Origin of the sequence: Flavobacterium hibernum (assembly GCF_000832125.1) — a bacterium.
Classification (GTDB): domain Bacteria; phylum Bacteroidota; class Bacteroidia; order Flavobacteriales; family Flavobacteriaceae; genus Flavobacterium; species Flavobacterium hibernum.
Window position 1 is genome coordinate 1 of the sequence record NZ_JPRK01000002.1, and the last position, 230,686, is coordinate 230,686.

The window sequence follows — 230,686 nt, forward strand, 5'->3', positions numbered from 1 at the left end:
TAACAACGACCTTAAGGTGGTTATTGCGGCGGGGCTCACCTCTTCCCATCCCGAACAGAGTAGTTAAGCCCGCCTGCGCAGATGGTACTGCAGTTATGTGGGAGAGTATGTCGTCGCCTTTCTTTTCAAAAACCCTATCCAATCGGATAGGGTTTTTTTGTTTTTATAGGGTTGGAAAAACTGCAACGTTTAATTTCTTCAATGATTTCTATAAAGGTGTATCTGTAAAACATATAGGTACATAAAATGATTAGATAATCTGAATAGGAAGAAATTCATATTACTTTAGTCTATAAATTAAGATCTAATAGCTTTAATACTAAAAGAAATATTAAAGCATTGATTCTATTGTCAAAATAGTTTAAGAGGTAATTATACTTAATAGAGGTGATATTGTATAATATATTAATGTTTTCTAAACTTGACAACTCTATGTTTCTACGCAAGATGGGCTCAATCGTAAGAGAGTACCTAACACTATAAATAGGCAAAATTGATTAATGATATTTTGCCTTAAAATGCAGGATCTTGAATAAGTTATTAGCTGTAGAAATGTTTAGGTGTCAATTTGATTAATAATATGCTTTGGCAATAGTTTCTTTCTGACGTTAGAAATGTATTATGATTCTTTGATGGTTACATTTTCTCTATTCTTACTATGAAAACCTTAAGTTAGAGATATAAAAAAAGGTACTCGATTATCGGAGCACCTTTTGATAAAGAAAAGTATGTTTATTTTGATTCAGGCTGAAAAAGATCATCTGAATTTTCGGTAATTGGAATATATAAGCGTTCCCAAACATCACTATCAACCATATCCCAGCTGTGGCCTTTACCTTTTAGATCTTCTGCAAGTAATACTACACCAGGTTCTATGATAAAGGTACTACCGTCTGAGACTTTAAATTTAATTTTACCTTTTACTGTTATTACATATTGTTTTCTTGGTGCTGGATGTGCATTCTTTTCCCATTCTTCAGTCTTGTTACTGTACCAAAAAGAAGCTGTATTCATGTGTTTTAATGATGGTATTGTACCTTTTTCGAAGTAGCACGAACCATCGGGTTTGTTTACAAGACGGTAGGCAGGGATTTCAGAAGCTTCTTCCATAGATTTTACGGAAACGCTTTTGTGGTTTTGTGCATAATTGCTGTTTGCTGTCATAATAACCGCTGTTAGGATAAATCCTCTTAGTAAATTTTTCATTTGTTATTGATTTTAAAAGTAATAATTTTTATTGATTGTATATAGAGTCGTGAACCATCATTTTATTAAAAAATGGTTTGTATTTTGCAACTAAAGCAAGATGTTCGTCTAGCTTTCCGTAAGTTTCCAGATCCTCGAGAGAATCAAATTCCATAGATGCATTGTATGTAAAAGAATTGTCCATAACGGGCCTTGGACTTGAGTTAGCTGGTCCGCCATAACGAACATTTTTCACGTACGGAAGTTTTTTAAGCCCTTCAAAAAAGTTTTGAAAATCTTTTACCTGATTAGGTGTAAGTTCTGGTTTAAGCCAAAATAGGAGGTAATGAAAATAAACTGTTTTGGGTTTAGTTTCTGTCTCTGTTTCATTTTTAGTATTTGCTAACACATTTTCTCCGGTTAACGCAAGTGCTCCTGCACTCGCTGATGCGATAATAAAATTTCTTCTTTCCATATGTAAAGTTTTAATTAAAGTCGATTCTGTATTTCAGAACAAACTGCCATTTTCGGTCTGATACATCGGCTTGACCGATATTGTTTAATTTATAGATTGGACGGTTTTGTGCATCAACAGTCAACCTTGACGACATACCGTTCATTAATAAAGATACACCAGCATCATAAGTCAATGCTTTATCGTGAAGTCCGTCAAGATCTGACAACATCACACTTGCTGCAGGTTGTAATTGTAGATTGTTTTTATCTCTATTAAAGTAAGGTAGTGTACCGCCAATTTGAACGTAATAAGTATTACCAGTTCCAATTACTGGCGAATTATTACCGGCACCGTTTAGACTACTTGTGGCTGTATTTACGCCACTTGCTGGATTACTCACTCCGGAATAGCGTACATAGTTTGGACCATAATTATTATTCATTGCCATGGCATAAGCACTAAAAGAAGTACCTCGGTCTTTGTTTATTGGTGTATCGTAGAAAATATCAACTGCAAAGCTTTTTTCGTCATCATTGATGGTAGTTTTCGTTTCGTCTAAATGCCACAATGCATTGTGCATATATTCAAATCCTGCACCTAATGCTAGAACTTTCTTTTTCCCGCTGTATGTTCCAGAGTGAAACGGAGAAGAATTGTTTTCAGATTCAAAGAATTCATATTTAAAATAACCTGAGTAATCTTTGTTAGGGCTCGTTTTACTAAAAGTGGCAAGGTTATACTGTGGATCTGCACTGACATTTGTATACGGATCAGCAATAACCAGACGATAATCAAGTTTGCCAATTTGTCCTTTTGCGTAAATACTTAACTCTCTAACGGTTTCGTCTGATATACCGGCATTTCCTGTGGCATAAGATGGTAAATCGTATAATAAAGTATTTAATGGTCCTGTAGTAAATCTTGATAAACCTCTCCATGTAGATCGTCCAGCACCAGCAGCAATTACATCATTAAATTTATATTCTGCATAAGCATCTAAAAGTTCAAATGTTGGAGATGTTTTAGAAGCTACATTAACGTTGGTTAAACCACCTTGTAATACAAATGTAAACTTCTCAGTAGGCTGATAAGCCATTTTTACACGTACTCTTCGTAATGACAAGTCAGAAATACTATTTACTTGCTCACCATTTACTAAGCTTCCGGGATTAAGTTCTAAGTAGCGCGCCCAAATTTCGGTATAACCGCTAAAAGATATAGAGCGAGTTTTTTCATCGTTTAAATAATGTGTAAGTGTTGGGTTTCCAAAATCGTTCTTTTTTTGAGCATTTATTGTATTTATGAATCCTGCTAAGAGAGAAAGACATAATCCAATCTTTAAATAATTTGTTTTCATGTATAGTTAAAATTTACATTCTGTTTGGTAGTGATCACTACTTGTTTTTGACAGGACAAAGTTAGATTCAGGATAGTCTTAGAGTTATTAGAAAAGTATTAGAAAGACTATAGAATGTTATTAGAAAACTTTTGTTTTTGTTTTTAAATAATTGATATTCAGATAATTTGTAAGATGTGCGAATTGCGGTATACACAGAGGCTTTTTAGAAAGACAAATTATTGTCGTAAATTTGAATTGAATTTAAAATCGAAGTATACAGATGAAGATGTTGATAGTTGAAGATAACAGTCGTGTTTCTGCATTACTGAAGCGCGGATTGGAAAGTCAGGGATATCAAGTGTATATTTCAGAAGAAGCAGAAGAGGGACTTATACTTTTGGAGAAAATTGACTTTGATTTAATTATCACAGATATTATGTTAACAGGAATGGATGGAATTACCTTCTGTAAAAAAATTCGCCATTCGGGAAAAAAGATCCCAATTATTATGCTCACAGCATTGGGAACTATAGACGAAAAAATTGAAGGTTTTGATGCTGGTGCGGATGATTATCTCGTAAAACCTTTTGAAATCAGGGAACTTTACGCAAGAGTTAAGGCTTTGCTACAGCGTAAAAGTGATACAGTTAGTACAGCAGATGAAAGTGCGCAAATTGTTTATGGCAACCTTGTTATGGATAAAAGAACTAAGGTGATCTACAGAGAAGGATTAGCAATTAATCTGACTCCAAAAGAATTTAATTTATTGCATTTTATGATGCAGAATCCCGAAAGACTTCTTACTCGAGATGAGATTGCCGATAATGTTTGGGGAAATAATTTTGATACCGGAACCAATTATATTGACGTTTATATCGCTTATTTAAGAAAAAAAATTGATAAAGGTTTTGAACAGAAACTAATTCATACTAAAGTAGGTATGGGTTTTATTTTAAGCAGTAAAATATGAAATTAGTAACTAGAACTGCTCTTGCTTATGCTATTTTAACCGCTTTTATTCTTTTTGTTTTTGCATACAGCGTATATTTTGTTTCTGAAAAAAACAGGAAAGATGAATTTTTTGATCGTCTTGATTATAAAATAACTTGGCGCGCTGAGTTTATATTCGATGCTCAGATTAATAAAGACTTGATTAAATTTCTTCATACTAAAAATAAGAAAGTCCTTAATGAAGCTGATATTAGTGTTTATGATAGTAATTTTAATCTTTATTTTTCAGATAATATGCCACCACTAGGCAGTAAAAAAATATTACAGTCTATAAAAAAGAATCGAACATTAAATTGGGTAGATGATAAATACCAATACCGAGGCATTGTTTATACCGATAATAACAGAGCTTTTTATATTGTAGGAAGAGCAGTAGACGTAACGGGATTAAATCATATTAATGCTTTTAAAGAAAATGTAATGTATGTTTATTTTATCTCAATTATCTTAATCTTTATTATTGGTTTTGGGTTTTCTTATTACACATTAAAACCACTTAAGGATATTATCTTTCAAATCAGAGATATATCCGAACATAATCTAAATAAACGCATTGTAGTGCCAAAAGCTAAAGACGAACTTTACGAGCTTACGCAAACTTTCAACGCTACTTTTAACAGATTAGAAAAATCATTTAATAATCATAGAAATTTTGTAACCACTATTTCACATGAATTCCGTACGCCACTTTCTATATTAATTGCTGAAATTGAACTTGGTAAAGAATTAAATCAAACGATTGACGATTATAAAGTATCATTAGATAACGCCTTAGAAGAGGCAAATCATGTTTCGCAGCTTTCGACTGCACTTCTTGACTTTGCACGTGCTAATTATGATATTTCGCAAATAAAAATGTCAAACATTCGAATAGATGAAGTTCTTGTTGATGCCAAATTAAATTTACTAAATAAGAAAGATGTAAAATATAAAATTGCAATAAGCTACAGAGATTTAGACGATACTGATGCTAATTTTTATAATTATCTTGGAAACCCGTACTTATTACAGATCGCTTTTTCGAATATTATGGAAAACGCCTGTAAATATTCTAACGATCATTCTTGCATTGTCGATATAAATGCAGCATCAGATAAGATCGTATTAACTTTTTCAGACAACGGAATTGGTATTCCTGAAGAAGATTTAGAGCAGATTTATAATTTATTTTATAGAGGAAAAAACAAAAATTATGAAAATGGTTATGGCGTTGGATTGTCTATTGTTAAACAAATTATTAGCCTGCATAACGGTACAATTCAAGTTCGTTCAATTGTTGATAAAGGAACCGTCTTTACAATTACACTTCCATTGTAATTTAAATAAGTGATTTTAAATTACTCCAAATTTGTTTGCCATTTGGCGAGATTTACAAGAATATCTTTTAGAGATTTTCCTTTTTCTGTTAAAGTATAAAACATGAAATTTTCTCTTTTTTGTTTCGCAATCAAAGAATCTTCCGTGAGTTGCTTTAGCTGAAGTGCCAAAATACGGTCACTTATGGCAGGTACAATTTGTTTGAAATCAGAAAAAGTTCGGGAATTATGTTCCAATAAACTAAAAAGGAGCGATAATTTCCAACGCCCCGAAATGAGCATTAGTGTTTTAGAAGCATTACAAAAATCCGTAAGAGTTTGTTGGTTTTCAAAGTTTGTAGAGCTTTCTTTTCGCATGACTAACAATTTTGTAAGCAGTCCCTTTCTGAGACTTTAGGAATTATATTTGTTTCAAATTTAATGATAATGAATAACAACATAAAAGGATTTCATCATTTTGCAGTTAAAGCTCAGAATGTCGATGAAACAATAGAATTTTACCGCACTCTTAATTTCGAAATTGCGCACAGCTGGAGCCTACCACAGTTTAATTTGGAAAAATGCATTATGATGAAAAATAAAGCATTTGACTGTTATATTGAAATCTGTGACAATAATGCCGATTTTCCAACTCAGGGACGTAAACGAATACCAGGAGATCCATATATAGAAAATGCGCTATTGCATATTTGTTTTACTGTTGAAGATGCCGAAAAGGCTTTTAACGAAGCCGTAAAAAATGGAGCCAAACCTTTATCAGTAAAAGAAACATTGGAACTTGAAAACCTTGGAAAAAAAGTAAAAGTGAGCAACAGTTTGGTTTACGGGCTTAACGGAGAGGTAATTGAATTTCTTGAAACAGTTTCTTTTTAATGAAAGCTTGAAGCTTTTTATCATCGAAAAAAAACTAGACCCTTCAAAATCATTTTAATTTTGGAGGGTTTTTTAATTAGAGAAACATCATATTATTTTAAAGTTTTTTTTGATGCAATTTCTTTTGAGCCGCGATTTTTAAAAATGAAATTAAAGTGAAAGTTTTAAAGTACGTGTTGATTCATTTCTTAGATTTGTATAACCCACAAAAACTTTTTTATCATGCCAGTAATTGAAGAATCAGAATATAATTTTCCTCCGATTATTCATCGCAACAGGCATGTTTCGACTATTTATGCTGCGTTGTTTAAAAAGTTTGACGCACCTGGATATACAAGAGAAAAACAGGAATTAAGTGACGGAGATTTTATCAATATCGATTTCATTGTAAACGACCCAAAAAAAGCAGTTATTTTATGTCATGGTTTAGAAGGAGATTCCCGTAGAACGTATAATAATAGTTGCGCAGCTTATTTTCAACAAGAAGGTTTTTCAGTTTTTGCATGGAACAACCGTACCTGTGGAGGAGAAATGAACCGTTTGCCAAGACTTTATCATCACGGTGCAGTTGACGATTTGAATGAAGTAGTTCAGTTTGTTTTAAAGAAAGGATTTGAAGAAGTTTATCTTATTGGATATTCAATGGGAGGTGTTCAGCTGCTAAATTATTTAGGATGGACCAAAATCGATGAGCGTTTAAAAGCTGCTGTCTCGATTTCGACACCAACTCATATCGCAACAAGTGCAGCAGTCCTTAAACAAGGTTTTAACCGTGTTTATTTAAAGAATTTTACAATAGATATTAAAAAAAAGCTGAAATATAAAGCAGCGCAGTTTCCTGATTTTATAAACAGCGATCAAATTGATAAAATCACTTCTTTTGACGAAGTCGATCATTATTTTACGGCACCTTTGCACGGTTTCGCGAGCCGAGACGACTATTATCAACGCGTTTCTCCAGAATTTTCTCTTAAAAATATTACCACTCCCGTTTTAATTATTAATTCTCTTGATGATCCTTTTTTGGGAGAAAGATGTTATCCGCGAGCAATAGCCCAAGAAAGTGAATATGTATATCTGGAGACACCAAAATATGGAGGACATTGCGCTTTTCCTTTGCGAAATTCAGAGTTTTCTTATGCAGAAAAAAGAGCTTATGAGTTTTTTAAATCTTGCAAAGCACTTGCATAATACTTCTTGAGTATTGTAAATTATTCTAAAGATTTAATCGTAAACTTTTCTTTTTTGAGAATAATAAAAACAGGAAATTTTTTATTTTATCGTCAAGCGAAGAGCGTAAAATAGAAAACGCTTTTGTTATTTGAGCTTCTACAGTTTTTATAGAAACGTCTAGATGTTCTGCAATTTCAATGTTAGTTAAACCTTCTTTTTTACTTAAAATAAAAACTTCTTTACATTTTGGAGGTAAGTTTTGTATTTCTTTATCTACTACATTTATAACACGTTGCAAAGATTCTGAATCATCTTCTAGAACAATCGAATTTAAGGCATCGTAATACGATTTTTCTAATGAAAATAGTGATTGATTTTTTCGGTACAAGTCAATAAACTCATTGTAAACTAATTTGTAAAGAAAGCTTTTAATAGCGTGATTTGTTTTTAAGCGAGTACGTTGTTCCCATACTTTTATAAATACATTTTGTACAATATCCTCGGCACTATAAATATTCTTTACCAAACTGTTAGCATAAACGCAAAGTTTATGATGATACGTATCGATCAAATAATTGTACGCTTTCTCGTCTCCATTTTTTAGAGATTCAATTAGGATATCGTTATCGTTATAATCTTCGCTTTTCATTGAAACAAATATATAAATTTATAATTTTTAGGATTCAAAATGATCTTTTTTTTGCCAAAAAGAGTAACTTTTTCTCTTTTCTATTGAATTTTATTACAAATAAAAAAGTACTTAAAAATGCAAAGATATATTATTTAGTTTATTAATTCTATCGAATTTATAGAGTTTTTAAAAATTTTAATTGAAAGAAAAAGATTTCAAATAGTAAAAAAAACAGTAAAATGAAAAAAAGATTATCAAATTGTTAGGGTTTTGTTTTTTAGCTTCGTAATAATATTTAAAAAGAGTAAAATGACAGTGAAAAAGTCAGAGCGACTAATCGTAAAATTTATTACGAATCAAGCCAGTCAGGACGAAATAGAAACGTTAACAGAATGGCTAAAGGTAGAAGAGAATCAAATTGTATTTAAGGATTTCGTAAAAACCAATTATGCAATAGATACTGTTGTAAATACTTTTGATTCGACCGAAGTGAGAAAACAATTATCTGAAAGAATTAAAAAGGAAAATAATGTTTTCCAGAAAAGAAGATTCTCATCGTATTATAAATATGCCGCTATTTTGATTGTAGCATTAGGAAGTTTTTATTTCTATAAAAGTTCAAACTTATTTCATTCTAAAGGAAATGTCGTGGTTCCAAGACAAGATGAAATTGTACTTCAATTAGGAGATGAATCAACAGAAACAGTAGATACATCTGAATCAAGAAATTTGACAGATAAAGATGGAAAAGTAATTGGAAAACAAGAAAAAAACAGATTTATATATTCTAAAACATACGCTAGCGGAGAATTGGTTTACAATACACTTAAAATTCCGTACGGGAAAAAGTTCGAAGTACAATTAGCAGATGGAACAATAATTCATCTAAATGCCGGAACTTCATTACGATATCCAGTTCAGTTTTTAAGGAATCAAAACCGACAAGTATACTTAACAGGTGAAGCTTTTTTTGAAGTTGCAAAAGACAAAGCACATCCGTTTACAGTAAATACACAAGATATTGATGTTGAAGTATTAGGAACTAAGTTCAACGTTAATTCGTATACAGAAGATATAAGCACAGATGTAGTTTTGGTCGAAGGAAAAGTTTCGCTTTACAAAGATAAAAAAACAGCAGAAAATCAAGTGTATTTGACTCCGAGATTAAAAGGTTCAAATATGCGAGGACAACAAAAAATCACCACAGAAAGCGTCAATACAGATTATTACACAGCTTGGGTAAAAGGAAGTTTAGTGTTTAAAAATGCTTCTTTTGAATCGATTATTAAAAAGTTAGAGCGTCATTACAATGTTACTTTTATCAATAAAAATAAAGAGCTAGGAAAAGAAATTTTTAATGCCCGCTTTGATAATGAACCAATAGAAGTGGTTTTAAAATATTTTAGCGATAGCTACGCGATTGATTATAAGATTGATGAAGATAAAATAACGATTAAGTAAGAGGATAAAGAATAAAGAAAATAGAATAAAGATTTTGGATATCAGAAATCTAAAATCTAAAATCAACAATCTAAAATAAATAAAATGCCTATGTAACAAAACGTTCAGAAAAAAATGGATCGTTATTTACAAAAAAACCGGAAAATGCGCCAACATTTCCCGGTAGAATAAAATGCGATCGATAAACTAACCAACCACAATTAAAAACATTTAAAAGTATGAAAAAAGTATTGAACAAAATCAGGTTCGACAAGCCTTTTTTGAAATTTGATTTGAAGATGAAATTGACTACATTATTTTTATTGACCACTATGACAGTGATGCAAGCGGGAGTAAGCTACTCGCAAAAAGCAAAAATGTCATTTAATGCCAGCGACATGACCGTTGGAAAAATAATAGAAAAAATTGAGTATACCACAAATTACAGATTTGTTTACAACGTAAGATCTGTTGATTTAGATCGAAAAATAGACGTTAGGCTTAATGACGCCTCTATGGAAACGATTCTAAGTACAATCTTTAATAATACAGGAACTGATTTTAAAATTTCAGGCTCTCATATTATTTTAACACCTAAAAAAGCACCGGCAGAAAAAACAGTTGTAGCGCAAAAAGTAGCAGAAGATTTTATCGTAAAAGGTAAAGTTACAGACGAAAAAGGAAATCCTTTAGTAGGTGCTGCAATTTCAGATAATGGTTCTGGAAGAGGCGTACAAACTGACTTTAATGGAGAATTTCAAATTATAGCAGTTAGTAAAGAAACTACTTTGGCCTTTGCATATTTAGGATATGTAAGACAAGAAATAAAAGTAGCCGGCAGAAGTGTTATCAATGTTGTCCTTAAAGAAGATACACTTGAATTAGGCGAAGTTATATTAACTACAGGTTATCAAAACATTTCATCAGAACAAGCAACAGGATCTTTTTCTAATTTAAAAGCAAAAGATTTTCAAGAGCAACGTTTAAGTAGTTTAAACAAAATTTTAGAAGGACGTATCGTAGGATACCAAAACGGTAAAATTCGTGGTCAAACTACTATGAATGGTTTAACAACTCCACTTTATGTAATTGATGGTTTCCCAATCGAAAACACAAAATTTACTGAGAATTTTAATTTAGTGGAAAATCTTCCAAACTTGAACTTAGAAGATATTGAAACAATTACAGTTTTAAAAGATGCAGCAGCGTCGTCAATTTATGGTTCACGTGCAGCAAATGGTGTTGTAGTAATTACAACTAAAAAAGCCAAAGCTGGAAAAACAAATATTTCGTTTTCAAGTAATTTAACAGTAACTCCATATAGAAATTACACCGGAAACCTTACGGATGCAGGAGATATTATTAGTCTGGAAAAAGGTTGGGCAGATGCAAACCCAAGTTTAAAAGGAGCAAATGCAAGTACATATGCAAAATCATTATTAAGCAATGCCATATTTACGAGTCAGGGAATGCAAACACTATTAAATGGTTATGCAGGAAATATTTCTCAAACGGATATGAATAATCGATTAAACCAACTTGGTTCTCAAGGATACAGATACTATGATGATATTGCCAGATATGCAAAACGTGATCAGTATTTTATTCAGCACAACGTAAGTTTAGGTAAAGCAACCGAATCTAATACATTTAATGCTTCCTTGACGTATAAAGGAAACAAATTTGAAGACCGTTATTCTGATAATCAATCTGTTGGAATCAATTTAAAAAATTCAACAGATATTACAAGCTGGTTGTCTTTAGATTTAGGGACATATGTTAATTATGGAGAAAGCAATACGCAAACTTATAATGCTTTTAGACCACAATTTAAAACTCAGATGTACAATCAGTTAGTAAATGATGATGGCACAAATTTTACTTCTACAGCTGCATCTCGATACAATAGTTTTACGCTTCAGTCCATGAAAACATATGGTCTTTACAGCATGGATATTACACCAATGGATGAATTGGGACGTAACATAAATGAAACTAAAAACTTCTTAAATAGAACCTTTGCAAAATTTAATGTAAAATTCAACAAAGCACTTACTTACAATGCAATGTTTCAATACGAATACGGTGTTGATAGAGGAAGTCTAATAAGAGAAAAAGATTCTTACGATGTTAGAGCTACAGTAAATGGTCTAGTAACAATTGCAAATAACAAAGCAGTTTACAACTTACCTTATGGTGATATCTTAAAAGAAACCAATCAATTTTCTAATGCTTACAATTTCCGTCAGCAATTAAATTTTGATCAGACTTTTAATAATGTACACGAAGTAACAGCCATTGCAGGTATGGAAATTCGTCATTCAAAAATAGAATACGGAGACAACACACGTTACGGCTGGGATGAGCAAACTTTATCGTATACGCCAGTAAATCAGGTAGATTTATTAAAAGTTTACGGTTCTGTTTTTTCAGGTTATTTGGGTCGTAATAACTTTTCAGCAGATCGTGAACTAGTAAATCGTTATGTTTCGTTTTATTCTACAGGTGGTTATACATACGACAGAAGATATTCATTAACAGGAAGTTTACGTTGGGATCGTTCAAACCTTTGGGGAACAAACAATAAATATCAAAATAAACCAACATGGTCTACAGGAGCAGCGTGGAATATTGATAAAGAATCTTTCTTTGCAGTAGATTGGATAAATTCACTTAAACTTCGTGCTTCTTATGGTATTGGAGGAAACGTTGCCAAAGATGCTGCACCATATTTAACAGCTACTTATTATGCTAACCCAAATGTTGGCGGAAATCAAGGATACGTTAACCAACGACCAAATCCTGAATTGTCTTGGGAAAAAACAACCACAACCAATATAGGAGTCGATTTTTCATTCTTTAAAAATAGATTGAGCGGAACTTTTGATGTTTACAACAAAAAAGGACAGGATTTATTATCAAATAGTAACGGAGTGCCAACAGAAGGTTTTGGTTATTCTACTTACAAAATAAATAATGGAGAAATGACCAACAAAGGTATCGAAACAACTTTAAGAGGAACAATCGTTAAAACGCCTTCTTTCTCTTGGGATGCCTCAGTTTTATATGCGTACAACAAAAACAAAGTTGATTTTGTTAAAGTTGCAGCTCCGGTATATTACCTACAGTTAGATTATCCATCTGCTTATCCTAGAGTTGGTAACGATTACAATACAATTTACGGTTATAAATGGGCTGGTTTAAATGCTAAAGGTTTACCTCAGGTTTATAATGCAAAAGGCGAAAAAGTAATTTACAATCCGGCAGATCTAAATGCTATTAACGATTATGGTTCAACTGTACCAACGCACAGCGGATCATTTCATACAGCAGTAAATTACAAGAATTTCTCACTTTCGGCATTGTTTATTTATGAGTTAGGACATAAAATCAGAAATACATTTTTACCAATGTTAGAAAATAATTATTCTAACGGATTAGGTACTTATGTAACAGATATTACAACTGTAAATAAAAACATTGTAAACCGTTGGCAAAAACCGGGTGACGAAGCTTTTACTAATGTGCCTCGTGCTGTATACGAATATGAAGCTGATTATATTTCAGATTCTCGTGACATTTATCGTTACGCAGATATCAATATTCTTGATGCTTCAAATATTAGATTAAGTAACGTTTCATTGGCTTACAGATTGCCTTCATCAGTTTTAAAAACAGTAAAATTACAAGATGTACGTTTCAATCTAAATGCCGAAAATGTTTTTACAATTGCTAAAAGTAGAGATGCTAAGTACCTTTTAAATGGCTTTCAATCTCCAAGTTTAGTTTTTGGTGTAAATATTAATTTCTAATTTAAAAAGAGTATACCATGAAAAATATATATATAAAGGCATTTTGCATATTAACATTAGGATTGACTTTTGCATCTTGCAATGATTATCTGGATGATGCACCAAAGGGATCTAAAATACCAACAACATTGGCAGATTATGAAGCATTTCTTCGCGACGAATATTCTAACCAAAGTGTAGATGCGGCACAAGCGTTAAACTTGATGAACGATAAATTTATCGATATAGCTACGCTGGCAGCCGAGCGTTTGACTAAAGCCAATTACATGTGGGATGAAACCGCAGATCGTATCGATTTAAAGCAGTCAGACGAAAGAATGTACTACGGGCAGTACCAAGGAATTTCGACCTTCAATTTGATTATTGAAAATGCTTTAACAACAACAGAAGCAACCGAAGATCAAAAAAGAATAATTTGGGCCGAGGCAAAAATTTTACGTGCCATGTCATACTATAATTTGGTTAATTTTTATGCAGATACTTATGATGCATCAACTGCAAAGACAAAATTATCAGTACCATTAATTACAAGTGCCGATGTTAATGCACCAAGCAAACAAGTAACCATTCAGGAATTGTATGATTTTATTTTAAACGATGTAAAAGAAGCATTGCCTTATTTACCAAAAGTATCTCAAACTGCTTTGCATCCTAATTTAGGAGCAGGTTATGCTTTTAATTCGCGCGTTTATTTGCAAATGAGCAACTATACTGAGGCTTTAAAATATGCAAATTTGGCTTTGACCGAAAATAATAGACTATACGATTGGAATGCTTATTATGTTGCAAATAAAACCGTAATTGATCTTCCAAATTCTTATACCAATACACCCTCTCCAATGGGTTATGATTACGTGGAGAATTACACGTATCGTCATGGCGCTTCAACTTCTTTATCTACAGAATTTAGTCTTCCGGTAGAACGTGCACAACGTTTTGAAGCAGGAGATGTTCGTTTTAAATCACGTTGGAAAATCAGAACAGTTGGTGTTGAAACGTATTACAGAAGAACCTTGTCGGGTATGTTTAATTACGGCGGAATTACAACTGTCGAAATATATTTGATTAAGGCAGAATGTCTAGCTCGTGCAGGACAAATTAGTGATGCTTTGACCTCATTAAATGCAGTACGTAAAACACGTATTCAGCCATCGTCTTATCAGGATATTGTAACTACAGATAGGACAGTTGCATTAAACGCTATTTTTAAAACTAAGAATAACGAACTTATTTTAACACTTATTCCTTTTGCGGACGCTCGTCGTTTAAATGCAGAAGGAGTGTATAAAGTAAGTTTTTCAAAAGTAGACAACGGTACAACTTACAACTTGTCATCTACTTCTCATTTATGGACAATGCCATTTCCTCAAGGTGCTGTAAAAAACCCTGGAAACGGAACAATAACCCAAAATGTAGCAAAATAAAAACCTTAAAGCTTCCTGATTAGGACACCCGAAAGGGAAGCTTTTACTTAAAATATCAATCAAAAAATGAATACAATTAAATATAAAATACTAGGATTATGCATCTGTTTATTTGCATTTTCAAACAACAGTCAGGCACAAAAGAAAAAGCCTGCAGTTGCAGCCGCAACTTCATATAATCTGGAAGGAAACATAACAGGACTTGTAGACGGAACAACTATAAAATTGCTTCCGGGAGCAACGCACACATCAGAAGTTGCCGTTGCCGAAACGACAAGTAAAGATGGCAAATTTACCTTTACAGGAAAATTAAACGAACCACGTTTATTTTATCTTGAGTTTGGAAAAAACAAAGGATACATTCCAGTTTTAGTAGAAAATTCGAAAATAAAACTAACTGCCGAAGCCGAAGTTTTAAAAGAACAAGATGGTAAAATTAATTTTAAAAATGAAGTAATCACAGGATCAAAAGCAAACGATTATTATAAAAAAGAAACCGCTTTTAGAGAAGAATTAAATAAAGATTACATCGAATATCATAAAGGAACAGAAGAAGTTTCTAAAGCATATTCAAGCGCAAGAGTTGCAGGAAATAAAAAACTAATGGATTCTATTGGAAATAGTCCAGAATGGAAAAGTTTTGAAGCAAAAGAAAAAGCGTTTTTTGCTAAAGTTGAAAAATCAACAAAAGATCTAATCACAAAAAATAAAGCAACTTGGTGGGGACCATTTTTCATGCTGACACAATACAGCTATTTTACACCAGATCAAAAACCAATTTACGAGCAATTTTCTCCAGCAGCAAAGAAAAGTTACTACGGTCAAGTGGTAGATAAAGACCTAAATCCAAAATCATTAATTGGAACAAGCGTTGCAAATTTTGGATTAAAAGACAAAGACGGAAAAGCTTACAATGTAAAAGACATCGTTGCAGGAAAAAAATACATATTAATCGACTTTTGGGCATCATGGTGCGCACCATGTCGCAAAGAAATTCCAAATTTAAAAACAGCTTACACAGCTTACGCAGATAAGGGATTCGAAATTTTAAGCATTTCAATTGATAAAGACGAAAAAGCATGGCTTAAAGCTCTTGGACAAGAAAACATGCAATGGCACAATTTATTAGACGATAATAAAGTGAGTAATGCATTCAACGTAAAAACAATTCCAGCCACATATTTAATCGATAGTAAAGGTGTAATTATCGGCGACAATCTAAGAGGCGAGGCATTAGATGAGAAATTGAAAGAACTTTTAAAATCTTAGTTTTCAGTTTTTAGTCACAGTTTACAGTATACAGTTTACATTTTACATTTTCACTGCTCACTGCTCACTGAGACCGAAAACTGCGACTGAAAACAAAAAAAAAAGCAATACATAAAAATAAAAAAATATCAACATGAAAAGTACAATCTTAAAAACAGGTTTATTGGCGTTAGCGCTTATAAGCACGATCATTTCCTGCTCTAAAAAAGAAGAAGGTTTTACCATCAACGGTACAATTGCTGGATTAGATAAAGGAACAGTATATCTGGAAAATACAGATGAAAAAGGAGAGAAGAAAATTGCCGATTCAGCAGAAATTCAAAAAGGCGGAGTTTTTACATTTGCAGGAAAAGTTTCAGAACCGTTACTATATACCATAAAATTAAAAGGAGAAGAGTATGGTGTATTTTTCCTTTTAGATAATGAAAATATAAAAGTTGAGGCCAAAAAAGATTCAATTTTCAAAGCAAAAGTAAGTGGAGCAACACAAAATGATATTTACAAATCATATTACGATAACGAATTTAAAAAAATTCAAGCGATTGCAGGTCCAGTCTATAAAACTTCAGATTCGCTAAGTCAAAACGGAAAAGTGAAATTAACGGCAGAACAACAAGCTTTTATGGACAAAAAATGGAAAGATCTTCAAACTTTTGCCGATGATTTAACAGATAAATTTATTAGAAAAAATAAGGATAAAGTTGCTGCTGCCTTAGTAATTAGTGATAGAATTGTATCATACGGAACACCAGAACAAGTAAAAATATATTATGGAGTTTTGTCTCCAGAAGTACAAAAATCTGTTTACGGAAAGCAGTTAAAAGAAGCAATAGATCTTAATGATAAAACAGCAGTTGGCGTAACAGCTCCGGAATTTTCTCAGACAGATGTAAACGGAAAAGTTGTAAAATTATCAGACTATAAAGGAAAATATGTATTAGTAGATTTTTGGGCAAGCTGGTGCGGTCCATGTCGTAAAGAAAATCCAAACGTAGTTCAGGCTTACAAAACCTATCACGGTAAAGGTTTTGAAGTTTTAGGAATTTCATTAGATGACAAAAAGAACCTTTGGGAAAAAGCAATCGAAAAAGACGGCTTAACCTGGACTCACGTTTCTGACCTAAAAGGATGGAAAAATGATGTAGCCGTTTTATACGGAGTAAAATTAGTTCCAACCAATTACTTAATTGGACCTGATGGAAAAATTGTAGCTAAAAATCTTCGTGAAGAAGCACTTCAAACTAAATTGAAAGAAATTTTTAGTAAGTCTTAGAAAAAGTCTTTTAGTCTCAGTTTACAGTCTCAGTCTCAGTCTCAGTCTTAGTTTTCGGTCTTAGTTTTCGGTCTTAGTGCAAACTGCGACTGAAAACTGAAAACTGAAAACCGTGACTGAAAACTAAAAAAAAATCACAAAAAATGAAAAAACACATCTTTCTGGGCTATTGCTCACTAGCTTTCTGTACGCTTATTTCAGCGCAAAATAAATCGGCAAAATTCAATAAAATCAAAGAATTAGGTGGTATCGAAGAGTATTTGTACCAACCCAACGGTATGAATGTTTTACTTTTGCAAGACAATGCTTCACCGGTTGTAACCGTACAAATTGTGTATCGCGTAGGATCTAAAAATGAAGTTTTAGGAAACACAGGATCGACCCATTTGTTAGAGCATTTAATGTTTAAAGGAACACCCACTTTCAACAAAAAAACTGGAACCACCATTACAGATGTTCTACAAAATACCGGCGCACAACTAAATGCCACAACCTGGTACGACAGAACCAATTATTTTGAAACACTACCAAGTGATAAAATAGCATTGGCACTTCAAATTGAAGCCGACAGAATGCGAAATTCTTTATTATTAAAAGAAGATAAAGAAGCCGAAATGACTGTAGTTCGTAACGAATTCGAACGAGGCGAAAACAATCCAAACAGTTTATTAGATAAAGAAATCTGGGCAGCAGCCTATATTGCACATCCGTACCATCATTCGACTATAGGTTGGAAATCAGACATTGAAAAAGCGCCAATAGAAGTCCTGCGTAATTTCTACAACACCTATTACTGGCCAGACAATGCAACATTAACCATTATAGGCGATTTTAAAAAAGAGAACGTTTTTGAACTTATCGAACAATACTTTGGTAAAATAACAAAAGCACCAAACGCAATGCCGCAACCTTATACCGAAGAACCACAACAATACGGTCCGCGTAAAATTGTAGTGAGAAAACCGGGAGAATTAGGCGTTGTAAACAAAGCCTTTAAAATACCAGGAGCTCTTAATGAAGATTTACCAGCGTTGAATATACTTGCAGAAATAATAGGTTCAGGACCTTCGGCTATTTTAAACAAAACATTTGTAGACACCCGTTTAGGAATTTATGCCTACTCAAGTGCTACAAATTTTAAAGAAGTAGGACTTTTTAATATCGGCGTAGGATTTCCAACGACATCAAAACATGAAGACATTGATACAAAAATCAATGAAGTAATTGCAAAAATCAAAAAAGAAGGCGTAACCCAAGACGAAGTAAATCGAGTAGTCGCCAATATTAGTGCACAAACTATTTTAGCCAGAGATGGTTCAGGCGTAATAGCCTCAGAATTAACAGAAGCTATTGCAGCCGGAGATTGGACTGATTATATTACAGGTGTAGACCGACTTAAAAAAGTAACACCGGCAGATGTTTTGCGAGTGGCACAAAAATACCTAGTCGAGGATCAAAGTACAACAGGATATTTTATCCCGAAACAAAAGGGAGATCAAGCACAACAATCGGTGCAAGCCAATAATTTCATGCCAAAAAATGAACCGTTTTATTACAGACATTTAGAAGGTGGACATGAACATGATGAAGCTTCATCTGCAATTGCATCAGAACAAAAAACTAGAACCAATATCGCTTCTTCATTAGAAGAAACAACAATTGACAAAGCTCCATCAACTTACAAAAGAGAAAAAATAAGTGGAATAGATGTAGTTTCAGTAAAAACATCAGCAAAAGATTTTGTAACCGTAGCGGCAAGTATTTCATTAGGAAATTATGCCAATGAAGGTAAAAACCTTGCAATTTCTTCGTTAACAGCTTCGATGTTATCAAAAGGAACAACGCTAAACGATAAATTTAAATTCTCAGAAAAACTTCAAAAACTAGGCGTAAACATCAGTGTAAACGCATCGACAACCAAAGTAAATATTGGTTTTAAGTGTTTGAAAAAAGATCTGGATCAAGTTGTGACCTTATTAGCCGAAGAACTTAGAAATCCATTATTTGATGCCAAAGAATTTGAAAACCTAAAACAACAATTTACAGGAAGTATTCAGCAAAACCTAAACGATCCGGGACAAAGAGGAAGCATTGCATTAACACAAGCAATATATCCAAAAGCAAATCCAAATTACAGCACCAGTGTTGAAGAAGATTTGGCAAACGTTAAAAATGCAACATTAGAAGAAGTAAAAGCATTTCATAAAAAATATTTTGGACCAGCATCCATGCACTTAGTAATTGTTGGAGATACCGAAGGAGCAAATTTGAATAAATCGTTACAGAAATCCTTCAAGAATTGGAATGGCGGAATAGTTGAAAACCTGAAGTTTGAAGAAGCTGTAAAAGCCAACGCAAAAACAGAAGTAATAACAATTGCCGAAAAACCAAGTGCCGAATTATACATTGGACAATACACAGGATTAAAAAGAGCCGATGCAGATTATATTCCATTTTATATTGGAAATTATACACTAGGAGCAGGTTTTGCAGGACGTTTGATGCAAACCGTACGTGATAATGACGGATTAACATACAATATTTCGTCAGGAATGGGCGGTAATATCAATACAGGCGGATACTGGATGGTAAATGCTTCATTCAATCCAACCTTGTTTCAAAAAGGATTAGACGCAACCCTAGTTCAGGTTAAAAAATGGGTAAACGACGGAATCACTTTAGAAGAATTGGAAAACAAGAAAACCAATCTAATAGGAAGTTTTAAAGTAGGAATGGCTACCACAAACGGAATGACCAGAACGATTTTGGGCTTTGTAGAAAGAGGTTTGGAACCAAGTTATATCGAACAATATCCAAAAGATATCGAGAAAGTAACCTTGAAACAAGTAAACGATGCCATTAAAAAATACATTCAGTTAGACAAACTGATTATCGTAAAAGCAGGTTCGTTAGATAAAGATGGTAATCCTTTGAAGTAATTTTTTTAAGAAGAAAGAAGAAAGAAGTGAGACGTAAGGTTTCAACATCTTTTAACTGAGGTTACCCTGCATATTTTTGTCATCCCGAGGAACGAGGGATCTCCGTGAGAGGCTCGACAAAGATAGGGATTTACTTTACAGAGTTTCTGGCGGAGATCCCTCGTTCCTCGGGATGACAAGATTGCGATTAAACAAAAACCACAAAAAATATTTTTAATAGTAGTCTTTCATTTTTTAATATTAGGAACTGAATTAGTAAGCAAATTTCTAAGAAAGACTGTAAAAGAGCTGTTGGCAAACAGCTCTTTTTTTAATCAAACTTAAAATATCAAAAACAATAAACAATGAAAAATAGCATCACAACCTTACTATTGCTTTTGAGTTGCAGTATGTTTGGACAAATGTATAATCCGGTAAAATGGAGTACTTCTGTAGAAAAAATTTCAGATAAAGAATATGTCCTAAAAGCCGAAGCAGTGATTCAGTCCGGTTGGCATTTATACGGACAATACATTGAAGAAGGTGGGCCATCGGCGACAGCCTTTACTTTCAAAAATCCCAAGAAAAACTTTGAGTTAAACGGTAAAACTACCGAAGGAAAAGGACACGAAGTAGTAGATAAAATCTTCAATATGAAAATTAAATATTTTGAAGATAAAGCACTTTTTACCCAAAAAATAAAATTCACATCAGATCAAATTACAAACATCGCCGCCGAAGTCGAATTTATGGTTTGCGACGATAGTAATTGTTTACCACCGTCATCTGAAGAATTGACTTTTAAAATACCAAATTCAAAAAAGGTGGCTTCCGCCGAAGAAACCGCAGCAACAAAAGATTCAGCAATTGTTGACGAAAAAGCCACTATAGAAAAAGTAGAAAAAGAAGAAAAAACAGTTTCAAGTCCAGCTAAGAAAAAAGATTCCAGAGGTTTAATAAGTATTTTTATTATAGCATTTTTATCAGGTTTTGCAGCTTTATTGACACCTTGTGTTTTTCCAATGATTCCAATGACTGTAAGTTATTTTACCAAACAAAGTAAAACCAAAGCGGCAGGAATAAGAAATGCTTTGATTTACGGATTTTCAATTATCATTATTTATGTTTTATTGGGTTCAATTGTAACAGCAGTTTTTGGTGCAGATTCTTTAAATGCACTTTCGACCAATGTTTGGTTCAACCTTATATTCTTTGTTTTATTAGTTGTCTTTGCAGTTTCTTTTTTAGGAGCTTTCGAAATTATGTTACCAAATGCATTAGCAAACAAAGTCGATTCGCAAGCAGATAGAGGAGGATTAATTGGGATTTTCTTTATGGCTCTTGCCTTGGCAATTGTTTCCTTTTCTTGTACAGGACCAATTGTAGGAACTTTATTGGTCGAAGCAGCATCAAAAGGTGGTATTGCGCCAATTGTTGGAATGTTAGGATTTTCGACAGCAATTGCGTTGCCGTTTTCATTGTTTGCAGCATTTCCGGGTTGGTTAAATGCTTTGCCAAAATCTGGCGGATGGCTGAATACGGTAAAAGTAGTTTTGGGATTTTTGGAATTGGCTTTAGCATTCAAATTTTTATCAAATGCCGATTTGGTTTTGCAATTGCATTGGCTGGAAAGAGAAGTTTTTTTAACGATTTGGATTGCCGTTTTTGGAACGTTGGCTTTCTATTTATTCGGAAAAATTACTTTACCGCACGATTCTCCATTAAATCATATTTCGGTTGGAAGATTAAGTTTTGGACTCATCGTTTTATCCTTTACCATTTACCTAATTCCGGGACTTTGGGGTGCACCTTTAAAATTAATTAGCGGATTTGCGCCTCCAATGCAATATAGTGAATCGCCAGAAGGATTTGGAGGATCTAAGAGTTCAGGAGAAACAAAATCAGTTTTACCTGACGGAGCAGAATTTGGTCCGCAAAACATTATTACTTTTCATGATTATCAGAAAGGAATGGAATTCGCAAAGAAAAACGGAAAACCAGTTTTACTTGATTTTACAGGTTATGCGTGCGTAAATTGTAGAAAAATGGAAGAGTTAGTTTGGTCAGATGCTAAAGTTTTGAACGTTTTAAAAAATAATGTAGTTTTAATTTCATTGTATGTAGACGACAAAAAAGAGTTGCCGGAAAACGAACAATATGTCTCAGAAACTACTGGAAAAAAAATCAAAACAATTGGGAACAAATGGAGCGATTTACAAATTAAAACCTATAAAGCAAATGCACAACCTTATTACGTAATTGTAGATCACAATAGCGCAAACTTGGTCGAACCATCTGCATATAATCCTGATATTGAAGATTATTACAATTGGTTGAATTCTGGAATACAAAAATTTAAAAAATAATTGTTTTTATAAAAAGAGCGCAATGGAAACCGTTATAGAAAAAGCTACTACAACAAAATTAGAACAATTTTTTTCTAAGTTTAGAGGAAATACAATTGGCGTAAATCACACGTTCGAATCTGAGTATGGAACACAAAAACTTCTGTATGCAGATTGGATCGCCAGCGGACGATTATACATACCAATTGAAGATATAATGCTGAATAAAATTGGGCCAATGATTGCCAATACACATTCGTTTTCAAGCGAAACCGGTAAAGCATCTACATATGCCTATCAACATGCTAGGAACCTAATTAAAAAGCATGTAAATGCTAATAATGCCGATTGTTTGGTAACTACTGGAACAGGAATGACAGCAGCTTTATCAAAATTGCAACGCATTATGGGGCTTCGTTCTCATGACAATATTTACAATGTAAACTTAAAGTTTGATGACGAAAGACCAGTTGTTTTTATTACACATATGGAACATCATTCTAATCAGGTTCCGTGGTATGAAACCATTGCCGATGTTGCGATTTTACCTGCTAATGAACATAATTTGGTTGATCCAAAAATTTTGGCAGAAGAAATTAAAAAGTACAAAAATAGGAGTGTAAAAATAGGTTCGTTTACAGCTTGTTCTAACGTAACAGGAATTATTACGCCTTATCACGAACTCGCCAAAATTATGCATCAAAACGGTGGCTATTGTTTTGTTGATTTTGCGGCTTCGGCGCCTTACGTTTCTATTAATATGCATCCCGAAGATCCCGAAGAACAATTGGATGCCATTTTCTTTTCGCCTCATAAATTTTTGGGAGGGCCTGGAACTTGTGGAGTTTTGGTTTTTAATGAAAAATTATACAAGTCAAATTTTCCTGACAATCCCGGTGGAGGAAACGTAAAATGTACCAATCCTTGGGGCGAATATCATTATAGCGATGCGATAGAAGTAAAGGAAGATGGTGGAACTCCAGGATTTTTGCAAGTAATGAGAACGGCTCTTTGTTTAGAATTAAAAGAACAAATGGGTATCGTGAATATGAAAAATAGAGAAAAAGAATTGCTAAATCTTTGTTATTCAAAACTTCAAAAAATTGATGGATTATCTATTTTGGGCGATTTAAATACCGAAAGAATTGGTTGCGTTTCTTTTACAATTTCAAACATTCATTACAATTTAATTGTTAGACTTTTAAACGATCGTTTTGGAATTCAGGTTCGTGGCGGTTGGTCTTGTGCGAGTACTTATGCCCATTATTTATTTGGAATTGATGAAGAACAATCTGCTGAAATGACAAAAGAACTTCTTCAGAAAAATTTAAGTAATAAACCGGGTTGGGTTCGCATTTCTTTACATCCAACAATGACAAACGATGAACTTTTGTTTATTTGCAATGCTATAGAAAAAGTTGCTTTTTATTATAAAGAATGGCAGGAAGCTTATAAATACAATGCAACAAATAATGAGTTCGAAAGTATCGTAAATAAAGAAACCATTGCGCAAGATGTTCAGGAATGGTTTTCGATGGAGTAAGTCACTTTATTTGAATTTAACTTACAATGGTTTGAATTAAATTTATTTCTTAATTCAAACCATTTTTTCTAAATCTGGATAAATCAATTGGTTAGAGTGCTTAATTTTTAAGTCAGAATAATCATTAATTTCAGAATTAGAATTGTCAATAATTTATGATTTCAGAATAACTTTTAAAGTCAAAAGCATTTTTTTGATTGAATCATGTTTTGGGTTTTAACATAAAAAATGTTTAATATTGCTTTTTGGATCTTCACTTCGCCTAAAAAATGTCTGTTTATAACAAATATGATGATCATACTTTAATTACTCTTCTTAAGGAAGATAATCAATTAGCGTATACAGAAATTTTTGAGCGATATTCTAGAATTTTAGTCAATAATGCGTACAAAGTACTTGGTAATCAGGATGAAGCGAATGATATTGTTCAGGAAATATTTTTAAGTATTTGGAACAAAAGATACGAATTGGCAATTACAGGTTCTCTATCTTCTTACTTATACAAAGCAACAAAAAACAGAATATTAAATCATATCGCACACGAAAAAGTAGTTTCGCGTTATGCAGATTCCATTTCAAATTTTATCGAAAATGACTACATTTTAGCAGATTCGAAAATTAGAGAGCAAGAATTAGAAGCCATAATTGCAAAAGAAATTGCTTTACTTCCCGAAAAAATGCGCGAAGTTTTTTTATTACGAAAAGTCGAAGAGCTTTCGTATGATGAAATTGCACTTCAATTAAACATTACAGATAAAACAGCCAAGCAACAAGTCTACAATTCGCTAAAAATACTAAGAGAAAAACTCAAGTCCTTAGTAAGTGTTTTTATTTGGTAAATTATAATAATACTTATTGTTAATTTCTGTGGCAAAATCTTCTCGTAACTGTCTTATTTATAGTTATAAAATAACGTTAGTTTGATTTTGTTAATGATATAATAATATTTTTTTAATTTTTTTTCGTCATTATCTATGACAAAAGTACTTTCTAACTGTCTTATATAAAACAGGACAAAATATCGTGTTGTAATTATGAAGGAAAATGAAATTTTAGCATTGCTACAAAAATACCAAGAAGGAACCTTATCTAATGAAGATCAGGATAAACTCGATGCGTGGTATTTACACAAAGCTTCTACAAGCAATTTGCAGCTTAGCGACTATGAACTTGAGGATAGTTACGAATTGCTAAAATCGAAATTGCCATTGCAGGCAGAACCAAAAGTAATTCGCCTTTGGCCACGTGTTGCTGTTGCTGCTTCGATCGCTTTGTTATTGGGTACAGGAATATTTTATTTTACAAAACCAAAAGAACAAATTATTCAGGTTACCGAAAAAGCACAGGAAATTGCTCCGGGTGGAACCCGTGGAATCCTGACACTTTCAAACGGAAAGCAAATTATATTGGCGAATATTTCGGCAAAAGATACCATTGCTAAAGAAGGCGAAGAAGTTACCATTAAAATGGGCGCAAACGGAGTTATTACCTATATCATAAATCCAGACGCCGATGCTTCAAAAAATAATCCTAACGCATTCAATACTTTATCAACACCAACAGGAGGACAGTATAATATTGTTTTGGCAGATGGTACAAAAGTATATCTAAACGCAGTTTCATCAATTAAATATCCAACTCAGTTTAATGGAGATAAAAGACTGGTTGAGTTAGAAGGTGAAGCTTATTTTGAAGTCGCCAAGAATAAAAACAAACCCTTTATTGTAAAATCAGACAATCAGTCTATAGAAGTTTTAGGAACTCACTTTAACGTACACGCTTACGCAAATGAATCAGTTGTAAAAACTACTTTATTAGAAGGAAGTGTTGCGGTAAGTTTTAAAAATCAAAAATCAATTCTAAAACCCGGACAACAATCGAATGTATCTGACAACTTTACTAAAATTAAAATTAGAGAAGTAGATACTGACGAAGCTATTGCCTGGAAAAATGGTCGTTTTAAATTTGACAATGCCGATTTAAAAACGGTAATGAGACAATTGGAACGCTGGTACGGAATTAAAGTAGAATATCGCGGAGATGTTTCGGATGTGAGATTTAGCGGCGGAACGTTTATGAATAAAAATTTGTCTGAAGTATTAAAAGTACTTGAGCTTAGTAATATAAAATTTAAGGTAGAAGGAAGAACCATTATAGTTTATCCCTAATTTTAAATTTACCCTATTATATTGAGATTATAAACTAAAAAACCAGAGGCAGTTGCGATGCTTCTGGTTGTTAAAAAGTATATAGTCAATATAAGTTGTCCACCTATTGTTTAACTAAAACCAAATGTAAATGTATGAAATTTAATTTACAACCAAAAAAACCTTACAAAAAAGTCGAAAGAAATATTTTCGATTTTAATTTTTCAATCCCTTTATGGGCATTTAGTTTCTTGTTTGTGCTGTTTTGCAGTTTTACAGGTCAAGCACAAAATATTACCCTTAAATTTAAAGATGCGCCACTAGAAACGGTGCTAAAAGAAGTGGCAAAACAGGCCAACTACGAAGTTTTTTATACGCAGAAATTGCTAAAAGATTCGAAACCTGTAACCATAAACGTAAAGAATTCTGCTTTGAAAGAAGTATTGAATCAAATTTTTAACGCCCAAAACTTAAAGTACTCCATTACCAATCAAACCATTGTGGTAACGGCTGCAAAAGAGGAAAAAGTGGGAAACGGATTAATCGGTATACGCGGAAAAATACTAAACAATAAAAATGAGCCTTTTCCGGGTGTAAATGTAAATGTTGTAGGCACGAACATTCATGTTGTAACCGATTTTGACGGAGGTTTTTCTCTTGATAATGTGTCATCTGAAGGTATAATTGAAATCTCAGGATTAACAGTCGAGAAAAAATCTATCGCTATTGGCGGACGTACTCAATTGACAATTGTTGCCGAAGAGAAAGTTGCTATAATGAAAGAAGTTGTTATAACAGGTTATCAAACTCTTGAAAGAAAACATTCAACAGGAGCTATAGCAACTGTAGATGAAAAAGTTTTAAATGAAAACATCAATGCTGATTTGGCTACTGCCTTAGAAGGACGTGTAGCAGGTTTAATGTTTCAAAAAAATCCTAACGGAACTACAGCAGATAAACCAATCTTAAGAGGAATTGGTACTTTTTCATCTCTACAAGTAGGTTACAGCCCGCTTATTGTAATAGATGGTTTGCCAACCGAATTGACTCTGGATCAAATCAACCCTTATGATATTGAGAGCGTAAATGTTCTTAAAGATGCAGCAGCGGCCTCTATTTATGGCTCAAGAGCAGCAAACGGTGTTATCGTTTTAAGCACTAAAAAAGGAAATGGTAACTTAAAAGTTACTGTAAATACGGATTTCTTTATCTCTACAAAACCAAATTTAGGAGATATGAACTATGCTTCTACAAGCGATATAGTCGATTTTGAACAAGCAGTTTATAAAAGAGAAAGAGCAAGATTTGCCAATACTACAGATATGTTTAATATCTATGGAGATATTGGAAGCAGTAGTATGAAATATTACAGCCCACTTTACCAATTAAACCGAGATTTAGAAGAAGGAAAAGTAACCAATGCCGATTATAATAGTACGATTGCGCAATGGAGAAAGAACGACTACTATAAAGATTACAGAGATAACGTTTGGCAGGATGAATTTAGACAACGTTACAACATTACATTTTCTGGAAGTACAAGAAAACAAAACACGTATGTATCGTTAAACTACGACGAATCTAAAGCTCGTATTAAAAATAACAAAAGCAATGCTTTTAATTTGTATGCAAAAAGTAGTTTTCAGGTAAACAATTGGTTGGAAGCAACAGTTGGTTTAAACGGAACTTTAAGCAATGATGATGTAACGGATATTGATTATGGTAATTACGATATTCAAAAAAGATATGAGCGTATTACTGATGACAACGGAAATCTAGTAATGTCTCCATTTGTAGGTCTTAGTGATGGTTTTACTTCAAGCGGACTTATTAATCCGATAGTTGCTAGAAAACTTGCCGCTTTAAGTGGTTTCAAATCTAACGAGTTTAATGTTTTAAATTCACTTCAGGAAGGAATCAAAAATCAAAGTTCATTAAGTTTAAGAGCATTTGCAAACATTAAAGCCAAGCTTTACAAAGGTTTAAGTTTTAATACGCAATTTCAATATGAAGCCAGAAGATATGAGAGTTCAGAATACAACGACATAAACTCTTATAAAATGCGTTATGCCATTAATGCATTAACAGGATACAATCCAACTACAAATGCTTACACTTATGTAGAAGGTTTTTCTACAGGAGGTCGTTACAAACAATTGAGTAATCAGGGTAGCAATTATACTTTTAGAAACCAATTAGATTTTACTCAGGAATTTGGAGAGGGAAAACACTCTGTAAATGCAGTTGCCGGTTTTGAAATGAGAGAAAGCAGTTCTCCTCGAAATATCGAACAAATAAGATACGGTTACGATCCTGTAACACTTTCTTCTGCAGTACTTAATAGTTTGTCACTGAGCCAAACAGGAGTTGCGAGTTACATTTCCGGAAACAACAGAACTTTAGGAGCTGTATCAAGAACGCAGCAAGAATCGCTACACCGTTACTTTTCAGTTTTTAGCACTTTAAATTATACTTATTTATCTAAATATAACGTAACAGGAAGTTACAGAGTAGACAGAGCAGATTTGTTTGGAGTAGATCCTAAATACAAAAACCGTCCGTTATGGTCAGCAGGTTTAGGATGGAATGCTAGCAGCGAAGATTTCATGAAAGAAATAAAATGGGTTAGTGCTTTAAAAGTTAGAGCAACTTATGGTATTAACGGAAATATAGATCAATCTACAACTCCATATGTAACTGCTACACGAAGAAACGATAACTTATATCAATCTTTACAATACATCAATGTTACGGCACAGCCAAATCCTATGTTAAGATGGGAGAAAACACAAAGTACTAACTTTGGTGTAGATTATAGTTTGTTTCGCAGTAAGTTAAACGGAAGCATTGATGTTTACCGTAAATACAGTTCAGATTTATTAGCAACAACAGATTTAGATCCTACGGTTGGTGCATTAAGCAGAAGAATTAATGCAGGAGCTTTGCTAAATAAAGGTGTCGAATTTAGTTTAGGATCTGAGTGGTACAATAACGGAAGTTTCCGTATTGCTTCAAACCTAATTTTTGGTTTTAATAAAACAACTGTTAAAAAGATTACCAGAGCCGAATCTACAGCGTCTAACTATGTTGGTTTTCCAGGCGATTACTTCCTAGAAAACGAGGTTTACAATAGCTTGTATGCTTACAAATATGGAGGAACTGTAAATGGATATCCTTATATTTTAGATGAAAACGGAAATCCGTCAATTACTTTCGACGCTTCTGGAAACCCCATATCAACTTCTGTAAAATCTGTAAACAACGTTGCAGCTCTAGTTAACATGGGAACTTTAATGCCAACATATACAGGTTCAGTATCACAACGATTTTCATACAAACAATTTGATTTAAATTTCTTGTTTGTTTTCTCAGGAGGAAATGTAATGCGTAAAGAAACTATGGATATGAGTACAGATTTAGTAACTCTTTCAGGTATTTCAGATCGTTACACAGATACAAACCAAAACGGGAATACTCGTTTATATGTAGATTTTGCAGAAAATGTTAGAACTTATGCTTCAACGATAAGCAGTCAATGGAGAAACTCAGATGTAAATGTGGTCGATGGAGATTACATCAAACTAAGAAACATTTCTATGGCTTATAATTTGTCAAAACCTTTTGCTAATAAAATGAAAATAGCATCGGCTAAGTTTACATTTCAAATAAATAATCTTTGGTATTGGAGTGCTGCCGGGAATCGTATTGATCCTGAAGTTTATTCGGCTAATAGTGGTACACGTAATTTACCATCGCCAAAAACATTCTTATTAGGTTTAAATCTAACGCTATAAAAAAATGAAACAGATATATATAATAACACTGTCGCTTTTGATGTTAACCGTAACATCATGCGAAGAATATACAGATGTAACGCCAAAAGGTGCGTTGGTTATCGAAACTGCAGCACAATTTTACGAAATGGTATCGCTGCCAAACAGAGGTTATCCAATCAATAACTTTCAATATTTGTCAGATGATCAATGGATGAAAGAAAGCAACGTAATAGGAATAACTCCAAACGTTGATATCATTAATTTTACTTTTGATGAAACGGCAGACAGAGTTTCGTTATTAAAAACTTCAAGTTTTTACAATCAGGCTTACTCTTATATTAATAGATGGAATACCATTATTACATTAGTTGATAATAGTAAAGGAGAAGAAAGTACAAAACAGTTAGCAAAAGCCGAAGCTAAAATTAACAGAGCTTACGATCACTTTTTGTTAATAAACACTTATGCAAAAGGATATAATCCGCAAACTGCTGCAACAGATGGAGGTATTTGTATCATGGATAAATTTGATCTGGAAGCTCAGCCAGCAAAATCGACTGTAGCTCAGGTTTACGATTTTATCCAAAAAGATATCGAAGATGCTTTACCATATCTTCAGGAAAAACCACTAGATGTATATCATCCATCATTAGCATTTGCGTATGCATTTAAAGCAAAAGTTCATTTGTTTAAAAGAGAAATTGCCAAAGCAAGAGAAGCTGCCGAAAAATCATTAAGCTACAATAATCAAATTTTTGATATGGTAGCTTACAGCAAACAAGGTGGTCCAACAGTAGTTACTGTACCCGCTGCAAATAATGTAGAAGTATTAAGTTACCAGTACATGACAGGTTATAATGAAATGAACTTTGCCTATCAATATGTTATAAGTCCGGAACTAAGAACTTTATTTGGTACAAACGATGCACGTTTTAATTTGTTTTTCAATACAACCAGCGCAACAAATTTAGATCAGGGTTCAAATACAGCTTATTGGTCGATTGTATATACAAGATTCTTTTATCCAACTGTTGGAATGAAAACAACTGAAGTATACTTAATGCAAGCTGAGTGTTATGCGAGAGAAGATAAATTTGCAGAAGCTGTAGGTGTTTTAAATACATTAAGAGCCAAACGTATTGTATCAGGAACTGTAAATTTAGCCGTTCCAACAACTAGAGCAGCAACGATGCAATTGGTAATAAACGAACGCAGAAAAGAATTGCTTTTAGGTTTCAATCGTTTCTTTGATCTTAAACGATTAAATACTGAAACTGAATATGCAAAAACTGTTACAAGAGTATTTCCGTTAGTGAACAAAACCGTTCCACAAAAAACGTATACGTTACAGCCTAATTCGAAACTATATATTATACCGTTTCCATTGTCTGCCTTGACAAAAAATCCAAAACTTACTTTAAACACAGACGAAAAACTTCCGTTTTAACTCCAATGAAGAAATTAATTATATTACTAATCATGCTGGCCGCAGGTCAGCATGGTTTTGCTCAAACCCCCGAAAAAAAAGCAGATAGTACCGCTACACAGCCAAAAGGCATGCAGCCTTACAATAAAGTAATTACAGATAAGGCTAAAACTAAATCAGGATTATTTGTTGTAAGTCAGGTTGATACTAAATATTATTTGCAAATTCCAGACAGTTTATTTAATAGATATATGCTGGTTGTAACCAGATATCTTTCGACTCCTGAAGGGTTTGGACGTTTTGGTGGAGAAAAAGCCAACGAGCAAACTATTTATTTTGAGAAAGGAGCAAACAATACCGTTTTTCTAAGATCATTGCAATATAGACAAGATGTTCGCAACGCTGATTCTATGCTGGCAAAAGCATTAGAAGGAAGCAACGAGAATCCAATTGTGGCCGCTTTTCCTATAAAAACAACCAATCCTGATAACGGAAATGTTGTTATTGAAGTAACAGATGCGTTCAAGAAAGAGAATGCGATGTTCTCGTTAGGAAGTCAGGAGAAAACAGAGAAAAAATTAACTTCTCTAGCCGATGATAAGTCTTTTATTGAGACTATAGACACATACCCGATTAACGTAGAAGTTAAAACTACAAAAACCTACACAAGTACAACCGCGAGCAGCGGAACAATAACACTGAGAGTAAATACCTCGATTGTGTTGTTGCCAAAAACGCCAATGCGCAAACGTTTTGCTGATGAAAGAGTGGGGTATTTTGCCAATAAATATGTTTTGTTTGATGATGATGAACAACGCGCTCAGACCAAGTTTATAATTCAGCGTTATCGTTTGGAACCAAAAGATAAAGACATTAAAAAGTATGAAAGAGGAGAATTGGTCGAGCCTAAAAAACAGATTGTGTATTACATTGATCCGGCAACTCCAAAAAAATGGAGACCGTATTTAATTGCAGGAATAAACGATTGGCAAAAAGCTTTTGAAGCGGCGGGTTTTAAAAATGCAATTGTTGGTAAAGAATGGCCAGAAAATGATCCAACAATGAGTTTAGAAGATGCAAGATATTCTGTAGTTAGATATTACGCATCTGAAACTCCAAATGCTTACGGACCAAGAGTAAGTGATCCAAGAAGTGGAGAAATCATAGAAAGTCACGTAGGTTGGTATCATAATGTGATGAAATTAGTACAAAGATGGTACATGATTCAGGCAGGACCTCTAGATGCGAGAGCAAGAAAAATGCACTTAGATGATGAGTTAATGGGACAATTAATACGTTTCGTTTCGTCGCATGAAATTGGACACACCATTGGCTTACGTCATAATATGGGAGCGAGTAGTGCTACACCTGTAGAAAAACTTAGAGATAAAAAATGGGTTGAAGCAAATGGTCATACCGTTTCTATAATGGATTACGCCCGTTTTAATTATGTTGCACAGCCAGAAGATAACATTAGCCCAAAAGGAATTTATCCGCGTATTGGTGCTTATGATAAATGGGCTCTTCAGTGGGGATATACTTATTTTCCAAAAGCTAAAGACGAATTTGAAGAAGAAAAAATACTTGCCAAGATAACGACAGATAGCTTAACAGCAAATCCAAAATTATGGTTTGGAGGCGAAGGGAAAGATGAAGATCCGCGCAGTCAGACAGAAGATCTTGGAGATGATGCCGTTCTTGCCAGCGATTACGGAATTAAAAATTTAAAGCGTGTAGTTCCTAATCTTATTGAATGGACTTATCAACCTAACGATGCTTATGATAATTTATCGGATATGCATAAAGCAGTTGTTAGACAATATGGTTTGTATTTATATCATGTACTAAAATATATTGGTAATAATTATGTGACTAAAAGAACTGTTGATGAAAAAGGAGTAGTGTATCAGCCTGTTCCTAAAGCCAAAATAAAAGCGGCGGTAGATTATGTAGGACGACAATTGTTTAATGCGCCACTTTGGATGTATCCTCAGGATATTAGTCAATTAACTTCATTAAAGACCGAAGATCAAATCGCAGACCAGCAAAATCAAGTTTTAAACATGTTGTTGAGCTCAGGTATTTTGTACAACATTAGCCTAAAATCGATGCAGTTTGAAGGAGCTTATACCGTTCCGGAATTTTTAAACGATTTAGAACAAACGGTTTGGGTTAAATTTAGCGGAGACGAAAAACAAGATTATTACAGACGTGCACTTCAGCGCAGTTATATTGATAAACTATATTTATTGTTATTACCTAAAGAAGCTGAAGGAACTAGAGCATTGAATACTGCACAACGTAGTGATGTAAGGTTATATGCGAAACAACATCTTGTAAAATTAAGATCTGATGTTACAAAATTGATGGTGGGAAGTACAGGTTTAAACAAAGAACATTTTGAAAGTATTTTGATAGAAATTGATAAGATTACTTCAAAAATAAATAAAACAGATATATGAGAAAATTATTAGTTATAGCATTACTAGGATTAAGTACTCTTACAAATGCTCAAATAACATCTAAGGAAGAAGTTGCTCCGGAATTAGTTGCAAAGCGCGAAGCCGAAAAAAAAGAAATTACAACCAATTATCTGGCCTTAAAGAATAATCTTCTTGTCTCGGATAGTCTTGCGGTGGTTAAAAATGCGACAGCATTGCAACTTTCGTTAAAGAACTTCAAATTTAAAAAGTTAAGTCTCGAACAAATGAACGCGGCTACAACGGCAAGAAAAGAAATTATAGAACTTGCGGGAGAAGTTGCAGCAACAAAAAACATTAATAAGCAGCGCAAAATTTTCCAGACACTTTCGGTTAAATTTTGGGATATGGCACCCAAATTTAAAGCGGTAGATACAGCATTAAATTTGCAGGTTTGCCCAATGACTGGCGCGATGTGGTTAAGTGATAGTAAAGAAATTAAAAATCCTTACTATCCAAAAAATATGTTGACTTGCGGGGAAGTAAAAGCAAGTCTATAAAGATTGAATTTGATTAGTTGGATAAAATACGGTATTCTGAAAAGGTGCCGTATTTGTCTATTTATATAAAATGTGATCATTTGCAATTTCAATATTCGAATTATGAATATTGAAATTACAAATGATTTTAATTTGTTAAGATACATTGATTTACATTTTTGTAATAATAAATTCGCTTCGCCTGTTCATTTGATGCTGAGCTTCGGAACAAGGAACACCATTAGAACAATTATTAATTAGCTGAGTTTCGCCATAACCAATGGCGCTTTCAATTCGTTCAGGAGCAATTCCTTGCGAAATGATATAATCTCTGGTAGCTTTTGCTCTTCGATCAGATAATTCAAGATTGTATTGATCGTCAGCTCTCGAATCTGTATGAGATTCAATCTTGATAACTACCGAAGGATATTGAGTCATTAATAAAACTACTTTATTAAGTTCTATTGCAGCATCATAACGTATATCTGATTTATTGAGATCAAAGAAAATAATTCCAATTTTGATTTTTAAAACTCCTTCTTTGCGTTCTATTAAATTTGGATCAAGTCCAATTGGCACTTCGGTTATACCAGAATTTTCGGGAGTTAGAAGGGCTTTTGATGAGGTTGTAAAATTTTCTTTAACCACTTCTATGGTATAAGGCGTATTGCAATTTATATTTTCTTCAAATTCAAATTTTCCGTCAATTCTAGAAACAATTTGCTGTAATTCCTGATTTTCATTGTTTTTGAGCGTCACGATGGCACCTGGAATTTTTTTGTTAGAAATAGCATCAAAAACATAACCTTTTATAGCTTGTGTACAGCTTCTTTCAAAAGAGTAAATATCATCATCTCCTTTTCCTGATTTTCGGTTCGAGCATACAAAACCTTTGTTCGTTTCTTCGTTTACAATATATCCAAAATCGTCCATACTACTGTTTAATGGTGCACCTAGATTTACAGGTGTATCGAAGATTTCATCATTCAATCGGCTTTCAAAAACATCTAAACCTCCTAATCCCAAGAAACCGTCAGAGGCAAAGTACAAAGCTTTATCTGTTATAAACGGAAACATTTCGCGACCGCTTGTATTTATTTTTTCGCCCAAGTTTTTAGGATTCGAATATTGATCTTCGCCCAAAATATCTACCATAAAAATATCTGTAGAACCAATTGTTCCGGGCATGTCAGAAACAAAATACAGTCTTTTACCATCTTTGCTTATAGTTGGTTGCCCAACAGAATAATTGTCGCTATTAAACGGAAGTTCTTTTACGTTCTCCCAACGTACATTTCCGTTACTGCTTTCTACAGCTTTTGCCGAGTATAATTTTAGATTATTCACGCCTTTATTGTCCCTTTTTAATTTACCGTTATAATTGTTTCGGGTAAAATAAATTGTTTTTTCATCTGGCGAAAAAGCGACGCAAGCTTCATGATATTGCGTTGTAATTTCTTTTGCAAAGCGTTCCTTAAAAGTTACGTTGGTTTGCGTTGGACTTACTTTTCCGAGTTGCAGATTTAAATAAGGTTGATCGTTCCATCCGTACTTTGCAGTTTTTAAAAAAGAGGAATCTATGGTTGTAGCATAAACCAGATTGTCTTTATAAAACATTGGACCAAAATCTGAGTAAGCCGAATTGATTTCTAAATTTTCGAGAACAAATTGCGGTTTTATTTTCTTTATATCTTCAAGAGTTACGGTTTTTAGAGAAAAGTTTTGAGCTCTTGAATCAGTTGTTTTTTGTTTCTCAGAAAAACTTTTCATCCATTTTTTCGCCAGTTCATAATTTTGAATTCCTTGTAAAGACTGTGCATATCTAAAATAGTACTCCGCAGGAACCTCAGCAGAATAATCGGCTAGGAGTTTACCGTACCACTTACTGGCATCTTGCATTTGGGTATTAAAATAGTGCGCATCTCCTAAACGCTGCAAGATTTCTTTTGAGGCATCACCATTTTTAATTGATAGTTCATATGATTTTGCGGCATCGATATAATACATTTTATCAAAAAGGGCATCGGCCGTTTTGTTCTTAGTTTGCGAATTAACCATTTGTATAATTAGCAAGGCGAGTATAATAATTCTTTTTTCCATAATGCTAGTATTAAAAGAATCTAGGAGATTTTAATCCCTTTTTGCGTGATACTAATTCAAATCGAAGCATAATTTCGTGCGTACCGCTATTATAATTTTGTAATTCGGTAGTACTATAATCGTAAGAATAGCCTATAAGAAACTGCGGTGTGATTTGTAATGATGCCAATGCACTTACAGAATCTGCTGTTCGATAAGAAGCTCCAAGTGTTACGCAGTTATTGAACATAAAATTGGCAGAGAAATCGGCTATTAATGGAGCTCCAGCCACGTATTTTACCATTACAGCAGGTTTAAATTTGGTATGTGCCGAGAGGTCAAAAACAATTCCTCCAATAAGATAAAGATGCATACGTTCGTTAACCAAATCATCGGCAATATCATCATAATTATAGCGTTCTCTGGTCAAAAAGTTTGGAATCGATATTCCGATATAATCTCGTTCGCCATGCCAGTATAAACCTGCACCAACTACCGGAAGAAATTTATTGGTAATATTTTCACGAAACTGAACATCAGGATCTCTATAACTTCCTTTTGTCCAATCGATATTAATAACTCGACCACCTCCTTTTATTCCAAAAGATAATTTATGAGTTAGCCCTGACGGAATGGTATAGGAGAAGTTTGCATCAAGATACTGCTCTTCTGATGGGCCAATTTCCTCGCTTACTACAGATAAACCTAGTCCAACGTTTTTTCCCACAGGAGTATCAAGCGTAAAAGATTGTGTGTTTGGTGCGCCTTCAAGTCCAACCCATTGTGATCTGTAAATACCAGTTATAGCCAAGTGTCCTAATGATCCGGCATACGCAGAGTTTACACTAAGCGTATTGTACATATACTGCGTGTATTGGGGATCTTGCTGTGCTATCGCGCCAAATACAGAAAGCATTGTAAGGGTTGTGAAAATCTTTTTTATATTTTTAATCATAGCCAATTTTATTTTGGTTATTGCTATTTTATTTTAAATAAAGCCATCCGGATGTTTTTGGAGAACCATTACCCAGATCAAGAATATAGAAATAGGTACCTTCCGGAAGTGTTTTTGCAGAGCCGTCTGCTTTGCCGTCCCACGTGTTGTTGTAGCCTTTTTTATAGTAGATTAAATTACCCCAGCGATTAAATATTTGTAGCTGATTGTCTGGATATTGTGAGATACAGTCAATGTAGAATGTATCGTTCTGACCATCATCATTTGGAGAAAATTCATTGAAAATTTTCAAACAATTAGGAGCAACCGTTGCACTATCTTGATTATTTGACGAATTGCTATCTATTTGATCCATTTTTACAAATTGAGCGGTGTTTAAATAATCATTAAAATCAACCACTTTTACCGAGATTGTCAGGGTTTGAGAACCTTTTGATGCTACAGAAGGAATGGTCCAAATTCCGGTTGTACTGTTGTATACTCCTGACGATACGGTAAACGTATCTAATTGATAACCTTTTGGCAGTATATCCAGAACCTCAACATTTGTGGCGGTTAGATTTCCAAGATTTTCGGCTGTAATGGTAAAGGTTACCGTGCTGTACATTGGTACATTTATTTGGTCGACCTCTTTGTTTATAGCAATATCTGTTGCCGAAATATTAATGAATTCAGAGTCTTCATCATCTTCACTTTGATCACCATTATCATTATTTGGCTTACTGTCAGGATCGTATTGATCGCTCGCGGTAACTTGGGCAATGTTTAAATAATCGTAACCATCGAGTCCATGCGGACTTACAACGGTAACTTGATAGGTTAAAGTTATACCACCAACAGGAACTGTTAAGTTGACCCATTTTATAGCGTTTTTGCTAAACAATCCACCATTTGTAATATTGGTAATATTGCGGTAGCCTAGTGGAATTATATCTTCGATTGCAACTCCTGTCGCCTGACTTGGTCCTGCATTGTTGAGTTGTATTGTGAAGGTTATAACCTCATCTATATTTGGATTTTTATTACTTACTGTTTTATCTAAACTTAAATCTGCGATTGGAACATTAATTTGAATACTGTCGTAGTCGTCTTCTGTTTTAATCCCATTGTTTGGTGTAGAATCTGGATCTGGCATATTACTCGCAACAATTTCAGTTTCATTGGTATATTCATTTGCTGTGCCGGACGGCGTATTTACTTTGGCATATATATCCAAGGTTTGAGTTTCTCCATTATTTACCGTGCCGGTTGTCCATATTCCAGTTACGTAGTTGTAAATACCACTCGTTGCAGAATTTGTTTGATACGTAAACCCACGCGGAAGCAAATCTTTTACTCTCACACCGCTAGCATCGCCAGGGCCATCATTTTTTACCGTAATATTAAAAATGACGGTTGTACCAACATCAAATGTTGTACTACCTGATTGCGTCGTTTTACTAATCGATAAATCGGCCATAAGAACGGAAGGTGTAACTGTTGCAGTTGCATAATCATCTTCGTTAACAACACCGTTATTTGGAGTCGAATTTGGGTCAGGCATGCTGCTTGCAGTTATTTCTGCAATATTGAGATAATTTCCTGTGGCATTTACTGTTGCAGTAATTTGCAATGTTTGAGAATCTCCATTTACAAAAGATCCTATATTCCAAATCCCTGTATTTCTATTATAGGATCCTTTTGTTGCGGTAAAACTGTTAAAAGTATAACCGGAAGGAAGTAAATCTTTGACTTGAACTCCCGATGTGTTTTGTGGGCCGCTATTGGTTACAACAATTTCAAAGGTTACTTGCGCTCCAATTAATGGTGTTGCATTATTAACTGTTTTGGTCAGAGATAAGTTTGCCGCCTGATTTGTTGGAGTAGTAGTAGCTGTTGCATAATCATCTTCGGTAACAACACCGTTATTTGGAGTCGAATCTGGATCAGTAAGATCTGCAGCTGTTATTTCGGCAATATTAGTGTAGTTTCCTGTAAGATTTACAGTTGCTGTTATCTGTAGTGTTTCAGATTTTCCATTGGCCAAATTCCCTATAGTCCATAATCCGTTAATCGGGTTATAAGTTCCTGTTGAAATCGTAAATCCGTTATATGTATATCCCGAAGGCAATAAATCAGTTACTTTAACTCCAGTATTATTAAGCGGACCATTATTGGTTACAACAACCTGAAATGTAACTTGTGAACCTACTAAAGGAGTCGAATTATTTACCGTTTTTGTTAAAGATAAATCAGAATTTGTAGCTTGTTGTATAGGCACTGTTATAGCAGTTGCATAATCATCTTCGGTTGTTACTCCATTATTAGGAGTAGAGTCAGGATCAGGTACATCCGCTGTCGTTATTTCTGCAATATTGAGGTAGTTACCAGTTCTGTTTACACTAGCCGTTATTTGCAGCGTTTCGGATTTTCCATTAATTAAATTCCCAATATTCCATATTCCCGTTGTTGGATTATAAGTTCCGGTTGAAATTGTAAATCCGTTGAAAGTATATCCCGAAGGCAATAAATCAGTTACTTTAACTCCCGTATTATCAAGCGGACCATTGTTACTTATCACAACTTCAAATACTACCAGAGTTCCTGTAACTGGAGTGGTATTATTTACAGTTTTTATCAATGACAAATCAGAGTTTGTAGCTTGCTGTACTGGTACTGTTACTGCAGTTGCATAATCATCTTCGGTTGTTACTCCATTGTTTGGTGTTGAGTCAGGATCAGGGACATCTGCGGTTGTTATTTCTGCAATATTAATGTAATTGCCAGTTCTGTTTACAGTAGCCGTTATTTGCAGTGTTTCGGATTTTCCATTAATTAAATTCCCAATATTCCATATTCCCGTTGTTGGATTATAAGTTCCGGTTGAAATTGTAAATCCGTTAAATGTATATCCCGAAGGCAATAAATCAGTTACTTTAACACCTGTATTATCAAGCGGACCACTATTACTTACTACAACTTCAAATGTTACCTGAGTTCCTGTAACTGGAGTGGTATTATTTACAGTTTTTGTCAATGACAAATCAGAGTTTGTAGCTTGTTGTACTGGTACTGTTACTGCAGTTGCATAATCATCTTCGGTTGTTACTCCATTATTAGGAGTCGAGTCAGGATCAGGGACATCTGCGGTTGTTATTTCTGCAATATTGAGGTAGTTACCAGTTCTGTTTACAGTAGCAGTTACTTGCAGCGTTTCGGATTTTCCATTAATTAAATTCCCAATATTCCATATTCCCGTTGTTGGATTATAAGTTCCTGTTGAAATTGTAAATCCGTTGAAAGTATATCCCGAAGGTAATAAATCTGTTACTTTAACCCCTGAATTATTTTGTGGGCCATTGTTGGTTACTACAATTTCAAATGTTACCAAAGATCCCGTTACAGGAGTTGGATTATTTACCGTTTTAGTCAATGATAAATCCGAAGATTGATTTATTGGAGTTGTCGATGCAGTTGCATAATCATCTTCGGTTACTATTCCATTATTAGTTGTAGAGTCAGGATCGGGTACATCTGCAGCTGTTATTTCAGCAATATTACTGTAGTTTCCTGTTGAATTTACAATAGCAGTTATTTGTAGCGTTTCAGATTTTCCATTAATTAAACTTCCTATAGTCCATATTCCAGTTGTTGGATTATAAGTTCCAGTTGAAATCGTAAATCCGTTGAATGCATATCCAGAAGGCAGTAAATCAGTTACTTTAACTCCTGTATTGTCACGCGGACCATTATTGGTTACTACAACTTCAAATGTCACCATAGATCCTGTTACCGGAGTTGGATTATTTACCGTTTTAGTCAGTGATAAATCAGAGTCTGTAACTTGTAATATTGGCACCACAAAAGCAGTACCGTAATCATCCTCCGTTGTAACTCCATTATTTGGCGTAGAGTCAGGATCAGGCAGATTAGCAGCTGTTACCTCAGCAATATTAGTATAATTTCCTGTAGGATTTACTGTTGCAATTATCTGTAAAGTTTCAGATTTTCCATTTATTAAATTCCCTACATTCCATATACCTGTTGTGGAGTTATACGTTCCTGTCGAAATTGTATATCCATTTAAAATGTATCCCGAAGGTAATAAATCGGTTACTTGAACACCTGAATTATCTTGTGGACCATTGTTTGTTAGAATAATTTCAAAAGTTGCTAATGTACCTATCAACGGAGTGGTGTTATTAACATTTTTAGTTAATGATAAATCAGAAGATTGATATATCGGAATTGTTACCGCGCTTGAGTAATCATCTTCGGTTGTGTTTCCATTGTTTGGTGTTGAGTCAGGATCGGGAAGATCTGCGGCTGTAATCTCGGTAATATTTGTATAGTTACCGGTCGCATTTACCCTCGCTGTAATTTGCAGTGTTTCAAATTTTCCATTGACTAAATTACCTACAGTCCAAATTCCGGTAGCAGGATCATAAGCTCCAGTCGAAACTGTAAAACTATTGTATGTATATCCGGAAGGCAATAAATCAGTTACTTCAACGCCAGTATTGTCTTGTGGCCCTCCATTAGTTACAATAATGGTAAATGTAACCATAGAACCAACTGTTGGCGTGTTATTGCTAACTGTTTTTGCAATAGACAAATCGGACACGGCAGATACAGGTGCTGTTGTAGCTTGACTATAATCATCTTCTGTAGTGTTTCCATTATTAGGAGTTGAGTTAGGATCAGGAAGATCAGCAGCTGTAACCTCGGCAGTATTTAGATAATCTCCCGTTGGATTTACTGTTGCTCTAATTTGTAGGGTTTCAAATTTTCCATTGACCATATTTCCAACAAGCCATTGTCCTGTCGTTGGATTATATGCTCCGGTTGATACCGTAAACGAGCTATAGGTATAGCCGGATGGTAGTAAATCAGTTATCTCTACATTCGTATTATCATTTGGACCATTATTAGTTACTACAATCTCAAAAGTAACCTGTGAACCTATTAGAGGAGTTGCATTATTTACAGATTTTATTAATGCTAAATTAGATATTGGCTGAATAGGAGTAACAATTACATTAGCTTCATCATCTTCGCTTTGATCTCCGTCATCATTATTAGGTGTACTATCAGGATCAGGTAAACTACTGGCGGTTACTTGTGCAGTATTTATGTAAACCCCCGTTGCTAATACTTTTGCATCAATAATAAGCGATTCTGCAACTCCTTTATCTACAGTACCAACATTCCAGATGCCTGTAATGTTATTATAAAGACCGGCAGATGAGCTGTAGTTTACAAATTGATATCCGGTTGGCAATAAATCTTTAACCTGAATTCCAGTTGCATTATTTGGACCATCATTTTGAATGATAAGCTCAAAAGAAATCTGACTACCAACTACTGGGTTTGTATTTCCTGCAATTACATTCTTAGTCAAAGATAAATCTGCAGAAGGCCCGATATAGGTAATTTCGGCATTGTCTTCATCATCTTCGCTTTGATCTCCATCATCATTGTTAGGTGTACTATCTGGATCTGGCAAATCGCTGGCTGTTATTTGAGCGACGTTACGATAACTTCCTAAAGGAGTTACAAATGCACTAAAAGTTAAATTGGTATTAGTACCATTTGCTAATGCTATATTTTTCCATTCAAGTGTTGCTGTGGCAGCTTGATATGTTCCTCCAACCGATACAGATCCGGGAATTAATGTATAACCTACCGGAATCACATCTTGCACAGCTATTCCCGTTGCATTTCCGGGACCTTTATTAATTAGGTTAAGCGTAAAATCAACTTGTTCTCCCGCTGCTGCAGATGTTGGTGTAACAATTTTAGTAAGTTCTAAATCGGCAGATTTTAGGGTAATATTTGCACTTGCCATATCATCTTCAGGAAGACCATTTCCTGGTGTACTGTCTGGGTCAACTTGGCGTGAAGTTTGAATCTCGGCAGTATTCATATAATTGGCAGATGTAGCAACATTTACCTTTGCCGTAATTTGCAATGTAATAGAGTTTCCATTGTTGAGGTTTCCTATATTCCAGATACCTGTAGTGCTATTGTATTTGCCCGAACCATTGTCACTAATATAAGTGTAACCTGGAGGGAGTTTGTCTAAAACAGTTACTCCGGTTGCGGTATTAGGACCGCTGTTAGTAGCTCTAATTGTAAATACTACATTATCATTAATACTTACTGAAGTTGGTGAAACCGTTTTTTGAAGTGATAAATCAGCCATATCTATTGATACAGAAACACTATCCTGATCATCTTCAGTTTCTATTTGATTATTAGGTGTGCTGTCTGGGTCAAATTGATCAGATTGTATAATTTCGGCTTTATTTACAGTACTTCCTGTAGATCTAATAATAGCTTTAAATGTTAAGTTTAATCTGCCACCATTAGGGATAGTAAGATTGTACCAAGTCAAAGTATTATCTCCCAAATTATATTGCCCGGATAAATTTGCAGATCCTGGTACAATACTAAATCCTGTAGGGATATAATCTCTTACTGCTACGCCAGTTGCCGTTACAGTTCCACCAAGCGAATTATTATTAAAAATTTGGATATTAAAAGTTACTTCATCTCCGGCGTTTCCATGAGTAGGAGATACAGATTTTGTTAGTTCAAGATCCGAAACAGAAAGTATGGTAAGCGTCATAGTATCGCTAGAAACAGGGCACGTTCCATTATTTACAGTCCATTGCAGTTGATAAGTGCCGGAAATTGCACCGGTTATTGCAGTTGTTGGAGATGTACTATCAACAAATCCTAAAGTAGTTGGACCTACTATTTGAGTCCATTCTCCCGAGCCAACTGTTGGTGGTAAAGCATTCATGTTGATAGGAGAAAATTGCGGAACCGTTTGATTAGGTCCGGCATCAGCAGTTGTAGGCTCTTCATAAATAGTAACTGTAACAGAATCTTGAGAAATACAGCCATTGTTATTTAATGTTGTCACTGTCCACAAAAATTCATAAGTGCCGGGTTGTAATCCAAGCATTACAGAATTGGGATCATTTACGGCGCCAATACTTGCCGCTGGGCCGGAGACCTTTGTCCAAGTACCAATTCCTGAAGTTACAGGTACTGCGGCCATAGTAGCAAAATCAGCATTACATAATTCTTGATCAGGTCCCGCATTTGCTTTAGAGGGAGGTATATCATTAAAGGTTATTGAAACTGTATCAATAGAGGGCTGACATAAAGATGGATTAGTAAATGGGCCACTAGATACTGTCCATGTTAAAATATAAGTACCTAATGTCGTTATATTCGATAAAGTTGTAACTGGACTATTTGGACTGTCTATTATAACAGCTCCTCCAGACGGATCATCTGAAGGCGAAGCAAAAGACCATTTACCAATGCCAACTGTAGGAGTTACTGCAGCAGTTTTATAGGTTGTCTGACATGCGGCTGTTTCATCTGGACCTGCATTGGCAACGCTTGGAGCGGCATTCATTTGTATACGAACAATATCTGATAATGTTCGACAGGACCCACTTTCAAAAACCCATTCTAAAATATAAAGTCCAGGAATTGTTAAATTTAAAACATTACTTTTTGGTGCTGATGGTGTCTCAATAACAGCAACACTTCCTGCAGGTTGATAAACAAACTTCCATTCCGCTTTTGTAACATCTGGAGGAGGCACATTTCCGTCTAAAGCTGTTGTTCCGCCAACATCAGTAATACAGAGGTTTTGATCCGGTCCTGCATTAGGATTGACACTTGCACCGCTAAAAACATCTATATTTACATCATCTGATGATCCGGAGCAAGTAGAGCCGTCTGGATTAGTGGAAGAAGGCGTAGTGTAAGTAAAGACATAAGTGTTACCAGGAATTACAGTGGCATTTGCAATATAACTGTTAGAAGGTGATTGTGTAATAACAACATCGGCAACGTTTCCAGAAGTACTGCGAAGTGTCCATGTTCCGGTAGAGTTTTTGTTTCCGATAAGTTGAATACTCGTAACATCGCAATATGTTTGATCTGGACCAGCATTCGCAGGAGGAGCAACTGTTACGATCATGTCATCAAATGTGGGTGGACATAAAAACACACTTTTTGCATTAATGGTCCATCTAAAGGTATAAGTTCCAGTAACAAGTCCGTTAATAACAGTATTTGGATTGGCCGGATTAACAATATTGGGTTGATTTGGCGCACCAGTAAGTAAAGACCACTGTCCAACCTCAAAAAAACTGTCATAAGCATTTCCAGCCATCGTCACACTTGTATTATTACAAATATTTTGATCTGGTCCGGCAGCGGCAACATGAGGCGGAATTCCAATTGTTAAGTTAATATCATCAAAAGATTCACCACAAATATTGGCATTTACAGTCCATCTAAAAATGTAATAACCACTGTATAAAAATGTAAAAACAGCATTAGGATCATGTTCATCACTAATAGTATAATTACCCGCTCCAGATATTCTTGTCCAAGTTCCAGTTGCCCCAGCGCTAACAGTTGCAGCCATTGTTACTATAGAACCACAAATTTCTTGATCAGGACCAGCAACAGCAGCTGGAGGAGTGACAGCAATAGTAACTTTTACGCTGCTCATACTTGGTATACATATTCTTAGTCTATTTTCTATTGCCCAGGTAAAAGTATAAGTTCCATCTCCAGGAACTGTTACCAAAGTATTAGGATCATTAATATTTGCAATTACAACTCCTGCTGAGGGTGATACAGTCCAAGTTCCAAAATCTTGTCCTTCGGGCGTATTTCCACTTAAGTTAAATGTATTGGTTCCATTAGGATAGCAAGTATCTGGTCCAGCATTAGAACTCGTTGGAGCAATGCTATTGGTTGTGAATATCTGCATGTTGTCAGAAACAGCTGCACCGCAAGTTGGTCCAGGATGTAGATATTCGATGGTCCATTTTAACTCATAAACAGCATTTGAAGTCAATAATCCTGAAACAATCGCATTAGGATCGTGTACATTAGAAAACGTTAGAGTATCAGGTCCTGAAACTTGACTCCAGCCACCTATTTCACCACTCTCAGCAGGTGTAGCAGCAAGCGGTACATCTGATCTTGTGCAAACAACATGGTCAGGCCCCGCATTAATATTGCTTAATGTACTTCCGGAAACATATATAGTTACAGTAGCTACCGAAAATCCGCAGGTAGCGCCACCTCCTTTTGTTATATACTGGAAAACATATGTTCCGGGAATAAGTTCACTTACTTGTGTATCTGTTGCAAAAGCATCTGCAATTAGGGCTTCATTTGGGCCATTTAGCTGACTCCAGAAATGTAAACCATCGTCTGTACTAACACCCGAAAGTAATGTACTCGTATCTCCGCAAGGTAAGCTTACATCAGATCCTGCATTAGAAGGTGTTGGAGCACCAGAAACAAGAATGTTTACAGTATCGAAACCATAATTACAGCCCACATTAAGTGCCCCATTTTGACTCCTAACAAACTCAACAGTATAATCTCCAGCAGTAGTAAGAGTTAATGTTAGCGAATTACCTACATCTTTAAGTGCAGTGGGAAAAGGGCCTAAAGGAGAATTATCTGGTCCATTAGTAATTCTGTATTGATTTACTCCTGTACCCGTTACAGTAAGCGGAATTGTAAAGACAGTTGCATTACAGCTTCCTACAATATCATTACCATTGTTGGCTACAATAGTTCTTGTTGCCCCATTGTATTGCACTTTATAATCCTTAGTAAAAACGCAGCCAGTATTAGCATTTGTAAGAGTATATCTAAAAGTATACGGATTCCCTGATTCAGAGATGTTTGTAACTAATGTTGTTGGATTTGTGGGTGAAACTATTACTGCATTATTATCTCCGGCAATTTGAGTCCATCGTACCGTTTCACCTGCGTACAAAGGTGTTTGTGCAATAAGTGTTACTTGAGTAATAGTATTGTCGCAAAAAAAGATATTTTCATCGCCACCTGGCAATATTGTTACATCTTGTGTGGCAGGAGGAACAATAATTGAAACCAAATCATTTCCCGAAGCGCAAGGTCCTGTTACAGTCCATCTAAAGGTATAAGTACCTTGAACCAGATTTGAAATTTGTGTATCACTCGAAGTAGGACTGCCTATTGTTGGGGTATTTGGACCACTTACAAATGTCCAAATTCCGCCTTGTCCATTCAAGCCACATCCTCCGTATGTTCCGCTTAGGTCAGTAGCTTGAGTAGTAGTATAGCAATTGCTTAATGTTTGATCCGGCCCCGCAGATACGGGTTTAACACCACCATAATTAGTCACAGTAATTTGAGATGTAGTTCTACAACGAAATCCAGGAGCAATCTCTGGACCTTCAATAACCCATTGCAATGTAGTTACACCGCAGCTAGTTGCAGGTAAGGTTATAGTTGAGGTTGGTAAATTGGGAAAATTAATGACAACACCGGCATTATTATTACCAACAATCTCCCAATAGCCATTTTCTCCCGTATTTTTTGGTGTATTTGCCGTAATCGTCAATGTTCCTAAACTATTAGGACAACTTGCAACATCTCCACCAGCTTGTGCAGCAGTAATAGGTTTAACATTTACAACTTTATCTTGAAAAGTTAAAACACCGTCTCCACAAGTTGCACTATATCTAAAGATATAAGTATTCCCTCCTGTATAACCAGATACAGTAGTGCTTGTGCTGTTTGGAGAGTTAATAACAACTGTTGGACCAGAAATTTGAGACCATGAAACAGTACCAATAATTGGAGAAGGAGTACTTCCTTCTAAGACTAATGCATCAGTTTCGCAAATCGTGACGTTCAGTATTCCAGCATTTACCGTACAGTTTTGCCCAAACGAATTAAGAGAAAAAAGAATAGCTATAAATAAAGTGAAAATAAGCTTTTTGAAGTAATTCCGAGTTAGTAGAGATTGTTCCATAGGCACAGAATGAAAAGGATTCAGGTAAAAATAAAACTAGTGATACATTTATATTACAGATGAATTTCGAAAATATGTGTGCGATTTTGTGAATCTCAAATTTACGAAAAAGACTACGTTGCATCTTTTTTTAGATGTTGCAAATTATAAATTGAAACTTCTTTAAAGTAGTTTTTATGTGTTTTTACTTGTTAAATGTATAAAAAAAGAGACAATTTCTTTTTTTAATTCCGTTTTGCAATAAAAATCAAATAATGGATAAGAAGTAGGCCAAAGTTCAAAACTTAGAGGAAAGTCTTGAAATGAAATTAAAAAAAGAGAGTTTTTTAATTTGAAGAATTTAAAATTCTTTGTTTTACATGATCCATATACGATCGACCAATGACATATCGAATACCTTCAATTTCAACGCTGTTTCCTTCAACAGCATCAATTTTATCAATAGCAACAGTAAAAGATCTGTGTATTCTTAAAAAGTTTCGTTCAGGCAATAAATCGGTGAAATCAGATAAGGTACTGTGAATGATGTATTTGCCAGTTAAAGTGCTGATTTTTAAATAATCCTTAACGCTTTCGATAACCAGAATTTCATTTAAGAAAATCTTCTTCATTCGTTTTTTGTCAATTTTCAAAAAGATAAAAGGACTTTCAACACTGCTTTCCTGAAGAGGATTATTTTTATTTTCAAGTCTTTTACCAGCCTTGTTTAGCGCCTTCATTAATCTTGGAAATTCGACTGGTTTTACTAAAAAGTCTAAAACGTCCAGTTCGTAAGTTTCAATAGCAAATTCACTATAAGCACTTGTAATAATTACTAATGGAGGATTTTCTAAACTTTTCAAGAAATTAATCCCATCAAGAACAGGCATATTTATATCCAGAAAAAGAACATCAACCTTATTATTTTTCAGAAAATTTAAACCTTCAATTGGGTTCGTAAAAGTGTTTATTACATCATAATTTTCAATTGGCTCCAAATAGTTTTTAATCACATTAATTGCCAATGGTTCATCATCTATAATCAAACAATTTATTTTCATTTTTGCAATTATTATTTTTTTTGAGCGAAAAAATTAAGGTAATAAAATTTAAAATCAAGTTAAGCAACTTTAATCATAAGCTTAACCACAAAAATATTCTTTTTATTCTTAAAAGAAAGATTGTAGTCCTTTTTATTATAATCTAATTCCAGTCTTTTTTTAACGTTTTCGATACCAATACCACTTGACTTGTTAAAGTTGTCTTTATGAGATGTAATTTCTGGCAGCGGATTCGCAATTGTAAAATGTAAAAAATCACCTTTTACTTTAAAACTAATATTGATAATTACTTTTCCGGTATTCTTGTTTACACCATGTTTAAAAGCATTTTCGATAAAAGTCAATAATATAATAGGAGATATTTCTTTATCATGAATATCGCCAGAAATAGACATATTTATTTCCAATCGATCGTCGTTTCTAATTCTCTCCAAATCCAGATAATTCTGAATACATAGAATTTCATTCTCTAAAGTTTGTTTCTTGCTTTTTGTATCATAAAGCATATAGCGCATTAGCTCCGATAACTTTAAAACAACTTTTGGCGTTTTGTTCGATTTCTCAACAGATAAAGAATAAATATTATTTAAGGTGTTAAACAGAAAGTGCGGAGAAATTTGAGATTTCAAGAAAAGCAATTCAGTTTCTAATTGCGATTTTTCAAGATCGGCAACCCTTTTTTGTTCTTTTAGGAAATCCAAAGTTATCTTAATTGCAGTAACAAACGTGATAACATAAAGTTCACCAATCATCATATCAATAGTATAATTAAGTGTTAGCTTATCGATAGTTTGAGGTCCTTCTGGCCAAACATTATGATTGATTAATAAATAAGTAAGATTAAATTTAATGATGACCATTATAAATATAGACGCCAAAACAGTCAGTATGTAAAGCAGATATTTTTTGAGGTAAACCAAATACGGCATGAAAATTAAAATATTCAAATAACACAAAGTCATGTGAATTGGAAACCCCAATAAATTAGTTTTGAACGAATACCAATAATCATTAAAATAAATACCCCAACGAAATGTGTTGAATAAAAAATAAGTAAGCCAAAAAAGGATATGATAATGTAATGGAACACGATAAAGTTTGCCAGAATTGAAATTCATAATAATAGTATATTTTGTGACTTTTTTTGGTGTTTATCTTAGTTTATATGTCGTCTGTCTAAAATAGTTTTAATAAAACTCTAATTTATTTAAGTTTAAAGCTTAATTAAGAATGTTTTATAGTGGGGATTTTTGCTTTTTAGTTTTACATATAATTCTGATTGCAAGTTGTAAAATAAAAAGGTACAAAAATAGTAGTCAGCAAGATTTTTTACCAAAAAAACTTCTCACAATAAATATTCGTACAAATCAAAATAGCTATGTTAACCAAAAAACAATATCACATCATCAACAGGTTTTTCTTAAGAATTCTAAAATCGTTATAGAATAAACTTCTTAATAAACGAATCGCTTTCATAAATAGCACGTTCAAAAAATAAGAGACATTCCGTTTTTTATGGATTCAGACTTTTTTATGAACCAAAACAAAGCGCCAAAAACAGTAATTAAAATTTAACTCACCCATAAACAAACATTAAAATTAATGGATATCATTGACGTATCAATCATCGTAGCCTATATTGTGCTATCAGTAGGAATAGGAATTTGGATTTCAAGAAAAGCATCAAAAGGCTTAGATGATTATTTCCTTGGCGGAAAAACAATCAAATGGTATTTTTTAGGATTAAGCAACGGATCTGGAATGTTTGACGTTTCAGGAACTTCATGGATGATTGGAGTATTGTTTTTATATGGTGTAAAAAGTTTCATGTTTATGTGGCTTTGGCCCATTTGGAACCAGATTTTTGTAATGATGTTCCTCGCAGTTTGGATTAGAAGATCTAAAGTAATGACGGGTTCTGAGTGGATTTTGACCCGATTTGGAAACGACAAAGCCGGAAAAGCATCACATATTATTGTGGCGATTTTTGCCATCATTTCTACAATTGGTTTCATCGCTTACTTTTTTGAAGGAATCGGGAAATTCATAACCATTATTCTTCCTTGGGATTTAGCGCTTCATTATGGAGACTTAGTTGTACTTACCTCAGAGCGATCTTATGCTTTAATAATCATATTTTTAACCACAATTTATACCGTAAAAGGCGGAATGTTTTCTGTAGTTGCGACAGAAGTGGTACAGTATTTAATTATGATTGTTGCCAGTGTCCTGATTGCAGGTTATGCTTTTATAAATTATACCGATATTCAAATCAATTCCGTAATTACCGAAGAATGGAAAAATGTTTTCTTTGGATGGCAATTTGAAACACAATGGAGTGAAAAGTTCCAGACTTTCAACGCCCTAATCGATTCTGAAGGATACAAAATGTTTGGTGCTTTTATTGGAATGACATTGTTTAAAGGTTTCTTTGCCAGCGTTGCAGGACCAACACCAAGTTACGATTTACAACGAATCCTTTCTACAAAATCAGTAAAAGAAGCCGCTTATATGAGTGGTTTTACCAACCTAATCTTATTTATTCCAAGATATTTATTAATAACAGGAATTGTGGTAATTGCTTTGATAAATTTAGCACCAGAGTTAAATGCAAATACAGGTTTAACAGGAGCAGATTTAGAATTGTTAATGCCAAAAGTAGTCAATTTATATCTTCCTGTTGGAATAAAAGGACTTTTACTAGCAGGTTTATTAGCCGCTTTTATGTCTGGATTTTCAGCTTTTGTAAATGCAGGGCCGGCTTATATTGTAAATGATATTTATAAAAAATACTTCAAGCCCGTTGCAACAAATGCACACTATATAAAAGTGAGCCAAATTTCTTCATTCATAGTTGTTGGTTTAGGTGTTTTCATGGGATTCTTTGCAGATTCAATCAACTCATTAACCTTATGGATTACAAGTGCTTTATATGGTGGTTATGTAGCAGCCAATTTCTTAAAATGGATTTGGTGGCGTTTTAACGGTTGGGGTTATTTTTGGGGAATGTTTGCCGGATTAATCGTTGCTTCTTTGCAATTTGCTTTAGGTCAAGCCAAAGGAAGTTTAGCCGAAGGATCATTTTTATATGAGTTAGCACAAGTACAAGCAATTTACCTGTTTCCGGTAATATTTGGTTTTTCAATATTAGGTTGTCTTTTAGGAACCTTCTTAAGCAAACCAACAGATATGGAAGTTTTAAAATCGTTCTACGCAAACGTAAGACCTTGGGGCTGGTGGAAACCAGTTTGTAACCTATTAAAAGCAGAGGATCAAACATTCGAAAAAAATAATGATTTCTGGAAAGATATGCTAAATTGTATCATTGGGATAGTTTGGCAATCAAGTATGATATTGCTTCCAATTTATTTTGTAATCAGAGATTATCCAAAAGCTTTTATGGCGTTAGCGGTATTTTTAGTAACAATGATAATTTTAAAATTCACTTGGTTAGATAAAGTTAGAAGAATTGAGGATTAAATTACTTAATCCAATTTTGAAACTTTGACAAAAGTTAACACGTTAAGCTTGTCATTCCGAGGAACGAGGAATCTCCGCAAGAAACTCTACAAAGATTGGCAACATGTATTAAGAATATTTAATAACATATAGAAACATAGATTTTTACAATTAGAAAAGAAGAATTACAAAAGAAAGTTCCACACATAGCTATATCTTTTGAACTGACCAAAACCCCTTTTTTAAATTTTAAAAACTATGTTTCTGTGTGTTAATAATGATATAGGAAAAACAATAGAAAAAAGTAATAAACAAAAAATAAAAAAATGAGCAGTATTCCTTGGCAAGATAGACCCGAAAACAGTAATGATGTAATGTGGAGATACACAGAAAATCCAATTATTGAAAGATATGCAATACCATCATCAAACAGTATTTTTAATAGTGCAGTAGTTCCTTTTGGAGATGGATTTGCGGGTGTTTTTAGATGCGATAACAAAGCCGTTCAAATGAATATTTTTGCCGGTTTTAGTAAAAACGGAATCGATTGGGACATCAATCATGAACCAATTGTAATGCAGTCAGGAAATACCGAAATGATCGAATCGGCTTATAAATATGACCCACGTGTTGTTTTTATCGAAGATCGTTACTGGATTACTTGGTGTAATGGTTACAACGGACCAACAATAGGTATTGGATACACATTCGACTTTAAAGAATTTTTTCAATGCGAAAATGCTTTCTTACCATTCAATAGAAATGGAGTTTTGTTTCCACAAAAAATAAACGGAAAATACGCTATGTTAAGCCGTCCAAGTGATAACGGACACACACCTTTTGGAGATATTTGGATAAGCTACAGCCCGGATATGAAATATTGGGGAGAACACCGTTTAGTAATGAAACCAACACCTTTTGAAGATAGCGCCTGGCAATGTACAAAAGTTGGAGCAGGACCAATTCCTATTTTAACAAATGAAGGATGGTTGATGATCTACCACGGAGTAATCAATACCTGCAACGGTTTCCGTTACGCAATGGGTTCGGCACTATTAGATGTTGATGCACCAGATCAGGTAAAATACAGAACACAACCTTATTTATTAGGGCCAGCAGAACTTTATGAAATGGTTGGAGATGTACCAAACGTAGTTTTCCCATGTGCTGCATTACATGATACAGAAGAAGATAAATTGGCAGTTTATTATGGCGCAGCAGATACAGTTGTAGCTATAGCATTTGGTAAATTAAGCGAAGTAATTCAGTTTACAAAAGATAACAGTTTATAAAAAAAAGATGGTTTTAAAACTTAAATGGTTTACAGTTGCTTTAGGGTTAATTTCGATAATTGGATATTCTCAGTCAAAGAAACCAGTTATACCAAAAACATATGTGGCGGCAAAAACGAAAACACCAATCGTAATAGACGGCGACGAATCTGATGCTTCGTGGAGTAAAGCAGATTGGACAGACCTTTTTGAAGATATCGAAAATGGAGTAAAACCAAAGTATGCTACAAAAGTAAAAATGCTTTGGGACGAAACCAATTTCTATATATTAGCAAAAATGGAAGAACCGCACGTTTGGGCAAACTTAAAGCAACGCGATACCATTATTTTTTACAACAACGATTTTGAAGTTTTTGTTGATCCGGACAATGATACCTTCAACTATTACGAATTAGAAATAAACGCCCTAAATACCGCTTGGGATTTGTTTCTGACAAAACCCTATCGTGAAAGCGATATTGTAGTAGCAAACGATTGGAATATTCCAGGTTTAAAATCAGCCGTTAAGGTTAACGGAACACTTAACAATCCAAATGATACAGATGAAGGTTGGGTGTTGGAAATGGCAATTCCTTGGGCAGCTTACAAAACCACATTTTTCGATCAAAATGTTCCTGTAGATAAATTTTGGAGAGTCAATTTTTCAAGAGTAAACTGGCAGCACAGTATTAAAAAAGGAACCTACGAGCGAAAGAAAGATGCTCAAGGAAAGTTTTTGCCAGAGTACAATTGGGTTTGGTCGCCAATGGGCGTAATCAATATGCATGAACCCGAAAAATGGGGTTATGTTTATTTCTCTTCCAAAGACGAGAAAGATACCTTTAAAATTCCGCAGGACGAAAAAGTAAAATGGGAATTATATACTTTATATCGTGCCCAAAAAGGATACTTTGAAAAACACAAAACCTGGGCGAAGTCTATTGAAGATCTTACCAAAACAAACATTACAGTCGATGGTAAAATTTTAAAACCAACAATAGAAAACCACTCGTCAGGCTATAATATTTTAGTAAAAAGTCCATTCTCTAACACAACATATGTAATAAGGCAGGATGGAAAAATAATCACAAAATAAACCACTATGAAACTACCAAAACTATTACTTTTTTTATTAGCATTTAGTATTTTTTCATGTACTAAAAAAGAAGAACAAACCACCTTTAAATTTGGAGTATGGACAACCGCTGATGCCAAAAAATCAGATGCAGATTATACAAAAGAATTTAAAAAATACAAAGATGGAGGAATTGATGAGGTGCTTATAAACACCTCAACAGATCCAAAACTTTTAAAAAGATTAGTACCATTAGCTACAAAAGAAGGATTAAAAGTGCATGCCTGGATTATGGCAATGAACAGACCCGGCGACTCCATTGCATTGCAGCATCCAGAATGGTATCAAGTAAGCAAAGAAGGAAAATCCTGCTTTGATACGCGTCCATATGTAGATTATTACCAATGGTTATGCCCAACCAGAAAAGAATCTAGAGAACACGTTTTAAAATTAGTTGAAGAATTGGCAAAAGTAGACGGAATCGAAAGCGTTCACTTAGATTATATTCGTTTCCCGGACATCTTTTTACCAATTAGTTTATTGCCAAAATACAACTTAGTTCAAGATGTAGAATTACCTCAATTCGACTTTTGTTACTGTGACGAATGTGTAAAAGCATTTGAAAAAATCCATCATAAAAATCCAAAAGAAAGTCACAACACATCGATCGATATGGAGTGGAAAAACTTTAGATTAAATGCCATTCAGGCAGTCGTAAATGATGCTTATGAAATTGCTCATAAACACAACAAGAACCTAACAGCAGCCGTATTTCCTTATCCGGAAATGGCAGATCATATGGTACGTCAGCGTTGGGATAAATGGAATATTGACCAAGTGTACCCAATGATTTACAATAGTTTCTACGACGAAGAAATTGACTGGGTTGGATACGCAACAAAACAAGGTGTAGCCGATTTAAAAGACAAGAAAACTAAAATCAATACAGGAATTTACGTTCCGGGTTTAAAGAATGATAAAGAACTAAAAGAAGCCATTTTGTACGCCAAAGAAAATGGAGCAGTAGGAGTTTCGTTCTTTGATGGAAATGCTTTATCTGAAAGTAATTTTAAAACGATAAAAGAAACAAAAGCTAGTTTAAAATAACATCGTATTTTAGACACATAGTCCTGAAACGCAATTTTTTTATAAAAAACAATTATCCACACTGTTTGTCATTTCGAGGAACGAGAAATCTCCACAATCCCGAAGCCTCGGGACGCAACAAGAGTCTTAGCTTCGTAGAGCTACTCACGGAGATTTCTCGTTCCTCGAAATGACAAGATTGCGTTTAAGGTTTGCGTGAGAAATTTTAATTAGAATTGTTTCAAAAAAGCTTAACTTATTGACATTGCTTAAAGTGCGAGAACTATTTGTTTAAAATACAAGCTACAGTATAAACCAATCAAGAATGAAAAAAACAATATCCATATTATCCTTATTAGCAACCTCGGTTTTATCTGTAAATGCGCAGGAAAAAGTTCCGTTTTGGCAGAACGAAAAAATCAATGAAGATAATCGTGAACCCATGCATGCCGCTTATTATGTTTTTGAAAATGAAACATTAGCGAGTAAAAACGAATGGAGACAATCTAAAAATTATCTGGATATAAACGGAGCGTGGAAATTTAAATATGTAGACAATCCAAGCCTGCTTCCAAAAGATTTCGAGAAAACCAATTTTGATGATAAAGCGTGGGATAATTTTAAAATTCCAGCAAGTTGGGATGTAAACGGTTATGGATATCCGGTTTATGTTAATACAACTTACGATTTTGATTATTTAATGGCACCAAATCCGCCGTTTGTACCCAAAAAATACAATCCAACAGGAGTTTATAGACGAGAAATAACAATCGACAAATCCTGGGAAGGAAAAGATATTTTGCTACACATTGGTACTGCAAAATCAAACCTTACTGTTTGGGTAAATGGCATTTATGTTGGTTATGGCGAAGACGGAAAATTACCTTCAGAATTTAATCTGAATAAATATGTAAAAACCGGTAAAAACATAATTGTACTACAAGTAATGAAATGGAATGACGGTTCGTATTTAGAATGTCAGGACATGTGGAGAATGAGCGGAATTACCAGAGATTCTTATTTGGTTGCCCGTAATAAAGCTCATTTAAACGACTTTGAAATAATTCCGGATTTAGATGCAAATTATCTAAACGGAACCCTGAAAATCTCCACTCAATTTTCCAATTTAGATAAAAAAGACAATTATACTTTAGACGTTCAGCTAAAGGATGGAGACAAGATTATTGCCTCAAAAGTTATTTCTGCTTTAAGCGAAAAACAAACATTTGAATTTGCAGTAAATAACCCAAAAAAGTGGAGTGCAGAAATTCCGAATTTATATCAGCTAAGTTTTCTATTAAAAGATAAAAAAGGAAATATTGTCGAAGTAATTAATCACAATGTTGGTTTTAGAAAAGTAGAAATAAAAGGCGGACAACTTTTAGTAAACGGAAAAGCGATTTATATAAAAGGCGTAAACCGCCATGAAGTTGACCCAATAACTGGACAAACAATTTCGAGAGAAAGAATGGAAGAAGATATTAAATTGATGAAACAATTTAATATCAACGCCGTAAGAATGTCGCATTATCCAAACGACGAATATTTTTACGAATTATGCGATAAATACGGAATTTATGTTGTCGACGAGGCCAATATAGAATCGCACGGAATGGGTTACGATATTACCAAAACACTGGGCAATAAACCAGATTGGGAGTTGGCACACATTCAGCGTATGCAGCGAATGATAGAAAGAGATAAAAATCATACCTCAATTATTATTTGGAGTATGGGGAACGAAGCCGGAAACGGTTACAATTTTTATAGAGGATATTTATGGATAAAAAACCGCGATAAATCAAGACCAATTCAGTACGAAAGAGCAACTGCGGGAGCTTGGGACGGAAAAGATTTAAAATTCGAATGGGATTCTGATATTATCGATCCAATGTACAGTTCGCCCAATAAAATGGAAGAATATATCTTGGCAAATCTAAATCCGTCAAGACCCTACATTCAATGCGAATATGCCCATGCAATGGGAAATTCGATGGGGAATTTTAAAGATTATTGGGATGTGTATCGTAAATATCCAAACTTTCAAGGCGGATTTATTTGGGATATGATCGATCAATCAGTGTATAAAAAACTAGATAACGGAACCACAATTCTTGCCTACGGAGGAGATTTTGGACCAAAAGATGTAAAAAGCGACAACAACTTTGTAAACAACGGAGTTTTTACGGTAGACAGAAAACCAAATCCGCACGCATTTGAAGTAAAAAATGTACAACAAAACATTCTAACATCTTGGGAAAATCAAGAAACAGCAACGATTAAAGTCTACAATGAATTCTCGTTTAAAGATTTGAGTAATGTAACTTTAAACTGGAAATTAGTTTTAGACGGAGTTGTGCAGGAAACAGGAGTAATCCAAGACTTAGCTATCAATGCAAATCAGTTCAAGACATATGCTTTGCCAATTAAATTGGAAGGTAAAAAATTCCAGGAAGCTTTTATAAACATCAGTTATCAGCTAAAACAAGAAGAACCATTCTTGCCAAAAGGTTTCGAAATCGCAACAGAACAATTGGCGTATAAAGGAACTTGGAAAAACGATATAAAAATCGAAGCTTCGGGAAAAATAACGGCAGAGAAAAAAGCAAAAAGTACCGTTTTTAAAAGTGATAAAACCGAAATAACTTTCGACAAAGAAACTGGATTTATCAACGGTTATTCATTCAATAATTTACCAATTATAAAAGACGGATATCAATTGCGTCCAAATTTTTGGAGAGCACCAAACGATAATGATTTTGGAGCTAATTTTCAGAAAAACTTAGTAGCGTGGAAAGCAGCTACAGAAAATCCAGTGCTTATAGATTGGAGTTATACTGCTACAAAAGACAATAAAATTCAGGTAAAAGCGACCTATAGTTTACCACAGGTTTTTGCAAAATTAGTATTGAATTATGAAATCAATAGCAACGGCGAATTGCTTGTCAAAGAAGAACTAAATATTGATAAAGCAATTGAAACACCAATGCTACCAAGATTTGGAATGGAAGTAATTGTTCCAAAAGATTTTAGTAATTTAACCTATTACGGAAGAGGCCCGCACGAAAACTATATTGACAGAAATTACAGTTCAAAAGTGGGACTTTATACACAAACAGTTTCAGAGCAATACTATCCATACATTCGTCCGCAGGAAACCGGAAATAAAACAGAAGTACGTTTCTTAGAATTATCAGGAAATCAATTGAAATTAACCGTAACATCTGATAAATTATTAGCAATTACTGCGCTTCATTTTTTAAATGAAGATTTAGACGACGGACTCGAAAAAGACCAAAGACACGCAGCCGAATTGAAAGAAAGAGATTTAACCAGTTTAAAAATCGATTATAAACAAATGGGAGTTGGCGGAATCGACAGTTGGCAAGCGTGGCCAATGGAAAAATATCTATTAAAAGATAAAAATTATCAATATCAATTTAAAATAACACCATCTTTAAAATAATAATTATGAGAACATTAAAGCCCTTATTCGTCTTAATCTTCTTAACAGTTTTAAGTTCGGGTTATAGTCAGAAGAAAGTTTTTACAGACAAAGACATTCAGATAATCCCAAAACCAAATCAATTATTGATTCAAACAGGAAGTTTTGAGTTTTCTAAAAATACCGTTTTTGTTGCCACAACAGATTTTCAGAAAGAGATTTCGAATGCCTTAATAAACAAGTTTGGAGCAGCGGCAGGCTGGCGTCCCGTTTTAGGAACAAAAGTGCCACAGCGCAATTATATTCAATTTAAAGTCGATTCAAATCTTCATAAAGAAGCTTATAAATTAGAAGTAAACAACAATAGTATTACCGTTACAGCAAACGGAAATGCTGGTTTTATCTACGGTTTAGAAACCATTAGACAATTACTTCCGGAAGCCATAGAAAGTAAAACTGCTCAAACAGTTGCAAAATGGGAAATTCCGAATGTAACGATTACCGATGAACCACGTTTTCAATGGAGAGGTTTGATGTTGGATTTATCACGTCATTTTTTTGATAAAAACTACATAATCCAAACCATCGATCGTTTGGCAATGTTAAAGATGAATGTGTTGCATTTGCATTTAGTAGACGATCAAGGTTGGAGAATTGAAATTAAGAAATACCCAAAATTAACCGAAGTAGGAGCTTGGAGAGTCGATCAGGAAAACGCTGCATGGAACGCAAGACTGGTTACAAATCCTGACGAAAAAGGAACTTACGGAGGCTTTTTGACACAAGAAGAATTAAAAGAAATTGTGAAATATGCAGCCGCAAAAAACATCGAAATCATTCCGGAAATCGAAATGCCGGCACACGTAAGTTCTGCAATTGCTGCTTATCCAGAATTATCTTGTTTTGACCAAAAAATTGGAGTTCCGTCTGGCGGATTATGGCCCATTACAGATATTTATTGCGCAGGAAAAGAAACAACATTTGAGTTTTTAGAAAACGTAATCGATGAGGTTATAACTATTTTTCCATCAAAATACATTCATATTGGAGGAGATGAAGCAACCAAAACCAATTGGGAAAAATGTCCGCATTGTCAAAAAAGGATGAAAGAACATGGTTTAAAAAATGTTCATGAATTGCAGAGCTATTTTGTAAAAAGAATGGAAAAATACATCAATTCTAAAGGCAAAAAAATAATTGGTTGGGACGAAATATTAGAAGGCGGTTTAGCTCCAGAAGCAACCGTAATGAGCTGGAGAGGAACAAAAGGAGGAACCGAAGCAGCAAAGCAAGGTCACGATGTAATTATGTCGCCGGAGTCACCTTGTTATTTTAATTTTTATCAAGGACCTCAAAACGAAGAACCATTAGCTTTTGATGCCTATAATCCATTAAATAAAGTGTACGAATTTGATCCTGTAGTAGAAGAAATGACACCACAAGAAGCAAATCACGTTTTAGGCGGACAAGCTAATTTATGGGCAGAATTTCTAACAAGTCCTCAAGCGTCAGAGTACATGATTTTTCCAAGATTAGCAGCTTTATCAGAAGTTTTATGGAGTTCAAAAGAAAACCGCAACTGGAACGATTTCACTACTAGATTACCTTCGTTATTAAAAAGATACGATTATTTAGGAATCAATTATTCAAAAAGCGCTTATTTGGTTTCGGCTTCATCTACCGCAGATTTAGCTAAAAAAGTAATTAATGTAACCTTAAAAAACGAGTTTCCAAATCCAGATATTCGTTATGTAGTAGGCGATAAAAGCATAGATAATAATGCTGTAAAATATACAAACCCAATTCAGTTTACAGGAACAACAGTTTTAAAAGCATCGTTGTTTCAAAATGATAAACCAGTTGGGAAAACATTTACAGATACAATCGTATTTCATAAAGCAGTTGGTGATAAAGTAAAATATCTAACGCCTTATAATGACAATTATAAAGGAGATGGACTTTTTGGAATGGTAAACACCATTCGAGGATCAAAAAACTTTCATGATGGTCAATGGCAAGCTTGGCTTGTTAATGATATGGAAGTTGTAATTGACCTTGAAAAAGAGCAAGGTATATCGCAAGTAACTATTGGAACTTTAGAAAGTCAAGGAGCAGGAATTAACTTTCCAACACAAGTAAAAGTTTTAGTATCAAACGATAGCATTCATTATAAAGAAGTTGGTAAAATAATACGTCCGTATGCCAAGAATGTAAATTCTGAGTTGAAAGATTTTAAAATCAACTTCGAAAAACAAAATGTAAGATTTGTAAAAGTAATTGCAACCAACTTAAAAAAGAGCCCAAAAGGCGAAAGTTCTTGGTTGTTTGTTGATGAAATTTTAGTGAATTAATGCCTTTGTGTGTAGTTGTTCTGAACGAATAGTTTTTTCAACGCACAGTTTGTCATCCCGAGGAACGAGGGATCTCCACGAGTAGCTCGACAAAGATTATTCTTTACTTTACGGAGTTTCTTGCGAAGATCCCTCGTTCCTCGGGATGGCAAAAAATGAGAATCTATGTGCATTAATACAAGTGAAACGCCTTTTTTTAAGCCATAAAAAACTATGTCTCTATGTGTTTAAAAAAAAATCAGAAAGAAAAACCAAAAACCAAAAACCAAAAAATAAACTAACTATGAAAAGAGGAATATTCATAATTGCAATTTTATTTTCAGTTCAAATGTTTTCTCAAGCCATTTACGAAGATGAGCGATATGTACCGGAAACAGATCCTGTTGTACTGAAAAACTTAGACGAATGGCAAGGCAAAAAGTTTGGATTATTAATGCACTGGGGAACTTATAGCCAATGGGGAATTGTAGAATCGTGGTCGATTTGTCCGGAAGATTACGGATGGTGCGAACGTAAAAAAGGAAGCAATCCGAACAATTACAACCAATACGTAAAAGAGTATGAAGGTTTGAAAAAATCATTTAATCCTGTGAAATTTGATCCCGAGAAATGGGCAAAAGCGGCAAAAGCGGCCGGAATGAAATACATGGTTTTTACGACAAAACATCATGACGGATTTTCGATGTTTGATTCAAAATATACAGATTATAAAGTAACAGACAAAGGATGTGCTTTTAGCAGTAATCCAAAATCTAATATTGCAAAAGAAGTTTTTAATGCTTTTAGAAAAGAGAACTTATCGGTTGGTGCTTATTTTTCTAAACCAGATTGGCATAACGAAAACTATTGGGATCCTTATTTTCCTCCTTTCGACAGAAACGTAAATTATGACCCATCGCTTTATCCTGAAAAATGGCAAAAGTATGTTGACTTTACACACAACCAAATCTTAGAATTATTGACAGATTACGGCAAAGTGGATATTTTATGGTTAGACGGTGGATGGGTTAAAAAAAGAGACCAACAAAATATCGACGAAAATTATAAAGAGAAGTTTGCAGAAAACACTTCTAAAAACGGATTTATAAAACACAGAGTTGTTGACCAAGATGTAAAAATGGATGAATTGGTTGTAAAAGCACGCCAAAAACAACCAGGATTAATTGTGGTAGACAGAGCGGTTCACGGAAAAAATCAGAACTATTTGACTCCCGAAAATCGTGTTCCCGAAAAAACGTTACCTTATCCTTGGGAATCTTGCATTACCTCTGGCGGTGGATGGTCGTATACTCCCGATGCTAAATATTTAACAGGCAGAGAAGGAATTCATATGCTTATTGATGTAGTGGCAAAAGGTGGAAATTTATTATTGAATGTTGCTCCAAGTCCGGAGGGCGAATGGCAACAAGGAGCTTATGATTTATTGGCAGCTTACGGAGATTGGATGAAAGTAAATAGTACTGCAATTTATAATACAAAACCAATCGCGCCTTATAAAGAAAACAATATTTGTATGACTCAAAATAAAGCAGGAAACGTGTTCTTATTTTATTTAGCCAAAGATGGAGAGCAGAAAATTCCCTCAGAAATAGTCGTAAAATCTATAAATCCAAAAAAAGGAACAAAAATATCGATGTTAGGTTTTAATAAACCATTAAAATGGACGAAATTAGCCGAAGGATTTAAAGTTACAATTCCGGAAAGTTTAATTAATAATTTACCTTGTAAAGAAGCGTGGACTTTAAAGATTGAAGCCATTAATAGATAGAAGATTAAATATGATTTCTAATAAAAGTAGAACCATTCAGGCAGCATGTTTTTTGAGCATGCTGTTTTTTAGCATAAGTACTTTTGCACAACAACCAGCAGAATTTGTCAATCCACTTATTGGAACTTCCAATTATGGAGCCACTTTTCCGGGGCCAATTGCACCAAGAGGAATGGCAAGTATTAGCCCGTTTAATGTGGCGGGACGTCAAAACCCATTAGAAAAAGACAGTCAATGGTTGTCCAATCCTTATGTAAACGAGAATACATTTTTAACCGGATTTAGTCAGGTAAACTTAAGTGGTGTAGGTTGTCCGGATTTAGGTGTTATTATGTTAATGCCAACAACGGGAGCAGTAGAAACCAATCATTTAAAATACGGTTCTACTTATTCTAAAGAAGTTGCAAAAACGGCTTATTATAGTGTAGATCTTGATAAATATAATGTTAAAGGAGAATTTACAGCTTCAAAAAGAGTGGGAGTAAGTAGATTCACTTTTCCAAAAGGACAATCTAATATTTTGTTGAATCTGGGATTAGGATTAACAAATGAAGAAGGCGCAATGGTAAAAGTAGTTTCGTCTACAGAAATAGAAGGAATGCGTTCTGTAGGATCATTTTGTTACAATAGTCCGGAAGATGCTTATCCGGTTTATTTCGTGGCTAAATTTTCAAGACCGGCTGACCATTTTGGCGTATGGAAAAATACAACAAAATACAATGGTGTTGAGGCACAATGGATGGGGTATAACGGTAAAACCCGAATCATGAAAAATACAATTAAAACCGTTGTTGGAGACAGCATTGGAACTTATTTTTCGTATAATTTTGATAAAAAAGAAACAGTCGAAGTTAAAATTGGAATCTCGTATGTAAGCATCGAAAATGCCCGTGAGAATCTGGAAAAAGAAACAGGTTATAAATCATTTGATGATGTTTACAAAGAAACATTTAACGAATGGAATGAAGAACTTTCTAAAATTTTGGTAGAAGGTGGTTCATATCAGGATAAAGTTATTTTTTACACAGCATTGTATCACACTTTAATTCACCCAAATACATTAAATGATTTAAATGGTGAATACCCCAAAATAAAAAGAACCAGAATTGGAAGAACCTATGACACGCGGTATACCGTATTTTCGTTATGGGATACCTATCGAAACATGCATCCGTTAACATCTTTAGTATATCCTAAGCAACAATCTGATATGATAAAAAGCATGTTAGAAATGTATGATGAAAACGGCTGGTTGCCAAAATGGGAATTAAATTCAACCGAAACATTTACAATGGTTGGTGATCCCGCAAGTATAGTTATTGTAGACGCGTGCTTAAAAGGAATTCAGGATTTTGATATTTACAAAGCCTATCATGCGATGCTAAAAAGTGCAGATCAAATTGAAGAAAATCCGTTGCGTCCCGGACTAAAAGAATACATTCAAAAAGGATATTTGTCTACTAATTATAAAGGATCAGTTTCGACAACAGAAGAGTATAACACCTCAGATTATGCGATTTCACTTTTGGCAAAAGCCTTGGGCGAAAAAGAAGATTTTAAGCGTTTTTCTAAACGTTCCTTATCATACCAAAAATTATATGATAAAGACTTAAAATTACTTCGACCACGAACACCTGACGGAAAATGGTACGAACCTTTTGATCCTAATGCAGGAGCTAATTTTCAGGAAAATGTTGGATTTATAGAAGGCAATGCTTGGCAATATGCTTTTATGGTACCACACGACATTAGAGGATTGATGAAATTAATGGGTGGTGATAAAGTTTTCTCTGAGCAATTGCAAAAAGTGTTTGATACCAAACAATTTGATATGGCAAACGAACCAGATATTGCATATCCTTATTTATTCAATTATGTAAAAGGTGAGGAGTGGAAGAGTCAGGAAATGGTAAAAAAATTGGTGAGAGAATATTTTAAAAATGAACCAAAAGGATTACCAGGAAACGATGATACAGGAACAATGTCGGCTTGGTTAGTTTATTCTATGATGGGAATTTACCCAATATCTCCAGGAGATCCAATTTACACCATTACAACGCCAATGTTTGATAAAGTAACGATTAAATTAGATTCCAGATATTATAAAAAAGACAATATTGTAATCGAACGAGAAGTTAATACAGATGGAAAAATCAGAGAAATTCAAATAAACGGAAAACCTTTGAATAGTTTCTTTATCTCTCATGATAGTTTTGTAAACGCTACAACATTAAAAGTGATTCAAAATTAGAATCAAAGAATAGGTAATAAAAAGAGGAGTTAATTCGATTGAATTAACTCCTTTTTTTGTGGTGTAAATCTTTACTGCAAAGTAAACCCGACAGGTTTTTAAAACCTGTCGGGTTTCGTAACGTAGGCTTTGTCGAGCTACGTATGGAGATCCCTCGTTCCTCGGGATGACAAAATTGAGAATATTAACTATTGTCTTATATAAATGAAACATATAGTATGTCATCCCGAGGAACGAGGGATCTCCGCAAGAAACTCCGCAAAGTAACGGTCAATATTCGTCGAGCTACTTTTGCATTCCCTTATTCCTCAAAAAAATAAAGAAGTTTTTTACGCATAGAAAACCCGACAGGTTTTTAAAACCTGTCGGGTTTCGTTATGTAAGTGATATATTTAGTTATTTTACGGTTTTAACACCCAATTCAGCAACAGAAATATAATTTCCATCTACACTGCTTTTACCAATAAATTTGATGTATTTCGCTTTTGTAGCTGTTTTTAATGTGACGTTTTGTTCAACAGGATTACTTTTGATATTTGCAAATTCACCTCCGGCAACAGTTGTCCAATTTTGATTATCTGAACTTACTTGCCATTCGTAATTTTTTACAATTCCGCCTGTGGCATTTTTACGAGGTAAATACGATAGCGAAGCGATAGTAATTTCCTGATTCATATCAATTGTTATGGCCTGCGGAAAAGCAATTGCAAGAGAATTGTCATTAGTACTCCAAACGGTTTCTGCATTCTCATCGATTGCATTTAAGGAGATTCCTTTTTCTGGATTCTCAAAAGTAACCGCAACTATTTTCCAGTCTTTTTTTGAAACATTAAACGATTGAATAGCCGTTTGACTCGATTTCATATCAGCACCAAATGATTTTGCTTTTATTTCACCAGAATTTAAGAATGAAAAAGGCGCTTCATAAACCGGAGATTTTGATGTTGGTTCAGTTCCGTCAGTAGTATAATGAATTTGGTGTACAGCCGATTCAGTAGCGATCGAAACCATTCCATCTTTACTTCTTTTAATTTTTGGTACAGCCAATTGTTCAGGTTCTTTAAATACACCAATATCGCTTAAAGCAATAGAAACCGGAGATTCGACAATGCGAATTCTCAATTTTAGAGTTGAAATGTAATTTGGTAAACGCACCAATCTGTTAGCGCCAATACTCGTAGTTTCACTTATTTTTTTCCATTTCCCATTAAAAAAAGCATCAATTTCGACTTTTTCAATACGTTGTCCTAATTTGATATTTTCTCTTAAACGAATGATGTTAAAAGTTTGTTCTTTGTCCCATTCTAAAATTACAGAAGCTTTTTTTACCTCATCACTTGTTGCCCAATAAGAGTAACGATCGTTATCAGTAAGATTTTTAGTTCCGTAAAAGATTTGGTTATCACCTCGAATTTCTGATGCAGTAACCACAGCAGATTTTGCCATATTATTAGAAAACGTTTGCTTTAAGAAATCTCCAAAATCTTTCAAAGCTTTAACATCATTTTCGTGTAATAATCCATCCGTATCTGGTGCAAGACCAATATCCATACAGGCACCTCTACCTACAGATTTGCAGTAAATTTCGAATAACTCCGAAACCGATTTTACTTTATCATCCTGATCTGCATGATAGAACCAGCCATCTCTAAGCGGAACATCGCACTCTGCAGGCTTCCAGTATTTACCATTTCGGGTTCCGCCTTGCGCTTTTTCATAATTAGTTTCTCCGGGAACAGCTACCGTTTTTCCGGCAATTGGTTCAGGAGTAAAAGTAGCCCAAGAAGTTTCGTCAGCAAAACCTCTTTCGTTTCCTACCCAGCGTACTTCGCCATTATCTGAGAAAATAACAGCTTCGGGTTGTAATTCTTTAGAAATCGCCCAAGTTTTATCCCAATCATAATAAGTAGCACGATCTATATTTCTATTTTCTCGTTTACCGCCATAATAGCCATCGCCACCGTTGGCACCATCAAACCATGTAATAAATAATTTTCCGTAGTTGGTGTACAATTCTCTTAACTGATTTCGGTATTTTTCTACATATTCAGGTTTACCATAATCTTCATTATTTCGATCCCAAGGCGAGCAATATAAACCAAATTTCAATCCTGCTTTACGCACTGCAACTTCAAATTCTTTTACCATATCGCCTTTTCCATCACGAAAGGGGCTTGCACTAATGTTGTAAGCCGTTGTTTTGGTTGGCCATAAACAAAACCCATCGTGGTGTTTGGCAACAAAAATGACACCTTTAAATCCGCCCGCTTTAGCCGCATTTACGATTTGATTAGCGTCGAATTTTTTTGGATTAAAAATTTTAGGATCAGCATCACCATAACCCCATTCTTTATTTTGAAATGTAGTTGGCGTAAAATGAACTAAAACATACTGTTCTGTTTCTTGCCAATGCAATTGAGCTTCAGTTGGCAAGGCTCCGTAAGGTGCTGGAGCGCTTACTTTTTGAGCCGTTACAGACAAAAAGGTCAAACATCCCAAAATTGTTATTAATTGCTTTTTCATTTTTTTTATTTTAATATCTTCTTTCTTCGAATTACTAACTCACTTTAATTACGACAGCTTCCTGAGTTGCTAAAGTAGTTCTTAGTTCTTGCGGAATCGTAACGATAATTCCACCATCGACTTTTTTACTGGTCAATTTTTGTTTTGTACCCAATAAAGAAGCTTTTAAACTACCTTTTTTATCCGTTTTAATCGTGATTGTTGCTGGTAGTTCTTTTTCGTCTTTTGCAGGCATATAAATACCGTAAATAGCGTTTGCTTTTTGAGTGTAACCAACTTTTCCATCTAAATAAGGAGCAACAGGTTTAGTGTCATAAATTGCTTCGCCATTTGCCGATAGCCATTTTCCAACGCCGGCAAGAGTTGTTTCAATTTTTGGATCAAATTCGCCTTTGGCATCAGGACCTACACCAAGCAGTAAATTTCCACCTTTAACCACAATACTCGTCATTAATTGTACGACTTCTTTTGATGTTTTATAATGATCATTTGCAACCCATCCCCATGCGCCACCAAGAGTAATACAGCTTTCCCAAGGTACCGTTAAAGGTTTCTCTGGAGTTTTTTGCTCAGGCGTTAAGTAGTTCTCATATTCGCTTGGAACCCAACGATCGACAACAAGCATTCCGGGTTGTTTTTTACGGGCAGTTTCAGAAATTAATTTCATATCAATATCCATATCATACGGATATTTACAAAATTCTTCTACTTTTTTGTTAATGGTCGAAAGCGGTCTAACCCAACATCCATCTAGCCAAAGTATATCAACTTTACCATAATTTGTAGTCAATTCGTTTAACTGATTCTGCGTATACGCTACGTAGCTTTTCCATCTTTCTGGAAATTTAGAAATGTCGTAAGTAGGATTTCTGTCTTTTGGCGGATAATAAGACCACCAAAAATTTTGAGTAGTCCAATCTGGTTTAGAGTAATAAACTCCAACCGCCAAACCTTCTTTTCTCGAAGCATCCAGAACATCTTTTAAAACATCGGCTTTCGCATTTTTAGCGTAAGGTAATTCAGGATTTGTGATTTTAAAATCGGTAAATTTTGAATCATACATACAAAAACCATCATGATGTTTAGAGGTAAATATCATGTATTTTGCACCAGCATTCTTAAACATTTTTGCCCACTTTTCTGAATTTAGATTCGTAGGGTTCAATTTGTATTTTGTATTTCTGTAATCAGTCGCGTATTTGTAATAATCGTCATAACCATCTCTGGTTACCCAGTCTTCCGGAGCCAAGCCCCAAGACTCTACAGTTCCTAATTGCGTATAAAGTCCCATATGAATCAATACACCAAATTTGTAGCCTTGCCATTTCTCTAAATTTGCTTTTACTAACGGATCTTTTGGCGCGATGTATCCTGCTTCTTCAGATTTGTTAGCTTCCATGCTAAAATCACCTTGAGCATGCAGAGAAAACGCACTGGCACAAACCAATGCTGTAAACAGTAACTGGAATTTATTTTTCATTTTGGTTTCTTGTTTAGTCTTTTTTTTTTTGGTTTTGATAGTTTTATTATTTGATGTAAAAATCGGGATCAATTAAACGATTTCCAGTTGCATCATACACGGCGTAGTTAAAACCGCTCTGAACACAATAAGAACCATAATCGCCTTTTTTATTCAAGGCAATAAACCCAACTTGAATATCTTTTAAGTCTTTTTTTCTGTTTTTCATCAGTTTTACTACTCTTAAAACAGCTTCTTCACAGGCTTTTTGCGGAGATCTTCCTTGTCGCATTAATTCAACCACCAAATGACAACCGGCAATTCTAATAACTTCCTCACCATGACCAGTTGCAGTTGCAGCTCCAATTTCGTTATCAACATATAAACCCGCTCCAATAATAGGCGAATCGCCCAAACGACCGTGCATTTTAAAAGCCATTCCGCTAGTGGTGCAAGCCCCTGATAGATTTCCAGCTGCATCCAGCGCAATCATTCCAATCGTATCGTGATTTTCGATATTAGCAATTGGTTTATATTCAGAAGTTTTTAGCCATTCTTTCCATTCTCTTTCAGAATCCGGAACCAATAAATTTTCTTTAGGAAAACCTTGCGATAATGCAAATTGTAAAGCTCCATCGCCCACAAGCATAACGTGAGGCGTTTTTTCCATTACTGCACGCGCAACAGAAATAGGATGCTTTATAAATTCCAGACAACCTACAGAACCAATATTAGACATTTCGTCCATAATACAAGCGTCTAATGTAACACGTCCGTCGCGATCAGGACGTCCGCCATAACCAACACTTCTTTCCTTTGGGTCAGCCTCAGGAACTTTTACACCCGCTTCTACAGCATCTAAGGCACGACCACCGTTTTTTAATACTTCCCAGGCAGCTTCATTGGCTTGCAAGCCAAAACGCCATGTCGAAAGCACAATTGGTTTACGCACCTTTCCGTCAGGAAGTTCATTTTGTTCTTTAAGTTCCTCTGCTCGTCCTGCAAAAGAACCAAATGCAACAGCAGCAGATGCCATTGCCGTTTTTTTTAGAAAATTTCTACGATTTGTCATATCATTTTTATTTTAAGCTTTATAAAGTAAACTTGCAGCCCCTAATAAAGCAGTTGTTTCATTATTTGTTGAGAGTATAAGCTCAATTTCGATTCCGGATTGTTTTGCTTTTTCTCTAAAAGAATTCAAAAATAAATCTCCGGCATTTGCTATTTTTCCTCCAATAACAAGCATATTTGCATTAAAACTTTTTAACCATGGAAGCACAATTTCGGCCAAATCCTCTCCAAATAAATGAAAAGCTTCTAAGGCTTTTTTGTCTCCGTTTATAGCCAAAATGTATAATTCGAGCCCATTATTGGCTTGAATACCGGTTAGATTTTGATAATTTGAGAGTAAACCTCTCAAAGAAACAGCATCTTCAGCAATACCATTTTTATAAGGAAGATCCCATATTTCGCCATTTGTTGGAACGGTAGTACCAGTACTTACAATTTTTCCGTTTTCGATAAAGCAAGCGCCAAGTCCTGTACCCAAAGTAATCGCCATTACATTTTTTGGAAGGTTTTCCATGTTTTTATAAACTTCGCCTTTTCCAAAGCTTGTAGCGTCATTTTCAAAAACAATCGGAAAGTCCAGATCAAAATCAAAACGTTCTCGCAATAAATCTTTTATGTTGAGTCCGTAGAAATTCTCGTATTTGTCCTGATCTTTAATCCAACAAGTTCCATCGTCATAATCAAAAGGCCCTGGTACAGCCAAAGCTATTCCTGATAATTTGCCCACTTCTGATTTTTCTAATAAAGTGCGAATGGCATTTTCCCAAAAATCCATTACTTCTGCGGTTGGTAAATTAGAATCAAAAGAAACCTTAAACAAAGATTCTTCAAAAACTTTCATTTCACTTAGATCAACAATTGCAGAAGTAATATGAGAACCGCCAACATCCATAGCTATTGCAAATCTTTTTTCCATCTTTTACTTAATTCTTTTATTATTGGTTCTTAAAAGGTTGTACTTCTGTTTGTAAACCAATATCGTTTATTTGAATTTCAATATTTTGGTGTTAAAAGTAATTGTTTTTTGTCGAAGTGCTAAATCGTATTAGTAAATTAATGCTAAACACTTTTTTAAGAGTATTAAATTATGATTTTACCATTTTTAGCACCTTATTTTTATTACTATTACGGATTGAATTCTAATGTTTTAGCAGACCAGTTATTGTCAAAGAAACCACTTACTTGCATATTTGGCAAACCATTTAAAAGTAAATCAGCTTTAAAAATCATTACATCAGGAAAACCAGTAATTCCGGAAATGTAATTGTTTGCCCAAGTTGCCTTCATACCTTTTTCAGAAGTTCCGGCTACAACACCTACAAGAGCAGTTTTACTGTCCTTTCTTGGCAAAACAAAATAAGCAGCCAGATCATTTCCTTTTAGTACTTTGTCTCCAACTTTTATTTGTTGATTATCAATTTGAATAGGAGAGCTTTCTAACAATAATTTCCATGCACGATTGTTCGAAGCATTCCCATAAAGCACCACATTTCTGTCCTTATATTTTTCTAAAGAAAATTCACTGTCCGCAACCACATCAATACTTCCGTTACCTTTATACAAAAAAGTCTCAGCATCAAAACGAGCTCTGTTTAAGTACCATTCGCGCTCTGAGGCCGAACCTCCTGTAGCGTAAACAAAAACGACATTGTTGTTAAAAGCAAACTTAAATCCGCCTTGACGTTCTGCGTATTTTTCAGTCGTATTAATAGCATCAATGAATCCCCATTTTGTTTCTTTAAGAGCCAAAATTGCTTTTTTGTCAGCAGCTATTTTTAAGGTTTGATCGTTGATGTTGATCGTAATTTCGCCATTTAAATGTAACGAAGGCAAATCAATTTCCATAATCGAAACATTCTCTGTTTTAACGGTAATTTGCTGTTTGTCAAGTTTTACATTAATATTTGAAAAATCAAACGGACGAATTTGCTGTTGTAATTTTAACCAATAATCTGTTGCCGAAACGGCTGGAGTAGCGGTATGAAAATCGATTTCTTTAACCTCTTTATTGGCAGGAATCGTTTGGCGCTTAAAGAATTCGAAAATAGGAAACCAGTCTACAGAGTGATCTCCGTACCAATGCTCGCCACCCGGATATTCGTAATAACAAAAGTTAGGGTGAAAAGTTCCTAAAATCTGACGCATTTCTCGTACTTGCGAAATTGGCACAGTCGAGTCTGCATCGCCATGAAGGATATAAACACCAGATTGTTTTAAGTTTTGTACCAAACTTTTAATACGCCCAGAGTTAGCCGAACGTTTGATCGATCCATAAGCTTTAAAAATATCGTGCATTTCGTCGCCCTTGTCAGAACCATAAGTTGAGATATCAGGATAAGAGGCGCAAGGTGCAATGGCAGCAAATTTATCAGGATAAGTAGTTCCTAAAAACCAAGTTCCGTGACCGCCCATCGAATGACCTGTTAAGTAGGTTTGCTCCGGAATAGTATTAAAAACTTTTTTGGCTTCGGCCAAAACCTCCAGTGCATCAATTCGTCCCCAATCTTCCCAATTAAATCCAAAAGGGCGACGATTTGTTGCAGCCACAATATGCGCCCAATCTTTTTGTTTGTAAGCTCTTGCTTGGTTACGTGCCTCTACAGAAGCACCGTGAACTGAAAGAATTAGAGCTTTTTGTCCAGTTCCTAATGCAGGTGCAATGCTATAATATTGTACACTATTATCGACTTTACTTAAAAAAGTGCGCTCGTGATGAATGGTTGCAGAGCGTTGCTGAATTGGGAATTTTGTTTTGTCAATTACTTTTCCGCTTTTATCAGTAAGCGTAAGTTCTATGGTAAGTTCGCCCGAATAATTTGCTTTTGCATCCGGAACTTTAAATTTTACTTTTCTAACAAACAGCGGCATAATATTATCTGTTGCATAATTTGCAGTTTCGCCACTAGATAATTTTGCTGTGATTTCAAGGTTTTTCAGGTCTTTCTCGGTTGCATTGATAACACGAACCGAAGCCCATTTTTCGTTTTTTTCGCCATTAATAACATCCGGAAGCGTCATATCGCGTTTGGTAAACTGAATACTTTTTGATGGTACTATAATTTTAGACTTCACACGGCCAAAACGCCCTTTTGTATAAACAAATTCGTTAATGCCTTTATGAAGTTTAAACGGAATCAAAGTATATCCAAAATCATAATGATCGCCTTCGTGCGGAAAACCATTTATATAGGTTCGTGTTCCTCCAGTAGTTTCCAGAAGTACAATTTGACTTTTTGAAGCCTTGTATTCTGTAAATAAAAAAGCCGATCTCATTTCTTTCCCACTAAAAACTCCAACCGAATCTACTTTTATAGGATGCCAATCTCCTTTTTGTTTATTTGGATTTACAAATTTTCCAATCGAATATTGCCACGCCACAGCATCTTGACCGTTAAAAAGCGTACCGGATCTTTTGTCTGTAGCAAGCGTGAAACCAGCCGTAAAATCGTGTAAAACGGTACCCTCGGCAGTTGTAGTGATTTTTTCCTTACCAAAATATTCGACCACATTTCCGGTAGCCTTAGTTTGTGCGATAGATTTTGTGCACAAAGCAATAAGGAAAATTAAAAGGCTTTTTTTCATGTTTTTAGTTTTAGTTTTTTCAATTTTTATCTCATTATTTTAGTTGAAACTTTTGCTAAACAAGTAAAATAGTAGAAGTAAAAAACGACGAATTGTATGGTATTAATAAAAGGCTTTGTTTTACAAAAAAGCGTTTCTTTATTTATTTTGAAATTATTTTAAAATGTTTTTTGAGAAATCTCTGCCTAATTAATCGCGGTTAAATTTTAATCAAAATAGCTCTATTTTAGCCTAAATTATTTCTGTAATTGGCTGATAAATCAGGGCAAAGCGCAGAAAAAAAACGTTGATATTTTTGGCGAAATTTAAAAATTAGCTACTCATTTTAGGATTTGTTTTTAGTTTTTTCAAACTTAGTAAAACGATTTAGTATTCTCATATGAATTTTTTGTTATTTTTGTTTTTTGGGAAATTTAAAATTATATCTAAAAAAAATAAGCGATTAATTCGATTTTATCCTTATTTAATTATTAATTATCATTATTATTCTGAAAATGAAAATTGTAAAGACTAACATTGCTTCTTATACAAACACATCGTTGTCTGTGTTCTCGCGTGAGGAATCTTTTTTTCAGTCGCCTTTTCATTCACATCCGGAATTTGAGTTGGTTTACATTTTAGAAAGTCACGGTAAAAGAATTATCGGAAACGCAGTAGAATCTTTTGAGTCTGGCGACATGGTTTTTTTGGGCGATGATATTCCGCATGTTTGGCTTAATGATGAAATTTTTTATAAAGGAATTAATAGTTTAAAGGCCAAAGCAATTGTAATTTATTTTAGCCGAGATCTTTTTGGAGATTCATTTTATGAATTACCGGAAGCGCAAGATGTTAAAAAGTTTTTTTCTCAAGCCATGAAAGGAGTATCCATAACAGGACAGACCAATGCGCTGATTTCTAAAAAAATGGAAAAACTGCTCAAAAAGAAAGGTTTTGAAGTTGTGATGGGATTAATTGAGATTTTGTTTCTTTTGTCGAAAAGCAAAGATCTTAGGTTTATCAACGATAACTCTTATGTGTCTACCAATGACGAGAATAAAAATGACCGACTTGCCGAAGTTTTTCAATATGTGAAATCGAATTATAAAGAGGAAATTTCGCTTGATGAGATTGCAAAAATTGCCAATTTAACGCCAACTTCTTTTTGCAGAATGTTTAAATCCAAAACCAAAAAACCTTTTGTAGAATATCTAAATGAAATACGAGTTTCAAATGCTTGCAAATATCTAATCGAAACAGATTTGGGAATTTCTGAAATTGCCTACGAATGTGGCTATAAAACGGCCTCAAACTTCAATAAGTTGTTCAAGAAACTAATAGGAACAACTCCTAAGGAATATCGAAAGAATGCTTTGGTGTAGAATTTTTTCTTCATTAAAAAATATTCATATAGCCTTTTAATCTCGCAATTCATTAAAAATGATAGTAAGAGGTAAAGTAAAATTCTTGTTTATAAAATATAGTATTCCTTTCTAAAAAAGCAACTCAGTTTTTTTGATCAGGTCTATTAATAATGTGTATACTTTTCTAAATCGGTAGATTATATAGAAAATGCTAAATATTAAGTCTTTTTTTATGAAATTAATTATTAAGATAATAAAAGCTTAATTAATGATAATTTTGAGGTAAAATAAACGGTATTAATGCAATAATTTTATTTTTTCCAGATAGTGCTAAAATGCCGTTTCCGGAAATATAAAACGATTTAGTTGATTTGCTCGTTTTTGCTGAACTTAAGAGATAATATATTACCATTAACCCCTTAGATGCAATTAAAGTTTAAGTGTCAGGCTGAGCGGAGTCGAAGCCCTTTTTAAGTTTTAAATAGTTTTTTATCAATAATCATAGTTTTAGGTTTTTTAACCTTCAATTTTAAATACAATAATATGGTGACTCAAAAATATTGTCTTGCATTAGATTTAAATGAAGACCCAACTTTAATTGCTGAATACAAAAAGTATCACGAAAAGATTTGGCCGGAAATTACAGAAAGCATCGTTAATTCCGGAATCGAAAATCTTGAAATCTATTGTGTAGGCAACAGATTGTTTATGATTATTGAGGCAAATGAAACTTTTACTTTTGAAAGAAAAGGCGAAATGGATGCCAATAATCCTGTAGTTCAGAAATGGGAAGAACTAATGTGGAAATACCAAAAGGCATTACCTGGGGCAAAAGAGGGCGAAAAATGGCTGATGATGGATAAAATATTCGATTTGCATGAAAATAGATAGTCATCAACATTTTTGGAAATACAATCCAGTAAAAGATGCCTGGATCACCGAAGAAATGAAAGTGATACAAAAGGATTTTTTGCCTACAGATTTAAAACCTTTATTGATAGAAAATCAAGTTGATGGTTGCGTGGCAGTACAGGCCGACCAAAGCGAAAAAGAAACACGCTTTTTGTTAGAGCTTGCCAAAGACAATGATTTTATTAAAGGAATAGTAGGTTGGGTTGATTTATGCGCTGAAAATATTGACGAACGTTTAGAATATTTCTATAAATACAAAAAACTAAAAGGATTCAGACACATTATTCAGGCCGAAGCCGATCTTGATTTTATGTTGTCTGAAAGATTTTTGAACGGAATTTCGAAATTAGAAAAATACAAGTTTACCTACGACATTTTGATTTTTCCGAAACATTTGGAAAATGCAGCAAAACTTGTCGAAAGGTTTCCCAATCAAAATTTTGTTGTAGATCATCTGGCAAAACCGGATTTTAAAAATAAAGAATTTAGCGAGTGGGAAAAGGGGATAAAAGCGATTGCAAAATATCCAAATGTAATGTGTAAGGTTTCGGGTTTAGTAACCGAAGCCGATTGGAATAATTGGACAGCAACAGATTTTATGTATTGCTTGGATGTCGTGACAGAAGCATTTGGAATTGATCGCTTAATGTTTGGCAGTGATTGGCCGGTGAGTTTACTAGCTGCATCTTATGCCGATTCTTGTGATATTGCTGAACAGTATTTCTCGAAATTTTCTAAAGGAGATCAGGATAAATTTTGGAGCAAGAATGCTATTAACTTTTATCAGTTGCATGAATAATTTGAAACTGGGATAAAATATATTAAACACATAGAAACATAGAATTTAAAAGTGAAAAAGAATAAAAAAAGAAACTTGTTTCTTCAACATAGAGATTGCATAAGAGTCTATGTGCTTTTTTAAAAGTGAAATGCCTTTTTGTGTACAGTTCAAAAGCTATGTCTCTATGTGTTTAAATCGAAATTCTGATTGTCAGATTTCGCAAAAAAAAAACTAACTACCTAATTAACCAAAATAAAGAATAAATGAACCTTAATCTTAAAGACAAAATAATTATTGTAACAGGAGGAGCGAAAGGAATTGGACTCGGAATCTGCAAAGTTTTGGCTGCCGAAGGTGCTGTTCCTGTAATAATTGGAAGAGACGATGCCGACAATCAAGCTGCTATTAGAGAAATAGAAGCCGAGAACGGAAAAGCTTTGTCTGTTGTGGCCGAATTAACTAAACCTGAAGCTTGTAAAACTGCCGTTGATCAAATTATTGCTTTGTACGGACGTATCGATGGATTGGTAAATAATGCCGGTGTAAATGATGGTGTTGGTTTAGAAAGTGGAGATTATGAGAAATTTATAGCATCGGTTCATAAAAATTTAGTTCATTATTATTTAATGGCACAATACGCTTTGCCAGAGCTTAAAAAAACAAAAGGGGCAATTGTGAATATTGGTTCAAAAACTGCCGATACCGGACAAGGAAACACTTCTGCTTATGCGGCTTCAAATGGTGGGCGTAATGCTTTAACCCGCGAATGGGCTGTAGAATTGCTGAAATACGGAATCCGTGTAAACTCAGTTATTGTGGCCGAATGTTATACGCCATTGTATGATAAATGGATTAAAACACTCGAAAATCCAGAGGAAAAATTAAAAGAAATTACAGCCAAAATTCCTTTTGAAAATAGAATGACAACTGCCGAAGAAATCGCTAATATGACCGTTTTCTTATTGTCAGACAAATCAAGTCATACCACAGGGCAATTAATATATGTTGATGGAGGATATACGCATTTAGACCGTTCCTTGTAACACAAGAAATATGCCTTAACAATACTAAACCAAACCAGAATAACTAAATAAACCAAACATGAAGAAAAAGATATCTTCACTAAATACAAGTCTTACTGTACTATTTTTTTTATTGATAGGATTGTCTGCGTTTTCGCAGAATACAGCAATAAAAAGAATGGGTTCGACAGATACGCAGTCTTTTGATGATAATTGGCTTTTTTCAAGATATGGATCTCAACCTGACGGATTGGTAAAAGATGAACCTAAAAACTTAGAAGCCGTAACGACAAATGAAACCAATTGGGAAAAACTAAATTTACCACACGATTGGGCTATTAAAGGACCTTTTAGAATTGAATTAAGAGGTGAAACAGGAAAATTACCGTGGAAAGGAATTGGATGGTATCGCAAACATTTTACAGTTCCAAATTCAGATTCAGGAAAACAAATTTTTGTTGATTTTGATGGCGCAATGGCAAATGCCAAAATTTATTTAAACGGAAAGTATGTCGGAACATGGCCTTTTGGTTATAATTCATTCCGCATGAATTTGACTCCGTTTTTAAAATTTGGACAAGAAAATATTTTAGCTGTTCGTTTAGATACCGAAAATTGGGATTCTCGCTGGTATCCCGGAGCAGGAATTTACCGTCATGTTTGGTTAGTAAAAACAAATCCGGTACATGTTGGACATTGGGGAACTTATGTGACAACACCAAATATTACCAAAGAAGCGGCCAATATCAGAGTATTAGTAAACGTAGATAATGCTACAAACAAACCCGTTAAAGCGATTGTTACAACAGATTTATATGAGCTGGATATTAATGATATTCCTAAAGTAAAGGTAGGTTCCCTAATTACTTCAACTCTTGAAATCAAAGCCAATGGAACTGAAGAAGCAGAAACTCATTCGATTATAAACAATCCTAAATTATGGGATTTAAAAACACCAAACCGTTATGTGGCGCAAACAAAAGTTAGTGTTGACGGAAAAGTTGTCGATACTTACAACACGCCTTTTGGTATTAGAACAATCGAATTTACACCAAGAAACGGTTTCCTTCTAAACGGAAAAAGAGTCGAAATCTTTGGTACATGTAATCACCATGATTTAGGTGCTTTGGGAGCTGCGATCAATACTTCGGCACTAAAAAGACAATTGGTAATATTGAAAGAAATGGGATGTAACTCTTTGCGTACTTCTCATAATCCGCCAGCGCCGGAATTGCTGGAATTGGCAGATAAAATGGGATTCCTAGTTTGGGATGAAGCTTTTGACGCCTGGAAAATTGGAAAGAAAAAATTAGATTATAACACTATTTTCGACGAATGGCACGAAAAAGATTTAGTGGCATTAGTACGCAGAGACAGAAATAATCCGTCGGTTTTTATTTGGTCAATCGGGAATGAAGTTCCAGATCAGCAAAACGTAAAATTGACAAAAGAGTTGGCGGATATAGTTCGCCGAGAAGATCCAACGCGTCCAGTGTCAAACGGATATAATGATCCCGATGGAGGAAGAGCTTCCGGAGCAGCCGTTGCGCTTGACGTTATGGGAGTAAACTACTTTTTTGACCAACAGCCAAAATGGGATATTGACCCAAGATACAAGAATAAACCAACATTGGGAAGTGAAACTGCTTCGACCGTAAGTTCGCGCGGAGAATATTTCTTTGACAATAAATTCGACAAAGCCTCCTGGCAAATTTCATCTTATGATGAAGCTTTTCCTGATTGGGGTTGTTCGCCAGACACACAATTTAGAACCAATGCAAAATATCCGCATTTATTAGGCGAATATGTTTGGACAGGTTTTGATTATTTGGGAGAGCCAACACCTTACAATTCTGATGAAACCAACTTGTTGAATTTTAGAACAGATCCTTCTAAACAAAAAGAATTAGAAGTTAAATTGGCAGAATTAGAAAAAAACAATCCGCCATCAAGGAGTAGTTATTTTGGAATTATCGATTTGGCAGGATTTCCAAAAGATCGTTATTACAGCTACAAATCACATTGGCGACCAGATGTTCCAACGGCTCACATATTGCCACACTGGAATTGGAGCGAAAGAGTAGGCAAAGTTGTTCCTGTACACGTTTATACATCAGGAACCGAAGGCGAATTGTTCCTTAACGGAAAAAGCCTTGGAAGAAAGAAAATGGAAGCAGGAAAAGATTTCCGTCTTACGTGGAATGATGTTGTTTATGCGCCTGGCGAACTAAGAGTAGTTTGCTATAAAAACGGTAAAATTTGGGCAATAGATATTGTTAAAACTACAGGAAAAGAAACAAAACTAAAAATGTCAGCAGATCGAACAGAAGCTCTGGCAGACGATGTTGATTTGGTTTTTGTAACAGTTGATATAACAGATAATAATGGCTTGGTAGTGCCTCGTTCAAAACCTTTAGTGAAGTTTTCGATAGAAGGAGCGGGAGAAATTGTGGCGACAGACAACGGAGATGCAACTAGTTTTGTGCCTTTTCAAAGTACCGAAAGACCTGCTTATAACGGGAAAGTTTTAGTAATTGTAAAAGCTAAAAAAGGTCAAAAAGGACAATTTACAGTAAAAGCCGAAAGCGCAGGATTACAAGGAGCATCAATACCGATTAGAATAAAATAATAAACAACCCGTTTGGGTGAAAAAAAAATTAACACATAGGAACATAGCTTTTGTTTTAAAAAGAATAAAAAAAAGAAACTAGTTTCTTTCACATAGGTAAAACTATGTGTGTTTAAAAAAGTGAAACGCCTTCTTTCGAGCTTATAAAACTATGTCTCTATGTGTTTAAATTAATTACAAAACCGCTTAATAAACAGTAAAAAAAATAGAAATGATTAAAAAAATAATTTTAGCTGCCTTATTCGCTGGAACAACTTTTACAAGTGTTGCGCAGAACAAAATTGCTGCAAAAGATATTGCCGAAAAAATGAAATGGTTTGAAGATGCCAAATTAGGAATCTTTATTCACGCCGGAATTTATTCAGTTGCAGATGTTTCTGAATCATGGAGTTTTCACAACGGAAAAATTTCTGTAGAAGATTATATGAAACAGCAAAAAAGCTATACGCTAAGTAAATACGATCCTGCGGCTTGGGCTGATATGATTAAAGATGCTGGAGCAAGATATGCCGTAATTACCACAAAACACCACGATGGTGTGGCAATGTACGATACCAAACTAGGTAAATTGAGTTCGGTAAAAACAACTCCTGCCAAAAAAGACATGATAAAACCATTCTTTGAAGAATTACGCAAAAGAGACATAAAATGCGGTGCTTATTTTTCTTTAATCGATTGGACACACGACGACTATCCGGGATTCTTGAAAGATAAATCTCGTTATGATATTAAAAAAGAACCAGCTCGTTGGGCACGTTTTCAAAAGTTTTTTCAAGGACAAATCAAAGAAATTTCAGATTGGTACAATCCGGATTTATGGTGGTTTGATGGAGATTGGGAACATAGTGCAGATGAATGGCAAGCCGAAAAAACGCGTAAAATGATGTTGGACAGAAATCCTAACACAATCATTAACGGACGTTTGCAAGGTTATGGAGATTATGATACACCAGAACAAAACTTTCCAGTGGTTCGTCCAGCATTTAAATGGTGGGAATTGTGTATGACTATGAACGAAAATTGGGGATACCGTGTGAGCGATAACAATTGGAAAACGCCTTATGAAATCATCACTATTTTTGTAGATGCAGTTTCAAATGGAGGAAATTTATTGTTAGACATCGGGCCAAAACCTGACGGAACTTATCCGGAAACAGTGGTTTCGACATTGAAAGAATTAGGAGATTGGAACAGAAGAAACGGCGAAGGTATTTTTGGAACTGTTCCAGGAATTCCGTTAGGACATTTTTACGGACCAACAACACTTTCTAAAGATTCAAAAACACTTTATTTATTTGTACACGGAAAAACTTCGGGGCAATTAATGCTAAAAGGACTTGACAATAAAATTCAGGATATTACAGTTTTGGGGTCAAATGTAAAACTAACGCACAAAATAGTAGGTAAAATTTCATGGAGTGCAGTTCCGGGATTAGTATATATCGATCTTCCGGAAAACACGTCAGATAAATATGTAACCTGTATCAAAGTTACATTAGACGCACCAATAAAATTATACAGAGGTCAGGGAGGTTTCCTTACCAACTAATAAAACATAAAAATGTCATCTTCAATTGCAGGAGATGACATTTTTTTATCCATCTATTTAAACGATTTAGTAAAAAATCCAGAGAGTAGAATTAATACAATAATTTAAGCTTAAGTGGCAATTCAAAAGCAACATCATGAATAAAAAAGCACTTTTAATCGGTTTATTTCTTGGAACACAAATATTGTTTTCGCAAAATATGCCAAAATATAAAAATTCAAAACTTCCTGTAGAAGAACGCGTTCAGGATTTATTATCCAGAATGACGGTAGAGGAAAAATTTTGGCAAATGTTCATGATTCCCGGCGATTTGTCTGATGGAGCAGAAAATTATAAAAACGGAATTTTTGGTTTTCAGGTAAGTGCCAAAGGAAGTACCGATGCGAGTAACCAAATTTTAGATTACAGCGCAGCAAGTAACGCTAAAGAAACCGTAAAATTAATCAACAAAATGCAAAAGTATTTTGTCGAAAAAACACGTTTGGGAATTCCAATTATAGCTTTTGATGAAGCATTGCACGGATTAGTAAGAGATGGAGCAACAGCTTTTCCGCAGTCAATTTCGTTGGCAGCAACATTTGATCCTGGTTTGATGAAAAGAGTTTCAACAGCAATTGCATTAGAATCTAAAAGTCGCGGAATTCGTCAAATTTTATCGCCAGTTGTCAATATAGCTTCAGATGTTCGTTGGGGAAGAGTAGAAGAAACCTATGGAGAAGATCCTTTTCTTTCTTCAAAAATGGGAGTCGCTTATGTGTCGTCTTTTGAAGAAAGAGGAGTCATCACAACTCCAAAACATTTCCTGGCAAATAGCGGAGACGGCGGACGTGACAGTTATCCAATCGACTACAATGAGCGTTATTTAGAAGAATATCAGTTTCCACCATTTCGCGCCTGCTTTAACGAGGGCGGAAGCCGAAGCGTAATGACTTCGTACAATACCATAAACGGAAGTCCTTGTACGGCAAACGATTGGTTGTTAAATAAAAAACTGAAAGGCGAAATGAATTTTAAAGGATTCATTATTTCAGATGCAAATGCTGTTGGTGGGGGAAATGTATTGCATTATACTGCAAAAGATTATCCTGAATCGAGTGCAAATGCGATCAATAATGGTTTAGATGTAATTTTTCAAACCGCTTACGATCACTACAAATTGTTTCAACCGCCATTTTTAGACGGAAGAATTGATATGAAAAATATCGACGAAGCCGTAACAAGAGTTTTGAGATTAAAATTTGAATTGGGATTGTTCGAGAATCCTTATGCCGATGAGAAAGAAACGAATAAATGGAACGGAAATCCAGCTCATAAATTATTATCAAGAGAAGCGGCCGAAAAAGGAATGGTTTTATTAAAAAACGATAACAATGTTTTACCTCTAAAAAAATCAATACAATCAATTGCCTTAATAGGAAATGATATTACCGAAGCAAGACTTGGCGGTTACAGCGGTCCCGGCAATGGAAAAGTAAATATGCTCGACGGTATAAAAGCGAAGTTAGGAAAGTCCGTTGCGATTAATCTGGCAGAAGGTTGTGCCAGAAGAAATAAAGAATACACCGTTGTTCCATCGGTTAATTTATTCAGCGTTGAAAAAGGAAAAACAGTAAACGGATTAGCTGCAGAGTATTTCAATAATGTGCAATTAAGCGGAAGCCCTGTTGTAACAAGATTAGACAATGCCATAAATTTTGATTGGACATTATATTCTCCAGATCAGGAAAAAATTAACTATGATTTTTATTCTGCAAAATGGACAGGAAAAATCAAATCGCCAGTTGCCGGAACTTACAAAATTGGTTTTGAAGGGAATGATGGTTACCGTTTGTATTTGAACGGAAAACTAATTATTGACAATTGGAAAAGCCAAACCTACTCGACAAAACTGGTTGATTTTAATTTTGAAAAAGACAAAGAATACGATATTAAAATCGAGTTTTTTGAATCGCAAGGTTATGCTAAATTCAAATTAGTTTGGAATATTGGAGTAAACAACGATTGGCAAAAGAAAATAGAAGAAGCCGTTGCTGCTGCCAGAAAATCTGATGTTGCTGTAATTGCTGCCGGAATCGAAGAAGGAGAATTTAATGACAGAGCTTATTTGGGTTTACTAGGACATCAGGAAGAATTAATCAATGCCGTTGCTGCAATAGGAAAACCAGTTGTTGTGATTCTTGTAGGAGGTAGCGCCATTACAATGGACAAATGGATTAATAATGTGCCTTCAATTCTGGATGTTTGGTATCCGGGCGAAGATGGTGGGCATGCAGTTGCCAATATTTTATTTGGAGATAAAAATCCGGCTGGACGTTTACCAATTACGTTTCCGGTTTTTGAAGGGCAGTTGCCATTAATCTACAACCATAAACCAACAGGACGTTCAGACGATTATACAAATTTAAACGGAGCACCTTTATTTCCGTTTGGTTACGGATTAAGTTATTCGACTTTTGAATACAGTAATTTACGATTTGATAAAAAACAACTTGGAAAAACTGAAACGACAAAAGTGTATTGCACGATAAAAAATACCAGCAAAGTCGATGGAGACGAAGTCGTTCAGTTGTACGTACGAGATTTTTTGTCTTCTATTGCTCAGCCCATAAAACAAATGAAAGGCTTTCAAAGAATTTCGCTTAAAGCAGGAGAATCAAAAGAAATTTCGTTTGAGATTAACAAAGAAACCTTGCAAATGTTAAACGAAGATATGAAATGGGTAGTAGAACCTGGCGATTTCAGAATTATGATTGGCGCATCTTCAAGAGATATTCGACTAAGAGAAATTATTACAGTTACAGAATAATTTAGCGTTTTAATAAAAAAAGATACAAAAGAAATTTATAGCATATGAGAAAAGTAATTTTTGCAATACTGTTGAATACGTTACTGTTTAGTAATCACATTACGGCGCAAAAAGTTGAAATCTTTAATCAGGTTAGAGTGCAGCACGACGAAAAATGCAAAGATTTTTCGACAGATGTTAATGGGAATATTTTTTACGGCGGTGGGCAATACGTTTTTAAAAAAGTAACGCTTCCAAAACAAAAAATAAATACAAAATATGAAATTAATGTAAGCGTAGTTTCAGGCGGAGATCGCTACGACAGAGCAGGATCTATTTTTGTACTTCCGGTAGATAAAAACAATTCGTTAGAAGATGTTGTAAAGGGAAAAAAGTTTGCTTCGAACGAATTTACAAAAATAAAATCGATAGTTCCAGAAGGTAATTTTGCGCCAACAGTTGAGCTAATGCGCTTTATGACCACTTTTGGAATTGGTTTTTTTAGCAATGATTCCTTGCAACGTAAACCAGTTTATATTCCGTATTGGGAAAAAGAAGTGAGATGGAAAGAAGATATTTCGCAATTTTCTACCGTTTTGCAAGGCGAAGTTTGGATAGGAGTTCATATTGGCAATTATACCAAAGGCGGACATATTGTTAATGCAACAATCAATTTGACTCCGAGCGAGTTGAGCTGCGATCTTCCAAAAAACAAAATTATCGTTCCTATTTTAAACACAGAACCTTTTGGAACCAATCAAGGAAACGATGAGTTATTTGCTTATAAAGATTTTCAAGTAGAATTCAATTTACCAAATGGAGCAAAAAATCCAAAATTATATTACATCACAACTGGACACGGCGGTCATGGCGAAGGGGATGAGTTTGTTAAAAAACAGAATATCGTTAAAGTAGATGGTAAAAAAGTAATTGATTTTATTCCGTGGAGAGATGATTGCGCGAGCTTTCGCCGATTTAATCCGGGTACGGGAGTTTGGCTGAAGAAAAGAAAAGCACCTTATATTCAGGATGATAAAGGAACTTATGCCGTAAAAGAAATTGAAGAACCAATAGCAAGTAGCGATTTAAGTAGATCAAATTGGTGTCCGGGAAGTAACGTTCCGCCAATGATAGTTCCTTTAGAATTGAATGAAGGAAAACACACAGCAATTTTTAGTATTCCCGAAGCACAAAAAAATGCAAACGGAACTTCAAATCACTGGATGGTAAGCGCATATATCGTTTACGAACTTTAGAAAAAAGAAGGTTTGAAAAGCAAAATGAAAGCGATTGGAGATGAAGGTGTCAATTTGATGTGTTTTTTAGAAAATTAGTAAGGATAATTAATGCATAATACGAATTAAAGGAGCTATTTAGGTTAAAATTTTGTAGGATTTAAGTATCTGTAAAAATCAAATATCAAAAAAAGCTTACAACTTAAAAATGAGGACAAAAATTAAAGAAAATACGATCAGAATTTAACAGTGAATTGATCTTAAAATAGAAGAAAAAATTAGAATTGATTTTCGAAAGGAATTTTGAAACGGAAGAAAATGGCAATTTGTTTAATTTATTGAGGTTAACATATATTTATGTTAAAAAATTTACAATTTTACTTAATTTTTGCCGCTTTTTTTTAAGATTTTAATTTTTTTAAAATATATGTAAAATTTAATGATTTGTCAGAAAATTAATATTCAATTTAAAAGTTGTATTTGTTTTATTTATAGGCTATTGGCGCTAAAATTTTGAATAATACTTTTAAAATGTTAAAATGGATAATTTGATATAAAAAAAATACTAAAACGTTTTTGTAAATCGTTTTATTAAATATATATTTGCTTATAACGAATTAACTTAGAATTAAGATAAACTTAACGTTTCATGAGTAAAAAGATCACTATTAAAGATATCGCCAAAGCTGCAAATGTATCTGTCACCACAGTTTCGTTTGTTCTTAACGACAAAGGCGAGAAGATGGGGATAAGCAAAGAAGTGATTAAGAAAGTCTTTAAAGTTACTGAGGAAATGAAGTTCAGACTCAATATGATCGCCAGCAGTTTGAGAACTGGAAAAACAAGATCTATTGGACTTATTGTAGAGGATATTTCGAATCAGTTTTTTTCTGATTTGGCAAGAGTAATAGAAAGAGAAGCGATAGACTTAAATTATAGAGTTTTTTATTGCAGTACAGGCGGAAATGATGAGCGAGCAGTAGAGTTGGTTAATAGTTTATTGCAGGCAAATGTAGATGGTTTTATTATCACGCCAACCAAGAATATGAAAGCAACTATCGATCGTTTGATGGAGCTTCAATGTCCGGTTGTTTTGCTCGATAGATATTTTGAAGAGCAAAATGTGAGCCACGTAGTGTTGGATAATTTTGAAGGTGCAAAAACAGCCACAAATTATCTTTTGGAAAAAGGATTTAAAAAAATTGCTTTTGTAACCAATTCGTCAGAATTGATTCAGATGGATCTTAGAAAGCAAGGATATATAAGTGCACTAAAAGAAGTGAATTTATACGACGAATCTAAAATTCTTGATATTGAGTATCATATTAGTGAAGACGAAAGAATAGAAAAGATCTCTGACTTTTTGAATAATACAACCGAGATTGATGCGGTTTTGTTTGGAGCAAATTATTTGCTGCTTGCAGGGTTGCAATCTTTTAGAAAATTGGGATTAAAAATTCCAACAGATAAAGCAGTTATAAGTTTTGATGATCACGATAGTTTTAGATTGCATTCGCCTTCTATCACAGTTTTATCTCAGCCAATCGAAGAAATGGGAAAAAAAACAGTTCGTTTATTAATGAAACATATGAATGAAGGAAACAATTCTGAAATTGAGAAAGAAAAGAAAAAAGGAAGTCTAACTATAAGGGAATCGGTGTAGTAATTGTATTCCTTTTTTTTAAAGCAACGCACTAAAACGTTGTAGTTGATCAGAAAACAAAGCAAGTGAAATATAGACCAATTATTAAACAAAAAAAATGTGCTTATGATGTAAAGAAGTAAAGATGTGTTAAACAAGAAACTTAATTATTATTAAATTCTTTCGAAGAGAATAGTAATAAACAATTAAAGGTTTTAGTGCTCATTTTTAGGAAATCAGAACCCTTAATTAAATAAATTAAAAACCAAACCAAACCAATATTAATTATGAGAAAACTGTTATACGAATCACTATTAGTCTTTCTAATGGTAATGTGCTTCCAAGGGGCGAAAGCACAAGACAAAACAATCTCCGGAGTAATTACAGACAATGCAAATCTACCTGTGCCTATGGCAATAGTTAGAGAAAAAGGAACAAAACAAGAAACATCTACCGATGAAAATGGAGTGTTTAAAATTTCGGTAAAAGAAGGAGCAACTCTTATTGTAAGTTCGATAGGGTTCAAAACAACAGAATTAAAAGCTGTTGATGGTATGAAAGCGAGATTAGCAAGTGCTACAAATGAACTTGATGGAGTTACAGTTACCGCTTTAGGTCAAACAAAAAAGAACAAATCAATTGGATATGCTACAAGTATAATCAAAGCAGATGCGATAACAAAAACGGCTTCGCCAACAATCGCAAACTCTTTGTATGGTAAAGCGCCAGGTGTACGTATTAGTTCTACACCAGGTGGAGCAGGAGCAATCAATATTCAAATTCGTGGTATAAACTCTATTACAGGTAGAAATCAGCCACTTATCATTTTAGATGGTGTGCCTATTCGTGACGGAGAGGTTAACAACAATGATTACTGGAACCAACAACGTGTTAAAAATAATGGTTTAGCAGATATTAACCCTGAAGATATCGAGAACATTTCGATTCTTAAAGGAGCTTCTGCTGCTGCATTATACGGTTCTGAGGCTGTAAACGGGGTTGTATTAATTACATCTAAATCTGGTAAAGGAAAAAAAGGGTTAGGTATTGATTTTAGTACTAGTTATTCTGGGAATCAAATTGCATACATGCCAAGATTTCAATATGAAAGAGGTTCAGGATGGACAAATGCAAATTATTCTACAGGATTTTTAGCACCAGACGGTTTTGCTCATTACGATACTAATGGTGATGGTGTTGCTGATACAAGAGGAGTTTCAGCTAGTAGTAATAACTTTGGTCCTTGGTTTGATGGAAAACCAGTTATGAGTTGGGATGGAGTTATACGTCCATATTCTGCTCAAAGAGATGGATACAAAAACATGTTCCAACAAGCTTGGGATGCAACAACAAACTTTGCACTTACAAATAGTACTGAAAACAGTAATATACGTTTTTCTTATACACATATCGAATCTGAAGGATTGAGTATGGGGAACAACAACAAAAAGAACAATTTTAACGTAAATGCATCTTTCAAAACAGGAAAGCTGAAAACAGATGTTGTGGTAAGCTATTTGAACCAAAACGTACGTAACCGTACATTTGCAATGGATCGTTTGGTTAACAACTTTACAGGTATGCTTGGACCATTTGATAATGGTGATTGGTATAAAGCTAAATACAAAACGAGTTTAGGATACAAATACGTTACTGGTCAAGGTACTCAAAGTTTAACGCCAAACGAGAATATTTATCGTAATGGTTTTAAAGCAGATATTGCAGATTATTTCTGGAATACAAATGCAAAACAACAAGACGAAGTTACAAATCGTTTAATTGCAAGTGTTGCTGAAACGCTTACAATTACAAATGATTTATCTTTACGTGGTCGAGTTTCTACTGATTTAACTGCTGTAAACACAGAAAGTAAAAATCCTGTAGAAATTCCTTTAGTGTACCAATTTGGAGGAAATGGAGATACTTCAGGATCTTTTATGATGGAAGGTCAGGACTACAATATTCTTTATGGTGATTTATTATTGACTTACAATAAAAAAATTAACGAAGATTTTGGTGTAAATGCGCTTCTTGGTTACCAAGGTACGCAAGAAACAGGTAGTTTTTTATCTCGTTCTACAAATGGTGGTTTAAGTGTTGAAGGGTGGTATGATATGAATTCATCTATCGGTTTAGCGACTAGTACTTCTACAAGATATAAAACAGTGAAAGATGCCGTTTATGGTACTTTAAGCGGAAGCTTTAGAAACTATTTATTCATTGAAGGAACAATCAGAAAAGACCGTACATCTACAATGAACCCAAATAGTAATAGCTTTACTTATCCTTCTGTAAATACAAGTTTTGTATTATCAGATGCAGTTAAATTGCCAGAGTTTATTAATTATGCAAAATTGCGTGGTTCTTGGGGTAAAGTGGGTAACTATCCAGATCGTTACAGAGCAAACGTAGCATTTATTCAAACTACTTTAGGAACTCAAGGAACTGCAAATCCAGTTTTAATTACAAACTCTCAGGATTCATACGGAAACGAAGGAATTAAGCCTGAAATGAAAACAGAGTATGAGCTAGGTTTTGAAACTAAATTCTTCGACAGAAGATTAGGTTTAGATTTTTCATACTACAATGCAGATGTTAAAGATCAAATTCTTGATTTGAGTTTAGCACCAACAACAGGAGCAAGTAAAATATTAGCAAACGTAGGTGAGCTTAATAATAAAGGTTTTGAGATTGCTTTGACTGCTTCTCCTTTTAGAACAGAAAATTTCTCTTGGGATCTTACTTTAAACTGGGCAAAAAACACCAATAAAATTGTAAAATTAGCCAACGGTTCATCTGAGTTATTACATGCTGATTATGATGGATCTGCAGCTCAATTAAAATCAGTTGTAGGTGATGCAATGGGAGGTCTTTATGCACACCCTGTTAAAACAGATGCTAATGGGAAAGATATGGTTGACTCTGATGGATTCTTAATGATCGATGGAGACAAATGGGTTAAATACGGAAGCGCTACACCAAAAGGTGTGGGAGGTTTATTAAACACATTTACGTATAAAAATTTCACATTAGATGTAAATATCGACTATTCTTACGGAGGTTATTTAATGCCTACAGGTGTTAACTGGATGATATCAAGAGGTTTAACTGAAGAATCATTGAAGTATAGTACAAATGAGCGTGGTGGTTTAACGTACTATATGGATAGTAATGGTAAAGGAGTTCAGGTTCCTAATAGTGCAACAGCAGGACCAGGCGGGCAAGTTTTGTATCGTGATGGTATGTTGATGAATGGAGTTACCGCTGATGGTGCAACAAACACAAATGTGATCTCTCAGGCAGGTTATTACAACATGACTTACAACTGGGGAGGACCACAATACAGTAGTTCACGTTATGAATTGTATATCCAAAAGAATGACTATGTTAAATTAAGAGAGGTATCTCTAGCGTTTAATGTGCCAGCATCTTATGCTAAAAAAATAGGAGCAACTAAATTAAGTTTTTCTTTCTTCGGGCGTAATTTATTTTACATCTACAGAACACTTAAAGATATGGATGCTGAAGCAACAACTGCTGGTTCAAGATGGGATAAAAACGTAAACAATGCAGGATTGACTCCGTCAACAAGAAGTTATGGAGTAATGTTGAGAGCATCTTTCTAATTGGATAATTTATAATTAAAAAAATACAACATGAGAAAATTATTATATATATCACTAGTATCTGCGTCAGTTCTTTTGAACTCTTGTTCAAAGGACGATTTTGCAGAAGCATACAGAGATCCGTCTACAGTAACTTCGACAACTGTGCCTAAACAATTTGCCGGGTTCATGAAAATCAACTTCGAGGATGTAATCCCATCCTACTGGAATTACTTTACAGTAATTAGAACAACTTCTCTTACTTTTACTCAAGCTCACGGTTTTGTTAATTCGTCAGGGCGTTATGTTACAGGAGCGACTATAAACGACAGATGGGTTAGGTATTACAAATTCGTTACTCAATTTAGAGAATTAGAAAAAGTGTACGCTACTTTATCTCCAGCAGATCAGGCAGCAAACAAAATCTATATGATTACTGCAACGATTTACTTGTACGATCATACCTCAAAAATGATTGATAACGTAGGAGATATTCCGTTTTCTGAGGCAGGAAAAATTAGTATGACTGGTGGAGATTATTCAAAAGCAGCAGCTAAGTACGATAATCAAACAGAGCTTTACATTAAGATGTTAGATGAGTTGAAAGCTTATTCAACAGAATTGAATTCAGTTACTTTAACTGCTGGAGTAGAAACAGTATTTAAAAATCAAGATTTAATTAATAAAGGAAATCTTGTAAGCTGGAAAATCTATTGTAATTCTTTGCGTTTAAAGTTATTAAACAGAGTTTCTGCAGTTCCTGCTCTTACAGCAAGAGCAAATTCTGAAATGGCTGAAATTATTGCTGAAGGAAAAATCGTTGACGAAAGTGCTGAAAATATTGCATTTAGAGTATATACTCAAGATGTAGATTTAGATACTGCAGGATTTTTTGACGCTTTAGAGTCAGGAAATAACAACATTGCTCCAAAACCAATGATTGATCACATGAACACCAATAGTGATCCTCGTGAAGCCTGGTTGTTTCAGAAGGGAGCAAGTGCAACAGCTTACGTAGGACTGGATCCAACGTTAGCATCAGGAGCTCAGGATCAATTAATTGCTGATACTAAAATTGCACTTTACAATATGTCAGTAATCAGTAAAAACAAATGGTTACCAGGTACATTAATAAATGCTCCGGAGGTAAACTTGATTCTTGCAGAGTACTATACTAGAAATGGTAATGGAGCTTTGGCAAAAACATACTTCGAGAAAGCCATCAGACAATCTATTGAGTATTATGTAAGATTAGGTGATAAAGCGGATGTTTTAACTTGGAAACCAACTGCAGAACCTACAGTTGCTGAAGTAAATGCTTACATCACTAAAATTAATTTTGCAGGAGCTACAACAGCAGCAGATCAATTGAAGTTAATTGCTTTTCAAAAGTACATTCACTACAACATCATGCAAGCTGATGAATCTTGGGCTGAGCAAAGAAGGTTAAAACTTCCAGCGTTCACTTTCATTGATGATGAAACTAGTACGATTAGAAAAACTCCTCCAACTCGTTTCACATACCCAAATTCTGAAAGAGTTTATAATACAGATAATTACAATACAGTTAAGGATAAAGATAACTTAAGTACCAAAATTTTCTGGGACGTAAAATAATTTCATTTTAAATGTTTTGTTAGTAATTGGTAGACCCCGGATTCAGGATATTTCTTGAATCTGGGGTTTTTCAATTTAGAGATGTTTTTTTTATAAAAAGATTCATTCTGTCATTGGGTGTAATTAAATATTACGTGTCAGGCTGAGCGATCCCGAGGTTTCGGGAGAAGCATGCGTTCCGATTGGAGCGCCTTCGACTTCGCTCAGGTTGACAAACAATACTTCTTTTTTTATTATTTTAATCCTTTGTGTCAGGCTGAGCGGAGTCGAAGCCCGCGTTCCAGTTGGAACTCCTTTCTGCCGAAGCCTTGGGATTACTCATTTTGACAAACGATACTTTCTATTTTTATTATTTTAATCCTTTATGTCAGGCTGAGCGATCCCGAGGCTTCGGGAGAAGCCCTTTTAAGTTTATAAAACCAAACAAAAAAATCGGCGAACTAGCAGTTAATTACACTGTAGTTCGCCGATTTTTATTTAATGAGACTTTGTCTTTAGTTTATGTAAATCATGTTGTAAAGAAGCTATACAAAGGATTTTAAAGCATTTTAATTCTGTTTAATAAAAGTTAAAGGCTGTTCGTAGTTTGCAATAGCAACCAAAGCATTATAAATGTATTTAGAAACCAAAGCACCGCCTTCGCTGTTAATTAAAGCCGTATCATCTTCGGGAGTGTGATATTGCGGATGTCCGCCCGTATGCAAACCAATTGCCGAAATATCATTTTTATAAAAAGTAACATGATCAGAACCGCCCACATCACCCGCAAAAACAACCGGATTAAGTCCGCTGCCTTCACCTAATTTTTTCATTAATTCGACTCCGTCAGGAAAAGTTCCTGCGCCACCCATATAAAGTTCTTTTTTATCATTTAATCGTCCAACCATATCCATATTAATCATCACTTTTACAGCGTTTTTATCGACTGGTAAATGATTAACAAAGTATTTAGAGCCCAATAAACCTTCTTCTTCGGCACTGAACGAAATAAAAATAATACTTCTTTTAGGAGCAATTTTATTATGATGAAGTTCTTCTAATATCGACAAAAGAGCCGACACACCAGAAGCATTATCATCGGCTCCATTGTGAATTGCAATAGTATCTTTTTTCTTGCTGCCGGAACCTTTTCCGCCCCATCCCCAATGATCGTAATGTGCGCCAATAACGATAAATTCTTTCTTTAAATTTTCATCAGAACCCTCAAGATATCCAACAACATTTTGTGTAGATACACTATCAGATTTCATTTTATTAATTTCAGGTTTTATAAAAATTTTAAAAGGCTGATAGTAACTATCACTGAATTTTTTTAGTCCAAATTTTTTAAAATATTTTTTGATGTAAGCCGCAGCTTCATTATTGCCTTTTGTTCCTGCAAGACGACCTTCCAGTTTATCCGAAGCTAGATAAGTGTCGTGCTTAAGGAATTTCTCAGCAGAAATTGTAGTTTGTGCAGTTCCTTTTTCGGTCGCTATTAACGCAACCGCAGAAAAGAGAATAACTTTTTTTAACATGTTTGTAATAATTAATTTTAAAGTATATGTTGTATACGAGTCGTCATGATAGACCTAACAGGTTTTTAAAACCTGTTAGGTCTTGATAAATAAATCTATTGTATCTGCATTTCGATTATCGTATCAATTGTATCGATTTTTGCGCCATTCAAATACACAAATGTTCCCTCAGGTTGTTGTTTGAATTTCAGTTCTTTTTTGCCGTCTAGCAAATAGCATTTTTTAATTTTTTGCTTCATTTCAGGAATAAAAATATAATCAGACTCGTTTGGCGTCTTGATAATGTGCGCAAACAAAGTTTTTCCTTTAGCAGTAAATACACCCCAATCTTGAGGTTTCATTACATTGCCTCTCGTTCCGTAAATTGTATTTCCGTTTTTATCCATCCAAACACCAATTTCTTTCAGCGTTTCAACAAATTCCGGCTGAATAGTTCCATCGGCCATTGGACCCACATTCAAAAGGAAATTGGCATTTAAACTTGCCGCATTAATTAAGTAATGAATTAAATCTTTGGTCGATTTGTATTTTCGGTCATTGATATTAAAACCCCAGGAATTGTTCATAGTTTCGCAAGTCTCCAAAGGCAATTGCGAAATAGATTGTCCGCCAAATCCTGTAGAATTTCCGCCAGGTAAATCTTTCTCAAAAGCCTGAAAATCTTCTCCCTGAATAGGTGTAAGATGATGATTGTTTGAAATTAGACAATTAGGCTGCAAAGAATGAATCAATTTGTAAATATCATCATAATGCCAGTTTACTTTAGATTGTAATGTTTTATCAGTATCATTATCCAATTGATCCCAGTGACCATCAAACCAAATACCACTAATTTCTCCATAATTCGTCAATAATTCAGTTAATTGACCTTTCATAAAATGAATATAGCTTTCCCAATCACTTTTTTGAGTTCTGCCAGTTCCTTTACCCGTTTTACCCGTTTCATATTGATAATCAGATCTTGTCCAGTCTAAAAGCGAATAATAGCAAAATAATTTAATGCCTTCTTTATGACATTCTTCAGCCAACTCTTTCAATAAATCTCTTTTAAAATGCGTATTGGTAATTTTCCAATCAGACAATTTAGTGTCAAAATTGCTAAAACCATCGTGATGACGCGTCGTAAAAGTAATGTATTTCATTCCTGCACTTTTTGCAATGCTAACCCATTTTTTAGCATCAAAATCCTGCGGGTTAAAAACATTAATCAATCTTCCGTACTCCGTTACTTTAATGTTTTGGTTGTTCATAATCCATTCGCCGTTACCCAAAACGCTGTAAGGCCCAAAATGAATAAACATACCAAATTTATCATCCTGAAATTCCTTTCTGTTTTTTAGATTTCCTTCGGTAGGAGTGTAAGTTTGAGCCATTATTGCTGTTAGACTCATCGAGAAAAACAGCAGACAAAGTGTGATTTTTTTCATGTTTTTTTGAAGTTTTGTGGTTTGATAGTAAAGCTTTAGATATTAAAAAATTAGAATTAACTCGTTGAATATAATGCGTAAAAAAAATAAACACATAGAAACATAGATTTTATGTTTAGAAAAGGAGACAAAAAGAAATACATTTCTTGTACATAGATAACTATGTGTATTTTAAATAAGTGAAACGCCTTTTTAAGCTTCCAAAAGCTATGTTTCTATGTGTTTAAAAATTACGTCCAACGAGTTAATTTTAGTTTTTTTTTTCAAACTTAAATATAGAAAGACTTCCTTTTAATCAATAAGTCGATATTATCCATATTTAATTATCAATTACCTTTCACCAATCAAAAATCCCGAAACATTCCATGCGCTGCTGCTCGTTCCTTCCGGTTTTCCCATTGGGATAGAAACACGAATAGTATGTTTTCCAGGTGCAAGACTTCCTAAATCAATCAAATTAGGATTGGTAGTTGTTCCCGGACACCAATTAGAACGGCTTAAATCTGACGATGATAAACCGTTGCCAAAATTACCCGAAGCAGGATTGCTCAATCGGTACGAACCACAATCAGTACGCCAAGGAGTAAATCCAAAAACTTCTTTGCCATCAATGAAAATAGTATTCCTTTTTTGCAAAAATTCATCGCCATTTTCCCATCCGCCATGACCAGTTGTGGTGTAACTCAATTTGAAATTTTTATAACCTTGCGGAACTTCAAACGACATTTCTAATCCTTTTTCATTATCAAACATTGTGGCATAATCTTGTCCCGCCATTTCCATAACATTCAAAGTATTGAAAAGAGGTAAAATAAAATCGCCTTTCTTATTATTGTCTTCACCTTCGTGAATCGAAATATTCAAACTCGCTTTGTGTCCACCCGCATCATAATTACCAATAAACATCCCAATGTAAACCTCCTGATTGCTCAATTTTGGCTGTAAAAGCGAAATATCCTGACGGTAAAAAACACTATCCTGCCAAACCTTATTTTTAAGTTGTAAGTAATTAAAATGTTTGACACCAAAAGGCGTAAAAAAGCGCATCAATTCTAGCAAAGGAGTATATTCATTAGTTGCCACAACACCCTGGTATTTTTTACCATCGCCGTTTTCATAAACCGGCAAAGTTTTAACACCAGATTTTAATCCGTCCAGAAAAGAACTTTTTTTATCCATCGGAATCATAAAAACAGATCCCGTTCTGTCGTAAGCATCGCCATTAGATTGCTGAGTTACATCAACAAAAATGGCGCTTCCGTTTTTAATTACAGGAAATTTTACTTTTCGAACAATAATAGTTCCGCTTGCAAAACGCAGAATACTGTCGTTTGATTTAGAATCAGATGAAAAGTTAATTTGTTCTTTATTAAAAACAGGAATGTTCGTAAAACGGCTTTTCCATAATAAATCTTTATAAGTTAACTGATCTACAGATTGTACGTCAGGAATTTTTAAAACTGAAGGAATCGTTTTTAGAATTTCAATTTTGGATGCTGTTACAATAGAATTACCGTTTCGATTCGTTTCCAGAACCAAGCCTAAATCCTGTCCAAGAACACTTGGTCCACCTTTTAACCCTAATTCGTTCGTATACCAAATTTCTATTTTATTTGAGTTTACAGATGTAGTTGCTTTTTTGCAGGTATAATTCAGAATTTTTTTAGTTTCAGTACTAAACTCAAATTTTTGCTTTCCTAAAGCTTCATTATCCAAACCCAAAATAGATTTATTGGCTTTAAGCTGTGCCCATTGTAAAATGGTTTTCGTATTAAAATCTACAAAAGTCTGCTCGAAAGGCAAATCTGCTTTTTGCTGCGTAATTTTATCAGATGTTGTTAAACTCAAATCCTTAGAGGTAAATAAAAGCAAAGGATCTTGGTTTTCGCTAATTTTTCCATTGTAACTTCTTTGGTAAGTAACTTTAATTGCTTTGGCTGTTTTTTGAGCAAAAGACATTGTGAAGCTGCAAAAGACAAAGAATACAAATAGTTTTTTTTTCATGTTTTGGTTTTGTTTGATTTATCGGTGCTTTTGGTTTAATCCAAAAGAAACAGAAAGGGTTAGTTTTGAAAAAATAAATAAAACATAAGTCAATTTACTAAATCGATTTAATAAAAATTGCAAGACCAAAATGAAAACAGGAATAAAACTGCGATTTCATCGTATGGTGAATTTATAAAATAGAGAAGTAAAATGAACTTATAGTCTTTTTTGTAAAAAGCTAAGATAGAAATTTTTAAGTTCTAATAGGAACATACTAACTTTTTTTAGTTGAAAAAAATAGCCTTTTTTAATTTATTCGTTGATAATCAGTGAATTTGTTATATCGTTTTAGTAAGAATTAATTTTAACTAAAATTGTTTAGTAATCAATTAGTTACATTTTTTATGAAATAATTTTGTTCGTAACAAAAAACTATTACATTTGTCATATGTATGAACATATGAACAAAATACCGTTATTAGATCACGACAGCAAAATTCCGCTTCATAAACAAGTAGAAGAATTACTTCGCGAGTTGATCAAACATCCCGATTTTAAGGATGGAGAATTGTTTCCAAAAGAAGTGGATTTGGCGAAACGTTGGGGAATATCTCGTAACACACTTCGTCAGGCCATTGCCATTTTAGTAAACGAAAAATTACTAGTTAGAAAGAAAGGTTCCGGAACACGAGTGTCTCAAAATAGAATCAGTACCAACCTAAACAACTGGATGAGTTTTACTCACGAGATGGAGGATATGGGATTGGAGTTTAAAAATCTTTCGTTGAATGTAGAAATGGTCAAAGCCAGCACTAAAGTTGCTAAATATCTGCAAATAAATGAAGGAGACGAAGTCTTGCTTTTGCAACGCACCAGAAGTATCGATGACAGCCCAATGGTTTATTTCGAATCCTATTTTCATCCGCGAATTGGACTTTCTGTCGAGGAGAATTTTGAGGCACCGTTATACGAGATATTAGGCAATAAATACAACGTAGTTCCTGTGTATTCGCAAGAAGAATTAAAAGCCATTGCGGCCAATAAACGTATTGCAGGGCTATTAAAAATCGAGAAAAACCAGCCTGTTCTGGAAAGAAGAAGAGCTGTTCTTGACACTGCAAGAAAACCAATAGAATACAACATTTGTTATTACCGAAACGACTGGTTTACGTATACCATCGAAATCAAACGTACGGTTTAAAAACACACGAGTTATAAATGGAAAAATCAATTCAGTCTAAAAGAAAAACCACACAACCTTTATTACCTCTTACCGCAGTTGTGAAAGAAAATGGAGCATACAATGTTTTTCCATCTTTTCACACCAACTCCAATGTTTTGGTTGGATTTGAAACTTTGGCCAATCAAATAGCAACACAAAAGATTGTGGTTATTGATGGATTTGGTGGTGTGCTTTGGGAAAATTTTAGACAGCATTTAAATTCGGCTTTGATCGAAAAAAAGAAAAATGTGCTTTGGTACAATATTGATTCCTGCTTAAAATCAAGCGAAGAAATCAATAAAATGATTGAGCCAAACCTTAATGGAGACGATCCTGTTTTTGGAAAAAAATATTTGGGAGAACTTTCTGATTTCTTCGAAGCCGAAAATTTAAAACAATTAAAAGCAGACACGAGTGCTGATATTTGTATCGTATACGGAACTGGAGCTTCATTATCAAATTGGGAAGGGCAATTGCTTTATGTTGATGTTCCTAAAAATGAAATCCAATATCGAATGCGAGCCGGTGCTGTAAAAAATATGGGTAATAGCGAAACTTTGGTCTATTCGCAGATATACAAAAGATTGTATTTTATAGAGTGGCCAGTTTTAAATATTCATAAAGAACGTTTACTGCCTAAAATAGATTTTATTATTGACGAACAACGTATTGATGAAATTACCTGGATGAAAGGAAATGATTTTAGAAATTCATTGAATCTAATGTTAGAAAGTCCATTTCGTGCACGTCCGTGGTTTGAAGCCGGAATTTGGGGTGGCGATTGGATGAAAAATAATATCACCGATTTGAATCAGGACGAAGTAAACTATGCGTGGTCTTTTGAATTAATTACTCCCGAAAACGGAATTGTACTAGAAGGAAATAATAATCTACTAGAAGTTTCTTTTGACTTTCTATTATTTCAGGATAATAAAAAAGTACTGGGAAAAGCGGCTGATCGTTTTGGGAATTATTTTCCAATTCGTTTCGATTATCTGGATACTTTCGATGGCGGAAATCTTTCCGTACAATGTCATCCACGTCCGGAATATATTAAAGAAAATTTTGGAGAAGCATTTACGCAGGATGAAACCTATTATATTTTGGATTGCGAAGAAGATGCCGAAGTGTATTTGGGTTTTCAGGACGATATTAATCCAGATGAATTTAAACAAGCTTTAATCGAATCTCAGGAAAAGGCAGAAGAAATTGATATTGTAAAATATGTGCAAAAATTCAAGGCAAAAAAACACGATTTATACCTAATTCCAAACGGAACCATTCATGCTTCGGGCAAGAATAATATGGTATTAGAAATTAGCAGTACCCCTTATATTTTTACATTTAAAATGTACGATTGGGTTCGTCCTGGTTTAGACGGAAAACCGCGCCCAATCAATGTAGAACATGGATTTAAAAACGTTTATTTTGATCGAAAAGGCAAAAGAATTGAAAGAGAGTTTATTTCGAAACCTAGCATAACCAAAGAATTTTCAAACGGCAGAAAAGTAAGTTTACCCACTCACGAAGAGCATTTTTACGCCGTTGACCGCTACGAATTTACGGGAGAAATAGAGATCGAAACTCTTGGACAATGTCATATTTGTATGCTTGTCGAAGGTGATATTGGAGAAGTAAGCGCAGGAAAAAACAATCAAAAATTTAAATATGCCGAAACTTTTGTTATTCCGGCAAATGTTCCAAAATACAAAATCAATCATTTAGGCAGTAAAAAAGCCTTTTTAGTGATTTCGTATGTAAAAGACAATTGGTGTTAGAACTATAGGACAACTAATAAATGAACCACCATTTAGCCTTTTTCTAGTAAAACCAGAGGAATGCGATTAACTATAAATTAAAATCTTGGATGTATTTAAATTAAACATATAGAGACATAGATTTTGCATGTACAAGAAGGTGACAAAAAGAAATATATTTCTTTCACATAATTGGATTTGTGAATTGTCACCCTGAGCGAAGTCGAAGGGCGTTCCAATTGGCACGTGGGCTTCGACTTCGCTCAGCCAGACAGCGCGTTCGTCTGACAAATGGTTATCAAAAAACTATGTTTCCATGTGTTAAAAATTTATTTATTGAATTAAGCAGTCAACATCAACTATAACTACTATCTAACCAAAAACGAATGAAAACCAAAAGAACCAATTATTTCATATCACTCATAACGCTAATAGCAGCATTAGGCGGTTTTTTGTTTGGGTTTGATATGGCCGTTGTGAGCGGTATTATCGAACCATTAAAAATACAATATAACTTATCATCGGCACAGGAAGGATTATTTGTTTCCTGCGCTTTATTAGGTTGTATTGTAGGCGTAGCTTTTTCGGGTTATTTGAGCGATAAAATTGGAAGAAAAAAAGTATTATTCATTTCTGCCATATTGTTTCTAATAAGTGCAATAGGTTTTGCATTTTCAGAAGTGTATTCAACATTAATTTTATTTCGGGTACTTGCCGGAATGGGAGTAGGAGTTGCTTCAAATGTTTCACCACTTTATATTTCCGAAGTGGCGCCTTCGCACAAACGCGGACAGTTGGTTGTATTTTATCAGCTTGCCATAACCGTTGGTGTTTTGGCAGCATATATCAGTAATTTTTTTCTTCAAAAATATGCAATAACACATTCCGCAACAGGCCAGGGTTTGCTTCATTGGTTGTTTATTGAAAATGTTTGGCGCGGAATGTTTATTGTTGGCGTAATTCCGGCGGGAGCATTTTGTTTGTTATTGCTAATAGTTCCTGAAAGTCCGCGCTGGTTGGTACAATTTGGACTCGATGAAGAAGCTTTTAAGATACTCAATAAAATAAATGGAAGCGAAAAAGCCCAAATAGAGCTGCACTCTATTAAGGAAATGACCAGTCAAAAAACTGGAGGATATAAAGAATTACTTCGTTCGCCTTTGCGTAAATTGTTGGTTTTGGCAATGGTACTTACCGCTTTATCACAATTTAGCGGTATTAACGGAGTTATTTTTTACGGGCCAACAATTTTAAAATCGGCAGGGATTGTAACCAGCGATGCATTGTTTTATCAGGTAATATTGGGTCTGGCGAATGTGCTTTTTACATTTGTAGCCATTTTTAAAGTAGACACTTGGGGGCGAAGACCTTTGTATTTAGTAGGTTCGTTGTGTGCCGCTTTTGCATTGGCTCTAACAGGTTTTTGTTTTATGATGAATATTACAGGCTGGTATATGCTGTTTTGTATCATCTTATTTCTGTTGTTTTTTGCCTTCTCCCTTGGACCATTAAAATTTGTAATCTCAACAGAAATTTTCCCAACACATATTAGAGGAACAGCATTGTCAATATGCATTATGACGATGTGGGTTGCCGACTGGATTGTCAATTTGCTATTTCCTATAATGAGAGATGGATTGGGTATTGCAGCAACATTTTTTGTTTTTTCATTCTTCTGTATACTTTCATTCGTCTATGCAAAAAAGAAACTTTTTGAAACCAAAGGAAAAAGCCTCGAAGAAATTGAGAAGTCATGGAACTTAGGCTTAAACGAAGATATAAAAGAAGAAACACTTAAAGCAATTGAGAAAGCATAAATTGTATTCATAAAAATCTTTAGCGTCCAGCTTTAGTTTGATGTAAACTAAAATAGAATAAAAAGAAAGAAAATGTATAGCGTCCAGCTTTAGCTGGATGTAAGCAATAAAATTTAGATTAGTGGCTTTAGCCAAAAAGCATAAGTTCGGCTAAAGCCAAGATCTATAATCAATTTAACCCTGCAGTTAAAACTGGAGGCAATTTAAATGTATAGATGTTTAAACTGAATACATCCAAAAGATTAAGCCCATAATTGACTTTTTGCAACCTCATTTTATATTTTAAAATATTATGAAAAAGAACTTACTATTATTAATCCTTTTCGTTTTTAACCTTACAATTTGGGCGCAGCAAAAGCCCAATATCATTATAATTTATGCAGACGATTTAGGTTATGGCGATTTAAGTTGTTACGGCATGTCGAAAATTAGTACTCCAAATATTGATAAATTGGCAAAGCAAGGATTGCAATTTTCTAATGCACATTCGACTTCTGCAACTTGCACACCTTCAAGATACGGATTGCTTACGGGCAAATATCCGTGGAAACAAAACGGAACCGGAATAGCGCCTGGTGATGCTTCGTTAATTATCCCAACCAATAAAGCGACTCTTCCTTCGATGTTGCAAAAGGCGGGTTATACCACAGCTGTAATTGGCAAATGGCATCTGGGATTGGGTACGAATGGTATTGATTGGAATACTGAAATTAAACCCGGACCAAAAGAAGTTGGATTCGATTATTCGTTTATAATGCCTGCTACTTTAGATAGAGTTCCATGCGTTTATGTAGAAAACGGAAGAGTATTAAACCTTGACCCCAAAGATCCAATAACTGTAAGTTACAAAGAGAAAGTAGGTAATGACCCAACGGGTAAAGAAAACCCTGAACAATTGCGAATGAAACCTTATCCGGGGCAAGGACATAATGAAACAATCGTAGACAGCATTAGCCGAATTGGATATATGAGCGGTGGTCATAGCGCATACTGGAAAGATGCTGATATAGCAGGCGATATTACCAAAAAAGCCATTAGTTTCATGTCGAAAAATACTTCAAATCCATTTTTCCTGTATTTCGCAACAGGCGATATACATGTACCTCGTTATCCGCATAGTATGTTTCGAGGCAAAAGCGGAATGGGACTTAGAGGTGATGCAATTTTACAGTTGGATTGGACAGTAGGCGAAATAGTAAAAGCATTAGACAGTCTGAAACTTACTCAAAATACTCTGATAATTTTTAGCAGTGATAACGGGCCTGTGGTAAATGATGGTTATATGGATAAAGCGGTTGAAATGTTGGGCAATCATAAACCAGCAGGAGCATTACGCGGAGGAAAATACAGTTCTTTTGAAGCAGGAACTACAGTTCCATTCATCGTAAAATGGCTAAAAAATATACAGCCCAACAAAAAGACAGACGTATTACTAAGTCATATAGATCTATTTTCATCTTTAGCAAAACTTACAGCACAACCATTGCAAAATGACGATGCTCCGGATAGTTTCGATATGCTGGCACAACTAACAGGAAAATCAAATAAAGATCGATCTTATTTGATCGAGCAAGGTAGTTCATTGTCTATCATTCAAGGAAAGTGGAAATATATCGAATCCTCAAAAGGACCTCGTATTGATCTGGATGTAAATATTGAATTAGGCAACAATCCTTTACCTCAGTTGTATGATTTAAGTAAAGATAAAGGAGAAAAAAATAACCTCGCCTCTCAACATCCAGATGTTGTAACAAATCTTTCGGCTTTGCTTAAATCCAGTAAAGAAGTTTTAATTACAAGGCAATAAAAATAAGCGAATAAATATGAAAACAATTTCAAAGACAATACTACAGTTTGCCATGATTATTTTGCTTTTTTCCTGTTCAAAGAAAAAAGATGATTTTAATGCAACTGCTTGGGTCGATCCGCAAATAGGTTCAGTACACGGACGTTGGTTTTTTTATACGCCTGCATCTTTGCCTTTTGGAATGGCAAAATTGGCCCCGCATACCAATGCCTACGGAAGTGGCGGAAGCTGGGCGCCTTGCGGTTACGACGATCGACATAACTCGATTGAGGGTTTTGGACATTTTCATGAATTTCAAATTGGCGGATTAGTGGCAATGCCCGTAACAGGAAAATTGCAAACTACTCCCGGAACTTTAGAAAAACCAGAAACCGGCTATAGATCAACATTTGATAAAAAAGACGAACACGCAGAACCTGGATATTACTCCGTTTTCTTAAAAGAATATGGAATAAAAGCAGAGCTGACAGCTACAGAAAGAGTAGGTTTTCATCGTTATACCTTTCCGGAATCTACAGCATCGAGAATTATTTTTGATATTGGACATCGTCAAGGCGAAAGCAGTGGCGTTACCGAAGCCACGATGAAACTTTCCGGAAAAAATACTTTAGAAGGAACAATCGAAACATTTCCGGAATATTTAAAATTCTGTGATCCGGAAAAGCGAGTGAAAATGTATTTTGCAATTCAGCTAAATAAAACGCCACAATCCTACGGTTCATTTGTAGAAAACAAAACCTTTAACGGTCAGGCAGAAACTAAAGGAATTGGAAACGGAATGTACATCAATTTCGCCACCAAAAAAGGAGAAGTTGTCGAAATGCAAGTGGGACTTTCGTACACAAGTATCGAAAATGCAAAATTGAATTTAAAAGCCGAAGCGACAGGACAAACTTTTGATGCCGTAAAAGCAACAGCTCATGAAAAATGGAATGAAAAGTTAGGAAGAATTAAAGTAGAAACTAAAGATAGTATCAATAAAGTAAAATTCTACACAGGTTTATATCACGCTCTCTTAGGACGCGGATTAGCAAGTGATGCCAACGGAAGTTATCCGAGACATGACGGTAAAATTGGAAAAATTCCGCTTGACGGAAATGGAAAACCAAAATACAATCATTACAATACAGACGGAATTTGGGGCGGATTCTGGAATTTAGGGCAACTTTGGGCATTGGCCTATCCGGATTATTTGAGCGAATACCTGCAATCTAATATTGATTTTGCAAAAGAAACAGGTTGGTTACACGACGGAATTGCAGCCGGAGCACATGCTAATGGTGTACAAACAAACTGTTTTGGTTTGATGATTGCGGCAGCTTACAATAGCGGTATTCGAGATTTTGATGTAGAAGAAGCTTATAAAATTGCCTATAAAAACGAAACAGGTTACAGCAAACGTCCGTTTGGTTCCGGAAAATACGACTTGGCTTATTTTGTAAAAGATGGATATATTCCGGCAAAAGATACCACACTTGCAAATGGCTGGGTATTTAATTTTGGCGCATCGCATACTTTAGAATTTTCCTATACTTCTTACGGAGTTTCTCAATTTGCAAAAGCTTTAGGCAAGACCGAAGATTATAAAAAACTAACGAAGCAAGCCGGAAACTGGAAGAACATTTTTGATCCCGAAACCAAATTCATTCGTCCGAGATATGAAAACGGAAAATTCATTGAGAATTTTAATCCAATGCAGGCTTGGAGAGGATTTCAAGAAGCAAATGCCTATCAATATACATGGTATGTACCGCAAGATCCTGCCGGATTAATTAAAATTTTAGGTTTAGAGTTATTCAATAAACGTTTAGAAACCACATTCAACGAAAGTCAAAAATCGACTTTTGGCGGTGGAAACGGAATTGATAGTTTCTCAGGATTAGAAATGCTTTACAATCACGGAAATCAGCCTTGTTTGCACCATTCATTTCTATTTAACTATTCGGGGAAACCCTGGCTTACGCAAAAATGGTCGCGTGCCATTTGCGAAGAATTCTATGGAGCAGAACCGCTTCACGGTTACGGATTTGGACAAGACGAAGATCAAGGACAATTAGGAGCTTGGTTTGTAATGGCCTCAATAGGATTGTTTGATGTGCAGGGACATGCCGTAATGAATCCTACTTTTCAATTCGGGAGTCCTTTATTTGATAAAGTAACCATCAAACTCGACCCAAAGTATTACAAAGGGGAAGAACTGGTAATCGAGACCAAAAATAATTCGAAGAAAAACAAGTATATACAATCAGCATCTTTCAACGGAGAAAAAATTGAAAATGCATGGATTGATCGCAAAAAACTAACAGACGGCGGAACCTTATTTTTTGAAATGGGAGCACAACCAAATATTAAATGGGGAGTAAAAACACCACCGCCATCAATGAGTACAAGTGAATAAGTTTTTAAAACATTTTAATGGAGATTTTTTTTTAACACATAGAGACTTTTTTTTTGATAATCATTTGTCAGGCTGAGCGGAGTCGAAGCCCGCGTGCCAATTGGAACGCCCTTCGACTTCGCTCAGGGTGACAATTCACAAATCCAATTATGTAATAAATATGTATTTCTTTTTGTACTCATTATTTACAATCTCGATAGCTATCACACTATGTGGTTAACATCAACAACAACAAACCATGAACTAAAAACAACAAACAATAATTCCAATTTAAATAAACATGAAAAAAATACTTTCATCAGCAGCGGCACTTGCTTTTATACTGACGCTTACAGCACAACCAAAAACTCCGATTGACAAACAGTTATCTGAAAAAATCAAAAGTGATTCCTATATGCCTTTCGTTAAAAAGAAAGCTTTAGAAGTGATGAAAACCGGTGTAAATGCTGGCGACGGTTACCGTGAAGTTTGGATTAGAGATTACAATACCTTTATAGAATTAGCAGCACAAGTTTCTAAAAAAGAAGATATTAAAGAGAATCTTTTAGTGTTTTTTAGAATGCAGGGCGACGACGGAAACATCATCGACGGTTATACACCCAAAGAGCAAATTGGAGCGGGGGAAACAGATTTCTCATACTCGAAATTAGAACCAAGATACGCCGCTCATAAAAATACAGTTGAAACAGATCAGGAAACCTCATTGGTACAAGCCGTTTATAAATACATAAAACTAACAGGCGATAAATCGATCCTAACCGAAAAAGTTGGAGATAAAACCGTTGCAAAAAGATTAGAATGGGCAATGGATTTTTTAATGAAAAACCGCTACACAACAAAATATGGCTTAATTACAGGCGCAACAACAGCAGATTGGGGCGATGTACAGCCAGAAGATGGTTATGGAGTTGATCTTGACGGAAACACACATATGGCTTGCGATATTTATGATAATGCCATGTTTATTGTCGCGTTAAATAACTTGATGGAAATAATTCCATCAACAAAAACAAAATGGGAAAAAATTAAAGCAGACGTCACTAAAAATACCAGAACTTACCTTTGGGACACCAAAAAGCAAAAATACATTCCGCATTTGTATTTAAATGGTTCCCCTTTTCCAGCAGATTTCGACGAAAATAATATTTACTATTTTGGAGGAACAACTGTAGCAATGGAAGCTGGATTATTAAGCAAAGCCGAGGTAAAAGCGTCGCTTGACGAAATGGTAAAAAGAGTAAAAGAAGCAGGAGCACCCTCTATTGGTTTAACACTTTATCCGCCTTATCCAAACGGATTTTTTGCAAATAAAATTATGAATCCGGTTTACAGTTATCAAAATGGTGGCGACTGGACTTGGTTTGGCGCAAGAACAATACAACAATTAATTAAATACGGATATGTCGAAGAAGCTTACAGAGAAGTACAACCAATGCTAAAACGCGTAAAAGACAATAATGGTTTCTACGAATGGTATTCGATAAAAAATGAGCCAAGAGGATCAGGAACTTTTAGAGGGGAGGCAGGAGTTTTGTACACCGCAATTATTATGTTCGAAAATCTTACTAAATAAAAAATTCTACAGAAAGGTGAAGCAGATAAGAAAATTATCAACTTCACCTTTTTTGTAGCGTTAGATTATATAACTTCAATTTAGTATTGCATTTATTTAAGTGAGATATTTCGTAAGAGATATCTCTTTTTTATTTTTTAACATAAAGTAAGGGCAATTGCAATCTAAATTTAGATAAAATCGGAGTATTATTTAATCAAAAAGATATTATATCTTTAAATTTCTGAAATATTTCAAATTAAGCAACAGCGAAGAATGTTTATTATTTGAATCAAAGTAAGTTATAGTTTTTTTAAACAATTGGTATAACCGAATTTTACAGCCACTTGCTTGAATTGATAAAACGATTTAGTAAAAAAGAAACACACTAATAAAATTAAAAATCTCAATAATGAATTGTTTAAGAAATCACCGATTTGTACTGTTTTTTTGTTTCTGTATTGGAATTACTTCTGCACAGCAAAAAACATATCCCTATAAAAATCAAAATTTATCGATAGATAAAAGAGTCGACGATTTACTGAAACAATTAACTATTGAAGAGAAAATCTCTTTATTAGGATTTGAAAGCAAAGCCGTAAAACGATTAGATATTCCGCAGTACAATTGGTGGAACGAATCGCTGCACGGAGTAGCAAGAGCTGGAAAAGCAACCGTTTTTCCGCAAGCTTTAGGAATGGCAGCTTCTTTTAATGATAATTTATTAAATGAAGTAGCAAATGCAATTTCGACCGAAGCCAGAGCCAAAAATAATATGGCTGTAGCCAAAGATCGTCGTTTGCAATATATGGGACTGAATTTCTGGTCACCAAACATTAATATTTTCAGAGATCCGCGTTGGGGAAGAGGACAAGAAACCTATGGCGAAGATCCATTCTTGACCGGAAAAATGGGAACTGCTTATGTAAAAGGTTTGCAGGGAACAGACCCAAAATACATGAAAGCGGCAGCTTGCGCCAAACATTTTGCGGTACACAGCGGCCCTGAAAAAAACAGACATTCAATTGATGTTATTGTAGATGAAAAAGATTTGAGAGAAACTTATTTATATGCTTTCAAAAAATTAGTCGATGCCAAAGTAGAAACCGTAATGTGCGCTTATAATCGTGTAAATTCAGAACCTTGCTGTACAGGTAAAACATTATTAAAAGACATTTTGCGCAACGAGTGGAAATTTGGTGGTCACGTTGTTACTGATTGTTGGGCGCTTCAAGATATTTACGAAAGTCATAAAACCTTGCCAAACAGTGTAACCGTTGCTGCCGAAGCAATTAAAGCCGGAGTAAATATGGATTGCAGCGGATTGTTGCAAAAAGATGCGATCAACGCCTTGAATCAAAAACTAATTACCCAAAAAGATATTGATAACGCCCTTGCGCCAACCTTGCGTACACAATTCAAATTAGGATTTTACGACAAAGCCGAAGATAATCCGTATCGAAAATATGGTATAGACAGTATTGCAAATACGTATCACAGAAATCTAAGCCGAAAAATGGCAGAACAAAGTATGGTTCTATTAAAAAATGGCGAAGTAGGAGATAAAAAAACAAAACTGCTTCCGCTGAAAAAAGAAGATTATAAATCGATGGTTGTAGTTGGGCCAAATGCAGCTGCACTAGATGCTTTATTGGGTAATTATCACGGAATCACAGATAAAGCCGTAAATTTTGTAGAAGGAATTGCAGGAGCTGTAGATCCTGATACCCGTGTAGAATATGATATGGGTTGCGATTTTACCGATACCAAAAATTTCGGTGGAGTTTGGGCAGCTTCTATGGCTGATTTGACGATTGCTGTAATTGGTTTTACACCAGTTTATGAAGGTGAAGAAGGCGATGCTTTTCTTGCCGATGGAAAAGGCGATAGAAAAAACATGGATTTACCGGCTTCGCATATCGCATACATAAAAGCACTTCGTAAAGGAACGAAATCGCCACTTGTAGCAGTAGTAACAGGCGGAAGCGCAGTTGATATTTCGGCAATTGAGCCTTATGTCGATGCAATCGTTTTTGCTTGGTATCCTGGCGAACAAGGCGGAACTGCTTTGGCAAATCTTCTTTTCGGGAAAGTTTCTCCATCAGGACATTTACCTGTTAGTTTTTACAAATCATTCAGCGATTTACCTGATTACAACAGCTATGCAATGGCAGGCAGAACCTACCGTTATTTTGATAAAGAAGTGCAATATCCATTTGGATTTGGACTAAGCTATACCACTTTTGGATACAATTGGATTCAGAAACCAGAGAATACAAAAACAACATCAGATAAAATTTCGATGCAAATCAAAATTGATAACACAGGAAATTATGATGCCGATGAAGTTTCTCAAGTATATATAGAATATCCAAATGTAGATAGAATGCCATTGAAAGAATTAAAAGCTTTTAAAAGATCATCAATTACTAAAGGAAAATCTCAAATTGTTACATTAGAAATTCCGTTGCAAGAACTTCAAAAATGGGACGATACAAAAAAACAATTCAAAATCTACGAAGGAAAATATAACGTAAAAATTGGCTCGAATTCGAGAGATGCAATGTTGGAGACGAGTTTTGAAATTGTGAAGTAGGGAGAAGAAAGATTATAGAAGCAAGAGTAAAGATTATAGAGTAAATAAGCTCAGGTTTGCTCTGCTAAAAATTCGTGAAAATTCGTGTAATTCGTGGCGGAAAAAAAATCAGATGTTACGACAGATTTATATATCAAATTAAAAAAAATATGAATAAAAATTTAAAATCAACATTTTTTGCAATTTTAGGCGTTTGCTGCCTGCAAGTGCAAGGGCAGACTAATAAACAAAATTTAACGCAATATGTAGATCCGTTTATTGGAACAGGATTTCACGGACACGTTTTTATGGGGGCAAATGTTCCTTTTGGAGCAGTTCAGTTAGGACCAGTCAATATCTCGCAAGGTTGGGATTGGTGTTCAGGGTATCATTATTCTGATCCAACAATTATCGGATTTTCGCACACGCATTTAAGCGGAACCGGAATTGGAGATCTTGGAGATTTACTTTTTATGCCTGCTGTTGGTAAAATCAACTTAAAAAAAGGAACTGCCAAAGACATGGATAACGGTTATATTTCAGGTTTCGATCATAAAGATGAGGTGGCAAAACCGGGTTACTACTCAGTTATTTTAAAGAAAAACGGAATCAAAGCCGAAATGACAGCTTCGGAAAGAGTTGGTTTTCAAAAGTATACTTTTCCTGCTTCAGACAAATCACACATCATTTTAGATTTGGTTGAAGGAATTGGTTGGGACAAAGCAGTAGATACTTATATCAAAGTAAAAAATGATACTTTGATCGAGGGATATCGTTTCTCTAAAGGTTGGGCGGCAGATCAACGTATTTATTTTGCCGCAATTTTATCAAAACCGGCTAAAAAAATCCAATTGTACAATAATACAAGAGAGATGATCAATAAAGTGGTTTTGGGAGATAGTGCCAAAGCAGTACTTCAGTTTTCGACTTTAAAAGATGAAGTGATTAAAATTAAAGTGGGAATTTCGACAGTAAGTACAGAAAACGCTTTAATGAATATTAAGAAAGAAATTTCAGGCTGGAACTTTGAAAAAGTTGCCACTCAAGCAGATGAAAAATGGAACAAAGAGCTAAATAAAATACAGGTAAAATCAAATGATATTGCCAAAATGAGAACTTTCTACACCGCATTATATCACACCATGATTGCGCCTTCGATATATAACGACAGCAATGGCGATTATTACGGTTCAGACAAACAAGTGCATAGAGCGGCAGGATTTACCAATTTAACCACATTTTCGTTGTGGGATACTTACAGAGGAGCAAACCCTTTGCTTACTTTAACACAAACAGATAAAGTTTCGGATATTGTTAATTCCATGTTGGCAATTTATAAAGAAACAGGACATCTTCCAGTTTGGCATTTAATGGGGAACGAAACCTATTGTATGCCAGGAAACAGCGCCATTCAAATTGTTGCCGATGCGTATTTAAAAGGTATCAAAGGAATTGACGGAGAATTGGCTTTTGAAGCGGTAAAAGCAACTGCAATGCAGGACGATCGCGGGGTTAATTTTGTAAAAAAGTTAGGGTATATTCCGGGAGATAGTTTAAGAGAATCAGTATCTTATGGTATGGAATATGCAATTTCTGATGGCGCGATTGCGATGATGGCAAAAAAAATGGGAAAGACAGAAGACTATAATTACTTCTTTAACCGTTCAAAAGCTTATAAAAAATATTACGATCCTTCAGTTGGTTTTGTACGCGCAAAATTAAGCGATACAGAATGGAGAACACCATTCGATCCCTTTAAGTCAATACATGAAAAAGGCGATTTCTCTGAAGGAAATGCATGGCAATATACGTGGTTAGTACCTCAGGATGTTGAAGGACTTATTGCAATGCTTGGTGGAGAAAAACCATTTACAAAAAAGCTTGATACTTTGTTTAAAATTACTGGCGATATGGGAGCGGAAGCTTCAAGTGATATCACAGGTTTAATTGGTCAATATGCACACGGAAACGAGCCGAGCCATCACATTACATATTTGTATAATTTCGTAGGACAACCTTGGAAAACAGCAGAGAAAGTACGTTACATTTTGGATAATTTATACAGCGATAAACATGATGGATTGTGCGGAAATGAAGATGTTGGACAAATGTCAGCTTGGTATATTTGGAGTGCAATGGGAATGTATTCTGTAAATCCATTCAACGGAATTTATGTTTTTGGAAGCCCGAGTATGGATCAATCCACATTAAATTTAGCCGATGGTAAAAGCTTTACTGTAAAAGCTTTAAACAACAGTACAAAGAATATTTATATTCAAAAAGCGACTTTAAACGGAAAGTCTTATACACAGAGTTATATTCTTCATTCGGACATTATGAAAGGTGGCGAATTAATTTTTACAATGGGAGATAAGCCTTCTAAAACTTGGGGAGTTGCTGCAAAAGACAGACCTTATTCAGTCAAATAAATATTGAATCGCTAGGTGTAAATAATTTTAACACATAGAAACATAGACTTGCAGTTCTTTAAAAAGGCGTTTCACTTTTTTAAAGTATACATAGGTTGCTATGTGTATGAATAGCGTCCAGCTTCAGCTGGATGTTAATAGTAAAAATGATATTTAGGGCTTTAGCCAAAATTTAAGAGTTTGGCTAAAGCCCTTTTTGCTGCCAATTTATTCCTCCAGTTAAAACAGGAGGCTATTTAATCATGCAAAAAAAATAGATTTTAAAATAAAATCTGCTCAATCTGCTAGATCTGCGAGAGAAATTATAACACACAAACTACAAAATGAAAAGAAGAGATTTATTAAAATACATTGGATTAACAGCGGGTACTGTAGCTTTGACTGGTTCGACTTCTATTATTTCTGCAGCAGAAAAAAGCACTAAATCCAAAAGAGTTTTACGCATTGCACATATTACCGATGTACATATTCGACCAGAAGAAAATGCACCAGACCGTTTTGAGAAATGCTTAGAAGAAATCAAGAAACACAAAGTCGATTTTTTTCTCAATGGTGGAGATTCCATTTTTGCAGCAGATTATGATAATATTACTCGCGAAAGAGTAAATGAATTGTGGAAAATTTGGAATGATACAACCAAAGGAATCAGTGGTTTTGAAATGCACAGTTGCCTCGGAAATCATGATATGTGGTGGGCTGCCCCAAACAAGCAAGACAAAATGTATGGGAAAGATTATGTTGTAAAGCAATTAGGAATTCCAAACCGCTATTATAGTTTTGATAAAAAAGGATGGCACTTTGTAATTTTAGACAGCAATAATGGCGGAGGTTCATTAGACGATGAGCAGCGTTTATGGCTAGAGAAAGATTTACAAAGTATTCCTGTAGGTATGCCAGTTGTTTGCATGAGCCATTATCCTATTCTTGCGGTATGCACACATGTTGATGGAGGAAACCATACCGATTCTAAATACATCAGCGATCTTTTTTATAAACACAAAGACAAAAAAATAACCTGTTTAAGCGGACACATTCATTTAAAGGATGAAGCCATTTACAACAATGTGCATTATTATTGTAATGGTGCTTTGAGCGGTTTTTGGTGGGAACCTGGCGATAAAGACTCAGCAGGAAAAACCTATTACAAACAAACACCGCCCGGTTATGCAATTATAGATCTGTTTGAAGACGGATCAGTTGTAAACCAATACTTTCCACATTCTTTTTAAATCCACCTTTTTTTTGTTTAAAATTATCATAATAGACAATTAATAATTAAACAAGGGTAATATTGAATTAATAATTATACTTTAAGTATTATATTTTTATAATCGCAAAAAAGTATAATTTTAATAAAAAGCATATGGCATTAATAACGCAGTTGGATGTTCAAAAAGAGACTGGTACAAAAGAAAATAAGAAATGGCTTTTTCCTTTTATATTAGTTACCAGTTTATTCTTTTTCTGGGGATTTGTACACAATCTAGATCCAATACTAATTCCACATTTACGAAAAGCATTTAATCTTACAGATTTAGAATCATCTTTAATAGATTCATCTGTATTTATAGCCTATTTCGTTATGGCATTGCCTGCGGGATATATTATGCGAAAATACGGTTACAAATCAGGCATAATGATTGGGTTAATACTATTTGGTATTGGTTCCATTTTATTTGTTCCGGCCGCAAATTCACTACAGTATATTTACTTCTTGGGAGCTTTATTTGTTATTGCCTGCGGACTTACATTTTTAGAAACAGCAGCAAACCCGTATGTAACCATATTAGGTCCGGCAGAAACAGCAACCAAAAGATTAAATTTCTCACAATCATTTAACGGATTGGCCGCTTTTATTGCTCCGGCTTATATTGGTCCAATGATTTTATCAGGAAAAAATCTAACACAAACCCAAATGGATGCTATGGCACCGGCAGAATTACACGCTTATGTTTTAGAAGAAGCTGCAAGTGTAAAAATGCCGTATTTAGTTTTAGGACTAATTATTTTGGCAGTAGCAGTGTTGTTTTATTTTACCAATATGCCCGATGTAAAAGACGAAGATAAAGAAGGAGCAGATGGCGCAAGTTTTGTTGGAGCTTTAAAATCAATGCGTTTGCGTTGGGGAATATTAGCACAGTTTTTTTATGTGGGAGCACAAGTTTGCGTTGCAAGTTTCTTTATTAAAATGGCAACCACTTCGGCAGGTCTTGAAGAAGGTGTTGCAGCCAAATATTTGGGCTTTTTTGGATTAGCATTTATGCTGGGGCGTTTTGCAGGAACATTCTTTATGCAATACATTCAGCCTAGAAAATTATTAATCATTTATGCCATAATTAATATTTGTCTATCAATTCTGGCCATAGTAGGAACAGGAATGATTGTAGTATATACTTTAATCGCAATAGCCTTTTTTATGAGTATCATGTTCCCAACCATTTTTTCAATGGGAATTGATGGACTTGGACACAACACAAAAATTGGTTCTTCATTAATCGTAATGTCAATTGTTGGCGGGGCATTGCTTCCTCCGGTTTTAGGATTGATTTCAGATATTACAGGAAGTATTCAGTACGGTTACGTAGTTCCGTTAACCTGTTTCTCAGTAATTCTATTGTTTGCATTTAACGGACATAAAACAAATAAAGCATAAATTCTATTTATATAATATGTTAGAAAACGGAAGTAAAAGATTGGTAATAAAAATGCACCCAGATGATAATGTACTGGTGGCTTTAACAGATTTGTCTAAAGGAGAAAGTGTAGTTTTTGAAAATGAAACTTATATACTACAAGACAATATCAAGGCAAAGCATAAATTTTATACAACCAATTTGAAAGCAGGAGATGAAATTATTATGTACGGCGTTTTGGTTGGAAAAGTACAATGTGATGTTGCAAAAGGAAGTTTAATGACGACCGAAAATCTTAAACATGCAGCAGAACCTTATAAATATCGTCATGTAGATTTTGAATGGCAGGCACCAGATGTTTCCAAGTACAAAGGCAGAACTTTTAACGGATATAAAAGAAATGACGGTCGTGTAGGAACTGCCAATTATTGGTTATTTGTACCAACAGTATTTTGCGAAAACAGAAATCTGGATGTCATACGCGAAGCTTTACACAACGAGTTAGGATATTCCGTGACCGATAAATATACACAATACACCCACGCTTTACTTGAAGCTTATCAAAATGGAAAAAGTTTGGACTCAATAGACGTTCAATTAACTCCAGAGCCTTATACAAACAAAGTTTTTAAGAATGTAGACGGTATAAAATTTTTAAATCATCAAGGAGGTTGCGGAGGTACACGCCAAGATTCGGCTACATTAAGTGCTTTACTAGCATCGTATGCAAACCATCCAAATGTAGCAGGAATAACCGTGCTTAGTTTAGGATGTCAGCATTTGCAAGTACAGGATTTTACAAACGACGTCAAAAAACAAAACCCATCTTTTGATAAACCGTTGTATATTTTTGAACAACAACAATCAAAAAGCGAAGAACAATTAATTGCGGATGCCATTAAAAAAACATTCGAAGGATTAATCGAAATAAACAAACAAGAACGAACTCCGGCACCATTAAGCGAATTATGTTTAGGAGTTAAATGTGGAGGAAGTGATGGTTTTAGCGGAGTTTCGGCAAATCCCGCAGTTGGTTATACATCAGATTTATTGGTCGCTTTAGGAGGTAAAGTATTACTGGCAGAATTTCCGGAATTGTGCGGCGTCGAACAAAATCTTATTGATCGTTGTACATCCGAAGAAACAGCCAAAAAGTTCATTGATTTAATGCAATCATATGATGCATTGGCGCATAAAGTGGGTTCAGGATTTCATATGAATCCATCACCTGGAAACATTAAAGATGGCTTAATAACCGATGCAATAAAAAGTGCCGGTGCAGCCAAAAAAGGAGGAACAGCACCAGTTATAGATGTACTCGATTATACAGAACAAGCTACAAAAGCAGGTTTAAGTTTAGTTTGTACACCAGGAAACGATGTAGAAGCCACAACAGGAAAAGCAGCATCTGGAGCCACACTAATATTGTTTACAACAGGATTAGGAACACCAACAGGAAACCCTGTTTGTCCCGTAATCAAAGTTGCCACAAATTCGGTTTTAGCCAAAAAAATGAGCGACATAATAGATATTGATTGCGGTCCAATTATTAGTGGCGAAAAAACCATTGAAGAAATGGGCGAAGATATATTAGAATATTGTATCAAAGCAGCCAGCGGTGAAATTATTCCAAAAGCAGTACTATTAAATCAAGACGATTTTATTCCGTGGAAACGAGGAGTATCATTGTAAAGATGAAATTTTTAAGGTTAGAGATTGAATAAATAAAGTATAAACTAAAACGTTTGGTAATAATTCAAAAAAATATCTAACACATAAAAACATAGATTTTAGCTGTAAAGAAAGAATTTAAAAAGAAATACATTTCTTTATATAATTGGCTTTATGAATTGTCACCCTGAGCGATCCCGAGGCTTCGGGAGAAGGGCGTTCCAATTGGTACGTGGGCTTCGACTTCGCTCAGCCTGACAACGACTTCGCTCAGCCTGACAAATGGTTATTAAAAATCTATGTTTCTATGTGTTAAATTAATTAAACCCAACGAATCAAATATTAAATTATATGTTTTCATTACAAAACAAAAAAGCAGTTGTTACTGGTGGCGGAAGCGGAATAGGAAAAGCAATTTCGGTTTTATTTGCAAAACAAGGAGCCGAAGTTCATATTGTCGAATTAACAGAAGAAAGTGCTAAAAGCGCTGTTGATGAAATAAAAGCAAATGGAGGAAAAGTATTTTCGCATGCTTGTAATGTTGCCAACCAACAAGAAGTAACCGCAACATTCGAGAAAATCGGAAACATCAATATTTTGGTAAACAATGCCGGAATCGCTCACGTAGGTAAAGTAGATACGACACCCGAAGCTGATTTTGACAGAGTAATGAGTGTGAATGTAAAAGGTGTATACAATTGTTTGCATGCTTCAATACCACAATTTAGAAGTTCTGGTGGAGGTGTAATTGTAAACATGGCATCGATTGCAGCGTGGGTAGGAATCTCAGATCGATTTGCATATTCTACAGCCAAAGGTGCTGTAATGGCAATGACCTTATCAATTGCGAGAGATTATATGAGCGAGAATATTCGTTGTAATTCAATTTCTCCGGCACGTGTACATACGCCATTTGTAGACGGATTTATTGCCAAAAATTATCCGGGTCAAGAAGCAGAAATGTTCGAAAAATTATCAAAATCACAGCCTATCGGACGTATGGCAAAACCAGATGAAGTTGCAGCTTTAGCTTTGTTTTTATGCAGCGATGAATCTGGTTTTGTTACCGGTTGCGATTATCCTATAGACGGAGGTTTTATAAAACTAAATAATTAAAGTAGAATGAAAGTTGCCTTATTCATACCCTGCTATATAGATCAGTTTTACCCCAATGTGGGTATTGCTACGCTGCAATTATTAGAAAAGCTGGGGTGTGATGTTGCTTTTCCTTTAGAACAAACCTGTTGCGGTCAGCCAATGGCCAATAGTGGTTTTGCCAGTTTAAGCAAAGGCTGCGATAAAAATTTCGTTAAAAATTTTGCAGGATTCGATTATATAGTAGCTCCATCCGGAAGTTGCGTTTTGCACGTAAAAGAACATTTACATGATGACGAAAATCCGCAAGAAGCCTTACAGATTCGTAACTCCGTTTATGAACTTACAGAGTTTTTAGCAGATGTTTTAAAAGTAGAAAGTATTGATGCTAATTTTCCTTTTAAAGTAGGATTGCACAATAGCTGTCACGGACAAAGAGGATTACATCTTTCGTCAATGACAGAAAGAGTTTTACCTGAATTTTCGAAACCAGAACAATTACTAAAAATGGTGAAGGATATTACGTTAAGTAAGCCAAAACGAAATGACGAATGTTGTGGTTTTGGAGGTACTTTTTGTGTATTTGAAGAAGCAGTAAGCGTAAAAATGGGCAAAGACAGAGTAAAAGAACACGAAGATAATCAGGTAGATTATATTACCGGGGGCGATACCAGTTGTTTGATGCATTTAGAAGGAATATTAAAGCGACAAGGCAGTAAAACAAAAACAATTCATATTGCTGAAATATTGAATGGTTTTTTATAAAAAAATACACATAAAAACATAGGTTGAAGCCGTGGAAATGAAATTCAAGAGAAACATATTTTTTTTAGGATAGCAACCTCATGATTCTTTTGAATGAATGAAACGTCTTTATGAAATTTTAAAATCTATGTTTATGTGTGTTAATGAATAGCATCTAGCTTTAGCTGGATGTAAAAGATAAAATTTAGATTTGGGCTTTAGCCAAAATGAATAAGTTTGGCTAAAGCCTGAATCGATTACCATTTTTTCGCCTCCAGTTAAAACTGGAGGTAATTCAAATAACACCTGAGCGACAAGTAATATACAGAATAAATAAAAAAGTATGACGGTAAAACATGCTGCATTAGCGGAAAAGTTTATAGCAGACGAGCCTAGAACCAATTGGCACGACGAAACCTTGTGGTTTGTTCGTGAAAAAAGGGACAAGGCAGCGCATGGTTTACCAGAATGGGAACAATTAAGAGAGTGGGGATCGCAGATTAAAAATGCGACACTTTCTAACCTTGCCAATTATTTAAAAGAATTTGAAGCAAAAGCCACAGCTAACGGCATAACAGTTCATTGGGCATCAGATGCCAAAGAACACAATGAAATTGTTCATAAAATCATCAAAAAACACGGTATACAGAAAATTGTGAAAAGCAAGAGCATGCTTACCGAAGAATGTCATTTGAATGAATATTTACAGCATAACGGAATAGAAGTAGTTGATACTGATCTTGGAGAACGTATTGTTCAATTTAGGAAAGAACCGCCAAGTCATATTGTACTGCCTGCAATTCACTTAAAAAAAGAAGATGTAAGTGCTACTTTTCATGAGCATTTACAAACCCAAAAAGGAAACAATGATCCGCAATATTTAACTGAGGCAGCGAGACAACACTTGCGCAATAAGTTTGTAGAATCAGATTTAGCAATTACCGGAGTTAATTTTGCTATTGCAGAAACAGGAGGCTTTGTAGTTTGTACCAATGAAGGAAATGCCGACATGGGAGCACATACCGCACCTGTTCATATTGCGTGTATGGGTTTTGAGAAATTAATTCCAAAAGCAGAGCATCTATCAGTATTTTTGAGATTATTAGCCAGAAGTGCCACAGGACAGCCAATTACAACCTATTCAAGTCATTTTCATAAACCAAGACCCAATCAGGAAATGCACATTGTTATTGTAGATAATGGTCGCAGTAAACAATTGGCAAGAGAAGATTTTAGAAACTCCTTAAAATGCATTCGCTGTGCCGCATGTTTCAACACTTGTCCAGTATATCGCAGAAGTGGCGGACATAGTTATCACACAGCAGTTGCTGGCCCAATTGGCTCTATTCTGAATCCAAATTTAGATATGAAAGCCAATGCCGATTTGCCTTTTGCATCAACCTTATGCGGAAGTTGCACGAACGTATGTCCGGTAAAAATCAATATTCACGAACAATTGTGGAAATGGAGACAAGTAATTGTCTCAGAAGGTTATGTTGCAGGAAGTAAAAAAATTAGCATGAAAGGAATGGATTTCTTGTTCTCGAATCCTAAAATCTATCGTTTGATGGGTAAAATGGGAAGAAAGAGTATGCAGCTATTTCCCTTTATGGTCAATAATAGATTTAATATTTGGTTCAAACAAAGAGAAATGCCAACTCCTCCAAAAGAATCTTTTAGAGATTGGTATTTAAAAAATAAGAAAAGCCAAAATTAAAAATAAGAGAATAAAAAAATGAGTGCAAGAGAAAACATATTGAATGCCATAACAATGAATCAGCCTGAATTTATAGAGATTCCTGTTATTGATAGCAGCGTTGTAATTCAGTATGATGATGTGTACGCGCAGTTTAAAACGGTTTTGGAAAGTATTGGTGGAAAAACCGAATTGATTACAGATATTACAGCGCTAAAAGAACAATTAACCGCTGAGAAAGAGAATGGGAGTTTTGTAGTAAATACAATTTCTGCACTTGGTGAAGTCGATGAACAAGTTGCTTTTTTATCGGCATCTGAATTAGAAAAAGTAGAAAAAGCTTATATAAAAGGCACAATTGGAGTAGCCGAGAATGGTGCGATTTGGGTTTACGAAAGTCAAATGATAAACAGGCTTGTTCCCTTTATTTGTCAGCATTTGGTTTTAGTAATCGAGAAAAAGAATATAGTAAATACTTTGCATCAGGCCTACGAAAAATTAGACGTGTCAAAAGAAGGATTTGGTACTTTTATAGCAGGGCCATCCAAAACAGCCGACATAGAACAATCATTAGTAATTGGAGCGCATGGAGCAAGAAGTGCAATGATTTATGTAATTGAATAAGCAATAATAATTATTGTTTGAAAAAATAAGACGAAGTATAATATATTAAATAAGAATAAAATGAAACTAATACGATTTGGAGAAGCTGGTAAAGAAAAACCAGGTATTTTAATTGACGAAAAAAGATTTGATGTATCATCAATTGTTACAGATTACAATGAAGCTTTTTTTGAAGAAAACGGATTAGAGAAATTAAAAAAAGCATTAGAAAGTAATCCAGAATTACCAGAAGTTGATGTTAATGTACGTTTAGGTTCTCCGGTGGCAAGACCTTCAAAAATAATTTGTATTGGATTAAATTATGTAGATCATTGTTTAGAAACCAATGCGCCAATTCCGGCGGAGCCAATTATCTTTTTTAAGTCAACTACATCTTTATGTGGACCTAATGATAATTTGATTATTCCAAAAAACAGTGAAAAAACAGACTGGGAAATTGAGTTGGCTTTTGTAGTAGGGAAAAAAGCAAGCTATGTCGAAGAAGCCGAGGCATTAGATTATGTTGCAGGTTACGCTTTACTTAACGATTACAGTGAAAGAGCTTTTCAGATCGAGCGTGGCGGACAATGGGCAAAAGGAAAAGGAAGCGACACATTTGCTCCACTTGGACCTTTTTTAGCAACTCAGGACGAAATTGAAGATGTAAATAATATACCAATGTGGTTAACTGTAAACGGAAAAAAATTCCAAAACAGTAACACCTCAAACTTGGTATTTAAAATTCCATTTTTAGTGCATTATTTAAGCCAGTTCATGACATTACTTCCTGGTGATATCATTAGTACAGGAACTCCTCCGGGTGTAGGTTTAGGAATTAAGCCAGAACCAATTTACTTAAAAGCAGGAGACGTAGTCGAATTAGGAATGGATGGTTTAGGAAGCAGTAAACAACACGCTGTAGCGTATACAAAATAGATTAATGTAATCCGTTATTATAATATATTAGAACAGAGCTTTAAATCAAAAGTACAAGGAGCTTTTGATGAAGATCTAAAAAATAGTCACATATAATAACCACAATATTGTCATCCCGAGGAACGAGGGATCTCCGTGAGTAGCTCGACAAAGATTGGTAACTTATTTTGAGGAGTTTCTTGTGGAGATTGCTTCGCCAATTCGCTAACGCTCGTGTCCTCGGGATGACAAAAATGCGCAAACCATTTTTGAAGATAAGCTTTTGCCAAAATTCCTTGCTTTGCTGATTTTGAACAAAAAGTATATTTCTTTTTTAGACTTAAAATCTATCCTGATTGTTATCGGGATTAAAATATTAAGTAAATTTATTATGCTTTGTTTTTAAGGTGTTATCGTACACACGACAGGATTTATAGTTTTAACAATAATTAATTCAATAGAAAATATGGTGAAGTCATTTCTTTTTTCGCTTCTTTTATGCAGTACATTGTCGTTTGCACAAGAAGTAAATATCATTCCGCAACCGGTGAAAGTGGTTAAAAATGCGGGAAATTTTGTGATTAACGCGCAAACTAGTTTAGTGGTGACCAATAAAGAAGATAATGCTACGGCGACTTTTTTAAACAGTTATTTGTCAGATTACTATGATTTTAAATTACCTGTTGCTAAAAAAGCCAGTAAGAACTACATTAAATTAGGAAGTCTTAAAAATATAGCAGGACTTAAAGGCGAAGGTTACAGTTTAATATCAGATAAAAATGGTGTTGAAATTATAGGGAATTCTCCAATAGGAACTTTCTACGGAATGCAAACGCTTATTCAGTTATTGCCTGCAGAAAAAAGTAATAGCCTAGCTATTGCATCAGTAACAGTAAAAGACGAACCTCGTTTTGCTTACAGAGGAGCTATGCTCGATGTTGGACGTCATTTTTTCTCAGTAGCATTCGTTAAAAAATACATCGATTATTTGGCATTGCATAAATTGAATTATTTTCATTGGCATTTAACCGAAGATCAAGGATGGAGAATTGAAATTAAAAAGTATCCAAAACTTACCGAAATTGGTTCAAAGAGAAACGGAAGTATCATAGGCAGATATCCGGGTAAAGGAAGCGATAATACACCAGAAGGTGGTTTTTATACACAAGAAGAAGTAAAAGATATTGTAAAATATGCTTCTGACAGATTTATTACTGTAATTCCAGAAATCGAAATGCCGGGACACAGTGGTGCTGCAATTGCTGCTTATCCTGAGTTAAGCTGTTTTCCTAACCAGAAAACCAATCTTCCTGATAATATGATTTCAGATAAGAGTAAACAAGAAATGGCAAACGGAAGAAATAAAATTGTTCAGGAAACTTGGGGCGTACATGCAGATGTTTTTGTTCCGACTGAAAATACGTTTAAATTTCTAGAAGATGTTTTGGATGAAGTAATTGCTTTATTTCCGTCAAAATACATTCACATTGGAGGAGATGAAGCTCCAAAAGATGCTTGGAAAAAAAGTGAATTTTGCCAAAAAATGATAAAAGAAAAAGGCTTAAAAGATGAGCACGGTCTGCAAAGTTATTTTATTCAAAGAATAGAAAAATATGTGAATGGAAAAGGAAGAACCATAATAGGCTGGGATGAAATTTTAGAAGGAGGTTTGGCACCAAATGCAATCGTAATGAGCTGGCAGGGAGAAGCGGGTGGAATTGCTGCTGCAAAAGAAAATCATCAGGTTATTATGACGCCGGGAAGCCACGTTTATTTAGATCATTCGCAAACCAAAAACGAAAAAGAAGTTACAATTGGTGGTTTTTTACCTTTAGAAAAAGTATACAGTTACGAGCCAATTCCTAAAGAGTTGAACGAGCAACAAGCAAAATATGTTTTAGGAGCGCAAGGAAATGTCTGGACAGAATATATGGCAAATCCTGCCAAAGTAGAGTATATGATATTCCCGCGTTTAAGTGCTTTAAGCGAAGTATTATGGTCGCCAAAAGAGAGTAAAAATTGGACTGAGTTTCAAACAAAAATTGAAACCATGAAAAAAAGATATACAATGTGGGGAGCCAATTATTTTAAAGAGCAATACTAGCGTTAAATAAAGAAAAGACAGCTCAATTTAGGTTGTCTTTTGTTTATTTGCCTAGTTTATTTCACGCAGATTCTGCAGATTAAAGCAGATTTAAACTAAGATATTATGAATAATAATCTGCACTTATCGACTTAAATCTTTTTAAATCTGCGTGAAAAAAAACAAAAACATAGGAAACTATGTGTTTAAATAAAATAACCACAACGCTTAACTTTTAGCTAATTATATCAAATAATGAAGACCAAAAAAATAACCACAAACTTAATTTTAGCTGTTGCATTGGTATTTTCGATGCATTTACAAGCACAAAAATCGGTTCATATAATACCAAAGCCCGTAAGTTTAGAAATCAAACAAGGCAGTTTTTCCTTTGATAATTCTACCGTTATAAAAGTAGATAAGAAAGATGCAGCAGCCGAAAAAGTAGTTCACTTTTTTAAAGAATATGTAAAACGAGTTACAGGATTTGAATTAAACAATACCAAAACAAGCGGAAAAGAAATTGTATTTAGTATCGAAAAAATCAATGAAATTGGAGACGAAGGATATTTACTTTCTGTAAATCCTAAACAAATTCATATCAAAGCCAATACATCAAAAGGCTTGTTCTATGGTGTGCAATCTTTATTGCAAACATTGCCTTTTAGCCGTACAAATGATTTGGTTGAAATTCCGAGCATGGAAATAAAAGATTATCCACGTTTTCAGTGGAGAGGAATGATGCTTGATGTAAGTCGTCATTTTGCTTCGCCGGAATTGGTAAAAGAATTTATCGATTTATTGGCAGCGTATAAAATGAATGTTTTTCATTGGCATTTAGTCGATGGAGCAGGGTGGCGTTTAGAAATTAAAAAATATCCAAAACTTACCCAACAAGCCGCTTGGAGAGTTGATGATTGGGGAAAATCGTGGAATTGGGCTGAAATAGAATTTAATGCCGACAGAAATAAATCGACTTACGGTGGATATTACACTCAGGAACAAGCCAAAGAAATTGTGGCTTATGCCAAAGCAAGAAACATTACAGTTGTACCAGAAATTGAAATGCCTGGTCACTCTGAGGCTGCAATGGCGGCGTACCCGGAACTTTCGTGTAATTCTAAAAATAATTTTGCACAATCAGGAAATTTTTTAGCCAGTAAAGTCGAAAGTAATTATTGTGCAGGAAACGATCAGGCTTTTAAATTCTTGGAAGATGTACTAACAGAAGTAATGGCAATTTTCCCTTCAAAGTATATTCATATTGGAGGAGATGAAGTAGACAAAACAAGCTGGAAACATTGTGTTAAATGTCAAGCGAGAATGAAAACTGAGCAATTAAAAGATGAGAAAGAATTGCAAAGTTATTTCATTCGCAGAATGGAAAAGTTCTTGGTTTCGAAAAACAGAAAAATGATTGGTTGGGATGAAATTCTAGAAGGCGGATTGGCTCCGGAAGCAACTGTTATGAGTTGGCGCGGTGAAGCCGGCGGAATCGAAGCGGCTAAAATGGGACATGATGTAGTTATGACTCCAGGTACTCCTTATTATTTTGACCATTATCAAGGCGATCCTGAAACAGAACCTCTTGCAATTGGAGGATTTAATACCTTGAAAAAAGTATACAATTACGACCCAATTCCCGTAGAATTAACCTCAGAGGAAGCTAAACGTGTTTTGGGCGCACAAGCCAATTTATGGACAGAATATATCACGACAGCAGAACATGTTAAATATATGATTCTGCCTCGTATGCTGGCTTTGGCAGAAGTATTGTGGTCTAAAAAAGAGCAACGCGATTGGAACAATTTTGCCGAACGTTTACAGCCACATTTAGTTGGGTTTGAGCAAAGAGGAATCCGTTATTCAAAAGGGAATTTCAAAGTAGATATAAAACCAGTTGTCGAAAACAATAAACTTTTTATTGAACTTGACACAGATCAAGTTGGTGCCCTAATTTATTATACAACAGATGGAAGTGCTCCATCAATAAGTAGTTTAAAATATGAAAAACCATTTGTGGTAAATAGTTCTATGACCGTAAAAGCAATCACAGTTTTAAACAATAAAATATTGAGTGCAAAACCTGCAGAACAATCTTTTACGTTTAATAAAGCTACGGGAAAAACAATAAGTTACACAAATGCCAGCAGCACTCATTATCGCGCTAATGGAGTTAATACTTTAATTGATGGTTTTAGAGGTACAAAAGACATAGGTAAACAATGGCACGGATTTAACGAAAATGATTTAATTGCCACTATAGATTTGGGAGCTAGTACACCAATAAGCAGTATTACTTTGGGCTGTATTCAAAATTGGAGCCAATGGATATTTTTGCCACAATATGTAAAATTCGAAATATCGCAAGATGGTATCACTTTTAAAGAAGTAAAAACAGTAACAAATGCTATTGCAGCCTCTGAAAAAGACATTCAAATAAAAGACTTTACGGCTCAGTTTGCAGAGCAAAAAGCGAAGTTTGTGCGCGTTACAGCCAAGAATTTAGGTCAGTGTCCAAAAGGTCATCCGGGAGAAGGACAATCGGCGTGGTTATTTGTGGACGAGATTATGGTTGAATAATTATTTCAAATTTTACTTTATATAAACAATAAACCTCGCAATTTGCGAGGTTTATTGTTTATATTCTTTATGCGATTACTGTTATTACAAAATTAAAGCATACTTGTTTTCTATAAAAGTACCCGATAGCGTGGATTTGCAATCCTTGCCCGCAACAGTAAGACACAAAACAAATCATTACAACAAAAGTCACGCAAATTAATGCGCTTTTTTTTTTACAAGGAAAACAAACCAATCTTTGCGTGCACGGATTGCAAATCCGCGCTATCGTTTCGGAGGTAAATCCGCGCGATCGGGATAATTATAAAATTTGGACATTTGGATTTGAAATGGGCTGGTAGCCGATGAAATTTACATTTCCTAATACATTCGGATAGGCGTCGTTTAGTAAATCAATAAATAAATTTAATAGATTTACTAAACTTGTTGTTTTTACAGGGATTGACCAATTCATCAATTTAAATGACGGATCATTTTTAGCATTTTCAAATTCATTAAGACTAACAACTGAAATTTCATTTCCTAAAGATTGAATTAATATTTTAGCTTGGTTAAATATTTCAATTATTGTTGCTTTGTCTGTATCGTCGGATATATCATCAAATACTATACTTACAAAACTTAAGCATTCTCCTGTTCTATTTAGATCAAAATCAATATACATATCTTGAATTTCTTTAGAATATGTATGTAGTCCATTTGCTTCAAAAACTTGGCAAATATATTGACTTACCAATTGAATAAAATTTGGATTAATCCAAAAAGACTTATCTTTTCTCTTTATTAGCACTTCACTCATTATTATAGTTTTATTCGTTAATTAGTATAAAATAATTTGGGTTATTCCTTAAGTTTTTATAAAAATAATTAGGGTCGTTTAATTTGTTTAAAATTAAATTCTTAATTATAGGGTCTTTATCTAAATACCCAGATAGCGCGGATTTGTAATCTGTGCCCGCAACAGTAGGACACAAAAGAAATCATTAAAACATAAGTTACACGAATTAATATGCTTTTTTATATTTACAAAACGAACAAACCAATCTTTGCGGGCACGGATTGTAAATCCGCGCTATCGTTGCTGAGATATATCTGTGCGATCGGATGTTTTCGTTTTCTGGTAAAATCTTTTTGATTCACTTTATAATCTGATATTATTTTTTCACTAAAAATCTCTTCTCGCAATTTTTTAATTATCAAAATTGAATTTTTTGCCATATCTAAATCTGTAAAATTACAGAACAAATACAAGAAAAATAATACAATTAAATTAATCTAAAACACCTTAAAACGCCTAAAATAAATCGATTAACGCCTTAACTTAATGACATTGCGCTCGCGCCAGCGGGGTATTTTCTTTAAAAAGGATTTTCTCCTCTTTTTATCCGTTCAATACCATTATCGACTAGATTCTTTATTGTCAAATTACTTAAGCGACTAATCCAGCTATCATTATTACTGTAAGGGTGTGCTTCATAAATTGCTGGATTGTAACCATCATCTAAGTAAATAAATAAAAATTGACTTCCTCCATATACATCAAAAGCATAAAATGGTCGTGAAATTGTTCTTTTGTTTTCTAACATATCTTCCCTAACCCACTCTTGCAATTCTTGCTGAGTTTCATTTATTCCATAATCACAAACATAACAATCATTACCAGCTAAAAACAGTAATTCTTTTAGAACTTTTGGAAATGGGTTACCACTATTGTAAAGTTGTTCTAAATGCTCAATTTCTTCGATAGAAATTGGCTGAATAGTAGCTTTGTAATCTTTGTCATATGGATATGCGGAAGGATTGTCTCTTAAATATTTTAAAAAGTTTATTTCCATATTTATTGTTTTATTAATTCTTTGACAACGGGCATCATTTTTGCTTTTTTATGAGCAATAAATTTAATTTCTAATCTCTAAAACCTTTATAAATTAGATAGATAATTTTTAGAACAAAAACAACTTTGCGTTCACGAGCGAGACGCTTGCGCCAGCGGGGCTAAACACTGTGCAAGATATACCTAAGATTTCTTAATTAGTTTCTTCTTTCATCATCTAAATAAATCTTATAACCTAAACAAAAAATATCTACTAGAGATGCTTTTGTAACTTCAATTGTTGCAAAGTATAATTGATCAATCAATTGTATTTCAGATACAAAGAAATTAGTCTTATAGTTGAAATTATATTCAGCTACTGAAGTTTCGATTGAAGTGGGATCATCTATATCAATTGTAAATTGTTTTTGGTTATCAATTATTTTGTTTGATTCAGATGAAACATTTAAATTTTTAATCTTTCTTATGAAATTATCAAAATAATCTTTAGGAAAATTGATCAACTTTTTTTTATCATCCTTGTTCAGTTCTATTTTTTCATTATCAGTTCCTAAAAAAAATGGAATACCTGTGAAATTATTAATGCTTGATCTTTCATTTATTCTTTTTTCAATATCCTCATTCCAATGAAAAGCAGAAAAACATAAACCACCTCCTAATGAATAAATTCCTTTATAATCTAAATCATCAATATTAAGTTCGTAATTTTCCTGATTATTAGTAAAAGATTTTTGTAATGAATAGGATAAATTATATAATCTGTTTTTTATTTCTAGTCTATAATTGAAAGGTTCATATATTAGACTGTCAAAAATAATTTTAAAACTTTTACTCATAATTAATTATATTTTAGTTGCGTCAATTAGAACAATATTAATTTTTGGAAACATTTTATTAAATTGTACAACAATACCTTGACAAGATGTACAATATGCATTTTCAGATATTATCTTTAATGTGCCTTCATAGTGAAGAAATTGGTCAGTGATTTTTGCATTAGGTTCTAAAGATAAAGCAAGTTTATTTAACATTCTAAATTCCGAATCAGTGTTTCTAGTCCATTTTACATCTAAAGGCGTAAAAATATATGGCTCTGTGTTTGCAATTTCTGATTTAATACTTCTAAATATTCTGGTTTTTTATGAGCAATAAATTTAATTTCTAAAATCTTATTTTCTGAATTGGCATATATTTTGGCAGGCTTGTAAAAATTTTTGCCCCTGTTGTCACGGGCGTATCGCTCTTGCATATGCCATAATATCAATTAGATAATGTTGAGTTTTTTTCAAGAAGTGATAGGGGGAACTTATGAATTTTAGTTTCCTGAATTATTGAAATATATTTTTTTGGAGTTTAAGAGATTTGCTTTTCTCTTTTAATTTAACAACAACTCAAAGATCTTTTTTCTTTGAGTTGTTGTTATGTAAATCTATTTTAGGAACGAGACAACAATTGTTAAATGTTTTCATTTGGTAAAAATGGTAAAGCTGAATGATAATATTCGTGCTCATTCCACGAAAAAAAAGCTTGAATATCAATATCATCAATAAAATCTTGAGGTTTTGAACCCATTACTTTGTCAAAATAAATTTCATTAGGATCTTCAATCCTGAAGAGACTACCATCTGCATTATATTTGAATTTAAATAATATGTCAGTATTTTCATCATCATGTATGTTCTGATAAGCTATTTTTATTGCTTCACCTTTTATTTCTTCCGTTTCAAGATTAAGTTGGCAATAAAAAACTTTACGGTTTTTATTGTCTAAAACTCTTTTTCCTTTAAAATATGCTATACCATCAGAATTTACTGCTTTCCAATCCCATAAAGTAAAAATTCCATAAGTTTGTTTGTTAAAGTGAAAATACCATCTTTGTTTTTTATTTATGCAATACTCTTGTATTAAATCATCAATATTTTCATTATCTTCAAGATAGTATTCTCCATCAGCTAACAGTTTATCTTCAAAATGTTCCACCATTTTCAATTTATTATCAATAATTGTTTTTAAACTATAATCTGATAATGATGAAAGTTGAATTTTGTTTATTTCGTTTCCATAAATATTATAAATTTTTTTTTGAGTTGCCATATTTTTATTTTTAATAATCAAATTTTAGTTTTGGTTTTAAATCAAATTTTCCTTTGGTCTTTACAATAGCAAAATTTATTTTATCAGGATCAAATTTTGTGAAATTTTTACAAGAGTTCGTGAAACTACCCAGATAGCGCGGATTTGTAATCCGTGCCCGCAACAGTAGGACACAAAACAAATCATTAAAACAAAAGTCACACAAATTAATGCACTTTTTTATATTTACAAAGAAAACAAACAAACCTTTGTGGGCACGGTTGCAAATCCGCGCTATCGTTGCTGAGATAAATTTGCGCAATCGGGTTTCTATAATAGTTCCTTTAAAATTTTAATAACTTCTGTAATTTCACTGTGAAAAAAGTTTATTTTTTCTGCAGTTTCAGAACTAAATCGCCCCAGTTTAGCTTCTTCTTCAATAATAGTTAAATAGTTACTAAGATCTTTTAGCATAAAAATGTCAATACTAGATCTCATATTATGTGCAAGATCTCTTACGGCATTATAATCATTATTCTGAAATGCTTTTTCCAGTTGAACTGCTTCATTTGGAATTTTTTCTACAAAAAGATTAATCATTTCCTGTTTAAAACTGGCATCTCCATAAGACATTTCTTCTAAGAAAGACAAATCTACCTTTCTTTTCTGGAGGGGATTACTTTCTTTGGTTAAAACACTTTTTATCATTTCTAAAAGTGCAGTTTGCTTAAAAGGTTTTGGTACATAACCATTCATTCCTATCTTAAAACAAAGTTCTTGTTCTCCTACAAGCGAATGCGCGGTCATAGCAACTATAGGAATCTTTAAATTCATTTCATTTCTAATGTATTCGGTAGTTTGATAACCATCTTTTACCGGCATCTGAAGATCCATCAAAATCAGGTCATATTTATTTTTTGATAAATAATCAATTCCTACCTCTCCATTTTCGGCAATGTCCAACTCAAAACCAAAATTATGCATAACGCTTTTTACTAGTTTTTGGTTTAATACATTATCCTCGCAAAGAAGTATATTTAGTTTTCCTAAACTATTGCTTGATAATTGTTCTTCTTTAGCCTCAATTTGCGCCGTTTTTTTATAGTTTAAAATGAAGAAAAATTCAGAACCACGACCTTCTTTACTTTTTACATGAATTTCTGAGTTTTGCAGATTTACCAATTGTTTTACGATATTAAGACCTAGTCCTGTACCGCCAAACTTTCTGGTAGTGCTTTCTTCTGCTTGGGTAAATCGTTCAAAAATAGTTTTAAGTTTGTCTTCGGGTATACCAATTCCAGTATCTTTAACAGAGAACTTGAGCGAATAATTATCGGCACTTTCGGCTACTTTTTTTACAGAAATAGTTACTTCGCCATCTTCGGTAAATTTAAGTGCATTACCTGTAAGATTTACTAATATTTGATTTAATCTTCCCTGATCTCCAATTACATTTTCGGGCATATCGGCATCCAGAAAAAGATTGAATTCAACATCTTTTGGAACTTTAATTTTTAGTAAGTCGTAAACATGTTTAAGGGTATTTTTTAAATTGAAAGGATAGGATTCGATAGTTAAATGACCAGATTCTAATTTAGAAAGATCCAGAATATCATTTATTATTAAAAGCAGGTTTTCTTCGGCAATCTGAACACTTTCGATATAATCGCGCTGAATACTATCAAGTTGTGTTTGTGCCAAAAGATCTGTAAAACCAATAATGGCATTTAATGGAGTTCTAATTTCATGACTCATATTGGCCAAAAAACTATCTTTTGCAAATACTGCACGATCGGCAATTTTTTTGTGAGCCGCCAGATCAATATTTTTGGTTATTAATTCTAATTGATTGATAACGTGTTTACCAATTATCGAAAGTGCATTGCGCTGATCATCATTTAGCTCTTTAGAAACATGATCTATTGCGCAAATTGTTCCTATGTTATATCCGTCAGGTGTTGTAAGCGGAATTCCTGCATAGAATCTCACTTTAAAACCTCCTGTGACATTAGGATCATTTTTAAATCTTTCGTTTGAATGCGTATCAGATATTTCAACCATCTTCGATTCCATGATGGTATATCGGCAGAAACTGATTTCTCTTGGAACTTCTGTAACTCCAATTCCAATTTCAGATTTAAACCATTGTCTGCTCTCGTCTATGAATGAAATGTGTGCAATGGGCGTACCGCATATGTATGAAACGAGTTTTGTAGCATCATCAAAAGCATTATCTGGTAATGTGTCAAGTATATTGTAGCGTTTTAATGCTGCCAAACGTTGTAGTTCGTTGTGTGGTATAGGTTGTTCTAAAGTATTCATTATATTGGGGCGTAAAATGCAAAAAAAATATAATTATTTCAAAAAAATAGATTCTGCAAATGTACCTAAAGATTTGTTCTTTTTTCTACTGGTGTCCTTAAAAGGAAAAGATATGAATCTTAAAATTTGAAAGTTTATTTATTTTACGAATTTTTGTTAAGATAAATAGGATTTTTTTTATCGTTTCTCAGATTTTAAAAGTTTAAAATCCAAATATAAAAAAAGTCCTAATTTTCATTAGGACTTTTGGTATGGAGAGTAAGATTCGAAGCATAAGCTTGAACACCACACATCCTATTTTTTTTACTAGAATATAATTTATTAGTGAGTATTAGATAATAGGGTCATCTTGCCAATGACCCTATAAGTACTTTCGTTGATTGCTTACTAATTCAAAATACTTAGAGAACTAAGTAGTAACGAAAGGTATTTTTAGTACTATTTTAAAGGTTTAAATATAAATTCGAAACTTTGAGCATCTTTCATCAACACTTTTACAAGCTTCTGAATGTCTTGTGTAGTTATTGAATTTATTATGTCAAGATTGTTTTTCGGATCATTTTTATTGTATCCTTCTACATTAAAATCGTACAGTACATTCAACTCGTAACCTGTGTATTCTTTTTCTTCTTTTAATTCTTTCAGGTAACTCGTGACTACTTTATTTAAATCGTCTTTATCAATTTCATTATTTTCAATTTTTTGAATTTCTTTATAAACGATGCCTACTAGTTTCTCTACTTTATCAGGATCACAATCAAAATACACATAAAAATTAGCGACTTCTTTTGGTCTTTTAGACAAAGAGCTGTATACACTTGCTCCATAAGTACCGCCTTCTTGCTCTCTTAATGTCTCCATTAATCTAAGTTCCAGAATGTCCTGAAAAGCTTTTAGTAGGTAAGTATTTTTTAAGCTGTACTCCAATGGCTTTTTAAACGAAATACGAACCGTTGCTTTCGGGTCTTCCATTGCAAGGAAGATTTCTTTTTTATTACTGTCCTTCAACCAAGCGACTGAATTATCCTGCCATTTTTCTTTTTTCTTTGTGGTGGGTAAACTAGCAATGTATTTCTCTAATAACGGTTTAAGATCTTCTTTTGAAAGATCACCTACTATCGAAAATGTAAAATCGGCAGGGTTATTAAAACGTTCTTTGTAAATGGATTTGATTTTTTCGAACGAAACCTCTTTTATATATTGCTCATCAAAAAGGCGCATTTTTGTATTGTTGAATCCATATAAAGAAGTCGTGATACTATCTTGCATTTTATAAGCGATATCATTTTTTCTTTGAGTTAAGCTATTTTGTAAATTGTTTTGTAAAACCTTAAAACTGCTTTCATCAAAACGGGGTTTTACAAATTGTAAATGCACTAATTGCAACATAGTTTCGACATCTTTAGTAGTAGTCATGCCCGAAATATTTTCTTCTAATGCTGTAATTTCGATTCTTGTATTCGCATTTTTTCCCGCCAGAATTTTAGTCATATCTGTAGCGTTATAATCTCCTAAACCAGACATTCTTACCAAAGTTCCTACCATTGCAGCAGAAGGAAGGTCGGCATCTTTGATTAAAGAATTACCTCCAAAGCTTACAGCTTCGAGTAACACATTGTTTTTTTCAATGTCTGTAAATTTGTAATCTACAACCACGCCGTTGCTCAATACAAAACGAGTTGAACCTAATTTCTTGTTATTTTTTTCGGAAACAATTTTACCTGATTTAATTTGAATACCCGAAATCAATGTTTTACCTACAAACTCATCTGTGTAAGCTATTAAACTAGCGTCGTTTTCGACTTGGTTAATAATTTTTAAAGCTTCGTCCTGCGAAAGGTTATTTTCATTTTCGACTCCTGTAACATCTAACACTCTATTTTTTGTAGTGTATAATTTTTTGACATAATCATTTAAATCCTGAGGAGTCATTTCATTAAAAATAACTTTAATGATATCAAATTCCTTTGTAATATCAGTCATAGCTTCATTCTCGAGATAGTTTTTCTGAATCATGTTCACTATTTCGGCGTGAGGAGTTTGCTCGATCTTACTAATTTTAGTTTGATAAAGATTAGTATAATAAGCTTTCGTTCTAACAATTTCTCCTTGCGTGAAACCAAATTTTACGATACGATTTAATTCTGTCAACGCAGTTTTAAATGCTTCTTGCTGCTGATTTGGTTTTGGAGAGATTAGTAAACCGAAGGTATTATTTGCTCTCGCTAAACTGGAATAACTGCAACTTGCAGAAACAAATGGAGACTCTGGTTTTTGAGAAATTTCTCTAAGTCTTGAGTTTAACATTCTTGAAACCATTCCGTTAAAAAGCGATTCTTTTAAATCGGCTACAGTTTCGTCTTTTAAGGATTTGGGCTGATTAATTGTAAAAGAAATCGTTGAGGTAGCTACTTCTTTATCGGTTCCTAAATTATAAAGCATGATCTCATTGTCCGGAATTATTGTAACGACTCTTTGTATCGGATTTTTTATCGCGGGGATTGTACCAAATAACTTTTCTATTTTTTGTTCTATTTCTGCTACATCAATATTGCCCACAATTGCAATAGCTTGCAAATCTGTTCTGTACCAATCGTGGTAAAAATCTCGTAAGGCTTTGTACTTAAAATTATCAATTACAGTCATCGAACCAATAGGCATACGATCAGCATATTTGGTTTTATTAAACATTGTAGGTAATGATTTCTTGAAAAGACGCATATATCCATTTTGTCTTGTTCGCCACTCTTCTTTAATTACGCCACGTTCTGAATCTATTTCTGATTCTGTAAGCGATAAACCATCTGCCCAATCGTGTAAAATCAACAAAGAAGTATCTACTAATCCGGGTACGTTTGTAGGGATATTGTCCATGTTGTAAACCGTTTCGTCAAAAGCAGTATAAGCATTAATGTCTTTTGCGAAAACAGCTCCATGTTTTTGAAGTGTATTTAAAATGCCTTTTCCCGGAAAATTTTTAGTTCCATTAAAAGCCATGTGTTCCAGAAAATGTGCAAGCCCTTGTTGATCGTCATTCTCTAAAATAGAACCTACATTTTGAATAATGTAATAACTGGCAACATTTTTAATTACATCTGTTTTATAGATATAATACGTCATTCCATTTTTTAGAACTCCTTTTTTAATTCTGGTATTTACCGGAAGCGGATCGCTTAATTTTAGTTCTTGCGCCGTAACAACATGAGCTGTTACTAAAAGAAAAAATATAGTTAATAAATTTTTCATGTTTTTTATAGTAATTGTAGATGTATGTCTTATTTGTAGGTTGATTTTTTTTTAAGTTTCAATAGGTTTCCTGCCCTGATTTAAAATAAATTTTAAAAGGGATGCTATTTGAAACATTTTATCGAGATAAATACAATAGTCCATTATTAATTAATAAACTATGCTTTACAAGTAGTAATGTTTGATAATTGGAGGCAAAAAGGAATTAAATTTAATAACCAGAAAGATGATTTCTCTGGTTATTAGAGCTATTTTTTAAAAAGTTATTTAAATATCAAGAGCATTTAAAATATCTACTAATTCTGGTTCTGATGGTCTTGGAGCATCTGAGTTTACAATTTTTCCTTCTTTATCTAAAATAATAAAACGTGGAATTGCCTGAATATAATACCCCGCTATAAATGATGATGCGATCTCTTTATCTGCCAAAAGCTGAATTCCGGTTAAACCTTGTGCTTTAATCATGTTGCGCCATTTTACTTCATCTTTTAAACGGTCTACAGATATGCTCACAAATTTTATGTTCTTGCCATGAAATTGTTTTTCTACTTTTCCAATAAATGGCATTTCGTATTTGCAAGGCCCGCACCAGGTTGCCCAAACATCGATAAAAACATAGCTTCCTCTAAAATCTTTTAGAGAGGATTTTCCTCCTTTATAATTAATATAATTTTTAAACTCTGGTGAAGGCATTCCTACACCTAATTCAGTTTTGTTTCTTTGTTCATCTGTATATTGCTGGGCAAGACCTTTTTTTAAGTCTTCGAACATTTTAATTTGGGTGGTTATAAAATTTGGGTCAAGATCTGATTGTTTTTGATCTAACAACGATGCGAAATCAGCTGAAAATTTATTCATTTTGGCATCAAAAACTGTTTTTTCTAAGTTTAAAAACGCAATATAATCACCGCCATATAAATCTGCTTCCAGTTTAGATTTGGTTCTTAAAAAGTTGTTTTCTTTTTCTCCTTTTCCGCTGATTGTAATGCTTTTATTAATGTTTTTTGCATCAAAATTAATTTCTAAATTCATATCATTTGTAAGATATAAATTGAAGAACTTATCATAAAAGGTATTAAACAATATAGGTTTTTCTAACTTTATTGTATCTCTATAGGTTCCGTTGGCAGCTACTTTTATTGTAATACTTTTTGAACTAATGGGATCAAATAATCGTACGCCTAATCCTTCGATTGGATTTTCTATTTTTCCGTGTACTACTGCGTACTCTTTTTGCGCTATTATTTTTTGGCAAGAAAACACTACAACTAGTAATGCTAATGCTTGTAATTTTTTCATTTTTTTAGTTTTATTAAATTCAAGTTTAAAAAATGAGAGTGTATCCATAATTTGATTACAGATTTATCTTTTTCAAAATAGGTACACTCTGCTTTTAGAATTGTGAATAGGCTAGTAGCCTTTGTTTTGTATAACTGTTTTATTTCCTGCTATTATTTGTAATGGAATTGGCAGGACAAACTGATTTGGAGATACCAAAGTAGCTTTGACTGATGATGCTGTAAGATTTCCAAGATTTACATATCGTACGATATCAAACCATCCTTCGCCATTTTCAAAAAATAGTTCTAATAATTTTTCGTTGCGAATATCTTCAAGTAGAGTGGCTTTATCAGTAAGTTCTTTTTCGGCTACTCCGGCACGATTTCTAATTTCGTTTAGATTTTCTAGTGCTACAGTTAGATCTCCACCTGTCTTGCGAGTTTCTGCTTCTGCTTTAATCAGGTATATTTCAGCAAGACGCAAATGATAAAGGGTATTTCCTTGAGATGCAATTGTGTTTAAAAATGGATATTTACCGTTTCCATTCGACTTTTTTGTGGTATTTGAGTAGGCAAATGCAAAACGTGGATCGTATCCTGAACCCGAACCTGATAAACTACCGTCGTTTAAAGTTCCTGCCTGAGCATCGGCTAAACTTTTTAAGGTTTGACTGTATGTTGTTGTGTTTACCTGATACATGGCTGTTTTTCCTTCATTATCTGGGCCTGTTTTTGGAGCGAAAATTACTTCAGATGAATTAAAACTGTTTTTAAAGATATCTGAATATTGCGCTTCAAGCATATAACCTTCGGCATTGTTTATTACTTCATCTGCTAGAGTAGCGGCTTCAGTAAATTTTCTTTCGTATAAATAAACTTTCGATAACAAGGCTTTGGCAGCAAGACTTCCAGAATAAAAATGGTCTATGTTTACTGGCCCCATAAGTGATGCGTACAGTAAATCATCTTCTATTTGTTTGTATACTTCCGCGACTGTATTTCTAGGTTTTGCCTCGAGTACAGTCGAAAAATTAGTTCTTAAAACTACTCCGTAAGAAGAGTTTAAATCGTAGAATTCTCCAAAGTAACGCAACAAATTAAAATAAGTAAAAGCTCTCTGAAATTTTGCCTGAGCAATCATTTCGCCTTTTTTTTCCTCAGAAATACCAACGGCTTTTCCTGCTTCTAATTCCTGAATTAGGAAATTAGCTGAATTAATAATTTTGTAATGACCGCTATATAAATTAGTTAAAAAGATATTATCGACCGGGACTTCGTTAGTGTTAAATCCTTTAGTACCACTCATAAAACCCGAGATCATTCCTTCGTTGCCATAAGCTGCTAAATGCAAGGGAAAGAAGCTTACATCAAACTCTTTTCCTAAATCATAAACACCATTTAGAACTAATTGAGCCGAAGCTTCATCGCGTACAGTATTCTCTGTTGTTAATTTATTATTGGGTTGTATATCGTCAATATTACAGCTTGCACTGGTTAATGCTATTGCAAAAAGTAAAATCGTATTGATCTTTATAAAATGTTGTTTCATCTTTTTTTGAATTTAAAATTGAACTTGAACTCCTAAAGAGTACGACTTAGCTAATGGATACGGATCTTCATTGTTGATTTGATCTGTGATAGTTCCTCTTTCAGAGAAAGTTTCAGGATCGATTCCAGGCCATTTTGTCCAAGTCACCAAATTTGTGCCCGTTAAAGTCAGTTTTGCTCTTTCTATACCAATTCTGTTCATTAGTTTTTGGTCGAAATTATAACTTAATTGGATGCTTTTTAGACGTAAATAAGACGTGTCATAAATGTATCTATCTGAAATTCTTCCATTAGATGAAGGATCTGTATATACGGCTTTTGCATAACGAGCATTAGGATTTTCAGGTGTCCAGGTGTTTAGAGCGTATTCAGTATATTTATTTTCTCCCAGTGTGTTATATATACCTGTTGGAATTGCACTCCAAATTGATTTTGCTCCTACAGAGTATTGAAAGAATGCATTTAAACTAAAATTCTTGTAAGCGAAAGTATTTGATATTCCGCCAAAAAAGTCCGGTTGAATATTTCCTATTATCGCTCTGTCATCAGCATTAATCTGACCATCACCGTTAACGTCTTCCATCATAAAATCACCCACAGTAGTTGAGGCTTTATCATAAATTCCTGATGGTGAAGCCGCATTCAAAGCATCAACTTCGTCTTGCGATTGGAAAATTTTGGCCACTTTATATCCCATAATAGTACCTACAGGTTGACCTTCGATGTAATAATCTAATTGGTACGGATTGATACTTGCACCGTTTAATTTTTCGAGTTTGTTTCTGTTTAAAGACCAGTTAAAATTGGTCGACCAAACAAAATCCTGACTTCTAACGATATCGCCGCCTAAAGTGATTTCAATTCCTTTATTTGAAACATCCATGAAATTAGAGAAATAAGAGTTAGGTCCTAGTTCAAATGGGATTGGTGTTTTTACTAAAGCACCGGTTGTTTTTCTATTGTAAATATCAAAACTTCCTTTTATGCGATTGTTGAAGAAACCGAAATCTAAACCTAAATTAACCTCTTTGGTAGTTTCCCATCCAATGTTTGGATTTGGGAAATTGTTTTCTGGAACAATAGCCGAACTTCCGTTATAGATGTTAGATGCTGTGTTTTGAAAAAACTGTAAGAAAGCAAAATCTGAAACATTAGTAGAACCCACTTTTCCAACACTCGCTCTAAGTTTTAAAATGTTGATGTTGCTTACATCAGCTAAAAAACTTTCATTATTAATATTCCAACTTGCAGACAAAGACGGGAAGTACGCTCTTTTATTATCCGGACCAAATTTTGAAGAAGTATCGGTTCTAAAATTTACAGTAGCATTATACAAATCTTTGTAACCATAATTCAAACGAGAGAACAACGAATACAATCCTGTTTCTATACGGTTGCTGGCATATCCAATTACAGTTCGTGCTGATGTAGCATTGATTAAAACCTCGTCATCAGGAAAACCACTGTATAAATGATTTGAATTATTAAAGTTTGTTTTATCCCAGGCAGCTCCTGCTAATGCACCAAATTTATGCTCAGAAATTTTAAAATTGTAGTTAGCAGTCAAATTTGTTGTGATATTAGAAACTAAACCATCTGTTTCATTTAAATAAGAATCATTAGGATAATATATAAAATCAGTTTCTGTAATTTTAGGAATAAACGAACTGTTTTTATTGTAAAAAACAGAAGCATTTACGTCTGCTTTTAACTTTAAATCTTTTAATGGCTCTACTTCAATATAAGTATTCCCAATAAAATTATAAGCTTTGTTATTGGTTTTGTTGCTCAATCGCATTAACGGATTTGGCTCTAAAGTCATAAACCCGTATTGATAATCCGGCTGACCTAACAATTTGCCATTTTCATCTCTAACGGGTAAATCCGGACGAGCACGAGCAATTGAAGTATTTATTGTAAACTGATTTAAAACATCGTTTTCTCCAGAGTTAACCTCTGTATGACCAACATTTACAGAGCTTCCCATTTTTACGTGATTTGTTATATCAGTATCAAAGGAAATCCCTAGATTATATTGTTTCATTTTATCATTTATAGTTAAACCTTCTTGGTCTATAAATGAAGTGCTAAAGTTATAATCAGTTTTTTCGCTACCACCGCTCAAACTCAAATTAGCTTGATTTGTTACAGCCATACTTCTAAAAACTTCTTTGTTCCAATCTGTATTGGCATTTCCAAAATAATTATCGTTGATACCGCCATTGCTCACCTGAAAAGTATCGAAATCCAAATCTACTTTGGCAATATTTGCTAAATCGTAAGATAAAAAAGGATCTAGTTGACCACTGTTCATTGCATCAACACTATTGTTAACCAATAAATTGTAAAAACTTTTATATTGATTTGAATTTAAAGCACCAACTTTCTTGATAGGCTGAGCAAATGTTGTAGCATAAGAGAAGTTTACTTTTGGAGCTTGATTTTTTTTGCCTCTTTTAGTTTTAATAATAATAACTCCGTTAGCTCCACGAGAACCATAAATTGCAGTAGCTCCGGCATCTTTCAATACATCAAAACTTTCTATATCATTTGGATTCAATGTAGATAGGGGATTAGCGCCTTGCAAAGCATCAATATTAAACGGCACACCATCAATTACAAATAAAGGCTGATTTAATCCGCCTCCTACAGAAGAGAATGGCGAAGTAATTCCTCTAATATTGATACGAACCGGCGCACCTGGACGACCTGTATTTTGTGATACTTGAACACCTGCAGCTAAACCACCCAATGCTCTGTCAAAACCTATCGTTCCTGTAGCTGCCTGTACAATATCTTTGGCATCTATAGTAGATACGGCACCAGAGAATTCGTTACGTTTTTGCTTGCCATAACCAACAAGTACAACTTCTTCGAGTTCATTTAATTCTGGTGAAAGAACAATTTTAAAAGCGGTCTGACCATCAACTGCTACGCGTCTGGGTTCGAAACCCACATGAGATAAAATCAAAAATTTAGCATTGTAGTCAGAAACAAATTTGAATCGTCCGTCAAAGTCTGTGGTTGTTTCATAATTTGTTCCTTCTATCATTACAGAAACACCTACTAACGGAAGTCCAGCTTTATCGGTAACAATTCCTTCTAAGTGTTTTTGCTGAACGGCTACATTATTTTCTGTCTTTTTTTCGGGAGCATTTATTTTTTTTAGAATAATTTGATTACCCAAAATTTGATACGTAATGGTACTGTTGTTGAATAATTTTGACAAAACTGAGCTTAATTGTTCTTGCTTAACATTCAGAACAATTCTTTGGCTGATGTTTAATTCAGTTCGGTTATAGAAAAAATGAAAATCAGTTTGTTCTTCAATAAGCTGAAGAACATTAGTCAAAGCTACCCCTTTTACATTCATGGTAACTAAGTTTTTTTGTCCGTAACAGCTTGATGCATTGACCTGTAAAAGACTGGTAAATAAAAATAAGAAAGTTAATTTCATTTTTAAATTATGGGTATTGAAAATGTGCTTCAACGCACTTTTGGTTCGTTGTTTTTTCATAAGTTTACACTTGGTTTAATTTTTTAGTTTTAGATTAAATCAGCATTTTAAATTGACGAGGAGGGTGTTGACTCACCTTCCTTTTTTTTTGGTTTGGTTACTACATTTTTTTTGGTTTGGTTATGGTTATTACTCTATTGTTTATGGTATAATTAAAAGCTTTATAAGTTTGAAAAGTTTTTAAAACTTGGTCAATATTTTCGTTTTTAAAAGTGGCAGTGATAACAATGCTATTCAACTCTTCGTAATTGTTTATAATCTGAACATTGTATTTTCGCTCTAGTTTATTGGTAATAACAGCAAAAGAATCATCTATAAACATAAGCTCTCCAGAAACCCAGGCAATATATTTTCGAACGTCTACCGGTTCTAACTTTAATTGTTTACCTTCAAAATAAGCGCGTTCAGATGGTTTTAAGATTACTTCTTCATTATTTAAGTGATCAGATGCAGCTACTTTTCCTTCGACTAAAACGGTATATGTCTTGGCATCTTTTTTATAAGAAGTCACATTAAATTTAGTTCCCAAAACTTTTACATTCATATCATTTGAACTTACAAGGAATGGGTGTTTTGGATCTTTTGTTACAGCAAAATAAGCTTCACCATCCAGATATACTTGACGGTTTTCTCCTTTAATAAATTGTACAGGGAATTTTAAAGATGTTCCAGAGTTTAATTGGATACTGGTGCCATCAGATAAAATCAATTCAAATCGTTTTCCGTTGGGTACACTAATCATATTATACACTAGCTTATCTAAATTTTGGTTTCCAGTATAAACGATTTTATTTTTGTTCTGATTCCCAATTGTTTTACCCTGAATATTTTTTATTATTTGAGTATTTACAGGATTGATAACTTGTATATTTCCATTTTCTAATTGTAATGTAATTGATTCTTCTTTTACAGTTAATGGAGTGTCTTTAGTTGTAAAAACATCTTTAGTTTTAAACATATAAAAAGCACTTAAAAACACTATTAAAATTGCAGCGTATTTAAAATAGGAGCGAATGCTAGATTTAGAAAAAACATTCTCTTTCTGTTTGATTTTTTCCTGCTTGATTTTTTGTAAAAATTGTTTTTTTGCAGCATCAGTATTAACACTTTTCATGCTATAATTAACCGTATAGTTGGTTTTAATCAAGTTATTGAACACCTTTTGATTATTTACATCTTCTTCAAGCCAGTCTGAAATAGCATTTATATCTTCTTCAGAAGCTTGATTATTTATAAATTTTAGGATTAATATTTCAATTTTTAATTTTGCCATTTTTGATTATTTAGCCTATGACGAACCAAAACAACAATACCCTACCATTTTGAGAATATTTTTTTATTATTAGTATTATTTTAATTAATATTACTTTAATTTGCTTTTATGAAAAGCGATCTTTTTAGCGATAATACCATTTTACTCGAATCTCTAAAAGAAGGTGATGAACAAGCATATACCTATCTAATGGACGCTTATTACCACCAATTATGCTTGTATGCCGATGGTTTAATTCGAAACATTTTTGCCGCCGAAGATATCGTTCAAAATGTATTTGTGAGATTGTGGGTACAACGTGACAAGCTAAAAATTGATCAATCTTTCAAAAGCTTTTTATACAAGTCAGTATACAACGAATTTATAGACCAGTATCGAAAAAATCAATTGCTTTCAACAGTTGAGAAAACATATTTCGAAACCTTAAATACATTTGTTATGGATGACAATTCCGAGACCTTTGAACAAATGCTTTTGGTGATAAATAAAGAAATTGAAAAACTTCCGCCAAAGTGTAAAGAAGTTTTTACTTTAAGTAAAAAAGAAGGATTGACAAATAAGGAAATTGCAGAATATTTGAAGATTTCTGTAAAAGCAGTTGAAGCACAAATTACCAAAGCATTTTCATTGTTAAGTAATTCTTTGGATGAAAAGAGCAGAGCATTCTTTTTTCTGTTATTTGGTAATTGAAAATCTCTAAAATTATTTAAAAACAAAGAAATCTGGAACGGAAATTTTAAATAAAACCGTTGCAACAGATCCTTATAATTAAACATTTCGTTGTTCGGAATTTGAGGATAGTATTACTGAATTTGGGGATGCATATTATTTTGAGGGTACTCTTAACTTTGAGTGAATCTAAATAAAATAAGTTATGAGTTCTACTACTTCAAAATTCGACAAGTTACTTAATGGGTCAAAAGAATACGGAAAGGTAAATCACCAACCAGATTCCAGTAAGGAAGTTCAATTAAATACTCCCGAAAAAACAATGCCTTTTTCAGATCAAATTGGCAATTACCAACGAAACATCGGAATTCCTCCAAAATCGTATAAAGACAGTAAAATTTACATCGTAGGAAGCGGTATTGCAGGAATGGCTGCTGCCTATTATTTTATTCGTGACGGTCAGATTCCTGGCGAGAATATTATTTTTCTAGATCAGTTACATGTCGACGGCGGATCACTCGATGGTGCAGGTAATGCTGAAGAGGGTTACATAATACGAGGCGGACGTGAGATGGATATGACGTATGAAAATCTTTGGGATATCTTTCAGGATATTCCGGCCTTAGAACTTCCGGCACCTTACAGCGTACTCGACGAATATCGTTTAGTAAACGATAATGATCCTAATTATTCTAAAGCACGACTTATTTTCAATCAAGGACAGATAAAAGATTTTAGCAAATTTGGATTAGAAAAAAAAGACCAACTCGCTATTATAAAGTTGCTATTAAAGAAGAAAGAAGATTTAGATGATATTACAATTGAAGATTATTTTAGTTCTTCTTTCCTAAATAGTAATTTCTGGTTTTTCTGGCGTACTATGTTTGCTTTTGAGAACTGGCATAGTTTATTAGAATGTAAATTATACATGCACCGTTTCTTGCACGCCATAGATGGTATGAAAGACCTTTCGTGTTTGGTGTTTCCTAAATACAACCAGTATGATACATTTGTTACGCCTCTTAGAAAATTTCTTCAAAGCAAAGGTGTACAAATTGAATTAAACACGCTTGTAAAGGATTTAGTGCTTCACAGTAATACTGATGGAAAAATAGTAGAATCGATTTTAATCAATCGAGATGGTAAAGATGATAAAATAGCGGTAGGCAAGGACAATTATGTAATTGCAACGACTGGCTCGATGACAGAAGATACTATTTACGGAGACAATATAACTGCTCCGGCAATCGATTTGAATAGTAGTCCAAGCGGAGAAAGTGCTGGTTGGAAACTATGGAAAAATCTGGCAGCCAAATCACCAGTTTTTGGAAAACCTGAAAAATTTTGTGGTAATATTTCAAAATCATCCTGGGAGTCCGCAACGCTTACTTGTAGACCTTCGGCTTTTGTAGAAAAAGTAAAAGAGTTGTGTGTAAATGATCCGTACTCTGGTAAAACAGCCACTGGAGGAATTGTTACTATTAGCGATTCAAATTGGTTAATGAGTTTTACTTGTAACAGACAACCCCATTTTCCGGAGCAGCCAGATGATATTTTGGTTATTTGGGTCTATGCTCTTTTTATGGATAAGGAAGGTGATTATGTTAAAAAGACAATGCCACAATGTACAGGAAATGAGATTTTGGCCGAATTAGCGCATCATTTAGGTATTATTGATCAGTTAGATAATATTATCGAAAATACAATTGTTCGCAGTTCGTTTATGCCTTATATCACATCTATGTTTATGCCAAGAGCAAAAGGCGATCGTCCGCAAGTTGTTCCAGAGGGTTGTTTAAACTTAGGTTTAGTAGGACAGTTTGTAGAAACAAATAATGATATCGTATTTACAATGGAAAGTTCTGTTCGTACAGCCAGAATAGCGGTTTATGAGCTGCTAAATTTAAACAAACAAGTACCAGATATTAATCCTTTGCAGTATGATATTCGTCATTTACTTAAAGCTGCACAATCTTTAAATGATTATGAGCCTTTTGTAGGTCAGGGACTTTTACGAAAATTCTTGAAAGGAACATATTACGAGCATATTTTAGTTGAAAATAATGATAATCCGCAAGAGCACGAGTCGTTCTTTACAGAACAGCTAAATAAAGTGAAACAGTGGGTAGGCGGAATTATAGACTAACGATTGTAAAATTGAATATTTAGATTCATTATTTTAGATAATAATAATCTTGAAGTAGCGCTAAGTTTTTTTTGACTTAGCGCTATTTTTTTGCTTTTATTCTACTTTGATAGAAATTGTTTTATAAGAATCGTTAAATGAATTTATTGTAAAATCTCTATAGTTTGTAGGTATTTATGCCGAAAAAAAGTGTATTTTTATGATCAATTACTTTCCAAAACAATTTAAATTTTAGCGGTATTTAGGCATGATGGAACAACATTACGATAAAATAAGTGATACATTGGCCTATTTTGGGATTGACTATAGTTTACCATATTATGTTTCGACTGGTAAAAAAAGGTTAGATTTTCCACAGAAACCTTTTCGGATGGATTATTATTCGCTCTGTATTTGTATGAGTGGCGACATGGTTATTGCTATTGATGGCCAACAGCATTACATTAAACAATTTGGTGTACTACTTGCAAGACCGGCTACAATAATCGCTTTTCAAGATAATAGCGAAGATTTTAAAATGAAACTGCTTTTTTTTGAAAAAGAGTTTCTGCTCAAAAATATCTCCGATCCTTTTATAATCGAAAGGCTAACATTTTTTAAAGACCGATCCTACGAATTGATTCATTTAAAGGAGAATGAGGTTGCTAAGTTGATTAAACTTATGGAATATCTGGATAGTAAAATCCATGCAGATTTGAAATTTAGAGATGAAATTGTTAGAACGATTATCTTTAATTTGTTATTAGAAACAGCTGAGTTTTTATCAGCAAAAGAAGTTACCTGCGATTTAGTTTCGGAAAATCCCAAAGACACCTATTTTCAATTTCTTAATTTGGTTATGGATAATATTACACAGCACAAAGCAGTACGATATTATGCTCAAAAGCTCCATGTTTCAAACAAGTATCTTATAGAAATTGTAAAAAAAGCAGTTGGCAAAACACCGCATGAAATCATTGATGCTCATTTGCTAAAAGAAGCAGTTGTTTTATTAGGAAACCCGGCAGTCAATATTACCGACATTGCGTATCGTTTGCGCTTTAATTCGGTTTCGGCATTTGGTCGTTTCTTTAAAAAACACGCATCTATATCTCCTACAGATTATCGCCGATTACAAAAACTATCTTAGTTAATTTATATCGTGTTGAATTATTTCATAATTGATGCCTCATAATTCATCTAATTCAAAACCTACCTCAGTATTTTACAAAACCGTCGCAGCTTTTGTAGTAAAGAGATATCCCTTCAATAAAAAACCGCCTCATTATTGAGGCGGTTTATAACGAATATAATTATGTATAGATTAGCTTAAAACTTCATTTTCGCTGTATACAAAACCAAGATAACAAGCATTGTAGATATTTTTTAAATCTTCTAAGCTTGGTACTCGCGGATTAAAACCTGTACATGGATCTATTAAAGCGTTACCGGCAATATAATCAAGGTTTTTATCCCAGTCTTCTTGAGAAATTCCGAATTCTTTTAGAGAAGAAATGTTGTTTACACTTTTTCTAAGACCTTCAATTGACTGCGCAAGATCTTCGGCAGTTTCTCCACCAATTACTTTAGCAAGGGCTGGATATTTATTAGTAGCGCTTGCATTATAACGAATAACGTTTGGAAGGAAAATAGCATTTGCAGATCCGTGTGGGATACCGTATAAAGCTCCAACCTGATGTGAAAGTGAGTGAACAATTCCAAGCCATGCATTATTAAAAGCTAAACCTCCCATAAAAGAAGCATCATGCATATTTTGGCGCGCCGCAATATTTGAAGGATTTTTTACAGCTTCTTCCAAATTATCAAAAACAATCTCCAAACCACCTTTAGCCAATACATCGGCAAAATTATCATCGATGTTAGAAACGTAAGCCTCAACACAATGCGTTAAAGCATCAAGTCCGGTGTTTGATGTTACGTGAGCAGGCATTGATGCACAAATTTCACCGTCAATAATAGCAACATCCGGTGTTAATTCATATGATACAATTGGGTATTTAACTCCTTTTTCGCGATCAGTAATTACGGCAAGACCTGTAGTTTCAGTACCAGTTCCGCTAGTAGATGGAATTGCTATAAATTTAGCTTTATTTCTAAGTGTTGGTACACTGAAAGGTTTGATAAGAGAATCAAAATCTGTTTCCGGATGTTCATAAAAAATCCACATCGTTTTGGCAGCATCAATTGCAGAACATCCTCCCAGACCAACAATCCAGTCAGGCTGAAATTCGCACATTGCTTCTGCACCTTTAAAACTTGTTGCTGATGACGGATCTTCTTCAACACCATCAAAAATAACCGTTTCGATGCCTGCTTCGTTCAAATATGCGACCGCTTTATCAAGCGTACCGCTTTTTTTCATAGAACTTCCTCCAGTTACGACAAAAGCTTTTTTACCTTTAATATTCTTTAACTCCTCAAGGCTTCCAGGACCGTGGAAAACCTCTGCTGCAACAAATAATTTGCTCATCTTTAATAGTATTAATTATTACTGCAAATGTAGATGAGCACAAAGGGTGAGATGTTATAAATACAATACTACGCGTTATAAATTTGTGCCAATTCGTTCTGAAGTTCAGTTGGCGTTTCTTTAAGTTTTGCTCTAACAAATTTGTTAAGTGCTGATGGAGAGCTAAATCCCAAATCAAAGGCAATTTCTTTATGAGAGAGATCAGAAAACAATAACTGTCTTTTAATTTCGATAAGAATTCTGTTATGTATGGCGTTGATGGCCGTTTCGCTGCAATGTTTTTTTGTTATTTCATTTAGTTTTTTACTGGTTACATTGAGTTTTTCAGCATAATATTGAACCGTACGTTCTTTTTTGAACTGTTCGTTAAGTAATTTTTTAAAATCAATATAAAGATGTTGATTTGTTTTTTGATGCATTACAGGATGCTGTCCGTGAACAGATTCAATAAGTCCGAGCAAAAATATTTTAATGTAAAAGCGAGCTTGTTCTTTTTTAACTAGGCTGGGATTATTATAAATATTTTGAATATTCTTTATAAGCACATTGCTTTGCTCAAATTCTTCAACTGGAAGAGCTGTACAATTTAGATTTGAAGAAAGGTTTACATTATAGGCACTTAATTCATTTTTTAAAATATCAGAACAAAATAAAACTTCTTCAAATAAAATAATTTTACCTGTCAAATCTTGAGTTTGATTAGTAAAAGAATGAATTTGTTCTGGAAAAATAATAGAAATTTTTCCCGTTTTAAGATGATGAACTTTCTCTTCAATTTGTATATCAATTTTTCCCGTTTCAACAATTACAATGCAAAAATGATCTTTTTTATGAGGATTAGAGTAAGCTTCTATGTGTATGTTGTCTAAATCAAAAACACGGAATGACAAATTTTTATCTTCTGCTTTTTGAATATTTTTCTTGATTTCCAGTCTTTTTAGATTCATCTAATAATTTTCTGTTTCGAATATTGGAGGTGTATAAATTTTCTAAGTCAAATTTCAAACTTAAAGATGTATAAGTTTATTTTTTGATAATCGAGGAACTGGCAAATTTATCAAAAAATTAAACTTGAATGAATCGAATTAAAATTTAATTTTTATTCATGATAATAGACTTATTAAACAAGTTGTCTTTTTTTTGGAAATTGCTCTTGTAAATTATGTCACACACGTAGGTTTTTATTAAAAGAAATTCTGTTGCGTGTAATTATTGTTAACCCATAGTCCAGAGGCTTTAGGACTATGTGTTAAAATGTTTTTTTTCTAATTATACACAACGTTTAAAGGGATTTTTTTATAGATAATTTTCTATCAGTTGCTTTAATTCACTGAATACAAATGTTTTTTTTAAGAAATGTTTTACTCCTAAAATGCCGCCCATTTTTCTATCTTTAGGTTCTATTTTAGCCGAAAGAAATATGACTGGTATATACGAATATTCAGAAGCTATATGTTCTTCCATAAAGCCGTAACCATCAAGTTTTGGCATCATTATATCACAAAGAATAACATCGGGTTTAAATTCTTTGACCTTTTCTAATCCGTCTCTACCATCTTCTGCTTCGCATATTTTGTGTCCCACAAAAGAAAGCAACTCGCAAATTGTAATTCTTAATGTTTCCTCATCATCAATAATTAATATTTTGGCCATATTCCGTTTATTTTTTCTTTGGTAATTTTAGTGTTATACAAACTTTTAAATTAAATACGAGGAACAATATCTTTTGGATGTTTATGGAATAATCCTAATAATCAAAAACAAATCCTTCGAATAAATTACGAAGACATATTTTGCTACTGTATTAATAAATTTAAATATTGTTTATAAAGCTTTGGAGTACAAGCGGAATACTAATTAACTGCATTAAACAACAAACTAAAGCCTAAGAATAAATACTAAACTTTGACTTAGTGCTACGTAAACTTAGATTAATTATTTAAAAAAACAAAAGAAAAAGTTAAAATATTACATTTAAATTGTAATAATTATATCACAAATTTTTATTTTAGCATTAACACCTAAATTGTTAAATTAATACGACTCGTAATAATGGAATAGATGAGGTTAATAAGCGTATAAGTGTTTAAAATAGTAAAGTTTCGTGATTTTTAAAACTAAACTGGATTTGACCCCAAATGTATTAAAATCGTAAATTAAATAGGTGTTTTAGTATCGTTTTTTATAGATTTAAATAGAGATAAGTTAAAATTTTATTTTTTTATACAATCAAATTATTTTAAAGTTAGAATTAACGAACATCAATTCCCATTAATATTTTGGTGGTTAAATAGCTTTATCTTAATATTTTTAAAAAAAAATGCCGTCACAATTCATATTTTGAGACGGCTACTTCTATAAAAGAAAAATTAGAAAATGTTTTAATTATTCTCTGTATCAATAGATTTTATGAAATCTCTGGGAGTCATTTTGTGATATAATTTAAAACTGGTTGAAAAATAAGAGAACGAACTAAATCCGGTTTCGTCAACGATGTATTTGATATTTCTTTCACCAGAATGAATTAGTTTAACAGCATAATCTAATCTAAATTCTCTTATGTACTGGCTGGCATTTTTGGTAGTTAATTTTCGTACTCTTTTATCAAGAGTTGATTTACTAATGGCCAGATCTCTTGAAAGTTCATTCATATCGATGTGAGATTTTATTTTTTGTATTAAAATTTCATTTAATGAAGTAATAAAATCTTTTTCGGATAACTTAATAGTGATTTTAGAAAATGGATCAGGAGTGAACTTTTTTTCAATATTGTTTTTAAGAAAAATTAAGTTATTTATTTTATAGATTAGTTCTTGTGTCTTAAAGGGTTTTATGATAAAATCTGTAACACCATTTTTTAGTTGTTTAAATTTTAAATCGTCATCGATATTGGCAGTAATCATAATAAAGGGAATGATGTGAAATTTAGTATTTCTGCGAATTTTAAAGAATAATTCTTCGCCATTAAGAACGGGCATTACCATATCGCAAATGATGATATCAGGAATATTTTTTTTTAAATTTTGAAGGCCTTCAGTACTGTCTTTGAAATATTTTACATCGAAATTATTTAGTTGTAATATCTCTGATAAAGTGTTTCCAATTTCTACATCGTCTTCAATTATAGTTATTTTGGTTTTTTGTTTAATCATTGGATGAATTTATTTTAAATCATTACGGTTATTTTTTAGATTATGAGTATTATTTTGAATAAAAAGCACAAAATGTAATACTTTTAGTGTCTTATTTGAAAAAATGATAATAAAGATGGAAAAACTACTGTCGTATGTTTCTAAAATCAATAATCATCTATTGCAATACTCCTCAATAGATGATGCTTTAAATTCGTGTATTAGAGATATTGGTCTAGAGCATAACATCGACAGATGTTACATCCTAAAAAATAAAAATAATAACGAGTTGTTAGGTTTAGATTATGCTTACGAATGGTGTAATAATGGAATTAAACCTTATATAAACCATTTTGGTGTAAACAAAAGTCTCAATAATGCTTTTTTATCTATTAATAGTATACTCTACAAAGATAAATTAAGGTTTGGGTTGGGTAAAGATATCGATAATAAGTTATTAAAAAAGATTTTGGAGATTAGGACTGTGAAATCTTATTTTTTTCTGCCTATTTTTTCGGACAATATATTCTGGGGATGGATTGGACTTGAGGATTGTAAAAGTGAGCGTGTATGGGGAGAAAGAGAAATTTTTGTATTGCAATCTATTACAAAAAGCCTTGGAATTCGTTTTAGTCAAAATACTGCTATATCAAAACTAGAGAGAACTATAGAGAAATTTAACTTTTTCATGTCAAGTTCAAATCAGGCAATGTGGGAATTTGATATTGAAACTGAAAAAACGAATTTTAGTTTAAATTGGTATGGAATATTAGGCTACACTAATGAAGAGATTAACAATATTCCTGATTTTTGGACTAAGATTTTTTCTCCAGATGATAAGAAACAGATTAGGAATGATTTTAGAGATTTTACGGCTGGAAAATTGGACAAGTTTGAAGGTAATACGAGGATTATTCATAAAGATGGACATTATATTTCTGCTAAATATTCAGGATTATTAAAATTAAATAAGAAAGGAATACCAAAGAAAGTTATTGGAACTTATATGGACATCAGTGAACTAGTGGAAAAAGAGAAACAATTATCATTGTCTGAAGCAAAATTTAGATTTATTGCCGAAAATACTACAGACCTAATTTGCCAGCATTCAAAAGGAGGAGATTTATTATATGTTTCCAGTTTATCAAATGATATAATAGGTTATGATTTTGAAGAATTGATTAATAAATGTCCTTGGGACTTTATACACAAAAGAGACTTAAGCAATATTAAAAAATACTATCATTCGATTGTTAAAAATCAACAAATTGAAACAATAACATTTCGGTTTAGAAAATTTGATGGAACTTACATATGGCTAGAAACCACAACAAAAGTCATGTTAGACTCTGAAAAGAAAATCATAGGATTTCAAACCTCGAGCAGAGATATAACCAAACGCATTAGAGCTGATAAAGAAATGAAAGCTGCATTTTTAAAAGAAAGAAAGTTTAATGAATTAAAATCTAATTTTGTTTCTATCGCTTCACATCAATTTAGAACGCCACTTACTGTTATTTACTCTAATGCAGAACTTCTGGAAATGAAAATAAATAGTTTCCAAAGAGACTCCAATGAATGTAAAGTCATTATTTCGAGAATAAAAAATGAAGTTGAGAGAATGACTGAACTTATGAATAATATTTTAGTTTTTGGAAAGCAGGAAGCTAAAAAAATTGAAAAAGTGATTCAGCCTATAGATCTCAATGAGTTTATTGATACATTAACCAAAACCTATTTTAATAAGGATGGCGGAGCAAAGATCAGAGTAACAAAGAAAGGATTTAAAAAAGTATTTTTTACTGATGAGTCACTAATTGTTCATATACTTACAAATGTCATTAATAATGCATTTAAGTATTCTGTTGGTAAACCAGATCCTGAGCTTATTATTATTTATTTAGAAAATAACATTGAAATACAGGTTATTGATTATGGTTTGGGAGTACCAAAAAAAGATATTCCATACTTATTTACTTCATTTTTTCGAGCTTCCAATACCAACTCAATCATTGGTTCTGGATTAGGCTTAGTTATCGTGAAACAATTTACCGAATTTTTAAACGGAACAGTGGAATTAAAAACCAAAGAAAATTTTGGAACAACAATTAAATTGACATTTCCTTATGAACACCAATAAAATTTTATTTGTTGACGACGAACCAAATGTTAGAGAAACCATAAAGGAACTTCTGGTCTTTAAAAGTTATGATGTAAGAACTGCAGCTAATGGGCAGGAGGCTTTAGATATTTTAGAATATTGGATGCCGGATTTAATTATTTGCGACATGGTTATGCCGGTTATGAATGGCAGCGAATTGCATGAAAATATTAAAAAAAATAAATATTTAAGTACGATTCCGTTTATCTTTTTATCGGCTAAAAACGAAGTTGAATTAATACGTAAATGTCTGCAAGACGGAGCTGATGATTTTTTAACTAAACCGTTTAAATTTAATGAATTAATACTTGTGGTTACTGCAAGACTGGAACGCTTTGAAAAAAATAAAAATGCACAGAATAATTTACAAAGCTGTAAAAAAAAAGACTTTCTCAATTGAATAATTGTTCCTTCTAATATAAGGCAGAACGGAGTTTAATAAATAACAAATTGTAGTGCTTGATAGTCAATTAAAGACATGGTTTAGATTTTATTAAACGTTAGTTGAAAACATCAAAATGTAAAAAGTGAATTCTTTTTAATACTTAAAAAAATACTTTTAATTCTATGAGAATAGGAATAAGGTATTTTTTTTTTGCTTGTTTTTCTTCAAAATAGAATACTAAAATAAAGATGTTTTTGACTCCCATTTATTGTTAGCAGATTTTTTTAGTTTATTATTTTAATTCAATGCTATTTTTTTTTAAACAGTCCGTATAATTTTAGTTTTTAAGATGCTGATTTTATTTATTTGTTACTGTAAATAAGCTATTTAAAATTATACTATTATCAAATAAATTAAATTATGAACAAAATTGTTTCTCACAATATCAGAACCATTAGAGAGATGAAAAATTTAACCAGAGACTTTGTAGCTGGCGAATTGGAAATGACTTATAGTGGATATGGTAAAATTGAAAGAGGTGAAATTGATATAACAATTTCGAAAATATCAAGACTTGCAGATATTTTTGGAATTTCAATTTCTGATTTATTGTTTTTTGACGTATCGTATTTTTTTAATAACGATGCAGAAGAAAAAATTGATGACCAATTAAGAATTGGCAGCAATTCTGATATAAAAACCTTGAGAATTTCAAGGAGTAGACTTATGGATTTTCAGGATAAAAAATTAAAAAACAGAGTGTAACTAATAAGTTATAAATCTAAAGAGAACCGCTAATGAAAAATAAGGCGGTTTTTTTGTTATTGATAAAGAAAGTGAAAGAGACTGCTTAGTATTGAGCAGTCTCTTTTTTGTATTTTAGGTGGTTTAAGAACCAATTCCTTGATAAACAAAACCTATTTTTTGCAGTTCTATTTTGTTCAGTATATTTCTTCCGTCGAAAATAAAAGCAGGTTTTTGCATTGCGTCATAAATTCTCTTCCAGTCATAGTCGATAAATTCTTCCCATTCTGTAAGTATTGCGATAGCATGAGCATCTTGGCAGGCTTCATAAGGATCTTCGAATGATTTTACACTTTTGGCATTTTCTACTGAAGATCTGGTTTCTAAATAATCCAAATCTGCTAAAATTTTCTTTTCATTTACTTTAGGATCATAAACGCATATTGTTGCCTGTTCATTTACTAAATCATCTGCGGTATAAATTGCTGCTGATTCTCGAGTATCATTAGTATCTTTTTTAAATGCCCAACCCAAAAATGCAATTTTTTTACTTGCAACCGTGTTATAAAGCGTCTTTACAATCTTGTCAGCAAATCTCTTTTTCTGATGATCATTCATTATAATTACTTGTTCCCAATAATCAGCAGTTTCGTTTAGTCCGTAGGATTTAGCAATGTAAACCAAGTTTAAAATATCCTTTTTAAAACAAGATCCGCCAAAGCCTACAGATGCCTTAAGAAATTTTGGACCAATTCTGCTGTCCATTCCTATAGCACGAGCCACTTCATTAATGTCTGCTCCAGTTTTTTCGCAAAGTTCAGACAAAGCATTAATAGATGAAATTCTTTGAGCCAAGAAAGCATTCGCCGTCAATTTAGACAACTCAGACGACCATACATTTGTGGTTAATATTTTATCCTGAGGTACCCAATTTGCATAAATATCCACCAAAGATTGTATTGCTTTTTGTCCTTCAGGAGTTTCGTCGCCACCAATTAATATTCGATCAGGATTTAGTAAATCAGTAATAGCAGTTCCTTCGGCTAGAAATTCAGGATTAGATAAAATTTGAAATTGCACTCCATTACCAGTATTGTCAAGAATACTCTTGATAGCTTCGGCAGTTCTAACAGGAAGTGTAGATTTTTCTACCACAATTTTATTGTCTTTTGAAACTTTTGCAATTTGTCTGGCACATAGTTCAATGTACTTTAAATCAGCAGCCATACCTTTTCCTTTTCCGTAGGTTTTAGTAGGCGTGTTTACAGAAATGAATATAATCTGAGCTTCTTCAATTGCTTTGTCTACCGCAGTAGAAAAAAACAAGTTTTTACCTCTTGTTTCTGCTACAATTTCGCTCAAACCAGGTTCGAAAATTGGAATGTTATCTGTGTTTTCGTCATTCCAGGCATCAATTCGCTCTTGATTTAAATCGACAACTGTAATTGTAAGATGCGGACATTTTTGTGCTATAACTGCCATAGTAGGTCCGCCGACATATCCAGCTCCAATGCAGCATATTTTAGTGATTTCCATTTTATCTGTTTTATCGTTTTTATATTATTATGAAAGAATGTTCCTTAGGATTTAGTTCGAGCTATTTTCTTAATATGAAGTAGTTTTTTTTTGATATACAGCTTTTTACAGCAGTATTTGTGTAAGAATCAATTGTTTTAGTTTCTTATTTGTATGAGGATGATTACCCACTGGTTTAAAGCAGATAAAATTAATTTTTACCATACTTTTTCGCATCCTTTTTAGAGTTATATGTTCCAAAATTAGGTTTTATTGTCTTTTGCAGTTTCTATGTTCACTTTGCGTTTGTTGTAATTTTACTCTTGTAGATTTCTTTTTTTGATTCTATATGAGCACGAAATGTTGTGATTAATATCATACTATAATTAAAGGGCTTCCATAAGTAGTTAGTAGTTATAATTTTTTTTTGGATAGCTAAAATGTAACTATCTACGGGGAACCCTTTTTCAATTTTGAAATTTTACTTGTTTCTGCTCCCTTTTTAAGTCTAAACAAAAACAGCTTTTTTGATATTTAATCTAAATCAATTATGAAAACAGGAATAACATTTAGTGCTTTTGACTTGCTGCATGCAGGCCACATTAAAATGCTGGAAGAAGCAAAATCAAATTGTGATTATCTAATAGTTGGACTACAAACTGATCCAACTCTTGATCGTCCTGAAAAAAACAAACCAAGTCAATCTGTTGTTGAGCGTTATATCCAACTTAAGGGATGCAAATTTGTAGATGAAATTGTTCCCTATGCAACAGAACAGGACTTAAAGGATATTCTACAGTCTTTTCAAATTGATACACGTTTTTTGGGAGATGAATATAAAGAGAAAGACTTTACCGGAAGATCTTATTGTGAAGAGAAAGGGATAGAACTTTATTATAATACAAGAGATCATCGTTTTTCTAGTAGTGGTCTTCGAAGAGAAGTTTTTCAAATGGAACTTTTAAACGAAAATAAATGATTGTCAGCAACAATATAGTTCATGTCGTATTAACCGGCGGTGTTGGCAGTAGGTTATGGCCTCTTTCGCGCAAGACGAAACCAAAGCAATATCTTGATTTGTTTGACGGTCAGTCATTGTTAGAGATGACTATTGCCAGAAATAAAAGCATAGCTGATAGATTATTGATTGTTGGTAATGTAGAAAATTATGCTTTGAGCTGTAAAGTAATGGAAAAATTCTCTGTTGATCACTCGCATATTATTGAGGCGTCACCTAGAAATACTGCCGCTGCAATTGCTTTTGCTGCTTTTCAGTCTAAAGAAGATGATATTTTAATCGTTACACCCTCAGATCATATTATTAGCGGTGAAGAAGATTATATGACATCCTTAAAACAGGCTATCGCCATTGCAAAAAATGATTATTTGGTCACTTTTGGTATTAAGCCTTCAAAACCTGAAACCGGATATGGATATATTGAATTCGAGGGAGATAATGTTTTGGCTTTTCATGAAAAACCAAGTTTGGATAAAGCATCAGAATTTTTGAGACAAGGAAACTTTTATTGGAACAGCGGTCTTTTTTGCTTTAAGGCAGGAATATTTCTAGAGGAACTTCAAAAACAAGAACCAGAAGTCTACAATAGAGCCAAAACGGCTTGGGAATCTAATGATTCTGGTTTGCTGGATTATGATTTGTCTATGAAGATTCCGTCGATTAGTATAGATTATGCCGTGATGGAGCGCAGTTCTAATATAAAAGTTGTTGCCTCACAGTTTGGCTGGTCAGATTTGGGTTCGTTTGAATCTGTTTATGATTATTTAGTCGAGAAAGGTCATCATGCCGATGCTAACGGAAATATTCTAATAGGATCAGCCATTCACACTTCATTTATTGGTGTCGAAAACTGCCTTTTGGTTCATACGCCAGATGCATTTTTAGTCGTAAAAAAGGAAAACTCACAAGAGGTAAAACAAGTTTATCAAGAATTAGAAGCTGTTAATTCTCCATTGTTGTAAACGCAGAAAGTTTAGAAAAGATAGTTTTTGATAGTAAACTTTAGAAAAAACAAAAGATAATACCAAATTCATTACAATATTAGAAATTATGACTAATACACCAAAAATAGCTTTAATAACCGGAGTTACAGGACAAGACGGCGCTTACTTAAGTGAGTTTTTACTAAAAAAAGATTATATCGTACACGGACTTAAAAGACGTTCTTCTTTATTTAATACAGATCGTATTGATCATTTATATCAAGATCCGCATGTAGATAACCAACGTTTTATATTGCATTATGGCGATATGACAGATAGTACGAATTTAATACGTCTTATTCAGGAAATTAAACCTGATGAGATTTATAATCTTGCCGCTATGAGTCATGTTCAGGTTTCGTTTGAAATTCCTGAATATACTGGTAATGCGGACGGTTTAGGAACTTTAAGAATTTTAGATGCAGTTCGTTTATTAGGATTAGAAAAAAAGACCCGTATTTATCAAGCATCAACGTCAGAATTATATGGTAAAGTACAAGAAGTTCCGCAAACAGAAACAACACCATTTTACCCGCGTTCACCTTATGCAGTTGCCAAAATGTACGCTTATTGGATCACTGTAAATTACAGAGAAGCTTATGGTATGTATGCTTGTAACGGAATTTTATTTAACCATGAATCGCCAATTCGCGGAGAAACTTTTGTAACCAGAAAAATTACACGTGCAGTATCTCGAATTGCATTGGGACTACAGGAGAAATTTTATTTAGGAAACCTTGATGCTCAAAGAGATTGGGGTCACGCCAAGGATTATGTTCGTATGATGTGGATGATTCTTCAGGCTGATGAGCCAGAAGACTGGGTAATAGCTACAGGTACAACTACTACAGTTCGTGATTTTGTTAGAATGAGTTTCGCTTATGTTGGCGTAGATATTGAATTTGTTGGAACCGGTGTCGAAGAAAAAGCTTATGTAAAGGCATGTAATAATGTTGATTTTCAAATAGAAATTGGAAAAGAAGTTTTATCTGTAAACCCTCGTTATTTCCGTCCTACAGAAGTAGAATTATTAATTGGAGATGCTACAAAAGCAAATACTAAATTAGGTTGGACTCCAGAATATGATTTACAGGATTTAGTAAATGATATGATGCAATCAGATATAAAAATCATGCAAAAAGACCATCATTTAGAAGGAGCAGGATATCAAACAATGAACTATTACGAGTAAGATGAGAGTAGATAAAACAGCTAAAATATACATTGCAGGTCATCGAGGTATGGTAGGCTCTGCAGTGTGGAGAGCATTGGAGCGCAAAGGATATCAAAATCTAATAGGACAGTCTAGTAAAGATTTAGATTTGCGCGATCAAAAAGCAGTTCAGGCTTTTTTTGCAAAAGAGAAGCCAGAAGTAGTTATCGATGCGGCTGCAAAAGTAGGAGGGATTTTAGCAAACAATAACTTTCCGTATCAATTTATTATGGAGAATATGCAAATTCAAAATAATTTAATTGATACCGCTTTAAAGTCAGAAATAGAAAAGTTTATATTCTTAGGAAGTTCATGTATTTATCCAAAAATGGCACCGCAGCCCATTCAGGAAGATTATTTGTTAACTGCACCATTAGAACCTACCAACGAATGGTATGCATTGGCAAAAATTTCAGGAATCAAGGCTTGTGAGGCTATACGTAAACAATTTGCCAAAGATTATGTAAGTCTAATGCCAACTAATCTATATGGAATTCATGATAATTTTGATTTAAAAAGTTCACATGTTTTACCAGCTATGATTAGAAAGTTTCATGAAGCTAAAGAAAGTAACCATGAAGCCGTAACACTTTGGGGAACAGGAAACCCAATGAGAGAATTTCTTCACGTAGACGATATGGCGCAGGCCGTTGTTTTTGCTCTGGAAAATAGACTACCGGATTATTTATATAATGTTGGGTCTGGCGAAGATTTAAGCATTAAAGAATTGGCACTAATGATTCAAAGTGCCGTAGGACATGAAGGTAAAATTATTTGGGATAGTGCAATGCCAGATGGAACACCTCGTAAATTAATGGATAGTTCAAAAATGCAACAATTAGGCTGGAAACAGCAGGTAGGTCTTAAGGAAGGAATCGAAAAAACATATGAATGGTTTTTGGCCAATGCCCAAAATGTTAAAGAAGTTTCTATCGGTTTGTAATTAAATTACATATTCTGTCGAACTATTCTTTATGTTTAAAAGAATACAATAATTCTTTAGTAACGATCATCGGTCTCTAAAAAAAAAGCTCTAAAAAAAAAGCTCTAAAAAAAAAGAATCAAAAATAATAACTGAAATCAAGTAAAAACTAACCATTTTACATTTTAAAATTGCCCCCAAATCATTTTAATACGCATGAATATTTTAGTATAAATATAATTTAAAATTAAAAGTTATGGATGCAAACAAAGTAATGGTTTATGATAAGTGTCATTATTTCTCAAGATTTTTAAAATACGAATTTAAGGACATCAATTTTGCTGCCGGCCATAAAACAGATATTCTTTATGGACACGAGATGACGAACGATCTTTCATTAATAGTTTTTGTTTTTTATTCAGAAAAGGAACTGATAGATCTTTTAAGAGTTAATTCATTTGGAATTCCGCTTTTGGTCTGCAATCATTGTCCGGAATATCAGCATAAATTTAGAAACATACATAATATAGAAGTTTTAGAATGCCTGGATACAAAGCGAGGATTTAGAAATGATCTTCGTATGCATTTTGAGGAAAGATTTAATTTGGCAGACCAACAAGTCATTGTTGAAGCATAGAATATTCTAGAAAATAGTCATGAACACGAAGCCTTTTTTCCAGATAAAATCGAGTTAAAAACTTTATCAAAAAACTTAATAAGTAACGCGATAAAGTATCTTAATAATGATACCAAAATATAAGGGTATAGCCGTAGAAAGTTATTTGAAGAATAAACAACTTCAAACTTCTATATTGGATATCGGAATTGCAGAGGTGCGTATTGATAAATAGTATTCTATTCAAGATAAATCAAACAGCATTTTATAAAAATATACTTTTAAAAAAGAAATGAAACAGTTATTGTATATAGCACCAGTGATTATTGATTTTGAAAAATTAAATGGTGTTTCAAAAAAAATACTAAACCAATACAAAGTTTTTAGTAAATCATATAATGTAACATTACTGTCATATGGTCCAGACTGTCTTTATTATCTTAATAATGATTTTTTTGAAACGATACCTTTAAATCAAGCCAATCGAAGACTTAAAATGTATTCATTTATCAATGAAAAGCTTTCGGTTAATAATTATAATTTTATCTACAGCAGATATCATTTGTGCGATCTTTTATTTGTAAATACTCTTAGAATATTAGGCAGGAAAGCAATTAAAATGGTTGTTGAAATTCCTACTTATCCTTATAAAAAAGAGTTACTTAAATCGCACAATGGGTTCGTACGTTATTTCATGGATTCTTCATCTAATTTTTTACTGCGATTTTTTGTAGGTCGAATTGTTACTTATTCACAAGACGATAAAATTTACGGTATAAAGGCTATAAATACTATGAACGGTATTATATATGAAAATGTAATTCCGGTACAGAAAAAACAGTTTAGCAGTAAAGAAATACATTTGATTTCAGTATCAATGACTGTGATTTGTCACGGTTACGACAGATTAATAGAAGGTATTAATAGTTACTACAAGCTTGGTGGCGATGTCAATATCATTTACCATTTGGTTGGAGAAGGAGAAGAGATAAAAAAATACAAAGATTTAGTCTTAAAATATGGTATTGAGAAGCATGTTTTATTTTACGGCTTTAAAACCAGTGACGACTTAGATGTGCTTTACGAGAAGGCAGATATTGCCATTAATTCGCTTGCAATACATCGAATAGGATTACAGACAGAAAGTACTATAAAATCTAAGGAATATGCTGCCAAAGGACTTCCCATGGTTTCATCGTACACTGTTGATGCTTTTTCTAGTCAGGATAATAGTAAATATGTGTATCAAATAAGTGCAGATGAAACGCCTGTTAATATCAATGAACTGATAGAATTTTATAAAAAAATGTATGAAAATGCAGATCATAATATTACCGAAGAAATCAGGTTAGCCTCAGAAAAAAGATGTGATATGTCTGTTACTCTTAATGGTATTATAGAATACTTTAATACAGCGGTTTAAGTTTGAAAAATCTAAATTACATTACAATTGGATTAGCTCTATTAGGTTTAATTGAAAGTTATTATATCTATAACCAACCAATTGCCAGAAAGGGTTTGGAATTTTTATTTCTAATCCCATTGTTTTTTACAATATGCATAACTATTTATGGTAATACAATATTGCGTTACCATAAGCAGGGAATTGGTCTTAAAATTTATTACAGCATTGTTTTTATCCGGTATATTATTCAGCCCTTTTTAATAACGCTTTCAGAAGGGAAATTGAATTTTAGAATGCCCGAAGCCAAAGCAGATTCGTACGATGTAGCTGTAGTTATTTATGCAATAGAACTATTTATAGCCTGTGCAGTTATAAAAAAATGGTTTCCTATTTACATTAAAAAATATCAAAAAAAAGATATTGCACATAAACAATTACCTCTAAATTCTTATGGAAAACGCATACTAATTATCTATTTTTTATTCCTTTTAGTACGTATTAATTCCTGGATGCCGGGTTTAAATATATTAGGATTAAAAGAGTCCGTTTCTAAAATTGCAGTTGTATTTGACGCCACAATTTTTAACAGTATAAAAATCTTTATTTTTATATTATTACTTGCCGAGGCAAAGAAATATACCAAAAATAAAACTAGTTTTCAGTTCTATTTCTGCTTAGGAGTGCTTGCAGCGATTTTTAATTTTATATCCTATTTTGGAAGTAATCGCTCGCTGATATACGAAACTGCAATCGCGACAATTACTATTTTGATAGTAAGTTATCCAAAATTTAAAACAAAAATTTTGGCAGTTTTACTTCCATTTGCAATAGTAATTATGTTTTTATCCTATGTAAATAAACAATTTGCAGAAGATAATGCCGGAACTCTTGAAACAGGAGATTCCAGTGTAGTAACTTCAAATATTGTAGAAGAATATGCAAACGGTCTCTGGACAGTTGCCCGTTCCTATCAGGCATCTATTGGTTTAAGTTCGGCTAAGTCAAATGAGGCGTTGATAAAAGATTTTTCGGATGGTCTTTCAGGATTATCAGATTTACCAGGTTTTAAAACGCTCTCTAATAGTTTGGTAGAACTTCGTTCATCTTCAGATGTTTTTAAAGATTCATTGAAACAAAGAGATGACAGAGGGCAAATGCTTTCACTTTCTGGAGGTTTTTTAATCATTGGCGGAAATTTGCTGGGTTGGCCAGTTTTAATTTTAGGAAATTATGTCATGATAATGCTTTTAGTACGCATGGAAGCTGCGTCTAAAGTTATTCAGGATTTGTACCATAAATACATGTATATCTGGATGTCAATTCTTATGGGATTAATTCATTGTTACTGCCTTCAGACTATCGTTTTCTGCTGGAGTAAATACATCCTTTTTTATTGGTTTGTCTTGTGGGTAAATCGTTTCGGAGTTTTAAAACAAAAAAGATTTTATAGAGCTGAGGCTCGTGTAGAGCATCAAAATTATAAATGGACAGCCAATTCTATTGTCTAAGAAAATGAAAAATAGTAAAAAAAGAGTACTCATCGTTGTCAATACACAATTTCCTTATGGAAAATCGGAAGATTTTTTGTCCAATGAATTAGAATATGCTACCGGTTTTGATGAAATTGTATGCTTTCCTATTTTGGCTTATGGTGCCAAAACACCTGGAGATATCATCTATAAAAAAACAAAACAATCCGTTACATTTTACAACAGTACCTTTTCTTATAACAGCAAATTAAGATTGTTGAAGTTGCTTTTTTTGACTTTTACCGATTCTAATTTTTATAAAGAATTACTGGTTTTAATTTCGACTAAACGCTTCACATTAGGAAATATAAAGCAATTGTTGAGGTTTTTATTTATTGCACATAATGCTTTAAATGACTTAACGAGAATTGTGAATGAGAAGTACAAAAATTGCGATGTTGTACTATATTCTTACTGGATGTACATAACTGCGTTTGTAATTATTTCATTAAAAAAGAAACTAAAAAATGTAATTCATTTTGAAAAAGAAATAACCCGCTGTCATCGATTTGACCTTTACGAATATGCCGATGCTGGTCGTTATCTTCCTATGCGAAAATATATTCTGTCTAAGATTAACGAAATACATTCTATTTCAACAGATGGTGTGGGATATTTAAGTAAAAAGTATCCTCAGTATACTGATAAATTAAAATTATCAAGACTAGGTTCTTTAGATAAAGGAGTAAATATATATCCAAAAAGCGAAACATTACATCTTGTTTCCTGTTCCTGGATGCGCCCTGTTAAGCGAGTTTCCTCCATTCTTGAAGCAGTTTCAAAGTTATCTGTAAAAATAGAATGGACTCATTATGGTGATGGAGAAGAGTTTGAAAAGATTAGTAAAATAGCGGCCGAGGTCAATAATCCATTAGCTTCTGTAAAATTAATGGGTGCTTGCAGCAATGAAAAAGTGCTTGCCGAATATGCTGTTAAACCCTATGATGTTTTTATAAATGTAAGCGAAAATGAAGGAGTTCCGGTTTCTATTATGGAAGCAATGTCCTTTGGAAAAATAATAATAGCCACAAACGTAGGAGGCACCGCAGAGATTGTCGAAAACGGAGTTAACGGTTTTTTACTCGATAAAGATTTTACCAATGAAGAACTGGTAAGTGTATTGACAAAGACAGCTTTGTTAGACGCAGAACAGTTTAATGAAATGTGCAAACAGTCAAGAAGAATTTGGGAAGAAAGGTCTAATGCAGCAGCGAATTACGAAAATTTTTATCAGCAGCTTAAAGCGAAATCTGTATAATGAAAAGAAATAATATAAATATAAATCTTCAACCTGTAAACAATCAAGGTTCCGGAATTGCACTTTTTGCAAATAAGTTAACAGAAGAATTAGAAAAGTATAAGTTCTTTAAAATCTGTGGAAGCTTTAATTTTGTTCGAGGCGTTAAGGAAAAAGAATTAAGACGCTTTAGTTTTCCCGTAAAATATTCAAATATACCTGTAAAAGCAGTTTATTCCAGATTAATAAAAAAAGCACTGCCTTTTTATTATCACAATATGATGGGCAGCGAGTCAGATATTAATTTGTTTCTAACCTATAAAATTCCAAGAGTAAAATACAAAGGTATTGTAGTAACCACAATTCATGATTTAATTCCGCTGAGAGTTGCCACAGAAAACAGTAAAATACAACTGGATTACAGAAATGATATTGATTATGCAATCAGAAATTCAGATTATCTGATAACAATTTCTGAAGCCTCAAAAAAAGATATTCTTGAAGAGTTTTTGTACAATAAGAATAAAATTTTTGTTATTCCTAATGGCGTTGATTTTGAATTGTATAACAATAAAATAGAACAAGAAGATTTAGCAAAAGTTAGAGAAAAATATCAGCTTCCGGATAAGTTTATAGTTTATTTAGGCGGAATACGCAGGCATAAAAATGTCGATAATTTAATTAGAGCTTATGCGATGCTCTCTCCGGAAATAAGACAAGAAATAAGTTTAGTAATTACGCAGGGAAATGAAGAATTAAAAAAACTTGCTTCATATCTTAAAATAGAAAATCAGGTTGTTTTTACGTCTTACATTGATGAAAATGACAAACCAGCGATTTATAAATCTGCTTTAGCGATGGCCTTTATATCATCTTATGAAGGTTTTGGGTTACCTATTATTGAGGCCATGGCAGCAGGAACTCCCGTTATTACGTCTAATGTGTCGTCTATGCCAGAAGTGGCTGGTGATGCAGCCGTTTTAGTCGATCCATTTAAAATTGACGAGACAAAAGATGCTTTAGAACGCATAATACTTGATTCTGAATTTCGAGAAAAATTGATTGAGTTAGGTTATAAAAATGCTAAAAAATACACTTGGACAAATTCAGGCGAAGCATTAATAAAATTATGTAATACGATCTTAAAGCCTCAATTATGATTCATTTGATAAAGAAAGTAATCAGGTTAAGTCTCAGCTTGCCAAAAACGGTCTATTTTAATTTCGCTCTGTTTGAGCCCAAAATAGCTTTTAAGCTTCCGATTTTGGTAGATTATAAAACTAAGTTTTTTGCTCTGCACAGAAATACAGTTGCACTTAATACAAAAGCAACATTTGGAATGATAAAAATTGGCTGGGGAGAAGGTGCTATAGGAAATGAATGCAACCGCTTTAGTTATTGGACAATTAAAGAAAACTGTAAAGTTATTTTTGATGGCAAGGCGCATTTCGCAAGAGGCGTTTCGTTAAGAGCAGATAATGCTGGACAGATCATTTTTGGAAAAAACTTTACTGCAAATCAGAATTTCTTTTGTGCCAGTAATACCTCTATAAGTTTTGGGGCAAATATACTGGTGGGCTGGAATATTCATGTTAGAGATGGAGATGGTCATACAATTTATGATCAGGATAATAAGATTATCAATACCAACAAACCAATTAAAATAGGCAGTCAAGTCTGGATAGCAAGTTATGCAACAATTCTAAAAGGAGTAACAATTTCAGATGGTAGTATAGTGGCTTTAGGCTCTATTGTAACAAAATCTTTTTCGGAGCCCAACATAATCATTGGCGGTATTCCCGCAGCAATAGTTAAGAAAAGCGTGCACTGGGAAAAGTAATACAATAAAAAAAATAACAATTTTAATGACAACAAACAGAACCCGAAGTTCTATAAAAAATTCAGCCGCCGCCTTAATAGGGCAGCTAGTTACAATTATTTTAAATTTTGCAGTACGAACAATATTTATAAAAACATTAGGAGCAGCTTATTTAGGTATTAATGGGTTATTTACCAATATACTTTCGGTATTGTCTTTTGCCGAAATAGGTTTTGGAACCGCGATTATTTATGCCATGTATGCGCCTTTGTCTATAAAAGATGAGGTAAGAGTTTCAAAACTCATGAACTATTATGCGAAGGTTTATGAAACTATAGGAACATTTATTTTTCTAGTTGGTTTAGTATTAATTCCATTTTTAGACTTTTTTATTAATGATTTATCAGAACTGCCAAAAGAACTACCGCCTCTATGGGTTATTTATCTGCTATATCTTTTAAATACATCAGTTAGTTATTTCTTTAATTATAAAAGATCATTAATCATTGCAAGTCAAAATGGGCATATCGACTCATTAAATCAGCTTTATTTTAATATCATAAAAGGAGCATTGCAAATAGGAGCATTATTTATATTTCATGATTTCCTAAGTTTTCTAATTATTCAAATCGCATGTACTTTTTTAGGAAATTATTTTATTTCAAAAAAGGCAGATAAATTATTTCCTTATCTAGCCGCAAATAAAGATTTGAAGATTGATAAAGTCGATAAAGATGCTTTGAGAAGAAATGTCTTTGCAATGTCCTTCAGTAAATTAGGTTCTGTTGTTATTACTGGTGTAGACGATTTATTGATCTCAAAGTTTGTTGGAATTATAGTGATGGGAATTTATTCTAATTACTTATTGCTTACCAATACTATTAGAATTGTTTTCATGCAAATTATGTTGCCTGTAACGGCAAGTGTTGGGAATTATGTAGCACAAAAATCAAATGAAGAATCGCATAATTTCTTCAATAAATTGTTCTTTATCAATGCTTATTTTGCAATATGCTGTTTTATAGCATTGAGTACTTTGGTGAATCCTTTTATCAATTTAATCTGGGGAAAAGAATATGTTTTTTCGGCATTGATTACTTTTTTGATCACATTTAATTTCTATCTGGACAGAATGAGAATTACCTCTCAGATTTTTATAGATGCCAAAGGTTTGTTCTGGCCCATTAAATGGAAATCTTTGTTTGAAGCAGCAATTAATTTATCCTTTTCATTTTATTTCCTACTGGTTTTAAAATGGGGCGTAGAATCTGTAATAATCGCTACAATAATTAGTAATCTAACAACCAATATTTGGTGGGAGCCATACGTAGTTTTTAAACACGGTTTTCAAAAAAAAGTGAGTACTTATTACATTACAATCATTAAATATACAGGTGTTCTGGGCATTTCTTATATCGCAGCAATTTATCTGCAATCATTCTTTTCGGAGAGTTTTTCAGGATTTCTAGGTAAAAGCTTCATCGCTTTATTAGTTCCCAATATCATCATAATTCTGTTTTATTTCAAGACAAAAGAACTACACTATTTTGCAGGATTAGTAAAAAATATAATAAACAAAAAACTATGATCAAGAGGCTGTTTTTATAAATGGTTGGAATCAAAATAAAAGTTCATTAAGACAGAAAGATAGCATATAAAAACATGAAGATACTTATTATCGGTCCATTTCCTCAGCCTATAAACGGCTGTTCTTTAGCCAACGAAATTCTTTTAAAGCAGTTAAAACTGCATTCTGGGATTTCTGTTGATACAATAAATACAAATTCAAAAAATATATCGTCAGAAAACGTTGGGAATTTTTCATTTAGTAAAGTATTCTCATTTTTAAAAGTCTATAAAGAAACAAAAGCTATTTCAAAATCAGATGTTGTGTATACAACGCCGGGGCAAACCTTTTTTGGGATAGTAAAATATATGCCTTTCTATTTTTACTGTTTATGGAGTGGTAAACCATATATAATTCATATTCATGGAAATCATTTAGGAAACGAGTACAAATCGTTGAGAGGATTAAAAAAACGAATCTTTTCATTCTGTATTCGCAAAGCTGCTGCGGGAATTGTTCTTTCAGATTCTTTAAGAGCCAATTTTGACGGACTGCTTGACCCTAAAAAAGTCTTTATAGTCGAGAATTTTGCTCAGGATAATTTAGTTCAAAAAGAGCAAGTTGCTAAACCTAAAGACATGCTCAGACTTCTTTATTTGAGTAATCTCATGGAAGAAAAAGGAATTTTTGATTTTCTGGACAGCTTAATTTTATTAAAAAATCAAGGGATTGTTTTTCAGGCAGACATTGCAGGTAAAATTGAAGACGAATCTGAGGATCTTATCCATAATAAATTCAATGAATTAGACGGATTTATTAAATATCACGGCGTTGTATCTGGTCAGAATAAAATTGACCTGTTAGAAAAATCAAATGTTTTCATTTTACCCACCTATTATCGTATGGAAGGACAGCCAATTTCATTAATAGAAGCCATGGCTACCGGCAATATAATAGTTACGACTAAATTTTCGGGAATACCGGATATTATCAGCACAGAAAACGGATGTTTTGTTCCTGCCAAAAGTCCTGAATGCATCTTTAACACATTGCTTGAAATTAATGAAAAACTGGAAGATTTTGTGGATAAATACAGCAGCGTTAATAGAGAATATGTACAATCTTATTTTACAGAAGCTCAGTTTGCAAACAAGGTTTTAAAAGTTATTAAACATTTTTAATATAAAGTATTATGAAAAAAGTTCGCTTAGATTTATTTAACTCCGACATAGGTCTTGATCGAGGTGCATCAAAGGCAAAAGAGATGTTGTGGTATCTTGTAAAAGTTGTGTTCTTTCTATCGGCTATACCATATCCATCAAAATTTAAAGTGTTCTTATTGAAATTTTTTGGCGCCAAAGTAGGCAAAGGATTAGTAATAAAACCCAGAGTAAATATTCATTTTCCATGGAAATTAGTTGTCGGCGATAATGTCTGGATTGGCGAAGAAGTTTTCTTTTTAAATTTTGAATTACTCACAATAGGCAACAACGTTTGTATCAGTCAGAAAGTTTTTGTTTGCGGAGGCAATCATGATTATAAAGATCCTACAATGCCTTATCGAAACGGAGTAATAGTACTTGAAGACGGAAGCTGGGTTGGAGCAGCCTCATTTGTTGGACCCAATGTTAAAATTGGTATCAATACCATCGTTTCTGTAGGCTCGATTGTAACCAAATCATTACCGGGAAATGGAGTTTTTGGAGGGAATCCGCTTCAGTTGGTAAAAGAACGATGGTAATTTATTTGATCTATTTCTACACCATTCTTACTGTAGCTATTAAAGCTTCAAATATTCAAATTAACTAAAACAAAATGACCATGAAAGTTTCTATCATTACTATTTGTTACAATAGAAAAGAAACCATTGCAAATTCTATACAGAGTGTTTTATCGCAAAATTACCCCAATATTGAGTACATCGTTATAGATGGTAATTCAACTGACGGAACAAAGGAAATTATTGAATCGTATGGCGAAAGAATTAGCACATATATATCTGAACCTGATAACGGAATGTACGATGCTATCAATAAAGGTTTAAAATTGGCAACTGGCGATGTTATTGGTTTGATGCATTCAGATGATGAGTTTTACGATAATGAAGTCATCTCAAAAGTGGTAACCATGCTTAAAATGTTTCATTCTAGCGACGGAATTTATGGCGATGGAATTTACGTGACGAACGATTTAGAAGAAAAAATTGTGCGCAACAGAATAGGAGGGGCATACAATTACAAAAAAATAAAATCAGGTTGGCTACCGCTTCACCCAACGGTATATTTGAGAAAAAGTGTAATAGAAAAATTGGGTTATTATGATCTTGATTTTAAAATAGCATCAGATACAGAGTTTTTACTTCGTTATTTATTCAAGAACAAATTAAACCTCGCTTATCTCAATACCTATTTGGTAAAAATGCGAATGGGCGGTTTAAGCACGTCTCCCAGCAGAGCATTTGAGGTTCTTTTCGAAGATTACCGTATTTATAAGCATCATGGTTTACCAGCTTTTAGGGCAGTATTTAAAAAGAAGTTGAGGGCATTAACACAATATCTCGATTAGATTTTGCCACCTAAAATTTCGTCAGTAATCGTTAAAAGTAATCATAAAAGTAGCGGTAGAAGCCTAAATGTGATACTGTTTTTAGGATGTACAGCGGCTATTTTTTACTATTCATGGTTGCCTTCTTCTAATTTGAGAACAGAAAGTTATTTGCCACAAATTATAATAGACTGGACAAGTGAATATCTCAATCTGCGAACAGCAGTTCCTTTTCTTGCATTAGGATATTTATGTGAAGTGCTACAGGACGTTACAGATTATAAAGCCATAAAATATTTTTTTGTGCGGCCACAAACCGTAATCATTTGTGCAGTGATTGTTTGCTTGGCAGAAGCAGGGCAATTTTTTATATCAGACAGGCATCCGGATTTTATGGATATATTTTTTGGAATTGCCGGCGGTATTTGCGGCGGTACAGCTGCTTTATCATTCAAGAAGTTAAATCATTATTTTTTAAATAAAAATGCGTAACAGACATAAATTTACTTTTATTTTTTGCAGTATGTTTACTGATTTCTTTACAATAGTTGTTAGTGTATCAGTATTCCTTCATTTCGCTCAGACCACAGATGTGCAATGGAGTTCATCGTTTGTCAATAATAGTCATCTTATTGCAACAGCCGGATGGTTATTAACGACTTTATATTTTAATTTATATCGTCTTGACACCGTTTTTAGTCTGCCTAGTTTTTATCGTAATAGCTGGCGTGTTTTTTTATGTCAATTTCTTTTCTGGCAAGGTTTTATTATTTTTTTTGAGGGTTTAAAAAGCTACCAGCTAAGTATTGGAGCAAGTATGTTACAGTTTACGTTTCTGCTTCTTTATCTTTTAATCTCCAGATTTATATTTACTTATGTTTTAAATAATATTAAAAGATGGGTCGATAAACCTTTTGTAGTTGCTATATGGGGATTTAATGCAACAAGTATTCAATTGGCATCTAAACTAGAAAGCAACTCTCATTTTTTTAATTTTCTAGGAATTATAAACGATGTTGAAGAGGATAATTTAAAAGATAAATCATCTTTTAACCATGCGCTCATAAATGCAATTCACAAATCGTCAGAAATGGGAATTCAAGAATTATACATTGTAGTAAAAACAGAGTTTATAGACGATTTAAATACTTATTTTGAGTTAGCCGATAGATACTGCATCCGATTAAAATTTGTTCCGGATTTATCCGAGATTTCTAAATTTTCATTCAGCAGTTCCAGTTACGAAAACTTCCATATTATTCGTCCAAGACATGAGCCGTTGCAAAATGCTTACAACAGACTCGCCAAGCGTGTTTTTGATATTGTTTTCAGTTTGCTTGTCATCATTTTTGTATTGTCATGGCTGTTTCCAATCCTTGCATTTATTATAAAAAAAGAAAGCAAAGGCCCTGTTTTATTCAAGCAGCTTCGTACTGGTAAAAAAAATCAATCCTTTTATTGTTACAAATTTAGAAGCATGGCTGTAAATACGGATAGCGATAGTGTACAGGCAAAAAAAGGAGACATGCGAGTTACTTCGGTAGGCAAGTTTATTAGGAGAACCAGCCTCGACGAACTTCCTCAGTTTTTTAATGTTTTATTGGGCGATATGAGTGTAGTAGGGCCGCGCCCGCATATGCTAAAACATACAGAAGATTATAACAATCAGATTAATGATTTTATGGTACGTCATTTTGTAAAACCAGGTATTACCGGTTTAGCCCAAATATCAGGACACAGAGGAGAAACTAAAAAAGTTTCTGATATGAAGCGCAGGGTAAAAGCCGATATCGATTATTTGCAAAACTGGAGTCTGATAAAAGATTTAAAAATTTGTTTGCGAACAGTTGTATTAACCCTAAAAGGAGATGAAAATGCTTTTTAACTTAAAATCTAAATAATTATGAATGTAACCTATTATGTTGCCGGATTTATTTCAGGTATTTCTATTACCGGTTTTTTTATTGGTAAAGAATTGTATCGCTATTATATTAAAGATAAAGTTCAGAAAAAACAATTATACCGTTTGTCTAAGCTAAATGATAAAATGAAAGCTAAGAAATCAGCCCAATACGAATCGAGCGAATTTTCTAATTCTTTGTAATTAATATTTCGCTTTCAGGTGCTTTTTATGAAGTACCATTCCACTGCCTTAAATTTTAAATTTATTTCAAAATACAATGAATCGATTATTCTATTTAATACTTATTACTATTTTATTTTCATCATGCGCTTCCAGAAAAGACATTATTTATTTTCAGGACGCTGCAAATTTTTCGTCAGTTACCACAAATTTAAAACCTGTTTCTATTGAACCAAATGATATTTTGAGCATTAGAATTGGTGCTTTGGTCCCAGAGACAGCTTTGGCATACAACATTCAGAGTACCAATACAGCCGGAGTAAGCAGCACATTAGATATTTTAAAAGTACAGGGATATTTAGTTTCTCCTGATAAAATTATTGTATTACCAATTTTAGGCGAAATAAATACGGCTAATCTATCTGTAAAAGATTTGGAAACGAAGATTAAAACAGAGTTGGAAAAAGGAGGACATTTAGTTAATCCATCAGTATCTGTGCGAATTTTAAATGCAAAAGTCACCGTTTTAGGAGAAGTAAAAACGCCGGGTACTTATTCATTTTTAGAGCAGTCAATTTCTATTCCTCAAGCACTGGGTTATGCCGGAGATTTGACGATTAACGGAAAACGTAATGATATTCTATTGATTAGAGAATCAGAAGGAAAGCGAACAATTACACATGTAGATTTAACAACAGCAAACTGGATGAATAATGATCAATATCAAGTACGTCAAAACGATATATTGGTTGTAAATCCTAATGATGCCAAAGTAAAAACTGCCGGATATATTGGCAATGCAAGTACAATACTTACCATCGCATCCTTAATTCTAAGCTCTATAATATTAATTACAAGATAAATTAACTCATGAATACTGATAAAAATGAATATTTCGATTTTGTCGAAGAAAATAGTCCAGTAGATTTAAAACAAGTAATCAATAAATATTTAAAATACTGGCCTGCCTTTGTATTATCGATAATTATCTGTTTATTCAGCGCATTTGTTTATTTAAGATATGCGAATGTTGTATACAAATCTGAAGCTAAAGTAAAACTATTGAATGACAAAGAAAATTCAAATTTTACACTAGATGTATCTAAATTATTTAATAAATCGACTATTAATTTAGAGAACGAGATTGCCCTGCTTAAATCCGTTCACATATCAGAACAAGTCGTTAAAAATTTAAAGTTGAATGTCGAATATTATTATAATTCCAGAGTAACATCCAAACAAATTTTTAACCCACCGTTTATTGTGAGTTATCGTTATGATGCATCCAACCTAAAAAAGACGTTGGATTATACCATAACTGTAACCGCATCAGGATATACCGTTTTAGATATTTTATCAGGAGAAACATTTCAGGTAAAAGGGTATACTTTAAACCAAAATATTCCTCATTTACCAATAAATATCAAGCCGGCTTTTGGTGCAGTAATGGCAAAAAATGTTAGCAAGAGTTTTAACGTAGTTTTAAAAACGCTACACAAAACAGCGCTAGAGCTAAGTAATGACTTTGAAGTAGATGCTGAAGGAAAAGACAGCGATATATTGTCAATTTCATTAAAAGGTACAAACGGACCACAGTCAGAAGCGGTGATCAATAACTTGATTTATGTTTATGAAGCAGATGGAATTACCGATAAAAAAGAAGTTTCCAGAAGAACCATTAATTTTGTTGATGATCGATTTGTCTATTTAAGAAGAGAACTGGATTCTATAGAAATTTCTAAAAAGAATTATAAAAAGAATAATAAACTGAGTTTTATTCAAGAAGATGCAGGTTCAAGTATACTTCAAAAAGCGGCTAAAGAACAATCGTCATTCGATATAGAATCGCAATTATTATTGGCAGATTTGCTTAGAAATAGTATTGAATCTCAAAAAGCATTCGAACTTTTACCGGCAGATATTGGTATTCAAAATTTAATAATCAATCAATTAGTAGCCGATTATAATACGGCAGTTTTATCGTATCAAAAGTTTCAAACCAGCGCAGGAAACAATAATCCTTCAGTTCAGCTATTGGTAAGTACACTTACGAACTTAAGAAACAATATTATAAACTCTGTAAAAGGATACAAAAAGCAATTAAAAACAACGCTTGTTCAAAGCGAATCTGCACAGAAAGAAGCCGAAGGAAGTTTTGCTTCACTTCCTGAAAAAGAAAAAGTATTGCGTAGTATCGAACGCCAGCAAAATTTAAAAGAAAGTTTGTATTTGCTATTGCTTCAAAAACGCGAAGAGGCATCTATAAATCTAGCTGTTACAATACCAAACACTAAAATTATAGATTATGCCATAACAGATATTCATCCTATTTCTCCACAAAGAAACAAGATTGTATTGGTTGCATTCTTTATAGGATTTTGTATTCCGTTTGGTATTTTGTTCATACTATTCAAATTAGATAATAAAATATATACAGCTGTAGATGTTGAAAATACAAATACAGTATTGCCTATTTTAGCAGAACTTCCGTCATTAAAAGGCAATAAAGATTCTGCAATTCAAAATTTGGAAGCCTTTAGAACTCTTGCCAACAATACCAATTTTATCACCCCTTATACCGAAGATGAATTGGGTAAAGTAATATTCGTAACATCATCTATAAAAGGAGAAGGAAAGACATTTGTTTCCTTTAATCTAGCTTCTGCTTATGCACATATTGATAAAAAAGTAATCATTATTGGATCTGATTTTAGAAATCCGCAATTGCATAAACACTTAAAAAATACCACAAAAGACAGTCGAGGATTTAGTAATTATTTGCATGATGGAACCATTCAATGGGAAAGTCTATTGTGCAATAATGGCGATAAAGAATTTCCGTTTGATATTTTACTATCAGGAATTATACCTCCTAATCCAACATTATTATTGTCTAATCAGCGTTTTGAGCGCTTTATTAATGAAGTGAAAAAAGTGTACGACATCATTATTTTTGATACTCCGCCAACCTTATTAGTGAGTGATACGCTTATGATCTCAAAGTATGCAGATACTACTTTGTTTGTCTTGCGATCTGGCGTAACACAAAAGAATTTAATATCCTATTCGAGCAAACTGTATAAGGATCAAAAATTGGTGAATATGGGATATGTAGTCAACGATATTGATTTTACTTCAAGCTACGGTTATAGTTATAATTACGGTTATGGTTACGGATACGGAAAAGAAGTTGAAAAAGAAACTAGACTACAGAAACTAAAGAAAAAACTATTTAAAAGACTGTAGTTAAAACAACGAAATACTAAATACTAATCTAATGAATGCAGCAATAAATATTTTAAAACAAGCAGAAGAGTGGTTAAATCCGCCATTTGATAAAGAAACACAAGACGAAGTATACAAAATGATGGCTTCATCTTCTGATGAATTAAAAGATAGTTTTTACAAAAATTTAGAGTTTGGTACAGGCGGAATGCGAGGAATAATGGGAGTAGGCAGCAATCGTATTAACAAATATACGTTGGGCAAAAGTACTCAGGGACTTTCAGATTATTTATTTAAGTCCTTTCCAAATCAAAAAATTAAAGCAGTTATTGCTTACGATTGCCGTCATAATAGCGATAAATTGGCAAAAACAGTTGCCGATGTTTTCTCGGCAAACGGAATCGAAGTATATTTATTTTCGAGTTTAAGACCAACTCCAGAACTATCTTTTGCGCTTAAATATCTCAATTGTCAATGCGGAATTGTACTAACAGCATCTCATAATCCACCAGAATATAATGGTTACAAAGTATATTGGGAAGATGGAGGACAAATTGTACCGCCACAGGATCACGAAATTATCGCATCGATTGAAAATTTAAATTACAGCCAGATTAAGTTTGATGCCAATGAAAATTTAATTCAATACATAGGCAATGAAATAGATGCCGTTTTTATAAAATCGACTATTGAAAATGCCGGTTTTAATACACCAGTTGAGGCAAAAGATAATCTTAATATCGTTTTTACATCTTTGCACGGAACATCAATAACAGTTTTACCAGATACATTAGCGGCTGCAGGATATAAAAACGTTCATATTGTTGAAGAACAAAGAATTCCAGACGGTAATTTTCCCACTGTAAAATCACCAAATCCAGAAGAACCAGAAGCATTATCAATGGCTTTAGAATTGGCCGAAAACACAAATTCTGATATCGTAATTGGTACAGATCCAGACTGCGACCGTTTAGGCGTAGCCGTTCGTAATGATGAGGGGAAAATGATTTTACTCAATGGAAATCAATCGATGATTATCATGACCGTTTTTTTATTAGAACAATGGAAAAAAGCCGAAAAAATAAATGGGAAACAGTTTATAGCATCAACCATCGTTTCAACTCCGATGATTACTCAAATAGCAACCGCATACAATGTTGGTTATAAAAGCGGTTTAACAGGCTTTAAATGGATTGCCAAAATGATAAAAGATTTTCCTGAGCTTGAGTTCATTGGCGGAGGAGAAGAAAGTTTTGGCTACATGGTCGGTGATGCTGTTCGTGATAAAGATGCTGTATCTGCTTCCCTATTAATTTGCGAAGCTGCCGCTCAGGCAAAAGCGAAGGGAAGTTCACTTTACAAAGAATTAGTAAAGCATTATGTAGATTTTGGTTTTTATAAAGAACATTTAATTTCGATTACTAAAAAAGGACAAGAAGGATTATCAGAAATCAATCAGATGATGGTAAATCTACGAGAAAAACCTTTGGAAGAAATTAACGGTCAAAAAGTAATCAGGATTGAAGATTACAAATCATCAAAGGCTTTAAATTTAATAACCAAAGAAGATGAAATTATAGACATGCCAAAAGCCGATGTCTTGATTTACTGCACCGAAGACGGATCTAAAATTTGTGCTAGACCAAGCGGTACAGAACCTAAGATTAAATTTTACATTAGTGTGAGAGAAGAACTCGATACTAAAGAAAACTTTAAAGATGTAGAAAATGTTCTCAATGAAAAAATAAAGAACATTGTAAATTCAATGCAATTAAATTAAAGAAAAAGAATAATAATTAATCAAGAATAAAAACCACAACCGTAAAATTTAATCATACTTAAATTTTGAAAAGCTGTTCAATCGAACAGCTTTTTTTTTGGCTTCTATTTTAGAAAAATACTATTATTAAGGAGTAAACGGTCCATCTGTTTTTTATTCGGAACTTGAAGTTTTACTGTTTTAAATTGATTGATTTCTGTCTTACTATGTATATCAGATCCCGTAAAATCATACAAATCATTCTCCAGTAATTGCAATGCTGTTTTTTGAATCATTTTGCCATAATAACCCGTTAACGAAAGTAAGTTTAGCTGAAAAGAAATACCAAAATCTTTTAACTGTTCGTATTTTTTGATGGAATTATGAAGATACAGATATCGTTCCGGATGAGCCAGAATAATATTATAGTTTTGAAGCTTAATCTCAAAAAGCATTTCATATAAATGAAACGGACTTGACAATAATGGAAACTCAATTAATAGATAATTTTCATGAATGCATAACAATCGTTCTTCCTGCATTTTTTTAATTAAAAAAGAGTCCAGCATATATTCGCTGGCGTAATTTTTTAAAAACGCATTATTTACTTTATCTTCTGTAGCGCTTTCAAATGCCGTTTTTATCGTTTGAGTAGTATTATTCCATTTTTGGTTAAAGGTATGAGGAGTTGCAATACTTTTATGAATGTTTAACTCTTTCATATTAGCAATAAGATGCGTAGTTTCCTGAACTGTTTTTGCTCCGTCGTCAATGCCAGGCAACAAATGATTGTGAATATCAATGTAGTTTTCAGGAAGCAAATCTTTTAAAAAGTGCTTTGTTTTAAGGAACGGGAACATAACTAAAATTTAAGCATAAATTTAATTAATCTGTTTCGCGTTTTGTGATCTCAAAAGTTACAATTCGAATCAAAAAAGGAATATATATCCTTTATAGTTTCTTAATTTAAAAATCAAAATTATTGTTTAAAAGTAAAGTGCATTCTATAAAAAATGCTTTTGATTCCTGCAGGTCTAAAGTTAATTTTTGCAGATACTTTTTAACTTAACATGCAATTTATGTTTAAGTAACCTTGTGATTGTAACCTTGTGAGTTAAAAAAGAAACTAATGCTTAAAAGGTTAATTGTACTTTGTTTTATTACAGTACAGTCATTTGGACAACATATAAAGTTTGAAAATTTCACAACAAATCAGGGACTATCAAATAACTCGGTAATCGATATAGAGAACGACAAAGATGGAGGTCTTTGGATTGCTACTTGGGACGGATTAAATTATTATGACGGTCATAACTTTAAAAGTTTTAAGCACAATATTAAAGACAACAAAACAATCTCTAGCGATTATATCACTAAATTAAAAAGAGATCATGCAGGATTTATTTGGCTAATTACAAAAGAGGGAAATGTAAATAAATATATTGGTAATGGTGAGTTTTTGAAATTCCAGTTTACAGGTATTCCAAAAAACATTCTCTTATCTCAAAAAGGTAATATAGTAGTACAAACAGATGCTGGTTACTACGAGTTTAAAAATGAAGCTTTTGTTAAAATAACATCCAATTCTATTAAGAGCACAGATCAAAAAAAACTCAAAGAGATCTTGCAAAAAGTATATCCTAAATTGGTAATCAATGATGTTTTAAAAGATAAATCAGGGAATATTTGGTACGCTACCCGAGACAACGGATTGTATATTATTTCTAGCAATGCCAATAAAAATACAATCGATCATTTTACTGCTGATTTGTATTTGCCTTATTCATTTAACAGCAATGAAATAGAAACTTTGCACCAAGATGATTTTGGAAACATTTGGTTAGGACAAAAAGATGGCGGTTTAAGCATGGCTTATACAGGTTCTGAAAGAATAAATACCGTAGTGCCACATCCTATTAAAGATCCGCGTTTACCTACCGAAACCATCAGAGCAATTACGAAAGATGCGAACGGAAAAACGTGGTTAGGTTACTATACAAACGGAATTTATTGTTACAACCAGCAAAAGAATGCTTATGAAAAGTTTGTAATTAAAGAAGCCACCGCAAATGCCGATTGGAATAGGGTTAGGAGTTTGTTTACTGCCAGCGATGGAACAATTTGGGCAGGAACCTACAAAGGAATTCTACGTATTTCGGGCAATAACTATACTTGTTTTGAGGCAGGAAAAATAAAAGAATTGCCAAATAATAGATCGTATTCTATTTATGAAGACGATAAAAAACAACTTTGGATAGCGTGTTGGGGAGGTTTGGCTAAATTTAATTTGACAACTCAAAAATTTGAGAGTTTTAAAGCACAAAACGCACTGTTAAAATACCATATAAGATGTATTAAAAAAGACAAAGAAAATCTTATTCTCGCAACAGAAAAAAAAGGCATTGTATTGTTTAATTTAAAGACCAATGCAATAAAAGAAATTTCGACCCAAGATGGAATTTTAGGAAATAGTGTTTACTCTGTTCTAGTTGATAATAGCACAGGGAATTATTGGATTGCATCTCTAGGCGGCATTAGTGTTTTTAACAATAAAAAAGGCTTAATTAAAAACATTACCGAGGCCGACGGACTTCCTAGCCATATGGTGTATGGTCTTATCGAGAATAGAGATAAAATTTGGATAAGCACCACAAAAGGAATTGCATCTATTGAAAAAAAAACGTTTGCAATTACGTCTTATAATCCAAGTCATGGATGGCAGGCACCAGAGTTTTCAGAGGGAGCGTATTACAAAGACTCAAAAGGGATATTGTTTTTTGGCGGTGTAAACGGACTTAATTATTTTAATCCCAATAGTTTTAATCCTTGTACATCTAAAGCAAAAATCAAACTAATTGTCGATGGCAATGAAAACTATTTACCTACAATCGAAAAAAGTTTTACAGATAATGAATTAGCAATCCAAATAACACCAATTGCATTTCCTCAGGAAAATAAATCTGAAATTTATTATAAACTTGAAGGAAGAGACAAACATTGGATTTTATTGCACGATACCAATAAAGTCGAATATGCAAATTTGTCGTCAGGAACTTATAATTTTTTGGTAAAACAAGGCAAAAACGGAATTAGCAGTCCTGCACTTTTTAGCCTGCATATTACTAAGGCTTTTTATGAAACCATTTTGTTTTATATTTTAATGTCAGGTCTAATTCTTTTGAGTTGTTTAGTGCTCATTTATTTTAAAAATAAAACTGCTGCGGCACAACAAAAGGAATTAGAAGAAAAAATTAGAGATCGTACTAAAGTTATCGAAAATCAAAAGAAAGATCTCGAGATAATTAATGAAAAACTGGACGAAAAGAACAAACAAGTTTCGGAACAAAAAGAAAAACTTTTAGCCTTACATAGCAATCTTAAAAATGAAAATTTTGAAATAGAAAATTTTAAAACCTTCATGCTGGCAGAATTTCAAGATCCGATAGCCAAGATTATCAAAATTTCGAGTACACATAAAAAAGATAACGAAGCACATCATGATTTGCTTTTACAATCAGGAAAACTGGCAGATCTTATTTCGAGCTGGAATTATTTAACACACATAAAAGACATTGGTCCCATAAAAAAATCGGCAGTTAATTTGTTCCCCGTTTTAAAGAGCAGTATCGAAAAACTAAAAAATGATTTACAGCGAAATCAGGTAAATTTAAATTGCGAAATAGACAACAGCGTTCGTTTTGTTGAGGTAGATATATTGCGATTAAAATTATTACTACAATATTTTTTCAACGATATCAGTAAATATTCAGAGATAGAAAGCACCTTAAATATTACGATAGGTTACGAAAATGATTCTCTAAAAGTAAGTTTAGTTTCAGACAGTATAATATTAAAAAACAATTGGCACAATATATTGCACTATAGTCCATATTTTAAAGCATTAAATGTATTGCTCGAAGATTTACACGGAGTATTTATAGAAAGTCCGGAAGAGCAATTTAAGAGTACTTTACAAATTCCGTTAGAATATGCTTCAGAAAATTTAAATATAAAAGAAACAATTTCTTGGAAACATTTTAGTGAGCAAGACCAACACACTCTGGATAAAGAATTGTTTTTAGTTTTTAGCGACCAATCAGATTACACAACGGCAAATCAGGTTTTAGAAAGCGATAATTTTCATTTGCTTTTTGAAAATTCAGTAGCAAATTTAAATTCTGCCATAAAACAAATCAACTTTTCGGCATTAGTATTTTATCAGGCAACATTCACAAAAGAACTCGTTCATTTTTTAGATTCTAATAGAAAAACGTTAAACCTTAAAATCCCCATGATTTATATCTCAGAAGATATTAATTACGAGCTTCACGAACAATTACTGGAACTTGGCATAGAAACACTAATTCAATTACCGGCAAGTGCCTCATTTATTTCAAAAAAGATAACTTCTCTAATCGATAAAAACAAAGAAGCATTGCAGGAAAATAAAATGCAGGAAAAAATATTTGAGATTTTAACAGAAGATAATCCACTGCTAACAAACAATGATAAACTGGTAAAACAAGCTTTAGAAATGATTAAAGTAGAACTTCAGGATCCGTCTTTTAATGTTGAAATCCTTGTAGAAAATTTGGGAATTTCCAGAGTAAAATGCTATCGAATATTTAAAGAAACATTAAACCAATCACCTTCGGACGTAATAACATCTTTTAGATTACAAAAAGCAGAAATCTTATTAAGGACCAAAAAATTAAACATTTCTGAGATCAGTTTTGAATGCGGTTACAATGATCCAAAATATTTTGGACGTTCTTTCAAAAAATATTTCGGAAAAAGCCCTAAAGAATTTAAAGCATTCTATTAAAAGTTCTGTTAGCTCTGTGTTTACGCAAAGTTAGTTCAATGTTATGGTACAAAACACCCCTTTTTAGCCGTTAATTTTGTCCTAATTTGAATCTAAAATCCTCCTTTACGAATCAAAATTACCCCATTTGGCAAGCACGTTAAAATACTTTTGGCAAAACATAAAAAAGTATTTTAAATGAAAAAAATTTATGCATTGTTAATTCTTGCCTTAGGATGTATGTCATATTCCCATGCGCAGGTAACTGTATCAGGAGTCGTGACTTCTGATGTCGAGAAAGTACCCGTTCCAGGAGTTTCCGTTTACATAAAAGGAGAGCCAAAAGGGGCCGTTACAACAGATTTTGATGGAAATTTTGTAATTAAGGCACAGCAAAAAGAAGGATTTCTAGTTTTTTCTTATGTAGGATTTACAACAAAAGAAGTAGCTTTTTCTGGTACTCAAAAAGTGAATGTATCTTTAACAGAAGAAGTAAGTACATTAAACGAAGTAGTAGTTGTAGGTTACGGATCTCAAAAAAGATCTGATGTAACCGGAGCAATCGCTTCTGTAAAAAGTGAAAATTTTAATAAAGGAGTAGTAGCCAATGCCGGACAATTAATTCAGGGTAAAGTTGCCGGGGTTAATGTTGTCGCAGCAAGTGGTGAACCGGGAGCCAATCAAGACATTATTATTCGTGGAGTAGGAAGTTTACGTTCAGGAACAACACCTCTTTATGTAGTAGACGGATTTGCTTTGGACAATAGTAATACAGGTGTAGCTTCAAACCCATTAAACTTTATTAATCCGCAGGATATCGAAAGTATTGAAGTTCTAAAAGATGCATCAGCTTCTGCAATTTACGGTTCAAGAGCTGCAAATGGAGTTATTGTAATTACAACAAAAAAAGGATCAAAAGGAAGAACTCAAATCAACCTTTCTATGACTTCGGGATTTTCAACATTAACCAATAAAGTTAAAGTTTTTAATGCTGATGAATTTAGAAAACAAGTTGTTGCCGTAAACGGAACTTTACAAGATGGTGGAGCAAATACAGACTGGCAAGATGAATTAACAAGAACTGGTGTTTCGCAAAACCTTAATTTTTCGATGAGTGGCGGAACAGACAAATCAACATATGCAGCCTCTATTGGTGTAGACAATCAACAAGGAGTTTTGCAAAACAGTGATTTAAAACGTTATTCAGGACGTTTAAATTTAAACCAAAAAGCACTTAACGATAAGTTTAATGTGGCTTTTAATTTGACAGCAACAAAACTTGAAAATTCAAGACCAGATGCAAGAGGTGTAGTAGGTAATATGCTTACGATGAATCCTACCGATGCGGTTTATGTAAATGGAGAACCAAATGTTAATTTAAGTAATGACGTTTTGAACCCTATAATCAGTCAGAGACTTTATTCTGATGAAACGAACAACAACCGTATTTTGGCTAATATTGCGCCATCTTATGAATTTATAAAAGGATTAACTTATAAATTTAATCTTGGAGTAGATTATTCAATGTCTGAAAGAGATATACAAGTTTTACCATACAGATCAGCAACTAATACCACTTTAGGATCTTTAAACAATATCGTTACTACAAATAACAATACTTTGTATGAGAATACATTGACGTATAATTTTAATGCAAAAAAGCATAGTTTCACTATTTTGGCAGGACAATCGTATCAAAAAATACAAGTAAACCAAAAGAACTACAATTTATCCGGATTTCCTGATAATGGTGTAGAACCAAAAAATCAAATCGAAACCGCAAGTGAGCGTACAACTCAGTCTTCATCTGCAGTAGAAAATGAATTACAGTCTTTCTTTGGAAGATTGAATTATGGATACGACAATAAATATTTGCTTACAGCAACTATGCGTGCCGATGGTTCTTCGAAATTTGGTAAAAATAACAGATATGGATATTTTCCATCTGTAGCCTTAGGTTGGAACATTAGTAAAGAAGATTTCTTAAAAGAGTCTGAAACAATTAATAATCTTAAACTTAGAGCAAGTTGGGGAAAAACAGGTTCACAAGAAATTCCATCTAAAATAACCAAAGCAAGTTATACCGAAAGTAATACAGGAAACGATACATACCCGTTAGATCCATCTGCTACAGATTTAAGCGGATATCCTTATGGATCAATCTACACACGTTTAGCCAATCCAAACATTCAATGGGAGGTTTCAACACAAGCAAATATAGGTTTAGACTTTAGTTTGTTCAACAATAGATTATCAGGAACAGTTGATTATTTCAACAAAGTTTCAGAAAATATTTTACTAGAAGTTGCGCCGGTAGATCCTATTCAGCCAACATCAAAATATTGGACAAATATTCCAAATATGCAAATTAAAAATAATGGTATTGAGGTTGCTTTAGATTACAGCAGTGATAAAAGCAGAGACTTCTCATATAGCATTGGTGGAAACATATCTTTTACAGATAATAAAGTAGTAAACTCACCTTATAAAATATTAACTACAGGAGGAGCGCAAGGTGGCGGACAATCTGGAGCAACGATTAACGGAGTTATTAACGGGCAACCTATTGGTTCTTTTTATATGCTTGACTTCATCGGAATTGGTGCTGATGGTTTAAACCAATTTGCAGATACAAATGGAGATGGAAAAATTCTTGACGATGATCGTATCGTGGCAGGAAGTGCCTTACCGGATTATATTTATGCTTTTTACCTGAATTTTAAATATAAGAATTTTGATTTAGGAGTTAACTTTAATGGAGCAGGAGGTAACAAAATTTACAACCACGTTGCAATGTCTTCATTCAACAGAGGGCAGCTTGCAAATTCATTCAACACCACAGATAGAGCTTCACAATACTTAAACGAAGCTTCGACAAACTCTAATACAGTTTCGACAAGATATCTAGAAGACGGAAGTTATTTAAGATTAAATAATGCAACTCTTGGATACAACTTAAGACCAAAAATGATTGGACTTGATAATGTAATGGATAACATACGTCTTTCGATAACAGGACAAAACTTATTTGTAATTACTAAATACAGCGGATATGATCCTGAAATTAATACAGGAACATCAGTTGGCGATATTCAGTCTTTTGGAATTGACTACTTCAGTTACCCAAGAAGCAGAACTGTTTTATTTGGCTTAAACGTTGCATTTTAATCAAAAACAAAATAACATGAAAAACAAAATAATAATAGCAACTCTTGCATTAGGTTTAATGTTTACCTGGAGTTGTACAGACTTAGAAGAAAAAGTACTGGACGAATCCTTAAACGGAGCAGGACAGGCAGATGCTATAAGTGGTGCAATTGCGCCAGCATATGGTCAGCTAAAATCGACATGGATACATACCAACAATTTTGGATTACAGTTAATTGCAAGTGACGAGGGAATTTTACCTTACAGAGGAGGAACAGACTGGTATGATGGTGGTAAATATTTAGCAGTTCATGCACATACTACAACGCCTACAAATGATTTGGTTACTAGTACATGGAACGAACTTACTAAAAATATTTCAAGAACATTATCTGCAATTGAAGTATTAAGACCACTTGCTGAAGCAGGAAACAAAGAGGCACAAGGAGCACTTTACGAAATGAAAGCCCTGAGAGCTTATTTAAATATGATGACATTGGACAGTTGGGGACTTGTGTTTAAAAAAGAGTCATCGGCTAGTACTTCAGAAATACTTCGCGGACAAGATGCAGTTGCTTATATAGAAAGCGAATTGTTATCTGTTGCTGATGTAATTAATACAGACAAAGGGCCTGGTAGAATGACACAAGCGGCAGTTTGGGGACTTCTTTCAAGATTGTATCTAAATGCTTCTGTTTATCGTGATCCTTATGGTACAGCTACATTTGCTGCGGCAGATATGGATAAGGTTATAAAATATACAGATAACATTATTAACTCTGGAAAATTTGCTTTATCTCCTGAATATTTTGATTTGTTTGATGATAAAAATAATTCAAATAAAGAATTAATTTTTGCAATGGATCAACGTGGGGTTTTAAAAGACGAAAATAACCGTTGGGCATATTGGTCTATTCCAGGATCAATGTTTCCTAGACCGGAATCTATTAATGCAGATGGTACAGATGGACCTGCTATTACTTCAGATTTTTATCAAACATGGGTTAAAGCTTATGGATCTGTAGATCCTGCCGATGCCGATTCTAGATTTTACAAGAACAATGCAAAAGTGCCTGCAAACTTAAAAGATCTTACTGGATTTTCGCCACTAAACGATCAGGATCATTACTATTGCGTAAAAGCTGAAGATTTTGAAATCGACAGAGGAATCATGAGAGGTATTCCTTGGGCAGCGAGAAAAGATGCAAACGGAGCATTTTTTAAATGTGACGGAGGATATAGAATTTACCCGGTGAAACAAATTAAAGGAAACGGTCCTGACAAAAATGTAGGTTATGTTAACCTGACTGAGAAAGTTGATTTTACTAAAGAAGGAAGTATGCACTATTCTGGATACAGAGTTTCTAAATACCAATTTAGCCATACCTCTCCAGACGGAAATTATTACAGCAGTGTAGATATGATATTGCTAAGATATGCCGAAATTTTTATGATGCGTGCTGAGGCTAAATTAAGAAAAGGAGATAACGCCGGAGCATTGGCCGATATGAATAAAGTAAGAACTTCTAGAACTGCGCGAGCTCCAATTCCTGCTGCACTTCCTGCAATTACTCTAGATATTTTGTATAGAGAATATGGTTTTGAATTTTATTGGGAAGGTTTGAGAAGAAATACTCAAATTCGTTTTGGACATTATGAAGATAAATGGACTGAAAAAACAGATACAGATGTAAACAAAAGATTATTCCCAATTCCTCAAGTAGCAATCGACGGAGCATCTAACACTCCTGGATATTTAGTGCAAAACAAAGGATATTAAATCAAGTAAATTAAAAGTTTAGTTTGAAGGCTGATGGTTTTCTTTTATTGAAAAACCAATACAGCCTTCAAATTTTAAATATAAAAAAAAATGAAAATACCAGTACTGCCAAAAATAGCATTTAGAGTTTTGATTTGTACGCTCTCTATAAATTTTGCTACAGCACAAACAAAAGATACGAGTGTTAAAAAATTCCCTAATGCTTTAAATTTTATTGTAATGGGAGATTGGGGTAGATTTGGTGAAGATCATCAAATTCCTGTTGCCAAACAAATGGCGATTACTGCCAAAGACATAGATCGTGATTTTATAATTTCTGCAGGCGATAATTTTTATCCAGTAGGAGTAGCGAGCGAATACGATCCGCAATGGAAAACATCTTTTGAAGATATTTATAAAGATTTTTCACTTCATTGGAACTGGTATTCCGTATTAGGAAACCATGATTATGCCGGAAATCCTGACGCGCAGGTTGCTTATTCAAAAATAAGCCGTCGTTGGAATATGCCAGCCAGATATTACAGCAAAACATTTGATATAAACGGAGATCCTAGTCAGCAAGTATTAATTGCTTTTATAGATACAAATCCTTTAATCCCTGAATTTTATAAAAATGATGTTTATGGTAAAAACGTAGTTTCTCAAGATACAACTGCACAAAAAAAATGGCTTGTTAAAACCCTTTCGACAGCGCCAAAAAGTGTAAAGTGGAAATTAGTTGTAGGTCATCATCCGCTATTTACAGCAACTTTAAAAAGAAGAGAAAGTTATGATACAAAAGCGGTACGAAAATCATTAAAAGCGTTACTTGATAAATATGAAGTAGATGCTTATATCGCCGGACATGATCATGATTTGCAACATTTATTACCAGAAGGCAAAACCCATTATTTTGTTTCAGGATCAGCATCAGAAGCTACTCCAATCGACATTTTACCCATAAGTAAATTAGCTGTTTCAGAATACGGATTTATGGTATTTTCAGTTTTGGCCAACAGCTTATATGTACAAGCAGTTAACGAAAAAGGAGAAGTCATTTATACAACCGAAGTAAAAAAATAAAGTATATCAAGAAAATATTTGCCCGAATTTTTAAAGATAGCTTTTTAAAAAATATTTAAAAAAATGCCAATCAAATTCATGTAAATGAAGGCGATGGTAATTGTTAGTGTGTTATTTATTTTTTTTTCACTGCAGGCTTAGTCGGAGTCTGCAGTTGATAAAAAAGATAATAAATTAGAGTAAGAATCTACAAGTAAATAATATTCTGCGCAAAGTTACCTACGGCTTTACGGGAGAATAAATTAAATTTTCGATGAAAAAAATAATCACCCTTTTTTGCCTCCAATTTGTCCTGTTAGTTCAAGCACAGGAATATAGTTCTTCAAACATACATTCTCATAACGATTATGCAAGTACAATGCCTTTTTATAATGCCTATTCTAATGAAGCAGGAATTATAGAAGCCGATGTTTTTTTAGTAAATAATGAATTATTTGTAGCGCACACTTCAAAGGAAATTAGTATTGAAAATTCACTGAAAAAAATGTATTTAGAGCCATTATCTTCTAAGCTCAAAAAATTAGACGGTCAGGTATATCCAAGCAATAAGCCTTTAATATTAATGATCGATATTAAATCTAATGGCGACGAAACTTTAAAAATAATTGTACAGCAATTAAAACTGTTTCCGGAAATTATTTCCAACAAAAATGTAAAAGTTGTTATTTCAGGAAACAGACCAGCTCCAGCAAAATGGTTGGAATATCCTGAGTTTATTTATTTTGACGGAAGACCTACTGAAAACTATTCTTCGCAAGAATTATCACGTGTCGAATTGATAAGTCAGGATTTAAAAGAGCTAACAGTTTGGAATGGTAAAGGCGTTTTAACACAGGCGGATTTAGAAAAAATTCAATCAACAATTAAAAAGGTTCACGATCAGCACAAAAAAATGAGGTTCTGGGCAACTCAGGATAATGTTAATACCTGGATGACATTAATGAATTTAAAAGTTGATTTTATTGGGACGGATAATGTATCTGCATTAACTGAATTTATAAAAAAAATAAAAACAACATTTTATCAAAATACCGAATTTCATTCTGCTTATGTTCCTAAAAACACAGCGACTTCTTTCAAAAACAAACAGCCCAAAAATGTAATATTACTTATTGGCGACGGAATGGGATTAACGCAAATTTATGCCGGATACACTGCTAATAAAGGACAATTAAGTTTGTTTAATATTCCAACACAAGGACTTTCTATCACGAAGGCTTCAGACAGTTATATAACAGATTCTGCTGCAGGAGCAACGGCTATGGCAACTGGACATAAAACCAATAATCGATTTATTAGTGTTGATGAAAACGGAAAATCGTTGGAATTAATTACCCAGCAGTTAGCAAAGAAAAACTTTAAAACTGCCATTATTTCTGCAGGAAATATAACTGATGCAACTCCAGCGGCTTTCTACGCGCATCAACCTGAAAGAAGTTACAGCGAACCAATAGCGAATGATTTTTTATCGAATCCGTCTGATATTTTAATAGGAGGAGGAACTAAAGAGTTTACAGCGAGAAAAGATGGTAAAGATTTGTCTAAAATATTGTCGCAAAAAGGATACACTTTCTCAGATAAATTTAGTGCTCTTGATACCATTAAAAACTTCAAGTTTATTATTTTAGATGATGCTTCGGTAGTTTCTATGAAAAATGGAAGGGGAGATTTTTTAACCAAATCTTTGGCGAAAGCAACTTCAACTTTTGTTAAAACAAAAAATCCATTTTTCATCATGGCCGAAGGAGCTCAAATTGATTATGGCGGGCATACTAATAATGTTGAATATGTAGTTCGTGAAATGCTCGATTTTGACAAAGTTGTAGGGCAAGCAATGGAGTTTGTAGATAAAAATCCAGAAACGTTATTAATCGTCACAGCAGACCATGAAACTGGTGGTTTATCGTTAATCGATGGTAGTGTAGCAAAAGGTTATGTACAGGGAAGTTTTAGTACAAATGATCATACAGCAGTTCCTGTTCCTGTTTTTGCTTATGGTCCCGGAGCTCATGTTTTTTCGGGAGTTTATCAAAACACTGAAATTTACACAAAAATAATGGAGGTGCTTTTTAAAAAAAAAGCATTCTAAAAAGTTAAGCATCAATGCTTCGAATACTCATAAAAACAATTTAACACATAGAATCATAGCTTATAGATGTGTAAAGAATGCAAAAAAGAAACTAGTTTCTCACACATAGATCTATGTTTGTTAATACAAGTGAAACGCCTTTTATAAGTTTACAATCCCGACGTTTCGGGACTATGATTCTATGTGTTAAAAATAATTACACCCAACAGGTATGAATTAAATTTATTTTGATGTTTGTTGAGGTAATTCGGAGTTATGTTTTAAGATTACACTTTAGTTTTTTTTACAATTGAAAATAGGGTGAAAAATTAAATTTTCGCCCTTTTTTTATTCTAAAAATACAGTTAAGAATTTTGAATTTACAGACAAACAATTTACTGTTGTATGAAAAATTTTCGGAGAAACTAAAATCTGATCTAATCTAATCCGTGTTTTTTTGTTTAAAAGGATATTGTATTAGATTTAAAATGCTTTGTAATTTGTTTTGGCGTCGTAATAACTTCTCTGCGAATAGGATCAAACCATTCTACTTCTTTAGTCACTTCGGCACAGCACTCCATTTTTGAGTTGAAAAAACAGCTTTTAATATTGATTTTATCATCTAAATAACAATGTTTCATTTCTACAAAAAAATGTTCAGTAAACATTAAATTTTTATATGATACTATTTCATGTTTTCCTTCTTGTAAACCAAGATGCAGCGACATAAGTTTTTCTCTCGAAAAACCATTGTAAAATAAAAAATGATATAATAATCGAACCGTATACGAAATGTATGCCGTATTTTCCATTACCATAAAATCATTTACATCTTCTCCCGTAACAACATAATTTTTACTGACCATTTTAAATTTAGTTAAGGTTTAAAAAAAGAGGTCAGTTTATTGTAAAACTGACCTCAAAACAATAGTCATGTTTAATGATCTTCTAAATCAAAAAGAGCTCAATTTATTTAATATTCGATGGGTGATTTCTATTATCTAAATTTTTGATCTTAATGAAGAGAGAATCACTTAATTAATAAAAAATTGTAATTAATTTTTATTTTGTCAGCAATCTTTTTTCTAACAAGGCTTGGTATTTCAATATCAAAATCTTCAGGTTTTACTTCAAATGAACCTAAGGCATTTACTCCGTTGGCAGCTTTCGAAACTTTTACGATAACCGTAACAGGTTTTGTTTTTCCATGAATGGTAAGATTTCCTTTTAAAGTAAAATTTTTAGCTGTATTTGTAATTTTAGAAATGTCGAAATCTTCGATTTTACCTTTTAAAGTTGCTTTCGAAAACTTTTCAGATTCCATATAATTTTCGTTAAAATGCTCTTCCATTAAAGCAACCTTAAATCGAAATCCTTTTATTAAAACCAAAGCAGCAAAATCTCCGGTTGATTGTTCCAGAACTGCTGATGTACTTTTATTTTCGGCAGCAACTTCTTCGTAAGAAGGCATAGAAGCCTGAAATTTTATGCTACCTGTTTTTGTAATCAGTTTTTGAGCAAATCCATCAGTAGTATTTGCAACAATAATAAGCAGTAAGGCAAGGAAATTAAAAAATGATTTTTTCATAATGATTAATTTTCTTTTAAACCATCTGTATTCCATTTTACAATTGCATCAATATTAGCCTGAGACATTCTTCCGCCTTGAGGCATAAGTCCTTGCTGTCCGCTTTGTAACTGAATTCGGTTCAATAAACCTGCGCTCTCAACCGCAGCTTTAACCTGTGCAAAAGTCGTTAAAGGTCTAAAAGCAGCAGATCTGCCACTTTGGTGACAACTTATACAATTGGCATCAATAATTGATTTTACATCTTTAGTATACGTAAGCGCAGTACTTGGCGTTGTTGGCGTAGTAGGAGTCGTTGGAGTCGTTGGAATTGTGGGTGTGGTAGGAGTTGTAATTACTGGAGGAGTTTCGATATCTTGATAAGTAGAATCGCTACAACTTGCGAGTGTAGCCAGTAAAATCGTAATTGCTATTGCTTTTTTCATAATTTGATTATTTAGGGTTATTAAAATACTCTGTAAAGGTTGAAACCAAAGAAGAAATCTCCTTTGCCCCAATTTCCGGAAGCGTTAGTAAGATATCCGCTCTCACTCATCGATTGAGAATTGGTAAATATGAGTTGAAAAACATGTCCGCCAGTTTCTACATCTAAACCTACCGACAATGGATTTTTGTAAAATTCAGGTTTGTCAAAATTGTGCATGTATTCTAAATTGACAGATAAACGCTTGGTGATTTTATAGCGTCCGCCACCTCCAAAAGAAAACTGATTGTCTCTTTCGATATCAGGATTGTAAAGGTTTTTGTGTACAAATGACGGTACTAATTCTAAAGAAAGTTTTTCGCCAATTTTTCTCGAAATTAAAAGCTGTTGCACATAGGTCATTCTATGTTTAAACTCTAAACCAGGATATTGTTCTTTTTCTAAAAATGTGTTAATATCTGCTACAGAATATCCAACAATATCCACAGGAAAATGCGCATTTTGTCTTGCCATACGGTATTTTGCACCAGTCTCATACATTTTGTTTAAAGTATGTCTGGAAAGACTGAGGGATAACCAATCTGTCACCCCATAAATACCGCCCAATTTTGTAGTAGCATTATCAAGACCAAAAAAGCTATCAAGACCATCTTTTACAGTTCCAAAACGGTGAGAGACTACAAAGTAGAACTCTTTTTTTGCAGGCATTTTTGTTGTTTGCAAGGTTACAAGTTGGAGTGCCTTAAACGTTGCTGTAGAATAACTATCTTCTACCTGTGTAGAATCAAGTCCTTTGAGTAAATCATCTTGCGAATATGCCATGGTAGCTAAAAACAGGCAAATTGGTACTAAAAATTTCTTCATAAATTGATTATTGTTTGTGTTTATTAATTGGTGCATTGGTCTAATTTGACTTCTTGAAATAGTTCATCATATCCAATGCATTTGCCTTTGATTTTAACTTTCTGATTGATTAGTTTAACTGGATTTTTTTGGGTGAATAAGCAAAAAACATTATTTTCAAGTATCACTACAGAATCTGTTTCTTTTGTGACAATGCCCGTTATTTCGATAGTTTTGTTGAGGTACAATGAATCAGCTTTTTTTGGATCGGAGTTATAATCCTCGAGTAACTTTGTGGCAGTTATATTATAATCAGGTATTTCTGATTGTATATTTCGGGCTTCCTTAAATAAAAAGCCATAATAAAAGTAAATACCTGCCGATACTAGTATCAATAAGGCTGCGATTACAGATACTATTTTTTTTCTTTTCATTTGTTTTTCTTTTGATGGGATTCAATAGTAAAACAGCTTTGATAAAGATTACCCTACCAAAAAAATGTTGTTTTTTGAAAAAAAAATAAAAAAGATGAAAAATGGTTTTCTAAAAACCTTGTGTAGAACGCGTTATAAAGAAACTCTAAAACTAATATTTGGAGTTCTTTGCAATGCAAATGTTTCAATTTCCTCTATAGAATTAGTTAAGGAACTTACTCTGTAGTATTCGCTGATTTCGTTTTTTCTGTTTAAGATATTCAAAACAGATAAACCTAATTTGTATTGAATTCCATTTGCAGTTTTCCACTTATAAGTAGAGGAGATGTTAACCTGAGAAAAAACATGAAGATTAGTACTATTGGGCTTGTTGTAAATCAATACTGGATCTGAAAGATTAATTTGAGAAAAATCTGGAGAAGTTTTTGGTCTTCCAGAAGACCATTTTGTACCTAAAGCAATTTTAAAATTATTCTTTTCATAAATTCCCGCCCACGACAAAGTATGAGTTAACTCAAAATTATTTGGAAAAGTAGGATATTCGTAATTAGAAAAATGATAATTATTGTTATTGTAGGTATAACTTAACCAAGTAAGAAAGTGATTCATCTTTTTTTGAACCAACATTTCTGTTCCCAAAACTTCATAATTTCCGGTGGTACGGACAAACTCTAATTGATTCTGGAAACCCTGACTGGAGGTTGTAATGCCAGTTACTTTTTTATAAAAATTTTCTATGTCCAGTAACCAGTCATTTTTTTTGTAAAATAAGTTTAAGGATAATTGTTTGCTTCTTTGAATTGGAATTGTGCTATTGTTTGAGATAATCCAACGTCTTTTTTCAATACCAAAATAATCTTTCTGTAAATCAATAATTTGCTGTGTATTTTGACTTTTTAGTTCGCCCAATAATTCTAAACTTAAATTTTTATTGACACCGTAGCTAAATTGAACGCGTGGTTCGAGAATGATTTTTTTAAATTTTTCGATATAATTTAAGCGCCCTCCAGCTTTAAAATAGATTCTAGAAATGGTGTCATTGTATTTCCCTTCTGCAATAAATGCATGAGTTCGCAGGACGTCTTTTACTTTGCGGTAAAAATCAGGATTACTTACTTGTTCTAAATTAGTAATACCAATTTCATTAAACTGATAACCATCATTAAAATTGAATTTCGAGCTAATAATGTGATGATTTTCTAGATTAATACCATTATTTTTTACTGTATTTTCCTGAATTACATTTTGTTCACTTACTGTACTTTGCTGGTTGGCAAAAAGTTCATAAGAAGAGTTGTAAACATTAACTTTAGTGGTATTAAAGTTATTCCAGTTTCTAGTCCAAGACAAATTTGCGCCGTAATTTTGTTGACGTAAAATATTGTTTTGAGACTTATCTATATTGTATGAAAGTGCGCTTTTAAAGACCTCCAAATTATCTTTAATAGTAATTAAATCAAGCACTACTTGATCTTTAATTCCTATTTTTTGAGCATATTTTAGTGTTGCATCATAAAAACTGAATTTTCGATTACTTCGATAATTAATATTCTTGTTTTGAGAAAAATCTGTGATGGTAGTGTTCTGAAATATTTTGTCAAAATATTCTTTGTAGGTTGGCGTTTCTACAAAATCAGTAATAGATTTACGTGCCGAAATTTCGATGTAACTCTTTTTCGAAACATTGTACTTCCCATAAACATCAGCGTTAATCATATTGATTCCGGCACTAAACGTATTTTTTTCGGCTATTTCAGGAGTAGAAGAAATTGCGACAACGCTCGAAACACTTTCTCCAAAAAAAGCAGAACTTCCATTTTTATAAATGGATATAGTATGCGCCAAATTAGGATTAAACACAGATATTAATCCAAAAAAATGTCCCGTTTGAAACATTCGTATTCCGTTCCACAAAAACAAATTTTGATCGTGTGTGCCACCGCGAACATTAATACTCGAAACACTTTCGTCAAGACTATTTACTCCCGGAATTTGTTGCATAGTTTGTAAAGCATCAGGTTCTATAAGTCCTGGCAGAATACCAAATTTTTTGGGTTTAATCTCAAAAGATCCATCTGGTTTTTTTAAAATTCCCGAAGCCAAAATGGCATTTGCTTTAATTTCTTCAAGTTCTGTAATTTCAGGTTCAAGATATATTTGAAGACAGTTTTTAAAGTCTAAATTTCCTGTTGTAATTCTTTTAGTTATAAATCCAACGTGACTAATCAGTAATAGATTTTTATCGTTTTTTTTTAATTCAAAATAACCGTTTGAGTTAGTTGTAACTTGGTTTTTGTTGGGCAAAGTAATGTTTGCATCTTCAATAGGTTTTTTATCAGTGCCAGAAAAAACGTAGCCGCAAATTAGTGGAACGTCATTGTCTTTTTTATAAACATTTATAAATTTATTACCAATGTTTTCAAACGACAGATTTGTTTTTTTTGAAAGGTATTGTAGTTTTTGATCTAGTGTAAATGATTTTTTTGGTGGGTTTAGCTGCAAACCAATAATATTTTCCTCGGTATAATTAAAACTTACGGCATGTTGCTGTTCAATATCACTAATAATGTTTTTAAAAGACATAACTTTTCCTTTGTCCTGAGCAAAAAGATTCAAGGCAAGAGAAAGTGCAAAAAACAAAAAATGAAATTGTTTGGGGCGTAACATTTATTTTTCGTCAAAAATTATTTTATTGTTCGAGACTTTTTTAGCTTCTAAATGATAAGTAGTATTAATAATTTGCAAAGCTACATCAAGATCTTTAGCAGGAATTTTGCCTGTAAATAAGGAGATTGTATCTTTTGCATTTAGTTCGATTTTAATGTTGTACTGTCTTTCAACTTCGTCTAATATAGTTCTGATGTTTTCTTTATAAAAACATATTTGATTGTCCATCCATTCTGGTTTCAATGAATTTACAGTCATATTGACTTGTTTTCCATTTTCAAAAGTAACGCTTTGGCCATGCGTTAATAAAATTTGCGAATTACCATAATTGACCTTTACGCGACCTTCATAACACACAACATCAAACCTGTTTTTTCGCGCTTTAACATTAAATTGAGTTCCTAAAACAGTTACTTTTCCCAGACTGGTTTCAACCTCAAATCGTCTGCCTTTGGCAACCCTAAAATAGGCTTCACCTTTCAATTCAAGATGTCTATTGCTGTTCCAGTTCCATTTTTTATAATTTATTTCAGAACCGGAATTTAGTACGACTTGGGAATTATCGGGTAGCGAAAAAGTTGTTTTTTCTCCAAAACTTGCCTTTTGTGTTTGAGGCACAAAATTATTGAATGCGAAAGTTGTTATAAGAGCCAGAACAAAGATTGCAGCGGCTTTAAACATCCATTTTTTGTATAATGGAACTACTTTTGGAGTTGCTTTTTTCTGTTTTAAAATATTCGATAACATATCATTTTCATTCAAATCACCAACTTCTAAATGATTTGTATATTCTTTTATCTTTTGGTATTTTTCAAAATCGGGACTTGCTTCAAATTCAGCTAATTCATCCTTGGACAAATCATTGTTAAGCCATTTGGCTAATAAGCGATTTTTTTTCATTGTATTGGTATTATAACATTAAAACAATTAGAACTAATTTCACCCTACTTTTATAAATCAATTTCTTTACGTAAGCTTAACAAAGCCAAATGAATGCGTTTTTCAACCGCTTTTACACTAATATTCAATTCTAAAGCAATTTCACTGTATTTTTTTCCATCAATTCGATGCATTAAAAAAGCAACACGCTGTTTTTCGTTTAGGTTTTCGATCGCGCGTAAAAGTTTAGCTTGAAATTGTTTTTCTTCTAAAAGATACTCTGGATTTTCGTTTGTTTTGTCTAAGCCTGTAAAGTTTTTTTCATACCTCAAAACAACTTTTTGATGTGCAATTTCATTAAGACTGCTATTGTTTGCAATCGTATAAATGTATGACTTTGCTTTTTCGAGTGGAACTGAAGCACAGTTTTGCCAAAGTTTTACAAATGCTTCTTGCGCTAAATCTTCTGCCTGGTTTATATTGCCATATTTGTAAAAAAGAAAATTACGAAGCGCTTTGATCTGACTTTTAAAAAAAGACGAAAAAATTATTTCGTCACAAGTATTTGATTCGGTTTTCTGTGGCATTTATTTTTGGGTTTGGTCGATGCAAAAGTATTTGTTTTTAATTTAAGTAGGGTAAAAGCAAAGCCGATTGTTTTATAGAAGAACAAAATGCTATTGGCTTTTGATAATTTAGTATTGAGAGAACGAAATCCTTGATGCCGAATTTATTAAAAAACAAATTCTTTAAATTTTATTACCTTTGAAAAAATATAAATATGTTCCGTTTAAAAAAATATTTATCAATATTTGCCTTATTATTTTTGTTGTCTTGTCAAACAGAAGTTGATGAACAAAGTAATAATGGGCTACAAACAGTTACAAATGTTTCTCCTCTTACTACTTATTTGCAAAGAGTTGCAATGGTAAAAACGGTGCAGGATAATGTAATAGATGGATCTAGTTATTGTACCATAAAATTGCCTTATACAGTTACTGTAAATAATGCCAAAATTGCGCTTAATACAGAGGCAGATTATCAAAAGGTAATTGATAATATTAACGCAAATTCTTATGATGAGGATCTTGTAAGAATTGATTTTCCGGTAACGATGGTTTACTATAATTACATTGAAAAACTGATTCCTAATCAAGCTGATTTTAATACTTTAATCGATTATTGGAATATGTATCCGGATCTTTTATCAAAAATAAATGGTCTAAATATCAATTATCCTATTACAATTAATATTTATAACAGTGCGAATCAAGCTGCTAGTTCCGTATCTATAATAAGTGATCAAGCATTTTTTAATTTCATAAAAAATCTAAACAGCAGTCAATATATTTCCTTAAAATATCCTATTGCTATTGCCGATTATAATTATCAGACAAAATCAATTTCAAGCAATTTAGAATTCGAAAATGCGATTAAATATGCCATTGATTATTGTCCGGAAAACAACATTCTATCGCTTGATTTTGCGCAAACGATAACAAAAGGAACTTGGAAAATCCCTTATTTTTTTAGTGGATCAGAAAAAACGTCTTCTTACACAGGATATACATTTGTATTTAAAAGTGATCAATCTGTAGTTGCTACAAAAGGTACAGTCTCAGAAACGGGTCAATGGGAAAGTAAAATGCAAAATGGAGCTAGGGAAGTAAAAATAAATTTCAATTCAGAATCACTTAGTAAATTAAATAGTAATTGGAAATTATTTGAATTTAACAATTCGCAAATTCGTTTACGTAATATAAATAACACTACAGATTATCTTTATTTTGAAAAAATGTAAATGAAATTATTTATACTAAAATAAAAAAATGTATTTGAAAAAATATATATTTGCGCTTTACAAATAACAATGAGCAAACAAACGAACATCTTTATTATTATCAACACTATTATTATCATTTGATATTAGTAAGGAGATTTTATATAAAGAAGTATAGCATATACAATTTTAAAACCTCCCACAACTGGGAGGTTTTTTTATTTAAAACAAACATGAAAAATTTAGTAACTATTATCATTATCGCAATTATCATTATTTGTCTTTTATGACGAGTCAGGATTATATTGTCTTATACAAACCTTTCTCAGTCAAACGAGAAAGGTTTTTTTTTGAATAAATAATAGAGAAATAACGCTAAAAAAAGAAAACTAATTATAAAAAAAACAAAATGAAAGAGAAGTACACTTTATCGGTTTATACAGAAAACCAAATGGAACTAACAAATAAAATCGCCATTATGTTTTTAAGAAAAAAAATTAGTTTAGAAAGCCTTAATATTTCTTCATGCGAGATCGATAAAATGTATCGCTTCACAATTGTCATCAATGAAACCTTTGAAATCGTAAACAATTTAGTGCATCAAATAGAAAAAATTATTGATGTATTTAAATGCTATTGCAATACAGAAGATGAAATTATCTATACCCAGACGGCATTGTTCAAAATTTCGACTAACGTTGTTATGAACGATCAAGGTTTCAATTTTTTATTGAGTCAATACAACGCCAAATATCTATGTATTGAGAAAGAGTACACCATAATTGAAGTTATGGCATTAGAAAATAAAATCGATGAGTTAATTACATTATTACTTCAATATGAACTTATTGAATTTATAAAAAGTTCCAAAATTGCTCTAATAAAAAGTAATGAAGGATTTGCAAATGAATTACTAAAAATGGATAATAATTAATTCGATAAAGCAACATTGACGCTATTAGTCGAAAATACTATTTAAAATACCACTACGCAAAATGGATTTATTGAAAGAAATAAAATTAGCTAGAAGAGAATTATTCGGCGTTGTAAAACCTACGCCATTAATTGAAAATTTAAATCTTTCCAGACAGTTTGGTGCTACCATTTTATTAAAACGAGAAGACCAACAAGTTGTTCATTCCTTTAAAATTAGAGGTGTATATAATAAAATAAATTCATTGACTACCGCCGAAAAAGAAGTTGGAATAGTGTGTGCCAGCGATGGAAATCACGCGCAAGCAGTTGCTTATTGTTGTGAACTTTTAAAAATAAAAGGCAAAATATACATGCCAAAAAACACACCAAAACAAAAGCTGGAACAAGTGCAACAGCTTGGAAAAAATTATATCAGAGTAATAAATGCAGGTAACTCTTTTGAAGAAGCCAATGCGATAGCTGTGGGTGATGCCTCAATACATCGCAAATCTTTTATACATCCTTTTGATGATTTAAAAATTATTGCAGGACAGGGAACCGTAGGTTTAGAAGTTTTAGAAGAATGTACAAAAAATATTGATTATGTATTTGTTCCTCTCGAAGGCGGTGGTTTAGCGGCAGGTCTCTCTATTATTTTTAAACATTTAAGTCCAAATACAAAAATTATTGGTGTAACTACTCAAGATAATCCTTCTCTAGAGATATTAAATGAAAGTGCAAACACATGTAATAATGTTGATTCAGTTGTGCATAATGGGGCCATTAAAAAAGTGAGTAATTTGAATTCTGAGATTTGTCAAAAAAATCTAAATGCCGTTGTAAAAATTCAAGAAGGAAAAGTATGCTCTACAATGTTGCAATTATTCACTTCTGAAGATATAAACATAGAACCCGCTGGAGTTTTAAGTATTGCCGCATTAGATTATTATGCAGATGAAATAAAAGACAAAAATGTGGTTTGTATTATAAGTGGCGGTTTAAAAAACATTGAAAAAGAAGCCGAAATTAGAGAACGTTCTCTTCTGTTTGAAGGATTGGTTCATTATCTTATAATCGAATTTCCACAACGCACAGGTGTATTAAAAGTATTTATCAATGAGGTTCTAGGTCCTGATGATGAAGTCACTTATTTTCAGTATTTAAAAAATAATAATTCAATAATAGAATCTGTGCTGGTAAGATTAGAGCTAAAAAACAGGAACAACATTCTGGCTATAAAAGCTAATATGCTAAGAAAAAAAATAGAGTACCAAAACCTTGATGATAGTAATGATTTATTTAGATCAAATATTAGCCTAATAAATAATGCATTTGCAAAAGAACTAGTATAACTATTTAGATATTAATTGTATAATATAAAATCAACTGTGACAAAAGACACAGAAACTGTGCATTAGATATTCTATTTTCGCTCATGAAACCACATTTTTGTTTAGTTGATTAAAAATGTTGTAATGCATAAAATTTCAACTTTGATTAAAAAATAGCCAGCAGTTTTGCTGTTAAAGTTAGATCAAGAATTAAATGGTTTCAACATAAAAAAATACCATACTAAGAAAATGAATTCAACAGATAATAAAGAAAACAATTTAGCATCTTCCGGTCAAATAGAAAATCTTGAAGCTTATTTCAGTACATTTCGTAAAGACATCGTTGGCATTGAACAGCGTTTTGAATCTCCATACGGCAGCCAGAAAATCATTTACTCTGATTGGACAGCCAGCGGAAGATTATACAGACCAATTGAAGAGAAACTCCTTAATGAAGTTGGCCCATTTGTGGCTAATACACATACTGAAACAGCCATTACAGGTTCTGCTATGACCCTGGCTTATCATGATGCCAGACAAATTATAAAACAGCACGTTAATGCCTCTGAAGATGATGTCCTAATTACCGAAGGCACTGGAATGACTGGTGTAATCAATAAATTTCAGCGTATTTTAGGACTTAAAGTAAATGAAAATTTAAAAAAGTACACGAATGTTCCCGAACAGTTACGACCTGTGATTTTTGTGACCCATATGGAGCATCATTCTAATCAAACTTCTTGGTTGGAAACCATAGCAAGGGTCGAGGTTATTCCTGCGGATTTAAATGGTCTTCCTTGTCTTGTTAGTCTTGAAGAATTAGTGAGAAAACACAAAGATACTCCTATCAAAATAGCTGCTGTAACAGGCTGTTCTAATGTAACAGGCATCAGAACGAACTATTATGCAATAGCGGCTATAATGCACCAACATGGCGGGCTATGTTTTGTAGATTTTGCCTGCTCGGCACCTTATATAGATATTGATATGCATCCTGAAAAAGAAGATGAGTATCTCGATGCAATTACTTTTTCGCCACATAAATTTCTGGGCGGACCAGGTTCTACAGGCGTACTTATATTTAATAAAAAACTATACAAAAATTTAATTCCGGATAATCCCGGAGGAGGCACAGTTTCTTACACCAATCCGTGGGGTGATCGCGACTATATTGATGATATTGAAACAAGGGAAGACGGAGGCACACCAGGATTTCTGCAGACCATAAAAACGGCTATGGCTATCAAATTAAAAGAGCAAATGGGGACTGCGAATATTTTAAGAAGAGAACATGAGCTTAACACTATTATTTTTGAAAGACTTTCTAAAATAGAAAATCTGCTGATACTGGCTCCAAAGAACAAAGACCGTCTTGGGGTATTTTCTTTTTATATCGAAGATGTACATTATAATTTGGTAGTAAAACTTCTTAATGACCGTTTTGGAATCCAAACAAGAGGTGGCTGTTCGTGCGCAGGAACCTATGGACATTATTTATTAAATGTTGATGTATCACTCTCAAAATCCATTGAAGAAAAAATCCTTGGAGGTTGTTTAGCCGAGAGACCCGGATGGATAAGAATGTCTATTCATCCTACTATGACCAATACTGAAATCGATTTTATATGCGATGCTATTGCACTGGTAGCTCAAAATGCAGAACATTGGAGAACAGCGTATCGATATGATACTATAAAGAACGATTTTATACATCTGAGTTTTGAAGGAACAGAGAGAAATATCATTAAAAATTGGTTTAGTTTTTAAATCAATGCAATTAAAAAGCATTAGAATTTTATATTAATATGACAGAAAAAATTAAATGCCTGATTATCGGATCAGGCCCTGCAGGTTATACGGCAGCAATTTATGCAGCCAGAGCAAATATGAATCCAGTTTTATACCAAGGAATGCAGCCTGGAGGTCAATTGACTACAACTAACGAGGTTGAAAATTTTCCTGGTTATGTTGATGGAGTTACAGGCCCAGAAATGATGATTCAATTACAAGAACAAGCAAAACGTTTTGGTTCAGACATTCGTGATGGCTGGGCAACCAAAGTTGATTTTTCGGGAGATATTCATAAAGTCTGGATTAATGATTCAATCGAACTGCATTGTGAAACAGTTATTATTTCTACAGGTGCTTCGGCTAAATATTTAGGATTACCTTCAGAACAACATTATTTGCAAATGGGCGGTGGGGTTTCTGCTTGTGCTGTTTGCGATGGATTCTTTTACCGCAATCAAGAAGTGGTAATCGTTGGAGCAGGAGATTCTGCCTGTGAAGAAGCGCATTATTTATCTAAACTTTGCAAAAAAGTAACGATGTTGGTGAGAAGCGAGAAATTTAGAGCTTCAAAAATTATGGAAGAGCGTGTTCGAAAAACGGATAATATCGAGATTTTAATGAACCACGATACAGTGGAAGTATTGGGAGATCAACAAGTGGTTCATGCTATTAAAGCTTTAAATAAAACTACTGGCGAAGTGATTGAAATTCCGGCAACAGGATTTTTCGTAGCCATTGGACATAAACCAAACACTGATATTTTTGCAGATTATATCGATCTTGATGAAACGGGTTATATCATAAATACTCCAGGAACTTCTAAAACAAATGTAGAGGGTGTTTTCGTGGCTGGAGATGCAGCAGATCATGTATACCGCCAAGCAATTACTGCTGCGGGAACTGGCTGTATGGCGGCTCTTGATGCAGAGCGTTATTTGGCTTCGAAATCCTAAAAAAAGAAGAGTATTATAAATGTTTGATTAAAAATTAGACTGATTCATTTTAACTCACAATTTTGAATATTTAATTTTATTGTATAAAAAAAGTCCTAATTTTCATTAGGACTTTTTGTTTTAGAGCAGGATTCGACCAATTGTACTATTGTATTTTGACACACATCCAGGTTGCTTTTATTATTTTTTTATCGCCTATGTATGCGATTCCAGATTGTTTAATTATCTTTTCACCTAAGCGAATATTTTGTATTACAAATTTTATTTTATCTGTAAATTTTGCAGTTGCAAAGAATTCAGCATCTTCGATACTAACAAGACCAAAAATTCCATTTGTTATTCCTAAAAGTCTAACACCTGCACCACCACATTGAGCCATTGATTCTATCAAAATTGTTCCGGGAATATACTCAGACTTAGGAACGCTTCCTTTTAACCAAATATCTCTTTCATCAAATGTTTTAATACCAATAATCGTTTCGTTTGTAAATGATATTATTTCATCTACAAATAAAAATGGTGTTCTGTGGGGTATTAAATTTTCAATTTCTTGTAACATCTTATTTTTCTTTGCAATTTAATGATTTCGTATATTTTACAGGACTTTAGGAAGTTAAAAAAAAGCTATATTTTGAATGTTAGAGTTGATGAATTAGATTTTTTTAGTGTGATGAGAATAGGAATTGTAATGCTATTAAAAAAAAATAGAGAAAAGTTTTTTTTTGAGTTCATACATATGAAGAAAGTATTTTCTATAAGAGCCGTTTTATATATGGATTTTAATTAACGGTTTTTTTACACCAGATAATTATACATTACTTAATCCATTGATATCCAATTACTGTTTTGTTTAAAGTTGGTATTATAAGTAAGTTTTGCTTTATGATATATTCAATATCAGCTGTGATGATTTTTTCTTTACCTAAATCAATAATTAATTTTTTATTTCCATCTGAATCGATATGAAATAACTGTCCTTGCCATGCACCAGATACAATATATCCGTTTTCGCCATCACTAACAATACCGTCCAAATTATCAATCCCATTAAAAATTTGATGAGATTTTTTAGTCAATTTATTTATAGCAAAAGCATTTTGGGTTTTCATATTCAATACTAACACATCTTCTTTATTACATAATAATCCATTGGGTTTGGAAAGAACTTCAGATTCGAACCATACTTTTATTTTTCCATCGGATATTTTATAAATTTTATTATCAAAACAATCAGAAATGTACATATCTCCATTGGTATCGGATGTGATATCATTAAAGAATTTAGCTGAATCAACTTTATATATTTTTTCTATTCTAGCGGTATTAGTATTTATCTGAACAACTCTGTTAATATCTGCGACGTACAATTTGTTTTTATATAAACCCATACCTTGCGGATTATCCAGTCCATCAACCCATTTTAATATCTCTATTTCTCCATTGATTTTAATTTTTGAAATAAATCCATTTCCATCTTTGGCGAGGTATTCACCATTTATATTTGAGATGTAAATAATTTTTTTCGAAGAATCGTAAAGCGCCGATTCCGGTTTTAAGAATATAGAATCTGACTCCCATACTTTTGTGATTTTTTGGCTAAAAGAAACAAAAGGAATTAATCCAACAAATAGCAAGACACATATTTTTTTCATTACTCAGTATTTAAATAATTGCACTACAATTTTAGATTACCGTTTTTTATAGAAATTTAATTCCCCATTCTAAAATCTGTAACACTTTTTTGATTCAGGCTAACCTCTTCAAAAATACTTTGCGCCCCTTTTTCTACAGGACATTGTGTACTAATTCCCATCCAGATTGTTTTTGGATAATTGTTTTTGTACAAACGAACCATTTGCCAGTTTTTTTTATCTAAAGAATAATAGCTGGCTACCGTACGGGTATCAGATGATATTTTCATATAAATTGTGGGATTTTTGACAACGTCATGATTATTATCATCCGAAGTGCCAATCGTACGGACTGTTACCACACGATGATTGCCGCGTTCGTCCTGTTCAAAACAGAACTTTTGATAGAAGTTATCATTGACGTAAATATATAAAACACCTGCATTGTACAATCCTTTCTCTGTAAATTCGGGCGTTACTTTAGAGATTAAAGTAAAAGGTTTTGTATTATCGACTTTCGAGAGCAGGATAGGAGCAGTATTGTTTGATAATTCGCCATTTGGATCAGAAAAATAATCTTTCTTTTCGCCTGCACGAAAAATTACTTTGCCATTTGCATCGGCTTTAGCCAAAGTATCAGCGCCATTAATGGATTTTGTAAAATGAATATTAGGGAGCTTAATATCGCAAAGAGTTCCGTTTACAAAGGCTGAATCTACTTTTTTATTGTTTTTTGGAGTTACTTCTGATACTTCTTTTTGATTATTATTTCCGCAAGCCAACAACAAGGTTAATACGGATAAAATGCAGAAAAAATAAAAGTTTGATTTCATAAAGAGTTTTTTTTAATAGAAAAATTATATTTTAGTTTTTCAAAAATACCATTGTTCGCAAAAAACTACAATACGTAAAATTAACCATTTTTATTTCCTTCTATGTCAAATGTATCCGTCGAGAATCAATTATCAGCCACTTTATTAGAACAAATATTTTCGATTGAAGAATGCAATGATTTAGACACATTCAAAAAATTAGTTGAAGGCTATGTAAGTCTTGATCAATGCGTTGCAGTTTTGTCAGATTTTCAAGCCGATTGCAGTTATATTTATGCGGGTAATTTTGGGAAAGTATTTGGTTTACCGGCTGAAAATTCTGTAATCGATTCTGCTTTCGAAGAATGTATTTTTACCAAAATACATCCAGACGATTTAATAGAGCGCCATATCTTAGAACTCAACTATTTTCAATATCTTAAAACGTTACCTTATCAGGACAGTCATAAATATAGTACATCAAGCCGTATTCGTACTCAAAATACGCTTGAAAATTGTGCATATATCAATCATAGAACCATTTATCTCAAAACATTTAGTAATGGGAGCGTTTGGTTGGCATTATGTCTTTATGCACCATCGGCAGATATTCAGTCCCGTTTAGGAATCGACCCAAAAATTGTAAATATCGAAACAGGTGAGATTATTGCTATCGAAAAATATAAACATTACCAGCAAAGCCTTCTTTCGAAACGAGAACTCGAAATACTAACATTAGTAGCAAAGGGAGGTAATAGTTCGCAAATTGCGGCACAGCTCAATATTTCGGTCTACACCGTACGTCGTCACAGACAAAATATAATTGAAAAAATGAAAGTTGCCAACACGACAGAAGCTGTAAAAACAGCAATGGTTATGGGAATTATTACGATTTAAGAAAGTTGTTTTTTAGCATTGCCTTGAACCTATCTAATTTATTTAGATCAATAATAATGTTCCTAAAAGTAAATAAGATTTTTAATCTCTGCCTTATAATCCTTACTTTTACATAACAATGCAACAAATAAAAAATGAAGACTAGAAAAAATCATCTTTTTAATTTAACGGCACTTTTATTATTAGTATTTGGAACTGTACAAGCGCAAGAAAAAATCACGATTGTAGCAGCAGCTAATCTTAAAATAGCTTTAGATTCGATAAATACTGTTTTTAAAATTCAAAATCCAACTATAAATTCTCAAATCACTTATGGCGCCTCAGGAAAGTTATTTGAGCAGATTTCTAATAGTGCTCCTTTCGATATCTTTTTTTCTGCCGATATGGATTATCCCAAAAAATTAGAAGAGAAAAAAATGACCAGTTCTAAAATTAAAATGTATGCCACCGGAAAATTAGTAATTTGGAGTAAAAAAACAGATCCTAATAAAAATAAAATAAATAGCCTTTTAAGTACTGATGTTCGAAAAATAGCGATTGGTAATCCCGCAACGGCACCTTATGGTGAAAAAGCAGTTGAAAGTCTTAAGTATTATAAAATCTACGGTAAAGTAAAAAGCAAACTTGTTTTTGGTGAAAACATTACTCAGGCTACTCAATTTATCACAACGGGAAATGCCGATATAGGAATCACTGCCTTATCGCTCGTATTGACTCCAAACATGAAAAAAGAAGGAGGGAAGTATTATATTATTCCTCAAAAAAGCCATACACCGTTAGAGCAAGGATGTGTAATTTTGAAAAAAGCTAAAGGAAATGCAAGTACATTAAAATTCTATAATTTCATATCTTCAAAAAAGGCAATTGCTATTTTGAAATATTATGGATATGATACCAAAGCATAATGAATATACTAACTGGAACCATATCGAAAATTCAATCACATGAAGGTATTTCGCTTATAAAAGTACGATCGAGTAACGTTATTTTTTCATCAATAGTTTTAGACACGCCAGAAACAGCCCATTATTTGCAAGTAGAAAGAGAGGTCAGAATTATTTTTAAAGAAACCGAAGTCATAATTTCAAAAGATTTAAAAGCCAACATAAGTATTCAGAATCAGCTGTCATGTCGTATCGAGTCTATTAAAAAAGGAGTAATTCTTAGTCAGATTAATTTAATGCATGAGGATCAAATTATTAAATCAATTATTACAAGCAATGCGTGTGAACAATTAGATTTAAAAGAAAATGACAGCGTAATGGCTTTAATAAAAACAAACGAAGTAAGCTTATCTGCGCATGATTAATATGGAACCTCTTTGGCTCACAGCAAAACTAGCTTTGATTACCACAATAATACTTTTCGTTGTGGCTGTTCCGCTTTGTTATTGGTTAGCTTACAGCCGATTTCGTTTTAAAGCGGTTATAGAAGCCCTCATAAGTTTGCCTTTAGTTTTACCACCTTCCGTTTTAGGATTTTATCTTTTAATAGCCTTTAGTCCTGAAAATGCTTTCGGAAAATTTTTATCCGATTATTTTGATCTTCGATTGGTGTTTACTTTTCAGGGATTAATAGTCGCTTCTGTTTTATACAGTCTTCCTTTTATGATAAATCCTATTTTATCAGGATTAAAAAATTTGCCGCCTGCACTTCAGGAAGCTTCTTTTACCTTAGGAAAATCAAGATTTACAACCGTTACAAAAATTTTACTGCCTAATATTCAGGCTTCATTACTCACTGGAATTATTATGACTTTTGCACACACAATAGGAGAGTTTGGTGTAGTCTTAATGGTAGGAGGGAGCATTCCCGAAGAAACCAAAGTAGTTTCGATTGCTATTTATGAAGAAGTAGAGTCAATGAATTACCATAATGCCAATGTTTACGCGGGAATTTTGTTTGCATTCTCCTTTCTTATTCTCCTTACTGTTCATTTAATCAATAATAAATCTCGAAAAACTACACTTTATTAATGATACAGTTTCATGCCTATAAAATGCTTCAAACTGCTGATGGTGAACTACCGTTGGATGTTTCTTTGACTTTTGAAAAGGGTCAGTTTATTGCTATTTACGGAAATTCAGGAGTAGGCAAAACCACCATTCTAAGAATTTTGGCAGGACTTACAGAGGCGGAAAAAGTAGATATAAATGTGGGCGATGATATTTGGGATGATTCGTTAAAAAGATTTCATCTGCCAGTTCAAAAACGCTCGATAGGATTTGTTTTTCAAGATTTTGCCTTATTTCCGAATTTGACGGTTAAAGAAAATTTAGAGTTTGCCTTATCCAAAAATGATTCAACTCAAATTGTATCTGAATTAATCGAATTGATGGAATTAGAATCACTTCAAAATTCTAAACCGCAAAATTTATCAGGAGGACAAAAACAGCGTGTAGCTTTGGCAAGAGCGATAGTTCGTAAACCGGAAATTCTATTGTTAGATGAGCCACTTTCAGCCTTAGATGATGAAATGCGATTTAAACTTCAGGATTATATTTTAAAAACCCATGAAAAATATCAATTAACCACTTTGATGATTAGTCATTCAATAGCCGAAATTTTTAAACTTTCGGATAAAGTGATTGTTATTGACAAAGGAAAAATTAGTAAACAAGGAACTCCAAATGAGGTATTTGCTGAAACGAAGATAAGTAGTAAGTTTCAAGTCACTGGAGAAATAATCAGTATTACTAAAAGCGATATTATTTATGTAGTACAAGTATGCTCTGGAAATAACATTATAAAAGTCGTTGCGACAGAAGAAGAAATAATAGATTATAAAATAGGGCAAAAAGTGCTTGTAGCTTCAAAAGCCTTTAACCCTGTTATTCAGATTTTGCTCTAAAAAGTAAAAATCTATTTAGATACGCTAGCACACCCACAAATTCAATGGAATCGAGTTCCACTATTTTCTCTTATGTAATTGGTTCTTCCAGCTGCTCCATTGCATCGTTAAGATAAGTGGAGATTGTAACGGATATTCAGGATTACTTCAACTACGACAGAACCGATGTAAGTGTTTATGACCGATACAAAGCAGGATTGTTCTACATGTTCAAAGACGGTCTGAGCGGAGAAGACTGGGATTTTATCAGCAACGGCACAAATACTACAGACGATGAGAATTAAGCTAAAACTTTCTCAGCTCAAACAGGTATTGCAGTCACAACCGCTCAAACTGCCGATAAGTTTTAAAAAGGAAAATTTTACAGATAAAGAGTTTTCAGAGTTTACACGATTGATACAATCCAAAGAACGAGGTTAAACACCTCGTTTTTTTGTGGTCTGAAATACCTCAATAGTCCGTGAGTCTATAAAAACAAGGATTTTTATGACTTAATAGAAGATAGACATGGACATTTGTTTCCCATGCTGGCGCGAGCATCTTGCTCGTGAACACAAAGCGAAACGACAAAGAAAATAAAGAAGAAACCCGCTCTGCGAAGAGTTCTAAACTACAGAATACACGAATATTCCTACTGTATGAAGAGGTCCTTATAAAAAGCTGCGCAAATGTCTCTGACTTTACGCATTTTTTTGTTTGTTAGAAATTGTAAATGTGCCAAAAGTCACCTGACTTTTTAGTTGTTAGTGTAAGATAGTACTAGAAAAAAATATTCTAAGCTGGAGAAATTATAAAATGTTTTTAATTTATATTTGGTTTAAAGTCGGAAACTTTTAGGTGTATTCTTTTTTATGAAGATTAAAAAAATAGCGAAAAGTCAAAGACATTTGCGCAGCGCTTGCGATGAACACTAGCGGAGCAGGGGATTATTCTGCGGGAATAGCTTTATATAATGCAGTAATTCCAAATGATATATACTCTTCTGTAAGAGGAGCAAATAGGAACGTACCACGAACAATATTGTCAAGAAAATGAGAAAGAAAGTTTTATTTAGTCTATGTATTGTAGTATTAATTTGTATTAGTTGTAATGAATTCAATACAGCAACACCTCAAGCATCTTCAACAATTTCAAATTCAAAAAAAAATGAGTTTTATATCTCTACAGTAAATAAATTGCAAACTGGAGATTTAGATATTATTGATTCTGTATGGATTGAAAAAGTTTGGCATTATAAAGTTATAAAAGGGGAAAAAAGAAAAGTTGCATTATCTCCAAATAATCAAATTGTCTTGAAATTAAAAAAAATAAGTAAAGAGTTTAAGAAAAGTGAATACCTTTTAGAATGGAAAATAGAAGAAAAACATTTTGGTAATTTAGGTTCTGGGAATGGAGTATTTATGGTTAGATACCCCAAAACTACTAGAATAGATACTCTTCACTTTTTGTTGCATAGAGTAAATGATAATTCTACTTTCGATATCGGAACATTTGTTAATGTATCAAAGTTAGTGATAAAATAGGCGATGTATCAGATTTCTTGGTTGTTAAACCCAATAGCTCGGATATAGACAACGATAGCTCGGAAATTATTCCCGTGCCCTCAAAGGAAATCGACAAAGAATGGAAAAATTAAACTTCGCAGCAATGCGAGGATTTTTATGTTTTAAAATCAAAATTAGATCTGCATTTTTTTTGAAAGAATGCACATTCTATGGTTGTTTTGAAAAGTTAAATTCCTGTTGAAATAGAATAAATATCATTAAAAATAGGAAAACAAAAAACTATAAGCAGCAGTACTATTGTAAAATCTGATGTCATCGTTTTATATAAAAGTATACAAATCAGGCTTATAAATTAAATATCAATCAAAATATCATTCAATTAACCAAAGAGGGATTAGGAATAAGAAGCACGGTTAGAATATTAAAAATTTCAGCCATAACAATATTGAAAAGAATCGTTTTTATCGCCTAGCTGCGCAAAGTGTAGCTGTTGTGCAAACGTCTCTGACTTTGCACTCGCAACTATAATCTGCTAAGAATTGAAATAAGAAAGCTAGTTCCGCAAAGATTTCCTCATAAAAAGTTGCGCAAATGTCTGTTACTTTTTTTAAATTTTGCTCTTAAGAACCTAAATTTCAAAAAAGTAAAATTTTAATATTTAGGAATAAAAAAAGTCCTAATTTTCATTAGGACTTTTGGTGGGGAGAGCAGGATTCGAACCTTAGGCTTGAAACCGCTGTATATGCCACTTTTATTTATGTCTTGAACCTTTGTGCACCGATTCTGCACCAAATTCAAATTTTTATTATTTCAATATTAAATCATGCACAAAAATTTTGTAGACTAACGGACTAATATGCAGTAATATTAATCTTTTTTCTAATACAAATATAGTAAAATACCGAGTATTTTCAGTTAAGAATTAAAAGTTCAGTCATATAGATACAAAAAGATATCTATTCCAAATGCAATGTGGAACAATTTTTCCATAAAACTCAGAACACTATTTCATACTACCTCCTAATATTTACAATGTTTAGAACAAATTCTCTGTAACATTGTCAGTAAGGAATTTTTTGATTTTAAAAATAAATTTTGCTAAAGTTAAATAGGTTACAAAGTATCTTCTTTTTCTTTTAGAAAATTTCTCACTGCTACATCTGCCATATTAGCTAGAAATTTCAAAATATCTGTTGCATCTTCCAAAGTAACATTCAATCCTTCATCTTTCAGCATTTTTTGAGCTTTTAAAGGTGTAATTTTTCCTTTATATTCATATTTTTCATATTCCATAACCAAAATATTATTATGATAAATATAATGAAATTTATGTAATTATTTGTGTTGCAATGGCTTATGTTTTATTGATGTTTCTCATAGTCGAAATTTGTTCATGATAATCTATTTGACCATTATAAATTATTCAATTTAGCAGCATTTTTTATCCTGTTGAATTGGAGGACACGGTACACTTCCAAAACTACAATATACACAACAGTCTCCCTGATTTGGTCTAAGTGTTTGTTTGCAGTTTTCACATTCGTAGAAGAATTGGCATGCATCGGTCGGCATTGTTTCTTCTTTGCTGTGGGAGCAAAGAGGGCAGGTTATTGTAGATTGTAGAACGATTTTCATTTTAATTTTTTGCTAGTAACTGTATAGCCTGTTGAATTAATTGCTTTTTCAATTTCTGAAATAGTGGTTTTAGAATTATCAAATTCTACAACAGCATTACCATTGGTATAATTTGCATCTGAATTTATTATTCCTGCCAATTTGTTTACTTCATGATTTACATGTTTTTCGCAGCTGGCACAAGTCATTCCGCTGATTGCAAATTCCGCTTTTTGACTGCTGGACTTTTTTGCGACCGAGATTTTCTTTTCTGTATTTGGATAAAAAATGTTTGAATAGTAAGGAAACGAAAGCATGAGGGATGCAAATACTGTAATAATTCCTAAAAACATTTTTGAATTAACAAATTTCGGCTTTTCTTCTATATCGCAGTTACAGTCTATCGGCTTTTTAGTTTTCAGCTTTTGATACCACGCAAAACCAATAATTAAAACAGTCAGGCCGATGAAATAAGGCCTCATTGGTTCAAGCCATGAAAAAGCAGATGCAATCCCGCTTGTTCCGGCAACTAATGCTAATATGGGAGTAATGCAGCACAATGAAGCAGCTATTGCCGTCAAAAATCCAGCTCCGATCATTTTATTCTCTGTTTTCATATTTTTTCTAAAATTTCATTTTGGGTTAAAATTTCGAAAAAAGGTTTCAGCATTTTTTCATATTCCTTTGTCAATGAATAGAAAATGGTCTGCGATTCCCGTTTGGTTTCAATAAGTTTTCTGTCTTTTAGTTTTCGCAAGTGCTGTGAAATTGCAGAAATACCCATATCAAGAATATCACTTATGTCACATACACAGAGCTGTTTTTCTTCATAAAGTAAAAAGAGAATTCTTAATCTCACATTGTTGCCAGCCAATTCAAGCCCACTTGATAAATAGTCAAATGAGGTATTAAGTTCTGATACTCTGTCTTTACAGCGGATTATTTGCTTTATATCTGCCTGTTGTCGTATACAAGTTATTTCTTCCATAATGCAAATATATATCATTTGCTTATTTAAGCAAGTGCTAAAATATAAAACATTTGAATTTAATTTATGAATGATTCCTGCGCATAAAAAAAGACAACTTTTTGAGTTGTCTTTTAAGTAGTAACGTGAAATATTACTTTTTGCAATCTTTCGGAGCACAAGTTCCCGAATCGTCATTACAGCAATGCGTAGAACATTTTTCAGTGCAGTTTTTCTTTGCATCAGTTTTTGATAAGTTCGCATAAGCGAAAATACTTCCAGCAGACAACACCAATGCTGCAAGAGTAAGGTACATTTTGTTTTTCATAATTTAAATTTTTAATGATTAATACTACTTAAGACGTACTAATCTAAAAATGATGCAGGCATTGCTGATTTTTTTTCTAACAGCCTGAATTTTATATATGAATCTTCCGTAAATGATCCGGTGATATCAGCATTTTCCTCCGCTGCATGATTTTTTAGAAGTAACATTCATAACATTTCCACGGCGGTCTAATTCAATACTGCAGCAGTCCAAAAGCATTTCCTTTAATCTGGATCTGCCTCTCTGCACCCTAGAACGGATGGAAGGGTAGGCAAGGCTGTATTTTTCTGTTAAGTCTTTCTGTTTAATTCCATGTATTTCGCTATCCATGATAATGTCCCGATAGTCTTCCGGCAGCCGCTCAATGAATTTTATTAAACAGCAGTCCAGACTTTCCGAAGTATCAAAATCTGTTTCATGCATAATCTTTTGCATCATACATTCGGTCAGCTCTGATTTCTTATGATTGGAATCTTTTCGGTAATAATCAATAATGGAATTTCTTGTGATTGTGAAAATCCAGCTTTTTAGTTTGCCTTCGTCGGTAAGTGATCCTAAATTCTCGTTTATCTTTATAAAAACTTCCTGCAAAACATCGGATGCATCGTCGGTATCATTTATACGAGCCTTTATATATCTGCCCAAGATGATATAAAACTGATTGTGAATAGTATTTATTTCCAAACTCATAGATTTTTTGTTCTGCTTATTAAGTAAGCGGGATTAACAACAATTGATTTTGCCTCTGAAGTTATTCCAGATATGGGCTGTTTTTGGCATGCATAAGAAAACATGAAGAATTGCCATTACGATAGCTCCCGGCAAAAGATTTACAATTAACAAATTAAAGAAGCCTGGAGATTGATTGATATTAGAAATCATTATGTGCCCATTTTCAAAAGTAAATCTGATGGAGAGGTACACTGCAATTGACGCAAAATGAAATCCATTTACGAATAAATGGACAATATATTCCCAGCGTGGCAGGCCTCCCATAAACTGTCTGCTGTCTTTTTCTATAAAAGCGTCGTAACCGAGTACCATTATATCTAAAAGGACAATGATTAAGCCTATTACAAAACTAGTATGATTATCTTGTTTCAAGAACAAAAAATAAAGGATGGCTGGAAAGAAAACAGCTCTCAAAGTATGGGTAATGTGCTCGGTTTTACTTTCTTCCCGATTGTGAAGCTGGTATTTGAAAATATGCAGATAAAAGCCGTCATACAAGGCCAAGACTGCAAAAAGGACAAGAAAGAAGGATGAAATGATAATTGCTGTTTCCATTTTATTTATAATTGATTATAAAAGCAAAACTATTGGAAAGTATAATTAGCAAAAAGGACAAATGTCCTCGAATTTACAGACTAATTTCTTTTCTGATCCTGCTCAGCGTCCTGCGTGTTATTCCAAGATAGCTTGCAATATCATTTACTGAAGCCTTGTTTACAACAGCAGGCTGTTCCTTAAGCATGCGCATGTATTTTTCCTTTGCAGTTTCATTGCATAAAACACTGGCATACTGTTCCATCACCATATACTGCCGCTCGGCAATTGACCTTCCAATATTCTGCCAGAGAGGACTCTTTTGATAGAGAGTCTGCAGGTCATTGTAGCTGATTGTTATAAGCTGGGTATCTTCCACTGCCTGAATGGAAAGCTCCGAAGGCTGCTGAGAGATAAAGCTCTTATATGAAGCCGTGAGATTATTTTCTGTACAGAAGCAGGAAGTCACTTCTTCGGATTTTTCATTTACATAATATGTCCTGAGCAGCCCTTTTTTTATAAAAGCGGCTTCATGAGAGGTTTTGCCGATCTCTGCAAAATAACTGTTTCTGCCTAAGGTCCTTGTTTTGAAATACGGACTGTACTTTTCAAACTCCTGATCACTGAGAGGCACGATGCTTTTTAAAAATAATTTAAAACTTTCCATAATAGGTTTTATTTCAAGATTTTAATATGCTTTTCTAAGCATAAACGCGTAAATGTCTGGGAGCGGACTTTCCTCAATAGCACGGGCTGCTTTTTCAATATCATAAGGAACTCTTATGAATTCAACTTTAATGCCGTCTTTTTTTGAAAGATTGCTGCTTTTTTCAATGGTTATGACCGCATAACAGCTGTCTGGATTTCTGTCTTTTGGTTTTCCCACCGAGCCTGCATTAATGGCATGGAAATAACTGCCTTTTTTATTGGGATTTTCCAATATGCGGTGATAAGGCAGATGAGAATGTCCGCAGATAAGAATGTCAGTATTGGAATCAAGAAAGATGTTAGTGAAATCTTTCTCATTTTTATCCTCAAGGAGATATTCTTTATTGCTGTAAGGACTTCCATGGACCATCAAAATCTTAATGAGTTTATTGGCCGTCTGATATTCAAGCTTGATATGAGCAGGAAGAGCAGAAAGATATTTTATCTGCTCTTTACCCACAATCTGATAAGCGTAGCTTTCAATGTCATTTGAACCGTCATTATGTATCTCAACAGCTTTGACATCGTGATTTCCTGCAAGGGTGGGGATATGCTTTTTACGGATCTCATTGATCACAGCATTGGGGCATAAATTGTAGCCGACCAAATCTCCTAAGCAGTAAACGGCATCAATATTCTCCTCTTCAATACTTTTTAGGGTCTGCTCCAATGCGGGGAAGTTCGCATGTATATCCGATATTATTGCAATTCTCATATTTCTTCTAAGCAGTTTCTGCAGCTGCCTGTTTTGTAAAGTACTTCTTTCTGAACCAAAATGCAAGGTTTACCAGTGCTATAAGAGCAGGTACTTCTACCAAAGGGCCAATAACACCTGCAAATGCCTGGCCGCTGTTTATTCCGAATACTCCGATTGCCACGGCAATAGCCAATTCAAAATTATTGCCGGTGGCTGTAAACGCAATAGATGTAGCCTTTGAATAGTCAGCCCCAAAATATTTTCCTGTAAAAAAGCTGATGACAAACATTAAAGTAAAGTATATGACAAGCGGTATTGCAATACGCACGACATCCATCGGGATTTGAACAATAAGTTCCCCTTTCAGGCTGAACATTACAATGATCGTAAAGAGCAGTGAAATAAGAGTAATCGGTGAGATAAACGGCACGTACTTATCCTCAAACCATTCAGAGCCTTTTAAAGCTATCAAAGCATAGCGGCTTATGATTCCCAGAGCAAATGGAATACCTAGATAGATACCCACACTCTCGGCAATCTGTCCAATGCTGATATTGACTTCAAAACCATCATATCCAAAATAGGGAGGTAGAATGGTTATAAAAATGTAAGCGTATACACTATAAAGCAGTACCTGAAAAATACTGTTTAGGGCAATTAGTCCTGCAGCATATTCGCGGTTTCCGTCTGCCAGATCGTTCCATACCACAACCATTGCGATACAACGTGCCAGGCCAATCAGGATCACCCCGATCATGTATTCAGGATATCCGCTTAAAAACAGGAGCGCCAACAAAAACATCAAGACAGGGCCTACAATCCAGTTCAGGAATAAAGAGGCGCCCAAGACTTTAGTGTTCTTGAAAACCTGTCCCATCTGTTCGTATTTTACTTTTGCCAGTGGCGGGTACATCATCAGGATAAGTCCTATTGCCAATGGAATGTTTGTTGTTCCGCTGGAGAAAGAATTGATGAAATCTCCGCTGGAAGGAATAAAGTATCCTATAGCCACGCCTATAGCCATAGCAAGGAAAATCCAAAGGGTCAAGAAGCGGTCAAGGAAGCTTAACTTTTTGCGTCCGACAGCTGGTGCACAGTTATTTGCTGACATTTTATTTTTTTATTTGTGAGAATATGTAAAACATTTCAGTTCCAATCTGCAGGCTTCGCTCCAGATAAGTTTCTTTCTGCTGAGGCGTTCCGTCGGAAATTTTTGGATCTTCAAAAGTGATCGGGATTCTTTTCTCAGCGCCTGCTATAAACGGGCATCCGCCGGCAGCCTGCGAACAGGTCATTATTGCGGCAAATCCGCTTTCAGGATTGAAATCATCATCATAGGTTTTGGAAAAACCGATGACAGGAAGTTCGTCAGCTGAATATTTTATTGAATAAACGGGGTTTGAACCCTCTGAAAGGGTTTTGATGTTGAATCCTGAATCCTTCAAAGTCTCCGCTGCCATCGGGAAAAGGGCAGTAGCCTCGGTTCCTCCTGAATAGCATGAAACGTTTTTGATGCCGTAATAGGCGGCGGCAGTCTGCGCCCAAACCTGCGATAAGTGGCTTCTTCTGGAATTATGCGTGCAGATCAGGTTTAGTCTGGTTTCCAGCTTACTGTCCACTTTGGTCTGAATGAAGTCGATTAATGGCTGCAGGACTGCTTTGCGATCTTCAGAGATCTGCTTAAAATCAAATGATTTAACGGTATTCTCAATTTGTGGATATAACATAGTTTTTTGGCTGTAAAGGTTTATTGATTATCTGTTTAATGATTAGCAGCATCCTCCGCCCGGAGTGCATGAAGAAACATTATCAGTATTTAGCTGAGATAATTTTACTTTAGGCTTATCAGATGGAATACCGCACTGCTCCTGAGCTAAGCAGGCTGTCTGTTTATTAAGCAGAGTGAAGTTTTTGCCGTTAAAATCCAAATCGTATTTCCCGATTGTAGTGTTCTGGTACTCCACTTCAATTTCATTGTCTTCAATTCCCAAGACTTTTTCTGAAAGCTCAATGATGTGGATCAGTTTCTGAGGTTTAAGCCTGTGCTCGTAGTCGTTGGCATCCCAAAGCTGGAAGTTTACAACTGTTTCTTTTCTTACTGTTCCTCCGCAGTCGATGAAGTTTTTGGTAACCAAGCCTACTTCAGTTACGTGAAAATATTCTGGTACAAATGTGCCGTCCGGCAATTCAAAATTTACAGCTTCCACTGTTTTAAGCACTTCTTTAATTTCTGAAAGTTTCATAATTTTTTATATTTAGTTAAACTATATTTTTTATTAATTAATAACGGAGCTTCTTCTTTCAAGAAGCGCAGTATTTCTCCAGATACCATTCTGTTTTCCGATTTTTTCTCTTGTTCCAAGTATTCGGAAGCCTGCTTTTTCATGGATGCGGAGACTTGCTGTATTCTCAGGAAAGATTCCTGCCTGAAGCGTCCAGATTCCTTCTGTTTCGCTCTGTCGGACAAGTTCATTTAAAAGGGTAAGCCCGACTCCTTTTCCTGAATGTGCTGGATCCACATATACGCTCACCTCTGCAACCCCCGCATAAACGCAGCGTGAAGAAACAGGTGTAAGGGCAGCCCAGCCAATTACCTTGCCATCTTCCTGCATCACAACCCGGCATGACTTAAGATGTGACTGGTCCCAGTCTTCCCATGAAGGGGCGCTGGTCTGGAAAGTGGCATTGCCGGTATCTATCCCTTTTTGGTAAATTATTTTTACCTGATCCCAGTGTTTATCCGAAAGTTTTCTGATTTCCATATTTTTATAGATTAGCAGCATTCACTTCGCTTTTTTGCCAAATGATCTGATATATGCTCAAAGAAACCTTTTATCTTTTCAAGTCCAGGTTCGTTGATGCAGTAGCAGATAGAATTTCCTTCGATGCTTCCTTTAATCAGTCCCGCATTTTTCAATTCTTTCAAATGCTGTGAAACGGTCGGCTGTGAAAGGGGAAGTTCGTTTACAATATCTCCGCAGATGCAAGCATCCACTTTTAATAAATATTCCATAATAGCAATACGCGCAGGATGGCCTAACGCTTTGGCTAAAACAGCAAGCTCATTTTGGCTTTCTGTAAAGTGATCTGTTTTTGTTGCTCCCATCGTTTTATATTTATATTGCAATATTACGATAATAATTTAAATAAAAAAAAATATAAAGATTTATTTTTATGAAGATGAAGGCATCGGCTAAGAAAAAGATTCGATGCATATGGTTTTATAATATTGTTTGTTACCCGAATGCTAGTTTTATCAAACCAATGTATAAAGCAATAATTACATGGTTTATCGTTAGCTGATATTATATAAATACAATACAAACTGAACAACCCATAATTAGAAAGATGTTCAGCATTTGCAGTTATTTGTTATTAATAATACCAATTTTAAATTTAAAATTGGTATTATTAGATTTTCATACTGGTTCAATTTCGATCATTAATTTGAATGGACTTCCACACCGTTCAAATGAAAGACAATTTAAAAAAATTGATATCCTTCAATATTAACCGATTAATCTTAATTCTAGAATTTGGTCTTACAATAATTTACTATTGTACTTATAAGCTAGTAATTTAAAATAAATCCTGCACCAAAGCCCATATCACTGTCATAGTGTGAAGACAAAGAACCCCATCTGGTAATTATATAGCGTAGTCCTGCCATATATTCCTTGTCTGTATTCCACATCAAATTCATTCTAAGCCGTTTAGAAACGGGAATGTCTTTACGTTCAAATTGTAATCTGACTTTACCATCGGTAAAAACTTCAGCTTGTGCTACTATTAACATAGGTAGGATGTAGTTAACCCCTAGACTTACCACTGCACGTTTATCCTTAGTATTGGTTTGTCCAAAAAGATTATTTTCTTGTATATCTTCTCCCATTCTTCTATATCTCCAGTCAAATCCTATAAAAGGCATTAACCATTGCATTTTTCCAATATATCGACCAATATGTGTTTCTGTTTCATAACCATGCATGTCATTGTATCCTAACCTCCATTCGGTTCCAATGCTCCAGCGTGTACTTTGATACATTGCTTCACCGTCATTTCCATTGGTGGCAAAATCATTTTCTGCCATAAAGTGGAATTTTCTGTCGTCGGCAAAAAGTTTTCGCTGTGCTAGTTTTGGGTTTGGTATTTCAGGATTGGCCGGCTGATTTTCATAAGTAAAAACCCTGCCCATTCCGCTCATCATATGATATAAAATATGGCAGTGAAAAAACCAGTCTCCATCAACATTGGCATTAAATTCCAAAGTATCGGTTTCCATAGGCATTATATCAATCACATTTTTTAATGGTGCATATTCTCCTTGTCCATTAAGAACCCTGAAATCATGTCCATGCAAGTGCATTGGATGGCGCATCATAGAATTATTATGCAAAATTATACGTACATTTTCACCTTTTTTAATTAATATTTTATCAGCTTCTGAAACCACCTTATTGTCCAGACTCCATACATATCGATTCATATTCCCCGTAAGTTCAAATTTTAGTTCTTTAACAGGGGCATTTTCGGGAAGCGTAGTTTTTGTAGGTGATTTAAGCATTGCATAATTTAGTGTTGTAATATCCGAAAGTGCATTGGCATTATATTGCTCAGCATCCATTTTCATTCCTTCCATCTTTGTACTGGTTTTAGGCTTTGTTTCACCTGTAATCTCAGGATACATTACTACATTCATATCCATCTTATTAAGGCTCATGCTCATTCCCATGTCATCCAGATCGCCATTCATTTTCATCATGCCGTTCATCATTTTCATTCCTTCGAAATATTTAAGTTTTGGCAAAGGAGCTACTAATTGCTTAATTCCGCTTCCGATGTAAAGGGACGTAGATTTTGTTCGGTCTTCGGGTGTTGCTAAAAATTCATAAGCTGTTTTATCAGCTGGAATAGTAACAACTATGTCATAGGTTTCAGAAACTGCAATAATTAGTCGATCAACCTCAACGGGTTCTACGTCATTCCCATCATTTGCCACAACCGTAATTTTCCCACCGGCATAGGTTAACCAAAAGTAGGTTGATGCACCTCCATTGGAAACCCGTAATCGGACCTTATCACCTGCTTTAAATTGGGAAAGCTGATTTTCATTTTTCCCATTGATTAAAAATTTGTCGTAATAAACATCACTGACATCCATGGCATTCATTCGCTTCCATTCATTTTTTATTTTGTCGCTGAAATACCCCTGTTTTATAGCTTCTGCATAACTTTGTGTAGTGCCCTTTTTAATAGCAAACCAGTCTGATGCATTGTGCAGTAATCGATGTACATTTTCAGGTTTCATATCTGTCCATTCACTTAGTATTATGGGAACGGAAGGCAAATCATCGATTCCCTTGCGAAAGGTCGGATCATCTGTCCTTTTATTCATAATGAACGAACCGTACATGCCTATCTGTTCCTGAAGTTCCGTATGGCTATGATACCAGTGTGTGCCATGCTGAATAATGGGAAAAGTATACAGATGCGTCGTATGGGGTTTAATTGGCATTTGAGTTAGATTTGGCACACCATCATATTGATTGGGTAAGAATAAGCCATGCCAATGCAAGGAAGTATCTTCATCCAGCTCATTGTGAACATAGATTTCCGCAGTATCTCCTTCTGTAAAGGTCAAAGTAGGCATAGGTATTTGTCCGTTAACGGCAATGGCCCTTTTTGCTTTTCCTGTAAAATTTACAATTGTGTCTCTTATATACAGGTCATATCGGACTACACGCGGTGGCGAAGTATTTTCTTCAGCTCTTTTCTGAGAAATAGAACTACTATTGCCGTCCTGAAGTGTCTTATTACCTTGGTCAGTTTGCTTGGTGGCTTTATTTTCTGCTGTTTTTGTTTGCTTGTCTGACTTTTCCGGAACTAGTTTCATACCGCACTTGGGGCAGTTTCCTGGTTTGGCTTCATGAATTTCGGGATGCATTGGACAAGTATACGTAGTGGGATTTGACTCTTCTTTCGAAGGCTTTTTATCCATTTCCATTGTTTTCATATCCTGAGCATAAATTAGGACAGGAAGCATGATAAAAACTAGTATTGTAAGTATATTTTTCATATTGCTATTTTTATAGAATATTGTTCTGTTATTTTTTTTTCATTTCACCCAACTTGGCTTTCATCTGCGCAATTTCAGCTTCTTGTGCTTTTATAATGTCTTGTGCAAGCTGACTTATTTCTAGATCTTGAAGGGAAGCCTCTTTGGCCATGAGGATTGCCGCTGCATGGTGTGGAATCATTGATTTTAAGAACTCTTTATCGTCAACAGCCGCTTGCAGTCTGATGCAGGAAAAAAAAATAATTGCAGCAAGGCCGCCTATGGCAAGTAATGCCATGTTCCACTTTTTATTCATATACATACTGCCCATTACAATAATCTCAATTATGAGCATCGGCATAGTCATTAGTCCTGCCATGTAAAATTGATTTACATTGGGAATGACATTAGCAAAAACATCTACCATCGAGTACATTAGGATGTACATAGCAATAAATGACAATACGATCATAAATGCTAATTTTTTGTACATTTTTGGGTTTTTCTCTTTTGAATGCTGCTGTGTTGTGTGTTCCATTTTCATGATTTTTTTCCTTTAAAAGTTATTTAGATTAATAAATTTTCCTCCAAAACAAATCTAATGGCACTATAATATAATACAGCATTAGCTTAAGTGGCGGGGATTTTTTCTGCGCTTGTATTTTTCAATGTGATATTGTAATAGCTTAATATTTATTTGCTTTTAAGTAATAATTGTAACTCTTCAAGCTGGTTTTTTAATTTTTCCGTGCCTTTCATTTTTTTCTGTTCTGCAATTGCAAGGGCTTTTTTTGCAGCCTCGATGGCATTGGGATAATCCTTGAGTTCTACTGAGATTTTCTGTCTTAAAGTCGGATAATAAAAATTTTCAGGATCTAATTTTTCAGCTTCAGCTAACCACGATACTGCTTGGTTGTTTGCTCTGCACGTGGCTGAATAATAATTTGCTGCCTGAAACAATAAAGTAGCATTTTGACTTTTTTCTTTAATAATATATTTGTCAATTAGGGCTAAAATTTCTTTGTCAGCTTTGCTTTTCATAGGTATTTTAACCATTGTGTTTTCCCATTCTATTTTAAGGAAGCCTTCTCCTTTACTGTTGATGTCATTTAATTCAATGGTAAAAGTTTCATAAAAACCAATCGTTTTTTCTGTGGGAACGGTAAAACGCATAACATCTTTTTTCTCATCATAACCAGTTTCGCCATGTAAAGTAATATCACTATTGATAATTATAGTCCACTCATTTTCTGAAGGAATTGAGAATACAGAATAAGTTCCTTCTCTTAAAATATTGTTTCCAAAAGCAATATCTTCATTAGTACTTATGGTCGTACAATCGCTGGCGCCTGTTCGCCAGAGTTTACCAAAAGGCACTAATTCGCCAAATATTTTTCGCCCTCTTACTAAGGGTCTGCTATAGGATATTTTGACTGTAGAACTTCCGATTTCTTGTTGAAATGATGCAGAGGGACTTGCAGGGGTAAGTTTAATTTGAATTTTTTCTTGTGCAGAAATTGATAACGATTGCATAATAATGAAGCTTAGCAGAATTATTTTTTTCATAGTTTTTAATTTTAAATTGATTTTGATATTTTTTCCATTATCGAATGGTCGCTGCCAAATTTGCATATAGCATCACAATTGGCTCTTAGTTCAGAAAACAGGATATACTTAATATTCATTTTAGAGTTTTTTATAACAGGTCTATTGAGTTGAAGGACTAAATCCTTTTCCCGATTATTTGGAATTATAATATAAAAAACTTCCTGTCCGTTTGAAATAGTAAAGTATAGGTCAGACAACCGTAGTATGCCCGAATAGATACTAGTGCTCTTTTCTACTTCAAAGGCTCCTATAATTTTGTTTGTGCCTTTTTCGAACCACAACACATCAATTAACTTGATGGTATTTTGAGTGTCCTTGTCAGTAGGCAGCTCAGGGAATTTTCCAAGTGAAATAAAGGAGAAATTCTGCCCATCAAACGATTTGCTTTTATCATTGCTTGCCGGAGTAACATCGAAACCCAATGAAACTCCAATTTTTAATAAATGGTACTGCATTTCACTATGCAGATTTTCTTCTAGTTTTTCGTCAAGTATTTCTTTCTGACGTTTGTGTACGTTTTTTTCGAATCTTGCACGTTCTACTTCGCTTAAATATTCATCATTGCCTATTAGCATTTTCTGAGTTCCAATTTCAAAACACAATCCAGCGATGGCACCCAAATCATTTGAGAGCTGAGATTTATGCAAACTGTTAGTTTCCATTAAAACTTCTCGTATTTTAAGATATTCTGTCCAGCTTCCCAATTTTTTTTTGTCTTTAAAAAGAAAATTAAAACCATTTAGAATAGCAGTGTTGAATGGTGGGAACCAGGTTGGGTGTATGAAATATAGAATACTGGCAACCGCTGGCCCTAAGCCTTTAATTTTTAATTCATCGAGTCTTATGATTTCTTTTACAACCTGTTCTTCAGACTTGGCATTGATACAATTTTCAAGAAACTGACCAAAAGCCAATTTATTGTTTTGATTTTCATAGATATCTGGAATGCGTAATTTGGGTTTCCAGTAAAACGGATGTGAAACTCCGGCAAAGACTTGTTTTTGTTCAGCAATGCAGCTCAGTACAAATTCTAGGCTGCTTTCTTTGAAATCATTAGGAAAGGTTTTGCTTTTAATATCCTCAATGACTTGCAGAACACCGCGTCTTATAGTGCGAAATGCCTTTAATCGTTGATCGTTATATATAAACCAGGTATTGTAGACACTTTCGTTATCAATTTTATACTGCAGAATAATTTGTCCTAGATTGGTCATCTTTGTTTGTATAGTAAATTATTTATTCTTTAGAGTTTTAAACTTCTTAATCGCAATGCATTGACAATAACAGATACAGAACTAAAGCTCATTGCCAGGGCAGCAATCATAGGAGAAAGTAATATTCCGAAAAACGGATATAAAACTCCAGCTGCAACAGGAACCCCTAATACGTTGTATATAAAAGCAAAGAAGAGATTTTGTTTTATATTGCTCATTACAGCATGGCTCAGGTTTTTAGCTTTTACAATTCCTTGCAAATCTCCTTTTACCAATGTAATCTTGGCACTTTCTATTGCAACATCTGTTCCTGTTCCCATCGCAATTCCGATATCCGATTGTGCCAAAGCCGGCGCATCATTTATACCGTCACCCGCCATAGCAACAATTTTTCCTTCAGCTTGTAATTTCTCGATTACTTTTAATTTATCCTCTGGTAAACAGCCTGCTTGAAAAGAAGTCAAATGCAATTCGTCGGCAACAGCCTTGGCAGTATTTATATTATCTCCCGTAAGCATGATTACTTCAACTCCTTGACGCATTAATTCTTTTATAGCAGCAGCACTGGTTTCTTTTATGGCATCGGTTATCGTTACAAATCCCACCACGTTTTTATCTACAGCGATGTAAGAAACCGTCTTTCCTAATTTTTGCTCGGCAATAATTTTCTCTTCTATGACAGCAGAAACAATTGCCCCTGCTTGCTCCATTAATTTTTTATTGCCTAATGCCGTCTTCTTACCAATAGCAGTTCCAATCACTCCTTTACCTGCGATGTTTTCAAAATCATTGACTTTTGTCAAAGAGACATTTTTCGCTTTTGCAAATTTCACTACGGCCTGTGCCAAAGGGTGTTCGCTATATTGATTTAAAGAAGCAATAAATTGTAACAGTTCCTCTTCTGAATACTCGAAAGCAACAATTTTCTCTACAGAAGGTTTTCCTTCGGTAATTGTCCCCGTTTTATCAGTAATCAGAACATTTACTTTGTTCATATTTTCTAAGGCTTCGGCATTTTTTATGAGAATTCCCGATTGTGCTCCTTTACCAACCCCTACCATTACAGACATCGGTGTTGCTAAACCCAGTGCACATGGACAAGCAATTATCAATACGGCAATGGCGTTGATAAATCCGTAAACCATTGCCGGTTCCGGGCCAAATTTTGCCCAAATGAAAAAAGTAAGAACAGAGATAACAACAACAATCGGCACAAAATATTTGGCGATACTATCTGCTAGTTTCTGTATTGGTGCTCTGGAACGGCTTGCATTATTGACCATTTGTATAATTTGCGAAAGCAAAGTTTCCGAACCTACTTTTTCGGCAATCATAACAAATGATCTGTTTCCATTGATGGTTCCTGATGATACCGCATCTCCCATTTTTTTATCCACAGGAATTGGTTCGCCGGTAATCATCGATTCGTCTATTGTGCTTTCACCATCGGTTATCTTCCCATCCACAGGAATTTTGTCTCCGGGTTTTACCCGTAATAAATCACCTTTTTTGATATCATGGATTGAGATTATTTTATCGACTCCTTCAAGAACCAAAGTAGCTTCGGTAGGTGCTAATTTCAATAATTCTTTTATGGCACCACTGGTTTGACTGTGCGCTCTTGCTTCAAG

General features: G+C 33.6%; 162 protein-coding genes, 1 rRNA gene and 1 pseudogene (1 of these 164 cut by a window edge). 100 read left to right on the forward strand and 64 right to left on the reverse strand.

Annotated features, from left to right (window positions below):
• Positions 1–12: 12 nt before the first annotated feature.
• Positions 13–122 (forward strand): 5S ribosomal RNA (gene rrf, locus IW18_RS00195).
• Positions 123–732: 610 nt separating this feature from the next.
• Here rrf and IW18_RS00200 read toward each other — a convergent pair.
• The 3 genes from IW18_RS00200 to IW18_RS00210 are packed head-to-tail and all read right to left on the reverse strand — an operon-like array spanning position 733 to position 2,999.
• Complete coding sequence (locus IW18_RS00200) at positions 733–1,206, reverse strand: cupin domain-containing protein (protein WP_041515575.1); 474 nt, start codon at positions 1,204–1,206, stop codon at positions 733–735.
• Between the two features lie 28 nt (positions 1,207–1,234).
• Positions 1,235–1,660, reverse strand: a complete 426-nt coding sequence (locus IW18_RS00205) for a Dabb family protein (protein ID WP_041515576.1) — start codon at positions 1,658–1,660, stop codon at positions 1,235–1,237.
• 10 nt (positions 1,661–1,670) lie between these two features.
• Positions 1,671–2,999, reverse strand: coding sequence for a hypothetical protein (locus tag IW18_RS00210; RefSeq protein WP_041515577.1), 1,329 nt, complete (start codon positions 2,997–2,999; stop codon positions 1,671–1,673).
• Positions 3,000–3,261: 262 nt separating this feature from the next.
• On the opposite strand from IW18_RS00210, the gene IW18_RS00215 reads away from it, so the two are divergent.
• Both IW18_RS00215 and IW18_RS00220 read left to right on the forward strand, forming a co-directional pair.
• Positions 3,262–3,951 carry a response regulator transcription factor gene (locus IW18_RS00215; RefSeq protein ID WP_041515578.1) on the forward strand — a complete coding sequence of 230 codons (690 nt, stop codon included), beginning with the start codon at positions 3,262–3,264 and terminating at the stop codon, positions 3,949–3,951.
• Positions 3,948–5,309: a sensor histidine kinase gene (locus IW18_RS00220; protein WP_041515579.1), complete on the forward strand. Its 1,362-nt coding sequence runs from the start codon at positions 3,948–3,950 to the stop codon at positions 5,307–5,309. The genes IW18_RS00215 and IW18_RS00220 overlap by 4 nt, the downstream gene beginning before the upstream one ends.
• Before the next feature lie 20 nt (positions 5,310–5,329).
• Here IW18_RS00220 and IW18_RS00225 read toward each other — a convergent pair whose 3' ends face one another.
• Positions 5,330–5,665: a winged helix-turn-helix transcriptional regulator gene (locus tag IW18_RS00225; RefSeq protein WP_041515580.1), complete on the reverse strand. Its 336-nt coding sequence runs from the start codon at positions 5,663–5,665 to the stop codon at positions 5,330–5,332.
• Between the two features lie 69 nt (positions 5,666–5,734).
• On the opposite strand from IW18_RS00225, the gene IW18_RS00230 reads away from it, so the two are divergent.
• Together IW18_RS00230 and IW18_RS00235 are read left to right on the forward strand one after the other, a co-directional pair.
• Entirely contained in the window at positions 5,735–6,181 is a 447-nt protein-coding gene (locus IW18_RS00230; RefSeq protein ID WP_240475516.1) for a VOC family protein, read from the forward strand.
• Between the two features lie 222 nt (positions 6,182–6,403).
• The gene (locus tag IW18_RS00235) at positions 6,404–7,372 is read left to right on the forward strand and encodes a YheT family hydrolase (protein ID WP_041515582.1); all 969 of its coding nucleotides are present in this window, start codon (positions 6,404–6,406) and stop codon (positions 7,370–7,372) included.
• 25 nt (positions 7,373–7,397) lie between these two features.
• On the opposite strand, the gene IW18_RS00240 is transcribed toward IW18_RS00235, so the two are convergent.
• Positions 7,398–8,003 (reverse strand): RNA polymerase sigma factor, encoded by a 606-nt coding sequence (locus IW18_RS00240; RefSeq protein WP_041515583.1) that lies wholly within the window; start codon positions 8,001–8,003, stop codon positions 7,398–7,400.
• A 291-nt stretch (positions 8,004–8,294) separates the two neighbouring features.
• Here IW18_RS00240 and IW18_RS00245 point away from each other — a divergent pair, with 291 nt between their 5' ends.
• From IW18_RS00245 to IW18_RS00310, 14 genes are all read left to right on the forward strand, one after another.
• Complete coding sequence (locus IW18_RS00245) at positions 8,295–9,446, forward strand: FecR family protein (protein WP_041515584.1); 1,152 nt, start codon at positions 8,295–8,297, stop codon at positions 9,444–9,446.
• A gap of 218 nt (positions 9,447–9,664) precedes the next feature.
• Positions 9,665–13,237, forward strand: coding sequence for a SusC/RagA family TonB-linked outer membrane protein (locus IW18_RS00250; RefSeq protein ID WP_041515585.1), 3,573 nt, complete (start codon positions 9,665–9,667; stop codon positions 13,235–13,237).
• Positions 13,238–13,254: 17 nt separating this feature from the next.
• The gene (locus tag IW18_RS00255) at positions 13,255–14,661 is read left to right on the forward strand and encodes a RagB/SusD family nutrient uptake outer membrane protein (RefSeq protein WP_041515586.1); all 1,407 of its coding nucleotides are present in this window, start codon (positions 13,255–13,257) and stop codon (positions 14,659–14,661) included.
• Positions 14,662–14,727: 66 nt separating this feature from the next.
• On the forward strand, positions 14,728–15,930 hold the full coding sequence (locus IW18_RS00260; RefSeq protein WP_052480018.1) for a TlpA disulfide reductase family protein: 1,203 nt from the start codon (positions 14,728–14,730) through the stop codon (positions 15,928–15,930).
• Between the two features lie 133 nt (positions 15,931–16,063).
• Positions 16,064–17,203, forward strand: a complete 1,140-nt coding sequence (locus IW18_RS00265) for a TlpA disulfide reductase family protein (RefSeq protein WP_052480019.1) — start codon at positions 16,064–16,066, stop codon at positions 17,201–17,203.
• Between the two features lie 143 nt (positions 17,204–17,346).
• A complete protein-coding gene (locus IW18_RS00270; protein ID WP_041515587.1) occupies positions 17,347–20,142 on the forward strand; it encodes a M16 family metallopeptidase in 2,796 nt (931 codons plus the stop codon).
• A 344-nt stretch (positions 20,143–20,486) separates the two neighbouring features.
• Positions 20,487–22,487, forward strand: coding sequence for a protein-disulfide reductase DsbD family protein (locus tag IW18_RS00275; RefSeq protein ID WP_041515588.1), 2,001 nt, complete (start codon positions 20,487–20,489; stop codon positions 22,485–22,487).
• 22 nt (positions 22,488–22,509) lie between these two features.
• On the forward strand, positions 22,510–24,009 hold the full coding sequence (locus tag IW18_RS00280; RefSeq protein ID WP_041515589.1) for an aminotransferase class V-fold PLP-dependent enzyme: 1,500 nt from the start codon (positions 22,510–22,512) through the stop codon (positions 24,007–24,009).
• Positions 24,010–24,278: 269 nt separating this feature from the next.
• On the forward strand, positions 24,279–24,848 hold the full coding sequence (locus IW18_RS00285; protein WP_041515590.1) for an RNA polymerase sigma factor: 570 nt from the start codon (positions 24,279–24,281) through the stop codon (positions 24,846–24,848).
• A gap of 195 nt (positions 24,849–25,043) precedes the next feature.
• Positions 25,044–26,177, forward strand: a complete 1,134-nt coding sequence (locus tag IW18_RS00290) for a FecR family protein (protein ID WP_041515591.1) — start codon at positions 25,044–25,046, stop codon at positions 26,175–26,177.
• A gap of 134 nt (positions 26,178–26,311) precedes the next feature.
• Positions 26,312–29,950, forward strand: coding sequence for a SusC/RagA family TonB-linked outer membrane protein (locus IW18_RS00295; RefSeq protein WP_041515592.1), 3,639 nt, complete (start codon positions 26,312–26,314; stop codon positions 29,948–29,950).
• 4 nt (positions 29,951–29,954) lie between these two features.
• Complete coding sequence (locus tag IW18_RS00300) at positions 29,955–31,379, forward strand: RagB/SusD family nutrient uptake outer membrane protein (protein ID WP_041515593.1); 1,425 nt, start codon at positions 29,955–29,957, stop codon at positions 31,377–31,379.
• Positions 31,380–31,384: 5 nt separating this feature from the next.
• Positions 31,385–33,820 carry a zinc-dependent metalloprotease gene (locus IW18_RS00305; protein WP_041515594.1) on the forward strand — a complete coding sequence of 812 codons (2,436 nt, stop codon included), beginning with the start codon at positions 31,385–31,387 and terminating at the stop codon, positions 33,818–33,820.
• Positions 33,817–34,338, forward strand: coding sequence for a DUF3347 domain-containing protein (locus tag IW18_RS00310; RefSeq protein WP_041515595.1), 522 nt, complete (start codon positions 33,817–33,819; stop codon positions 34,336–34,338). Before IW18_RS00305 ends, IW18_RS00310 begins: the two co-directional genes overlap by 4 nt.
• A gap of 150 nt (positions 34,339–34,488) precedes the next feature.
• On the opposite strand, the gene IW18_RS00315 is transcribed toward IW18_RS00310, so the two are convergent.
• The 5 genes from IW18_RS00315 to IW18_RS00335 form a co-directional block, all read right to left on the reverse strand.
• A complete protein-coding gene (locus IW18_RS00315) occupies positions 34,489–36,417 on the reverse strand; it encodes an OmpA family protein (protein WP_041515596.1) in 1,929 nt (642 codons plus the stop codon).
• 10 nt (positions 36,418–36,427) lie between these two features.
• Complete coding sequence (locus IW18_RS00320; protein ID WP_084607877.1) at positions 36,428–37,351, reverse strand: PorP/SprF family type IX secretion system membrane protein; 924 nt, start codon at positions 37,349–37,351, stop codon at positions 36,428–36,430.
• 28 nt (positions 37,352–37,379) lie between these two features.
• Positions 37,380–48,191: a T9SS C-terminal target domain-containing protein gene (locus tag IW18_RS00325; RefSeq protein ID WP_041515598.1), complete on the reverse strand. Its 10,812-nt coding sequence runs from the start codon at positions 48,189–48,191 to the stop codon at positions 37,380–37,382.
• A 326-nt stretch (positions 48,192–48,517) separates the two neighbouring features.
• The gene (locus tag IW18_RS00330; protein ID WP_041515599.1) at positions 48,518–49,231 is read right to left on the reverse strand and encodes a LytR/AlgR family response regulator transcription factor; all 714 of its coding nucleotides are present in this window, start codon (positions 49,229–49,231) and stop codon (positions 48,518–48,520) included.
• Positions 49,232–49,290: 59 nt separating this feature from the next.
• Positions 49,291–50,349 (reverse strand): sensor histidine kinase, encoded by a 1,059-nt coding sequence (locus IW18_RS00335; RefSeq protein WP_041515600.1) that lies wholly within the window; start codon positions 50,347–50,349, stop codon positions 49,291–49,293.
• Positions 50,350–50,833: 484 nt separating this feature from the next.
• Here IW18_RS00335 and IW18_RS00340 point away from each other — a divergent pair, with 484 nt between their 5' ends.
• From IW18_RS00340 to IW18_RS00375, 8 genes are all read left to right on the forward strand, one after another.
• Positions 50,834–52,711 (forward strand): sodium:solute symporter family protein, encoded by a 1,878-nt coding sequence (locus tag IW18_RS00340; RefSeq protein ID WP_041515601.1) that lies wholly within the window; start codon positions 50,834–50,836, stop codon positions 52,709–52,711.
• 305 nt (positions 52,712–53,016) lie between these two features.
• The gene (locus IW18_RS00345; RefSeq protein ID WP_041515602.1) at positions 53,017–53,982 is read left to right on the forward strand and encodes a glycoside hydrolase family 130 protein; all 966 of its coding nucleotides are present in this window, start codon (positions 53,017–53,019) and stop codon (positions 53,980–53,982) included.
• 7 nt (positions 53,983–53,989) lie between these two features.
• Entirely contained in the window at positions 53,990–55,057 is a 1,068-nt protein-coding gene (locus IW18_RS00350) for a carbohydrate-binding family 9-like protein (protein WP_041515603.1), read from the forward strand.
• 6 nt (positions 55,058–55,063) lie between these two features.
• On the forward strand, positions 55,064–56,143 hold the full coding sequence (locus IW18_RS00355) for a putative glycoside hydrolase (protein ID WP_041515604.1): 1,080 nt from the start codon (positions 55,064–55,066) through the stop codon (positions 56,141–56,143).
• A gap of 304 nt (positions 56,144–56,447) precedes the next feature.
• Positions 56,448–59,588 (forward strand): glycoside hydrolase family 2 TIM barrel-domain containing protein, encoded by a 3,141-nt coding sequence (locus IW18_RS00360; RefSeq protein ID WP_041515605.1) that lies wholly within the window; start codon positions 56,448–56,450, stop codon positions 59,586–59,588.
• A 5-nt stretch (positions 59,589–59,593) separates the two neighbouring features.
• The gene (locus tag IW18_RS00365; RefSeq protein ID WP_041515606.1) at positions 59,594–61,918 is read left to right on the forward strand and encodes a beta-N-acetylhexosaminidase; all 2,325 of its coding nucleotides are present in this window, start codon (positions 59,594–59,596) and stop codon (positions 61,916–61,918) included.
• A gap of 283 nt (positions 61,919–62,201) precedes the next feature.
• A complete protein-coding gene (locus tag IW18_RS00370; RefSeq protein WP_041515876.1) occupies positions 62,202–63,686 on the forward strand; it encodes an alpha-L-fucosidase in 1,485 nt (494 codons plus the stop codon).
• A 10-nt stretch (positions 63,687–63,696) separates the two neighbouring features.
• Entirely contained in the window at positions 63,697–65,937 is a 2,241-nt protein-coding gene (locus tag IW18_RS00375) for a GH92 family glycosyl hydrolase (protein WP_041515607.1), read from the forward strand.
• A gap of 396 nt (positions 65,938–66,333) precedes the next feature.
• Here the strand turns inward: IW18_RS00375 and IW18_RS00380 are convergent, their stop codons facing one another.
• The 5 genes from IW18_RS00380 to IW18_RS00400 all read right to left on the reverse strand — a co-directional run bounded on the left by IW18_RS00380 (position 66,334) and on the right by IW18_RS00400 (position 74,572).
• A complete protein-coding gene (locus IW18_RS00380; protein WP_041515608.1) occupies positions 66,334–68,460 on the reverse strand; it encodes an alpha-L-fucosidase in 2,127 nt (708 codons plus the stop codon).
• A gap of 34 nt (positions 68,461–68,494) precedes the next feature.
• Positions 68,495–69,940, reverse strand: coding sequence for an alpha-L-fucosidase (locus IW18_RS00385; protein WP_041515877.1), 1,446 nt, complete (start codon positions 69,938–69,940; stop codon positions 68,495–68,497).
• A gap of 46 nt (positions 69,941–69,986) precedes the next feature.
• Positions 69,987–70,991 carry an isoaspartyl peptidase/L-asparaginase gene (locus tag IW18_RS00390; RefSeq protein WP_041515609.1) on the reverse strand — a complete coding sequence of 335 codons (1,005 nt, stop codon included), beginning with the start codon at positions 70,989–70,991 and terminating at the stop codon, positions 69,987–69,989.
• Positions 70,992–71,003: 12 nt separating this feature from the next.
• Positions 71,004–71,906, reverse strand: coding sequence for an ROK family protein (locus IW18_RS00395; RefSeq protein ID WP_041515610.1), 903 nt, complete (start codon positions 71,904–71,906; stop codon positions 71,004–71,006).
• A gap of 209 nt (positions 71,907–72,115) precedes the next feature.
• Positions 72,116–74,572, reverse strand: a complete 2,457-nt coding sequence (locus IW18_RS00400) for a carboxylesterase family protein (RefSeq protein WP_052480021.1) — start codon at positions 74,570–74,572, stop codon at positions 72,116–72,118.
• Positions 74,573–75,066: 494 nt separating this feature from the next.
• Here IW18_RS00400 and IW18_RS00405 point away from each other — a divergent pair, with 494 nt between their 5' ends.
• The 11 genes from IW18_RS00405 to IW18_RS00455 all read left to right on the forward strand — a co-directional run bounded on the left by IW18_RS00405 (position 75,067) and on the right by IW18_RS00455 (position 93,692).
• A complete protein-coding gene (locus IW18_RS00405) occupies positions 75,067–75,933 on the forward strand; it encodes an AraC family transcriptional regulator (protein WP_041515611.1) in 867 nt (288 codons plus the stop codon).
• Positions 75,934–76,458: 525 nt separating this feature from the next.
• Positions 76,459–76,806: an L-rhamnose mutarotase gene (locus IW18_RS00410; RefSeq protein ID WP_041515612.1), complete on the forward strand. Its 348-nt coding sequence runs from the start codon at positions 76,459–76,461 to the stop codon at positions 76,804–76,806.
• A complete protein-coding gene (locus IW18_RS00415) occupies positions 76,793–77,626 on the forward strand; it encodes an amidohydrolase family protein (RefSeq protein ID WP_041515613.1) in 834 nt (277 codons plus the stop codon). The genes IW18_RS00410 and IW18_RS00415 overlap by 14 nt, the downstream gene beginning before the upstream one ends.
• A gap of 245 nt (positions 77,627–77,871) precedes the next feature.
• Positions 77,872–78,651: an L-fucose dehydrogenase gene (locus tag IW18_RS00420; RefSeq protein WP_041515614.1), complete on the forward strand. Its 780-nt coding sequence runs from the start codon at positions 77,872–77,874 to the stop codon at positions 78,649–78,651.
• Between the two features lie 58 nt (positions 78,652–78,709).
• A complete protein-coding gene (gene galB / locus IW18_RS00425) occupies positions 78,710–81,259 on the forward strand; it encodes a beta-galactosidase GalB (protein ID WP_041515615.1) in 2,550 nt (849 codons plus the stop codon).
• 211 nt (positions 81,260–81,470) lie between these two features.
• Positions 81,471–82,808, forward strand: coding sequence for an alpha-L-fucosidase (locus tag IW18_RS00430; RefSeq protein WP_041515616.1), 1,338 nt, complete (start codon positions 81,471–81,473; stop codon positions 82,806–82,808).
• A 136-nt stretch (positions 82,809–82,944) separates the two neighbouring features.
• On the forward strand, positions 82,945–85,614 hold the full coding sequence (locus tag IW18_RS00435) for a glycoside hydrolase family 3 protein (RefSeq protein WP_041515617.1): 2,670 nt from the start codon (positions 82,945–82,947) through the stop codon (positions 85,612–85,614).
• A gap of 44 nt (positions 85,615–85,658) precedes the next feature.
• Positions 85,659–86,849 (forward strand): peptide-N-glycosidase F-related protein, encoded by a 1,191-nt coding sequence (locus tag IW18_RS00440; RefSeq protein ID WP_052480022.1) that lies wholly within the window; start codon positions 85,659–85,661, stop codon positions 86,847–86,849.
• 628 nt (positions 86,850–87,477) lie between these two features.
• A complete protein-coding gene (locus tag IW18_RS00445; RefSeq protein WP_041515618.1) occupies positions 87,478–88,491 on the forward strand; it encodes a LacI family DNA-binding transcriptional regulator in 1,014 nt (337 codons plus the stop codon).
• 266 nt (positions 88,492–88,757) lie between these two features.
• Positions 88,758–92,096, forward strand: a complete 3,339-nt coding sequence (locus IW18_RS00450) for a SusC/RagA family TonB-linked outer membrane protein (RefSeq protein ID WP_041515619.1) — start codon at positions 88,758–88,760, stop codon at positions 92,094–92,096.
• Positions 92,097–92,126: 30 nt separating this feature from the next.
• Positions 92,127–93,692 (forward strand): SusD/RagB family nutrient-binding outer membrane lipoprotein, encoded by a 1,566-nt coding sequence (locus IW18_RS00455; RefSeq protein WP_041515620.1) that lies wholly within the window; start codon positions 92,127–92,129, stop codon positions 93,690–93,692.
• A gap of 548 nt (positions 93,693–94,240) precedes the next feature.
• On the opposite strand, the gene IW18_RS00460 is transcribed toward IW18_RS00455, so the two are convergent.
• The 3 genes from IW18_RS00460 to IW18_RS00470 form a co-directional block, all read right to left on the reverse strand.
• Entirely contained in the window at positions 94,241–95,209 is a 969-nt protein-coding gene (locus IW18_RS00460; protein WP_041515621.1) for a M20/M25/M40 family metallo-hydrolase, read from the reverse strand.
• A 95-nt stretch (positions 95,210–95,304) separates the two neighbouring features.
• Complete coding sequence (locus IW18_RS00465) at positions 95,305–96,636, reverse strand: alpha-L-fucosidase (RefSeq protein ID WP_041515622.1); 1,332 nt, start codon at positions 96,634–96,636, stop codon at positions 95,305–95,307.
• Between the two features lie 330 nt (positions 96,637–96,966).
• Positions 96,967–98,640, reverse strand: a complete 1,674-nt coding sequence (locus tag IW18_RS00470) for a GLPGLI family protein (protein ID WP_041515623.1) — start codon at positions 98,638–98,640, stop codon at positions 96,967–96,969.
• 442 nt (positions 98,641–99,082) lie between these two features.
• Here IW18_RS00470 and IW18_RS00475 point away from each other — a divergent pair, with 442 nt between their 5' ends.
• The 18 genes from IW18_RS00475 (at position 99,083) to IW18_RS00560 (ending at position 128,202) form a co-directional block, all read left to right on the forward strand.
• Entirely contained in the window at positions 99,083–99,823 is a 741-nt protein-coding gene (locus IW18_RS00475; RefSeq protein ID WP_041515880.1) for a GntR family transcriptional regulator, read from the forward strand.
• 17 nt (positions 99,824–99,840) lie between these two features.
• Positions 99,841–101,622 (forward strand): class I mannose-6-phosphate isomerase, encoded by a 1,782-nt coding sequence (locus IW18_RS00480; protein ID WP_041515624.1) that lies wholly within the window; start codon positions 99,841–99,843, stop codon positions 101,620–101,622.
• A 365-nt stretch (positions 101,623–101,987) separates the two neighbouring features.
• Positions 101,988–103,418 carry a sugar porter family MFS transporter gene (locus tag IW18_RS00485; protein WP_084607878.1) on the forward strand — a complete coding sequence of 477 codons (1,431 nt, stop codon included), beginning with the start codon at positions 101,988–101,990 and terminating at the stop codon, positions 103,416–103,418.
• Positions 103,419–103,710: 292 nt separating this feature from the next.
• Positions 103,711–105,225, forward strand: a complete 1,515-nt coding sequence (locus IW18_RS00490; RefSeq protein WP_041515625.1) for a sulfatase family protein — start codon at positions 103,711–103,713, stop codon at positions 105,223–105,225.
• Positions 105,226–105,241: 16 nt separating this feature from the next.
• Positions 105,242–107,623 (forward strand): GH92 family glycosyl hydrolase, encoded by a 2,382-nt coding sequence (locus IW18_RS00495; protein ID WP_041515626.1) that lies wholly within the window; start codon positions 105,242–105,244, stop codon positions 107,621–107,623.
• Positions 107,624–107,903: 280 nt separating this feature from the next.
• On the forward strand, positions 107,904–109,196 hold the full coding sequence (locus IW18_RS00500) for a GH36-type glycosyl hydrolase domain-containing protein (protein WP_041515627.1): 1,293 nt from the start codon (positions 107,904–107,906) through the stop codon (positions 109,194–109,196).
• A gap of 391 nt (positions 109,197–109,587) precedes the next feature.
• The gene (locus IW18_RS00505; RefSeq protein ID WP_052480024.1) at positions 109,588–111,771 is read left to right on the forward strand and encodes a glycoside hydrolase family 3 N-terminal domain-containing protein; all 2,184 of its coding nucleotides are present in this window, start codon (positions 109,588–109,590) and stop codon (positions 111,769–111,771) included.
• A gap of 149 nt (positions 111,772–111,920) precedes the next feature.
• A complete protein-coding gene (locus tag IW18_RS00510) occupies positions 111,921–114,179 on the forward strand; it encodes a GH92 family glycosyl hydrolase (RefSeq protein ID WP_052480050.1) in 2,259 nt (752 codons plus the stop codon).
• Positions 114,180–114,502: 323 nt separating this feature from the next.
• Entirely contained in the window at positions 114,503–115,408 is a 906-nt protein-coding gene (locus IW18_RS00515) for a metallophosphoesterase family protein (protein ID WP_041515628.1), read from the forward strand.
• Positions 115,409–115,542: 134 nt separating this feature from the next.
• Entirely contained in the window at positions 115,543–116,832 is a 1,290-nt protein-coding gene (gene fucP, locus IW18_RS00520; RefSeq protein ID WP_084607879.1) for an L-fucose:H+ symporter permease, read from the forward strand.
• Positions 116,833–116,848: 16 nt separating this feature from the next.
• Positions 116,849–118,504 carry a UxaA family hydrolase gene (locus IW18_RS00525; RefSeq protein ID WP_041515629.1) on the forward strand — a complete coding sequence of 552 codons (1,656 nt, stop codon included), beginning with the start codon at positions 116,849–116,851 and terminating at the stop codon, positions 118,502–118,504.
• Between the two features lie 330 nt (positions 118,505–118,834).
• A complete protein-coding gene (locus IW18_RS00530) occupies positions 118,835–119,599 on the forward strand; it encodes an SDR family NAD(P)-dependent oxidoreductase (RefSeq protein WP_041515630.1) in 765 nt (254 codons plus the stop codon).
• Positions 119,600–119,605: 6 nt separating this feature from the next.
• On the forward strand, positions 119,606–120,343 hold the full coding sequence (locus tag IW18_RS00535) for a (Fe-S)-binding protein (RefSeq protein ID WP_041515631.1): 738 nt from the start codon (positions 119,606–119,608) through the stop codon (positions 120,341–120,343).
• A 322-nt stretch (positions 120,344–120,665) separates the two neighbouring features.
• On the forward strand, positions 120,666–122,039 hold the full coding sequence (locus tag IW18_RS00540) for a lactate utilization protein B (protein WP_041515632.1): 1,374 nt from the start codon (positions 120,666–120,668) through the stop codon (positions 122,037–122,039).
• An 18-nt stretch (positions 122,040–122,057) separates the two neighbouring features.
• The gene (locus tag IW18_RS00545; RefSeq protein ID WP_041515633.1) at positions 122,058–122,642 is read left to right on the forward strand and encodes a LutC/YkgG family protein; all 585 of its coding nucleotides are present in this window, start codon (positions 122,058–122,060) and stop codon (positions 122,640–122,642) included.
• 60 nt (positions 122,643–122,702) lie between these two features.
• Positions 122,703–123,557, forward strand: coding sequence for a fumarylacetoacetate hydrolase family protein (locus IW18_RS00550; protein ID WP_041515634.1), 855 nt, complete (start codon positions 122,703–122,705; stop codon positions 123,555–123,557).
• A 445-nt stretch (positions 123,558–124,002) separates the two neighbouring features.
• The gene (locus IW18_RS00555; RefSeq protein WP_041515635.1) at positions 124,003–125,640 is read left to right on the forward strand and encodes a beta-N-acetylhexosaminidase; all 1,638 of its coding nucleotides are present in this window, start codon (positions 124,003–124,005) and stop codon (positions 125,638–125,640) included.
• Positions 125,641–125,874: 234 nt separating this feature from the next.
• Positions 125,875–128,202 carry a glycoside hydrolase family 20 protein gene (locus tag IW18_RS00560; RefSeq protein WP_041515636.1) on the forward strand — a complete coding sequence of 776 codons (2,328 nt, stop codon included), beginning with the start codon at positions 125,875–125,877 and terminating at the stop codon, positions 128,200–128,202.
• Positions 128,203–128,503: 301 nt separating this feature from the next.
• Here the strand turns inward: IW18_RS00560 and IW18_RS00565 are convergent, their stop codons facing one another.
• The 11 genes from IW18_RS00565 to IW18_RS00630 form a co-directional block, all read right to left on the reverse strand.
• Positions 128,504–129,001: a hypothetical protein gene (locus tag IW18_RS00565; protein ID WP_041515637.1), complete on the reverse strand. Its 498-nt coding sequence runs from the start codon at positions 128,999–129,001 to the stop codon at positions 128,504–128,506.
• Between the two features lie 559 nt (positions 129,002–129,560).
• Positions 129,561–130,037 (reverse strand): SMI1/KNR4 family protein, encoded by a 477-nt coding sequence (locus IW18_RS00575; protein WP_041515639.1) that lies wholly within the window; start codon positions 130,035–130,037, stop codon positions 129,561–129,563.
• A 196-nt stretch (positions 130,038–130,233) separates the two neighbouring features.
• Positions 130,234–130,872, reverse strand: coding sequence for a hypothetical protein (locus tag IW18_RS00580; RefSeq protein WP_041515640.1), 639 nt, complete (start codon positions 130,870–130,872; stop codon positions 130,234–130,236).
• A 6-nt stretch (positions 130,873–130,878) separates the two neighbouring features.
• Entirely contained in the window at positions 130,879–131,166 is a 288-nt protein-coding gene (locus IW18_RS00585) for a deaminase domain-containing protein (protein ID WP_316931562.1), read from the reverse strand.
• A gap of 325 nt (positions 131,167–131,491) precedes the next feature.
• Positions 131,492–132,130, reverse strand: a complete 639-nt coding sequence (locus IW18_RS00595; RefSeq protein ID WP_123902589.1) for a hypothetical protein — start codon at positions 132,128–132,130, stop codon at positions 131,492–131,494.
• A 309-nt stretch (positions 132,131–132,439) separates the two neighbouring features.
• Positions 132,440–134,431 carry a GAF domain-containing hybrid sensor histidine kinase/response regulator gene (locus IW18_RS00605; protein WP_041515645.1) on the reverse strand — a complete coding sequence of 664 codons (1,992 nt, stop codon included), beginning with the start codon at positions 134,429–134,431 and terminating at the stop codon, positions 132,440–132,442.
• 438 nt (positions 134,432–134,869) lie between these two features.
• On the reverse strand, positions 134,870–137,677 hold the full coding sequence (locus IW18_RS00610) for a M16 family metallopeptidase (protein WP_041515646.1): 2,808 nt from the start codon (positions 137,675–137,677) through the stop codon (positions 134,870–134,872).
• A 267-nt stretch (positions 137,678–137,944) separates the two neighbouring features.
• On the reverse strand, positions 137,945–138,976 hold the full coding sequence (locus tag IW18_RS00615) for a TlpA family protein disulfide reductase (RefSeq protein WP_041515885.1): 1,032 nt from the start codon (positions 138,974–138,976) through the stop codon (positions 137,945–137,947).
• Positions 138,977–139,087: 111 nt separating this feature from the next.
• On the reverse strand, positions 139,088–140,506 hold the full coding sequence (locus IW18_RS00620) for a RagB/SusD family nutrient uptake outer membrane protein (protein WP_041515647.1): 1,419 nt from the start codon (positions 140,504–140,506) through the stop codon (positions 139,088–139,090).
• 12 nt (positions 140,507–140,518) lie between these two features.
• Positions 140,519–143,962 carry a TonB-dependent receptor gene (locus IW18_RS00625; protein WP_240475517.1) on the reverse strand — a complete coding sequence of 1,148 codons (3,444 nt, stop codon included), beginning with the start codon at positions 143,960–143,962 and terminating at the stop codon, positions 140,519–140,521.
• A 160-nt stretch (positions 143,963–144,122) separates the two neighbouring features.
• On the reverse strand, positions 144,123–145,295 hold the full coding sequence (locus IW18_RS00630) for a FecR family protein (RefSeq protein WP_052480025.1): 1,173 nt from the start codon (positions 145,293–145,295) through the stop codon (positions 144,123–144,125).
• A 108-nt stretch (positions 145,296–145,403) separates the two neighbouring features.
• Here IW18_RS00630 and IW18_RS00635 point away from each other — a divergent pair, with 108 nt between their 5' ends.
• The 3 genes from IW18_RS00635 (at position 145,404) to IW18_RS00645 (ending at position 149,239) form a co-directional block, all read left to right on the forward strand.
• A complete protein-coding gene (locus IW18_RS00635; protein WP_041515649.1) occupies positions 145,404–145,985 on the forward strand; it encodes an RNA polymerase sigma factor in 582 nt (193 codons plus the stop codon).
• Between the two features lie 184 nt (positions 145,986–146,169).
• Positions 146,170–148,110, forward strand: a complete 1,941-nt coding sequence (locus IW18_RS00640) for an oleate hydratase (RefSeq protein WP_041515650.1) — start codon at positions 146,170–146,172, stop codon at positions 148,108–148,110.
• A gap of 247 nt (positions 148,111–148,357) precedes the next feature.
• Entirely contained in the window at positions 148,358–149,239 is an 882-nt protein-coding gene (locus IW18_RS00645) for a helix-turn-helix domain-containing protein (RefSeq protein ID WP_041515651.1), read from the forward strand.
• Positions 149,240–149,413: 174 nt separating this feature from the next.
• Here the strand turns inward: IW18_RS00645 and IW18_RS00650 are convergent, their stop codons facing one another.
• The 4 genes from IW18_RS00650 to IW18_RS00665 form a co-directional block, all read right to left on the reverse strand.
• Positions 149,414–150,580 carry an iron-containing alcohol dehydrogenase gene (locus IW18_RS00650; RefSeq protein WP_041515652.1) on the reverse strand — a complete coding sequence of 389 codons (1,167 nt, stop codon included), beginning with the start codon at positions 150,578–150,580 and terminating at the stop codon, positions 149,414–149,416.
• 68 nt (positions 150,581–150,648) lie between these two features.
• The gene (locus IW18_RS00655) at positions 150,649–151,527 is read right to left on the reverse strand and encodes an AraC family transcriptional regulator (protein ID WP_041515653.1); all 879 of its coding nucleotides are present in this window, start codon (positions 151,525–151,527) and stop codon (positions 150,649–150,651) included.
• Between the two features lie 349 nt (positions 151,528–151,876).
• Entirely contained in the window at positions 151,877–152,233 is a 357-nt protein-coding gene (locus IW18_RS00660) for a response regulator transcription factor (RefSeq protein ID WP_041515654.1), read from the reverse strand.
• Positions 152,234–152,961: 728 nt separating this feature from the next.
• Positions 152,962–153,732, reverse strand: coding sequence for a response regulator transcription factor (locus IW18_RS00665; RefSeq protein ID WP_041515655.1), 771 nt, complete (start codon positions 153,730–153,732; stop codon positions 152,962–152,964).
• Between the two features lie 115 nt (positions 153,733–153,847).
• Here IW18_RS00665 and IW18_RS00670 point away from each other — a divergent pair, with 115 nt between their 5' ends.
• From IW18_RS00670 to IW18_RS22555, 3 genes are all read left to right on the forward strand, one after another.
• A complete protein-coding gene (locus tag IW18_RS00670) occupies positions 153,848–155,851 on the forward strand; it encodes a sensor histidine kinase (protein ID WP_041515656.1) in 2,004 nt (667 codons plus the stop codon).
• On the forward strand, positions 155,838–156,272 hold the full coding sequence (locus IW18_RS00675; RefSeq protein WP_041515887.1) for a response regulator: 435 nt from the start codon (positions 155,838–155,840) through the stop codon (positions 156,270–156,272). Before IW18_RS00670 ends, IW18_RS00675 begins: the two co-directional genes overlap by 14 nt.
• Before the next feature lie 405 nt (positions 156,273–156,677).
• Positions 156,678–157,022: a helix-turn-helix domain-containing protein gene (locus IW18_RS22555; RefSeq protein WP_052480027.1), complete on the forward strand. Its 345-nt coding sequence runs from the start codon at positions 156,678–156,680 to the stop codon at positions 157,020–157,022.
• Positions 157,023–157,145: 123 nt separating this feature from the next.
• On the opposite strand, the gene IW18_RS00685 is transcribed toward IW18_RS22555, so the two are convergent.
• Positions 157,146–158,537: a UDP-glucose 6-dehydrogenase gene (locus IW18_RS00685; RefSeq protein WP_041515657.1), complete on the reverse strand. Its 1,392-nt coding sequence runs from the start codon at positions 158,535–158,537 to the stop codon at positions 157,146–157,148.
• A 529-nt stretch (positions 158,538–159,066) separates the two neighbouring features.
• On the opposite strand from IW18_RS00685, the gene IW18_RS00690 reads away from it, so the two are divergent.
• The 20 genes from IW18_RS00690 (at position 159,067) to IW18_RS00785 (ending at position 180,457) form a co-directional block, all read left to right on the forward strand.
• Positions 159,067–159,495 carry an adenylyltransferase/cytidyltransferase family protein gene (locus IW18_RS00690; RefSeq protein WP_041515658.1) on the forward strand — a complete coding sequence of 143 codons (429 nt, stop codon included), beginning with the start codon at positions 159,067–159,069 and terminating at the stop codon, positions 159,493–159,495.
• The gene (locus tag IW18_RS00695; RefSeq protein ID WP_174232049.1) at positions 159,492–160,496 is read left to right on the forward strand and encodes a mannose-1-phosphate guanylyltransferase; all 1,005 of its coding nucleotides are present in this window, start codon (positions 159,492–159,494) and stop codon (positions 160,494–160,496) included. Before IW18_RS00690 ends, IW18_RS00695 begins: the two co-directional genes overlap by 4 nt.
• A gap of 88 nt (positions 160,497–160,584) precedes the next feature.
• Positions 160,585–161,709, forward strand: a complete 1,125-nt coding sequence (gene gmd, locus IW18_RS00700; RefSeq protein WP_041515659.1) for a GDP-mannose 4,6-dehydratase — start codon at positions 160,585–160,587, stop codon at positions 161,707–161,709.
• Position 161,710: 1 nt separating this feature from the next.
• Positions 161,711–162,673 carry a GDP-L-fucose synthase family protein gene (locus tag IW18_RS00705; protein ID WP_041515660.1) on the forward strand — a complete coding sequence of 321 codons (963 nt, stop codon included), beginning with the start codon at positions 161,711–161,713 and terminating at the stop codon, positions 162,671–162,673.
• A 235-nt stretch (positions 162,674–162,908) separates the two neighbouring features.
• Complete coding sequence (locus tag IW18_RS00710) at positions 162,909–163,289, forward strand: hypothetical protein (protein WP_041515661.1); 381 nt, start codon at positions 162,909–162,911, stop codon at positions 163,287–163,289.
• A gap of 271 nt (positions 163,290–163,560) precedes the next feature.
• On the forward strand, positions 163,561–164,691 hold the full coding sequence (locus IW18_RS00715; protein WP_041515662.1) for a glycosyltransferase: 1,131 nt from the start codon (positions 163,561–163,563) through the stop codon (positions 164,689–164,691).
• A gap of 2 nt (positions 164,692–164,693) precedes the next feature.
• The gene (locus IW18_RS00720) at positions 164,694–166,181 is read left to right on the forward strand and encodes a hypothetical protein (RefSeq protein WP_041515663.1); all 1,488 of its coding nucleotides are present in this window, start codon (positions 164,694–164,696) and stop codon (positions 166,179–166,181) included.
• 4 nt (positions 166,182–166,185) lie between these two features.
• Complete coding sequence (locus IW18_RS00725) at positions 166,186–167,460, forward strand: glycosyltransferase (RefSeq protein ID WP_052480028.1); 1,275 nt, start codon at positions 166,186–166,188, stop codon at positions 167,458–167,460.
• Positions 167,460–168,599, forward strand: a complete 1,140-nt coding sequence (locus IW18_RS00730) for a glycosyltransferase family 4 protein (RefSeq protein WP_052480029.1) — start codon at positions 167,460–167,462, stop codon at positions 168,597–168,599. Before IW18_RS00725 ends, IW18_RS00730 begins: the two co-directional genes overlap by 1 nt.
• Entirely contained in the window at positions 168,596–169,279 is a 684-nt protein-coding gene (locus IW18_RS00735) for an acyltransferase (protein ID WP_123902591.1), read from the forward strand. The genes IW18_RS00730 and IW18_RS00735 overlap by 4 nt, the downstream gene beginning before the upstream one ends.
• A gap of 25 nt (positions 169,280–169,304) precedes the next feature.
• Complete coding sequence (locus tag IW18_RS00740) at positions 169,305–170,846, forward strand: lipopolysaccharide biosynthesis protein (RefSeq protein WP_041515664.1); 1,542 nt, start codon at positions 169,305–169,307, stop codon at positions 170,844–170,846.
• A 74-nt stretch (positions 170,847–170,920) separates the two neighbouring features.
• A complete protein-coding gene (locus IW18_RS00745) occupies positions 170,921–172,006 on the forward strand; it encodes a glycosyltransferase family 4 protein (RefSeq protein WP_041515665.1) in 1,086 nt (361 codons plus the stop codon).
• Positions 172,007–172,017: 11 nt separating this feature from the next.
• Positions 172,018–172,566, forward strand: coding sequence for a WcaF family extracellular polysaccharide biosynthesis acetyltransferase (locus IW18_RS00750; RefSeq protein WP_041515666.1), 549 nt, complete (start codon positions 172,018–172,020; stop codon positions 172,564–172,566).
• Between the two features lie 80 nt (positions 172,567–172,646).
• Positions 172,647–173,390: a glycosyltransferase family 2 protein gene (locus IW18_RS00755; protein ID WP_041515667.1), complete on the forward strand. Its 744-nt coding sequence runs from the start codon at positions 172,647–172,649 to the stop codon at positions 173,388–173,390.
• Between the two features lie 69 nt (positions 173,391–173,459).
• Complete coding sequence (locus IW18_RS00760; protein WP_160113194.1) at positions 173,460–173,861, forward strand: VanZ family protein; 402 nt, start codon at positions 173,460–173,462, stop codon at positions 173,859–173,861.
• A gap of 31 nt (positions 173,862–173,892) precedes the next feature.
• Positions 173,893–175,254, forward strand: coding sequence for an exopolysaccharide biosynthesis polyprenyl glycosylphosphotransferase (locus IW18_RS00765; RefSeq protein ID WP_052480031.1), 1,362 nt, complete (start codon positions 173,893–173,895; stop codon positions 175,252–175,254).
• 18 nt (positions 175,255–175,272) lie between these two features.
• On the forward strand, positions 175,273–175,473 hold the full coding sequence (locus IW18_RS00770) for a hypothetical protein (RefSeq protein ID WP_041515670.1): 201 nt from the start codon (positions 175,273–175,275) through the stop codon (positions 175,471–175,473).
• 76 nt (positions 175,474–175,549) lie between these two features.
• Positions 175,550–176,314 carry a polysaccharide biosynthesis/export family protein gene (locus IW18_RS00775; RefSeq protein ID WP_041515671.1) on the forward strand — a complete coding sequence of 255 codons (765 nt, stop codon included), beginning with the start codon at positions 175,550–175,552 and terminating at the stop codon, positions 176,312–176,314.
• 8 nt (positions 176,315–176,322) lie between these two features.
• Positions 176,323–178,698: a GumC family protein gene (locus tag IW18_RS00780; RefSeq protein ID WP_041515672.1), complete on the forward strand. Its 2,376-nt coding sequence runs from the start codon at positions 176,323–176,325 to the stop codon at positions 178,696–178,698.
• Positions 178,699–178,729: 31 nt separating this feature from the next.
• Positions 178,730–180,457, forward strand: a complete 1,728-nt coding sequence (locus IW18_RS00785; protein WP_041515673.1) for a phospho-sugar mutase — start codon at positions 178,730–178,732, stop codon at positions 180,455–180,457.
• 104 nt (positions 180,458–180,561) lie between these two features.
• On the opposite strand, the gene IW18_RS00790 is transcribed toward IW18_RS00785, so the two are convergent.
• On the reverse strand, positions 180,562–181,296 hold the full coding sequence (locus IW18_RS00790; RefSeq protein ID WP_041515674.1) for a tyrosine-protein phosphatase: 735 nt from the start codon (positions 181,294–181,296) through the stop codon (positions 180,562–180,564).
• A 269-nt stretch (positions 181,297–181,565) separates the two neighbouring features.
• On the opposite strand from IW18_RS00790, the gene IW18_RS00795 reads away from it, so the two are divergent.
• The 5 genes from IW18_RS00795 to IW18_RS00815 all read left to right on the forward strand — a co-directional run bounded on the left by IW18_RS00795 (position 181,566) and on the right by IW18_RS00815 (position 193,318).
• Complete coding sequence (locus tag IW18_RS00795; protein ID WP_041515675.1) at positions 181,566–185,261, forward strand: two-component regulator propeller domain-containing protein; 3,696 nt, start codon at positions 181,566–181,568, stop codon at positions 185,259–185,261.
• Between the two features lie 177 nt (positions 185,262–185,438).
• Complete coding sequence (locus tag IW18_RS00800) at positions 185,439–188,408, forward strand: SusC/RagA family TonB-linked outer membrane protein (RefSeq protein WP_052480032.1); 2,970 nt, start codon at positions 185,439–185,441, stop codon at positions 188,406–188,408.
• 16 nt (positions 188,409–188,424) lie between these two features.
• Positions 188,425–190,167, forward strand: a complete 1,743-nt coding sequence (locus tag IW18_RS00805; protein ID WP_041515676.1) for a RagB/SusD family nutrient uptake outer membrane protein — start codon at positions 188,425–188,427, stop codon at positions 190,165–190,167.
• Between the two features lie 90 nt (positions 190,168–190,257).
• The gene (locus tag IW18_RS00810; protein WP_052480033.1) at positions 190,258–191,229 is read left to right on the forward strand and encodes a purple acid phosphatase family protein; all 972 of its coding nucleotides are present in this window, start codon (positions 190,258–190,260) and stop codon (positions 191,227–191,229) included.
• Between the two features lie 253 nt (positions 191,230–191,482).
• Positions 191,483–193,318 (forward strand): alkaline phosphatase, encoded by a 1,836-nt coding sequence (locus tag IW18_RS00815; protein ID WP_052480034.1) that lies wholly within the window; start codon positions 191,483–191,485, stop codon positions 193,316–193,318.
• Between the two features lie 440 nt (positions 193,319–193,758).
• Here IW18_RS00815 and IW18_RS00820 read toward each other — a convergent pair whose 3' ends face one another.
• The 8 genes from IW18_RS00820 to IW18_RS00855 form a co-directional block, all read right to left on the reverse strand.
• Positions 193,759–194,163, reverse strand: a complete 405-nt coding sequence (locus tag IW18_RS00820; protein ID WP_041515678.1) for a hypothetical protein — start codon at positions 194,161–194,163, stop codon at positions 193,759–193,761.
• A 164-nt stretch (positions 194,164–194,327) separates the two neighbouring features.
• Positions 194,328–194,885 (reverse strand): YceI family protein, encoded by a 558-nt coding sequence (locus IW18_RS00825; protein WP_041515895.1) that lies wholly within the window; start codon positions 194,883–194,885, stop codon positions 194,328–194,330.
• 5 nt (positions 194,886–194,890) lie between these two features.
• Positions 194,891–195,310 carry a c-type cytochrome gene (locus tag IW18_RS00830; RefSeq protein WP_041515679.1) on the reverse strand — a complete coding sequence of 140 codons (420 nt, stop codon included), beginning with the start codon at positions 195,308–195,310 and terminating at the stop codon, positions 194,891–194,893.
• Positions 195,311–195,330: 20 nt separating this feature from the next.
• Entirely contained in the window at positions 195,331–196,173 is an 843-nt protein-coding gene (locus tag IW18_RS00835; protein WP_041515896.1) for a DUF5777 family beta-barrel protein, read from the reverse strand.
• Positions 196,174–196,196: 23 nt separating this feature from the next.
• A complete protein-coding gene (locus IW18_RS00840) occupies positions 196,197–196,586 on the reverse strand; it encodes an OB-fold protein (RefSeq protein ID WP_041515680.1) in 390 nt (129 codons plus the stop codon).
• 132 nt (positions 196,587–196,718) lie between these two features.
• A complete protein-coding gene (locus IW18_RS00845; protein ID WP_041515681.1) occupies positions 196,719–199,253 on the reverse strand; it encodes a TonB-dependent receptor in 2,535 nt (844 codons plus the stop codon).
• Positions 199,254–200,153 carry a FecR family protein gene (locus tag IW18_RS00850; protein ID WP_041515682.1) on the reverse strand — a complete coding sequence of 300 codons (900 nt, stop codon included), beginning with the start codon at positions 200,151–200,153 and terminating at the stop codon, positions 199,254–199,256.
• Between the two features lie 50 nt (positions 200,154–200,203).
• A complete protein-coding gene (locus IW18_RS00855) occupies positions 200,204–200,719 on the reverse strand; it encodes an RNA polymerase sigma factor (protein WP_041515683.1) in 516 nt (171 codons plus the stop codon).
• Positions 200,720–200,913: 194 nt separating this feature from the next.
• Here IW18_RS00855 and IW18_RS00860 point away from each other — a divergent pair, with 194 nt between their 5' ends.
• From IW18_RS00860 to trxB, 5 genes are all read left to right on the forward strand, one after another.
• A complete protein-coding gene (locus IW18_RS00860; RefSeq protein ID WP_041515684.1) occupies positions 200,914–201,933 on the forward strand; it encodes a hypothetical protein in 1,020 nt (339 codons plus the stop codon).
• A gap of 388 nt (positions 201,934–202,321) precedes the next feature.
• A complete protein-coding gene (gene ilvN, locus IW18_RS00865; RefSeq protein ID WP_052480035.1) occupies positions 202,322–202,846 on the forward strand; it encodes an acetolactate synthase small subunit in 525 nt (174 codons plus the stop codon).
• A 61-nt stretch (positions 202,847–202,907) separates the two neighbouring features.
• Positions 202,908–204,179, forward strand: coding sequence for a threonine ammonia-lyase (gene ilvA, locus IW18_RS00870; protein ID WP_052480036.1), 1,272 nt, complete (start codon positions 202,908–202,910; stop codon positions 204,177–204,179).
• Between the two features lie 228 nt (positions 204,180–204,407).
• Positions 204,408–205,925: an aminotransferase class V-fold PLP-dependent enzyme gene (locus tag IW18_RS00875; protein ID WP_052480052.1), complete on the forward strand. Its 1,518-nt coding sequence runs from the start codon at positions 204,408–204,410 to the stop codon at positions 205,923–205,925.
• 38 nt (positions 205,926–205,963) lie between these two features.
• Positions 205,964–206,902: a thioredoxin-disulfide reductase gene (gene trxB, locus IW18_RS00880; protein ID WP_041515685.1), complete on the forward strand. Its 939-nt coding sequence runs from the start codon at positions 205,964–205,966 to the stop codon at positions 206,900–206,902.
• Positions 206,903–207,047: 145 nt separating this feature from the next.
• On the opposite strand, the gene IW18_RS00885 is transcribed toward trxB, so the two are convergent.
• The 3 genes from IW18_RS00885 to IW18_RS00900 all read right to left on the reverse strand — a co-directional run bounded on the left by IW18_RS00885 (position 207,048) and on the right by IW18_RS00900 (position 209,366).
• Positions 207,048–207,461 carry a 3-hydroxyacyl-ACP dehydratase FabZ family protein gene (locus IW18_RS00885; RefSeq protein ID WP_041515686.1) on the reverse strand — a complete coding sequence of 138 codons (414 nt, stop codon included), beginning with the start codon at positions 207,459–207,461 and terminating at the stop codon, positions 207,048–207,050.
• 256 nt (positions 207,462–207,717) lie between these two features.
• Positions 207,718–208,554: an SMP-30/gluconolactonase/LRE family protein gene (locus IW18_RS00895; protein ID WP_041515688.1), complete on the reverse strand. Its 837-nt coding sequence runs from the start codon at positions 208,552–208,554 to the stop codon at positions 207,718–207,720.
• A 56-nt stretch (positions 208,555–208,610) separates the two neighbouring features.
• A complete protein-coding gene (locus IW18_RS00900; protein ID WP_041515689.1) occupies positions 208,611–209,366 on the reverse strand; it encodes a DUF1349 domain-containing protein in 756 nt (251 codons plus the stop codon).
• Between the two features lie 102 nt (positions 209,367–209,468).
• Here IW18_RS00900 and IW18_RS00905 point away from each other — a divergent pair, with 102 nt between their 5' ends.
• The 8 genes and pseudogenes from IW18_RS00905 to IW18_RS23475 all read left to right on the forward strand — a co-directional run.
• Positions 209,469–210,242, forward strand: coding sequence for a response regulator transcription factor (locus IW18_RS00905; RefSeq protein ID WP_041515690.1), 774 nt, complete (start codon positions 209,469–209,471; stop codon positions 210,240–210,242).
• Between the two features lie 134 nt (positions 210,243–210,376).
• Entirely contained in the window at positions 210,377–211,147 is a 771-nt protein-coding gene (modA, locus tag IW18_RS00910; protein ID WP_041515691.1) for a molybdate ABC transporter substrate-binding protein, read from the forward strand.
• On the forward strand, positions 211,147–211,551 hold the full coding sequence (locus IW18_RS00915) for a TOBE domain-containing protein (protein WP_041515692.1): 405 nt from the start codon (positions 211,147–211,149) through the stop codon (positions 211,549–211,551). Before modA ends, IW18_RS00915 begins: the two co-directional genes overlap by 1 nt.
• A complete protein-coding gene (gene modB / locus IW18_RS00920; RefSeq protein ID WP_174232058.1) occupies positions 211,544–212,218 on the forward strand; it encodes a molybdate ABC transporter permease subunit in 675 nt (224 codons plus the stop codon). Before IW18_RS00915 ends, modB begins: the two co-directional genes overlap by 8 nt.
• Positions 212,218–213,093 carry a sulfate/molybdate ABC transporter ATP-binding protein gene (locus tag IW18_RS00925; RefSeq protein ID WP_041515693.1) on the forward strand — a complete coding sequence of 292 codons (876 nt, stop codon included), beginning with the start codon at positions 212,218–212,220 and terminating at the stop codon, positions 213,091–213,093. Before modB ends, IW18_RS00925 begins: the two co-directional genes overlap by 1 nt.
• A 116-nt stretch (positions 213,094–213,209) precedes the next feature.
• On the forward strand, positions 213,210–213,377 hold the full coding sequence (locus IW18_RS23125) for a hypothetical protein (RefSeq protein ID WP_160113220.1): 168 nt from the start codon (positions 213,210–213,212) through the stop codon (positions 213,375–213,377).
• A 747-nt stretch (positions 213,378–214,124) separates the two neighbouring features.
• Entirely contained in the window at positions 214,125–214,616 is a 492-nt protein-coding gene (locus IW18_RS00930; protein ID WP_041515694.1) for a hypothetical protein, read from the forward strand.
• A 229-nt stretch (positions 214,617–214,845) separates the two neighbouring features.
• Positions 214,846–215,067, forward strand: a pseudogene (locus tag IW18_RS23475) (transposase); the annotation flags it as partial.
• 644 nt (positions 215,068–215,711) lie between these two features.
• Here IW18_RS23475 and IW18_RS00935 read toward each other — a convergent pair.
• The 18 genes from IW18_RS00935 to IW18_RS01015 form a co-directional block, all read right to left on the reverse strand.
• A complete protein-coding gene (locus IW18_RS00935; protein ID WP_041515695.1) occupies positions 215,712–215,891 on the reverse strand; it encodes a hypothetical protein in 180 nt (59 codons plus the stop codon).
• A 135-nt stretch (positions 215,892–216,026) separates the two neighbouring features.
• Positions 216,027–216,233 carry a GDCCVxC domain-containing (seleno)protein gene (locus IW18_RS23320; protein ID WP_084607883.1) on the reverse strand — a complete coding sequence of 69 codons (207 nt, stop codon included), beginning with the start codon at positions 216,231–216,233 and terminating at the stop codon, positions 216,027–216,029.
• Complete coding sequence (gene merTP / locus IW18_RS00940) at positions 216,230–216,829, reverse strand: mercuric transport protein MerTP (RefSeq protein ID WP_041515696.1); 600 nt, start codon at positions 216,827–216,829, stop codon at positions 216,230–216,232. Before merTP ends, IW18_RS23320 begins: the two co-directional genes overlap by 4 nt.
• Positions 216,826–217,200 carry an ArsR/SmtB family transcription factor gene (locus IW18_RS00945; RefSeq protein WP_041515697.1) on the reverse strand — a complete coding sequence of 125 codons (375 nt, stop codon included), beginning with the start codon at positions 217,198–217,200 and terminating at the stop codon, positions 216,826–216,828. The genes merTP and IW18_RS00945 overlap by 4 nt, the downstream gene beginning before the upstream one ends.
• A gap of 433 nt (positions 217,201–217,633) precedes the next feature.
• Positions 217,634–218,197 carry an RNA polymerase sigma factor SigZ gene (sigZ, locus tag IW18_RS00950; RefSeq protein WP_041515698.1) on the reverse strand — a complete coding sequence of 188 codons (564 nt, stop codon included), beginning with the start codon at positions 218,195–218,197 and terminating at the stop codon, positions 217,634–217,636.
• Between the two features lie 33 nt (positions 218,198–218,230).
• A complete protein-coding gene (locus tag IW18_RS00955) occupies positions 218,231–218,794 on the reverse strand; it encodes a hypothetical protein (protein WP_041515699.1) in 564 nt (187 codons plus the stop codon).
• A gap of 73 nt (positions 218,795–218,867) precedes the next feature.
• Positions 218,868–219,440: a Crp/Fnr family transcriptional regulator gene (locus tag IW18_RS00960; RefSeq protein ID WP_041515700.1), complete on the reverse strand. Its 573-nt coding sequence runs from the start codon at positions 219,438–219,440 to the stop codon at positions 218,868–218,870.
• A gap of 21 nt (positions 219,441–219,461) precedes the next feature.
• A complete protein-coding gene (locus tag IW18_RS00965; protein ID WP_041515701.1) occupies positions 219,462–220,196 on the reverse strand; it encodes a metallophosphoesterase family protein in 735 nt (244 codons plus the stop codon).
• A gap of 7 nt (positions 220,197–220,203) precedes the next feature.
• The gene (arsB, locus tag IW18_RS00970) at positions 220,204–221,289 is read right to left on the reverse strand and encodes an ACR3 family arsenite efflux transporter (protein ID WP_041515702.1); all 1,086 of its coding nucleotides are present in this window, start codon (positions 221,287–221,289) and stop codon (positions 220,204–220,206) included.
• Position 221,290: 1 nt separating this feature from the next.
• Positions 221,291–221,905 (reverse strand): arsenate-mycothiol transferase ArsC, encoded by a 615-nt coding sequence (locus IW18_RS00975; RefSeq protein WP_041515703.1) that lies wholly within the window; start codon positions 221,903–221,905, stop codon positions 221,291–221,293.
• 42 nt (positions 221,906–221,947) lie between these two features.
• Complete coding sequence (locus IW18_RS00980) at positions 221,948–222,421, reverse strand: DUF6428 family protein (protein ID WP_041515704.1); 474 nt, start codon at positions 222,419–222,421, stop codon at positions 221,948–221,950.
• Between the two features lie 33 nt (positions 222,422–222,454).
• Positions 222,455–222,961, reverse strand: a complete 507-nt coding sequence (locus tag IW18_RS00985) for a GNAT family N-acetyltransferase (RefSeq protein WP_041515705.1) — start codon at positions 222,959–222,961, stop codon at positions 222,455–222,457.
• Complete coding sequence (locus tag IW18_RS00990; RefSeq protein WP_041515706.1) at positions 222,952–223,284, reverse strand: ArsR/SmtB family transcription factor; 333 nt, start codon at positions 223,282–223,284, stop codon at positions 222,952–222,954. Before IW18_RS00990 ends, IW18_RS00985 begins: the two co-directional genes overlap by 10 nt.
• A gap of 465 nt (positions 223,285–223,749) precedes the next feature.
• A complete protein-coding gene (locus IW18_RS00995; protein WP_041515707.1) occupies positions 223,750–226,254 on the reverse strand; it encodes a multicopper oxidase domain-containing protein in 2,505 nt (834 codons plus the stop codon).
• 28 nt (positions 226,255–226,282) lie between these two features.
• A complete protein-coding gene (locus IW18_RS01000) occupies positions 226,283–226,771 on the reverse strand; it encodes a DUF305 domain-containing protein (RefSeq protein ID WP_240475518.1) in 489 nt (162 codons plus the stop codon).
• Positions 226,772–226,926: 155 nt separating this feature from the next.
• Positions 226,927–227,799: a DUF2911 domain-containing protein gene (locus IW18_RS01005; protein ID WP_041515901.1), complete on the reverse strand. Its 873-nt coding sequence runs from the start codon at positions 227,797–227,799 to the stop codon at positions 226,927–226,929.
• Between the two features lie 11 nt (positions 227,800–227,810).
• The gene (locus IW18_RS01010) at positions 227,811–229,055 is read right to left on the reverse strand and encodes a hypothetical protein (RefSeq protein WP_041515709.1); all 1,245 of its coding nucleotides are present in this window, start codon (positions 229,053–229,055) and stop codon (positions 227,811–227,813) included.
• 29 nt (positions 229,056–229,084) lie between these two features.
• Positions 229,085–230,686, reverse strand: partial view of a heavy metal translocating P-type ATPase gene (locus IW18_RS01015; protein ID WP_041515710.1) — the 3' portion only. It continues 936 nt past the right edge of the window; the window shows 1,602 of its 2,538 coding nt (coding positions 937–2,538); the start codon falls outside the window, past its right edge — the gene reads right to left on this strand; it ends in the stop codon at positions 229,085–229,087.

Excerpts from the sequence above, each read along its gene's own strand:
- IW18_RS00310 (WP_041515595.1), top strand. The coding sequence starts at position 33,817 with ATGAGAAAATTATTAGTTATAGCATTACTAGGATTAAGTACTCTTACA.
- IW18_RS00805 (WP_041515676.1), top strand. The coding sequence starts at position 188,425 with ATGAAAAACAAAATAATAATAGCAACTCTTGCATTAGGTTTAATGTTT.
- IW18_RS00420 (WP_041515614.1), top strand. The coding sequence starts at position 77,872 with ATGAACCTTAATCTTAAAGACAAAATAATTATTGTAACAGGAGGAGCG.
- IW18_RS00745 (WP_041515665.1), top strand. The coding sequence starts at position 170,921 with ATGAAGATACTTATTATCGGTCCATTTCCTCAGCCTATAAACGGCTGT.
- IW18_RS00695 (WP_174232049.1), top strand. The coding sequence starts at position 159,492 with ATGATTGTCAGCAACAATATAGTTCATGTCGTATTAACCGGCGGTGTT.
- IW18_RS00820 (WP_041515678.1), bottom strand. The coding sequence starts at position 194,163 with ATGGTCAGTAAAAATTATGTTGTTACGGGAGAAGATGTAAATGATTTT.
- IW18_RS00330 (WP_041515599.1), bottom strand. The coding sequence starts at position 49,231 with ATGAAAATAAATTGTTTGATTATAGATGATGAACCATTGGCAATTAAT.
- IW18_RS00260 (WP_052480018.1), top strand. The coding sequence starts at position 14,728 with ATGAATACAATTAAATATAAAATACTAGGATTATGCATCTGTTTATTT.
- IW18_RS00945 (WP_041515697.1), bottom strand. The coding sequence starts at position 217,200 with ATGGAAGAAATAACTTGTATACGACAACAGGCAGATATAAAGCAAATA.
- IW18_RS00280 (WP_041515589.1), top strand. The coding sequence starts at position 22,510 with ATGGAAACCGTTATAGAAAAAGCTACTACAACAAAATTAGAACAATTT.
- IW18_RS00375 (WP_041515607.1), top strand. The coding sequence starts at position 63,697 with ATGATTTCTAATAAAAGTAGAACCATTCAGGCAGCATGTTTTTTGAGC.
- IW18_RS00500 (WP_041515627.1), top strand. The coding sequence starts at position 107,904 with ATGAAAAAAATACTTTCATCAGCAGCGGCACTTGCTTTTATACTGACG.
- IW18_RS00460 (WP_041515621.1), bottom strand. The coding sequence starts at position 95,209 with ATGTTAAAAAAAGTTATTCTCTTTTCTGCGGTTGCGTTAATAGCGACC.
- IW18_RS00825 (WP_041515895.1), bottom strand. The coding sequence starts at position 194,885 with ATGAAAAAATCATTTTTTAATTTCCTTGCCTTACTGCTTATTATTGTT.
- IW18_RS00875 (WP_052480052.1), top strand. The coding sequence starts at position 204,408 with ATGAATTCAACAGATAATAAAGAAAACAATTTAGCATCTTCCGGTCAA.
- IW18_RS22555 (WP_052480027.1), top strand. The coding sequence starts at position 156,678 with ATGAACAAAATTGTTTCTCACAATATCAGAACCATTAGAGAGATGAAA.
- IW18_RS00835 (WP_041515896.1), bottom strand. The coding sequence starts at position 196,173 with ATGAAGAAATTTTTAGTACCAATTTGCCTGTTTTTAGCTACCATGGCA.
- ilvA (WP_052480036.1), top strand. The coding sequence starts at position 202,908 with ATGGATTTATTGAAAGAAATAAAATTAGCTAGAAGAGAATTATTCGGC.
- IW18_RS00335 (WP_041515600.1), bottom strand. The coding sequence starts at position 50,349 with ATGAATTTCAATTCTGGCAAACTTTATCGTGTTCCATTACATTATCAT.
- IW18_RS00470 (WP_041515623.1), bottom strand. The coding sequence starts at position 98,640 with ATGAAAAAAAAACTATTTGTATTCTTTGTCTTTTGCAGCTTCACAATG.
- IW18_RS00220 (WP_041515579.1), top strand. The coding sequence starts at position 3,948 with ATGAAATTAGTAACTAGAACTGCTCTTGCTTATGCTATTTTAACCGCT.
- IW18_RS00525 (WP_041515629.1), top strand. The coding sequence starts at position 116,849 with ATGTTAGAAAACGGAAGTAAAAGATTGGTAATAAAAATGCACCCAGAT.
- IW18_RS00740 (WP_041515664.1), top strand. The coding sequence starts at position 169,305 with ATGACAACAAACAGAACCCGAAGTTCTATAAAAAATTCAGCCGCCGCC.
- IW18_RS00205 (WP_041515576.1), bottom strand. The coding sequence starts at position 1,660 with ATGGAAAGAAGAAATTTTATTATCGCATCAGCGAGTGCAGGAGCACTT.
- IW18_RS00215 (WP_041515578.1), top strand. The coding sequence starts at position 3,262 with ATGAAGATGTTGATAGTTGAAGATAACAGTCGTGTTTCTGCATTACTG.
- IW18_RS00830 (WP_041515679.1), bottom strand. The coding sequence starts at position 195,310 with ATGAAAAAAGCAATAGCAATTACGATTTTACTGGCTACACTCGCAAGT.
- IW18_RS00620 (WP_041515647.1), bottom strand. The coding sequence starts at position 140,506 with ATGAAACAACATTTTATAAAGATCAATACGATTTTACTTTTTGCAATA.
- IW18_RS00635 (WP_041515649.1), top strand. The coding sequence starts at position 145,404 with ATGAAAAGCGATCTTTTTAGCGATAATACCATTTTACTCGAATCTCTA.
- IW18_RS00650 (WP_041515652.1), bottom strand. The coding sequence starts at position 150,580 with ATGAGCAAATTATTTGTTGCAGCAGAGGTTTTCCACGGTCCTGGAAGC.
- IW18_RS00840 (WP_041515680.1), bottom strand. The coding sequence starts at position 196,586 with ATGAAAAGAAAAAAAATAGTATCTGTAATCGCAGCCTTATTGATACTA.
- IW18_RS01005 (WP_041515901.1), bottom strand. The coding sequence starts at position 227,799 with ATGAAAAAAATAATTCTGCTAAGCTTCATTATTATGCAATCGTTATCA.
- IW18_RS00955 (WP_041515699.1), bottom strand. The coding sequence starts at position 218,794 with ATGGAAACAGCAATTATCATTTCATCCTTCTTTCTTGTCCTTTTTGCA.
- IW18_RS00670 (WP_041515656.1), top strand. The coding sequence starts at position 153,848 with ATGGAAAAACTACTGTCGTATGTTTCTAAAATCAATAATCATCTATTG.
- IW18_RS00610 (WP_041515646.1), bottom strand. The coding sequence starts at position 137,677 with ATGAAAAATTTATTAACTATATTTTTTCTTTTAGTAACAGCTCATGTT.
- IW18_RS00905 (WP_041515690.1), top strand. The coding sequence starts at position 209,469 with ATGTCAAATGTATCCGTCGAGAATCAATTATCAGCCACTTTATTAGAA.
- IW18_RS00990 (WP_041515706.1), bottom strand. The coding sequence starts at position 223,284 with ATGGGAGCAACAAAAACAGATCACTTTACAGAAAGCCAAAATGAGCTT.
- IW18_RS00895 (WP_041515688.1), bottom strand. The coding sequence starts at position 208,554 with ATGAAAAAAATATGTGTCTTGCTATTTGTTGGATTAATTCCTTTTGTT.
- IW18_RS00560 (WP_041515636.1), top strand. The coding sequence starts at position 125,875 with ATGAAGACCAAAAAAATAACCACAAACTTAATTTTAGCTGTTGCATTG.
- IW18_RS00320 (WP_084607877.1), bottom strand. The coding sequence starts at position 37,351 with ATGATTAAAAATATAAAAAAGATTTTCACAACCCTTACAATGCTTTCT.
- IW18_RS00390 (WP_041515609.1), bottom strand. The coding sequence starts at position 70,991 with ATGACAAATCGTAGAAATTTTCTAAAAAAAACGGCAATGGCATCTGCT.
- galB (WP_041515615.1), top strand. The coding sequence starts at position 78,710 with ATGAAGAAAAAGATATCTTCACTAAATACAAGTCTTACTGTACTATTT.
- IW18_RS00240 (WP_041515583.1), bottom strand. The coding sequence starts at position 8,003 with ATGAAAAGCGAAGATTATAACGATAACGATATCCTAATTGAATCTCTA.
- IW18_RS00735 (WP_123902591.1), top strand. The coding sequence starts at position 168,596 with ATGATTCATTTGATAAAGAAAGTAATCAGGTTAAGTCTCAGCTTGCCA.
- IW18_RS00360 (WP_041515605.1), top strand. The coding sequence starts at position 56,448 with ATGAAAAAAACAATATCCATATTATCCTTATTAGCAACCTCGGTTTTA.
- IW18_RS00605 (WP_041515645.1), bottom strand. The coding sequence starts at position 134,431 with ATGAATACTTTAGAACAACCTATACCACACAACGAACTACAACGTTTG.
- IW18_RS00925 (WP_041515693.1), top strand. The coding sequence starts at position 212,218 with ATGATACAGTTTCATGCCTATAAAATGCTTCAAACTGCTGATGGTGAA.
- IW18_RS00845 (WP_041515681.1), bottom strand. The coding sequence starts at position 199,253 with ATGTTACGCCCCAAACAATTTCATTTTTTGTTTTTTGCACTTTCTCTT.
- IW18_RS00770 (WP_041515670.1), top strand. The coding sequence starts at position 175,273 with ATGAATGTAACCTATTATGTTGCCGGATTTATTTCAGGTATTTCTATT.
- IW18_RS00325 (WP_041515598.1), bottom strand. The coding sequence starts at position 48,191 with ATGGAACAATCTCTACTAACTCGGAATTACTTCAAAAAGCTTATTTTC.
- IW18_RS00365 (WP_041515606.1), top strand. The coding sequence starts at position 59,594 with ATGAGAACATTAAAGCCCTTATTCGTCTTAATCTTCTTAACAGTTTTA.
- IW18_RS00785 (WP_041515673.1), top strand. The coding sequence starts at position 178,730 with ATGAATGCAGCAATAAATATTTTAAAACAAGCAGAAGAGTGGTTAAAT.
- IW18_RS00935 (WP_041515695.1), bottom strand. The coding sequence starts at position 215,891 with ATGGAATATGAAAAATATGAATATAAAGGAAAAATTACACCTTTAAAA.
- IW18_RS00930 (WP_041515694.1), top strand. The coding sequence starts at position 214,125 with ATGAGAAAGAAAGTTTTATTTAGTCTATGTATTGTAGTATTAATTTGT.
- IW18_RS00715 (WP_041515662.1), top strand. The coding sequence starts at position 163,561 with ATGAAACAGTTATTGTATATAGCACCAGTGATTATTGATTTTGAAAAA.
- IW18_RS00305 (WP_041515594.1), top strand. The coding sequence starts at position 31,385 with ATGAAGAAATTAATTATATTACTAATCATGCTGGCCGCAGGTCAGCAT.
- IW18_RS00565 (WP_041515637.1), bottom strand. The coding sequence starts at position 129,001 with ATGAGTGAAGTGCTAATAAAGAGAAAAGATAAGTCTTTTTGGATTAAT.
- IW18_RS00345 (WP_041515602.1), top strand. The coding sequence starts at position 53,017 with ATGAGCAGTATTCCTTGGCAAGATAGACCCGAAAACAGTAATGATGTA.
- IW18_RS00445 (WP_041515618.1), top strand. The coding sequence starts at position 87,478 with ATGAGTAAAAAGATCACTATTAAAGATATCGCCAAAGCTGCAAATGTA.
- IW18_RS00230 (WP_240475516.1), top strand. The coding sequence starts at position 5,735 with ATGAATAACAACATAAAAGGATTTCATCATTTTGCAGTTAAAGCTCAG.
- IW18_RS00410 (WP_041515612.1), top strand. The coding sequence starts at position 76,459 with ATGGTGACTCAAAAATATTGTCTTGCATTAGATTTAAATGAAGACCCA.
- IW18_RS00395 (WP_041515610.1), bottom strand. The coding sequence starts at position 71,906 with ATGGAAAAAAGATTTGCAATAGCTATGGATGTTGGCGGTTCTCATATT.
- IW18_RS00385 (WP_041515877.1), bottom strand. The coding sequence starts at position 69,940 with ATGAAAAATAAATTCCAGTTACTGTTTACAGCATTGGTTTGTGCCAGT.
- IW18_RS00885 (WP_041515686.1), bottom strand. The coding sequence starts at position 207,461 with ATGTTACAAGAAATTGAAAATTTAATACCCCACAGAACACCATTTTTA.
- IW18_RS00660 (WP_041515654.1), bottom strand. The coding sequence starts at position 152,233 with ATGGCCAAAATATTAATTATTGATGATGAGGAAACATTAAGAATTACA.
- IW18_RS00630 (WP_052480025.1), bottom strand. The coding sequence starts at position 145,295 with ATGGCAAAATTAAAAATTGAAATATTAATCCTAAAATTTATAAATAAT.
- IW18_RS00690 (WP_041515658.1), top strand. The coding sequence starts at position 159,067 with ATGAAAACAGGAATAACATTTAGTGCTTTTGACTTGCTGCATGCAGGC.
- IW18_RS00730 (WP_052480029.1), top strand. The coding sequence starts at position 167,460 with ATGAAAAGAAATAATATAAATATAAATCTTCAACCTGTAAACAATCAA.
- IW18_RS00480 (WP_041515624.1), top strand. The coding sequence starts at position 99,841 with ATGGAAAAATCAATTCAGTCTAAAAGAAAAACCACACAACCTTTATTA.
- modB (WP_174232058.1), top strand. The coding sequence starts at position 211,544 with ATGATTAATATGGAACCTCTTTGGCTCACAGCAAAACTAGCTTTGATT.
- IW18_RS00780 (WP_041515672.1), top strand. The coding sequence starts at position 176,323 with ATGAATACTGATAAAAATGAATATTTCGATTTTGTCGAAGAAAATAGT.
- IW18_RS00575 (WP_041515639.1), bottom strand. The coding sequence starts at position 130,037 with ATGGAAATAAACTTTTTAAAATATTTAAGAGACAATCCTTCCGCATAT.
- IW18_RS00210 (WP_041515577.1), bottom strand. The coding sequence starts at position 2,999 with ATGAAAACAAATTATTTAAAGATTGGATTATGTCTTTCTCTCTTAGCA.
- IW18_RS00340 (WP_041515601.1), top strand. The coding sequence starts at position 50,834 with ATGGATATCATTGACGTATCAATCATCGTAGCCTATATTGTGCTATCA.
- IW18_RS00255 (WP_041515586.1), top strand. The coding sequence starts at position 13,255 with ATGAAAAATATATATATAAAGGCATTTTGCATATTAACATTAGGATTG.
- IW18_RS00405 (WP_041515611.1), top strand. The coding sequence starts at position 75,067 with ATGAAAATTGTAAAGACTAACATTGCTTCTTATACAAACACATCGTTG.
- IW18_RS01000 (WP_240475518.1), bottom strand. The coding sequence starts at position 226,771 with ATGGAACACACAACACAGCAGCATTCAAAAGAGAAAAACCCAAAAATG.
- IW18_RS00505 (WP_052480024.1), top strand. The coding sequence starts at position 109,588 with ATGAATTGTTTAAGAAATCACCGATTTGTACTGTTTTTTTGTTTCTGT.
- IW18_RS00450 (WP_041515619.1), top strand. The coding sequence starts at position 88,758 with ATGAGAAAACTGTTATACGAATCACTATTAGTCTTTCTAATGGTAATG.
- IW18_RS00300 (WP_041515593.1), top strand. The coding sequence starts at position 29,955 with ATGAAACAGATATATATAATAACACTGTCGCTTTTGATGTTAACCGTA.
- IW18_RS23320 (WP_084607883.1), bottom strand. The coding sequence starts at position 216,233 with ATGAAAATCGTTCTACAATCTACAATAACCTGCCCTCTTTGCTCCCAC.
- IW18_RS00550 (WP_041515634.1), top strand. The coding sequence starts at position 122,703 with ATGAAACTAATACGATTTGGAGAAGCTGGTAAAGAAAAACCAGGTATT.
- IW18_RS00595 (WP_123902589.1), bottom strand. The coding sequence starts at position 132,130 with ATGGCAACTCAAAAAAAAATTTATAATATTTATGGAAACGAAATAAAC.
- IW18_RS00430 (WP_041515616.1), top strand. The coding sequence starts at position 81,471 with ATGATTAAAAAAATAATTTTAGCTGCCTTATTCGCTGGAACAACTTTT.
- IW18_RS00380 (WP_041515608.1), bottom strand. The coding sequence starts at position 68,460 with ATGAAAAAGCAATTAATAACAATTTTGGGATGTTTGACCTTTTTGTCT.
- IW18_RS00985 (WP_041515705.1), bottom strand. The coding sequence starts at position 222,961 with ATGCTGCTAATCTATAAAAATATGGAAATCAGAAAACTTTCGGATAAA.
- IW18_RS00455 (WP_041515620.1), top strand. The coding sequence starts at position 92,127 with ATGAGAAAATTATTATATATATCACTAGTATCTGCGTCAGTTCTTTTG.
- IW18_RS00960 (WP_041515700.1), bottom strand. The coding sequence starts at position 219,440 with ATGGAAAGTTTTAAATTATTTTTAAAAAGCATCGTGCCTCTCAGTGAT.
- arsB (WP_041515702.1), bottom strand. The coding sequence starts at position 221,289 with ATGTCAGCAAATAACTGTGCACCAGCTGTCGGACGCAAAAAGTTAAGC.
- IW18_RS00275 (WP_041515588.1), top strand. The coding sequence starts at position 20,487 with ATGAAAAATAGCATCACAACCTTACTATTGCTTTTGAGTTGCAGTATG.
- IW18_RS00235 (WP_041515582.1), top strand. The coding sequence starts at position 6,404 with ATGCCAGTAATTGAAGAATCAGAATATAATTTTCCTCCGATTATTCAT.
- IW18_RS00750 (WP_041515666.1), top strand. The coding sequence starts at position 172,018 with ATGAAAAAAGTTCGCTTAGATTTATTTAACTCCGACATAGGTCTTGAT.
- IW18_RS00295 (WP_041515592.1), top strand. The coding sequence starts at position 26,312 with ATGAAATTTAATTTACAACCAAAAAAACCTTACAAAAAAGTCGAAAGA.
- IW18_RS00765 (WP_052480031.1), top strand. The coding sequence starts at position 173,893 with ATGTTTACTGATTTCTTTACAATAGTTGTTAGTGTATCAGTATTCCTT.
- IW18_RS00440 (WP_052480022.1), top strand. The coding sequence starts at position 85,659 with ATGAGAAAAGTAATTTTTGCAATACTGTTGAATACGTTACTGTTTAGT.
- IW18_RS00400 (WP_052480021.1), bottom strand. The coding sequence starts at position 74,572 with ATGAAAAAAAGCCTTTTAATTTTCCTTATTGCTTTGTGCACAAAATCT.
- IW18_RS00415 (WP_041515613.1), top strand. The coding sequence starts at position 76,793 with ATGAAAATAGATAGTCATCAACATTTTTGGAAATACAATCCAGTAAAA.
- IW18_RS00510 (WP_052480050.1), top strand. The coding sequence starts at position 111,921 with ATGAATAAAAATTTAAAATCAACATTTTTTGCAATTTTAGGCGTTTGC.
- IW18_RS00265 (WP_052480019.1), top strand. The coding sequence starts at position 16,064 with ATGAAAAGTACAATCTTAAAAACAGGTTTATTGGCGTTAGCGCTTATA.
- IW18_RS00250 (WP_041515585.1), top strand. The coding sequence starts at position 9,665 with ATGAAAAAAGTATTGAACAAAATCAGGTTCGACAAGCCTTTTTTGAAA.
- IW18_RS00530 (WP_041515630.1), top strand. The coding sequence starts at position 118,835 with ATGTTTTCATTACAAAACAAAAAAGCAGTTGTTACTGGTGGCGGAAGC.
- IW18_RS00475 (WP_041515880.1), top strand. The coding sequence starts at position 99,083 with ATGAACAAAATACCGTTATTAGATCACGACAGCAAAATTCCGCTTCAT.
- IW18_RS00900 (WP_041515689.1), bottom strand. The coding sequence starts at position 209,366 with ATGAAATCAAACTTTTATTTTTTCTGCATTTTATCCGTATTAACCTTG.
- IW18_RS00545 (WP_041515633.1), top strand. The coding sequence starts at position 122,058 with ATGAGTGCAAGAGAAAACATATTGAATGCCATAACAATGAATCAGCCT.
- IW18_RS00995 (WP_041515707.1), bottom strand. The coding sequence starts at position 226,254 with ATGAAAAATATACTTACAATACTAGTTTTTATCATGCTTCCTGTCCTA.
- IW18_RS00810 (WP_052480033.1), top strand. The coding sequence starts at position 190,258 with ATGAAAATACCAGTACTGCCAAAAATAGCATTTAGAGTTTTGATTTGT.
- IW18_RS00350 (WP_041515603.1), top strand. The coding sequence starts at position 53,990 with ATGGTTTTAAAACTTAAATGGTTTACAGTTGCTTTAGGGTTAATTTCG.
- IW18_RS00200 (WP_041515575.1), bottom strand. The coding sequence starts at position 1,206 with ATGAAAAATTTACTAAGAGGATTTATCCTAACAGCGGTTATTATGACA.
- merTP (WP_041515696.1), bottom strand. The coding sequence starts at position 216,829 with ATGAAAACAGAGAATAAAATGATCGGAGCTGGATTTTTGACGGCAATA.
- ilvN (WP_052480035.1), top strand. The coding sequence starts at position 202,322 with ATGAAAGAGAAGTACACTTTATCGGTTTATACAGAAAACCAAATGGAA.
- IW18_RS00555 (WP_041515635.1), top strand. The coding sequence starts at position 124,003 with ATGGTGAAGTCATTTCTTTTTTCGCTTCTTTTATGCAGTACATTGTCG.
- IW18_RS00655 (WP_041515653.1), bottom strand. The coding sequence starts at position 151,527 with ATGAATCTAAAAAGACTGGAAATCAAGAAAAATATTCAAAAAGCAGAA.
- IW18_RS00485 (WP_084607878.1), top strand. The coding sequence starts at position 101,988 with ATGAAAACCAAAAGAACCAATTATTTCATATCACTCATAACGCTAATA.
- IW18_RS00615 (WP_041515885.1), bottom strand. The coding sequence starts at position 138,976 with ATGAAAAAATTACAAGCATTAGCATTACTAGTTGTAGTGTTTTCTTGC.
- IW18_RS00490 (WP_041515625.1), top strand. The coding sequence starts at position 103,711 with ATGAAAAAGAACTTACTATTATTAATCCTTTTCGTTTTTAACCTTACA.
- IW18_RS00640 (WP_041515650.1), top strand. The coding sequence starts at position 146,170 with ATGAGTTCTACTACTTCAAAATTCGACAAGTTACTTAATGGGTCAAAA.
- modA (WP_041515691.1), top strand. The coding sequence starts at position 210,377 with ATGAAGACTAGAAAAAATCATCTTTTTAATTTAACGGCACTTTTATTA.
- IW18_RS00315 (WP_041515596.1), bottom strand. The coding sequence starts at position 36,417 with ATGGAAAAAAGAATTATTATACTCGCCTTGCTAATTATACAAATGGTT.
- IW18_RS00775 (WP_041515671.1), top strand. The coding sequence starts at position 175,550 with ATGAATCGATTATTCTATTTAATACTTATTACTATTTTATTTTCATCA.
- IW18_RS00790 (WP_041515674.1), bottom strand. The coding sequence starts at position 181,296 with ATGTTCCCGTTCCTTAAAACAAAGCACTTTTTAAAAGATTTGCTTCCT.
- IW18_RS00850 (WP_041515682.1), bottom strand. The coding sequence starts at position 200,153 with ATGAAAAAAAATCGCTTATTAGCCAAATGGCTTAACAATGATTTGTCC.
- IW18_RS00515 (WP_041515628.1), top strand. The coding sequence starts at position 114,503 with ATGAAAAGAAGAGATTTATTAAAATACATTGGATTAACAGCGGGTACT.
- IW18_RS00645 (WP_041515651.1), top strand. The coding sequence starts at position 148,358 with ATGATGGAACAACATTACGATAAAATAAGTGATACATTGGCCTATTTT.
- IW18_RS01010 (WP_041515709.1), bottom strand. The coding sequence starts at position 229,055 with ATGACCAATCTAGGACAAATTATTCTGCAGTATAAAATTGATAACGAA.
- IW18_RS00270 (WP_041515587.1), top strand. The coding sequence starts at position 17,347 with ATGAAAAAACACATCTTTCTGGGCTATTGCTCACTAGCTTTCTGTACG.
- IW18_RS00465 (WP_041515622.1), bottom strand. The coding sequence starts at position 96,636 with ATGAAAAAAATCACACTTTGTCTGCTGTTTTTCTCGATGAGTCTAACA.
- IW18_RS00675 (WP_041515887.1), top strand. The coding sequence starts at position 155,838 with ATGAACACCAATAAAATTTTATTTGTTGACGACGAACCAAATGTTAGA.
- IW18_RS00755 (WP_041515667.1), top strand. The coding sequence starts at position 172,647 with ATGAAAGTTTCTATCATTACTATTTGTTACAATAGAAAAGAAACCATT.
- IW18_RS00815 (WP_052480034.1), top strand. The coding sequence starts at position 191,483 with ATGAAAAAAATAATCACCCTTTTTTGCCTCCAATTTGTCCTGTTAGTT.
- sigZ (WP_041515698.1), bottom strand. The coding sequence starts at position 218,197 with ATGAGTTTGGAAATAAATACTATTCACAATCAGTTTTATATCATCTTG.
- IW18_RS00285 (WP_041515590.1), top strand. The coding sequence starts at position 24,279 with ATGTCTGTTTATAACAAATATGATGATCATACTTTAATTACTCTTCTT.
- IW18_RS00860 (WP_041515684.1), top strand. The coding sequence starts at position 200,914 with ATGTTCCGTTTAAAAAAATATTTATCAATATTTGCCTTATTATTTTTG.
- IW18_RS00975 (WP_041515703.1), bottom strand. The coding sequence starts at position 221,905 with ATGTTATATCCACAAATTGAGAATACCGTTAAATCATTTGATTTTAAG.
- IW18_RS00855 (WP_041515683.1), bottom strand. The coding sequence starts at position 200,719 with ATGCCACAGAAAACCGAATCAAATACTTGTGACGAAATAATTTTTTCG.
- IW18_RS00685 (WP_041515657.1), bottom strand. The coding sequence starts at position 158,537 with ATGGAAATCACTAAAATATGCTGCATTGGAGCTGGATATGTCGGCGGA.
- IW18_RS00540 (WP_041515632.1), top strand. The coding sequence starts at position 120,666 with ATGACGGTAAAACATGCTGCATTAGCGGAAAAGTTTATAGCAGACGAG.
- IW18_RS00495 (WP_041515626.1), top strand. The coding sequence starts at position 105,242 with ATGAAAACAATTTCAAAGACAATACTACAGTTTGCCATGATTATTTTG.
- IW18_RS00915 (WP_041515692.1), top strand. The coding sequence starts at position 211,147 with ATGAATATACTAACTGGAACCATATCGAAAATTCAATCACATGAAGGT.
- IW18_RS00800 (WP_052480032.1), top strand. The coding sequence starts at position 185,439 with ATGAAAAAAATTTATGCATTGTTAATTCTTGCCTTAGGATGTATGTCA.
- trxB (WP_041515685.1), top strand. The coding sequence starts at position 205,964 with ATGACAGAAAAAATTAAATGCCTGATTATCGGATCAGGCCCTGCAGGT.
- IW18_RS00290 (WP_041515591.1), top strand. The coding sequence starts at position 25,044 with ATGAAGGAAAATGAAATTTTAGCATTGCTACAAAAATACCAAGAAGGA.
- IW18_RS00725 (WP_052480028.1), top strand. The coding sequence starts at position 166,186 with ATGAAAAATAGTAAAAAAAGAGTACTCATCGTTGTCAATACACAATTT.
- IW18_RS00705 (WP_041515660.1), top strand. The coding sequence starts at position 161,711 with ATGAGAGTAGATAAAACAGCTAAAATATACATTGCAGGTCATCGAGGT.
- IW18_RS00225 (WP_041515580.1), bottom strand. The coding sequence starts at position 5,665 with ATGCGAAAAGAAAGCTCTACAAACTTTGAAAACCAACAAACTCTTACG.
- IW18_RS00370 (WP_041515876.1), top strand. The coding sequence starts at position 62,202 with ATGAAAAGAGGAATATTCATAATTGCAATTTTATTTTCAGTTCAAATG.
- IW18_RS00980 (WP_041515704.1), bottom strand. The coding sequence starts at position 222,421 with ATGAAACTTTCAGAAATTAAAGAAGTGCTTAAAACAGTGGAAGCTGTA.
- IW18_RS00665 (WP_041515655.1), bottom strand. The coding sequence starts at position 153,732 with ATGATTAAACAAAAAACCAAAATAACTATAATTGAAGACGATGTAGAA.
- IW18_RS00435 (WP_041515617.1), top strand. The coding sequence starts at position 82,945 with ATGAATAAAAAAGCACTTTTAATCGGTTTATTTCTTGGAACACAAATA.
- fucP (WP_084607879.1), top strand. The coding sequence starts at position 115,543 with ATGGCATTAATAACGCAGTTGGATGTTCAAAAAGAGACTGGTACAAAA.
- IW18_RS00710 (WP_041515661.1), top strand. The coding sequence starts at position 162,909 with ATGGATGCAAACAAAGTAATGGTTTATGATAAGTGTCATTATTTCTCA.
- gmd (WP_041515659.1), top strand. The coding sequence starts at position 160,585 with ATGACTAATACACCAAAAATAGCTTTAATAACCGGAGTTACAGGACAA.
- IW18_RS00965 (WP_041515701.1), bottom strand. The coding sequence starts at position 220,196 with ATGAGAATTGCAATAATATCGGATATACATGCGAACTTCCCCGCATTG.
- IW18_RS00535 (WP_041515631.1), top strand. The coding sequence starts at position 119,606 with ATGAAAGTTGCCTTATTCATACCCTGCTATATAGATCAGTTTTACCCC.
- IW18_RS00795 (WP_041515675.1), top strand. The coding sequence starts at position 181,566 with ATGCTTAAAAGGTTAATTGTACTTTGTTTTATTACAGTACAGTCATTT.
- IW18_RS00245 (WP_041515584.1), top strand. The coding sequence starts at position 8,295 with ATGACAGTGAAAAAGTCAGAGCGACTAATCGTAAAATTTATTACGAAT.
- IW18_RS00580 (WP_041515640.1), bottom strand. The coding sequence starts at position 130,872 with ATGAGTAAAAGTTTTAAAATTATTTTTGACAGTCTAATATATGAACCT.
- IW18_RS00355 (WP_041515604.1), top strand. The coding sequence starts at position 55,064 with ATGAAACTACCAAAACTATTACTTTTTTTATTAGCATTTAGTATTTTT.
- IW18_RS00625 (WP_240475517.1), bottom strand. The coding sequence starts at position 143,962 with ATGAAATTAACTTTCTTATTTTTATTTACCAGTCTTTTACAGGTCAAT.